Below are 224,767 nucleotides of genomic sequence, written 5' to 3' on the forward strand. Positions count from 1 at the left end.
TTGACCGTTCGCGCGTTAGCACCTTCGAAACCGACCGTCACCGGGCTGGTCCATTTTTCAGTTGCCATCGATGCTCCTCCACGATTGCCGACAGAAACAAAGTCGCAGCGCTTCCGTATTCCTCCATGGAGACGCCGCCATCAAAGGCATTCTAGCGTGATTTTTGCGGTCAACAATGGTGAATCGTTGGTTGCCGATGAGGCGAAATGTCAGCTTGCGCACGCACGCAGGCCAAGAGGAATTTTATCCATCGCAAATAAGTTGTATGGCGCCGGCCCGCCGACGCCGCTACCATGCCGGGAAAGTTGAGGGCTCGACATGGGTTTAGGTCGAAAATTGATCCAGACTGCTTTACTCTGCGGGACGTTGGCAATGCCGCCTCTCGCTCACGGCGCAGGGCTCACAGCGGAAGACGTCTTAGCGCGTATATCCATAGACGCCATCCCAAGACTGCAGCGGGAATATTTGCGGGCGACCCTGAGCCGGTACGGTCAAAGCTCGGTAATCGATCTCGGCGCCTACATCTTGGCGGAGAGGTTTGACCATTGGTATGTCGAAGGCGTGTTCGATGGAACTCCATTAGGACCTCACGCACCGATTCCAGATGAAGAATTGGTGCTAACCGGAGAACTGTTTGAACTCTGGCAGTTTTCCCCGTTCATATCCTATTATCTCGAAGTAACGGAAATTCCCGATTGCGCTAATGGCAGCGTCCTGCTTCCCACTTGTCGCTGAGGCTGGTCGGGCGCAGACGAATGATATCCATTGCCTGGGAAAACTGGTGCTGCCGAGTGGGATTGAACCACCGACCTCACCCTTACCAAGGGTGTGCTCTACCACTGAGCTACGGCAGCAGGACCAGGACCCGTGCGAGCCGGGCGGCTCAATTGCGGGAACGGGGCGGCTATTGCCACAGCTTGACGGCAAGCGCAAGCAGCAAATTCCAACTTCGCGTGGATTGGCATGCAAGGGCCTTTTGGATCGGCGCGAATTCGGCTAATCCTGTGACATGAACGACAAGACCGAAACCGGCCAGCAGAGCCGCAAAGAGGCGATCGAGGCACAGGCGAAGCTGCGCCGCGAGCGTGCCGCCGACAAGCTCAGAGAAAATCTTTCAAGACGCAAACAGCAGGTTCGCGCCCGCCGTTCCGGCCAGGCTGACGAAACAAATGGCCTGCCCGCCGCAAAAATGGACGAATCGTAATGTTCCGTCCCTCGCCAATTGAAGCGTTTTGATAAATCCCCTAAACACCTCACTCCTCTTTCAAGGCAGAACTTTCAGGAAGTAAGCGCACATGGATCGTATCAGAATTGTCGGCGGTAATGAGCTGAATGGCATCATCCCGATTTCCGGCGCCAAGAATGCCGCACTGCCGCTGATGATTGCCTCGCTTCTGACCAGCGATACGCTGACGCTGGAAAACGTGCCGCATCTGGCCGATGTCGAACTGCTGATGCGCATCCTCGGCAATCACGGCGTCGACGTCGCCGTCAACGGCCGCCGTGAGCGCCAGGAAGATTCATACGCCCGCACGATCCATTTCACCTGCCGCACCATTGTCGATACCACCGCTTCCTATGAGCTGGTCTCGAAGATGCGCGCCTCCTTCTGGGTCATCGGCCCGCTCTTGGCGCGCGAAGGCCATTGCCGCGTGTCGCTGCCGGGCGGCTGCGCCATCGGCACGCGTCCCGTCGATCTCTTCATCGAGGGCCTGACGGCGCTCGGCGCCACCATGGAGATTGACGCCGGTTACATCAACGCCAAGGCGCCGGCCGGCGGCCTGATCGGCGCGCGCTACACCTTCCCGAAAGTCTCGGTCGGCGCCACCCATGTGCTGATGATGGCGGCAACGCTTGCCCGCGGCACGACTGTCATCGGCAATGCCGCCCGCGAGCCTGAGGTCGTCGACCTTGCCAACTGCCTGAACGCCATGGGCGCCAAGATCTCCGGCGCCGGCACTGCGACCATCACCATCGAAGGCGTCACCTCGCTCTCCGGCGCCCGCCACCGCGTCCTGCCGGATCGTATCGAGACCGGCACCTATGCCATGGCGGTCGCCATGGCCGGCGGCGACGTCGTGCTCGAAAATACCGATGTGGCGCTGCTCGACACCGCACTGGAAACGCTGCGCCGCGCCGGCGCCGAGATTTCGTCGACCAACAACGGCATGCGCGTCAGGCGCAACGGCGCCGGCATCAAGCCGGTCGATATCGTCACCGATCCCTTCCCGGGCTTCCCCACCGATCTGCAGGCGCAGTTCATGGCGCTGATGACCCGCTCTTCGGGCATCTCGCATGTTACCGAGACCATCTTCGAAAACCGCTTCATGCATGTGCAGGAGCTTGCCCGCCTCGGCGCCAGGATCACGCTCTCCGGCCAGACGGCGAAGATCGAAGGTGTCCAGCGCCTGCGCGGCGCCCCCGTCATGGCGACCGATCTGCGCGCCTCCGTTTCGCTTGTTATCGCCGGCCTTGCCGCCGAGGGCGAAACCACGGTCTCGCGCGTCTATCACCTCGATCGCGGTTTCGAGCGGCTCGAGGAGAAGCTGACCCGCTGCGGCGCCATCGTCGAGCGCATCAGCGAGTAAGCACCGTTCATCGCGGTTGCGTAATTGATCGCAGCATCTTATTTCCCTTGTCTGACGCATCGCCATTCCGGCGGTGGCTGCCGGGGTAAGACTGAATGACCGATCTGAAGCTCGTAGCGCTCGATGACGAGGACCTTGCGGTCATTTCCGCGCATATGCAGGACAGCGTCTTCAAGGTCGGCGATATCGACTGGTCGCCGCGCGACGCGCAGTTCGCCCTTGCCGTCAATCGTTTCGTCTGGGAAGGTGCCGAGCGCAAGCGCAAGGGTTTCGAGCGCCGCCGGGCTGCTCTGGTCTTCAAGCGCGTGCTGGCCGTGCGGTCGCTCGGCATCGATCGTGGCAAACGCGACGAGGTGCTGTCATTGCTGGCGCTGCGTTTCGAGCGGAAAGGCGAGGGGCCGGATGGCACGATCGAGCTGTCTCTGTCCGGCACCGCCTCGATCGCGCTCGATGTCGAATGCATCGAGGTGCAGCTCGCCGATATCGGCGGTGCCTGGGAGGCTTCCTCCAAGCCTCGTCACCTCTAGTGCATGTCGCCCGGAAGTGTGCAGCGGTTCCGGGATAACGACATGCATAAGAGTGCTTAACGCCTGAAGTTTGAATATTGCGGTTTCGAGTTAAGAAGGAATATCGGCCTTGGCAATCTGGCTGGATCAGGCATCGGAAGGTTTCGAGCAGCATTTCGCTGCCTTTCTGACGACGAAGCGCGAAGTTTCCGAGGATGTGAACGCCACCGTTCGCGCCATCATCGATGATGTCAGGGCCCGCGGTGATGTGGCGCTGGCCGAATATTCGCTGAAATTCGACGGCATCGATTTCGCCAAAGTCCCGATGCGCGTCACGCCGGAAGAGATCGACGCGGCGATCGAGGCGGTGCCTGCCGAAGTGCTGGGCGCGCTGAAGCTTGCCGCACTGCGCATCGAATCCCATCATCGCCGGCAGTTGCCGAAGGATGATATTTACGAGGATGATCTCGGCGTCGGTCTCGGTTCGCGCTGGACGGCGATCGAAGCTGTCGGCCTCTATGTGCCGGGCGGCACCGCAAGTTATCCAAGCTCGGTGCTGATGAATGCCGTGCCGGCCAAGGTTGCCGGCGTCGAGCGCATCGTCATTGCGGTCCCCGCCACCGGCGGCGCCGTCAATCCGGCGGTGCTGGCTGCCGCCAAGCTTGTCGGCGTTACTGAGATCTACCGTGTCGGCGGCGCCCAGGCGATCGCCGCTCTTGCCTATGGCACCGAGACGATCGCCCCGGTCGCCAAGATCACCGGCCCCGGCAATGCCTATGTCGCTGCCGCCAAGCGCCACGTCTTCGGCACCGTCGGCATCGATATGATCGCCGGTCCCTCCGAAGTGCTTGTGATCGCCGATAAGGACAACAATCCCGATTGGATCGCCGCCGACCTCCTGGCGCAGGCCGAGCACGATGTCAGCGCCCAGGCGATCCTGATCACCGACGATGCCGAATTCGGCAAGGCGGTGGAACAGGCGGTCGAACGCCAGCTGAAAACGCTCAATCGCGCCGAGACGGCGGCGGCAAGCTGGCGCGATTTCGGCGCAGTCATCCTCGTTGCCGATCTGAAACAGGCCATACCGCTCGCCAACCGCATCGCTGCCGAGCATCTGGAGCTTGCGCTCGCCGATCCGGATCGGCTGCTCGACGGCATCCGCAATGCCGGTGCGATCTTCATCGGCGCTCATACGCCCGAGGTGATCGGCGATTATGTCGGCGGTTCGAACCACGTGCTGCCGACGGCACGGTCGGCGCGCTTCTCATCCGGTCTTTCGGTGCTCGATTTCGTCAAGCGTACCTCGATCCTGCGCCTCGGCCCGCAGCAGCTCCGCACCCTCGGCCCGGCGGCAATTGCCCTTGCCGTCTCCGAAGGCCTCGATGCCCATGCGCGATCGGTCGCGATCCGCCTCAACCTCGAAAGGTGAGGGCATGGCGAAGGGCGATTTCCGGCTCTGCGACGTCGTCCTGGACGATACGATCGGCCGTTCGACGCCCGATGTCGAGCATGAACGCGCCGTCGCCATCTTCGATCTGATCGAGGAGAACAGCTTTGCGCCGCTCGGCCATGCCGGCGGGCCTTACCGGCTGAACATCTCGCTGGTCGATTCGAAGCTGGTCTTTGCCATCACCACCGAAGAGGGCGGCGCGGTCGCCACCCATATCCTGTCGCTCACGCCCTTCCGGCGGATCGTCAAGGATTACTTCATGATCTGCGAGAGCTATTATGAAGCGATCCGTTCGGCCACACCGAGCCGCATCGAGGCGATCGACATGGGCCGTCGCGGCATCCACAATGAAGGTTCGCAGACGCTGAAGGACAGGCTGGCCGGCAAGATAGAGGTCGATTTCGACACCGCCCGGCGGCTGTTCACCCTGGTCTGCGTGCTCTACTGGCGCGGGTGACGGCCATGGATCTCGGCGCCGACATCCACGAGGGAAAGCGGCCGGGCGCCATCCTCTTCATGTGCGGAATGAATGCCATCCGCTCGCCGATGGCCGAAGCGATCGCCCGCAGCATGCTGCCTGCCAATACCTATATCCGTTCGGCCGGCGTTCGCGCCGGCGAGCGCGACCCCTTCGTCGATGTGGTGCTCGATGAGATCGGGCTTTCCCTCGGGCGCCGCCTGCCGCAGACGCTGGAAGAACTCGAGGACGATTATTTCGATCTGATCATCACGCTGTCGCCGCAGGCCCATCATGCCGCCCTCGAGCTGACCCGCTCGAATGCGATCGATGTCGTCTACTGGCCGACGATGGATCCGACGGTCGTCAGCGGCACGCGCGAGCAGATTTTGGAAAGCTACCGCGAGGTCCGCGATCACCTGACCGGCCTCATCGAAAGCCGGCTGCTCAAACGAAATGGCATTGCCGCGCAATCGGCATGAAAACAAATGAAGGAAAGCCCGATCAACAAGGTTCACAAACCTGCGTTGATTGTGTAGTTTCCGCGCAAATTTTAAAGGCGCGCGCTGCGCTGCCTCTTCAACCCACAGGAAGAAAACACCTATATGCCTAAAGAAGAAGTCCTCGAATTCCCGGGTATCGTCACCGAACTTCTGCCGAATGCGACGTTCCGCGTGAAGCTCGAAAACGAACACGAGATCATCGCCCATACCGCCGGCCGCATGCGCAAGAACCGCATCCGCGTTCTCGCCGGCGACAAGGTGCTGGTGGAAATGACGCCCTATGACCTGACCAAGGGCCGCATCACCTACCGTTTCAAGTAAGCTTGCCCGAAGGTCCTGCAAGGGCTTTTGCTCCCGTCTGCCGATGGTCGAGGTTCCATGACGCTGAAATACAAGCTCATTCTGGCCTCGGGCTCGCCCCGTCGCGTCGACCTGCTCAATCAGGCCGGCATCGAGCCGTCGCGGCTGATGCCGATGGATATCGACGAGGCGCCGAAGAAGTCGGAGCATCCGCGTTCGCTCGCCCGCAGGCTTTCGGCTGAGAAGGCCGAAGCTGCCCTTGCGGCCATCAAGGGCGATATCACCTGGAAGGGCAGCTATATCCTGTCTGCCGATACGGTGGTGGCCGTTGGCCGGCGCATTCTCGGCAAGGCCGAGTTCGCCGACGAGGCCTTGAGCTCGCTGCATCTGCTGTCCGGGCGCAACCATATGGTCTACACCGGCGTTTGCCTGGTGACGCCGGATCGCAAGATCCGCCAGAAGATCGTCGAGACCAAGGTCCGCTTCAAGCGGCTGTCCGGCTTCGAGATCGAGAACTACCTGGCCTCGGGCCAGTGGCGCGGCAAAGCAGGCGCTTACGGCATCCAGGGCCTTGCCGGCACCTTCGTGCAGAAGATGGTGGGCTCCTACACCAATGTCGTCGGCCTGCCGCTTTATGAAACCATTCTGCTTCTGACCGGCGAAGGCTTCGATGTGCATAGCCGGTGGCCCGAGGGCTGAGCCCCGAAGGCCAATGCCTGAATGAGGACGGACCGATCATGCCCGAAGACAAGAAAGCCGCTGCCAAGGTCGAGCCGCTGCGCAAGACGCGCCCTTGCCCCGAATGCGGCAAACCCTCGCACCGCGAACATTACCCCTTCTGTTCCAACCGCTGCCGCGAGGTCGACCTCTCCCGCTGGCTGACCGGCGCCTATGCCATTCCGGTGGCCGAGGATGAGACCAAGGCCGATTATCCGGATGAGGAAAACTAGAGCATGTCGCGCAAAAGTGTGCAGCGGTTTTGCGGCAACGACATGCGGAAAACAAAGACCTAAAGCGCGAAGAGCGAATCTGAAAGATCGCGACGCGCTTTAGATATTCCACCGGCGAAGCTCTTATTTTTCCTCATGAATCCGCAAAATCGGCAAGACCGTCAAAAAAGAGTCATTTGACGCTTGCCATGGCCGAACAAGATGCTATAACCCCGCTCGCTTCCGGGGCGAACCAAGGCCCCGCGGTTCTTTTTCCAAAGGGAACCATCGGAAGCAGGTTAGCCCAGGTAGCTCAGTTGGTAGAGCAGCGGATTGAAAATCCGCGTGTCACTGGTTCGATTCCGGTCCTGGGCACCATCGCCATCTGCATAGTATCTGCTGCATTTTTCAAGATCGTGCGCCTTCATCAAATACCCGGGTTTTAAAAGTTTTTCACGCGGGTTTGACAATTTTCGTTTTTCGTTTGTTCAGCTCGGCCTCGAAATCAGCCATCGCGACGGCCGCTTGTTTCGACCTGTCTGCACGCCTCGAATAGTACTTGACGGTCTCGATTCGCGGTTTCTGCCCCAGCCGTCCGCTGGCGGCACCCCTGAAATCAAACGATGGCTCTCAATGCTGCTTTCTGATGGATATCGCCATTGGCAATATTCGTTGCGAAACAAATCGCCAAAGGCTATATTCCATTATGAAAAAGATCGCGTACAGCAAAGCTGCCGTGAAGGCACTCCGCAAAATGCAGCAGAAGCGCGCGGCCGCGATCGTAGCCAAGGTAGAAGCCTTCGCCAATGGCGAGACAGTCGACCTCAAGAAGCTGCAAGGCAGCGAATTTTTTCGCATTCGCGTTGGGCAGGACCGGGTCATCATAGACGACCAGACTATGCAGGTCTTGGTCGTCAAAGCTGGCCCACGTGGCGATGTTTATAACGAATAGGAGACCACCATGGGTGAAATCCAGAAACTAACCATCGACGGCAAGGGATACGTGCTGCTTTCCGAAGATGATTATCAGGACCTTGTCGATATCAGCGACGCGCGCGCAGCAAAGGCGCGCATCGACGATGGCGAAGAAACCTGGCCTCAAGACGTCGTCGAGGCGCTGATCGCCGGTGAAGATCCTGTCCGCGTGTTCCGTAAGCATCGCGGCATCAGCATCAAGGAACTGGCTGAAAAGGCCGGGCTCTCGCAGCCTTATCTTTCCGAAATCGAGACTGGAAAGAAAGAGGGCTCCCTAGATGCTCTAAAGGCGATCGCTCGTACGCTGGAAGTCGACCTTGACGATCTGGCTTGATGTAATATGCGCATCCGCGTCTTGGCGGGGAACTGTTCAGCTCATGGCTCCTCAATAAGATGGCGAGAAGTAGAAGAAACAAAGACCTGATATTTTTGCAGCCATGACGCCGTGCGCGGCTGTTCGGCAGGCGATCGTCTGGAGCTCAACGCTAACGTCATGCAGCAAACCGGGTGGGCTTCGGTTGACGGCTTTCCCTCACAGGCCGCGGAAGCCGTGAAAGCAGGACGCGGCGTTCGGTAAATATCGTTGTCGTAGAAAAGCCCCACTCGAAATTGCATCTGCGCAGGGCGAACGCTTCGCGCGCTACCGAACCTACCTATTTGCTTATAGAGAGTTTTTGATGTCAGTAACTCGCAAGCTCCTATTCGGGCTGACTGCCGCTTTGGTTGTTATGATTGTTGTCGGCGCCGGTTGGCTCTGGCAGGTCGCGGGCGCCTATGGGTTCAACACCGTATTGCGCCGTGGCGGAACCTACTGGATCACCGTGAAGCCTGACGATGAGCGCCTATCGGCCTCCATGCAACTGGCGTTGAAGAGCCCAGTCCCGGCCGTGCAGCCGGGGTCGCTGGTCTGGCAAGAACCTGAGATTGGCTTCGAGGTGGCGGAGCTGCCGGTGCTTGCCGATGGTCGCGAAGTCGACCGGATTTTCCTCAGCAGGATTGATCCCATGCGCTTCCGCTTCGTCGTCCATAACGCGTCACAGGGTGATAAGGGCATTGACGAATGGGAGCATGCCTTGCCCAAGGCCGTGCTGATCGTCAACGGCAGCTACTACGACATGCATGGCCGGCCCGACACGCCCTTTATCAGTGAGGGTGTCGCGATGGGACCCCGGCAGTATGATGCGAAGGCCGGCGCCTTCTTTGCGGATGCTGCCTCTGCCGACATCCGTGACCTGACCCATCAAGATTGGGGAAGTGCCCTTGCCGGGGCGACGAATGCGATGGTTTCCTATCCGCTCCTGATCGGCGACGATGGCCAGACCCATGTGAATGTGAAAAGCCGCTGGCTGGCCAATCGAACCTTTGTCGCCAAGGACGGCTCAGGCCGCATCTTGATCGGCACGACGAAGGAGGCGTTCTTTTCTCTCGATCGGTTGGCGGAATTTCTCAAGGCGTCGCCACTGGATCTCAAAGTAGCGCTTAACCTCGACGGCGGCCCCCTCGCGCACCGCAGCGTCCGGCTGAACGGGTATAGCCAGAAATTTTATGCGCGATGGGAAGCACAGGTCGAGGATGACAATGTCAAACTGCTGCGTTGGCCGGTTCTTCAGGCCAATTGGGCCATGCCGATGGTTCTGACGGTCGAGCGGAGATAGTTTGCGGTCAAAGCCGCAAGCCGGATACTTGTCGTCTTCGCCCGGCCGCTGAGATCTCTATCGGTACGCGTTCCCGGCTTGTCGGGATCCAGCATCCGGGCCAGTTCTGCGATGGTCAGATCGGTCGGTTGCTGCCCCCTCAGTATCTGAAGTCTCGGATTTATAGTTACATTTCTGCGATCTCGACCGACAGGTGCGGGGCGAGCGCCCGCAGGAAACTTTCCGCATCGAAAATCGCAGCCGGTGGCTTTGCGCCAGTATCGCGAATGTCCCCCGCCAGGACGCGCTGGACCGCTTCGCAGATAATCGGCGCCGTGACGGCGTAGATGTCCTGTCCTTGGACGACGATCCGGCGACGCACGTCGCCTTGCGAGACAATCACTTCCACGGCAAAACGCTGCGCCGAGCGCCCGGTTTCGTCGACAGGCTGCGGTGGCGGGGTCGACGGGTCGCGAACATCCCGCAGGGCCGTTGTGCCAAGAAAACTGTGCAATTCCTTTGTCTGGATGCGACGAGCGATCAGCGGTACTTCCGAAAAGGAAAGTTCGACGAATGTTTGCCGGCCGAATGGTTCCGGCAACGTGGATACGCGTTCGGCAGGCGGTTGGCGTACCGGCTCAAGCTGCCCGCCGTTGACGGCCAGGCGCCGCGCTGTGTTTTTCTCTCCGGTCACGCGCGTCCCTTTTGTCGGCAGCCAACTGTCGAGCGCAACGAAGACCTCGATCGCGTCGGCATCATCCCAATCATCCATGGCAACTGCGACCAGCAGGTCGGCCAGTCCGCCGTAAAATCCCATCGCCGGGATGACGGCCACGCCCGCTTTTCCGGCGGCAGCCTCGTGACGCTCCAACGTCGCCTGTACGCTCGGCTGCTCGGCTGTTACGTCGAGATAATGGATGCCCGCCCGCAACGCGGCACGCACCACCGCGTCGGCCGTGTCCATGAACGGCCCAGCGCAGTTTATCACCGCCGCCGCCCCGGCGAGCGCCCTGTCCAGAGCCGCGTCATCCTCCACCGCAGCTTCACGGCATTCGACGCCGTGTTCCGGAAAGCCCGCCTCCGCCAGCCGCTTGGCACTCCGTCCAATCGCGATAGGTTGCAACCCGCGCCGCAAGAGTTCGGCAACGACAAAACGCCCAGTATGGCCATTTGCGCCCAGGACCGCTACGGCCCGAGATGTCGTGGTGTCAGTTGCTTCATCGATGGTCATTGCTCTTCCCTTCGCTACAGACCTGTCTGTAGTCAATAAAACATACAGGTCTGTAGCGTGTCAATCGGCTTTCTGCTATGGTGGCGGAATTCGGAGATATCGACATGCCAAAAAGCACAGCCAACGCCCCTGCCACCGGCGCCAACGAGGTCCGCGACAGGATTCTCGAAACGGCATCGGAGCTCTTTTACCGACGCGGGGTGCGCGCCGTCGGCGTCGATCTTGTGGTGGAAAAGTCAGGCGTCGCCAAAACCAGCCTCTACCGCCATTTCGGCACCAAGGACGACCTGATCGCGGCCTTTCTCAAGCGTGAAGACCTGGATTTCTGGAGCACCTGGGACCGGGTGACGGAGCAGTACCCGGACGATGCCGCGGCCGAACTCGACGCCCATTTCGAATGGATCGGCGAAAGGGTCGGGCGGGAAAATTACCGCGGCTGCCCGCAAATCAATACAGCCGCCGAGTTCCCCGAACCCGATCACCCTGCACGCAAGGTCGCACAGACCCACATGCGTGAGATGAGGCGGCGCCTGAAGACCATAGCCGAGGGACTGGCGGTTGCAGCGCCCGACAGGCTCGCCGGCCAACTGGCGGTGCTGATCAACGGCGCCTTTGTCAGCATGCAGGTCTTTGAACCGGGCGAGGCGACCGGATTGCTCCGCGATGCTGCCCATGCGCTGATCGCCGCCAGCCGCAGTTGATCAGAGTTGCTTGCCTCTCGGCTGTCGCCTGTCGTCAGGCGCCGATCTGCTGTATCTCAGTATCGGCAGAAGGCTCGGCGATGACGGCTTGATTCCGGCCTCGCTGCTTGGCGCGATAAAGCGCGCGATCGGCTTCGAGCAACAGCGCCTCCGGAGAGATATTTTGATCGGGTGTCGCCAGCGCAATGCCGACGCTGATCGTCACGTGCCCGAAAGGCGATCCCTCATGCGTCAGCTTGACGGCCGCCATTGCCGAACAGAGGGCCTGTCCGATGATGGGCGCGTTGCTGGCTGAAGCGACCCGCGCAATGATGGCGAATTCCTCTCCGCCGTAACGGGCAACGAGGTCTTGTTTGCTGCGCGTATTGCGCTCCAGCACCCCGGCGATCTCCTTCAGGCAGGCATCTCCGGCCGGATGGCCGTATCGGTCGTTGTAGCCTTTGAACCAGTCGGCATCCACCATGGCAAGCATCAGCAGCTCCTGACCCTGCCCAAGCCCGGTGAGCTCGCTGGCGAGAACCTCGTCGAAGCGACGCCGGTTGGCCACACCCGTCATTTCGTCCGTCTGGCTGATCGTCAGGAGCCTCTGATTGAGCCGCTCCAGCTCGGACGTCCGATCCCGTATCTTCCCCTCAAGCGCTTCATGGGCCGCGTGAACGCGCGCGGCCATCGACGCAAAATCGCGGGCAAGCTCGCCGATCTCGTCATCGGAATGCGTGGGCAGGGCGTCGTTGGCAACGGTCACGCCGGAACGGCCGACCAGCTGCGTGGCGTGGATCAATCGCACCAGCGGTTCGGCGACCTGCTTTTGCAGGATCGAACGGAGGATGAAAAGTTCGACGAACAGAGTGAGCAGCCCGACCGCGATGACGATCCCGAGATTGGTGAGGATGGCGGATCGCATCAGAGATTTCGGATAGTGGACGGCGAGCATCCAAGGCGTATCCGGGATCCGGCCGACGGCGGTAATTTCGCCGGCGCTGTCGATGAGCGACACCGAACCCGCTTCGATCGACTGGCTTGCCTTCAGCAGAGGCTGGTAGTCGGCGATTTCAAGCGAGGAAATCGAGGCTTCGCCGGCGCTGGCGGTGATCTTGTCGGCATATTTGCCGTCGAAGATCAGTGTGCCCTGAGCATCGGCGGCAAAAATCGTCGCCCGCGCGCCCGGCAGTGTCGGGCTGGCGGTTCGTTTCATCAGATCGTCGAGCAGCACGTCGACACAAGCCATGATGCGATGTTTGCCCGAAGCATCAGGCGCATCGGGCGTCGCAATCGTCGTCATCCACGCATTGTTGGAAGGATCCCAGTAGATGCGGGTGAAGAAAGTATCGTTCTGCGGCCCGCCGAACCCGCGGGAGTAAAATTCGAAGGTCTCGAGTTTCAGCGCATCCGGGCCTTCATATTGGAAAACCTTGGCGATGTCGGCAGCCTGATAGATGGGGAAACCTTTCTCCGGCACCACGCCGTAGAAATTGAAGAGGCGGCCCTTGGCGGCGGAACCGAATTGGTAAGAAAGCAGATAGGACAACGCAAAGCGTGTCTTCACATCCTCATCCGGTGTCACGTCAGGCGCGTAAGTCGCCGACATGCCGGGAAATCTGCGCCCATCCGGCAACGGCGCGCCTTCGAACAATCCCGGGCGCTGGGTGTAGGATCCATCCTCATGGCGATAGAAAATATGGTCGAAATCGAGTGCCAATGATTGCCGGGCTTCCGGGATCGCGTAGATCCGGTCGAACTCGGCCAGGAAATTCTTTTCGAGATCCTTCACCTCACGGAATGGCAGAGACTCGCGCTGCAAGGCCTGTTCGGTCGAAAGCGAGAGCTGCTTGCGCACCGACTGCTCAAGGGCTGCATGATTGATGAAATAGGACACGCCGCCCGCACAGGCGCAGACCAGTGCGATGCGCAGCGCCGCCAGCCGCAATGCCCGCGACGCCAGCGTCTGGCGCGTTTTCCGCTTCACCTTCAGTCTGAAGACGATCTTCAACAACGCGCTCAGACTGCTCGATGTCATGCATTTACCTCAGTCGCTGGAAACAAGCCTGTCCGGCCGCCCTCGAGGGCAGCATCAGGACATCGTGCATGGAGGGGCATCGCGGGAAAGCGCCACAATTCATTCGTGACGTGACGAGTTCAGCGGCAGCGGCGAAACTCATTCAGCGCATCGAGACATTGCGCGATGGGCTGGAGCGATTAAGTCAGTCTACAAGTTAACAAAGAATGCTTTTGCCGAAGCGCTGCCGATATTGCCTGCGCAACTTGGATAGAATGTGAGAAAATCGGATCAAACGATTGCTCCGTCGGCCGTGCGGCCTGGCTGTTCACGTCAGGAACAGGCCGGCGGCGCCGGCAAGGATCGCTATGCCGGTTGTGATGGCCAGCCGAACCGAATAGCCGCGGCTTCCGGCACTGGCTGCAAGACCGGTTTTCGCCAGAAGATTGGCGCAGGCCGCGACCGCTATCGCCTGCGCGGCCGCATCCGCTGGCACGGCCGGCGACGACAGCTTCGTGATCGAGAGAGTTATCGCATCGAGATCACCCAGTCCCGTGATGAAGGCGACCGCGATCAGCGACTGCGTGCCAAAGACGGCCAACGTCGCCCGCGTCACGATGGTCACGGCGGCAAGCAGAAGTGCAAAGCGGAAGACGACCATCACCTCAAGCGGGTTTCGCGGTGCAAAATCGGAACCGCCATCGGAGCGCCGCGCCAATCCGGCAAGGCCGCCGCCCGCCGCAAGGATCGCGGCCGCCGGGCCGAGTGATGCGGCGAGCTCCATCAGCACATCGGGCGCGATGACGCCGCAGATCAAAAGCACGCGGGTGAGCGACACGGCTCCCGCCAGCATCGCTCCGGCCGAAAGCAGCGGTGAGAGGGCGGGCATCTCAACCGACTGGCGGGCAAAGGAAAGCGTCAGGGCGGTTGAGGACACGGTGCCGCCGCAGGCGCCCGTCAGCAATATTCCGGCCCTGGCGTCGCTGAGCCTGATCATCACGTAACCGGCAAACGAGACGGCCGCCACGAGGACGGTCAGCATCCAGAGTTCGAAGGGATTGATCATTTCCCAGGCATCGACCGTCTCATTGGGAAGAATTGGAAGAATGACGACCGTCATCGTCAGCAGGATCAGCGCCGCCCGCAACTCAAGCCAGGTCAGTTTCCGCAGAAAGCCATGCAGCGGTTCCCGCGCCGCCAGAAGCGCCGTCACCGCCACGGCACCCGCCGCCGTCGCCGTCATATCGGCAACCACGGCGCCGAAGCCGAGCGCGAAGACGGTTATCGCAGCAACGGCGCCGGTTGCGCTGTAATCCTCCTCGCGTTCGGCCTGCATCCGGCTGAAGCTGAGGATGGTGATGCAGAAAAACGCAAAGATGGCCGTCGGCAGGATCGATCCCGTGACCGGCTGCAGGAAACCGCAAAAGCCGCCGAGGAAGCTCGACAGGCCATAGGTGCGGATGCCCGCCACTCTCTTGCCCGGCGCTGCCTCGCGGTCCTGCCATCCACGCTCGATGCCGACGAGGATGCCGATCGCGAGCGCGAGGCTGAGGCGTTGGAATGCGTCCGTCATCACCAATGAAGTCATCATCGAATCTTAGCAACACGCAGCGCGAATGCTTGAATCCCCGACCCTCGAACTGCCGGCCATTCGACCGTGCGCGAGGGCAATTTCTGCCGGCCCTATTCGGACGGACGGATCGTCACGGAAACCCTGCCACCGTCTTTCGACGTGCTTTCCATCTGATGCCAGCGATCTGGCTCGCCCATCCTTCTTCCCCCGCCTGACTGCCGTTCAAGTGTCGCCTCGCCATCGAAGGCGGTCAACTCAAACTTTGCCCAATCCGCCCCTTGCCTAACTCATCCCTTGTCCTCCTAAGCAGCAATTTAAAATGCTACAGCGTCCTTGGCGGCTTTCGAAAAGACGCCGCCTGCGGTCTCGGGAAGAACGCGCCATCAGCATCAGGATAGGAGGAGACGTCGATGACGGAATTGAACGGGAAGATCGCGGCGGTCACGGGTGCGGCGTCCGGCATAGGATTGGCCTCGACGGAGGCGATGCTCGCCGCAGGCGCGACGGTCGTGCTGGTGGACCGCGATCAGAAGGCGCTGGAGACGATTTGCGGCCGGCTGGGCGAGCGCGCAATTCCGCTGGTGATCGACCTGCTGGATTCCAATGCCTGTGCGGGACTGCTCGAGGGCGTCCTGTCGAAGACCGGCAGGCTCGACATCCTGCATGCCAATGCGGGCACTTATATCGGCGGCGACCTGATGGAAACCGATCTCGACACCATCGATCGGATGCTCAATCTCAACGTCAATGTCGTCATCAAGAATGTGCGGAGTGTCATTCCTCACATGATCGAACGTGGCACCGGCGACATCGTCGTCACCAGCTCCGTCGCCGGACATTCGGCAATTCCATGGGAGCCGGTCTATTCGCCGTCGAAGTGGGCAATGACGTGTTTCGTCCAGACGATGCGACGCCAGCTTCTGAAAAGCGGCATTCGCGTGGGGTCGGTTTCTCCAGGGCCGGTGATCAGCGCCTTGCTGGCGGATTGGCCGGAGGAAAACCTTCGCAAGGCCAAGGAGGCCGGCGCCTTGATCGAGCCCAAGGAAGTCGCCGACGCGATCATCTTCATGCTCACCCGGCCGCGCAACGTCACCATCCGCGATATCGTGGTGCTTCCAAGCGCCTTCGACATCTGAGCCGGGGATGAGTTCGCCAGACCCGATGTGGAAACGTTACCACATTTTCTTGACTCGCAATCCTGCTGCATTTATTCGAATGTGGAAACGTTGCCATATCTGGGAGGAGCTTGATGAAATCCGCGCGGTTGAACCGTCTTTTCGGCGTGTCTGGAAATTGTTTTGACGTTGCCATCGATCACGGCATGTTCAATGAACGGACCTTTCTCGCCGGCATCGAGAACATGAAGACCGCCATCGAGGTGATCGCGCAAGCCGCTCCCGATGCCATCCAGCTTCCCCCGGGGACCGCACCCATCCTGCAGGCGATCCCCGGCAAACATCGCCCTGCACTGGTGCTGCGCACCGACATCGCCAACATCTACGGCAATCCCCTGCCGTCCCAGCTGTTTTCCGAAATGATCGACAGGGCGGTGGAGCAGGGCGTTGGGCTGGATGCGGCCTGTGTCGTCGTCAATCTTTTGATGCTGCCGGACCAGCCGGAGGTCTACCGCGCCTGCGTGCGCAATGTGAACAGCCTGAAGCGCGAATGCGAGATCTACGGCATGCCGCTGATGGTCGAACCGCTCGTCATGCAGGACAATTCCAGGGGCGCCTACATGGTCGACGGCGCGATCGACAAGATCCTGCCGCTCGTGCGCCAGGCGGCCGAACTCGGCGCCGACATCATCAAGGCCGACCCCTGCGACAATGTCGGGGAATATCATCGCGTGGTCGAGATCGCTCAGGGCCTGCCGGTGCTGGTGCGCGGCGGTGGCCGCGTTTCGGATCAGGAAATCCTGATCCGCACCAAACAGTTGATGGAGCAGGGCGCCCGTGGCATCGTCTATGGCCGCAACGTCATTCAGCACCACAATCCCGGCGGCATGACGCGGGCCTTGATGGCAATCGTCCATGACAAGGCTTCCGTCGAGCAAGCCTCGCTGCATATCGGCTGACGCGCGTCTGGGAGGAGATGTGATGACGAAAATATTCCGCTTCGGCGTCATCGGCTGCGGCCTGATGGGGCGCGAGTTCGCCAGTGCCGCAGCGCGCTGGCTGCATCTGGCCGATGTGAAGGCACGGCCGGAAATCGTCGCCGTCTGCGATACCAACATGGCGCTGCTCGACTGGTTCAGGGATCACGTGCCGACCGTTCGGCAGTTCACCGCCGACTATAAGGAGCTTCTGGCCAATCCCGAGGTGGATGCGGTCTATTGCGCCGTTCCGCACGTGCTGCATCAGCAATTTTACATCGATATCCTCAAGGCCGGAAAACATCTTCTCGGCGAAAAGCCCTTCGGCATGGACGCCGCGCAGAACCGCGAAATCATGGCGGTTCTCGCCGAGCATCCCGAACTCCTGGTTCGCTGCTCGTCGGAAATGCCGTTCTTCCCCGGCGCACAGAAGGTCATCGCGCTCGCAAAAAGCGGGGAGATGGGGGAGATCCTCGAAGTCGAGGCGGGTTTCCTGCACTCGTCGGACATCGACCGGCAAAAGCCGATCAACTGGAAGCGCATGGCCGAGATCAACGGCGACTATGGCTGCATGGGGGATCTCGGCATGCATGTGCTGCATGTGCCCCTGCGTCTCGGCTGGCGCCCGGCCACCCTGCATGCGCAACTGGTCAAGAAAGTCACCGAACGTCCCGACGGCAAGGGCGGCATGCTGCCCTGCACCACCTGGGACAATGCCACGATCAGCAGCCGCGTACGCACCGGCGATCACGATTTCCCGATGGTGCTGAAGACCTGGCGCATCGCGCCCGGCGAATCCAACAGCTGGTACATCCGCGTTCTCGGCATGAAGAAAAGCGCATTCTTCAGCACGAAGTCGCCGCGCCAGTGGCAGTGGATGGATTATAACGGCGGTGCGCAGGCCTGGAGCACCGAGGATCTCGGATACGGCTCTCTGTTTCCAGCCATTACAGGCAAGATCTTCGAATTCGGTTTTGCCGACGCTATACAGCAGATGTGGGCGGCTTTCGTCGACGAGCTTGCCGGCGGCAATGCCAACGGTTTCGGCTGTGCGACGCCGGCCGAGGCACAGGCGCATCATGCGGTGCTGACGGCAGCCCTCAAATCCGGCCGCGAGGACGTCGTGGTCCCGGTCGTCTATGACGGGGCGTCCGCCTGATGCGGCGCTCCGAGATCAACGCCGCCTTGCGGCGGGCAAACGCGACCCTTGAGCGCTGGCATTGGTCCCTGCCGGCATGGGGATATTGGACGGCGGCGGATTTTGCCTCTCATCCCCAGGCGTCGGCCTATTTGCGCGCCCATCAGCTCGGGTGGGATGTCACCGATTTCGGCTCGAACCGGTTTGCCGAATGCGGCCTCGTGCTGTTTTGCCTGCGCAATGGCATCGTCGATATCGGGGATGAACGCACCTATGCCGAAAAGCTGCTCTTTGTCGAAGAAGGGCAGCTCACGCCGACGCACCGGCATGCGGCGAAGATGGAAGACATCATCAACCGCGCCGGCGGCGATCTCGTCATCGAATTTGCCGCAACCGATGCCGACGGCAATCTGCTGAAGGACGACGTGATGGTTCCGGTCGACGGGCTGGCGCACCGGCTCGCCGCATGGGAACCGCTGATCCTCAAGCCCGGCCAGAGCGTGACGATCCGCACCCGACTTTACCACCGCTTCTACGGCCGGAAAGGCGGCGGACCCGTCCTCGTCGGCGAGGTCAGCCAGGTCAACGACGACAACAGCGATAATTTCTTCCTCGAGCCGATCGGCCGCTTTGCCGCAATCGAGGAGGATGAGCCGCCGCTCAGACCCTTGTGGAACGAAGGAGGCCGCTGATGCGAACCGGGGAGGAGGTTGACCATCAGGGCGGTCTGAAGCAGGGCGGTATCGTTTGCGCCGGAAACTTCATCGTCGATCGTGTCCACACCCTGTCCTATTGGCCAGAACAGGGCAATCTCGCCCATATCCTGCACCAGGATCTGGGCGTGGGCGGCGGGGCAGCCAATGTCGTCACCGATCTGGCCTCGCTCGGATTTTGCGGAAAGCTGGCGGCGGCCGGGTGCATCGGCGCCGATCAGGATGGTGAGATCGTCAAGGCCCGCCTTGCGGTCGCCGGCGTCGATGTCGGGGGACTGACGGCGCTCGCCGACCGGGTGACGGCGCACACCCATGTCATGAATGTGCCCGGCCAGAACCGGACCTTCTTCTATCATGGCGGCGCCAACGATGCCGTCACCGACAAGCTTATCGCACCCGCGGCCTTCGCCAAGGCCGGTTATCGGCTGTTCTATCTCGGTTATCTCATGCTGCTGCCGGGTCTCGACCGCATCGGTCCCGACGGCCGTTCGGGAGCGTCGCGCCTGCTCGAAGCCGCGCGCGGCGCCGGGCTGACGACCTGCGTGGATTTCGTCTCGAGTGAAGACCCGGAATTTGCAGCCAAGGTCGGTGTTGCTCTGCCCTTCTGCGATTACCTGATCATCAATGAGATGGAGGCCGGCCGGGCGACCGGCGTTGTCGTGCGCGACGCTAAGGGAGATTTGATCGAAGCGGAGCTTTTGACGGCGGGTGAGCGCCTGCTGGCCGCAGGCGTCGCCAAGGGAGCGATCATCCACGCGCCGGAAATCTGCTTCTGGTTTGCGCCTGGCGCTTTGCCGATCAGGACACGATCGCGATCCGTCGATCCCGATGACATCGTCAGCACGGTCGGCGCGGGAGACGCCTTCTGCGCCGCCGTGCTCTACGGCCTGCACGAGAACTGGCCGGTCGAGCATATCTGCGCCGTCGCCCATGTGGCGGCTGCGCGTTGCCTCAAGGGTGCGACGGCCACCGACGGCATTCCCGATATATCGGTCCTCCTTTGCGAGGCAGAGGAGACGAACGCGCAACCCGCTTAGCCCCGTCAGATCAGGAGAAGGCGACGTCAATCGGGCGTCCAGTCAGAATGGAGGAGCAGAGATGAAGCTATTCGTTATGGCAGCCGTGCGCGGCACCCTTGCCGGTTTAATGGCGACCGGGGAGGCGGGGCGATGACCTATACGGAAACGGCGCGGCTATCCGGCAAGGTGGCACTGGTCACGGGAGGAGCGAGCGGCATCGGCAAGGCGGTATGCGAACGCTTCGCCGCCGAGGGCGCCAGGGTTGTCGTGGCGGATCTCGATGGCGAACGATGCGCCCGGGTGGCGGAAGCGATCGGTCCGCATGTCTGGGGCGTGGCGCTCGATGTGACCAGCCAGGACAGCATCGAAGACGCTGCGCGCTTCACGATATCGACCGCCGGTCAGATCGACATCCTGGTCAACGCTGCCGGCGTTTACGAGGTCGAGTCCATTCTGGAAATATCCCGGGAACGGACCGCTCGGGTCTTTCAGGTCAATATCGAAGGCCTGATCTTCATGACGCAGGCCGTCGTCCGGCACATGGTGGAGAGAGGGGCAGGTGGACGCATCATCAATTTCTCGTCGCAGGCGGGGCGTCGGGGCGAAGGACCTGCCGTGGCTTACTGCGCGTCCAAGGCGGCCGTCATCAGCATCACGCAGAGCTGCGCCCTGGAGCTGATCCGTTACGGGATCAATGTCAACGCCATCGCTCCGGGCGTCGTCGATACGCCGATGTGGGACGTCGTCGATGCAAAACTCGGCAGCCGGGAAGGGTTGAAACCCGGCGACGTCAAGCGCCGCGTGGCCGCCGCCGTTCCCGCCGGACGATTTGGCGCTGCCGAGGAACAGGCCGCCATGGCCGCCTTCCTGGCCGGGCCGGACGCAGCATACATCGTGGCGCAGTGTTACAATGTCGACGGTGGCAATGTCATGAGCTGAGCGCTTCGCTTCATCGGCAGGAATAGGCAATCGAGCTTGAGGTCTGGAGGAGTGGAATGAGAGCTGTACGCTTGGAGTCGATCGGGTCTTTGACCATGCGCAGCGTTGAGAAACCGGTTGCCGGGCGAGGCGAGCTGCTTGTCCGGGTCGCCGCCGCCGGCATCTGCGGTTCCGATCGCCACATGTACAAGGGCGAATATCCGACCGCGATCCCCGTCACGCTGGGCCACGAATTCTGTGGCATCGTCGAAGAGATCGGCGACGGCGTCACCCGCTTTGCCGGCGGCGAGCTGGTGACGGTCGACCCGAATATCGCCTGCGGCACCTGTCCGGCTTGCACCCGGGCGCGGCCGAACCTGTGCGAGAGACTGACCGCCATCGGCGTGACGCGGGATGGCGGCTTTGCCGAATATGTGGCGGTGCCGCATGCGCAGGCCTTCATCCTGCCGGCCGGCCTCGATCCCGTTCACGGCGCCTTCTCCGAACCGCTGGCCTGCTGCATCCACGCCATCGACAAGGCAGGGATCCGTCCGGGCGACAGCGTCGCGATCCTCGGCGGCGGTGTGATCGGCCTGCTGATGGTGCAACTGGCCCGTCTGGCGGGGGCAGGCGAGATCATTTTGATCACGCGGCAGCAATCGAGACGCCAGGCCGCCCTGCGCCTGGGGGCGACGCAGGCCTTCGACCCGAATTCTTCGGACACGGTCGCGTCCGTTGGAGAGGTCACCAAGGGCGGCGCCGATGTGGTCATCGAGTGCGCCGGCGTCAGCGACACGCTGCAAAGCGGTCTGAGGATGGCGCGGCGCGGTGGCACCTTCGTGCTGTTCGGGGTCACGCCTGCGGGTGTCGAGGTGCCGGTTCTGCCCTTCGATCTGCTGATCAACGAAGTCGATATCAGGCCCGCCTACCTCAACCCCTTCACCCATTCGCGCGCTGCGGCAATGGTCGCAAGCGGAGCATTGGAACTGGACGCATTGGTCACCAGAACCATCGGTCTCGACGAGGTCGCCGACGTGGTCGGCAACGCGCCATTGCCGGGCGAGATCAAGGTCATCGTCCGGCCTTGACTTCGGAGATCCATCTGCTCAGTTGCGGACGGGACCGGTGGAGTCGCGCGCGATCAGCGTGACCGGCACTTTGACGATTGCACCCTGCCGGGATTCGTCGCCCGTTTGCTGCGCCTCGATCAGCGCTTCCAGCAACCGCGCTGCCTGCTGCCCGACACCGCGGATCGGCTGTGCGACCGTTGTCAGCCGTGGAAAGACGTAGGCGGCCTCCGGCAGATCGTCGAAGCCGACGACCGAATAGTCGTTCGGAACAGAAGATCTGCGATCCTGGATGGCATGGATGGCGGCAATCGCCGAAATGTCGGTCGTGCCGATGATCGCGGTGACCTCGGCGCGCGACGCCAGCAATTCCCGCGCCAGCCGGTAGGTCTCGGCGAAGCTGTGTTCTTCCGCCATCGCCACCACGGCCGGCGCGATGCCGTCTTTTGCCATTTCTGCCGTGATGCCCTGAAGGCGAAGCTGGATCGGCTGGCTGTGTGCCGGTGCCCCGACGATGGCGATCGCCCGGTGGCCGAGGTCGATCAGATGGCGCGCCATCAGCCGTCCGCCCTCCTCGTGATCGGCCATGACGGCGTCGTCGGCGATGCCGCTCAGCTCGCGGTCGATGGCGATGACCGGGATGCGAGCGTCCCGCAGCACTGCGAAATGCTCGATGCTGCCGAAAGCGCTTGCGACGATGACGCCGTCGACGCGCTGGGCGAGCAGCATGGAGAGATAGCGCACCTCGTGGTCCATATTTTCCGCCGTGCTGCAGATCAGCGTCTGATAGCCGTGCTGGAACAATTCCTGTTCGATCGCATGGGCGAGGATGCCGAAGAAAGGCACATCGATCGACGGCAGCATCAGTCCGATCATCCGGCTTGGCGCACCGCGCAGCATGCGCGCACCCTTGCTGGGCGTATAGTTCAGCGTTCGGATCGCCGCTTCGACGCGGTCCCTGAGTTCAGGCGAGGCATAACCGCTGTTGTTGAGCACGCGCGAGACCGAAGAGACTGACGTTCCCGCAAGTTTGGCGATATGTCTGATGCTGGTCGTCACGTGCTCGCATTTCATTAATCAATCACTGGATCACTAAAGCATGTCGCGCAACACCGTGCAGCGGTTTTGCGGTAACGGTATGCGTAAAAACCGCATCAGGCGAGCGTTGCGCACTATGGCGCCGGCACACCTGATTGAGAAGCCAGATGATTTACAAATATTCAAACATCCGCCACATGCTCTCTGCTTAATTCCCCCCGCCGCACCGGTATCGAAGGAAAATGCAATGACCGCCATCTTGCGAAAGAAAGTTCACGGCGCCTTCACGCGCGGGCAGGTGATCGATGGCGCCGAAGATATCGGCGTCGCCTATCAGGTGTTTTCCGATACGGTGATCGAAGACGTTATCGTCAAGAATTCACCGCGCGGCTTCAAGTTCCACAACGGCAAAAACCTCACGATCCGGCGCTGCGAAACGGAGAACGTCAACGGCGACGGCATCTACCTGACGAAGACGACGGACGTTCTTCTGGAGAACAATCGCATTGGCGCAGCACCCGGTCAGGGGGCGGACTGCTGCCAGTTCGCCTACGAAAACAAGGACGACTATGTCAGTTCCAATGTCGTGATCCGCGGCAACCTCCTGCTTCAGTCGCCGACCAGCACCTCCAACAAGGGCGCGCTGGTCTGCGATAAAACCCGAAATTACCTCGTCGAATACAACTTCATCGGCGGCAAGAATTTCTCCTTTTCGTCGATCGGCGATGGTGCCGTCGTGCGCAGCAACATCATGCGCGACGGCAGGATGAATGATTATTCCTTCGGCTACGGCATCGGCGACAAGGTCGACCATACCGGGCACCACGTCTATGACAACTGGATCGAGAACACCAATCGTGGCGTCAGCCTGAGCGGCTTTTCCGATCAGGAACAGGCATTCCGCAAAGACATCGATATCCACGACAACGTCATCAGCCAATGCGACATCGCATTCTTCGCCAACCGCCCGTGGTCCGGCAGTTTCCGGCGCAACATATTCCTGCGCTGCGAGCAGGATATCGTTCTGAAGGGAAGGGGCAAAGAGACCGCCGGCGATGTCGACGGCAATTATGTCAATGACGGCAGCTTCCTGAACGTCACCCCGCCGCCGCTTGTCTTCAAACCCGACGGAAAAGCCTCCGTTTCATCAGGCCAATGGACATCCGAGCCCGATGAGATCCGCATCCAGTGGCGCGACAAGGGGATCGACATACCAGGCGCCAACCGGCCCTCCATCGCCGTTGCGCCCGGCATGGAATTGTCCTGCGTGCTCTTGGCCCGCAAGGACGAGAACTGGATGCTGGCGATCGCCGAGGCCGCCTATGACGACTTCACCCCGCGCGCATGGCAGGAACACAGGCTGCCTTGGCAGAAGCGCTATCTGTCGATTTGAGCAGCGTCGCGTTGCTCGTGTGCAGTTGAGGCACACGACCCCTATAGGCCCACGCGATGGCCGATGAAGATGACCGCGACGAGAGCGGGGGAATGAGCCGCACAGACGTCGAGCACCCCCTCAAGCCTGGCGTAGATTCCGGTTTGTCCGCAACCTCGGACGCAGTTCCGAGAGCGCGATGACCATATGTGGCCAGAGAATGAAAGGTGCCAGCATCATGCCTGCCTCGGTCATGGCTCCAAGCATGATGAGGATGATGATAACGATCTCCTTTCGCCTGGCGCCGGATTCTGCGGGGTCGGGGTCGACGATCGTCATCTTCCTGAACAGGCGGGTCAGCAAAAATAACGTCCATGCGGTAATGCCTGGAATGCCGATATTCAGCGCCAGTTCGAGATAGGTGTTGTGGGTCGATCGTGCATCGAAGGTGACCTTGACATACTGCTCCATGACCTCGGGCTGGCGGAACATCGCAAAGCCGTAACCTGTCAGAGGCCGGTCCCATATCAGCGGCAACAACTGTTCCCAGATATTGGTGCGGCCTGAGAAGGTAATATCTTTGCCGAATGCTTCTGCAACGGCTGAGGCCACGCCGAGATAAACGAAGCTGGCGCCGAAGCCGACGATCAGGAACAGCAGGAAGACGACGAAGGAACGGAAAAGACGGTTCGGGTAGATGTGAATCACGCGAACGCCATAGAGCATCATGCTGCCGAACATCGTCAAGACGACAGCCGTCGAGGACTTGGTTGCGACGATCAGGACGAGAAGGCAAAGCATTGCAGCCCAGCGTATCAGGGTACTGTAACGAAGCCGGCCGAGTTTCTCCGTCGACAGCAGGCAGACAAAACTCACCGAGCAAAACTGCCCCAATGTGTTCTTATGATAAAAGGCACCCTTGACCATGCCCGCATAGCTGCCGCGCATGATGGCGAATTGCGGGAAAGCTGCTGTGTAGACAACGTTGATAAATGCGGCGGCAATCGCAAAACGCCCGAGTACTTTGAAGGCTTCGACATTGCCGTAGCGCGCGCGGTACAGAAGAGGCGGGACCGCGAGAACGATGACCGCGGCCAATCCCTTCAAGGATGCGCCTCTGTCGATCGAGAAGGCGATCGATGTCAGGCAGGAAATGCCGACAACGACGATAAACGGCGAAATTCGTGAGAAGACCCGCAGGAATTGTCGTTGCTCCAGCAGAAAATATAAGCCCGACAAAGGAATAAGGCCGTAGAGCAGGAGTTTCATTGGCAACGGGTCGACCGCTGCGCCGTCGTCGAAGTTTGCAGGCAGGCCGTACCACATGCCTGTCGCCCGCCAAAGCGACGCGTAAAATGCGATTGTCAGAACCAGCTTTGCCAGCACATCGCGCCTGACGCGCCACCGGGGCGCTGCCCGCCGGTGGTAGCCGGCTGGATAGTGGTTTCTTGCTAACGCTGCATTTTCTATCGTCATCAAAGGCTCTTATAAATCAATCTGCAGAAGCCCGGCGTTCGCCTCGATCAAGGCATGCCGGTATTCGATTGAACTGAGGCGGGAGCTATTTTTGTGCATCCTCGCTTCCTCTCCGGAAGAACGAATTCATTTGGCCGTTCGGCAACTTCCCAGTTTCGCAAACTGCCCATTCCGGTGGGCGATACAGCCAGGTCAAGCTTGTCCAGTGGCTTCAAGCCCATTGAAGCGGCACTCTCACTTCGCCATGCGGCGCGACCTTAAGCGAACTTATTCCGTGAATCCAGCCGATAAAACCATGTCATCATGTCGCGCCGTTTCTCCGTCCGATCGGCAGCCAACAGAAACTGTGGCGCAGCGGGTTTAAGGGCAGCGTTCATCGGCTGCGTTTCGGAACTGTTGGAACGACCCGGGCGGCATTGGCAGAAAACCGCAATTTTCGGAACCAAACACCGCATCCGCCGTTGATTGCAATGCCCAACCGTGTCCGGGAGGCAGGACAGACATGGCACGTCAGACATTCTGGAAAGGCTATCTCAAGCTTTCGCTCGTCACCGCCGCCGTCTCGCTGACGCCGGCGACGACGGAGAGCAACAAGGTGCGGTTCCATGTGCTCAATCGCCAGACGAAGAACCGCGTCGAAAGCCGTTATGTCGACAGCGTCACCCACAAGCCCGTGGCGGACCGGGACCAGGTGAAAGGCTATCCGCGTGGCGAGGACGATTATATCATGCTGGAAGACGAGGAGATCGAGGAAGTCGGGCTCGAAAGCACCCGCACCATCGATATCGACACATTCGTGCCGCGCGGCTCGATCGACTGGATCTGGTACGACAAACCGCATTTTCTGGCCCCCGAGGACAAGGTCGGGGTGGAAGCCTTCTGCGTCATCCGCGAGGCGATGAAGGCGAATGATGTCGTCGGCATCGCCCGCCTCGTGCTCTATCGTCGCGAGCGTGCCGTGCTGCTGGAGCCGCAGGGCAAGGGTATCGTTCTCTGGACCCTGCGTTATGGCGACGAGGTGCGCGAACCGGTGGCCGAACTCGACAGCAAGGCGGCGATCGACAGCAAGCTGCTGGCGCTGATGAAGCAGCTGGTGAAGGAAGAGACGAAAGATTGGAGCCCGGCCATGGTGCAGGATCCGATCCAGAAGCGCCTGAAGTCGATGATCCGCAGCAAGCAGAAGAGCCTGAAGCAGGCCGCGCCTGCGAAAAAACCCGCACCGGTGAAATCGACCGGCAACGTCGTCAATATCATGGATGCGCTGAAAAGGAGCCTGGCCGCGGAGGACGGGAAGCCGTCGCGTTAAATCGCGCCACGCCTGATAGGTTCGAGAGCCGCCTCAGCTTGCCTTCTTCCTGTGGCTGTCGCCGCGCGCCGGCGTCTTCTTCGCCGGTGCCTTCTTTGACGAACCCTTGCTGCTCATTCCGGCGCTTTGGCGCAGTGCTTCCATCAGGTCGACGACCTTGCGTTCCGGCGGCTGTTTCTTCTTCGGCGGTGCCCGGCCCTCGATCTTCGCCTTGACCAGTTCCACGAGGGCAGCCTCGTAGCGATCCACATATTCGCTCGGTTCGAAACTGCCCTGCTTGGTGCCGATGATATGGCCGGCAAGCGCGATCATCTCCTTGTCGAACTTGATGTCGGGAATGTCCTTGAAGACGGTGTCGGCCGAACGCACCTCGTAGTCGAAATTCAGCATTGTGGCGACGATGCAGTCGTCATGCGGGCGGATCAGCAGCGTCCGGTTGCGCCGGAACAGCACGGCTTCGGCAAGGGCTGCGACCTTGCCGTCGCGCATGCCCCTTGCGATCAGCGACAGCGCCTCTTCGTCATGCGCGTCGACGGGGGCGAGGTAGTAGGGACGATCGAAATAAAGCTTGTCGATATCGTCGTAGCCGATGAAGGCCTTGATATTCAGCACCTTGTCGCTTTCCGGCATGAGGGCGGCGATTTCGTCGCCCTCGATGACGATGTAGTCGCCATTCTCCATCTGGTAGCCTTTGACCTGATCGTCCCGCTCGACCGGTTTGCCGGTCTCGCTGTCGATGAATTGCCGTTCCACCCGATGGCCGGTCCTGCGGTTGATGATGTTGAAGGAGACGCGGTCGGAAGAGGAAATGGCGGTGTAAAGCCCGACGGCGCAAGCAAGGTCGCCCACCTTCAGATGACCTTTCCAGCTTGCCCGCGCGGCCATTCCATCCTCCGTTGTCAATCAGAGCCGACCGTTGCTCTTGTCGGTTTCGAGTTCCTGGAATGCCCAGCCGCGTCCATCGGGCGCGGGATAGGCCAGCAGCGCGTCGCCATCGCCGATCTTCTGGCGCGACGCGGCGTCCCTGGCGTGAACGATCGCTTCCTCGGCCGTCGCATAGGTTTCCGACAGCGTGTCGCCGAGCTTGTAGGCCCAGCCATTGTCATGCGGCACGATCTGATAGGTGATATCGGCCATTTCGGATCTCCTCTTCTCAATTGGATAGGGAGCATGGCGGCATCATACTCTAATTTCGATTGGTTTTGCGCCCCTCGTCGAGGGCGATGATTTTCTCCACCGAAGCGATATCCTCGCTGGTGACGACGGGAACCGGATCGGTGGCAATCGCCTCCAGCACCTCCTGCGAGACGGCGCCGTTGCGGATTGCCCATTCCAGCGTCTCGCGTGTTTCCCGCTCGGCCTTGAGCTGGGCATAGAGCGCGACGATCAGCCGATCGCGGGCGTCCATGCGCCCGCCCTGGCGATCCATTCTGCGGACATGCGCCATCGCAATCCACCTTTGTCACTGATTTCGTTCAGGTGTAATCAACTGCTGACGGATGGAAAGGTTCCGAAACCGACAGGCAGCCGTTGCCCGGTGCGGCGCCGGCCTGACATTGTCATCTGCAGAATGTTCACGAGAGGATTTCATCATGGTCGATCTCAAGGCTCGTCCCCGCCCGACCGGCGCCACCGCCGTTCTCGGCCGCACCGGTTTTCCGCATGTCACCTCCGCCACCAGGGGCGAGATCGATATCGTCACGTCGCCGTCGCAGCCGGGCTTCAATCCGCTCGACCTGCTCTATTCCTCGCTGTCTGCCTGCCTCGTGCTCAGCGCCCGCATGGCCGCCAGCCAGATGGGCGTTCTCGACAGGATCAGCGAGATCACCGCCGAGGTCACCGGCGAGAAGGCGACCGAAGGCCTTTCGCGGGTTGCCAGGTTCAACATCGCCTTCTCGATCAAGGGCGATATCGACGAGGAAAGCCGGCGCCAGATCGTCCATGCGGCGGAGGATGAGATCTGCACGGTGAGCAATACGATCCGCGGCAATCCCGATTTTTCGACGACGATATTGGGACAGGCTTAATCTACATAATATTTATAGACAATTACCGGCAGAGGATTGCGCGAGCAATATCCGGCTTCTATGCTCGGGCATCGCAAGCAACATCCCGGCCGCCATGCATTCCAAGTCTCCTCCGACGTCCGAACCGCCCGTCGTCGCCATCATCGGCGGCGGTGTCTCCGGCGTGGGTGTCGCCTATCATCTCGCCCGGGCGAGCCGCGGCGAGCATCCCGTCATCCTGGTCTTCGAGCCGCGCGCCGAGCTCGGCCGCGGTCTTGCCTATGACACCGACGATCCGGCCCACCGCATCAATGTTCCAGCCGCCAAGATGAGCCTGCAGCCGGACGAGCTGGGCGAATTCCAGGCCTGGATCGAAGCCGGTGACGCCGCCGCTGACGATCCCGGGGCAAAGCGGCCCGATGGTTCGCTCTTTCCGCGACGCCGGCTTTTCGGCGATTATGTCGCCTCCCTGCTGAAACCGTTGCTGGAAGACGGCAGCGTCCGTCACTGCCGCGCTGCGGTGACGAGTGTCGAGCGCCATGCCGGCCGCTGGACGATCCGCGACGATAAGGGCGGCGTCACGCAGGCCGATATCGTCGCGATCGCCACCAGCCATCCGCCGCCGGCAGCCCCCGGCCGGCTTGCGAGCCGGCTTGCAGCCCATCCCCGTTTCGTTGCCGATACCACCAGGCCCGGCGCGCTTGCCATGGTCCGCCCGCATGACCGGGTGCTGGTCATCGGCAACGGCCTGACGGCTGCCGATGTCATTGCCTCGCTGGCCGAGCGCGGCCATGACGGTCCGGTAACTGCGATCTCGCGCCGCGGCCTGCGTGCGCGCGGGCATGCGCCGGTGCCGCAGCAGCTCTTCGGCGATTTCATTTCCGATGCGGCCCATTCTGCCGTGTCCCTGCTGACCGCGATCCGCGCCGCCATCGAGGCGGCGAAGGCGCAGGGCATAAGCTGGCACGGCGTGCTCGATCAGGTACGGGCGCAGGGATATGATCTCTGGCAGGCGTTGCCGGTTGCCGAACGCCGCCGCCTCGTCCGCCATCTCAGACCCTATTGGGACGTGCACCGGTTCCGCATCGCGCCGCAGGTCGAGGCCGTGCTCGACACGGCGGTTGCCGCCGGCCGCCTCGAAATCCTTGCCGGCTCTGTCGCCGATGCGCGCATGTCAGGCGAGCTCATTCTGGCCACGCTGCAGCTACGCCATCAGCGCCAATCGTTGCAGCGGAGCTATGACGCCGTCGTCGTCACCACCGGCCCCGCGCATGGCGGCATTCTCGAAACCCAGCCCTGGCTCGCAGCCCTGGCCGCAAGTGGCCACCTATCGCTTGATCCCACAGGCCTCGGCCTTGCCTGCACCGAGCGCTCGGAGGCGATCGGCCCGTCGGGAAAGGCGGATCCTTCGCTGCTGATCTCCGGCCCTTTGGCGCGCGGCACCTTCGGCGAGCTGATGGGGCTGCCGCAGGTGACCGAGCATGCCTTCTTCGTCGCCACCGAGATCGCCAGGAAGCTGCGGGTGAACGACACGCATACCGCCTGAATTTACATCCCTGTGTCGTTCATCGGCTGTCGTTGATGATCGACTTCTGATAGGCAGGCGGCTGCACCTCCCACCGCCTGCTTTGGGCGATCAGAAAATATCGAGATCATGTCACAGGCTGACTCCACCCTTTCCGAAGCCGCGCCTTCCAACCGCCTTCCCCTGGCGGCGCTCATTCTCGGCGGGGCGGCGATCGGCGGCTCGCCGATCTTCGTCCGGCTTTCCGAGGTCGGGCCGATGGCGACGGCCTTCTGGCGCGTGGCGCTGGCGCTGATCCCGATCGTCTTCGTCTCGCTCATGAAGACGGAGAGGGGACGGAAGCCGCAAAGCCTTTCCGACTACGCCCTGCTCATCCTTCCGGGCCTCATGCTGTCGCTCGATCTCGCTGCCTGGCACCTTTCGCTGACCATGACCTCGGTTGCCAACGCGACGCTGCTTGCCAACCTCGCCCCCGTCTTCGTGACGATGATCGCCTTCGTGTTTTTCCGGGCGAGGACGAGCGGCATCTTCCTGCTCGGACTTATCCTGGCGCTGGGGGGCGTCGTCATTCTGAAGGGCGGACCGGCAGCGATCGGCAATGGCGACCTCGGCGGTGACGGTATCGCGATGATCGCCGCCTTCTTCTATGCCTGCTATATCCTGGCGATCGGCAGGCTGCGCAGCCGGTTCGATACGATCCGCATCATGCTGTGGAGCACGGCCTCGGCTGCCGTCTTCATCTTCCCGGTCGCTCTCGTTCATGAGGGCCATATGCTGCCGGCAAGCCTCTATGGCTGGTCGATCCTCTTCGGTCTTGCCTTTATCAGCCATGCCGGCGGGCAGGTGGCGATCACCTATGCGCTGGCCTATCTGCCGCCGGCTTTCTCCTCGCTGACGCTGCTGCTGCAGCCGGTCGTCGCGGCAATCCTTGCCTGGGCGCTGCTGAACGAGGCGATCGGAACCATGCAGGCGTTCGGCGGCGCCGTCGTGCTTGCCGGCATCATGGTCGCCCGCCGAGGCTGATCGTTAAAGCGCGTCGCGTCAAACTTGATTCATGCGACGCGCATTCGCTTTTTGTTTTTACGCATGTCGTTGCCGCAAAACCGCGGCACACCTTTGCGCGACATGCTCACATCTAGCGGTTTTCCTGCAGCAGCCATTTCTGGATGATCGGCACATCGGCATCGCCGAGATCGTGGCCGCCGGGAATGACGTCGGAATCGACCGTGGCGCCCGAACTCTTCAGCCGCTCTTCCAGCTCGCTCGCATATTTGCCGTAGGCATCCGTCTTGCCGCTGATGACGAGCAGGTCGGTGCCTTTGAGATCGGCATGCGGAAAGTCGCTGAGAACAGGCATGGAGCGCAGCAGCACCGCCTTGTGAACCAGGTTCGGGTGCAGATAGAGCAGCGAGTTCAGCAGATTGGCGCCGTTGGAATAACCGACATAAACGACCTTTTGCGGATCGAGACCATAGGATTTGACCGCGCCTTCGATAAAGGCCGCGAAGGCCTCAGCCTCGGTCTTGATGTCGTTCTGGTCGAAGGAGAAGGGGGTGATGCGCTTGTACCAGCGCGGAAACCCTTCCTCCGTCGCCCGGCCGCGCACGCCGAGCAGCGTCGCACGCGGCGCGGCCTTGTTGAGCAGCGGCATCAGCGTCGTCTCGTTGCCGCCGGAGCCGTGCAGCAGCACGAAGACGCTGCCGTCGGGATCCGGCGGCGTATAGAAGCGATGGACGAATGGCAGCTCGCGGTAATTGATGCGCGGCTGGCCGGGCATTGCAAACTGCGGCAGTACGACCTTCAGGTCGTGGAGATTGGTGATCGCTTCGGGTGGCGCGAACAGCTTCGTCCCAAGGGCGGCCTGCTCTTCGTCAACGAGCATGCCCGGCTTGTCGGTGGCCAGCTCGATCAGCGTGCCGCCGGGCTCGCGGGCATAAAGCGAGCGGAAATATTTGCGGTCATGCAGGTTGGTCGGCGATGCGTCGATCGTTTCCAGGGCCTTGCGGACCGAATGCAGCGTCTCCTCGTCGGCGGCGCGGAAGGCAACGTGATCGATCGTGCCGGTGCCGGGCGCCCCGGACCAGAAGCCGCGCGCATCGCGCACGTCGATAATGTCGCCCGATTGCGAAACCAGCCTGTCGATCGTGCCGCGATTGGCCTGGAAGCGGTAACCGAAATGGTTCTCGAGAAAGCCGCGGCTTTCGGCGGGCTTTTCCGTCAGCATGGTCGCGCCGCGCACCCGCTGGACGGCGTGCTCGACCGGGATCGAGGCGCCGTCCCAGGCGGCCGGCGAGGTGACGTGCTTTGCGCCGACGAGCTTGAGGATGATGTTGTCGGGATCCTTCAGCCTGAGCACGGGCTCGCCGAACTCGTCGGCCGGTCCCTCCGAGCGCAGCCCGAAGCTCATGGCGCGCGTCAGCCAGTAGCCGATGCTTGAGGGGTTGATCGACAAAGAGATTTCGCTGATCTGGCCGAAGCCTGCCCGGCCCGGCGCGCCGTCTTCCCAGACCAGGAAGGTGACCAGCGACCCCGGCGTTCCCGCCGCATCGCCATAGAGGAGATGAAGCTGCATCGCATCTTCGTAGCCGGCCGTCTGCTTGACGAGCCGCATGCCGAGAAAGCCTGCGTAAAAGTCCACGTTCGCCTGCACCTTGCGGGTGATGGCCGTCACGTGATGTATGCCTGATACCATCTGGAGCAGTCCTGATTGAAGCGGCGTCGTCAGGAGCGCGAGTATGAAAGTTGCAAAGATCATACCGTTGCCAATGACCACCGCTTAGTTTTGTTCCGCACAAAGCGCAAGCGAATCGCCGCGCTGCAGCAACTCCAGATGATCGACATCTTCGAGGGCCTCCTCCAACTGCTGCAGGGTCGGGGGCTTGACCATATAGGCGCGCGCGCCGAGATTTCTGGCCCGCCGCCTGTCGCTTTCGTCGCTTGACGTGCTGAGAATGCAGACGGGAATTTGGCGAAGGCGGACATCGGCCGAAAGCGCATGCAGCACCTCGAAGCCATCCATGATCGGCATGTTGATGTCGAGCAGCATCAGGTCGATCTGCGGTACGTCGGCGATGCCGGCGCGCTCTTCCAGCAGCCGCATCGCCTCGCGTCCGTTGGTGGCGACATGCAGGTTGAAATTCACCTTGTCCCGCCGCATCAGCTTGATCTTCAGAAGCTGAATGTCGGCCGGGCTGTCCTCGACCAACAGCACTTCGGCGAGCCTGCCGGGCCCTTCGCCCGGCTGCTCCGCCGGTTTGCCGCTATGTGGGATGGCCGGTGCGGCGGGCGGCGCGGGCCTCGCCTCGGCGATTGGTACGTCGACAATGAAGGTGGCGCCCGGCCCGTTTTCCGCCTCGCACCAGATCGCGCCGCCGTGCAGTTGTGCGATGCGGCGGCAGATGGCAAGGCCGAGCCCGGTGCCTTCTATGCCGCGGCCGACGAGACGCTTGAACGGCTGGAAGATCAACTCGCGATGCTGCGGATCGATGCCGGGTCCGTTGTCGCGCACGGTGAGGCGGCACATGTCGCCATGCGCTTCGCCCGAGATCGTCACCTCGGGTATTGTCTGCTCGCAGTAGCGGATGGCATTCGACACCAGGTTCTGCAGGAGCTGGGTCAGCAGCGTCGCATCGCCCATGACCTCCGGCAGTGCGCCGCGGATAACGACGGCGCCGCGGCTTTCGGTCTGCTGGCGCAGATTGTTCTCCACCTGATCGAGCACGTCGGAAAGCGAGACCGGCGTCAGCTCAGGTCCGCCGGAGGCCTCGAGCCTGGTGAAGCCCGAGACCTTGACGATCAGGTCTTCCATATGGTCGGCGGCGCTGAGCACGTATTCCAGCAGTTCCCGGTCGTCGGCCGGCAATGCTTGAGAACCATGCAGGATGCGGCTGAAGGATTTGATCGTCCTCAGCGGCTCCTTCAGATCATGGGCCATGGCGCGGGTGAAGATCTCGAGCGATTGCCGCTTCTGCTCCAGCCTTGCTTCCAGCATGCCGTGCATGATGGCGTTCTGGATGCAGCGATGCAGGGTTTCCGGCGACAGCGAATCCTTCGTCAGATAGTCGCGCGCGCCGCTCTTCATCACCTCGACGGCGACGGTTTCGCTGCCCTGGCCGGTCAGCATGATGACGTTGGCGACGGGATCGTGTTCCAGGATGTCGGCCAGAACGCCGAGCCCGTTGCGTCCCGGCAGCGAATAGTCGAGGAGGATGCAGTTCGGCCGTTTGCGGCTGTTCAGCGCCAGGCCCTCTTCACCCGTCTCCGCCTCCAGGACGGTATAGGCGGTGCTGGAGACGCGGCCCAATATGCGGCGATAGACCTCGCGATCGTCGATATTGTCGTCGATGATGAGAATGCTGCAGTCTTCCGCCAATCTGTCAGTCCTCGAGCGGCAGGATGGCGATTTCGAACCAGTATTCCTTCAGGCGCTGGATCGCGGCGAACAGCCCGTCGAGATCGACCGGCTTTTGCACATAGGTATTGGCGCCGAGCGCATAGCAGCCTTCGATGTCGCGCTCGTCGTCGGAGGTGGTCAGAATCACCACCGGGATCTTGCGCCAGCCGGCGTTCGATTTGATCGCTTCCAGCGTCTTGCGGCCGTCGAGACCCGGCATGTTGAGATCGAGCAGGATCAGCCCCGGCTTCGGCACCATCGCCGCGAGCATGTCGAGCGCTTCCTGCCCCGAGGCCGCCCAGCGAATCGAATTGCGCAGGTTGGTGCGTTTGAAGGCCCGCATCGTTGCTTCGAAATCGTCTTCGCTGTCCTCGACGATCAGGATCGGTTGCGTGTCACGCTGCTGCATTCTGCCCCTCGCGCTTCTTTCCCAGGGTGAAATAGAATGTGGTGCCGGCGCCGACCTCCGATTCCAGCCAGATATCGCCATTGTGCCGCGCGATGATCTTGCGGACGAAGGTCAGGCCTGCACCGGTGCCGTCGTCTGAATCCTGCGACTTTTCCAGCCGTTTGAAAATGCGGAAAATGTCCTCATGGAATTCCTGGGGTATGCCCTTGCCGTTATCCCTGACGAAAAACACGTTGCGGGCGACCGTGCCGTCCTTGCCGACGAACCGATCGAGATAGCCGATCGACACGAGCGGCGCCGGCTTGTCATTGTATTTGATCGCATTGGTGATCAGGTTGCGGAACACTTCGGTCAGCCGCGGCGCGTCACAGACCACATCCGGCAACTGCCCGTCGATGATGACCTTGGCATGACGCTCTTCCAGCAGGAGCTCCATCGTCGCCACGACATCTTTGACGATCAGGCCGATATCGGTGCGTTTGACCGCCAGCTGCTGCCGCCCCAGCCGGGAAAAATAGAGAAGGTCGTTGACGAGTTTCTCCATCCGCTGGCTGAGGCGCACCAGCCGGTTCAGCCGGCGCACGCCGTCGACGTCGAGCTTGTCCTCATAGTCCTCCAGCAGGAAACGGGAATGGTTGTGCAGGCCGCGCAGCGGCTCCTTGAGGTCATGCGAGGCGATATAGGCGAATTCGTCGAGGTCGTGGTTGCTGCGCTCGAGTTCGGCCGTATAGGCCTCGAGCTGGGCCAGCGTCGTTTTCATTCGCTCTTCCTGCCGGGCGCGCTCGCTGATATCGCGCACGATACCGACGAAGATCTTCGAATCGCCGGTGGCGACGGCGCTGATGGAAACGTCGATCGGAAAGACGATGCCGCTCTTGCGCCGTCCGGAAACCATGCGCGTCGTGCCGATGATGCGCTCCTCGCCGGTCTGCCGGTAATGGGCGAGATAGCCGTCGTGCTCGGAATGGTAGGGTTCGGGCATCAGCATCTTGATATTCCGGCCGATCGTCTCCTGCGGGGCGTAACCGAACATGTTTTCGGCCGCCGGGTTGAAGCTCCTGATCGTTCCGCTCTCGTCGATGACGATGACGGCATCGGGCGTGCCGCGCACCAGCGCGCCGAAGCGGACGCGCTCGGTTTCGAGGTTATGATTGTTGCGCATGAAATAGAAGACGAGGATGGCGATCAGCCAGAGCGTCGCCGCCGTAATCGTGCGGTTGGCGATTTCCTGCCAGAATGCCACCTCGTTGTGCCTGACGGCGAAAAAGCCGAGCATCAGGAGCACGGTGCAGACAAAGGCGAAGAAAAGCGGCGCGTTCCTGTTGCCGAACCAGAGCGCCGTCAGGACCAGCGGCACATAGAGAATGCCGTTGGCCACACCGAGCGGCGTGTAGAGATCGACGAGAAGGCCGGTGAAGCAGACCGCAGCCGGGATCCAGAGCGGGATCTGCGCCCGGTTCGCCGGCTGCCTCCACCAGGAGCGGGCGAGAAGCCCCGAGCCGAAGATCACCATGCCGACCGCCGTATGCAGCGCCATCGCCGCATAGGGCCCCCAGCGGTAACCCTGTTCGGCATCGGTGACATAGCTGGCGAGCGCGATCATGCCGAGGGTGATGACGACGTAGCTCGTCAATTCCTGCACCACCTGGCTTTTCCGCTCCGCGTGGAGAGCGAGCAGCAGCGAAAGATTGGCGATCAGGAACACCAGCGCCGTGTTCGGCCCCATGCCGCCGCCGATCTCAGCGATGAATTCCGGTGGAACCAGGAACTGCGTGATCAACACGTCGACATTGTGGAAAGTCCGCCCGATGGTGATGATTTCCAGCAGCCGGGCCGCAGCGAACGCCGCCGCAAGCCCTGTCATGATCGTTGCCGCCAGCCGAAAGCGACGGGCAGCCAGCGTCGAGGCAGCAAGCCCCATGCCGGAAAGCACGAAGCAGAGCGCGGTGTTGAAGGCCATCGACGGGAAGCTGGGGACGAGCGAAATGATCACTTTGATCTGCAGCAGCCAGCCGGCAATCGCGCTCAGCCCGAGAAAGACCATCAGGCAGCCGACCGCAATCGCAAAGCCACGGTAGCGCTGCCGCCGCCGCTGGTCCTGAAGGTCCACGTTGCCCTTATCCTGCACCCGTCGTGTCCTCCTCGCTTCGCGTCGCCATTTTTTCCGAAATCGAGGAATACTCAATAGGCAGTGGAGGGCGGCGCTGTGCTTTTGGCGAAATGATTTTTCGATCGGATGGATCGAATTTTCGTGAAATCGCGGTATCGTGACGTTGAAGGACAGCGAAGTTCATTCGAACAATATCCAAATCACGGTGCTGGATGCCTACCATAATTTACGTCGACGACAGCAGGGATGATCTCTTCTATCTCGACTATATCCGCAGGAAGCAGCAGATAGAGGTCGACCTATTCTGTTTTTCGACCGCCGAGACGGCGCTGGCGGCGCTGGAACAGCGCGCGGCGGAAGGCTGGGCTCTGCCGGAACTGCTGGTCGCCGATCTCTATATGCCGCTCGACAGCGGCATCGGCCTGGTGAGCAGGCTGCGCCTGGACGATCGTTTCAAAGCGATGCGGCTTGCCGTCTGCAGTGGATCGGATGCGGCCGAGGACCGGGCGCGCTCACTTGCCGCCGGCGCCGATACCTATCTGGAAAAGCCGCTTGACCTTGCCAGCATTCTTCTCAATCTTGAGATGTAGGAAGCGGCGCAAGCCCGCCAAGCCGTTCCCTGTCCTTTGTCCCGGCCATATGGCAAGCCGCGATTGACAAGGTCGAGGACGCATCACAAGATGCAACCGAAGCGAAGGGAATGCTTCGCAAAATAAGCGTTGAGAGAGCCGATCAACCCGTGTTCGCCGCCACGAACATCAGCCAACCCCTTAGCTGAATGGGCCGCCGACTCTCTCTCGCGCTTACGTCTGGCACTGCCTTCGCGTATTCATGGATGTTAAATGCGCGAAGAATACGACACCCAGGTAAGAACTACTGCCCTCAGTAAATTAAACCCGTGCATCACCTGTAGTTGAGATAATTGATGATTTCCGCCTTAGATATCGAAAGTCCCCGTTTTCGATCTCCGTCATCAACCGTCTCGCAATTTTTGTAGCTCTTCGCGTTTAAGACGTATATCCCAAGATTTCGGGATTGGAGGCATTGGCGGAGGAGAGGACGAGTGGGAATGAATAATGCCCCGGCAATTCCCTTTCATGCCGGACCGGAGCTCAGCCGGGCGATCAACCGCACCGATTTTTTCCGGCTGCTGAAGTCGGCGGCGCAGCACTACAACTTCGATAATTTCGTGCTGGCCCGCATTTCCGAGGCTTCGGCCCCTTTCGGTGAACGCGATATCGTCATCACCAATGTCGCCGAACGGCGTGTCGGCCTTTTCATTGCGACGTTGAAGGAAACGCTCGGCACTGTCCGGGCAAAATCGGCCCAGTTTCTGGCAACACCGGTTCATGGCAGGGGCGCACGGCCGGAAGATTATCGGTCCGATCTCGTTTTCAACGAGTTCCTGAGCGGCGTCTTTCTGTTCATCCCGTTGTTCACCCCGGAAGGGCGGCGCTATTGCCTGGTGCTCAGCGGCGAGCGTCAGGAGCCGGATCAGGGCGAAATCGCCGACATGCTTCTCGACGCCATGCGCATTTTCGACAAGCTTTACGAGGAAATCCTGACGCCGGAAATGTCCGGACGGCTGACCCAGCGCGAGCAGGAAATCGTCAAATGGACGAGCGAAGGCAAGACGTCGGCTGAGATCGCGATCATTCTCGGCCTTTCCGAGCATACGGTCAATTCGCACATCACCGCGGCGGCGCGCAAACTTGACGCCGTCAACCGCGTTCATATGGTGGCGATCGCCCTGAGAAACGGGTTGGTTACGTGAAGCTGGTTTCGGGATTGGGGAATTAAGCGATGATCACCGAAACGGGCCGAAGGAACGCCGTCAAGGTTCTTTTTGTCGACGACGAATTCATCGAATTCCGTGCGCTCAAGAAGAAGATCGCCGATCTCTCCGAGCCGGCCGTCGAGGTTGAATATTCGCCGTCGATCGGTGACGCGCTGGAAAAGATCCGCCTGGCGCGTTTCGATCTCATCCTGCTCGACAACCGCCTTCTGCCGAACGCCGATTTCCGCGATACGGTGCCGGAATTGCGCGGCATCGGTTACACCGGCCCGATCGGCGTCGTCTCGACCGATATATCGGGCGGCTATTTCCAGGAATTCCCCGATTACGGCGTCGATTTCCGCATCGGCAAGGATGAAATCGATGCCCAGACGCTGCAGCACATCATCCGCGAATATGTGAACTATGACGTCCCGGATTTCTGGAAGGACGATTATAGCATCTAAACCTCCGGCAAAACTGCAGCGGTTTTGCTGGAATTGCCCGTCAGAAAAGGGGAGGGCCTTTCCCGAGGGAAAGGCTTGAGCCTCAGGCAATCGGAAGGCGGATGATGAAGCGGCTGCCGCTTGCATCCGAATCTTCCAGGCCGATATCGCCGCCAAGCGCGGTCAGAAATTCCCGCGCGGTCGTCAATCCGAGGCCGGCGCCCTGGACCGTTCCCGCCTTAGGCAATTTCCAGAACGGCTCGAATATCCGCTCGCGATAGGCGGGATCGATGCCCGTCCCATTGTCGGAAATACGGATGAACCAATCCGTTCCCTTTCGCTCCGCCGCAATCGCCACATGCAGCGGCGATTCGCTGCGAAAGGCGAAGGCGTTGGCCAGCACATGCCTCAGCGCCAGGCCGAGCAGGGCAGGGTCGGTGCGGATGGAGGGCAGGCCCTCGCTTTCAAGCGTCGCATCGCCGATCTCGGTTTCGTCGGTCAGTTCGCCCCAGACATTTTCGGCCAGAGCTTGCAGATCCACCTCTTCGGGCGTCACCTGAGGGGCTCCGCCGGCAAGGCTCATCAATGCCTTGGTGAGGCGTTGCGCGGTCTGCGCTTTCTCCATGATCATCCTGAGGCTCTGAAGCTGCTCGCCGTCCAGCGTTTCCCCGAGGTCGTCGAGCAGCAGTTCGGCATACATGGCGATATGGCGCAGCGGCGATTGCAGGTCGTGCGAGGCGGTCGCGAGAAATCGCTTGATGCGCTCCTCGCTGTCGCCGGCAATATTGGGTTCCGATTGTCTCGTCGGGTCGGATGACATCTTACGGTTTCCGATCTCTGTGGCAGCGCCGCGTTTCTTTTCAGACGCGCAAGGGACGCTGCAATCCTTTGAAAGGCTGCATGATTTTATCCTTGCAGTCACCGACAATAGAAAGAGGGCGCCGGCTCTGCAACCGGCGCCCTCTTCAAGCATGCGTCAACGGCAAATTTTAGCTTGCCGACTTGCGGGAGCGCCCCTGTTCCGGCGGTATGATTTCAACGGCCGTATCGTCTCCCGGTGCCGCCTTGGCGTGGCGGCGGCGCCAGTCGCCGAGGAAGAGCAGGATCGGGGCTGCGATGAAGATCGAGGAGGCGCCGGCGACGAGAATGCCGAAGACCATCGGGATGGCGAAGCTCGAGACGGCGCTGCCGCCCCAGATTGCCATCGGCACCAGGGCGAGGAAGGCCGTCGCATTGGTGTAGAGGCTTCGTGCCAGGGTCTCGTTGATCGACTTGTCGATGATCTCGCGCAGCGGCATCGACTTATAAAGCCGCATGTTTTCGCGCATACGGTCGTAGACCACGACCTTGTCGTTCACCGAGTAGCCGACCAGCGTCAGGACGGCGGCGATGGCGGTCAGGTTGAAATCGAGGCCGGTGATCGCGAAGAAGCCGATTGCCTTGGTGACGTCGAGCACCAGCGTGACGATGGCGCCGACGGCAAACGGCCATTCGAACCGCACCCAGATATAGATCAGCATCGCGAGGCTGGCGATCAGGACCGATTTGATGCCGGCAGAGGCAAGTTCGCCGCTAACCTTCGGACCGATGACGTCGGTGCCTTCGACGGTGGCGTTCGGGTCGATCTTGGCGACTTCGGCCTTCAGCTTGGTCACAGCAGCCGTCTGCGCCTCTTCGCCGCCTTCCTGCCGCTGGGCGCGCACAAGAATGCTGCTGTTGTCGCCGAAGGTCTGCAGCGTGATTTCGCCGAGGCCGAGACTGTCGAGACCCTCGCGGAACTTTGCAAGATCGGCCGCCCCTTGAGTCTTGACCGACATCTGGATGCCGCCGCGGAAGTCGACGCCATAGTTGAGGCCGGGATGGATGAACAGCGCGATGGAGGCGATCGACAGCAGCGCCGAAACGGTGACGCCGAAGAAGCGCGCCTTCATGAACTGGATGTGCTTGTCGTAAGGGCTGAAGGGGATCAACGGCCGGATGTTCAGTACCTTGAACTTGCGGCGGCGGGTGATCTCGATCATCGCGACGCGAACGAAGGCGACCGAGGTGAACATCGAGATGATCAAGCCGAGCGCCATGGTCACGGCGAAGCCGCGAACCGGCCCGGAACCGAAGTAGAACAGGATGGCGGCGGCGATCAGGGCCGTCATGTTGCCGTCGATAATGGTCGAATAGGCACGGTTGAAGCCGGTATCGATGGCGGCGAAGGCACTCTTGCCCTTGCGGGTTTCTTCACGAATACGCTCGTTGATGAGGACGTTGGCATCGACCGCAAGGCCGATGCCGAGAACGACACCGGCAATGCCCGGCAGGGTCAGCGTCGCACCCACCAGCGTCAGCGCCGAGAAGGTCAGGATCGTGTGGATCAGCAGCGCCACATTCGCCAGGATGCCCCAGGTGCCGTAGAGAACGAAGATGAAGAGTGCGACGAGCGCAAAGCCGACGAGGCCGGAATAAATACCCATCTTGATGGCATCGGCGCCGAGGTCGGCGCCGACGGTGCGTTCCTCGATGACCGTCAGCTTGGCGGGCAGGGCGCCGGCGCGCAGCATGGCGGCAAGCGTCGTTGCGCTGTCGGCCGAGAAGTTGCCGGAGATCTGGCCGGAACCGCCGGTGATCGGCTCGCGGATATTGGGTGCGCTCAGCACCTTGTCGTCGAGGACGATGGCGAAGGGATTGCCGACATTCTGGCGGGTGATATCGGCAAAGCGGGTGGCGCCGGCGCTGTCGAAGCGGAAGCTGACGACCGGCTCATGCGTGTTCGGATCGAAGCTGACGCGGGCGTCCGAAAGGCGGTCGCCGGAGATTTCGACGCGGTCGAGAACGGCATAGGACCGGCCTTCTTCGTCCTGCATCATGGTGATACCAGGGCCGGGCTGATTGTTCGGCGCCACCATGTGGAAGGACATCTTCGCCGTGGAGCCCAGAAGCTGGCGCAGGCGCGACGGGTCCTGGGTACCCGGAAGCTGGACGAGCACGCGGTTGGCGCCGATGCGCTGGATGGTCGGTTCGGAGACGCCGACCTGGTCGACGCGCTGGCGAATGACTTCAAGGCTCTGCTGGACGGCGTTGTCGACATTGGCGGAGACGCCGGCCGGCGAGAAGCCGATGGTGATGGTGGCGCCGTTGGCGGTGACAGCCAGATCCGCCTGACCGGCGCTGAGGCCGGTGCTGATCGGATTGGCGAGCGTCTTGAGGTCGATGACGGCGGCATCGCTCTGGGTGGCATCGGCGAGCGTCACGACGATCTGGTTCTGGTTGCGCACAACGGCCTTCGGCTGGATGCCCTTTTCGCGCAGCACGCGGCGTGCGTCCTGCAGCAGCGATTGCAGCCGCTCCTTGGTCAGATCCGCTTCGTCGACTTCCAGAACGAGATGCGAGCCGCCGCGAAGGTCGAGGCCGAGCGACACCTGTTCATGCGGCAGCCATGCCGGGATGCGCTGGAGGGTGGATTGCGGCAGGACGTTCGGCAGGGCGATCAATAGGCCGAGAAAGATGATCACCGTATAGGTGAACACCAGCCATGGTGAGGTACGCATGTTGTATTCCTTAGATAATCGGGGGCCGGCGTTCGGGCGCTGGCGGCATGTCGTCAGATGTCGGAAGCGCGCTCGGCGCAGACGTCAGGCAGCCGGCGGTGCGCGCGGCTGATGGGTCTTGGAGACCGCGGCATGAAGCAGAACTTCGGATGCCGGAAAGGCGGCTGATGTGTTCCAGCCGGCGAAATCGAGAGCCGGGGCGGCCGCAAGGGCGGGCGATCCGCTGTCATGGGCTGCCTGCTTTGGCGCAAGCTTGCGCTCGGTGGCGAGCAACCCGCGCACGGCGTCACGCGCAGTCAGCTGCGGCGGCTGCGGATCCCGGCCGGAAGAGGACAGCGTGTTGATGGCGGCAGTCGGTGAGATGACCAGATTGCCGCCGAAAAGCAGGCCGAGATAGGCAAGGATGGCGACAACAAGCGAAGCGGCGACACGGCTGGTCAGACGGTGCTGCTCCAGCTCCATCTTCTCCGTCCCGGCGATGTCACTCCCGTATCGGCTCAAAAGCGCGCCAATCTCTCATTCTCTTTGCTGCGGAGGGTCATCCGCCGGGATAATTGTATCAGGCCCATGCCCGTCTTCATAGGGCACACTCTCATGATGCACTTGGGCGAGCCGGTCAACCATGCCAAGCGCGATTTCACGCTCGCCCATGATGACGGCGTCGGCGCCATATTGCTTCAGTTCATCGACCTCGGCGTCGGAATGGGCGCGGGCGACAATGAGGATCGACGGATTGACGCTGCGCGCCTGCTCGGCGATGCGGCAGGCCTCGAAGGCGTTCGGAATGGCGATGGCAATGCTGCGGGCGCCGGCAAGATTGGCGAGGTCGAGCGTTTCCCGCATCACCGCATTGCCCATCAGGGTTTCGACGCCCTGCGCCTTCAGCTCACCGATGCGCTTGTCGGAATCCTCGATGACGAGAAAAGGTGTGGCTGACGATTTGAGATTCTGTCCGACGATGCTGCCGACCCGCCCGTAGCCGACGAGAATGGCGTGGCCGCTGAGCGCCGTCGGGTGCACCTCGTCGTCTTCGGGCGGCGTCTCCTCCTGCGCTGCTATCGCGTCTGCGGCGGCAGGGTCCGCCATGACATCTTCACGTTTTGCGCCTTCGAAAAACGGCCGCATGCGGTCGCAGAGGAAGAACAGCAGCGGATTGAGGATGATCGAGATGATGGCGCCGGCAAGGATCAGATCGCGGCCTTCCCCCGGCAGCAGCCCGAGTTCGACGCCGAGGGCGGCGAGGATGAAGGAGAATTCGCCGATCTGGCCGAGGCTGGCCGAAATCGTCAGCGCCGTACCGAGCGGCTTCTTGAAGGCGAGCACGATCAGCAGCGCGGCGACGGACTTGCCGATGACGATGATGAAGATGGTGGCGAGGATCGGCAGCGGCTTGTCGATCAGGATGTTCGGATCGAACAGCATGCCGACCGAGACGAAGAAGAGCACGGCGAAGGCATCGCGCAGCGGCAGGCTTTCCTGGGCGGCGCGATGGCTGAGCTCGCTTTCGGCCAGCACCATGCCGGCAAAGAAGGCGCCGAGCGCCAGCGACACGCCGAAGAGTTTTGCCGCCCCGAAAGCGACGCCGAGCGCGATCGCCAGCACGCCGAGCCGGAACAGTTCGCGCGACCCGGTATGGGCGATGCGGTGCATCGTCCAGGGAATGAGCTTGCGGCCGAAGACCAGCATCAGCGCCACGAACAGCGCCACCTTCACCAGCGTCATGGCGATCATGCCGCCGATGCCGAGATCGAGCCCGAACAGGCGGTTCAGCCCGACCGAAAGCGGCTCGACGGGAGCGTGACCCTCGCCGCCGATGCTGGCCGCGGCCGGGATCAGCACCAGCGCCAGCACCATGGCGAGATCTTCGACGATCAGCCAGCCGACGGCGATCCTGCCGCGCTCCGTCTCGACCAGGCGTCGCTCCTGCAGGGCTTTCAACAGCACGACGGTTGAAGCGACGGAAAGCGCCAGGCCGAAGACCAGGCTGCCGCCGGTCGGCCAGCCCATGAAGGTGCCGAGCCCCCAGCCGAGCAGCGTCGCAAAGGCGATCTGCGCGATCGCACCCGGCACCGCGATGCCGCGCACCGACAGCAGGTCTTTCAGCGAGAAATGCAGCCCGACGCCGAACATCAGCAGGATGACGCCGATTTCGGCAAGCTCCGGCGCCAGGCTCTGATCCGCCACATAACCCGGCGTATGCGGCCCGACCAGCACGCCGGCGATCAGATAGCCCACCAGCGGCGGCATGCGCAGCCGATGGGCAAAGGCGCCGAAGATGAAAGCCAGCACGAGGCCGCCGACGATTGTCGAAATCAAGGGCGTATCGTGTGGCATCGCCGTCTCCCGATCTGGAAATCCCGTTCGTAATGTGACATATATGATCTATATCGACCAATATGGGTAAATTGAAATCATGGGTCAAGGCGCAAGGGAAACAATTCTCACCCCGGCTCTCTGCCGCGCGGCGCGCGGATTGCTCGACTGGACCCAGACCGATCTTGCCGAAAGGGCAGCCGTCTCGCGCAGCACCATCCGCGATTATGAGGGTCGCCACCACGACATCCACCGCGCCACCGAGGCGCAGTTGCGCCTCGCCTTCGAGGAAGGCGGCGTCAAATTCGTGGAGATCGAAGGAGCGGGCACCGGCCTCTGTATGATTCCTTAGATTGGAATCCGCTCAGGGTGCCAGGCAGCCGGCGGAGACCTTGTAGAGGGAGAGCGCCTTGCCCTTGTAATAGCCTTCGGTCGGCTGCCAGTTCTTCAGCACCTCGGGCGTCTCGGTGGCGCAGCTGAAGGACCCGAGCGTCAGGTAAAGCACCTTGCCGGTGACGTCGGCCGGCAGGGCGAATTCCTGCTCGTAATAGCTCTCGGGAAGGCCCGCCGGCGCGCGCGCATAGATCCTGTAGGATGTGCCGCGCAGCGTATAGAAAAGATCGGCGACCATGTCGCGATCATTGGTAACGATGATGTCGGTGCCGGCCTGGCCGGCAACGGCTGCGGCCTGGCGGCTGACCTCGGCGCGGCCGAGATAGCGCTTCATCACCTCGTCCCCGTTCGGCAGAAGCAATTGTTGCGGAAAGATTGTCGCCAGCGGAAACAGCAGGCTGGCGATGCCGTTGATGGCGAGCGACAGCCTGAGTCCTTTCGGCCAGAACCGATGGAGCAGCCAGACGGCAAGGATCGTCCCGGCGACATAGGCGGTCACGGCCCAGTTGGCATAGGCCTTGGCGACCGTTGCCTGCAGGGTGATCAGCAGCACCACCGGCATCGACAGCCAGATCAGCATTTTTTCCCGGTCGTCGCTCCTGCCCTTGATCATGCGATAGACCGCCCAGAGCATCGCGAAGAAGACGATCGGCCCGACGACGCCGAATTGGGCGGAGAAGAATTCAAGCCCGCGACGGAGATTGATGCCGAGTTCGCTCCAATGGGCGATGTCCTGTGTATGGCGCACCGTCGTATTGTCGTGCTGCAGGTTCCACCAGAGATTCGGCAAGGCGACGACCGCGGCGACCGCGACCGCGATGATGAAATCCCGAATGGCAATGCGCGCCGAGGGAATGAGGAGGAGGGCAAGCGCGCCGCCCGGAACGACGAACAGGACGGCATACTTCGTCAGGAAGGCGAGGCCGACGCCAAGGCCCATGACCAGCGCCAGCCCGACCGAGCGCCGCTGCGTCAGGCCGAAATAGGCAAGCAGGGCGACCGCGATGAAGAACAGCAGGATCACGTCGGTCGAGAAGAACACCGAAGACAGCGCGACGCCCGGCAGCGTAATGTAGGTGGCGCCCGTCCAGCCTTCGATCTCCGGCCCGACGAAGCGCTTTGCAACCTTCATCAGCACCAGTGCCGCCGCCATGTGGATCAGCGGTCCGGCGAGCCTGATCCAGTAGATGGCGTCGGAGCCGGAAAGCTCCGTCATCGCCCGGATCACCCAGGCGATCATCGGCGGCTTGGAATAATAGCCGAGATCGAGATTCTGCGACCAGAACCAGTACTGCGCCTCGTCGACGAAAAGGTCGGTCGCATCGAAATGCAGTGTAACGACGCGCCAGAGCGTGAAGCCGAGAACGATGAGGAGACCTGATCTGGGGGACATGAACCGACTGTTCCGCTGACATGAAAGGCGCGAGTGCGATTACACCAAAGGCGCCGGACTGCCAACGGGAAAGCTCTCAAGCCTGTCGCGCCAAACTGTGCCGCGGTTTTGCGGCAACGACATGCGTAAAGATAAGAGCTGAAGCGAAAGGCGAATCTGAAGGATCGCGACGCGCTTTAGAATACCCGAAGCCCGCGAATATCACGGTTTGCTGTGAGAAAATCGAGGCAGGCGACGGCGGCAAGCAGCGTCATTGCAATCAAGCAGGAACCCAATCCGAGAACAATCATTGCTCAGTCCTTGTCGACGTCATGTCTTGGTTATCGACCGGCCTATAACACAGAGCTTGCGTGTGCCTTGTAGCAGCCGTGCAACTCCGCAGCAGTATTTATTGCCAACGGCCTTGAATTGCTTCAAAAGCCGGCATTGCGAAAAGGCTTATTAACCTTCAAGCAAGGAATTAACCATAAACATTGGTTTACACGTCGGAATGGGAAGATGCACTCGTTCCCACCAGGCATGACGCCGTCCCGCCGTACCGGGTTGATCCGGTATCCTTCTCTTCAGACAGCTCCGAGACATAGCTGATCAGGGGGCTCGACCCGCCGGTTGTCACCGGTGGCAAGAACCGTCTTCACGCTTGGCGTTTATCGGATGCTGCGAAAGTTTTTAGCCGGGCATCTGCCTGGAAAGCGGGTTGGGGACAGGTGTTGAGGCAGGACATGCCATCAGATCAGGCTCGTGGAGCGCAGGCAGGCAGCTTGCGCGACCGTCTGCGCTTTGCCGGTCTCGATGCCGAGCAGTGCGAACTGGTGCGCCGCAACCGGCCGGCCCTCGAAGCCCATCTGAAAGCGGGTCTCAGGGATCTCTTCCACAGGTTCCAGTCGTTCCCCGACGCATCGCGTAATTTCGAGAGCGAGCGTCAGGTCGAGCGCCTGCATGATCTGCAATCCTCGCATTGGGACGTGCTGACCGATGCGCGGTTCGACAGCCTCTATGCCGAGCGCGTCAAGGTTCTCTCCGATACCGAAAGCAAGATCGGCCTCGACCCGCGCTGGCACGTGGCCGGCCATGGTGTGATGCTGGAGCATGTCGTTTCCGGTCTCGCCGAGGAAATTGCCGGCCGTCCGCTGCTGCCGTCCGCCAAGCGCCGCGCCCGCGAAATCTCCGATCTGATGACGGCGATCATCCGCATCGTCATGGTCGATGTGGAAATCGCCGTCTCGCTCCGCTTCAACGCGCAGCGCGCCGGAGAGCAGCGTGCGCTCGCCAGTCAGCGCGCCGACAACGAGGCCGAGATCGCCAGGATCTTCGGCGATGTCATCGAAGGCCTGTCCGCCCGCGACCTGACGCGGCGCGCCCCCGTCGAGGGCGACGGCGCCTATGCCGGGATCGCCGCCGCGCTGAACGGCGCGCTGGATGGTCTCCAGGCCGAATTCGCAGCAATTTCAGAGCGCACGCTCAAGGCCGAAGCGGCGACCGGTTCGCTGGCCGGCCTGTCGCGGCAGTTCGCCGGCACGGCGTCCGGCCATGCCGACCGGCTGCAGCTTTCCGCCGCCGCCCTTGCCGGCATCGCCGATAGTGTGCGCGACGGCGCCGCCGAAAGCCGCGCTGCCGAACAGGCGGCCGCCTCGACGCGCGCCGCCGTCGAAGAAAGCGGCGAGGTCGTCGGCCGCGCCATCAGCGCCATGGCCGATATCGAGCAGTCGGCCGAAAAGATCGGCCAGATCATCGGCGCGATCGACGAGATCGCCTTCCAGACCAATCTCCTGGCGCTCAACGCCGGCATCGAGGCCGCCCGCGCCGGTGATTCCGGCCGCGGTTTTGCCGTCGTCGCTCAGGAAGTCCGCGCGCTGGCCCAGCGCTCGGCCGAAGCCGCCCGCGAGATCAAGACGCTGGTGACGGTGACCAAGGCGCAGGTTGATGCCGGCGTGCAGATGGTCGGCCGCACGCAGGATTCGATCGGCAGCATCGTGCGCCAGGTCACCGACATCAACGCTGCCATATCAGGCATCGCCACCCGAACCGGCGAACATGCCGAAAGCCTCGACAGCGTCACATCAGACGTCAAGAGCCTGGGCGGCGAGGTGGCCGGCAGCGCCGGCCTTGCCGAGCGCTCCGCCGAAGGCGCCGATCACCTGCACACCGTCATTGTCGAGCTCGGCCAGACGATTCGCGAATTTCGCATCGCCCGGGAAAATGCCCATGCCGGGCGCCTGGGCCCGGCGCGCGTGACGCCGCGGCGCGCCGTCGAGCCCGCCGCCCGTCCGGCATCGGCCGAGAACGAATATGAAAATGATGATTTTAGCCTTCCGCAGCCCCTCGCAAGCGTCGGAGGTGGGCGGAATGTTTACTAACCTATCGGATGATTACCCCAGCTCGTCTTCTCGAGCCGGGGACAAGGGGACAAGGAAAAGCTGATGGTAGCAAAGAAGAGTGGCAAGACGCTGGATCTGACAGCGGTGCTCGACCTCAACGAGGCTTCCGCCTTGCGCGATAAACTCCTCTCCCTCAGGGGCAGCGGTCTGTCGATCGACGCTTCCGGCGTCGAACGGATCGGTGCTCTTTGTGCCCAGGTTCTGATGTCCGCCGAGAAGACCTGGGAGCAGGACAAGCAGCCATTCACCTTTTCCAAGGTGTCCGACGCATTTCAGAAAACCATGCAGCTGGTGGGCGTCAATATTGATCACCTGCTTGCCAAGGAGATTCGGCAATGAAGAAAAAAGTTCTTACCGTGGATGATTCCCGCACCATCCGAAACATGCTTCTCGTGACGCTGAACAATGCCGGCTTCGAGACGATTCAGGCGGAAGACGGCGTCGAGGGCCTCGAAGTTCTCGAAGAGTCCAATCCCGACGTCATCGTCACCGACATCAACATGCCGCGCCTCGACGGTTTCGGTTTCATCGAAGGTGTCCGCCGCAACGAGAAATATCGGGCGATCCCGATCCTGGTCCTGACCACCGAAAGCGACGCGGAAAAGAAGAACCGCGCCCGCCAGGCTGGCGCCACGGGCTGGATCGTCAAGCCTTTCGACCCGGCCAAGCTGATCGATGCCATTGAGCGTGTAACCGCTTAAACCCAGGATTTTCTCCTATGGATATGAACGAAATCAAAGAGATCTTTTTCCAGGAGTGCGAGGAACAGCTCGCCGAGCTGGAATCCGGTCTTCTGAAAATGAATGATGGCGATCGCGATCCGGAAACCGTCAATGCGGTGTTCCGTGCCGTGCATTCGATCAAGGGTGGCGCCGGCGCCTTCGGCCTTGATGATCTGGTTGCCTTCGCCCATGTTTTCGAGACCACTCTCGATTGCGTTCGATCCAACAAGCTCGAGCCGAACCAGGACGTCCTGAAGGTGATGCTGAAGTCGGCCGACGTGCTCGCCGACCTGACCAATGCTGCGCGCGACGGCGGCAGCGTCGATGAAAGCCGCAGCCGCGGCCTCGTCAAGGAGCTCGAGGCACTGGCCAACGGCGAATTGCCGTCTCCCTCGGCAGTGGCCGACGCACCGGCGCCGAAGGCCGCCGCAAAGCCCGCGGCCAAGGCCGTTGCGGCCGCTCCGGCACCGGCCGTCAAGCCGACCGACGACAGCGGCTTCCAGCCGATCCCCTTTTCCTTCGACGATTTTGGCGGCGAGGGCGATGCGGGCGCTGAAATGCCGGCCTATGAAATCACCTTCAAGCCGCGCTACGAACTTTATTCCAAGGGCAATGACGCCACGCTGCTGCTGCGCGACCTCTCGCGCCTCGGCGAAATGACCATCTATTGCAATACGGATGCTCTGCCCGGTCTCGACGAACTCGATCCGGAAGGTGCCTATTTCTTCTGGAACATCACGCTCAAGACGGACAAGGGCGAGGACGCCATTCGCACCGTCTTCGAATTCGCCGAGTGGGATTGCGAACTGACGGTGAAGCCGGTCGAGGACGCAAGGGGCGGCGACGCGACCAGCAACGAGGAACTGCCGATGGTGCCGGTTCCCTTCGATCTGTCGATCCTGGACGAATCGGGCGCAGCCGAAGAGGTTTCCGGCACTGTCGCCGCCGAGACCGCAGCCGCCGTTGCCGCCGCCGAGACAGCCTCCAACGTCACGCAAATGGCTGCCGCCGCCGCCCGCGTCGAGAAGAAGGAATCGGCCGCCGCCGCAGCGGCTGCTGCAAGCGCCGCCGCCCAGAACAATGCCGCCGGCGCCGGCCAGACGATCCGCGTCGATCTCGACCGTGTCGACCGCCTCATCAACCTCGTCGGCGAACTGGTCATCAACCAGGCGATGCTGTCGCAGAGCGTCATCGAGAACGACACGACCGGCACCTCCTCGATCAACATGGGCCTCGAAGAGCTGCAGCAGCTCACCCGCGAGATCCAGGACTCGGTCATGGCGATCCGCGCCCAGCCGGTGAAGCCGGTCTTCCAGCGCATGTCGCGTATCGTCCGCGAAATCGCCGACATGACCGGCAAATCGATCCGTCTCATCACCGAAGGTGAAAACACCGAAGTCGACAAGACGGTCATCGACAAGCTGGCCGAGCCGCTGACCCACATGATCCGCAACGCCGTCGACCACGGCATCGAAACGCCCGAAAAGCGCGCCGCAGCCGGAAAGAACACCGAAGGCACGGTCCGCCTGACCGCCAAGCACCGTTCGGGACGCATCCTGATCGAGCTTGCCGACGACGGCGCCGGCATCAACCGCGAAAAGGTCCGCCAGAAGGCGATCGACAATGACCTCATCCCGGCCGATTCCAACCTGTCGGACGAGGAAATCGACAACCTGATCTTCCTGCCGGGCTTCTCGACCGCCGACAAGATCTCCGACATTTCAGGCCGCGGCGTCGGCATGGACGTCGTCAAGCGTTCGATCCAGGCGCTCGGCGGCCGCATCAACATCACCTCCAAGCCCGGCCACGGCTCCGTCTTCACCATGAGCCTGCCGCTGACGCTTGCCGTCCTCGACGGCATGGTGGTCACCGTCGCCGGCCAGACGCTGGTCGTGCCGCTGACGGCGATCGTCGAAACCCTGCAGCCGGAGGCGGCCTCGATCCATTCCTTCGGTGCGAACCACCGGCTGATCTCGATCCGCAACTCCTTCTGCCCGTTGGTCGATGTCGGCCGTATCCTGAACTTCCGCGCGACCCAGGCCAACCCGGTCGAAGGCGTGGCGCTCCTGGTGGAATCCGAAGGCGGCGGCCAGCGCGCCCTGATGGTCGATGCCATCCAGGGTCAGCGCCAGGTGGTCATCAAGAGCCTGGAAGCGAACTACACCCATGTGCCGGGTATTGCCGCCGCCACCATTCTCGGTGACGGGCGCGTCGCTCTCATCCTCGATGTCGACGCGGTTGTCGGCGCCTCGCGCGGCCAGTCGCTCAAAGCGGAAATGTCGTTAGCAGCGGTAGGATAAGGGCATGTCGTACGCCGTAAAAAATCTGAACGAGGGGGATCGCGAGCTGATCGCGTTCCGCATCGGGCATCAGGAATTTTGCGTGAACATCATGTCGGTTCGTGAGATCCGGGGCTGGACCCCGGCGACTGCGATGCCGCATTCGCCGGCCTATATGCTCGGTGTCATCAACCTGCGCGGCGCCGTGCTGCCGATCATCGATCTTTCCGCCCGGCTCGGCATGAAGCCGGCCGATCCGACGGCCCGCCATGTGATTATCGTCGCCCAGGTCCGGCGCAAGGTCGTCGGTCTCCTGGTCGATGCCGTATCCGATATCCTGACGGTCACCGACGAGACAATCCAGCCGACGCCCGAAATCTCCTCCGAACTCGAGCGTCAATTTGCCCGCGGCATCCTTGCCATCGACAAACGCATGATCTGCCTGATCGAACTGGAATCCCTCTTTCCCGAGACCGAAAGCGAAGCCGCATGAGTGCAATGGGCGCAAAAGATCAGAGGCAGGGAGCCGACGAGGTCCTGGCGAGCGGAGAATATCCGCTGACGCGCCGCGATCTCACGGAGATCGCCGCGATGATCTATTCGGATGCCGGCATCTTCCTCAACGAGACGAAGGCCTCGCTCGTCTATTCGCGCCTGTCGAAACATATCCGCAATCTCGGCCTCTCCGGCTTCCGCGAATATTGCGACCTCGTCGCTTCGCCGGCCGGTGCTGCGCCGCGCCGCGAAATGCTGTCGCATCTGACGACCAATTTTACCCGCTTTTTCCGCGAGAACCATCATTTCGAGCATCTGCGCGACCAAGTCCTGCCGGAGCTGCTGCAGCGGGCGCGATCGGGCGGCCGGGTGCGCATCTGGTCGGCGGCTTCCTCCGACGGGCAGGAGCCCTATTCGATCGCGCTCACTGTGCTGTCGCTGATGCCGAATGTCGCCGATTACGACTTCAAGATCCTGGCAACCGACATCGACCCGAAGATCCTGGCGATCGCCCGGGCCGGCGCCTATGACGAGAATGCGCTCGAAACCGTTTCGCCGGCCATGCGCAAGCAGTGGTTCAGCGAAGTCGAGGTGCAGGGCCGCAGGAAGTTCCAGGTCGACGACCGCGTCAAGCGGCTGATCACCTACAACGAGCTGAACCTGATGGCGCAATGGCCGTTCAAGGGCAAGTTCGACGTCATCTTCTGCCGCAACGTCGTCATCTATTTCGACGAACCGACGCAGATGAAGATCTGGCAGCGTTTCGCCGGCCTGCTGCCGGAGGGTGGCCATCTCTATATCGGTCACTCCGAGCGCGTGTCGGGCGAGGCGAAACACGTCTTCGACAATATCGGCATTACGACCTATCGCTATACGACCAAAGGTCTCGGGAGGAAGGCATGAGCGCTCCGGCAAGAGTTCTCGTTGTTGACGACTCGCCGACCATGCGGGGGCTGATCACGGCCGTCCTGAGCTCCGACCCGGAGGTCAACGTCATCGGCCAGGCCGGCGACGCGCTGGAAGCGCGCGAGGCGATCAAGCGGCTGAACCCCGACGTCGTGACGCTCGACATCGAGATGCCGAATATGAACGGCCTCGATTTCCTCGAAAAGATCATGACGCTGCGTCCGATGCCGGTCATCATGGTCTCCACCATGACCCATCGCGGCGCCGAGGCGACGCTTGCGGCGCTGGAGATCGGTGCTTTCGACTGCGTCGGGAAGCCAGGCCCAGGCGAACCCAGACCCTTCGGCGACCTCGCCGAGAAGGTCAAGGCGGCCGCGCGCACGCAGTGCCAGTTCTCCCAGCCGGTGACGGCCGCCGTGGCACCGCCGCCCTCCGTCGCCGATTTCCGCGTCGGCCGCAAGATCGTCGCGATCGGCTCGTCGACGGGCGGCGTCGAGGCGCTGATCGCCGTGCTGCAGAAGTTTCCGGCCAATTGCCCGCCGACGGTCATCACCCAGCATATGCCGCCGACCTTCACCAAGAGCTTCGCCGAACGGCTGAACCGGCTCTGTGCGCCGGTGGTGCAGGAAGCGACCGATGGTGCCCGCCTCGAAATCGGCAAGATCTATCTGGCGCCCGGCGGCGAGCGTCATCTCCAGGTCAGCGGCGCCTCGGCGCCCTGCTGCCGTCTCGTCGACCGCGCACCGGTCAACGGCCACCGGCCTTCGGTCGACGTGCTGTTCGATTCGGTGGCGGAGTTGGCGGGCCGTAACGCCGTCGGCGTGATTTTGACCGGAATGGGCCGTGATGGCGCCGCCGGATTGTTGAAAATGCGCCACGCCGGCGCCAGAACACTCGGCCAGAACGAAAAAACCTGTGTCGTTTACGGAATGCCAAGGGTTGCCCACGAACTTGGCGCCGTTGAGCAGCAGTTGCCCCTGTCTGCCATCGGGGAAGAAATATTGAAAATGACAGCCGCCCGAAAGGAAGGGACCGAATAAATGTCGATCGCGGAGAAAATCAAAGTTCTGATCGTCGATGATCAGGTAACGAGCCGGTTGCTGCTCAGCGATGCGCTGACCCAGCTCGGTTTCAAGCAGATCACGTCCGCAGGCGACGGCGAGCAGGGCATGAAGATCATGGCCGAACAGCCGCACCACCTGGTGATCTCGGACTTCAACATGCCGAAGATGGATGGCATCGGTTTCCTTCAGGCCGTGCGCACCAACCCGAACACCAAGAAGGCGGCCTTCATCATCCTGACTGCCCAGGGCGACCGCGCGCTGGTGCAGAAGGCAGCCCAGCTCGGCGCCAACAACGTGCTCGCCAAGCCGTTCACGATCGAAAAGATGAAAGCGGCTATCGAAGCCGTGTTTGGAGCCTTGAAATGATCAATGAGGGGGCAGCCCGCCGCGTGCACATCATTCAGGGCGAGTACAAGGTTCTGAGCGATCCGAATGCGGTCCTCTCGACCATTCTCGGCTCCTGCGTGGCTGCGTGCCTCCGGGACCCCGTCGCTGGCATTGGCGGCATGAACCACTTTCTGCTGCCCGGTTCGGCGACGTCGCCGACCTCTGGCGGCGATGCCACGCGTTACGGCGTGCACCTGATGGAACTGCTGATCAACGGTCTTCTGAAGCAGGGCGCCCGGCGCGACCGGCTGGAGGCAAAGATCTTCGGCGGTGCGAAGACGATCTCGACATTCTCCAATGTCGGTGAGCAGAACGCGGCCTTCGCCATGCAGTTCCTGAGGGATGAAGGCATTCCGGTGGTCGGTTCCTCCACCGGCGGAGAGCATGGACGTAAGCTTGAATATTGGCCGGTCTCCGGTCGTGCCCGGCAATACCCCCTGACCGGTGCCGAAACGCAGAGAACCGTCGCTCTCGAGCAACGCCCCGCCGCTCCGTCGAAGCCCGTCGAAACCAGTATCGAATTCTTTTGATGGTGAGGATTTTTATATGACATTTAACCCGGTGATGGAGCCGCCTGCGCCTGTCGAAGCGCTGAGCGACATCCTGATGCGCATCGTTTCCGAACTTCACGATGTTGCCTACCTCATCGAGCGCATCGAGCCGCAGCTTCTCGACCTCGGCGGTGCCGAAATCCTCAATTCACCTGATGCCATGAAGGTCATGCAGGGCATCGATCTGGCCGTGCAGAAATCCCGTGGCCTTGCCGAGTTCATCGACACCATCACCGGCGAAATCCCGCACGGCTGGGCAGTCGACGTCGCGACCGCCCTCAGCCTCGTCAAGCTGGCGGAGATGCAGAAGGCGTTGGGCGGGGCCACCCGCCACGGCCATTCCCAGCCGCTGAGCAAGGCAGCCGGCGACTTCGATTTCTTCTGATGCATGCCACCGCGACGTGTGCCGCGGTTCCGGGATAACGACTGCATGAGACAGGGAGCCTTTCGCTCCCGCACGCGCTTTACGAAACGCTCGCACAAGTTTCGCCGATTATTCGTCAGATGAGGCAATAAGCCTGCTTTGTCTTTGACGGATCGCGCGAGAACAGAATGAATCTGTTAAATCAATTAGTTCAGATCTTTAAGAACTTCGGTTCCCTTGGCCGAACACGCCTGATGATTCTCGGAGGCGTCGGCGCCGTCTCCATCGCAATCGTCCTTGCGGCCGCCCTTTTCGTCAACAAACCGGCACAGGAAACGCTCTATGTCGGTCTGGACCAGCCGGATCTCAACCAGATCAGCATGGCGCTTGCCGAAGCCAACATCAATTTCCAGGTCGGCACCGACGGCTCCAGCATCAGCGTCCCCGCGGGCATGACGGGCAAGGCCCGCCTGATGCTTGCCGAGCGCGGCCTGCCGAACAGCGCCAATGCCGGTTACGAACTCTTCGACAATGTCGGCTCGCTCGGCCTGACCTCCTTCATGCAGGAGGTGACGCGGGTTCGAGCGCTGGAAGGCGAAATCGCCCGCACCATCCAGTCGATCTCGGGTATAACAGCCGCGCGCGTGCACATCGTCATGCCGGAGGTCGGAAACTTCCGCAAGCAGGAGCAGAAGCCGACCGCCTCCGTCATGATTCGCGCCAGCGCTGTCACCGGACGGAGTGCGGCGACCTCGATCCGCCACCTCGTCGCCTCGGCCGTGCCGGGGCTTGACGTCGATGACGTGACGATCCTCGATTCCGCCGGTCAGTTGCTCGCTTCCGGTGACGACGCGAGCAACAGTTCGCTGAACCGCTCGCTCGGCATCGTCCAGAACGTTCAGCAGGAAGTCGAATCCAACATCGACAAGGCGTTGGCACCCTTCCTCGGCATGGACAACTTCCGCTCCAGCGTCACCGCCGACCTCAATACGGACGCCCAGCAGATCCAGGAAACGACCTACGATCCCGAATCCAAGGTCGAACGTTCGGTCCGTTCGACGAAGGAAGCTCAGCAGTCGCAGCAGAAGCAGTCCGATAGCGCGACGACGGTCGAGCAGAACGTTCCCCAGGCCGCTCCCGAGGCCGGTGGTTCCTCCGGGCCGGCATCGGAAGACAAGTCCGACAAGCGCGAAGAGCAGACCAACTACGAAATCAACAGCAAGACGACGGCGACGACCCGCAACAGCTACAAGGTCGAGAAACTTTCGATCGCCGTGGTGGTCAACAAGGGCCGCATCGCCAAGATGGTCGGCGAGCCTGCCGACCAGGCCAAGATCGACGCCTATGTTGCCGAGATGAAGAACATCGTCGCTTCGGCAGCCGGCATCGACGCCAAGCGGGGCGACGTCGTCACCGTCACAGCCATGGACTTCCTCGAAAACCAGCTGCTTGAAGACGCCACCGGCGGTGTCCGCGTCATGGACATGCTGAGCCGCAACCTTGCCGGCATCATCAACTCGCTGGCCTTCGTCGCGGTTGCCTTCGTGGTGGTCTGGATGGGCCTGCGGCCTCTGGTGCGCAGCGTCAGCGGCAACGGCGCCACCTCGGTTCTCGGCGACGCGACGCCGGAAGCGGCCGGCCTCGAGCTTCCGGACTTCGCGCCGGCGGCCGGCGCCCCCGGAGGCGCGCTCATGGACGGCTTCGGCTCCGACTTCGGCTTCGACAGCACCGAAGATCTGCTCAGCCTCGGCGACGACGACGGCAACTTCAACCGCCGCGTCAAGGAAGGCCCGGAACGCAAGCTCTCCCGCATGGTCGAGATCAACGAGGAGCGCGCCGCGAAAATCCTCCGGAAATGGGCGATCGACGACGCAGCATAAGAAAAGAGGCCGGGCAACCGGCCTTTTTCTATCGGTGCCAAGCTTCATTTTCTGGAATGGGTTGAGCACCCACCATCCGACCGTACTGAGTGCCGCTGCCGGGAACTTGATGGCCGGACTCGCGTAAAAGGCGAATGAAGTTGCGAGACCGCCAGAATCATCTTAGCCTCCCCATATCTTGAGGGGTGGAATTGATCATCGAATCAGTGCATGGGCGGCAGCGGAAGTAAATCCCTAGAAGTCGGAGATGGCGATTTGCATCGGCTGGCTTACCCTTAGGTGATTCGAAATGGGATTCGAGCGGGACTTGAATTGAATCCCTTATACAAAAATTGCTGTTGCACCGACTTTGATCGTTTCTCAGCCGCAGGACATTGCCAATGGATATGGATGTAATTCAGGCGAGCAAAGGCGAGAGGCAAATGTCGAATTTCGCGAGCGCGGTGGTGGCGGATCTGTTGCCGCGCGATGAACTGCTCCAGCGCCTGCACGGTGTCGCCGACACTGGCAGGTTGCAGTCTGGTCTGCGCGCGCTGACGGAGTATGTCGGTGCGTCGCACTACCTTCTGGCGCGCTGCGATCTCCTCCAGGAAAGCGGTCTCGATTTCATCGTTTCGTCCGATTGGCCCTTCGACCTGGTCAGGGATATCGCCAATGATCTGGTGCGCGGCTATGCCCGTTCGACGGAGCTGGAAAAATGCATGCAGGTCTTCCAGCCGAATTTTGCTCTCATGCCTGACAACGCCGACGTGCCGGACGGCGCCAGCCGCCAATATTGTTCTCTCACCTTCAATGTCGGTCGGTCGCGGCTGGCCTTGATGTTCCTGTTCGGCGAGGGCTTCATCCTTTCGCCGGAGCGCCTGCGGGATGTCGGCCTGCTTGCAGGTTATGTCGCGAGTTTCCTTCGCTGCGGTGGTACCAGGGTCGACCGCGATTTCGATTTGACGGATCGCGAGCTGGAATGCCTGTTCTGGATCGCCGAGGGCAAGACCAGCGACGAGATCGCGATGATCCTCGGCATCTCCCGCAATACCATCAACAACTACATCACCAGCGTGATGCGCAAGACGGCGACCAAGACACGGTCCGAGGCCATTGCCTTCGCCGTCCGCAATAATCTCGTATAGGGGGAATCCATGGCGCATCCATCAGCCAGGACGATGAGCAGCGCCGATCAGCTGCGCATGGTGCGTGTGAACAGGATTTCCAGCCGGTCCGATCTGTTCCCGCGGCTGATTGCGATGCAGAAGCTTGCCGATGCGCAGGGGTTCGCGATCTTTCGCGTCAGCGGCTCGGGCATTCCGGCAAAGCAGCGCCTGGTCTGCGAGCTCGAGAACTGGGGTTCTGCCAATGCCGGTTTCGGCAAGGCTTTCACGGATGCCTACGGCGATATTCTTCTCGACCATATCGAAAAATCGTTGTTGCCGCTCTCATGGGCCGGCGGTTACGACCGCGCCGCGCCCGGTCCTGCCGACTTCGCGCCGTTCATGACGCGGCTGCAGGACGGTATCCTGCCTTTTTCCGGCCTTGCCTTTCCGGTGCGGCTCGGCGCCGTCGGCAACGGTTTCATCCTTTTCACCGGCGACGAGATCGACCCCTCGAGCGATACCATCGTCGAGCTGCACGGTCGCTGCTGCCATATCATGATGGATCTGCTCTCGCTCGACGAACGCCGCACGGCTGCCGCCGAGGCGCTCAGCGAACGTGAGATCGCCTGTCTCCAGCTTGCCGGCGACGGCCGCATCAGCGAAGAGATCGCCGACAAGCTCGGCCTCTCGGTGCACACCGTGAACGCCTATCTCGGCTCGGCGACCATCAAGCTCGATTCGGTCAATCGCATCCAGGCGATCGCCAAGGCAATCCGGCTCGGCTATATCAGCTGACCCCGACAGCGCAGGAACCTGGAAACCGGTTGCGATTTCGGGTTCGAAGCAGGCGGCTTCAAACCTGCTTCATGTGATGTGCTTTTGCCTTGAGAGTGTCAGCTGGCCAGCGCCCGTGGCGTCTGGTTGACGTTGTAACGCGATTCCCGAAGGCTTTTTTTCAGGAAGATGGTGTTCTCGTCGGGATCGGCCGAGGGATTCTGAAAAGCGATGTGGTTGATCTCGATGCCGGCATGGTCTTCGGCAAGGGTGAGCTGGGCGTAGACGGTGACCCCGCGCGGCTTGATTTCCAGGTCGAGCACGACTTCGGGCTTGCCGCCCCATTCCAGCGTATAGTTGCCGCCCAGGCCGAAATTCACCGTGCCGGGATGAAAGAAAAGCTCGGCTGCCGAGGCGACGAGATCGGAAAGATTGCCGTAATACTCGAAGCGCAGCAGTGAAATAAGGTCAGAGGCATCCAGAAGGCGCAGTTCGGTGGCGACCGGGCTGATCGCTTCTGCCAGGATTTTCTCACGCTGGGTAGAGTGGGGGCATTTTTTCATTCGGCTTATCTTACCCGTTTGTTCTTGGCGTCTGCGGCGTAGACCCGGTGGATCAGCTCCGCAACGGCCTTATAGAAGACTGACGGGATGACACTATCGACCGAGACTTGCGCAAACATGGAGCGCGCAAGCGGCGGATCTTCGAACACCGGGATACCGTTCTGCTCGGCGATCTCCCTGATCTTGAGCGCGATGAGGTCCTGGCCCTTGGCCAGCACCACCGGCGCATCGTTTTCTTCACGCGCGTAACGCAGCGCCACCGCATAGTGCGTCGGGTTGGCGATGACAAGCGTTGCGCGGTGCACGTCGGCGATCATTCGCCGGCGCGCGCGGTCGCGCATCAGCGAGCGCTGCCGGCCCTTGACGAAGGGGTCGCCCTGCGCCTGCTTGTTTTCTTCCTTGACCTCGTGCCGCGTCATCTTCAGTTCGGTGAACCAGTGATGACGCGTCCAGAAAATATCGGCGATCGCCACGATCGCGGTCGCGATCAGCACGACGATGATGATCTTGCGCATCGCCGCCGTGATCCGCACGAGGATCGTCTGCGGGTCGGAAAACATCGCATCGATCGAGCTGAAATATTCGCTCCGGAGCACGAAAAACAGGATCACCCCGACGACGACGACCTTGAATAGTGACTTTCCGAACTCGATGAGGCCTGGCAGGCTGAACAGCCGTCCCCAGCCTTTGGCGGGAGAGATGCGCGAGGCCTGCGGACGGATGCGTTCGAGCACCGGCGTCGGCAGGTTCTGGAAGACGGAGGAGGCGATGCCGAACACCATGAACATGATGAGAGCCGGCGCCACCAACGCCGCACTTGCCCAGCCGAGCCGGACGAACAGCGAAAGGATGTCCGGCCCCGTCTCGATCTTCCATTGGTCCGGCTGCTCGAAGATGTCGCGCAGCGTTTCCGTCATGCGCCCGACGCCCTCGGGAAGGAAAAACACCAGATAGATGTAGGTGGCAAGGATGGTCGCGAAAATCGACAGCTCGCGTGAAGACGGCAAATTGCCTTTTTCCGCGGCGTCGGATTGCTTTTTCGCGGTCGGGGCTTCTGTTTTGCTATCCTTGTCATCGTCTGCCAAGTCGCAGCCCTCCGTCAATGAAATAGGCCGCAGCATCAAAACAATGAGCTAAAGCGCGTCGCCGGAACCGAGGTTCTTCGCGACGCGCTTTAAAGCGCAGCCAATCACTTGAAGGGTAGTCGCCTGCGACACGGCGATCAACGGCCGCTTTGCCGCACGCCGGATTTGTCAACAGTCTCGGAAGATTAGGCGGCTGCCGAAGCGTCGCCTTCCTTCTCCTTGAGCTCGATCTGACCCGAGTTGGCCAGGCGAATCGCTTCCTGCGCCACGGCGCGCCGCGCAATGGCGATCTCGCGCGGATTGACGCCGCCCATGCCGTTCTGCAGATCCGATTCGATCATGCGGCGCTGGCGCGGGCTGATGGCGGAGAGAACCGATTCGCGGATATCGGCCGGCGAGCCGCGCAGCGCGACGGTGAGCACATCCGTCGAGATGTCGTTGAGCAGCAGCACGCGGCTGCGCTGCGGCATGTACATGAGGTCTTCGAACAGGAAGATCTTCGGGCGGACCTTGTTGACCGATTCGCGGCTGATCGATTCGAGCGAGGTGAGCAGCGTATCGACCTGCGGCTTGTCGAGTTCGTTCATGAGATCGGCGACCTTTGTCGAGCCGGCGGCATTGCGCTCTGCCTCGATCTCGGCAAGCAGCGTCATCACCTGGTTCTCGATGATCTGCGCAGCCTTCGGGCTGACGGTCTTCATGTTGACCGTTCGGTTCATGATGTCGGCGCGGCGATTATCGGGAAGCTGCAGCAGCACCTTGGCGCCGAAGTTGGAAGGCATCATCGAAAGAATATAGGCGACGGTCTGCGGATGTTCGCGCAGCAGGAACTGGGCAACGAATGTCGGCTCCGCCTCGCTGAGGCGATCCCAGATCGAGGTTTCGTAGGCCTGGAATGCCGTGCGGCGGCCGAGCAGGCTGTCGACTTCGTCGGGCGTCAGGCCTTCTTCCAGAATGGCCTCGATCGCCTTGGCGTTGTCCATCAGTCCGGCGCCCTCTGTGAAGAGGTCTTCGAATTCGGAAACGAGCATCAGCAGCTCGTCCGGCGGAATGGCGCGCAGCGACTGAGCGGATGCGATAATGGTCTGCAGTTCGGCCTGGGTGAAATATTTCAACAGCCGGCCGGCGACTCCCTTTCCCATAGCGAGAAGAACAGCCGCCGCCTTTTCAGCCTGGGTCAACGGTTTCCCGGCTAGCGCGCCGCCGAAATCGTCAAAGTCCATCATGGTCTAACCTCTCCGTCCCACACAGGGATCAGGCTTTTTTCGTACTCAAAACTTCTATCAGTTTCACACCGAATCGGGTGTCGTCGTTATCAAGCACCGTAATTTCGCCGCGGGCAATCCTGCGGCCGTTCACCATAATCTCGACCGGTTCGCCGATTTTCTTGTCGAGGGCGATCGTCGCCCCTTCATTGAGGTTCATCAGGCCGGAGACCTGCATGCGGCTGGTGCCGAGCATGATCTGGACGTCGATCGGGATGTCCATGATCAGTTCGAAGTTGGAATTCAGGGCGCTGCCGAGCGGAGCCGGAGAAGCCTCGAAGGAGGAGCTGCTGCCGAAATCCATGCCCGCCGCCGCGCCGGCATTGCCGCCGCCGAAATCGCCACCGAAATCGCCGCCGCCGAACGGCGTTTCCGAAGCCTCGCCGCCGAAAGCCGCCAAGTCAGTCCCGGTTGCGAAGGGGTCGTCCTGCAGGTCGCCGCCAAACTGCGACAGGTCGCCATCGGCATCCTGCTTCAGCACGCCGCGCAGATCGTCGATCGCCTGGTCGAGATCCGCTTCGCTGCCCGGAAGATCCAGGGAGAGGTCGCTGTTCTGCTGTGTTTTCTTCGTTGCCATGAAATCACTATTCCAGTTGAAACTTGCCTCAAACTGCCTTTGCAGCCCAAAAGCCAGAGAACCGATTAATTCATTAAATGACGGATGAGTTCGTCATCCGAGTTCATCGTATCCTTGACGCGGACCATGTAGTTTTCGCCTGAACGCCCGAACTCGCACACATACAATTCCTTGCTGTTGGCACTGACCTCGACGCGCACGTCGCCGCTGTCGTGGAAGGGAATGACGTCGCCGACCATCAGCTTCGATATCGTGCGCAGCGTCAGGTCCTGCAGCCTGATCTTGGCCTCGAGCGTGACATGCGAACGGCGGACCTGGTCGCCGAGTTGTTCGGTCCATTCCGCCGACTGGCCGGTCTGGCGCTTCGGCTTCGGCGGCGTCACCTTGGTCTTGAGCAGCGCCGTCTGCGGAACGATCAGCGAAAATTCCGAAACGATGCCGGCAAGCGTGATCGACATGTTGATGGCGGCGGCGAACTCGTCCGGGCGGTCCTCCGGCGGCCGAGCGCGCATCTCGAGGGCGTGCGGGGCCGAAAGGCTCGGTTCGAAACCGCCGGGCGCGTTGACGGCCGAGCGCAGCACCTTGGCGATCTTGTCGAAAACCATCACCGCCAGATCGGTTTCGATGATCGACAGCAGCCGCTCGGCCGGCTCCTCGATCGTATCGGCGGTGGCGCCGAGCAGGTGCTCCATCAGCGTAATGACAAAGCCGTTGCCGCAGGCAAGCGTGATATTCTGCGACCAGTTGCGCAGCGTCGCATCGACGAGCGTGACGTTCGAGCTCAGGTCGTCGATCAGGTGGTTCTTGTAGCCGATCTCGCAACTGAGATAGTTGACCGTCACCTCGAGGCCGGTCTCGCTCTTGATCACGTCGGGAAAGAATTCGCTGTAGATTTCCCCGAAGGAGCTGCAGATCTTGGCAACCCTGCCCCTGTCGCCAAGCCCGCCTGTAAGCTTGGCGAGAAGGGCGGGATCCATTGCCGGTTTGTCATGCGAAGCATTGCTCATGGTCATTTAAGCCGCCTTGGTTTCGCCGCCTGGGTTCATCATTTCCTGTTCGACCGCATCGATGGACGGACGCTCGTAAGCCGAGATCGTCTTGCGGCCGTATTCGAGAGCGACCTGCGGCACCGAGCCGTTCATGTAGGCAAGCAGCGTCTGCTTGACGATGACGTAGAGGCGGTGCTGCTTGTTGCGGACGACCTTGATCTGGGAGACCAGCGGCGAGCACAGGCAGTAGGACAAGAGAATGCCGAGGAAGGTGCCGACGAGCGCCGAGCCGATCAGGTGCCCGAGCACCTCGGGAGAGTCGTTGATGTGGGCCATTGCCTTGATGACGCCGAGAACGGCCGCGACGATACCGATCGCCGGGAAGGAGTCGCCCATGATCTGGATGGCGTGGTAGGGTTTCATCTTGTCGTGCATGATGGTGTTGAGTTCTTCGTCCATCAGCGCTTCGATCTCGTGGCTGCGGGCGTTGCCGATGATGATCAGGCGCACGTAGTCGCAGATGAAGGCCGTCAGTTCCTTGTTCTTCAGAACGGTCGGAGCCGACTGGAAGATGGTCGATTCTGCCGGATTGTCGATATGGGCTTCGATTTCGTTTCGCGACTTGGTGCGCAGGTCGCGCATCAGCGAATAGAGCACACCGAGCGTATCGAGATAATTGCGTTCCTTGGGAACTGCGTGCTTGAAGGCTTCACCGAGCGCCTTGCCGGAATCCTTCACCACCTTCATCGGGTTTGCCATGATGAAGCTGCCGAGACCGGCACCGCCGATGATGACGAATTCGAAGGGCTGGAACAGGGCGTCGACGTGGCCGCCCATCGCCATGAAGCTGCCGATGACACAGCCGCAAACAACTACAAATCCAATAATAATGTTCATCGTCAGCCCAATCTGAACGTTACTTTTCTTTGAGACGGATAGGGTTTCTGCCTTGCGTGAGGCTGATGAAAGGCCGCCGGCAAGGCATTTTCGCGTGCCAGCTTCGCGCAAGCATCTGCCGTCAGTCTAAAGGAGACGAATGGGTCTCCGCGCCCGTTTCTGAGATGCCGCCTCAGCGAAATCCCGGCCGAACCAGACAGACGACGCCCGGCTTTTCGTTCCGTTCATCGCCAATGCTTGGAGCTTACCGACATGCAATCCGGTCTTTATGTTTCTCTGTCGTCGCAGATGGCGCTTGAAAAGCGCCTGACCACCATCGCAGACAACATGGCGAACGTGAACACGACCGGCTTTCGCGCCACCGAGGTGAAGTTCGACGAGATGGTGGCGGCGACCAAGAACAAGCTGAACACCAAGGTCGCCTTCGTTTCCCAGGGCAATGACTATCTGAACGAAAGCAACGGCGAACTGCAGCATACCGGCAACATGCTCGATTTCGCCATCAAGGGCGATGCCTGGTTTGCGCTCGATACGCCGGCCGGCCGAGTTCTGACGCGGGACGGCCGCTTCACGCTCAAGGATACCGGCGAACTCGTCTCGATCCGGGGATATCCGGTTCTCGACGCCGGCGGCGCGCCGATCCAGCTCGACAGCAAAGGCGGCGAACCGGCTGTCGGCACCGACGGCATCATCTATCAGAACAGCCGCCAGGTCGCCTCGCTCGGCCTGTTCGAGGCCGATATCAGCAAGGGTTACCTGCGCTACGAAAACAGCGGCATCATGACCACCGAACAGCCGCGCGCCGTCGTCGACCGTTTCAATGTCGGCGTCGAGCAGGGTTATCTCGAAAACTCCAATGTCAACGCCATGCGCGAAATCACCCAGCTGATCGAAGTCAACCGCGCCTTCGAAAGCGTCTCGTCGCTGATGCGCGACAGTGAGGATTCGTTCAAGCAAGCCGTCCAGACGCTTGGGGGCAGCCGCTGAGCATGAACACCACGCTCCTGCCCGAGGACGGACTTTCCCCGAAATTGGCGCATCTGGCCGATCTCGTCGACCGATACGTATCGCCGGACTTCGCCGTCGCCCATGGCGGTCGCGTGCACACCATCGCCGCCGGTCACTACACGGTTCGCGGCCTCTCCCGCCATGTGCGCCTCGGTGAATTCGTCGCCCATAAATCGGCGACCGGCATCCATCTCGGCGAGGTCGTTCGCGTCGAGCCGGATCTGATCTATGTCTGCCCGATCGAACCTGGCGAGCCGATCGGCATTCACGATACGGTCATCCGCAAGGGCGCCTTCCGCATCTCGCCGGCAGACAGCTGGTGCGGGCGCACCGTCAACTCGCTCTGCGAGCCGATCGACGAGCTGGGGCCGATCGCCGAGGGTCTCGACCGCCGTTCGATCTCCAATACTGCGCCGCCCTCGATGACCCGCAAGCGTGTCGCGACCGGCTTCAAGACCGGCGTGCGCGCAATCGACATCTTCTCGCCGCTCTGCCTCGGGCAGCGCCTCGGCATCTTCGCCGGCTCCGGCGTCGGCAAGTCGACGCTCTTGTCCATGCTCGCCCGCGCCGATGCCTTCGACAAGGTGGTCATTGCGCTTGTCGGCGAACGCGGCCGCGAGGTGCGCGAATTCATCGAGGATACGCTCGGCAGCAATATGAAGAAGGCGATCGCCGTCGTCGCGACCAGCGACGAGAGCCCGATGCTGCGCAAGATGGCGCCGCTGACGGCGGTCACTATCGCCGAACATTTCCGCGATAAGGGCGAAAACGTCCTCTTCATCGTCGACAGCGTCACGCGTTTCGCCCATGCGATCCGCGAAGTGGCGACCGCTTCCGGCGAGCCGCCGATCGCGCGCGGTTATCCTGCCTCCGTCTTCACCGAGCTGCCGCGCCTGCTGGAGCGCGCCGGTCCCGGCCCCGAGGGCGCCGGTACGATCACGGCGATCATCTCGATCCTCGTCGACGGCGACAACCACAACGACCCGATCGCCGATTCGACGCGCGGCATTCTCGACGGCCATATCGTCCTGCAGCGCAGCCTCGCCGAAGAAGGGCGTTATCCGCCGATCGATCCGCTCGCATCGATCTCGCGTCTTGCCCGCAAGGCCTGGACGCCGGACCAGGAGAAGCTGGTGTCGCGGCTGAAGGTGCTGATCCACCGCTTCGAGGAAACGCGCGACCTGCGGCTGATCGGCGGTTACCGCCAGGGCGCCGATCCCGATCTCGACATGGCGGTCAAGCAGGTGCCCATTATTTACGACGTCCTGAAGCAGTCTCCGGGCGATCGCGACTCGCCCGACGCCTTCGCCGATCTCGCCGGCGCGCTCAAAGCTGCAGCCGGCATGGGCAATCAGGCCGCCGCCATCCAGAGGAGATAGACGTGGCTGAATTTGACGACGAACGCATCGCTTCCCTGAACCAGCACAGGAAGACCGTCATGCTGGATCGGTTTCTGACCTTTACCGGCCTGGCGCTTGCCGGCGCTTCCGCCTTCTTCCCCTGGTACGTGTTCTTCAACGCCGACAAGTTCGGCATGAATGTCGCCGCCAGCAGCAATTCGCGCGAACTGCCGAACTGGCCGGCGCGCAACGTCTTCAGCGTTTCGCCGCTTGCCATGGTCAACAAGAATGAGGCGGACAAGAAGCCGCCGGCGGTCGACCCGCTGACGACGGCGACGGTCTCCGATCTCGGCAAGGAACGCCAGGGCCGCGCCATACTGGAAGATCAGCCTTTCCCCGGCACATCGTCCTTTCGGCTGCTGCACGTCTCCAACGGCCGGGCGCTGATCGAGGATCCCTCCGGCATGTATGTGGTGCGCGTCGGCTCGATCCTGCCCGACCAGAGCCGCCTTGCGACGATCGAACAGCGCCAGGGCAAATGGGTGATCGTCACCTCCAAGGGGGAGACCTACCAGAACAACTGAACCTTACGGCAGAGGCTGAAGGCAAAAGGGCTCCGCCGCAAACCGGCCGGAGCCCGGTTCATTTGTGGCGGAAGCTTTCGCCGAAAAGCGTCTCGAAGCCGGAATTCCCGTAAGTCCCACGCAAGATTACCGCACTAGGTTCGGGGCAGTAAAAACGGAGAGTTCTCATGCAACCGATCCAACTTTTCGACTTGGCTTCGCGACAGGCGGAATGGCTGACGATCCGTCAGCAGGTTGTTGCCGGCAACATCGCGAATGCCAATACCCCGAAATTCCATGCCAAGGACGTCACGCCCTTCGATGCCGTGCTCGATAAGTCCGACATCACCATGGCGCGCACCAATCCGGCCCATCTCAGCGGCAACGATTTCAGCGCCAGCGGCGATATCGACGTCAAGGACGCCGCACTCGATCAGGAAATCGGCGTTCAGGAATCCGGCAACACGGTCGGTTTGGCCGAAGAGCTCTCCAAGTCGGGCGATATCAAGCGCCAGTACGATCTGAACACCTCGCTGGTCAGTTCTTTCAACCGCATGATGTTGATGACCGTCAGGAAGTAAAAGTCATGGATCCGCTTTCAGCCGCAATGAAAATCGCCGGTTCCGGCCTCGAGGCGCAGTCGACCCGCCTGCGCATCGTTTCAGAAAACATTGCCAACGCCCGCTCGACCGGCGACACGCCGGGGGCCGACCCCTATCGCCGCAAGACGATCACCTTCGGCCAGCAGATGGATCGCGTAAGCGGCGTCGAGACGGTCAACGTCAAGAAGGTCGGCGAGGACGAGGGCGATTTCAGCACCGAATTCGATCCCAGCAATCCGGCTGCGGATCAGAAGGGCGTCGTCAAGCTGCCGAACGTCAACATCCTGGTCGAGATGGCCGACATGCGCGAAGCCAACCGTTCCTATGACGCCAATCTGCAGACCATCAAGCAGACCCGCGATCTCATCTCCTCCACGATCGACCTCCTGAAGAGCCAATAATAATGATCAGCAGCGTCCAGAATGTCAGCAACCTTTCGATGACCCGTGCGCTCGGCGCCGTCGACACCGAAAATTCCGCCTCGTCGTCTGCCGCCACCACCATGCCGGGGACCGCGGGTGCAGCCAACGGCATGAGCTTCGCCTCCGTCATGGGCAACATGGCGACAGACGCGGTCACCAGCCTGAAGGGTGCGGAAAGCATGTCCTTCGCCGGGATCAAGGGCACGGCGACGACGCGAGAGGTCGTCGATTCCATGCTCCAGGCCGAGCAGACGCTGCAGACCGCGATCGCCATCCGCGACAAGGTCGTCTCGGCCTTTCTCGAAGTCACCAAGATGCAGATGTAACTGATTTGAGGACGAACACATGAGAGCGCTCGCCATCGCAGCAACGGGCATGGATGCCCAGCAGACCAATCTGGAAGTCATCGCCAACAACATCGCCAACATCAATACGACGGGTTTCAAGCGCGCCCGCGCCGAATTCTCCGATCTTCTCTACCAGACCGAACGGGCCAAGGGTGTCGCCAACCGCGCCAACCAGGCCGTCGTTCCCGAAGGCGCCAATATCGGTCTCGGCGTCCAGACCTCGGCGGTCCGCAACCTGCATCTTCAGGGCGAACTGACCCAGACCGGCAACGACCTCGACGTGGCGCTGATCGGCAAGGGGTTCTTCCAGATCCAGTCGACTGACGGGACGACGCTCTATACCCGCGCTGGCGCCTTCAACAAGAACGACCAGGGCCAGCTCGTCACCGTCGACGGCTACGAGGTCCTTCCCGGCATCACCATTCCGACGGGCTCGACCGAGCTGACGATCAGCCGCTCCGGCGAGGTTTCGGCCAAGCTGCCGGGCGCGACGAGCGCGACCACGCTTGGCCAGTTGACGCTTGCCGACTTCGTCAACGAGGCGGGCCTCCAGCCGATCGGCGACAATCTCTTCCAGGAAACTGCCGCCTCCGGCGATGCCGTTGTCGGCAATCCTGACGAGGAAGGCTTCGCCTATATGAAGCAGGGTTATCTGGAATCGTCGAACGTCGACCCGGTGAAGGAAATCACCGAGCTGATCTCGGCCCAGCGCGCTTACGAAATGAATTCCAAGGTGATCACCACCGCTGACGAAATGGCCTCCATCGTCAGCAAGAACCTGAAGTAAAGGGAAGGGCCGAAACATGATGTTTTGCCGGGCAGGACACATCTCAGGATGGGTGGCGGCAGCCACGATCGCAGTCGCGGGCATTTTCTTGCCCGCGAAGGTGGATGCCGGCATGGGTTATGCCGTCGTCCCGACGACGATCATCTACCCCGGCGACACATTGTCGGCCAGCCAGCTTCAGGAGGTCGAGGTTACCAATCCCAACCTCGCCGGCGATTTTGCCAAATCCATTTCCCAGGTCGAAGGCCTGGTCTCCAAGCGAACGCTGTTGCCGGGCCGAACCATTTCGGTTTCTGGCCTGCGCGAAGCCTATACGGTGACCCGCGGCTCTTCGATCCGCCTGGTCTTTTCGCTCGGCGCGATGACCATCTCGGCTGCCGGCACGCCGCTCGAAGACGGTGCGACCGGGCAGCTCATCCGCGCACGCAATATGGATTCCGGTGTTATCGTCAGCGGCACGGTGCTTGCGGACGGCACGATCCATGTGAGGGCAAAATGAAATTGTTCTTCCGCTTTTTTACCCTTGTCGCGGTTCTCGCCATGAGTTTGGCCGACGTCGCGCCCGCTTGGGCGCTGACATCCCGTATCAAGGACATCGCCTCGCTTCAGGCCGGCCGCGACAACCAGTTGATCGGCTACGGCCTGATCGTCGGCCTGCAGGGAACCGGCGACGGCTTCCGTTCGTCCCCCTTCACCGAGCAATCGATGCGGGCGATGCTGCAGAACCTCGGCATCTCGACACAGGGCAGCCAGTCCAACGCCAAGAACACGGCGGCGGTCATGGTCACCGCCAACCTGCCGCCCTTCGCAAGCCCCGGCAGCCGTATCGACGTCACAGTAAGCTCGCTCGGCGACGCAACGTCGCTGCGCGGCGGCACGCTTGTCATGACCTCGCTTTCCGGCGCCGACGGCCAGATCTATGCCGTCGCGCAAGGGGCCGCCATCGTTACCGGTTTTCAGGCCCAGGGCCAGGCAGCGACCGTGACCGAAGGTGTTACCACCGCCGGCCGGGTTCCGGGCGGCGCCATCATCGAGCGCGAACTGCCGTCCCGCTTCAAGGATTCGGTCAATCTCGTCCTGCAGCTGCGCAACCCCGACTTCTCGACGGCGATCCGTATCGCCGACATCGTCAACGGTTATGCCTCGGCGCGCTTCGGCGGCGCGGTCGCCGAAGCCAAGGATTCGCAGGAAGTGGTGATCCAAAAGCCGCGCACGGCCGATCTCACCCGACTGATGGCCGACATCGAAAATCTCATCGTCGAGACCGATACGCCGGCCAAGGTTGTGATCAACGAGCGCACCGGAACGATCGTCATCGGCTCGGATGTCCGCGTCTCGCCGGTTGCCGTCAGCTACGGTACCCTGACGGTGCAGGTCACCGAGACGCCGCAGATCATCCAGCCCGAACCCTTCTCGCGCGGCGTAACTGCGGTCCAGCCGCAGACCGATATCGCCGCTCAGCAGACCGGCGGGCGCGTCGCCATCATCGACGGTCCCGACCTCAGGACCCTCGTCGCCGGCCTCAACAATATCGGCGTGAAACCGGATGGCATCATCGCCATTCTCCAGGGCATCAAGTCGGCGGGCGCCCTGCAGGCGGAGCTCGTGCTGCAATGAAGACGATCCTCAATCCCGACATGACGGTTGTGCAACTGCTGCGCCGGCTGGCGCTGCCGGCGGCAGGCCTCGTGCTCCTGTCGATCCCGAGCGCCTTCGCGCAGGAGCACGCGCCGGCGGGCGACATCACCTCCCAGGACGAGATCAAACAGTTCTGCACCAATATCGCCGACCCCGCCCGCGATCAGCGTTACCTCCTGCAGAAGCAGGAACTGGAAAAGCTTCGCGCCGACATCGACGCCCGCGTGGCCGAGATGGACAAGCGCAAGGCCGAATATCAGGACTGGCTGAAGCGGCGCGACGATTTCCTGAAGCAGGCCGAAGCCGGCCTCACCGAAATCTACAAGAAGATGAAGCCGGATGCCGCTGCACTCCAGCTGCAGGATATGAATATCGAGGTGGCCTCAGCCGTGATCATGCGGCTCAGCCCGCGCCAGTCGAGCCTCATCCTCAACGAGATGGACGCGAAGAAGGCCGCGGCCATCGCCAGTATCATCGCCAGTGCGTCCGATCCCAATACGTCGAAGGATCCTTCATGAATATGCGTTTCCCGGCCGCGATCGCCGCCCTCGCACTCCTTGCGGGCTGCCAGTCTCCGACGGCGGTCAGCGAGATCGGTCGTGCGCCCGCCATGAGCCCGATCGGCAGCGGCCTTGCCTACGGCCAGACGCCGCAGATGGCGCTTTATCCGAAGCAGCCGCGCGCCGTCGCCCAGGGTTATTCGCTGTGGAGTGATTCGCAGGCCGCCCTCTTCAAGGATGCGCGCGCGCTCAACGTCGGCGACATCCTGACCGTCGACATCCAGATCAACGACAAGGCCTCCTTCGACAACGAGACCAACCGCAGCCGCACGAACTCGAGCGGCATGAACTGGGACGTCAACGCCCAGATCTTCGGCTGGACGCCTCAGTCCAAGACCGACCTGACCTACGGCTCCGACACCAGCACCGACGGCAAGGGCAAGATCGAGCGCACCGACAAGATCACCCTTCTGGTCGCCGCCGTCGTCACCGGCATTCTCGAAAACGGCAACCTCGTCATATCGGGCTCGCAGGAAGTCCGCCTGAACCAGGAACTGCGCATTTTGAATGTCGCCGGTATCGTTCGTCCGCAGGACGTCAATTCCGACAACCAGATTTCCTATGACAAGATCGCCGAAGCCCGCATTTCCTACGGTGGCCGTGGCCGCCTGATGGAAGTGCAGCAGCCTCCGCGCGGCCAGCAGGCCGTCGATCTTTTCTCGCCGCTTTGAGGCTGAACGACGATGGCAGACGAAGACACAAGCGCAGGCCAACCGAAGAAGAAATCCGGCCCGCTGATGACGATCATCGGCATCGCCGTCCTGACGCTCCTCGGCGCCGGCGGCGGCTGGGCGGTCGGCACGATCGTCGCGCCCAACATCAAGGGCGCCAAGGAGGCCGAGCAGGCCAAGGACGCCGAGGCCAAGAAAAAGGCCGAGGAAGGCCTGGCCCGCATCTCGACCGAGGCCAACAACATCGTCCAGCTCGAGCCGATCACCTCGAATCTTGCCTACCCCTCGGAAAACTGGGTGCGACTCGAGGTCGCGCTGCTGTTCAACGGGCCGCCTGACGTGAAGGTTTCCGAGGATATTCATCAGGATATCCTCGCCTATATCAGGACCGTTTCCCTGCAGCAGATCGAGGGGCCGCGGGGCTTTCAATATCTAAAGGATGACATACAGGAACGTGTTGACCTTCGCTCGCAAGGGCGGGTATCGAAGGTCATGTTCAGGACATTTGTCATCGAATGATTCGTCTCATAGTTTTCCTTGCCGCCATGATGGTGGTGCCGGAACTGGCGGTGGCACAGCAGCTGCCGACTGACTTGTTGAACGTGCCGGTCGATGGCTCCGTCGCCGCCTGGATCATCCGCACATTCGGCCTGCTGACCGTTCTTTCGGTCGCGCCCGGTATCCTGATCATGGTGACGAGCTTTCCGCGCTTCATCATCGCCTTCTCGATCCTGCGCTCGGGCATGGGCCTGTCCTCGACGCCCTCCAACATGATCCTGCTGTCGCTGTCGCTGTTCATGACCTTCTACGTCATGTCGCCGACCTTCGATCAAGCCTGGCAGAACGGCGTGCAGCCGCTGCTTGCCAACCAGATCAACGAGACCGAGGCGGTCCAGCGTATCGCCGAACCCTTCCGCACCTTCATGGCGGCCAATACACGCGACAAGGATCTGGCGCTCTTCGTCGATCTGGCGCGCGAACGTGGCCAGAACATCCAGACGACCGATCCGATCGACTACCGGGTGCTGATCCCGGCCTTCATGATTTCCGAGATCCGCCGCGGTTTCGAGATCGGCTTTCTCGTCGTGCTGCCGTTCCTCGTCATCGACCTGATCGTCGCCACCATCACCATGGCGATGGGCATGATGATGCTGCCGCCGACATCGATCTCGTTGCCCTTCAAAATTCTCTTCTTCGTGCTGATCGACGGCTGGAACCTGCTCGTCGGCAGCCTAGTGCGCTCATTCCACTGACCGCTGCGGCCTCTGCTTTGGCCACGAGGAACTTCGGTTCCTCGACAGAGCGGTTTTTGCTATGCGCGGCTGGCGAAATCCATCAGCAATTCCAGACCTTCTGGCCAGTCACCCAGATCGCTTTGGCCATTGATGTGGCCGACCGCGCCGATGACTTTCAACTCGCTGCCCCATTGCTTTGCCCGCGTTTCGGCATAGGGCAGCGAGCCATAGGGGTCATTGGTGCTTGCGACGATCAGCGATCGAAAGCCGAGCTGCGCCTGCGGTACATCCGCAAAGCCTGCAGCGTCCGCAGGAAAGCGCGAAGACAATGGGTCTGGCACGGCGGCGAGGAACGCTCCCCTGATCGGCGAAGAGGCACGCTGGTGCCAATGTGCTACAAGCAGGCAGGCAAGACTGTGCGCGACGAGAACAGGTGGTGTTTTGGCTCCGCGCACCGCTTGGTCCAAGGCGTCGATCCAGTCGGAAAGATCCGGCTGATCCCAGCTCGTCGGCGCAAAACGGCGTATGGCTGGATTTGCATCCTCCCAACGGCTCTGCCAGTGCGTGTGTCCGGAATTGCCGATGCCCGGCAGATGAATGAATTCGGTCATATCTCGCCTCTTCTCGCTTCAGCGGAAGTATGGCGGTTTACACCTGCGAACCAAATTGGCATCTATCGGAAAAGTACGGGGTAATCCGATAGATTGAAGGTTGATGGCAAAGCGCACCGATACCACACCGGATCTCGATCCGACCGACATCGCCATCATCGAAGTCTTGCAGGATGATGGACGCATCAGCGTCTCCGAGCTCGGAAGGAAGGTCGGCCTTTCCCAGCCGGCCACGTCGGAACGTCTCAAACGGCTTGAAGAACGCGGTATCATCAAGGCCTACAGAGCCGTCATCGACCCCGCCGCGGTCGGACTTGGCATGATGGCCGTTATTCGCCTGCGCACCACGCACGAGCATATCAAGACATGCCTGAAGCAGTTTTCCGATATGCCGCAGATTATAGAGGTTCTAAGGCTGACAGGAGAGGATTGCTTTCACCTGAAAGTCATTGTTCCCACGCCGGCCGACCTTGAAAGCATCGTCGATGCCATTGCACGCTACGGCTCGGTCACGACGGCCATCGTTCTGCGCCGAGAGCCGCCTAAACGTATCGGGCGTGAACTGATTGCAAAGAGGTAAATACCCGCTGAGGCGAACAGGATCGCTTCGGCGGGTATTCCGTCTCGGAAAGCCTCACTCGGCCGCGAACGGCGCCGTCCGTGGCGGCAGCGCCGCAATGTCCATATGGTCCGGTGCGAGACCCTGCTTGGCACGCTCGGCCATGATTTCATAGGCCCGCTCCAGATGGTGGCAGAAGCGTTCGGCGTCGAAGAGCGGCGCGATATAGCGCTTCTCCTTGAGGTGTGCCTTGTATTCGGCGATCCGCCCGGGATTCTCGGCCAGCTCGACGGCGAGGTTCTCGTAGGCCTGCAGGTCGTCTGCCACGAGCTCAGGCAGATCGATGGCTCTCAGCAGGCTCTCGCTGACGCGTGAGGCGAAGTTGGTGCCTTTGAGGGTCAGCACCGGCAGGCCGCCCCAAAGCTGCTCCGAGGTGGTCGTATGGCCGTTGACCGGGAACGTATCGATGCCGATATCGGCCGCCTGCTGGCGGTCGATATGGTCTTCATAGTGAGCGCGCGGGCAGAAGATGATCCGCTTCGGCGAAATGCCTGCCGCCTGGAATTGCTTCAAGAGATTTGCCTGGTTGCGCGGTGTGTTCGCCATCAGCCAAAGCACGCTGTTCGACGCGCGCTTGAGAATACGGCACCAGCTATGGACGACCTCAGGCGTAATCTTGCGGTTGCCGTTGAAGGACGCGAAGATGAAGGCGTCTTCCGGCAGACCGAGCTGCTCGCGGGTGACCGGACGTGGCTTCGGACGATGCATCGGATCGTTCGGCTGATAGCTCTCCGGCAGCCGGCAGAATTTTTCGTGGAAGAACGGCTTTGCCACTTCGGGTAAAACGAAATGATCGCCGATGACGTAGTCGAGGTCGATGTTGACCGTGCTGCCGGGAAAGCCGAGCCAGCCGACGTGCACGGGTGCGAGCGGCTGGTTGAAGGCGGCCGCGCGGCTGCCTGAAGTATGGCCCTTCAGGTCGACCATGATGTCGATATTGTGCTCGCGCACGACGGCCAGTACCGCCTGGTCCGAGAAGCCGTGAATGTCGACGATCCTGCCCCAGCGGCTTCGATCGGTGTCATTGTGCTTCAGATATTCCGGGCCGGTATGGCAGAAGAGCGTCACCTCGAACCGGTCCTTGTCGTGCAGTTCGAGAATGCGCTGCAACAGCTTCATCGTCGCGTGGCGATCCCAGAAGTCCGACGACATGTAGCCGATCCGGATCTTGTTCGACCAGATGTGCGGCTGGTTGCGGCGGGACGCGACCCGTTCCTGGTTGAGCGGGGTCGTGCCGATCGTGGCATATCGGTTGAAATTCTCGTTGCCGCACCAGTGCAGATGATAGAAGGGGTTGTCCTTGCGCAGAATATCGAGATCGCCTTTTGCCAGGGTTCCGTCGATCACCGCCTGATGCTTGGCTGCCTCTTCGAAATCATTGAACTCGCGAGCGAAAACAAGGTGGAGAAAGCGGAAGGCGTGATTGCCCGGAAAACGCTTGAAGAGGTTGCGCGCAAGCGTCTGGTTGGTTGCGTCGTTCAGATCGTCGCTCAGAAGCAGGGCGGCCAGGCGCATATGATCGGGATTGGCACTCTGTGACAGCACCGTCTTGAACGGACGAATGATATCGCGCTGCTGACGCTTCAGATAGATCGCCGTGATGATGAAGGCGAGTTCGGCATCCTCCTGCGCTCTGGTTAGGTTGCGCATGGCGATCAGCAGAGCTTCGTCCTCGCTGCCGGTCTCGTAATAGAGCTTGGCAGCCTGCTTCTGATATTCGTAGGCGTTCGGTCCTTCGCAATTCCCGGCCAGGCCATAGGCTTTCGCGGCATCGGCCTTGAAGCCGAGCTGCACGAGGTTTTTGGCCAGCAGCGCATAGGTCTTGGCGTCCTGCTGGATATCCATGAGCTGGTTGAGCGTCGCCAAGGACTGTGTGTAGCGGCCCGCCTGGTAGTCTCTGGATGCCGCAGAGAACGAAACTTTGCTGTTCAAAACCCAACTCCGTAAAGGAAATGTTCTGGCATGGCTGTCGATCGCCGGGCGGGCGCGAGCCGTCCTCCCTGAAAACAGGGGGATCGATCCGATGATGCTCTCCCGGCGGCTGCCACATTCGCATACGAAGCTTGCTTGAAACCGGCGTCGCACGAAGACGCTTCCTTTGCGGACAGGAAACGGTTTCTTTCCCCGTATGTTAGCATGCGAAGGAATAGATTCAGCCGGCATTAACTATGCGATGTAAGGGGCCGGCACGGGCGCTCCATTTTTAAGAAGTTGGCAAGCATTGGCTGCGAGATTGCCCTGGACATGACGGGTTTGGGCCAAACAAAAAAAGGCGCCGAGTAGCATGAAGCTGGTCCGTCATCGCCGGTACTACAGTCCGGTATGTCCTCCTTTTTGTATCTAGTTTCCAGGGGACAGATTTATGACAAGCATTAACACCAACACTTCCGCACAGGCCGCTCTCCAGACGCTGCGCAACGTCAACCAGGGTCTCCAGTCAACCCAGGCTCACGTTTCGTCCGGCTATCGTGTCGGCAAGGCATCTGACAACGCGGCTTATTGGTCGATCGCAACGACCATGCGCTCGGACAACAAGGCACTTTCTGCCGTTTCCGACGCTCTCGGCGTAGGCGCTGCCAAGGTCGACACCGCTTACACCGCCATGGACAGCGCCATCGACGTCGTCGGCGACATCAAGGCCAAGCTGGTTGCCGCCACTGAAAACGGCGTCGACAAGGCCAAGGTCCAGGAAGAAATCGGCCAGCTGCAGCAGCAGCTCCTGAGCGTCGCTCAGTCGGCTTCCTTCAACGGCGAAAACTGGGTCGCCGGCGCCAACGGCACCAAGAGCGTTGTTTCCTCCTTCGTCCGCGACGGCTCCAACGCCGTTTCGGTCACCACGACCGACTACGTTCTCGACAACGGCTCCGCGGGCAACGTCCTGTTCGGCATGAGCGGCGGCTCGGTCGAAACCTCCACGGGCATTCTCGGTACGTCGACTGGCGCGACCGGTTCGATCTACTCGATGGACATCACCAACTTCACCGCCGGCCAGATCCAGACGGCTCTGAGCAACGTCGAATCGGCTCTGAAGTCCATGACCAGCGCCGGTGCTGCTCTCGGCTCGCTCTCCAAGCGTATCGACAACCAGGACAACTTCGTCTCCGCGCTCAGCGCTTCGATCGACTCCGGTGTCGGCCGCCTCGTCGATGCCAACATGGAAGAAGAATCGTCCAAGCTCAGCGCCCTGCAGACCCAGCAGCAGCTGGCGATCCAGTCGCTGTCGATCGCGAACTCCTCTTCGCAGAACATCTTGTCGCTCTTCCGCTAAGAGCGGTCGGCACAAGGTTTCCAAGTTTCGCGGCCGGGTCACTCCCGGCCGCGAAATGTTTTAATATAAGGTTAATGAAAATCCATCTAAGTACCCGATATTTTTACATTATTTTCAATTCCAATTTAGCTTTCCTTAACCATCTTGCTGTTTTCTAGGCCCATCGAAACGGCGAGTTAACCTTAACGAGAATGGTTAACAGGCATGATGCTGATCGCTGTGGGCCGGCCGAAAATCCGGAATGTCCCTTCTTAAAATCTGCCAACAAGGGGCAAACAAGCTATGACGAGCATCAACACCAATAACGCTGCAATGGCAGCCCTCCAGACTCTGCGTGGCGTCAACCAGGGTCTCCAGACGACCCAGGCTCACGTTTCGTCCGGCTATCGCGTCGGCAAGGCTGCCGACAACGCTGCTTACTGGTCGATCGCAACGACCATGCGTTCGGACAACAAGGCACTTTCCGCTGTTTCCGACGCTCTCGGCCTCGGCGCCGCCAAGGTCGACACCGCTTACTCCGCCATGGACAGCGCTATCGATGTCGTCGGCGACATCAAGGCCAAGCTGGTTGCCGCCACTGAAAACGGCGTCGACAAGGCCAAGGTCCAGGAAGAAATCAGCCAGCTGCAGCAGCAGCTCCTGAGCGTCGCTCAGTCGGCATCCTTCTCCGGTGAAAACTGGGTTGCCGGCGCTAACGGCACCAAGAACGTCGTTGCCTCCTTCGTCCGCGACGGCTCCAACGCCGTTTCGGTCGTGATGACCGACTATGTTCTCGACAACAGCTCCGCGGGCAACGTTCTGTTCGGCATGAGCGGCGGCGCGGTCGAAACCTCGACGGGTATCCTCGGTACTTCGAACGGTGCGACCGGTTCTGTCTACGCAATGGACATCACCAACTTCACCCTCGGCCAGATCCAGTCGGCTCTGACCAACGTCGAATCGGCTCTGAAGTCCATGACCAGCGCCGGCGCTGCTCTCGGCTCGGTCTCCAAGCGTATCGAACTGCAGGAAAATTTCGTCTCCGCGCTCAGCGACTCGATCGACTCCGGTGTCGGCCGTCTCGTCGACGCCGACATGGAAGAAGAATCGTCCAAGCTCAGCGCCCTGCAGACCCAGCAGCAGCTGGCCGTCCAGTCGCTGTCGATCGCGAACTCTTCTTCGCAGACCATCCTCTCGCTGTTCCGCGGCTAATAACCCGCAGAAATATCGGCCCGCCGTTCGCCGGCGGGCCTCCAGCAATCAAGCCGCGCTTCGATGGAGCGCGGCTTTTTTAATGTCTGTTAACGATCGATTAACCATAATGCTGTCTTCTGCGTCCAACGAGACGGCGGGTTAACCAAATTTAAGAACCGGTTAACAGGCATGAGGCTGGTCCCCGTTCCCGGTAACTTTCCGGAATGTCCCTTCCTTTCAACTGCCAACAAGGGGCAATCATTTCATGACCAGCATTTTGACGAACGTCGCGGCGATGGCCGCTCTTCAGACTCTCCGCGGAATCAATGACGGCCTCGAGGCGACGCAGAACCGCGTATCGTCGGGTTATCGCGTCGAAAAAGCGTCCGACAACGCCGCCTACTGGTCGATCGCAACGACCATGCGTTCTGATAACAAGGCGCTTTCCGCCGTCTCCGACGCTCTCGGCCTCGGCGCCGCCAAGGTCGACACGGCTTACTCCGCAATGAGCAGCGCCATCGACGTCATCAGCGAAATCAAGGCGAAGATCGTCGCCGCGACCGAAAAGGGCGTCGACAAGACCAAGGTCCAGGAAGAAATCGGTCAGTTGCAGCAGCAGCTGCTCAGCATCGCCCAATCGGCTTCTTTCTCCGGTGAAAACTGGGTTGCCGGCGCTGACGGCACCAAGAGCGTGGTTTCCACCTTCGTGCGCGATGGCAACGGCAATGTGTCAGTCAAGACGACGGACTACATTCTGGACACGAGCTCTTCGGGCAACGTTCTCTTCGGCATGACCTCGACCGGCACGATCGACACGACCTCCGGCATTATCGGCACGTCATACGGCACGATCGGTTCGATCTATTCGATGGACATCAGCACCTTCGGCTCGGTTGAGATCTCCATGGCCCTGACGTCGATCGAGGCCGGCCTGAATGCGATGACCAAGGCTGCATCGCAGCTCGGCTCGATTTCCACCCGCATCGACCTGCAGGAAAACTTCGTGGGAGCGCTGAGCGATTCGATCGACTCGGGTGTCGGCCGCCTCGTCGATGCCAATATGGAAGAGGAATCGAGTAAGCTGACGGCATTGCAGACCCAGCAGCAACTGGCCATCCAGTCGCTGTCGATCGCCAACTCCAGCGCTCAAAACATCCTCACGCTGTTCCGCAGCTAAGTCAGGCGCTGAAGCTGGACCGAATCTTGCGCCATCGCCTGGCAGCAAGCCAAAAACCTCCCGAACCGCGCTCGAAACGGCGCGGTTCTTTCATTTATATCAACGGCTTAACTGGAATTTCGATCCACGCTTGGCGCTCGCCGCTGCGCTCTTGCCGAACAGGTTGATATCGAGTTACCTTTGCATCGAGTTGATTTGCTTTGCGATACGCCGGTGGAAATTTCGCCGGAGGCATGACGCCATTTCGGTCGCCGCCGGCAATCCGGCCTGCCCTTTCATCTTATTCCGAGACCTGTCGATGACCGTTAAGATTACCAGCGCGGCCGCGGTGAATGCGCTTGCGGTGCTGCGCAGCATCAACAAAGAAGCCAGCCAGACCCAGCAACAAGTTTCCTCGGGATATCGTATCGAGACGGCGGCCGACGATGCGTCCTACTGGTCGGTTGCGACCGTTATGCGCTCGGACAGCACCAATCTCGGCACGATCGGGGATGCGCTTGGTCTCGGCGCTGCCAAGGTCGATGCAACCTACACGTCGATGAATTCGGCGATCGATCTCATCGGCCAGATTCGCGCCAAGCTGGTTTCAGCAAGAGAGCCTGGTGCCGACAAGGACAAGATCAACGCTGAGATCAGCGAATACAAGGAACAGCTGCAGACCGTCGTCGAATCGACGTCGTTTGCCGGTGAAAACTGGCTGCTGAACGGCGATTCCGCCGCGCCGCCGACGTGGTCGGTCATCTCGGGCTTCGTGCGCGCGCCAACCGGCGAATATCAGGCCCAGAGCATCGATTTCCCGTCGTCACAGACCATTCTCATCGACAAGAACGATGCAAGCGGCGGTCTGTTCACCAAGGCGGTCGATGCCAACGCGATCAATAACAGCGGTACGACGTCGCGCAATTATTATCTGCTGAACGCCAACTCGACCACGCCGGCGACGGGTACGGAAGTCGCGATAGACAAGAACACGACAGACTCGCAACTCGCCGACATGCTCGATGTGACCGACTCGCTGCTCTCGTCGCTGACGACGACGGCCGCTTCGATCGGCGTGATGAAGACGCGCATCGACGATCAGATAGATTACACCGCCGATCTCTCCGATTCGATCGACAAGAGCGTCGGCGCCCTCGTCGATACCGACATGGACGAGGCTTCGATCCGGCAGAAGGCGATCGAAACCCAGAAGCAGATGGCGGTCGAGGCGATCTCGATCCTCAACACGGCTTCGAGCAAGATTCTGATCCTGCTGGAGTAAAGCTGGGCGCGATCGCGGATGGCGGCGCCATTCATCCTCGCGCAAGTTTGACTTCCTAGTTTCCGGCATGAGGGCATCGTCCGAATCCGTGCCGGCGCAAGGTCAAGCCCTTGTCCGCTTCGAAGGGGACATGCCGGCGCGCAAGGTCATTTTGAGCGGAGCGAGTATGCTGCCGCCTCCCGCATGGGATGGATTTTTATGAGCATTACGCTTTCCCGGTATTTGAAGGATTTCGGTGAACCGGAACCGCCGGCACCGATCATCGACATGGATGATTTCGCCAGCAATGGTTTCGCCGAAATGCCGAGCGAACCGGCGATCGACGTCGAGGCGGAACGCCGCGATGCCTATGCGGAAGGTCATGCCGCAGCGACGGCTGATTTGACCGGGAAATACGAAGGGGAGGCGCGGGCGCTGGCTGAGACCCATGCGCGCCAGCTCGAGGAACTGAAGCTTCGCTACGAAGTCGAGGCAGCGGCGATCATTGCCTCCCGCATTCGCGATATCGCCGAAGAGGTCGCGCAGATGGTCAGTGCCGGCGCCGCCGCGGCCATCGCCCCGGTCATGACCGAAGCGCTCGCCGCCAAGGCTGCCGAAAACCTCGCCGTCCTGTTGCGCGACGCGATCCTTGAGGGTGCGGCCGGACCGATCGTCGTCAAGGGTCCGGCCCGGCTTTTCGAGATATTGCAGGCCGAACTCGGCGAGCATGCCGAGGCGGTTCGCCATTCTGAGACCGACGATATCGATCTCGCCGTCGAAATCGGTGAATCCGTCATCGTCACCCGTATGTCGGCCTGGGCGGCCAGCTTGAAGAAAGTTCTCGAATGAGCGACGGCGAAAACCATCACCACGGCAAGAACGAGATCATCATCGTCAAGAGACATGGCGGTGGCGATCACGATGGCGCCCATGGCGGCGCATGGAAAATCGCCTATGCCGACTTCATGACGGCGATGATGGCGTTCTTCCTGGTCATGTGGCTGGTCAATGCCGCCAACGAGGAGACCAAGGCCTCGGTCGCAACCTATTTCAATCCGATCAAGCTCTCCGACGAAAAGCCGACCGAGAAGGGACTGAAGAAGCCCGTCGACAACGCCGAGGGCGAGGAGAAGCAGGAGAAGTCGAAGCAGAAGGAAGAAAATCCGAACGACGGCAAGGCCTCGGCGGATGGTGACGACCAGACATCGACATCAGGCGACCAAACCAATTATTCCGAAGCCGATTTCTTTGAAAATCCTTATTCGGTTCTGGCCGAGATCGCCCAGGAAGTCGGGCAGCAGGCTAATGTCAGCGCCAAGGGTGATGGCGGTGCGGCCGATTCCGGCCCGGCCACCGGCGCCGATGGCGGCGAGGCCTATCGTGATCCCTTCGATCCGGATTTCTGGACGAAGCAGGTCGAGGTCACGACGGCCGGCAAGTCCGCGCCTCCGGGCAAGAGCGACCAGCAGGCGGCCGAGAGCGGAACAACCGAGATCGCCAAGGTAGAGGATATGAAGCCGATACCGCTGACCACGGATCAGAAGGCCGTCGCCCAGGAGACTACGGAAACCAAGGAAACAACGGAGACCAAGGGCGCGGCCGAGGCCAAGGACGGCAAGGCGCCGGGAGACAAGAAGGCTGACGACAAGAAGGCTGGAGATAAGAAGACCGGCGATAAGAAGGCTGGCGACAAGAACGCCGACGCGCAAAAGGATGCCGATCACCAGAAGGATGCCGACAAGAGCGCAGCCGAGGCCCAAGAGCAGAAGCAAGCAGAGCAGTTGCAGGCCGAGATCGCCCAGCAGATCGGCGGCGTCGCCGGCAAGCTTGCCGAAGGTCTGACCGTGACGGCATCCGAAGGCGGGCTGCTGGTCAGCATCTCCGACCAGACCGACGATTCGATGTTCAATATCGGTTCGGCCGTTCCACGCCAGGAAATGGTGCTCGCCATGCAGAAGATCGGCGCCGTCCTGAAGGAGAGGGGTGGCGCGGTCGCCATCCGCGGCCACACGGACGGGCGCCAGTATAAGGGTGCGCAGAACGAGAACTGGCGGCTTTCGATGGATCGCGCCCAAAGCGCCTACTACATGCTCGTGCGCGGCGGCCTAGACGAGAAGCGCATTTCCCAGGTCTCCGGCTTTGCCGACCGTCGGCTGAAACTGCCGGACGACCCGTTCAACGCGACCAACCGCCGGATCGAGATTCTGGTGCAGGCGGATCGAGGATAACAGGATGGCGCGTCGGCAGCATCGCTATGTCGGATTTGTGGCCCTCGGCCTGGCGATGCTTTCGCCCGCCACAGGCAAGGCGCAGGATCCGGATGATCTTGCGCCGTACAAGATGCTGCGGTCGCTGCAGTTCGTGCAGGATTCCGTCGTCGGTGGCGATCATTCGGCCGGTGAGATGCAGCGCTTCATGCTGGGCACGATCGACCAGCGGCTGCGCACCGTCGAGACTTCGGTTTTCGAGGACGATCGCAATGTCGACGCAGCGCTGATCTACGCGATGAGCGGCGGCAATCCGCAGACGCTCGAATATCTGATCGCCCACGACGTCAACGGCTATTTCGACAACCGTGTCACCGATGTGCTCAGAAAATATCTGAGCGGCAAGGGGCTGCTCGTCGCCAAGACGCTGGAGGAGATGGCCAGGGAATATCGCGACAAGAAGATCGGTCCTTACCTTGCGCTGATCGGCGGCAACGTGCTGATCGCGACGAAACCGACCGACGCGCTGGATCTCTACGACCAGGCGCGGCTTGCGGCACCCGGTACGATCGTCGAGGAAGCGGCGTTGCGCCGCTCCGTCGCCATCTGCGTCGACAAGGGGCTGCTCGACAAGGGAATGGCCTATTCGCAGCGTTATGTCAGGCGCTTTCTGCATTCGCCCTATGCCAGCCAGTTCGCCGATCTTTTCGTCGCACTCGTCGTCGGCCACGATCACGACGTCAAACCGCAGGATGTCGTCGACATCCTCTCTTTCATGGATGCGCCGCGCCAGCGCGAGGTCTATCTGCGTATCGCCCGCGCGGCCGCGATATCAGGCAAGCCGGATCTGGCGCATATGGCGGTCGAGCGTGTGCAGTCGCTCGGCGCCGGCACGGACAATGCGTTCGGTCCGCTGGCGGATTTCTATGGCGGCATGGCCGGCCTTCCCACCGAGGATATCGACCGGGCGGCGAAGAATGTCAGCGGCATCGCCGGCAATGCGCTTTCGCCGCGCGATCAGGCGCTGCAGGCAGCGGCGCAATCGGTTGCCGAGCAGATCCTGCGCGCTCCCGATCCGACAAGCCTGACGCAAGCCTCGAATCCTAACACTGACCATCAAGAAATCACTTCTGAAAAGGCTGCGGCTACAGTTCCGCAACCGGGAGCGCCAGGCGCGCTTCCCGAGCCTGTTCCGGGAGGCGTGGCATCGACTGGCCAGAGCCAGGGTGCCGACCCCTCATTCAACGCATTTGTGACGACCAATCGGTCCAAGCTCGACGAGATCGACGGTCTTCTGGCGCAGGAAGGCAACGAACAATGATGGATATGAGCGTCTCGGGCGGAGCCGGTGCGGAGACGGCTGCGGCTGCGAAATCTGCGCGGCCGGCCGGAAAAGATGATGCCAGCGGCCAAAAGAACGGCTTCTTCGACGCGCTTGCCAAGGCAAGCGGCGGCGCCGTCAATGACGATGCGAACGATGGACAGCCGGGTCAGGGTGTGGTTGCCGATGCCGCTGTCGCCGCCGAGAAAGTCGCGCGGACGATCCGCGGCCGCAACGGCGCAAAGCCGTTGATCGATCTCAGCGACGCCGCGCTGAAGGCACAGGCGCAGGTGCAGCCTGAGAGCGTCCCCGAGATCGTCAATGTCGAAAAGGCCGGGGCAAAGTCCGTAAAGGCCGCGGTCAAAATGCCGGCCGATCTCGCCTTTGGCAAGCTCGACCCCAAAGACCGCTCGGCCGACGAGATCGCCCAGGCTGCCAAAGGCGGCAAGCACATCAAGGCCGACGCGCTGGAAACCGAAACGGACGAGGACAGCGCCGATGATGACGGCGGCATTTCCGACGTCCTCGGGCTGCTGAAGCGGGATTCTGCCGACGGTGCGGTTGCCTTGCCGGCGGCAGGCGCGCATCACGCCTCTGCCGGAGCCGATGAAGTCAAGCCCGCCGGCAAGAAGGTCGACGGTATCGACGCCAAGACAGGCGGTCATGCTTCCGACGCCCTGGCAGCCGTCAGCGGCAACCTCGAAAGCGCTAAGGCGGATGTTCCCGGCGCGGAAAATGCGGAAGCCGCCGATGGCAGGACGTTCAGGATCAGCCGAGCCGACGGCCGCGGCGTGTCGATGGATGTGCACCTCGGCACCGATCAGGCAGAGGCAAAGGACGGCGCGAGGAAGAGCGATGTCGAAAACGTCTCGGTCCTCGAATCGCGCCGCTATATCGGCCTGATGCAGAATTCGAATTCCGCCGCCGTCACCGCCGCTCTTTCGGGCGATTCCGAATGGGCGCGCGCCATGGAGCCGAGCTCGGCGCTCTCCAACGCGGCGGAGTGGACGAGCACCGGCAAGGTGGTCAACACGCTGAAGATCCAGATGAACCCGCTCGATCTCGGCCTGGTGACCGCGACCATGCGCCTGTCCGGTGACGCCTTGAACGTCGATCTCAAGGTCGAAACCGGGGCGGCCTATCGTCAGATCAAGGAAGATCACGGCAAGATTCTCGAAGCTCTGCGCAGCCAGGGTTACGCCGTCGACAACGTCACCATCAGCATGGCGCCGGTCGAGCGCAGCGACGCCGGCAACCGGGCAGGCAGCCAGGGTCAGGCCTCCCAACAGCAGTCGCTCCCCCAGCAGGGGCAGGGCGGCGAGGCGCGTGAGCGCCATAATCAGACGGCACAGCGGACGGGCGGGGGCTTCAATGGTGCAGGCGAGACCGGTATTGACGAGGTTTCTGCTGGCCGCAGCAGCGGCACTGGCGGCGTTTACCTCTGAGGCCAAGGCCTCCACCGGCGCCTGCGAACGCGAAATCCAGTCGGCGGCTGCCAAATACGGCATCCCGGTCGGCATCCTCTATTCGGTCGGTCTGACGGAGACCGGCCGCAAGGGATCGCTCTATCCCTACGCCATGAACGTCGAAGGCAAGGCGATTTTTCCGCCCTCGGAACAGGACGCGATGAGGCAGTTCGACGTTGCCCGCAGCAGCGGCGCCAAGCTCATCGATATCGGCTGCATGCAGATCAACCACTATTATCACGGCGAAAATTTCGCCTCGGCCGAGGATATGTTCGACCCGCATCGCAACGTCGAGTATGCGGCAAAATTCCTCCGCAACCTGCATGACCGTCACGAAACATGGACGATGGCGGTAGCCAGATACCATGCAGGGCCTAACAATGACCCCGCGCAGAAGCAATATGTCTGCCGCGTCATCGCCAATCTGGTCGCCACCGGTTACGGCAAGTGGACTCCCAATGCGAGTAACTTTTGCCAAAATTGATTCAACCGAAGATGGAAGAGGCCTATTGTGACGAAACTGTGTCACAATATGGCAGGAATCCGGCATGAATCGCCTGCGCAAGTCATAATTAAGGGAGTGTTAACTTTTCCACGAATTTTTGGTGTGCATAATCAACTGTACCCACTAGATATAGATCAAATCGCTACCCGGATCTTAATCAATTATTAATTTCTGCCATTAACTTTAACGAGTTGTCGCCGATTCGCACGATTCGTACCCATAGATCATTGAAGTGCCACACTGATTCGGAGGCGGACGAATGATCGTCGTGGTTGATGAGCGTGAGCTCGTGAAAGATGGATATACATCTCTGTTCGGCCGTGAGGGCATTCCCTCCACCGGCTTTGATCCAACCGAATTCGGCGAGTGGGTGCAGACCGCTGCCGATTCCGATATTGCGGCAGTCGAGGCGTTCCTGATCGGTCAGGGCCAGCGCAACTACGAACTGCCCCGGGCGATCCGAGATCGTTCGATGGCGCCGGTGATTGCGGTCAGCGACCAGCATTCGCTCGAAAACACCCTTGCGCTGTTCGATTGCGGCGTCGACGATGTCGTGCGCAAACCGGTGCATCCCCGCGAAATCCTCGCAAGGGCGGCTGCGATCCGCCGCCGGCTGAAGGCGATCGCCAATTACACCGAGATTGGCGGCATCCGCGTCTTCTCGGATGGCCGTGACCCCGAGATCAACGGCGAAGTCTTCGCGCTTCCCCGGCGCGAGCGCCGCATCCTCGAATATTTGATCGCCAATCGCGGTCGCCGGGTCACCAAGACCCAGATCTTCAACGCTATTTACGGCATCTTCGATGAAGAGGTCGAGGAGAACGTCGTCGAAAGCCACATCTCGAAGCTGCGCAAGAAGCTGCGCAAGAAGCTCGGTGTCGATCCGGTCGATTCCAAGCGCTTCCTTGGCTACTGCATCGATTGGGGCTGATTTTTTAGGCCGGGCGGCGGCGCCCGGCTGAACCTCGATATTGGCCTCGCAGCTCGCCATGACAGACAGCTTCACGCAAGGCCCGACAAATACTCTTGAGCTTAACAGGTAAAACGAGGTTTTCAGATGAGCATTTTCGGCAGCATGAAGACGGCGGTATCGGGGATGAACGCGCAGGCGAACCGTCTCAGCACCGTCGGCGACAACATCGCCAACGTTAACACGACCGGTTACAAGGCCGTGTCGACGAGCTTCTCGTCGCTGGTTCTGCCTTCCTCGGGCGGCAACTACAATTCCGGCGGCGTTCAGACCTCCGTCCGCCAGGCCGTCTCCGACCAGGGCGATATTTCCTACACCACGTCCGCGACCGACCTTGCGATCTCCGGCGACGGCTTCTTCATCGTTCAAGGCCCTGACGGCACGCCGGTTCTGACCCGTGCCGGCGACTTTCAGAAGGACGATGAAGGCAATCTCGTCAATGCCGCCGGCTTCGGCCTGATGGGATATTCCTACGACGCCGGCTCTCCGGCCGTCGTGGTCAACGGCTTCGATGGCCTCGTTCCCATCAACGTCAACCAGGAAGGTCTGACCGCCATCGCCTCGACATCCGGGGTCTTCAAGGGCAATCTCGATTCCGGTGCCAATATCGCCCCGGTCGCTCCTGCGACTTTGCCGAGCGCCAACCTTGCCACCACGACAACCGACACCAAGAAGTTCTCGATGGTCGCCTACGACACGCTCGGCAACAAGGTGATGTACGACTTCTACTTCACCAAGACCTCGGTCGCGGCGACGCCGCCGCCAGCGCCGCCTGCCGTTAACAGCAGCTGGCAGGTTGCGATCTTCCGCAACGCCAATGCGGCAACTGGCGGCACGACCTCCTTTCCCTATAGCGCTGGCGGCGCCGTTGGCACGACCACGCTCGATTTCGACGCCAACGGCAAAATAACCAACTCGACGGGTACTGTTAACATCGCCGATACGGTGACCGGTCAGACCATCAAAATGGATCTCTCCGGCTTCACGCAGCTCGGCGCCGCCTTTGCCGGCACCGGTACGCCGAACGGCCAGGCTGCAAGCCCGGTCAAGGACGTCACGATTGATGGCGACGGCATCGTCTACGCCAAGTACGAGGATGGCACCAACAAGCCGCTCTACCGTATCCCGCTTGCTAACGTCGCAAGCCCGGACAAGCTGACGCTGATGAGCGGCAACGTCTACAGCGCCAACGGCCAATCGGGCGTCACCGTCACCGGCTTCCCGCAGACCAACGGTCTCGGCACGATCAAATCGGGCGCTCTCGAAGGTTCGAACGTCGACCTCGCCGGCGAACTGACCGAGATGATCGAGGCGCAGCGCAGCTATACCGCCAATTCCAAGGTGTTCCAGACTGGGTCCGACATCATGGACGTTCTCGTCAACCTCAAGAGATAAGCAGGGTAACGGGTAAGCCATGTCGCTCACGTCAGCACTGAATACCGCGCAGGGAATATTCAACAATACCGGCACGCAGAGCAGTGTCGTATCGAACAATATTTCGAATGCGGGCAACAAGGATTACGTGCGCCGGCAGGCGATGCTCACCACGTCCCTGAACGGCGCGCAGGTCGTCAAGATCGACCGGGCGCAGGAAGATGCTCTCCTGCGCCAGTATCTGAAATCGTCTTCTCAGGACAGCGCCCAGCAGGCGTTGCTGAGTGGTCTCGATGACCTCAAGTCGATCATGGGTGGCAACGACTACGAAACGTCGCCATCCACCTACCTCGGCGTTTTTCAGCAGAAGCTTCAGGCCTTCCGCACGGCGCCGGGCAGCACCGTTGCCGCCCAGGGCGCCATCACCGCCGCCCAGGACGTCGCCAACTCGCTGAACAACGCATCGCAATCCGTTCAGGACGTCCGCGCCGGCGCGGACAAGCAGATCGCCACCGACGTCGATAAGCTGAATACGCTCCTCAGTGACTTCGAGAAGGCCAACAATGCGGTGAAAACCGCGACGGCCTCGGGTGCGGATGCATCCGGCGCCCTCGACGAACGCGAGAAGGCACTCAAGCAGATTTCGCAGATCGTTGGCGTCAACACGACGACGCGCGACAACAACGATATGGTGCTGAGCACCACCGACGGGACGATCCTCTTCGAGACGGTCCCGCGCAAGGTGACGTTCAAATCGCAGGATGTCTATACCGCCACGATACTCGGCAATTCGGTCTATGTGGACGGTGTGGCGCTTCCGCGTGGCAGCGGAGCGACGACGACAGGGCAGGGGAGCCTCCAGTCGCTCCTCCAGGTCCGCGACGAGATCGCCCCGAACTTCCAGAAGCAGCTCGACGAAATCGCCCGCGGCCTGGTCTCGCTTTTCAAGGAGCAGAACACGGCAGCTGGTCCGGCCTATGTACCCGGCCTCTTCACCTGGAGCGGTGGCACGGTCGATACCGGCGCCACCGCGATTGCCGGCATGGCCTCGACCATCACCGTCAGCAGCCGGGTCATCACCTCGCAAGGCGGCGACCCGATGCGCCTGCGCGATGGCGGCGTCAACGCCACTGGCCTCGTCAGTAACCCCACCGGCCTCAGCGGTTATACGACCGACCTCGATCGCCTCTATACGGCGCTGGGCTCCGACATCGATTTCGACCCCGCGGCGGGGCCGGCAGTCGGTTTTGACGCGACGACGGGCATCGATTCCAACGTCAGCATCATGGAATATGCCACGAATTCCCTCGGCTGGCTCGAGCAGTATCGCAGCAACGCCACGACGGCGGCCGAGAACACTTCGGCGGCGCTGTCACGCTCCGACGAAGCCTATTCCAATGAAACTGGCGTCAACCTCGACGAGGAACTGACGCTGCTCCTCGACATCGAGCAGTCCTACAAGGCGGCGACGAAAATCCTGAACGCCGTTGACGAAATGTTGAAGTCATTGCTGGATATTGCGAGTTAAGCCATGAAGAGCTCATTTATTTCAAGTTCGGCCATTCAGAATGCGATGCGCTTGACCATTCGTCAGGGGCAGAACCAGATGACGAAGGCGACGATGGAAGCAACGACGGGAGTCTATGCCGATATCGGAGTCTCGCTCGGCGGCAATGCCGCCCGAAGCGTGGATTTCAGCCGCGAGGTCGACAGGATCGACTCGATCAAAGCAAGCAATTCGCTCGTCACCGCGCGCATGGAATCCTCGCAGCTCGGCCTTTCCAAGATGAAGGACGTCGGTGACGGCCTCGTTTCGAAGCTGACGGCGCTCCAGGGCAGTCACGATCCAGGCAGCATTACCGTCGCCATCCAGTCGGCGACCAGCGCGCTCTCCACCATGATGGACACGGCCAATACCATGGTGAACGGCGAATACCTGTTCTCCGGCATCAACACCGACGTGCAGCCGCTGACCGACAAGACGACGGCGACGAGTGCCGCCATCGTTACGGCGCTGAACAGCTATGCAGCCGGTCTCGCGCCCCCGAAGGCGGTCAGCGCGCTCACAGGCGCCGAGATGGAAACCTTCATCACGGGGACGGTCGAGCCGATGTTCAGCCAGGCAAACTGGACCAACGCGACGACCGGCTGGTCGCAGGCATCAAACCAGAACATGACGAGCCGCATCAGCAATTCGGAAGTGATCGAATCCTCGACCAACGCCAATTCCGAAGGCATGCGCTACATGGCACTCGCCTCGGTGATGACCTCGGCGCTGCTCGGTCAGAACCTCAGCGCCGATGCGATGAGCACGGTGTCCAAGCAAGCGATCACTTACACGACGAAGGCGACCAGCGGCCTCGTGACGCAGGCAAGCCAGCTCGGCCTTTCCCAGGAGCGCGTCAAAAAGTCCAACGACGCTCTCGACGCCCAGTCGAACATTATCAAGAACAAGCTCGTCGATCTCCAGGGCGTCGATCCCTACGAAGCCTCGACCCTCGTCAAGACTTTGGAAACGCAGCTTGAAACGGCTTACACGATCGTCTCGAAGATCCAGCAGTTGAGTCTCGTAAACTACCTTTGATGATCAAAGGCGCGCACAGAAGGATGCATGAATGTATCAGTTCTCATATGCCGAAGTCATGCAGGACTCGGTGGCCGACGCGAAAGAGCGGGAATGGCAGGTCCTTGACCGGTCCATAGACCTGCTGTCGTTGGCGCGCGATAAGGAAAAATACGGCCGCGAAGCCATCGAAGCCCTGTTTTATACGCGCCGGGTATGGATCAGCTTCATCGAGGATCTGAAACATCCCGACAACCAACTGGAGATCGAGCTGAGGGCCAATCTCATCTCGATTGCGATCTGGATATTGAAGGAATGCGACAGGATACGAAAACGTCTGTCTAATAACTACCAGGGCATCATCGACGTTACCACCATCATCAGGGATGGACTTAAATGAAAAGCACACTTCGAATTTCTCTGAAAGCCGGAGAAAGAATCTTCATCAACGGCGCCGTCCTGCGCGTCGACCGCAAGGTCGCGCTGGAATTCCTGAATGATGTGACATTCCTTCTCGAAAACCACGTTCTCCAGCCGGAAGGCGCCACGACGCCGCTGCGCCAGCTCTATTTCATCGCGCAGATGATCCTCATCAATCCCGAGGGCAAGGACCATTCGACGGCGATGTTCCGCAAGTCGATCACCATGCTGCTCGCCTGCTTCAAGAACGAGGAAATCCTCGCCGAACTGAAGCGCATCGATGCACTCGTCTCGACCGGCCGCGCTTTCGACGCGCTGAAGGCGATCCGCGGCCTCTACGCGATCGAAGACAATATCCTCAACAACCACGAAATGCCGCCGACGATGGTCGAGCAGATTCGTAGGGAGATCGCACCATGGCGGTAGACGCAACCTCAGGCGTGGGCAGCTCGACCTCGACGAGCACGTCGAGTTCGGCCAAGAAGGCGACGCTCAACTACGACAATTTCCTTCAGCTGCTCATTGCGCAGATGAAGAACCAGGACCCGACCGATCCGATGAAGGCGAGCGAGCAGGTGGCGCAGCTTGCGACCTTCTCGCAGGTCGAGCAGACGGTCCAGACCAATACCAAGCTGGACACCCTTCTGGCGAGCTCGAGCCTCACCCAGGCCAGTAGCTATGTCGGCAAATACATGGAAAGCGCCGACGGCACCGTCAAAGGCACCATCGAATCTGTCAAGGTTTATTCCGATGGCATCATTGCGACGACCACGGATGGCGGTAATATACTCGTGCAGGCGGGAATCACCGTTGCCGACAAGGCGCCGACCACGACGACCACCAGCGACAGCAGCGATACCTGATACCGCCGCGCCGCCGCGTCGGATGATACCAACCAATAGCGGCCCGGCCATGGCGGGGCCGCCTCAAGGCGATATGAGGTTGCCTTCGGATGAATGAAGCTGATGCATTGGATCTGTTCCAGGCCGCGATCTGGACCGTCCTGATTGCCTCCGGTCCCGCCGTCCTCGCTGCGATGGTGGTGGGTCTCGTCATTGCCTTGATCCAGGCGCTGACCCAGGTGCAGGAAGCGACATTGACCTTCGTGCCGAAGATCGTCGCCGTGCTGGTCGTGGTCGGTGTCACCGCGCCTTTTGTCGGCTCGCAGGTTTCGATTTTTACCAATCTGGTCTTCTCGCGCATTCAGTCGGGTTTCTGAGCCACCTTCGCGCAAGCTTCGCCATTTAATTGTCGGTCCGAATTGGCGGACCTCATGTCCGCTCCTCTCATGAAGAGACGGGACAGTTATGGCGCAACCACCTGCACTACCCCTTCCGAAAGCCGCCCCGAGCCTGCGCGATATCGGTTTTGCCCTCGGCATCATCGGCATCATCTGCATTCTCTTCCTGCCGATTCCGCCGTTCCTGATCGATATGGGGCTGGCCTTCTCGATCGCCTTCTCGGTGCTGATCCTGATGGTCGCGCTATGGATCCAGAAGCCGCTCGATTTCTCGTCTTTTCCGACCATTCTGCTGATCGCGACGATGACCCGGCTGGCGCTGAACATCGCGACGACCCGCGTCATCCTGTCCCACGGCAATGAAGGCCACGATGCGGCGGGCGGCGTCATCGCCGGTTTTGCAAGCCTTGTCATGTCCGGCGACTTCGTCATCGGTCTGATCGTCTTCCTGATCCTCATCACCATCAACTTCATCGTCATCACCAAGGGTGCCACGCGTATCGCCGAAGTTGGGGCGCGTTTCACTCTCGATGCCATCCCCGGCAAGCAGATGTCGATCGATGCCGATCTTTCGGCCGGCATCATCGACGAGAAGGAAGCCCAGCGCCGGCGCAGAGAACTCGAAGAGGAAAGCTCCTTCTTCGGTGCGATGGACGGTGCCTCGAAATTCGTGCGCGGCGATGCCGTCGCCGGCCTCATCATCACCGCCATCAACGTCTTCGGCGGCATCATCATCGGCTATTTCCGCCACGGCATGCCGATCGGCGAAGCGGCCGACGTCTTCGTCAAGCTCTCGGTCGGCGACGGCCTCGTCTCGCAGATGCCGGCCCTCATCGTCTCGCTCGCCGCCGGCCTGCTCGTCTCGCGCGGCGGCACCACCGGCTCCACCGACCAGGCGGTCGTCAATCAGCTGAGCGGCTACCCCCGTGCGCTCTCGGTCTCGGCCGTGCTGATGTTCGTGCTCGCCCTCATGCCGGGCCTGCCGTTTGTCCCCTTTGTGATCCTCGGCAGTCTTCTCGCCTTCGGCGCCTGGTTCATCCCGCGTCAGGTCGAGGCTGAAAACATGCTTCGCCGCGAGCAGGAGGAAAAGAAGGTCGTCCAGAACAAGGAACTGGAAAAGGATTCGGTCAAGTCGGTGCTGCGCACCTCCGAGATCGAACTCGCGCTCGGCAAGATGGTCTCGACGCGTCTGCTCGGCGCCCACCAGGAACTCGCCTTCCGCGTCGGCAAGATGCGCAAGAAGTTTGCCACGCAATACGGCTTCGTCGTGCCCGAGATCAAGGTGACCGACGATATCGCCATCGCCGAGAAGTCCTACCAGATCCGCATCCACGGCACGACGGTCGCCTCCAATCTCTTGCGCGTCGGTGAAGTCCTCGTCGTCACCGGCGCCGGCCGCCGGCCGAGCATTCCGGGCGACGAAATCCGCGAACCGGCTTTCGGCATGCCTGCCGTCTCGATCCTGGAAAACTTCGCCGACGATCTGAAACGCGAGGGCTTCCAGCCGATCGACAACGTCTCCGTCGTGCTGACCCATATGAGCGAGGTCATTCGCAACAACCTGCCGCAGCTTCTGTCCTACAAGGACGTCAAGGTGCTGATCGACCGGCTCGACCCCGAATATAAGAAGCTTGCCGACGAGATCTGCTCGTCGCACATGTCCTATTCGGGCCTGCAGGCGGTGCTCAAGCTGTTGCTGGCCGAACGCGTCTCGATCCGCAACCTGCACCTCATTCTCGAAGCGGTGGCCGAACTCGCCCCGCATGTCAGGAAGACCGAGCAGATCGTCGAGCATGTCCGCATCCGCATGGCCCAGCAGCTTTGCGGCGACCTTGCCGACAACGGCGTGCTGCGTGTGCTCAGGCTCGGCAGCAAATGGGATCTCGCCTTCCACCAGGCGCTGAAGCGCGACCCCAAGGGCGAAGTGATCGAATTCGACATCGATCCGCGCAGCCTCGAGGAGTTCAGCGAACAGGCCACCAAAGTTATCCGTGAGTTCATGGATCGCGGCCTGCCATTCGCCCTTGTCACGTCGCCGGAAACACGCTCCTATGTGCGCATGATCATCGAAAGGCTGTTCGCCACGCTGCCGGTGCTGTCGCATGTCGAACTGGCCAAGGGCATCGAGATAAAGATTTTGGGCTCTATTTCATGATAACAGACCCGCAAGGGACCGTGCTCGCGCTGTTCCTGGTTTTCTGCCGGATCGGTGGCTGTGTGCTGGTTCTTCCGGGTTTTTCCTCGGCGCGCGTGCCCGAACAGCTGCGCGTCTTCATCGCCGGCGCACTCTCGATTGCCGTCATGCCGCTGCTCTGGGACACGGTCTACCCGGCCGTCCACACGGGTTCGCCAACCTATATCGGCCTGATTTTCAGCGAATCGCTGGTCGGCGTGATGTACGGCTTGCTGGCGCGGATCTACACGCTCGGCATGCAGTTCGCCGCGACGATCCTTGCCACGATGGTCGGCTACACCCAGCCGGGTTCGGCCGACATCATCGAAGACACGCCGGAAAGCAGTCTGTCCGGCTTCATCACCTTTGCCGGCATCATGATTCTCTTCATGATGGATTTCCATCACATCGTCTTCCGGGCGCTGATCGATTCCTACACCACCATGCCCTTCGGCGGCCTGATGCAGATGCGCGCGACGCTGATCTCCTTTACCGACACGCTGGAGCAGACCACCTACATCATGCTGCGGCTGGCGAGCCCGTTTCTGATCTACGGGATGATCTTCAACGTCTCGATCGGCTTCATCAACAAGCTGGCACCGCAGATCCCCGTCTACTTCATCTCCACGCCCTATCTGCTGATGGGCGGGCTCTTCCTGATCTACTTCTCGATTGCGGCGATGGTCAGCCAGTTCAGCCAGTCCTTCGGCTCGATCTATATCGGACGTTGAGGCAGATATGGTCGAAAAGAACCGCTCCCAGAAGCTCAAGCGACTGCTCTTGGTGCAGCGGCATCTCGAAAGGATGGCCGAGAACGACCTGGCCGAAACCAGCCGCCAGCGCGTCGAGGTCAATGCGGCGATGGACGACGTCATCCTCGCGCTCGGCTCGATGGATCCGGTCCACCACGCCTTCTCGCAGAATTACGCGGATCGATTCGGCCGGCTCACCATCAAGGACCAGCAACTGACCGGCATGCAGCAGATCCACGAGATGCGGCTGGCGCGCGAGCGCGCCAAGGGCGATCGTTTCGAAGAAAACATGAACGACGCCCTCGAGGCCGAGCGCCGCGAGGCCGATGACAACGCCGTCTACGATGTCATCGATCAGCAATTCGCAACACCAGCCTCCAGCAAGCTTCGAAACCCATAGTCGTTACGATCTTAAATTAGAGGATTGTAACGTGGCTATTTCGCCCCCCAGTGATCTGGTCCTGGACGTTGTCAAAGCCGCCGACCCCATGGAGGTTCAGGCGGCCCAGGAAAAATTGAAGGCAAATCGTGCGGCCTTTGCCGCAACGAGCCTCGCCGAAAACGGCAAGGGCTTCTCCAATACGGTCGATATTCTCGACCATATCGGCCAGAAGAGCGGCGTCAATAACATCCAGAACCGCACCAAGGCCGAGGAAGTGCCGGAAAGCTACCGGAAATTCGAGGCCATGGTTCTGCAGAATTTCGTCAAGTCCATGCTGCCGAGCGAAAGCGAGGACGTCTACGGCAAGGGCGCGACCGGCGATATCTGGAAAGGCATGATGGCCGAACAGCTCGGCAACACCATGGCCAAGGGTGACGGCATCGGCATCGCCAAGCAGATGTACAGCGAGCAGCTGCGCCGGCAGGAAGGCAAGATCGTCAATGCCTCGACCGATGATCGTGACCGCAACACTGCACTCAGCATGATCGACGACTTCCAGCGCAAGACATTTGGCACGCCGACCGCCGACGCCAAGTCGGCAAGCGACGCATAACCGAGGGTACAATGGAAATAGTTTCGAACGAATACAGGATCAAATCCGTTCTCGGACGCCTCGAAATGATCATCGACAATGAGAACACCCGGATCGGCAGCGATCCGCAGTTCGATCTCAAGGTCTCCAATGCGCACAAGAGCCGCTGCCTCTACGAGTTGTCGATGCTTTTCCGCGACACCGATCCGGCCGAGCTTGCCGCCACCCATCTCGATCAGCTGCACGGCCTGAAGAAGAAGCTGGTTCTCAATGCCCGGCGGGTCGAGGCGCATCTCGAAGCGGTTCGCGCTGTCGCCGACCTGCTGAAGAACGCCGTTCAGGACGCCGATGCCGACGGAACCTATTCCCAGGAACAATTCGCCGCGCGTGGTAACTGATGATCAAGCTCGTCCTCACCGGCGTCTGGGTTTGCGCCATCACCTTGGCATCGGTCTATTTCTCAGTGTACCTGGCGACCGCGCCGGCGCCCGCTGCGACGGATTCCAAGCAGAGCGCGCTCGAACTGGTGAAGGGTGAAACGATCACGGTGCCGATCATCGGTGACGGTGCGATCACCGGCTATTTCCTTGGCCGCGTTTCCTTCATGATGAACAAGGAGATGTTGAAGGGTGTGACGCTGCCGTTGGCCGAGATGACGACGGACGAGCTTTTCAGCCTGCTCGTCGGCAACAAGATGGTCGATATCGCCCACATCAAATCCTTCGATCCGAAGGCCTTCCGCGATGAGATCAAGAAGGGCATGAACGAGCGGCTCGGCGGCGAATATGTCGCCGACGTGATGCTGGAGCAGCTCGACTATCTCTCCAAGGAAGATGTCAAGGAAAGCTCCGCCGGGCAGCCGAAGAAGGTGAGCACACCCGTCAAGATCGTCGAGACCGCACCGGCCGGCGATGCGCCGGCACCGGCCGCTCACTAAAGCTCCTTGTTTTTACGCATGTCGTTATCCCGGAACCGCTGACACTTCCGGGCGACATGCGTTAATACCATCCTATCATCGAGAAAAGCGGCGCCGCAGGGCGCCGTTTGTCGTTGGCGCATGTGGTTAACAAACCACTTATGCGCGCATGGAAATCCAAGGAATTTTCCTAAGGGTTGTTTGAAACCGTCCTGTTATATCAGGTGCCACAGCTTGGCATGTGCCGCTTCCGGGTTCGGGGCGACGCCGTCCCGGCGGGACGCGACCGGCCTTTCGAGCGCCGATGCGGGAAGTGTGGGCTTGTTTTCCGGGATGTCGGGCGGATGAAGCATCCTCGGCAGGAGGTTGGAATGAATCTGATTGCAAACTTCGCGGTGCTCGCATCGCGGCGGACGATCTTCGATCTGCCGGTCTGCGACCTTGGCTGGGACGACGCCCTCGTTTTCATCAACGAGCTGGCCTCCATTCCCGTCGGCCAGACCGTGGTTTGCTTCGTCAATGCCCACAACATGCTGACCGCGCTTCGCGATGATGAATATTACCGAATCATGTCGCACAATCTGGTGCTGCCGGATGGCATCGGCCTGAACATTGCGTCGCAGATCGCCCATGGTTCGCCGTTTCCCGCCAATCTGAACGGCACCGATTTCGTGCCGGCCTTCCTCACCTTCATGGAGGCCCCGCGTCGCATCGGCCTCGTCGGCGGCACGCGTTCGGTCGTCGAGACGGCGGCGGAAAATTTCCGCAAGCATACGCCCTGGCATGAATTCGTCGTCGTCTCCGACGGCTATTTCGACAAGGACGATCCCTCTCTCGTCATCGAGGAGCTCGAGCGGCAGAAGGTCGATATCCTGATCGTCGGCATGGGAACGCCGCTACAGGAGAAATGGGTTCACGACCACATCCGCGCCGATCATGCCCGCCTGGTGCTGACCGTCGGCGCGCTTTTCGACTTCGTGTCCGGCGCCGTTCCGCGTGCGCCGAAGACGGTGCGGATGATGCGCATGGAATGGGCCTATCGCCTGATCCAGGAGCCGGCCCGGCTCTGGCGCCGTTACATTATCGGCATCCCGGTCTTTCTCTACCATGTGCTGCGCTATCGCTTCCAACGGCGGGAAAGAATTCTCAGCCATCCGGAAGAACACCAAACCGTCCTGCAGCCGCCGTCGAGCCACAAGAAGGCGAGCTGAAGCGAGCAATTCAGCAAAACTGTGCTGCGGCTTTGCATAAAATTAAGAGATGAGCATTGCCCGATTTCTCAGAAATCAGGCAATGCTCTCATTTCTTGCCGGCCCGGTTAACCATTTCTTTGCCATGAATATTTAGAGTCGTTTAATCATCCGCATCGCGTGCGGATGAGCGAACTCGGCCATCCCCGTGCATGAGATGTGGCGCAAATGTACGATAGCAGAGCCAGAAGCAGCTTTCACGATCGCGCCGCCGCCCGGCCGACGACGCCCGCAATGGCGCGCACCCATGACGATGCCTACGGATTGCCCGGGTCGCACCGGCCTGATATCGCCCCGCCCGAGGCCGAACTGCTGCGCGCCATCGGCCGCGCGCTGGAAGAGCAGCGGGCAAAAGCGGCACTGACGGCGCCACTCGTCGACCGCATCGAAACCATCCTCGGCAATCGCCTGCGGGCTGCCAATGATGTCGGCCATCCGCTTCCTCAGGAGCCGGCGCGCCATGCGGAACTTGCTGCTCCGGCCAGCGAGCCGATGATCCCGCCCGAACCACCGGCGGTGATCCGTGAGGGACCGGCAGCGCCATTGCGGCGCGCCGGCGGCATTGGTCTTGCGATGACGGTCGCCGCTGCGACGATCATCGGCGCGGGCCTGCCGGCGCTGATGCCGGCTTCGCCGGCTCTCTACCGCGCCGAAGCGACGCTCGGCGTGAAGACCGATGCCGCAAGCCGCGCCGCCTTCACCCAGGCTGCGGCGAAAGGATTGCTGTCGGCGCGGGTGGTCGCTTCGACGGTCACCGCTCTGAAACTCGATCGCGATCCCGAATTTGCCGGCCGCAGCGCCGATGCATTTGGCGTTGCGCTCGATCTCCTCTCGGCGACCGGCGCGGCTGCCGATCCGGCCTCGCGCGCCGAGGCGACGTTGAAACATGCGGTCGAGATCCTGCCCGATGCCGCCGCCGGTACGATCCTCGTCAGGGTGACGACAGGCGACAGCGGTAAATCCATGCGCATCGCCGCAAGGCTTGCCGAGGCGGTTTCCGCCGGAGACGGATCCGGCGGAAACACCGAAACCGACGCCACCCTGCGCAAGGCCTATGACGAGGCAAAGGCCGAACTGACAGCCTTCACGGCAAAGAGCGGCGAAGGCAACGTCAAGGTGGCGATCGATCTTCGCCGCCAGATCGACCGGCTCGATGCCGATCTGAAAGAGGCCGACCAGACGATCCTGACCGCCAAGGCGCAGGCCGACCGGCTGAAGGCGGCAAAACTTGCCGAAGTGCTCGCTGGTTCGTTGCCCGCCGATATGCTCTCGCCGGCGCTGCAGGACTGGCGAGACAAATATGCCATCGCCAAGACGGCGCTGGCGCAGCTTTCGGCCGAGCTCGGCCCGCGTCATCCGCGCCTCTTGCAGCAGCAGGCCGAGACCGATGGCCTGAAGGAGAATATGAGCAAGGAGCTTACCCGTCTTGCTCAGGCTGCCAACGCCGCTGCCAAGGCCGCCGTCGATGCGCGTAGGGGCCTGAACGATCGCCGCAACACGTTGATCGCTCAAAGCCGCGATACCGGCGTCGATCTTTCCCGGCTGACCGAACTCAGCGAGAAGGCGGCTGCCGCACGGTCGCGCCTGGACGATGCGGCTTCCGTGTCGGCGGGAACGGCCGCCGACGGCCATATCGCTCTCATCAAGCCGGCGCTGGCAACGGCGGTATCGGCCGCGGATGGCCGGACCGGGCGTTCGCTCGCCGGCGCTGCCGCGGGTTTCATCACAGGTCTTGCTGCGGCTTCGCTACTGCGCCGGCGTAAGCGCACGGTCGCCGAAGAGGAGATGCCTGTGTCGCCATCGCCCTCTTCCATGCGGGCATCTCAACCGGTCCCGCCGCCGGTCGACGAGGTGGAGGTGCTGCGCTCCGAGATCTCCGGCCTGCGCGACCGGCTGCGTGTTCATGCACTCGAAGGGCGGCAGCCGCTGCGCTGAACGAACATTTCCTTGCAAGTTTGATATTGCATTGCGGCTTTCCGACAGGATAGGGCGTTAGCGGGCATTTGACGCTCGTCAACTATCCATAGATTGACATGAAAACAGGGCGGAGAGACGCGTGACGACAGTAATCGACGGCAAGAACGTAGCTGCATCCGTAATTCAGACGGTCAAGAGTGCGACGGCAGCGCTGGAAAAGAGCAGCGGCGTCACCACCGGCCTTGCCGTCATCATCGTCGGCGACGACCCGGCGAGCCACGCCTATGTCGGCTCCAAGGGCCGCATGGCCAAGGAATGCGGCTTCAAGTCCATCCAGCACACGCTGCCGGCCGAAACCAGGCAGGAGGATCTGGCCGCCCTCGTCGCCACCCTCAACGCCGATCCGTCGATCCACGGCATCCTGGTGCAGCTGCCTTTGCCGAAGCCGCTCGACAGCGAGCCGATCATTCAGTCGATCCTTCCGGAAAAGGATGTCGACGGCCTCAGCGTCGTCAATGCCGGCAAGCTCGCCACCGGCGACCTGAAGACCGGGCTGGTCTCCTGCACGCCGGCCGGCGCCATGGTCTTCGTCCGCCGCACCCATGGCGAGGATCTCTCCGGCCTCAACGCCGTCGTCATCGGCCGCTCCAACCTGTTCGGCAAGCCGATGGCGCAATTGCTGCTCAACGCCAATGCGACGGTGACGATCGCTCACTCCAGGACCAAGAACCTCGCCGAGGTCTGCCGCAACGCCGATATTCTGGTCGCCGCGGTCGGTCGGCCGGAAATGGTCAAGGCCGATTGGGTGAAGCCGGGTGCGACGGTCATCGACGTCGGCATCAATCGCGTGGCGGCCCCCGAAAGAGGCGAGGGCAAGACCCGGCTCGTCGGCGACGTCGCCTTCCAGGAGGTTTCCGCGGTCGCCAGCACCATCACACCGGTTCCCGGCGGCGTCGGCCCGATGACCATCGCCATGCTGATGGCCAACACGGTCATTGCCGCCCATCGCACCGCAGGGCAGACCCCGCCGCAGTTTTGATCATATTTGCGGGGCAGGGCCGGTCGAGGCCCTGACGATCAATTCGGTCTTCCAGAGTTCCTGGTCGGGGAAGGGGCCGGCCTGTTTCACTGTGCCGATCAGCCGCTGGGCGATGCGGGCGCCGGCGGCCCTGAGCGAGGAGCGCGTCGTCGTCAGCGGCACGGAGAAGTTTTCCGGCTTCAACAGCGGCAGCACGTCGTCGTGGGCGATCAGCGAAATATCCTCGCCGAGCCGCAATCCCGCCTGGTTGACCGCGCGGATCGCGCCAAGCGCCAGCACCGTGCTGGAGCAGAGGATCGCCGTCGGCCGCTCCGGCAACTGCAGGAAGCGTTCCATCGCCAGCAGCCCCTGTTCGTCGGTCATCAGCGCGTGGCTGACGCAATCCTCCTCGAGCGCGAGCCCGCGCTCGGCAAGGGCCGCGACCACGCCGTTTCTTCTGCGGATGGCGAAATCGAGATGCATCGGTCCGTTCATCAGCGCAAAGCGCGTATGGCCGAGTTGCAGCAGGAGCCGCGTCGCATCGTAGAAGGCGCCTTCATTGTCGATGTCGAGATAGGGATAGTCCGGCTCCGAACCGAAGGAGCGGCCGTGCACGACATAGGGGATGGAGAGCGATTTCAGCATGGGAAGCCGCGGATCGTGGCCGCGCATATAGGCGACGAACAGCGCATCGACATTGCCACTGATCGCAAGGCGCCGGAGTGCTGCCACCTCGTCGTCCGGGTCGGCCGGCATGATGACGAAATGGAAATCGTGGCGCACGGCCTCCTCGCCGAGCCCGGCCAGGAATTCGCCGAAATGCACGTCGGACTGATGGCCGGGCGCCGTCGGCATGACGAGGCCGATCGAGCCCGCCTTGCCGGTCGCCAGCCGCTGCGCCGCCTTGTTCGGCCGGTACCCGGTTTCCTTGACGGCCTGGAGCACGCGCTCCCGGGTCGCCTCGTTGACCTCGGGATAGCCGTTGAGCGCTCGGCTCACCGTCGTTTGCGACAGTCCCAGCAATTCCGATAGCTGCTTGAGATTCACCTGCTATGCTTCCTCCCCGCCCGCTCTTTAGCCATCTTGAAAAGGCTTGTCGCCTCCCCGGGGCATCCAAAGCGCTTTCAATTATGTAGCATTTGGTGCGCTTGACTCAAGAAAAATCGCTCCATATTTCCCGATAGGCGCTGCTGCGCTGCGATATTCCGCCTGTACACAGCCGGTTTTTCGCGAAATGACTTGACTCCATTCCACTGAAAGTGAAATGAGTTGGGTGTCAAAGCGCTTTGAAATTTCTTTTTGAGGGAATTCGGCGTGGTTGGGATTGTGATGGGAGGATGATCACATGAAAAAGTCATTTTTGATGAGCGTTGCCGTGGCGGCGCTTTTTGCCGGTGCTGCGTCCGCGGCCGATCTGAAATTTGCCCCGGGCCAGGATTCCAAGTTCAATTGGAAGAGCTATGACGAATTCAAGGCCGCGCATGCCGATCTGAAGGGTCAGCCGCTGACGATCTTCGGGCCGTGGCGCGGCGAGGACGAGGCGTTCTTCATGAGCGTTCTTGCCTATTTCACCGAAGCCACCGGCATCGAAGCCAAATATTCCTCTTCCGAAAATTACGAACAGCAGATCGTCATCGACACGCAGGCGGGCTCGCCGCCGAACGTCGCCATCCTGCCGCAGCCGGGCCTCCTGGCCGATCTCGCCAGCAAGGGCTTCCTGACGCCGCTCGGCGATGACAACTCCAAGTGGATCAAGGACAATTACGGCGCCGGCGACAGCTGGGTCGGTTACGGCACCTACAAGGGCAAGGACGGCAAGGAAGCCTTCTACGCCTTCCCTTACAAGGCCGACGTGAAGTCGCTGGTCTGGTATGTTCCGGAGAATTTCGAAGAGGCCGGCTACAAGATCCCGACGACCATGGAAGAGCTGCATGCCCTGACCGATCAGATCGTCAAGGACGGCGGCGTTCCCTGGTGCATCGGTCTCGGGTCCGGCGGCGCCACCGGCTGGCCGGCGACCGACTGGGTCGAGGACATCATGCTGCGCACCCAGCCGCCTGAGGCCTATGACAAGTGGACGACCAACGAGCTGAAGTTCACCGATCCGGCCGTCGTTGCCGCGATCGACGAATTCGGCAAGTTCGCCAAGAACGAGAAATATGTCGACGGCGGCGTCGCGGCCGTGGCCTCGACCGATTTCCGCGACAGCCCGAAGGGCCTCTTCGCTGTTCCGCCGAAGTGCTACATGCACCATCAGGCCTCGTTCATTCCGTCCTTCTTCCCGGAGGGCACGAAGCTCGGCCAGGATGCCGACTTCTTCTACATGCCGACCTTTGCGTCGCATCCCGAACTCGGCAAGCCGGTTCTCGGCGCCGGCACCCTCGTCTCGATCGCCAAGGACTCGAAGACCGCCCGTGCCTTCATCGACTTCCTGAAGACCCCGATCGCACATGAGGTCTGGATGGCGCAGTCGAGCTTCCTGACCCCGTATAAGGGCGTCAGCACCGAGGCCTACGCCAATCCGCAGATGAAGAAGGAAGGCGAGATCCTGACCTCGGCCACCACCTTCCGCTTCGACGGTTCCGACCTGATGCCGGGCAAGATCGGCGCCGGCGCCTTCTGGACGGGCATGGTCGATTTCGTCGGTGGCAAGTCCGCGCAGGACGCCGCAGCCGAAATCCAGAGCGCCTGGGACGGCATCAAGTAATCCTCAAAACGGTGCCGCCGGCTTGCCGGCGGCATGGCTTGCATGACTGGCCGGGTTCGCAAGGAGCCCGGCCAACGCAGCATATATTCTGAGCAATCAAAGATTGACGATGACCGGCGCTGACCCGTCAGAATAACAACCGGTCGGAATAAGATCAGGGGAAGCAGGGGAGGGGCGAAATGCTGTTGCAGATTGTGTCCGCTTTGGGCGTCGTGGTCGGGGCCGTTATCGCGTGCTCGGCCTATTTCTTTTTCTCGAACATGATTCTCGATCTCGCTCTGCCGGTGAAGGACGGTGACATCCGTCAGGCCTCGCGCAACCTGAACCGGCGCGCAATGATCCGCCCCTGGCTGTTCCTCGGTCCGGCGCTGTTCCTGTTGATCGTCTACCTTGTCTATCCCGTCGTTGCGACCTTCATCCTGTCCTTCTACGACCGGTCGGGCAACGAGTTCGTCGGCGCGACGAACTACCTGTGGGCCCTGAACGACCGCGAATTCCGCCAGTCGATCTTCAACAACATCCTCTGGCTTGCCGTCGTGCCGGCCGCCTGCACCTTCTTCGGCCTCGTCATCGCGGTGATGACCGATCGCATCTGGTGGGGCAATATCGCCAAGAGCATCGTCTTCATGCCGATGGCGATCTCCTTTGTCGGCGCCTCGGTCATCTGGAAATTCATCTATGAATATCGCGGCGGCAACGACGTCCAGATCGGCCTGCTGAACGCCATCGTCCAGACCTTCGGCGGCACGCCCGAGGTGTGGATTTCCATTCCCTTCTGGAACAACTTCTTCCTGATGATCATCCTGATCTGGATCCAGACGGGTTTTGCCATGGTCATCCTGTCGGCGGCACTTCGCGGCATCCCCGAGGAGACGATCGAGGCCGCCGTCATTGACGGCGCCAATGGCTGGCAGATTTTCTGGCGCATCATGGTGCCGCAGGTCTGGGGCTCCATCGCCGTCGTCTGGACGACGATCACCATCCTCGTCCTCAAGGTCTTCGATATCGTGCTGACCATGACCAACGGCCAGTGGCAGACGATGGTGCTGGCCAATCTGATGTTCGACTGGATGTTCCGCGGCGGCGGCGATTCCGGCCGAAGCGCCGTCATCGCCATCATCATCATGCTCGCCGTCACGCCGATCATGGTGTGGAACGTGCGCCGCGCCAATCGCGAACTGAAGGGGCATTGAGATGACCGCTGCTGGAAGCTACTTCAAGATCGGCCCCGCCCGCCTCTTCGTTCACGCCGCCGTTCTGCTGATCGTCATCGTCTGGCTGATCCCGACGCTCGGCATCTTCGTCAGCGCGCTGCGCGACAAGGACCAGATCGTCGTCTCCGGCTGGTGGACGGCCTTCGTCGGCTCGACGCAGACCGTCGCCGTCCGTCTCGGCACGGCAGACCAGCAGAAGCAGGAAGGGGCTCTCTACGTCATTGCCGGCAACGTGCTGGAAGGCCAGACCGGCCGCTCGGTCAAGGCCTTCGGCAACCGCGTGCAGCAGCCGGCTGCCTTCGAGGCCGGCGAGACCGCCGATCTCGGCGACGGCGAAACCCTGCAGATCAACAGCGACGGCAGCTACCGCTATGTGAAGAATGCCGCCTTTTCGCCCGACGAACGCCCGCGGCGCATCTATGCCTCCGTCTCGGCGCCGCCGGAATTCACCATGCAGAACTATAAGACCGTTCTGACCGGCGAAGGCATCGGCCAGTCCTTCATCAATTCGCTGACGGTAACGATCCCGGCGACGATCATTCCGATCCTGATTGCCGCTTTTGCGGCCTATGCGCTGAGCTGGATGGAATTTCCCGGTCGAGCGCTGTTGATCGCGCTCGTCGTCGGCCTCATCGTCGTGCCGCTGCAGATGTCGCTGATCCCGCTGCTGCGTCTCTATAACGAAATCGGCAACATGCTCGGCCAGCCGTCGAAGACCTATCCCGGCATCTGGCTCGCCCACACCGCCTTCGGCATGCCGCTCGCCATCTATCTCCTGCGGGCCTATATCGCCGGCCTGCCGAAGGAGATCATCGAATCCGCCCGCGTCGACGGCGCCAGCGACTTCGAGATATTCACCCGCATCGTATTGCCTTTGTCCTTCCCGGCACTCGCCTCCTTCGCCATCTTCCAGTTCCTGTGGGTGTGGAACGACCTGCTCGTCGCCATGGTCTTCCTCGGCACCGACAAGGACCACCTCGTTCTCACCGGCAGCCTGAACGCGCTGCTCGGCTCGCGCGGCGGCAACTGGGAGATTTTGACGGCGTCGGCCTTCGTCACCATCATCGTGCCGCTGCTCGTCTTCTTCGGGCTGCAGCGTTATCTGGTGCGCGGCCTGCTGGCGGGTTCGGTCAAGGGAGGCTGACCATTTCCGAACGTGACTTCAGACAGGATATCCCATGAACGTGGCTCCCCAATCGATCTCGATCCCTGACAAGGACTGGTGGCGCGGCGCGGTGATCTACCAGATCTACCCGCGCTCCTACCAGGATTCCAACGGCGACGGCATCGGCGACCTGAAGGGCATCACCGCCCGCTTGCCGCATGTGGCAAGCCTCGGCGTCGATGCAATCTGGATCTCGCCCTTCTTCACCTCGCCGATGCGCGATTTCGGCTACGACGTCTCCGACTACGAGAATGTCGATTCGATCTTCGGCACACTGGTGGATTTCGACACGATGATCGCTGAGGCCCATCGGCTCGGCATCCGGGTGATGATCGATCTGGTCATCTCCCACAGCTCGGATCAGCATCCCTGGTTCGTCCAGAGCCGCTCCAGCAAGACCAACGCCAAGGCCGACTGGTATGTCTGGGCCGACGCCAAGCCGGATGGCACGCCGCCGAACAACTGGCTGTCGATCTTCGGCGGCTCGGCATGGGCGTGGGATCCGACGCGCATGCAATATTACCTGCACAACTTCCTGACCTCGCAGCCGGATATGAACCTGCATAATCCGGAAGTGCAGGATCGCCTGCTCGATGTCGTGCGCTTCTGGCTCAATCGCGGCGTCGACGGCTTCCGCCTCGACACCATCAATTTCTATTTCCACGATCCGCTTCTGCGCGACAATCCGGCGCTCGCCCCCGAACGCCGCAACGCTTCGACGGCGCCGGCGGTCAATCCCTATAATTTTCAGGAGCATATCTACGACAAGAACCGGCCGGAGAATCTTGCCTTCCTCAAGCGCTTCCGCGCCGTTCTCGAGGAATTCCCGGCGATCGCCGCCGTCGGCGAGGTTGGCGACAGCCAGCGAGGCCTCGAAATCGTCGGCGAATATACCTCCGGCAACGACAAGATGCATATGTGTTATGCCTTCGAGTTCCTGGCGCCCGATCCGCTGACGGCCGAGCGCGTGGAAGAGGTGATGCAGGATTTCGAAGCCGCCGCACCCGACGGCTGGGCCTGCTGGGCTTTCTCCAACCACGACGTCGTGCGCCATGTCAGCCGCTGGGGCGGGCTGGTCGCCGATCACGACGCCTTTGCCAAGCTCTATGCCTCGCTGCTGCTGAGCCTGCGCGGCTCCGTCTGCCTCTATCAGGGCGAGGAGCTGGCGCTGACCGAGGCCGATCTCGCCTATCAGGATCTGCAGGATCCCTACGGCATCCAGTTCTGGCCGGAATTCAAGGGCCGTGACGGCTGCCGCACGCCGATGGTCTGGGACAGTCACGTCGCCCAGGGCGGCTTTTCGACAGTCAAGCCCTGGCTGCCGGTGCCGGTCGAGCATATTCTGCGCGCCGTCAACGTCCAGCAGGGCGACGAGACTTCGGTGCTCGAGCACTATCGCCGCTTCATCGCCTTCCGCAAATTGCACCCGGCCTTTGCCAAGGGTGAGATCGAATTCGAGGAGCCGCAGGGCGACGCCCTGGTCTTCACCCGTGAATACGGCAATGAGCAGCTGCTCTGCATCTTCAACATGAGCCCGGCCGAAACAGACGTCATCTTGCCCGCGGGAGAATGGCAGGCGTTGACGGGGCATGGCTTTATCAGCAACAACTATGGCGACAAGATCGATATTCCGGCCTGGGGGGCGTATTTCGCCCGTCTCGCTTAAGGATCAGCAGGGGAGAGAGACATGACTGGACTGACGCTGAAGGATATCCGCAAATCCTACGGGTCCGTGGACGTTCTCCACGGGATCGACCTCGATATCAAGCAGGGCGAATTCATCGTCTTCGTCGGTCCGTCCGGCTGCGGCAAGTCCACGCTTCTGCGCATGATCGCCGGTCTCGAGGCGATCACCGGCGGCGAGATGTATATTGACGGCCATCTCGTCAATGACGTGCCACCCTCCAAGCGCGGCATCGCCATGGTCTTCCAGTCCTATGCGCTCTATCCGCACATGACCGTCTTCGACAACATGGCCTTCGGCATGAAGATCGCAGGCGAAAGCAAGCAGGAGATCGACCGCCGTGTGCGGGCGGCGGCCGAGAGCCTGCAGCTGACCAAATATCTCGATCGCCTGCCGAAAGCGCTTTCGGGCGGCCAGCGCCAGCGCGTGGCGATCGGCCGCGCCATCTGCCGCGATCCGAAGGTCTTCCTGTTCGACGAGCCGCTTTCCAACCTCGACGCCGCGCTGCGCGTCGCCACCCGCATCGAGATCGCCCGCCTGAACGAACAGATGGCCGATACGACGATGATCTACGTGACCCACGACCAGGTCGAGGCGATGACGCTCGCCGACCGCATCGTCGTTCTCTCCGCCGGCAATATCGAGCAGGTTGGTGCGCCGCTGGAACTCTACGAGCGTCCGGCCAACCTCTTCGTCGCCAAATTCATCGGCTCGCCGGCCATGAACATCATCCCGGCGACGGTCGCCGGCACCGGAAGCCAGACGACGGTAACGCTGACCGGCGGCATGTCGGTGACATTGGATGTGGCGACCGACGCGGCCGAGAAGGGCAAGCAGGCGAGCTTCGGCGTCCGCCCCGAGGATCTGAGGATTGCCGACGGCGCCGACTATCTTTTCGAGGGCGAGGTGTCGATCGTCGAAGCGCTCGGTGAAGTGACGCTGCTCTATATCGAGGGCCTGGTCCCGGGCGAGCCGATCGTCGTCAAGCTGCCCGGCATCTACGATGTCCACAAGGGTCAGAGGATGCGCTTTGCCGCCGACCGGCAGAAGCTGCACCTCTTTGACGCGACCGGTCATACCTACCGGAAATGAGGCGGCTATTTTTGGGGTAATAATCCCGAGAATTATACTTGGCGGACCGGATTCTCACTTTCTGTTAAAGATCGGCTGCTACCTTTTCCCAGTCAATTTATGAGGGGGATAAGCAAGTGGCCGCTTCCAATCCGTCACAGCCAAAATCTCATTTCCTGAGCAAGGAAGAATCCTTCATGTATGACCGCGAGCAGCGGTTCAAGATGGAGGACACGATGAACGCCGCGCGCATCGAATATACGGAAAAGGGCGTCATGCACGCGGCTTCGCGCCGCTGCGATATCGTCCGGATCTCGATGAGCAGCGCGACGCTCGCGATCCTCACCCAGTTCAACCTGCCGAAGCAGTTCTATCTGGATATTCCGGATGCCCGCATCACCAAGGTCGGCTGCATACTGATGAAGGTCAACGCCAACAATACGATCGAAGTCCGCTTCCTCCGTCTGCTGACGCAGAAGGAACTGAACAAGATCTTCGTCTACAGCACCCATCCGGCGCATCGCGACTACGTGCTCGATATCCGCGCCTGACGGATAGCACGGGATTGATACAGAAAACCCGCGGGGTGCTTCGCGCGCCTCGCGGGTTTTTGCTTGTCCTGGGCGGCCGTGCTCAGTTGTGGAAGAGCACGCTCGCCCCCTGATCCGAAGCGCCGACGGCGCGGCGGAAGGGTGCGAAGAGCTCGCGGCCCATGCCGAATTCATTGTCGGAGAGATCGACGGTCACCGGCTCGCGCTCGGCCATATCGGCCGCATCGACCAGCAGCTCGAGCGTGCCCTTGATCGCGTCCAGGCGGATGATGTCGCCATCCTTGATGCGGGCGATCGGGCCGCCGTCGACCGCTTCCGGGGTGACGTGGATCGCCGCCGGCACCTTGCCTGAGGCCCCCGACATGCGCCCATCGGTCAGGAGCGCCACGCGGAAACCGCGATCCTGCAGCACGCCGAGCGGCGGCGTCAGCTTGTGCAGCTCCGGCATGCCGTTCGCCTTCGGCCCCTGGAAGCGCACGACGGCGATGAAATCGCGGTTGAGCTTGCCTTCCTTGAAGGCGTCCTGCAGTTCCTGCTGGCTGTGGAAGATGATCGCCGGCGCCTCGATGACGTGGCGCTCCGGCTTGACGGCTGAGATCTTGATGACCGCCTTGCCGAGATTGCCGCGCAGCATCTTCAGCCCGCCATTCGCCTGGAACGGCGTCTCGATGCTGGAGAGCACCTTGGGATCGTGGCTCTTTTCCGGCGACGGCTCGCGCAGCACGGTCCGGTTCTCGCCGAGGCGGGCATCGACCGTATAGGCTTCGAGCCCCTGGCCGAAGACGGTGCGCACGTCGTCATGCACCAGGCCGTGCTTCAACAGTTCCTTGATGAGGAAGCCCATGCCGCCGGCTGCCTGGAAATGGTTCACGTCGGCAAGTCCGTTCGGATAGACGCGGGCCAGCAGCGGCACCACTTCCGAAAGCTCGGCAATGTCCTGCCAGGTGAGCTGGATGCCGGCCGCGCGCGCCATGGCGACGAGGTGCAGCGTGTGATTGGTCGAGCCGCCGGTCGCATGCAGGCCGACGACGCCGTTGACGACCGAGCGCTCGTCGATCATCTCGCCGGCCGGGGTGAATTCATTGCCGAGCGCGGTGATCGCCAGCGCCCGCTTGGCGGCTTCGCGCGTCAGCGCTTCGCGCAGCGGCGTGCCGGGATTGATGAAGGAGGAGCCGGGCATGTGGAAGCCCATGATCTCCATCAGCATCTGGTTGGAGTTGGCGGTGCCGTAGAAGGTGCAGGTGCCGGGACCATGATAGGACTTCGATTCCGCCTCCAGGAGTTCGGCGCGCCCGACCTTGCCCTCGGCGAAGAGCTGGCGCACGCGCGACTTCTCGTCGTTCGGCAGGCCAGTTGTCATCGGCCCGGCCGGAACGAAGATCGACGGCAGATGCCCGAAGGAGAGCGCCGCGATGACGAGGCCCGGCACGATCTTGTCGCAGACGCCGAGGAAGAGGGCGGCATCGAACATGTTGTGCGACAGGCCGACGCCTGCCGACATGGCGATCAGATCGCGCGAGAACAGCGAAAGCTCCATGCCCGGCTGCCCCTGGGTGACGCCGTCGCACATGGCCGGCACGCCGCCGGCGACCTGCGCCACGCCGCCGGCCTGAGCGGCCGCTTCGCGGATAATCGCCGGATAGGTCTCGAACGGCTGGTGGGCCGAGAGCATGTCGTTATAGGCGGTGATGATGCCGAGATTGGGGATGCGGTCACCGGCGAGCGCATCCTTGTCGGCGGGGGAACAGACTGCGAAGCCGTGGGCAAGGTTGGCGCAGCCGAGCACCGAGCGCTGGACACCCTTGGAGGCTGCGGCGCGCAGGCGTTCGAGATAGCGCTCGCGGGTCGGCTTCGAGCGTTCGACAATGCGGTTCGTAATCGCAGCAATGCGTGCGTGAGCGGACATGGAAAATCCCTGCCTTGTTCTGGTTCGTCTCTATGTGTTCGCCGGCTCCGGCGGCCTGTGGGGCCGGTCAGGGAGCCCAGTAGATCTCGACCGGGGAAGTGGCCCGGCGCAGAATGGCGCGGATCGGCATTTCTGCTTCTTCGCCCTTGCCTTCTGCCTTGGCGAGAACGTCTTTTTTACCTTCGCCCTCAATATGGAGAACCAGAAGTGCGGCATCCTGAAGACTGGAGAAGGTGAAGGTCAGGCGCGGCTCGCCGGCCCCTTCCGCTTCCATGGTGATGATGCCGCGCGGCGTCGATGCATCGAGCGCCTTGGCCAGATTGCTGCCGCCGGGAAAGAACGAGGCCGTGTGGCCGTCGCCGCCCATGCCAAGGATGACGACGTCGAAGGGAATGCCGATCTCGGCGCTTTTTTCAGTCGCAAGCCGGGCGGCTTCCTCAACGGAGGCGGCGGGCTGGTAAAGCGGCACGAAACGCGCCGACTTCGCCTTGTTCTGCAAGAGATTGGCATCGACCAGCAGATGGTTCGAGCGCGGATTGTCGGCCGGCACGAAACGCTCGTCGACGAGCGTGATCGTCACCTTGTCCCAGGCGAGGTCGCGTGTCGAAAGCGCCTGGAAGAAGGCCTTCGGCGTCGAGCCGCCGGAAACGGCGATGGACGCCGTTCCGCGGGCTGAGATTGCCGCCCAAAGCCTCTCGGCGACCTTGTCGGCGAGGCTGCCGGCGAGGTCTGCGGCGCTGGCGAAGGAATGCAGGGTCGATGCCATCGATTTCCCCTTAGATATCGTCGTGCCAGGTGCGGCCGTCGCGCTCGATCAGCGCGATGGCCTGGCTCGGGCCCCAGGTGCCGGCCGTATAGCCCTGCACCTGCTGGCCGGTGGTCTCCCAACCCTTGAGGATCGGATCCACCCATTTCCATGCGGCTTCGACTTCGTCGCAGCGCATGAACAAGGTCTGGTTGGAGCGGACCACGTCCATCAGCAGACGCTCGTAAGCGTCGGGATTGCGGACGTTGAAGGCCTGGGCGAAGCTCATGTCGAGCGAGACGTTGCGCAGGCGCATGCCGCCCGGGCCCGGATCCTTGATCATCAGCGACTGCTTGACGCCCTCGTCGGGCTGCAGCCGGATGATTAGCTGGTTGGCAACGATGCGTCCGGCCGCCTGGTCGAAGATCGCATGCGGGATCGGCTTGAAGGTAATGACGATCTCGGACATGCGGCCGGTCAGGCGCTTGCCGGTTCTGATGTAGAAGGGAACGCCCGCCCAGCGCCAGTTGTTGATCTCCGCCTTGATGGCGACGAAGGTCTCGGTGTTCGAGATGCCGCCTTCGAGCTCTTCGAGATAGCCTTTGACCGGGCCGCTGCCCGATGCGCCGGCGCGATACTGGCCGCGTACCGTCGCCTGCTCGACATTGGAGGCATTGAGCGGCTTCAGTGCGCGCAGCACCTTCAGCTTCTCGTCGCGGACGGCTTCCGAATCCATCGACGAGGGCACTTCCATCGCCGTCAGGCAGAGCAGCTGCAGGATGTGGTTCTGCACCATGTCGCGCAATGCGCCTGCTGTATCGTAGTAGCCGGCACGACCTTCCAGGCCGACCGCTTCGGCCACGGTGATCTGCACGTGATCAATGTAGTTGGCGTTCCACAACGGCTCATAGAGCGCGTTGGCAAAGCGCAGCGCCATCAGGTTCTGCACCGTCTCCTTGCCGAGATAGTGGTCGATGCGGAAGATCTGTTCTTCCTTGAAAGCGCGACCGATCGTGTCGTTGAGCTGCAGCGCCGAGGCGAGGTCGCGGCCGATCGGCTTTTCGACGACGATGCGGGTCGACTTGGTGATCAGCTTGTGGTCGTGGATCTTCTGCGAAATATCGCCGAAGATGCCGGGCGCGACGGCGAGGTAGAAGGCGCGCACGCGCTCCTTGCCCTCGTCGAGCAGCTTCTTCAACTGATCCCAGCCGGTATCGGTGCGGGCGTCGACCGAAACGTAGTAGAGGCGGGCGCAGAACTTCTCCACCTCGGCTTCGTCATATTCCCCCTTCTTCAGGTGCTCCTTCAGCGCGTCCTTGGCGAACTTGCGGTATTCCTCATGCGAAAGCGGGCTGCGCGAGGCGCCGATGATGCGGGTCGGTTCGGAGAACTGGCCCTCGATCTGGCGATGATAGAGCGCCGGCAGAAGCTTGCGTTCGGCGAGGTCGCCGCTGCCGCCGAAGACGACGTAATCAAAAGGCTCAACGGGAATGATTTGGCTGCTCATGAGCTTGTCTCTCAATCATGCTGGTTGGCGGCCCTTTTAATCTAATCGATTTAAAAAAGCCAGTGTGCAGTGCAATGAATCTGTCAGGCACCGGTTTTAGAGCGAATTCCGCAAAGAGGAAATCCGCAAACGGACTAAAACTTGTCGCGAAGAGCAAACCACGACAAGGCAAGAAAAAGCAGCGGAGCCCGCATGCGCGCACCGCCGGGAAAGGCCGGAATATCGAGCGATTCGAACAGGTCGAGATCGCGGGATTTTCCCAGCACCGTTTCCGCGTAAAGCTTGCCACAGTAGTTTGACAGCATGACGCCATGGCCGGAATAACCGCCGATGGAGATGACACCGGGCATGACCTCGCGCACGAAAGGCTGGCGTGGCATGGTGATACCGACGCTGCCGCCCCAGGCATGGGTGATCTCGATATCTTTCAGCGCGGGGTAGATCTCGGCGATCTGCCGGCGGATGTGCTGCGAAATGTCCTTCGGATTGTCCGACGTATAGGCCTCGCGTCCGCCAAACAGCAGGCGGCCGTCGCCGAACTTGCGGAAATAGCGCACGACGAAGCGCGAATCGGCGACGGCCTCGCCGCCGGGCAGCACCTGGGGATGGCGGTCGAGCGGGACCGTGGCGCCGATGAAGGAGCGGATCGGCATGACATGGCTTGCCGTCACCGGTTCGAGGCCGTCGATATGGCCGTCGCAGGCGATCAGCGCGCGGCTGGCGGTGATCGTTCCCCTTTCGGTTTCGACCGTCACCTTGCCGCCGTTTTGACGGATCGCTTTCGCCCTGGTCATCTCGAAGATATCGGCGCCGGCATTGGCGGCGACCCGCGCCAGCCCGAGCAGCAGTTTCAGCGGATGGATATGGCCGGTGCCGACATCGCGCACGCCGCAATAAAAGCGCTTCGAACCCAGCCGTTCCTGCGTTTCCGTCTCGTCCATGAAGCTCAAATGCGGATAGCCGTAGCGCTCTGCGGCGATCTCGGCATTTTCCTGATAGTCGCGTCGGTAGCTCGCCTTGTGCGCGACGTTGAGCTGGCCAGGCGCATAATCCATCTCGATCTGGTGCTCGCGGGAAAAATCGATGAGATGGCGCTTGGCCGCCTCGGCAAGATCGAACAGCGCCTTCGAGCGTTCGTAGCCGATCTTCTCCTCGAGTTCTTCCGGCCACCACCGCTGGCCGGTGCCGAGCTGGCCGCCATTGCGCCCGGACGCCCCGTCACCGAAGCGGCAGGCCTCGATCAGCACCACCGAAACGCCCGCCTTGGCCAGATGATAGGCGGCCTGCAGGCCGGTATAGCCGCCGCCGATGATGGCGACGTCTGCTGTTCTCGACCCGTCGAGGGCGGCATAGATCGGCCGCTCCCCCGCTGTTGCCTGATACCAGGATAGGCCCGGCGAGATCGGGCTCTGCCACGTCTCCTGCGATGCCATGGCGCTCCCTCACACGTTGAGCAGAAGGAATTCCCGCTCCCAGGGGCTGATCACCTGCATGAAGGTCTCGAACTCACCGCGCTTGACGCCGGCATAAAGGCCGATGAACTGAGAGCCGAACATTTCCTCGAAGGCCGGCTCGTCCTCGAGCAGCGCCACGGCTTCCAGCAGGCCGCGCGGCAGGTCGATCGAGCCTTCATTGGCCGAATCCTCCGTCGGGGCCGTCGGCTCGATCTGCTTCATGATGCCGAGCAGGCCGGCGGCGAGGGAGGCGGCAAGCGCCAGATACGGATTGGCGTCCGAGCTCGGCAGCCGGTTTTCGACGCGCCGGGCCTGGGGATCGGAAACCGGGACGCGGAAGGCCGTCGTTCGGTTGTCGTAGCCCCAGGCATTGTTGACCGGGCAGGACATGTCGGGCTGCAGGCGCCGGTAGGAATTGACATAGGGCGCCAGCATCGCCATCGCGCTCGGCACGAATTTCTGCATGCCGCCGATGAAATGGAAGAACTCCTTCGAGGCCGATCCGTCGGCATTGGAGAAGACGTTCCTGCCCGTCTCGATATTGACCACCGACTGATGGATATGCATCGCCGAACCCGGCTGGCCCTGCATCGGCTTGGCCATGAAGGTCGCATAGATGTCGTGTTTCAGCGCCGCCTCGCGGATCGTGCGCTTGAACAGGAACACTTGGTCGGCAAGCTCGATCGGATTGCCGTGGCGCAGGTTGATCTCCAGCTGCGCCGGCCCCTCTTCATGGATCAGCGTATCGATCTCGAGGCCCTGCTTCTCCGAGAAATGATAGATGTCGTCGATCAACTCGTCGAACTCGTTGATGCCGGCGATCGAATAGCCCTGGCCGCCGAGGATCGAGCGGCCGGACCGGCCCTTCGGCGGGTGCAGCGGATAGTCGGGATCGTCATTCTTGGCGACCAGATAGAATTCGATCTCCGGCGCCACGATCGGCTTCCAGCCGCGCTCGTGATACAGGCTCAGGATGCGTTTCAGCACGTTGCGCGGCGTATAGGATACTTCGCCACCGTCCGAATCGACGATGTCGCAGATCACCTGCGCCGTCGGGTCGGTCTCCCAGGGCACGACGGAAAGCGTCGAAAGATCGGGCATCAGCTTCAGGTCGCTGTCGCGCGGCTCGTAGCGGAAGCTCTCGGTCTCATCAGGATATTCTCCCGAAATCGTGTGCCGGTAGATGGCCGACGGCAGCGCCAGCGAGGTGTTCGAGGTGAATTTCGAGCTCGGCATCATCTTGCCGCGCGGAACGCCGGCAAGGTCCGGCGTGATGCATTCGATGTCTTCGATGCCCCTGTCCCTCAGCCACCGCGCTGCTTCCTTCCAGTTCGCAACGCCGCGCAGGGATCCGGGGTCCGGGGGTGTCTGCTTCGAGGCGGTTACGTTTCTGGCAGGCTTCAGCGTCGTCTTTTTTGGGGACATGACACACCGGTTTGGTTGATCGTGGCGCCATCATAACCGGACTTTGCCAATTGGCGAGGGGTTGAGATCGTTGACTTTCGCCCTTTGATGGAAAAAGAAGGCGCGACTTCATTGGGGAAACGGGTTTGCAGCGCAAAAGCGACGTCATCGTCATCGGCGCCGGGGCGGCGGGCATGATGGCGGCCATCCGGGCCGGAAAACGCGGCCGCTCGGTTGTGGTCCTCGACCATGCAAGGGCGCCTGGCGAGAAGATCCGCATATCGGGCGGCGGCCGCTGCAATTTCACCAATATCCATGCCGGGCCGAAGAACTTCCTCTCCGCCAATCCGCATTTCTGCAAGTCCGCACTCGCCCGTTTCACGCCCGCCGATTTCATCGCCATGGTCGACCGCCACCGCATCGCCTGGCATGAAAAGACGCTCGGCCAGCTTTTCTGCGACGACAGCGCCAAGGACATCATCCGCATGCTGCTGGAGGAGATGCGCGCAGCCGGCGCAGCGCTGCATCTCGGCACCGAAATATCGGGCGTCGAAAGGGTGGAGACGGGCTTCCGTATCTCCGCAGGTGAGGACGTCTATGAAGCATCGTCGCTGATCATCGCCACCGGCGGCAAGTCGATCCCGAAGATGGGCGCCACCGGCTTTGCCTATCGCCTCGCCGAGCAGTTCGGTCTTCCCGTGCTCGAAACCCGCCCCGGCCTCGTGCCGCTGACGCTCGATCCCGGCCTGCTCGAGGCCGTCGCCCCGCTCGCCGGCATTTCCGCCCCGGCCGAAATCCGCCATGGCAAGACCGCCTTCCGCGAAGCGCTGCTGTTTACCCATCGGGGCTTGAGCGGCCCTGCTATCCTGCAGATCTCCTCTTTCTGGCGCGAAGGCGACGAGATCGTCGTGGTGATCGAACCGGATATCGACATCGCGGCGCATCTGAAGACGGCAAAACAGCGCAATGGCCGGCAGTCGCCGCAGACCGCACTTGGCGACATCCTGCCGAAGCGCCTGGCGCAGTTTCTCGCGGAACGCGAAAAAATCTCCGGCAACATGGCCGATCTGCCTGACAAGGCGTTGCTGCGCCTGGCCGCCAGCGCCCAGAATTTTGCGCTCAAACCATCCGGCTCCGAAGGCTACCGCACCGCCGAGGTGACGCTCGGCGGTATCGATACGGCAGCACTCGATTCCCGCAGCATGGAGGCAAAGGCCGTGCCCGGGCTTTATTTCATCGGCGAATGCGTTGATGTCACCGGCTGGCTCGGCGGCTATAATTTCCAATGGGCCTGGGCCTCCGGTTTTGCCGCCGGCGAATACGCCTGAAGCTCTTTGTTTTTTCCTGTCGCCCGGAATCGCCTCGCGCCGGAAATACAGATTCAAGACTTCTTAATAGAGGTGCGCCATCCTGTCTCAATTGGCGGTTTGCAAGATCGTTCCTAGATAATGCTTTACCGGCAAGCTGTTTTGTTGGATTGTTGTATCAGACAGAAGTGAGGTTTCGAGCATGACCGGAAACACACGACGCGCCCGCGCCATCGCAATCGCCGAGGCAAAGCCGAACGCCCGGATGGTCGCCCTGCGTTATCTGATGCTCGCCGCCGGCGCCACCGCCGCCAGCCTCGCGCTGCTGCTGTCGCACCTCATCTGATCTCGTCTGCCGGCCTTGAAAGAACATTGCGGCATGTCGATTGCCGCGCTGCGGTGTTGCCGCCGGCAATTTGCAACTATTTCACTGCCTTGGCTTAACCTGCCATGACCGCTTATCCGAAAATTAATACCTAATCTGACACAATTCCCCGCGATTATTTGGGCATCTCCAAGTTGTTTGGACATGAACTGGCAATGACTGCCGCCTGGCTTCCGGGTTCCCCAATGTAAATTTAAAAACAGCTCGATGTGTACCCGGCTGGCGCCAGATGGCCGCCGGCGGGAGGAGTGGTGTATGAAAGGCCCGGAACGCCATGTTGATTGACAAGATTCTTTCCCGCTTCAGGATCAAGACGAAAGTTCTGATCTTCGTTCTGCCTTTCGTCGTCACCATTTCGGCGGTGGGCCTGACGGGCCTTTACGCTTCGGGACTTCTGCAGGGCCGCATGGAAATATCCAACAGCGTCCTGCAGTCGCTGAGCGGCTTCAAGGATCTCTACGGTTCGATGGACGATTTCCTGCGCGTCACCAGCCAGCAGGCGCGCGACGAGCTGACTGCGGAGCTGAAGACCCAGCAGGGCGTGCTCGATCAGACGCTGAACCAGGTCGGCGATGAGGCCGCCGGCCGCGACAGCCTTGCCGAGGCGTCGCGCCGCACCAAGGACATATCGGGCGTCGTCGACAAGCTGTGGGCGCTGCATGAGCAGGAGCAGGCCCTGCATGAACAGATCGACGCGGCGCAGAAGAGCCTGATCAGCACCCGCTTCACGGTCTCCTACCAGGCCGAGGAGTTGCAGACCGCGCTGCAGAACGACGAGGGTGCCGCCACCATAACGCTGCGCACAGCCGACCGCCTGCTGAAGGGCGGCGATTTCCTCGGCACGGTCGCCAGCGGCTACAGCAAGCCGCAGACGCCGCAGGACAAGATCGCCTACATCAACGAACAGATGCCGGCGATCATCAAAGCCCAGCGGCAGATCGCCATTTCGGTTCCGACCAATCAGAAGAACGTCATCGACGCGCTGAGCGCAACCATCGACAGCATCAAGGCGATCGCGCAGATGCCCACTCCGAGCGATGAGGACATCGCCGAACTCGGCCGTCTCGTCTCGCGCTTCCGCCAGACCTCGACCTATACGCAGCTGACGGCAACGCAGAAGATGCGCGAGGCGACACAGCGCTTCGCCGAGCTCGAAGGCCGCATCGCCCAGACCAATTCCGTGCTTCAGGATACGCGCCGCCTCGAAAATTCCGTCTATGCGCTGCAGATCGTGCTGTCCGATTTCCTCGCCAACTCCAGCCAGGATAACCTCGTGCGCCTGCAGCAGCAGGCCGGCACGCTCGGCAAGGACATGCAGGTGCTGATCACCAGCGCCAAGGGCATGGGCTTTGCCGAAGGCATCTCCGGCGCGATCCAGCCGGCACTTGACGCCATCTCCGGCGGCGGCTCGAAGATCGTCGATACGATCGGTGAGCGCGTCACGGCCTATGCTGCGGCCCGCCAGGAACTCGACGGCATCTGGAAGAAGCTGACCGACTTCGCCGAGCTGCAGAAGCAGACGGCCGGCACTGAGCGCACCCAGGCAAACAGCATCTCGGTCATGACCACCGGTCTCGGCATCCTCCTGTCGATCCTTGGCGGCATCGCCCTGGTCCTGACGCTGCAGCGCCCGATCAGCCAGATCACCGGCGCCATGCGCCGCATCGCCGAAGGGGCGCTGGATACCAGCATAACAGGCGAGCAGCGCTACGATGAAATCGGCGACATGGCCCGCGCGCTCGGCATCTTCAAGGAAAACGCCATCTCGAAGATCCGCATCGAGGAACAGAGCGACGAGGAACGCGCCGCCGCCGAACACGAGCGCCAGCGCAACGACGCCGAAAAGCTCGAAATGGATCGCCAGATTGAATTCGCGGTCAACGAGCTGGCCGCCGGCCTCGAACGCATGTCGCAGGGCGATATTTCGACGACGATCGAAACGCCCTTCATCGGCCGCCTCGAACAGCTGCGCCAGGATTTCAACGGCTCGATGATGCGTCTGCAGGCGACGATGAGCCAGATCCGCGACAATGTCGAACTGATCCAGGGCAACGGCAATCAGATGGCCCAGTCGGCCGAGGATCTGTCGAAGCGCACCGAACAGCAGGCCGCCTCGCTCGAAGAGACCGCCGCCGCCGTCGACGAGATCACCGTCACGGTCCGCTCGTCGGCCGAACGCGCCAAGGACGCCGACCAGATCGTCCGCCAGGCCAAGCGCAGTGCCGACGACTCCGCCGTCGTCGTCAGCAATGCGATCGACGCGATGGGCCGCATCGAGGATGCGTCGCGCCAGATTGAGCAGATCATCGGCGTCATCGACGAGATCGCCTTCCAGACCAACTTGCTGGCGCTCAATGCCGGCATCGAGGCGGCGCGTGCCGGTGAAGCCGGCAAGGGCTTTGCTGTGGTGGCGATGGAAGTGCGCGAACTGGCCCAGCGTTCCGCAGCCGCGGCACAGGAGATCAAGGGCCTGATCAACAAGTCGACCAACGAGGTCAGCTCCGGCTCGCAATTCGTCCAGGAGACCGGCACGGTGCTCGCCAAGATCAGCGCCCAGATCGTCACGATCAGCCAGCATGTCGAGATGATCGCTCGCGCCAGCCATGACCAGTCCAATGCGCTGCAGAGCGTCAATGCCACCGTCAACCAGATGGACCAGATGACGCAGCAGAACGCCGCCATGGTGGAGGAGACCACCGCCGCCAGCCGCGAACTGGCGGACGAGGCCGACTCTCTGCGCAGGCTCATCCAGCAGTTCAAGATCGACGGCGAGACGGCGGTAGCGCCGGTCTACCGCGCCGCCTGATCGTCGCCCGATCTGTCTTCCTTCGAACGGCCCCGGCTTTTTCCGGGGCCGTTTCTATTTACTGTCGGGGTAGTGGATATTGGCGGCCGAGGAGATCGCCGCTTTGCCCTTTCCGGCTGTGTGAAAGGCCTCTCCCCAACCCCTCCCCACAAGGGTCCCACAAGGGGGAGGGACTAACCCGGAGCGCCTGCCTCGTTCCACTCGAAACGTCGCAGATATGGAAAATGGGTGCGGCAGGTTGAGCCGCTCCCCCTTGTGGGGAGGGGTTTTGTCGACCCTGATTTACGGAAAATTTTCCTTAACGCTTTTCGCTTAATTTAGCCTTGGTTTTCCGCCGGGGGTTTTGATGCTGCGCCTTTTCTCTACGTCGATCGTCCGCCAGATCGTTGCGATCACGCTGTTTCTGCTGGCGATCAGCACGGCCGCCATCGTCGGCGTGACCTATTACAATCTGAGCCGCTATGTCATGGACGGCGCGGTTGCCGACGCCCGGGAAGCCACCCGCGCCATGGCGGTCCTCTATGGCGCGGCCGATGAGGCGGCAAAGATCGAGCTGAAGGACAATCAGATCTCCGCCGTGACCGAAGACGCCGTTCCCACGCTCGCCGATCATTCGCTGGTCGACCGCACGGCGCAGTCGATCGCCGGTGTAGCCACGATCTTTCAGAAGCAGGGCAGCGACTACGTTCGCATCTCCACAAACGTCAAGAAGGAAAACGGCGACCGTGCCGTCGGCACCAAGCTCGTCGCAGAGCACCCCGCCCAGCCGGTTCTCGCCAGGGGCGAAGCCTATTATGGCCCGGCGGATCTCTTCGGCCGCAAATTCATGACCGGCTATTTCCCGATCAAGAATGCGTCGAATGCCAATGTCGGCATTCTCTTCATCGGCATTCCGATGGAGCTCTATTACCAAAGGCTGAATGAGCTGCAGATGCTGGTTCTCGGCGTCGGCCTCATCGTCATGCTCATCGTCGGTGTTCTCGCCTTCTATGCGATCCGCCTGTCGGTGAAGCCTTTGCAGGCGCTGACCGCGAGCGTTCATTCGATTTCCGCCGGCGATCTCGATGGCGCAATCCCCTGCGTCGACAAGAACAACGAGTTCGGCGATATCGGCCGGGCCTTGGCATTGTTCCGCGACAGCGCCCGCGCGCGGCGCGACCTGGAAACGCAGGCGGCCGAACAGCGCGCCTTGAGCGATGCCGAACGCGCCCGGAACGATGCCGACAAGCGCTCGCTCGATAGCCAGATCGACTTTGCCGTCAACCAGCTTGCCGCCGGCCTCGGACGCCTGTCGCAGGGTGATGTCTCGGAAACGATCGGCACGCCCTTCGTCGGCCGGCTGGAGCAGCTGCGCGTCGATTTCAACGCTTCCCTGCTGCGGCTCCAGGATACGCTCTCCGGCATCCGCGACAGCGCCTCGACCATCCAGCGCAACAGCGGCGCCGTGTCGGTTTCAGCAAGTGAGCTTTCCAAGCGCACCGAGGCGCAGGCGGCAAGCCTCGAAGAGACCGCCGCGGCGGTGGAGGAGATCACCGTCACGGTTCGCTCGTCGGCCGAGCGCGCCCGTGAAGCCAACAATGTCGTCGCCGCCACCAAGAAGACTGCCGACAATTCCGGCGCCGTCGTCGGCGATGCCGTCGCCGCCATGGAGCGCATCGAGCAGGCCTCGCAGCAGATCGAGCAGATCATCGAGGTGATCGACGATATCGCCTTCCAGACCAATCTTCTGGCGCTGAACGCCGGCATCGAGGCGGCCCGCGCCGGCGAGGCCGGCAAGGGTTTTGCCGTCGTCGCCCAGGAGGTCCGCGAACTCGCCCAGCGTTCGGCCGATGCGGCGCGTCAGATCAAGTCGCTCATCGAGACCTCCAGCCGGGAAGTGACGGTGGGCTCCGAGCTGGTTCAGAAGACCGGCAGCGTCCTTGCCTCGATCAGCCAGGAGATCATCGCGATCAGCGGTCATGTCGAGACCATCGCCACCGCCAGCCGCGACCAGTCGGCAGCACTGCAGGAGGTCAACGGTTCGGTGAACGCCATGGACCAGATGACCCAGAAGAACGCCTCGATGGTGGCCGAGACGACGCAGGCAAGCCGCCTGCTTGCCGGCGAAGCCGATACGCTGATGGCGCTGATCGAGCGGTTCCGCATCATCGCAGAGCCCGCCACCGCTCACCGCGCCGCAAGGAAGGTCGCCTGAGGCACGCGGCCGCAGCTGCCGCCGGATTGCGCCGCAGCCTTGCGGCGCAGTCTGAGATTGAGATTGAGCGAGGTCAGCCAGGCGGCGAAGCGGATGCTGTTGTCTCCGAACTCGGCATAGAACCGGTCCTCCTCCGCCTTGCCTCCGCCCGGCCTGCGATTGTGCCGAAATCCCTGGATGCCTCCGATGATGATCATGTCGATCATGGCGATGTCCTTTCCTGTAGAAGACACCCCATGATTTAGGCTTCGAATATCTCTTCATAAACAGAGAAAATCCCGTTATGTTTTTCATTGATGAAAAATGCAAATTGGGATTCCTATCAGCTTTTCCTGCAGGTCGCCCGCCTTGGCGGCCTGACGGGCGCAAGCACGGCAAGCGGGCTCAGCCCCGCAACCGTCGGCCGGCGCATGCTCGATCTCGAGCAGGAGATCGGCCGCGCCTTGTTTTCGCGCAGCCAGACCGGCTATCGCCTGACCCGGGATGGCCAGGCGCTGCTCGACCACCTTCAGGAGATGGAGGCCGCCGCCCGTAAAGTCGACGCCTGGCGGCAATCGGGCGAGGGCGGCACGACCGTCCGGATCGCCGCCGGCACCTGGGTTGCCTGGCTGCTGACGGAGAACTTTGCGGCAATCCGCATGCCGGGCGATGCTTTTGCCATTTCGCTGACCATCGGCGAGGCGCGGGCGAGCCTTGCCTATCGCGAAAGCGATATCGGCATTCGCGCCTTTGAGCCGGAGGAGGCCAATCTTGCCGCACGCCGGCTCGGCGAGGTGGCCTATGCCTGTTATATCAGAAGCAACGCCGCCGAGACCGACGAACGCTGGATCGCGGTCGCCGAGGAGGAGGCGATCTCGGCCTATCTGCGTTGGCCGCATGCCCATGCCGCAACGGATATCGTCGCCACCGTCAACCGGCCGCGGTCGCTGCCGGATCTGGTGCGCGCCGGTGCCGGCAAGGCAGTGCTTCCCTGTTTCGTCGGCGATCTCGATCCGCAATTGCAGCGGCTTGGCGGCGAGCTGCCGGAATTGCGCCACGCGCAATGGATCGTCATGAATGCCGAGGACCGCCATCGCCCGGAGATCCGCACGGTCGCCGACCGCATGACCAGGCTGATCAGAAGTTATGCCGATCTCTTCGCCGGAAAACGGCCGAGCCGTGGCTGACGTATAATAAGAAACGCCCGCGCGCCTTTACGGATACGCGGGCGTTTCTCCTCAATGCCGGTTGGTGACGACGACGGGGATCAGCAGGTCGCCCCAGTTGCCGTCGCCGCCGTGATGGCGGGCCGAGCGCACCAGCTCGACCGAGACGCCGGCCTCGACGGCTTTCATGACGGATTGGTTCAGCCGATGCAGGTCGTTGGCGAGCATGCGGATCGTCGTCTGCTGATCCTCGCTCATGCTGGTCGCCTGCTCCTCGGCCCGTTCCCTGACGCGTGAAATGGATGCCATGGTCTTCTCCTCCTCTTCGGGTTATTCCGCAGCCGGTTTGAACTGCGCATGTTCGGTTGAATCGTGCATCGCCGTGGTCGACGAGCGGCCGCCGGTGATGGCGAGCGACACGGCATCGAAATAGCCGGTGCCGACCTCGCGCTGATGTTTGGTGGCGGTGTAGCCGTTGACCTCGGCGTCGAATTCCGCCTGCTGCAGTTCGGAATAGGCCGACATCTGCCGCTGCTTGTAGCCGCGCGCCAGTTCGTACATGCCGTAGTTCAGCTGGTGGAAGCCGGCGAGCGTGATGAACTGGAACTTGTAGCCCATCGCGCCGAGTTCGCGCTGGAACTTTGCGATCGTCGCCTCGTCGAGGTTTTTCCTCCAATTGAAGGACGGCGAGCAATTATAGGCAAGCAGCTTGCCGGGATGGACCTTGTGCACGCCTTCGGCAAAGCGCCGCGCCTGCTCGAGATCTGGCTTCGAGGTCTCACACCAGATGAGGTCGCAATGCGGCGCATAGGCGACCGCCCGGGCGATGCAGGGCTCGATGCCGTTCCTCACCTGGTAGAAGCCTTCGACCGTGCGCCCGGCATCATAATCGACGAAGGGCTGGTCGCGCTCGTCGATATCGGAGGTCAGCAGTTTCGCCGCTTCGGCATCGGTGCGGGCGATGACGAGCGTCGCGACCCCCATGACGTCGGCGGCAAGCCGGGCGGCGTTGAGATTGCGGATATGGGCGGCCGTCGGGATCAGTACCTTGCCGCCGAGATGGCCGCATTTCTTCTCCGAGGCGAGTTGATCCTCGAAATGGACGCCGGCCGCACCCGCCTCGATATAGGCTTTCATGATCTCGAAGGCGTTGAGCGGCCCGCCGAAGCCGGCTTCCGCATCGGCGACGATCGGTGCGAACCAGGTGTCGACCGAAAGGCCCTGGCCCTCCGAGGTCTCGATCTGATCGGCGCGCTGCAGCGTGCGGTTGATCCGCTTGGCAAGCTCCGGCCCGGCATTGGCCGGGTAGAGCGACTGATCGGGATACATGGCCGATGCGGTATTGGCGTCGGCCGCCACCTGCCAGCCGGAGAGATAGATCGCCTTCAGCCCGGCGCGCACCATCTGCATGGCCTGGTTGCCGGAAAGCGCGCCGAGCGCATTGACGAAATCTTCCTGGCGCAGCAGTCGCCACAACCGGTCCGCCCCCATTTCGGCGAGCGTATGGGTGAGCGCCACCGAGCCCCTGAGCCGCTGCACGTCATCGGCCGAATAGGGCCGTTCGATGCCGTCGAAGCGGCCCGCCGGTGCATTTGGAACGAGCTTGTAAAAATCGGTCATGCTGATCTCCTCACGAAAAATCGTTGTCTGGGGCGTTGATGACAAGATTGACAATATTGTGCGCCAAGGCCAGGAAAACCTTTGATTTCCGGGTCGGAAAGAGGTTAAGATGACGAGAATTGACAGAGCGGCTCTGTGAATTTGTAAAGTTTTGTAAATATTGGTGCCGCGTGCTTGTCAAAGGGTGTGACATGGCGGAACGAAAGATATTCGCAGGGCCGAAAGTCAGGCGCATCCGCAATGCGCTGATGCTGACGCAGACCGCCATGGCCGAGGCGCTGGAAATATCGCCGTCCTACCTGAACCTGATCGAGCGCAACCAGCGGCCGCTGACGGTGCAGCTGCTTCTCAAGCTTGCAAGCGTCTATCGGGTCGATCTGGAGGAGTTGCGCGGGCACACCGGCGGCAGTCTCGGCCAGCTCAAGGAAGTCTTTGCCGATCCGCTTCTATCCGGCGAGTTGCCCGGCGACCAGGAACTGGTGGAGGTCGCGGAAGCTGCCCCCAATGCGGCAAGCGGGATGATCAAGCTCTACCGCGCCTATCGCGAGCAGGCGGCAAGGCTGTCCGATCTGACGGCTCTGATGGCGGCCGAGGGCCATGCGCCGCTTGCCGCCGGCCGGTTGCCGCTCGATGAGGTGCGCGAGACGCTGGAGCGCAGGTCTGCCTATTTCGGACGGATCGAGACGGCGGCGGAAGCCTTTGCCGCGACCTTGCCCGGCGGCGTGGATCTTGCGGCCGGCCTGAAGGATTGGCTGCGCGCCGAGCGCGGCATTGCGGTGCGTGTCCTGCCGGTCCACGTCATGCCGGATCTGCGCCGCCGCTTCGACCGGCATTCGATGCGGCTTTTCATCTCGGAGCGCCTGTCGCAGGCCGACCGTGCGCACGAGATGGCGGTCGAGGCCGCGACCCTTGCCTTGGCTCCGGCAATCGATGCCGAGCTCGACGATCTCCAGCTCTCCTCCGCCGAGGCCCGCCGCATCGCCCGCTTCGAGCTTGCCCGCATCGCCGCCCTGGCGCTCGCCATGCCTTATGAAGCCTTTCTGTCGGCGGCCAAGGCAACGCGTTACGATATCGACATCCTGCGGGCGCGCTTCGGCGTCTCCTTCGGCCATGCCGCTGCCCGCCTGACGATGCTGCAGCGCCCCGGCGCGGCCGCCATTCCCTTCTTCCTGATCGAGATCGATGCCGCCGGCCACCGGCTGCGCCGGGCGGGCGCCCAAGGCTTTCCACAGGCGCGGTTCGGCGGCGGCTGTCCGAAGCTTAATCTCCACGCCGCCTTCCTGCAGCCGGGCCAGATTCTGGCCGAGACGGTGGTGATGCCGGATGGTGCCTCCTTCCTGACGGTCGCCCGCACCCTGGAGGGGCCGAGCGTCGAATTCGGCGAAAGGCTGAGGCGCACCGCGATCCTGATCGGCTGCGACGCCGCCCTTGGCGACGGCCTGGTTTACGGCCAGGCGACAGCGCTCGATGCGGTCGAGATCGGCCCGGCCTGTCGCCTGTGCGAGCGGCGCGGCTGCCTTTCCCGCGCCGAGCCGCCGGTGACGCGGCCGCTCGGGCTCGACGAGATGGTGGCGGGGCTCAGCGCCTTCGATTTCCAGTGATTGTGAAATCATTGAAGGCGCAGGATTTTGCGCTTGTGGGCTGTGAAATTCCTTCTTAGTCTGCTGATAAAACCAGAGGGAAAAGACGTCCGGGGGTGCGGGCTCTTTGAACAAACAGGAGAAGTCATGAGGTCAATCATTCCAAGCGTGACGGCCGCCGCCGTTGCCGCACTCCTCGCCGCCGCGCCGGCCTTTGCCCAGGAGCGCGTCGTCAACGTCTACAACTGGTCGGATTATATCGACGACAGCATCCTTGCCGACTTCACCAAGGAAACCGGCATTAAGGTCGTCTACGACACCTTCGATTCCAATGAGACCGTGGAAACCAAGCTGCTCGCCGGCGGCACGGGTTATGACGTCGTCGTTCCCACAGCCGACTTCCTGCAGCGCCAGATCCAGGCGGGCGTCTTTCAGAAGCTCGACAAGTCGAAACTGCCGAACCTTTCCAACATGTGGGATGTGATCCAGCAGCGCACCGCCGAATATGACCCGAACAACGAACACGCGGTCGATTATATGTGGGGTACCGACGGCATCGGCTACAATGTCAAGAAGGTCGCCGAAATCCTCGGTCCCGATGCCAAGCCCGGGCTCGAAGTGATCTTCGATCCGAAGGTCGCCGCAAAGTTCAAGGATTGCGGCATCTACGTCCTCGACACACCGAAGGACGTCATCACCACGGCGTTTCGTTATCTCGGCCTCGACCCGAACTCCACCAAGGCTGAGGATTTCAAGAAGGCTGAAGAGCTGCTGACGGCCGTCCGCCCGAATATCCGCAAGTTCCACTCGTCCGAATATATCAACGCGCTTGCCAATGGCGACATCTGCATCGCCTTCGGTTATTCCGGCGACATGCTGCAGGCGCGTGACCGTGCGGCCGAAGCCAAGAACGGCGTCGAGGTCAATTATTCGGTGCCCCCGCAAGGCGCCCAGATGTGGTTCGACATGATGGCGATCCCGGCCGATGCGCCCCACGTCGCCGAGGCCCACGAATTCCTGAACTACATGATGCGGCCCGAGGTCATCGCCAAGGCGAGCGACCATACCTTCTATGCCAACGGCAACAAGGCTTCACAGCAGTTCGTCAGCAAGGATATTCTGGAAGACCCCGCAGTCTATCCGACCGAAGCGGTGATGAAGAACCTCTTCACGGTCAAGCCGTGGGATCCGAAAACGCAGCGCCTGGGGACGCGTCTCTGGACGAAGATCGTCACCGGCCAGTAATCTAAGCCTTGGGCCCGGACGGAAACGTCCGGGCCTTTCAATTACCGGCCTGGGTGGAGGCCGGGAAAACCTTTATTCGGGGAATAATATGAAGTCTCTCGGCAATATCCGCCGCGCTTTTGCGCCTTGGACCGATCCCTCTGCAAAACCCTTCATTGCTTTCAAGAATGTCACCAAGCGCTTCGGCGATTTTACCGCCGTCGACGATCTGTCGCTGAATATCTATCACCGCGAGTTCTTCGCGCTGCTCGGCGCTTCGGGTTGCGGCAAGTCCACGCTCCTGCGAATGCTTGCCGGCTTCGAGCAGCCGACCTCGGGCGAGATCGTTCTCGACGGCACCGACATGGCCGGCACGCCGCCCTACAAGCGGCCGGTCAATATGATGTTCCAGTCCTATGCGCTTTTCCCGCATATGACGGTGGAAAAGAATATCGCCTTCGGCCTGAAGCAGGACGGCATGGCCAAGGACGAGATGACGGAGCGCGTCGCCCAGATGCTGAAGCTCGTCAAGCTCGAGCAGTTCGCCTCCCGCAAGCCGAACCAGCTCTCCGGCGGCCAGCGCCAGCGCGTGGCGCTGGCCCGCTCGCTCGCCAAGCGCCCGAAGGTGCTGCTGCTCGACGAACCGCTCGGCGCGCTCGACAAGAAGCTGCGCGAGGAAACCCAGTTCGAGCTGATGGATCTGCAGCAGAGCCTCGGCCTCACCTTCGTCGTCGTCACCCATGACCAGGAAGAGGCGATGACCATGGCCGACCGCATTGCCGTCATGAGCCACGGCAAGGTCGTGCAGGTGGCCACACCGGCGGAGATCTACGAGGCGCCGAATTCCCGCTTCGTTGCGGATTTCATCGGCGACGTCAACATCTTCGACGGCAAGGTCGCCTCATCCGTCAACGGCACCGTCGAGATATCGGTCGACAGCGGCTTCAGCGTGCGCGTTGCCTCTTCCGAGGCGCCACCGGCCGGCAGTCCCGTCGGCTTCGCCATCCGGCCGGAAAAGATGCGGGTTACCCGCCAGGCGCCGGCCAACGCCTCGGTCAACGCCGCCAGCGGCGAACTCTGGGACATCGCCTATCTCGGCGACATGACCGTCTTCCATGTGAAATTGCAGAGCGGCAAGATCGTCAAGGCCTCCTCCCTCAATGCGCAGCGCTCCGTAGACGATCCCTTCACCTACGACCAGGACGTCTGGATCTCGTTCGACGAGAATGCCGGCGTTCTCTTGAAGGATTGAGATCATGGGCAAGCTCGGGTCCGGCCTCTACAATCGCCTCGTCATCACCATCCCTTATGCCTGGTTGCTGCTCTTCTTCCTGGCGCCGTTCTTCATCGTCTTCCGCATTTCGCTGTCGACGACGGCGATCGCCATGCCGCCTTACGTGCCGGTCTTCTCGCTTGCCGACGGCTGGGCCGGGCTCTGGAGCAAGATCGGAGAGCTCTCCTTCGACAATTACACCTACCTCACCGAGGACGCGCTCTATTTCAATGCTTATGTCTCGAGCGTGGTGATTGCCGGGATCTCCACCTTCCTCACCCTGCTGATCGCCTATCCGATCGCCTACGGCATGGCACAGGCGCCGCGCACCATTCGCCCGACGCTGGTGATGCTGGTCATCCTGCCGTTCTGGACGAGCTTTCTGATCCGGGTTTATTCCTGGATCGCCATCCTGAAGCCGGAAGGGCTGCTCAATCAGCTTCTCCAGTCGCTGCACATCATCGACAGCCCGCTGATCATCCTCAACACCACGACCGCCGTCTATATCGGCATCGTCTATTCCTACCTGCCCTTCATGGTGCTGCCGCTCTATTCGGCGCTCGAAAAGATGGACGGCACGCTGATCGAGGCGGCCCAGGATCTCGGCTGCACGCCGATCCGGGCCTTCTGGCGCGTCACCTTTCCGTTGTCGATCCCCGGCGTGGTGGCCGGCTGCATGCTGGTCTTCATTCCTGCGGTCGGTGAATTCGTCATTCCCGACCTGCTCGGCGGTTCGCAGACGCTGATGATCGGCAAGACGCTCTGGAACGAGTTCAATGCCAACCGCGACTGGCCGGTTTCCTCGGCGGTCGCAACGATCCTGCTGATGATCCTGGTGATCCCGATCGTCTTCTTCCAGAACGCCCAGGCCAAAGCCGAAGAGCGGGAGAAATAAGCCATGCTGAAATGGACCCGTTTCAACATCGTCTCCGTCACGCTCGGCTTTGCCTTCCTCTATCTGCCGATCGTCCTTCTGGTGATCTTCTCCTTCAACGAATCGAAGCTCGTCACCGTCTGGGGCGGCTTCTCCACCAAGTGGTATGTCTCGTTGCTCTCGAACCAGGGCCTGCTCGACGCCGCCTGGGTGACGATCCGCGTCGGCCTGCTGTCGGCGACGCTCGCCACCATCCTCGGCACGATGGCGGCGCTGACGCTGGTGCGCTACACGCGTTTTCGCGGCCGCATGCTGTTTTCCGGCATGATCTACGCGCCGCTCGTCATGCCTGACGTCATCACCGGCCTGTCGCTGCTGCTGCTCTTCGTCGCGATCGGCTTCGACCGCGGTTTCTGGACGATCACGCTGGCCCATACGACGCTCACCATGTGCTTCGTCGCCGTCGTCGTCCAGTCGCGCCTGCTGAGCTTCGATCGGTCGATCGAGGAAGCGGCCCAGGATCTCGGCGCGCCGCCGGTGCGCACCTTTTTCGAGATCACCCTGCCGATCATCGCGCCTGCCGTGATCTCGGGCTGGATCCTTGCCTTCACCCTGTCGCTCGACGATCTGGTGATCGCGAGTTTCACCTCGGGGCCGGGCGCCACCACGCTGCCGATGCGGATCTACAGCCAGGTCCGCCTCGGCGTGACACCCGAGATCAACGCGGTCTGCACGATCCTGATCGGCATCGTCACGGTCGGCGTCATCTGCGCCTCGATCGTCACCAAGCGCCGGGAAATCCAGCGCGAGCGGGACGAGCGTGCGGCCGCCGCCGTCGCTTAAACCAACTCTATTGCGCGTGGGGCGTATTGCCGAACAGCGGAACCGGCGAGATTACCGGGTTCGGCCATGAGCCGCCGATGAAGAACGGCAGAAGCGGCAGCTCGGCGGCCCTGGCCGGATCGGTTGCCTCGAGCGATCCCGAAAGCGCCAGCCCGTTCGACTGATAGGTGATGACGCCGGAAAGTGTCAGTGTTTCCGAAGGACCGGCGATACGGACATCGTGCATCTCGGCGGAGCCGTTGGCGAAATCGGCCTGGAGGTTGAGCTGGTTGAAAGCGAAGGCGCCGCCGGCTGCCGCGCTCAGCGGAAAGAACGGTTTTCCGGCTGCCTGCGTCCTCAATGCCGCGGTATCGACGCCGGGGATCGTGCCGTCCCTTGTCCAGAAGTGCAGCCGGCCGGTGACGTCGGCAAGGCCGGTCGTCCAGATCGCCTTCGGCGACTGCAGGTCGAGGTCGAGCGATCCGGTCGCCAGCGGCAGCGGTCCCTTCAGCCGCAGGCGCTCGGCAAGGGCTGCGAAATCGGCATCGCGGATCGACAGTTGCAGCTTGCCGCCGCCGTCGAAATCGCGCTGGGTCGCTTCCAGATGCGCGGTCATCTCGCCGCCCTCGAAGCGGCTGTCGCCAATATCGAATTTCGCTTCGCCGCCGGCAACGATCACGCTGGCGCCGACGTCGGAAAGTGCGAAGAGACCCATCTGCGCGCGCCGCGCCGAAAGTCTGACATCGACATCGAGCACCTGCAGCGGCCCGTTGATGCCGGCCGAGATTTCCTCCGCCTCGCCGACGGCCAGCCTGAGCGCGAAGGCGTCGAGGAACGGCTTGAGGTTCATCTCGTCGAAGGCGAGCGTGCCGCCGATCTTCGGTCGTTTGCCGGGCTGGGTGAAAAGGTCCATCACCCCGGTGGCACTCGCCTCGTTCAGCGACAGGCTGAGATTGTTGAAGCGCAGCCCATTGCCCGACGACATGATGTCGGATTCCAGCGAGGCGCTCTTCAGCGTTCCGATGCCGGGGATCGATTTGCCCGACCATTTGAGAAGTGCGGGCATATCGGGAATGCTGGCGCTGATATTGCCGGAAAGGGCCGAAAGGTTGGCAATGCTGGCAATCCCCTGGAAGCGCGCCGTCAGAAGGTTCGATGTCAGCGACGTCCGTGTTTCGGCATTTTTGCCGGCAAAGACGAGCAGCGGCTGGCGCGAGGCGAAATCGACCTTCAGGTCCTCGCCGTTGATGCGGGCGATGATCACAGCCGAGATCGCGCCGGACAGTCGCGGCCAGGCGATATCGGCGGTAACGCTGTCGAAATGATAGGCCTTGGCGGTCTTGACGTCGGTCACCGTGAGCGCGCCGTCTTCGACCGTCACCGCGCCGATCTCGGCATCGAGATCGGGATCGAGCACCTCGGCGCCGTTTTCGGTGCGTACGCCGCTGATCGCGCGCGCGAGCAGGCCGGCATAACTCCAGTCAATCAGCCCCTTCTCGTCGCGCGTCAGGGCCAGATTGGGGCGCACCAGGTGGAATTCGTGGAAGCTGGTGCGGCCTCTCAACGCATCGATGAGGCTGAAATCGGCCGACAGGCTTTCGATGCTGCCGAGCAGCTTGTCGCCGCTTTCGCGCGGCTGGCGGATGGTGACCTGGTTCAGCGTGATGCGCGGCGTCGGCCAGAATTCCAGCACCGGGCTGCCCTTGATCTCGGCATGATAGCCCGTCCATTTCGACAGCGCGTCCTCGATGCCCGAGCGCACGAAACCGGTCGAAATGAGATAGGGCGCAGCGACCCTCAGCGCCACGAAAAGCCCAAGCGCAATCAGCAGAAAGACAGTCGACAGACGGGCGAAGGCCGGAAGCCAGCGCGAAACGGGTCCGATCTTCCTGCGCCACCTGCGATGTCTTGACGTGCTCATGATCTCCGCCGGCAATTCAGCCGGTCATCCCTTTATGCGCTGGTTCGCGGATATAGGAAATATCAGGCATATGCAAATCCCCTGCGAGGCGCCGCGCGTCTTTTCAGATGCGGGTTCCACACTTTATAATGCAATGCAGCATGATATAAGAACGGCATTGGGGAGGAGGATTGAATGCAGGATAACAGACCACTTTGGGTGCCCTCGGAAGATGCGGTTGCGACAAGCCCGATCCATGCCTTCATGGAGCGCTGCAATGCCGACTTCGGGCTGTCTCTTTCGGGCTTTGAGGATCTGCACGCCTGGTCGGTGGCCGAGCGGGAGAATTTCTGGTCGGCCGTCTGGGATTTCTGCGGCGTGAAGGGAGAGCGCGGCACAGAGGTGCTGGTCGACGGCGACCGTATGCTGGAGGCCCGCTTCTTTCCCGATGCGACGCTGAACTTCGCCGAAAACCTGCTGCCCCGCTGCGGCGACGGCGATGCCATCATCTTCCGCGGCGAAGACAAGGCTGAGGACCGCTGGTCGTGGGACCGGCTCCGCGCACTGGTCTCGAAGCTGCAGCAGGCCTTCAAGGCGCTCGGCATCTGCGAAGGCGACCGCATCGCCGCCATGATGCCGAACATGCCGGAGACCGTCGCCGCCATGCTGGCGGCTGCCTCGATCGGCGCCATCTGGTCGTCCTGCTCGCCCGATTTCGGCGAGCAGGGTGTGCTCGACCGCTTCGGCCAGATCGGCCCCAGGCTGTTCATCGCCTGCGATGCCTATTGGTATTCCGGCAAGCTGCAGGATGTCGGCGCCAAGGTCGCGACCGTCGCCAAAAGCCTTGGTGTGCCTGTTGTTGTCGTCCACTACGCCGGCGATGCCGAGGCGGTGGTGGCCAAAACACCGGGTGCTTCGACGCTTGAGGCCTTTATCGCGCCTTATGAGGTGAAGGAGGTCGAATTCACCCGGCTTGGTTTTGCGCACCCGCTCTACATCCTCTTTTCGTCAGGCACGACAGGCGTGCCGAAATGCATCGTCCATTCGGCCGGCGGCACGCTGCTGCAGCACCTCAAGGAGCAGCGGCTGCATTGCGGCCTGCAGGCGGGCGAGAAGCTGTTCTACTTCACCACCTGCGGCTGGATGATGTGGAACTGGCTGGTCAGCGGCCTTGCCAGCGGCGCCACGCTCTGCCTGTTCGACGGCTCTCCGTTTGCGCCCGACGGCAACGTGCTGTTCGATTATGCCGAGGCCGAAAAATTCGCCATCTTAGGCACCTCGGCGAAATACATCGATGCAGTGCGCAAAAGCGGGCTGACGCCGCGCGCAAGCCACGATCTCTCCAGCCTGCGGCTGATGACCTCCACCGGCTCGCCGCTGTCGCCCGAAGGCTTCACCTTCGTCTACGAAGGCATCAAGCAGGATGTGCAGCTCGCCTCGATATCGGGCGGTACCGATATCGTCTCCTGCTTCGTGCTCGGCAATCCGCTGCAGCCGGTCTGGCGCGGCGAGATCCAGGGGCCGGGCCTCGGCCTTGCCGTCGATGTGTGGAACGATGATGGCAAGCCGGTGCGGGGAGAGAAGGGTGAGCTCGTCTGCACCAAGGCCTTCCCCTCGATGCCGGTGATGTTCTGGAACGATCCCGACGGCGCCAAGTATCGCGCCGCCTATTTCGAGCGCTTCGACAATGTCTGGTGCCACGGCGATTTCGCCGAATGGACCGAGCATGGCGGCCTCGTCATCCACGGCCGTTCGGATGCGACGCTCAATCCCGGCGGCGTGCGCATCGGCACGGCCGAGATCTACAATCAGGTGGAGCAGATGGAGGAGGTGGCCGAGGCGCTGTGCATCGGCCAGGAATGGGACGATGATGTGCGCGTCATCCTCTTCGTTCGCCTTGCCCCCGGTGTGACGCTGACCGAGGATCTCGTCAAGGCGATCAAGACGCGGGTGCGCACCGGCGCCTCGCCGCGGCATGTGCCTGCAAAGATCGTCGCGGTCGCCGATATCCCCCGCACCAAATCCGGCAAGATCGTCGAGCTTGCCGTGCGCGAGGTCGTTCACAACAGGCCGGTGAAAAACCAGGAAGCGCTCGCCAATCCCGAGGCGCTGCAGCTGTTTGCCGGGTTGGAGGAGCTCAAGGACTGATCGCCGATCGGACGTTACAAGCTTTTATCACTGATCCATGCACTGTCATGGAAACCTTTCGTTAAGAAAGGTTTGTCAAATCTAAAAGCCAACTTGGGGGCCGTATATGAACGAGGCGGCCTGGAGCCCTACAGCGCCGCGCGTCTTTTCAGACGCGCAATTATGCAGGAGGGCTTTCGATGATGGTGATCGACTGAGCTCTTGTTGAACAGCACCAAATTCAAGGCAGCTTCGGCTGCCTTTTCTTTGTGGCTCAGCCGGCCAGCACCCGCTGTGACGGGAAGGTGATCTCGACGAGCGTGCCCTCGTTCGGCGCCGAATTGATCGAGAAGACCGCCCGGTTGGCATCGACCATCGCCTTGGTCAGCGGCAGGCCGAGCCCGGTGCCGTCGCCGCGATGGCGCGATTGGGTCGAGGAGACCTGCCGGAATGGCTTCATCGCCTGGTCGAGCTCGCTGCGCGTCATGCCGATGCCGGTATCGCGGACCCTCAGCACCACGCTGCCATTCGCCTCATAGGAGGTGGAAACGACGATCTGTCCGCCCGACGGGGTGAAACGGATGGCGTTCGACAGGATGTTGAGGGCGATCTGCTTGATCGAGCGCAGATCCGCCACGACCTCCGGCACCGCCTGCGACAGCGCCGTGCGAATGATGACGCGCTGGCCGTTCGCCTGCGGCTGCACCAGCGCCACGGCCTCGGAGACTGCCTCGTTGAGGCCGACGGCGGCAAAATCGAGATCCATCTCGCCCGCCTCGATCTTCGAAATGTCGAGCAGGTCGTTGACGATGTCGAGGACATGTCGGCCGGAGCGGCCGATATCGTTGGCATATTCGATATAGCGGGGATGACCGATCGGACCGAAGCGTTCGCCGGCCATCATGTCGGAAAAGCCGATGATGGCGTTGAGCGGCGTGCGGATCTCATGGCTGACACGGGCGAGGAAATCGGTCTTGTGGGCGTTGGCGGTTTCGGCCGCACCCTTGGCGTTGCGCAACTCGTCCTCGGTGCGCTTCCATTGGGTGATATCGCGGATGACGGCGCAATAGCCGTTGGAGGAAGTGAGCTGACCCATCGTCATGAACAGCGGCACGAAGCCGCCGGCGGCCTCGCGGCCGATCACTTCGCGCCCGTCGTTCAGCACGCTGGCCACGCCATGGCCGGCAAGGCCATGGAGATAGTCGAGCACGGCCTTCTGGCTCTCATGGGCAAACAGCATGACGAAGGGTTTGCCGCGCGTCTCCTGCTCGTCGTAATTGAAAAGCGCGCTCGCCGACCGGTTCATCGAGCGAATGTCGCCCTCCGTGCCGATGACGACGACGCCGTCGGTCGCCGTTTCCAGGATCGAGCGCAGTTCCTCCACCTCGACCTGCAGCTTGGCGACCTTCTCGACCATCCGCTCCGGACGCGCTTCGGCCCGGCTTTCAGAGCGGCTTGTCTCGCTTCGGCTATCAACCTTGCCTTCCACCGGCATCAGCGCCAGCATCAAGGCGTTGGCGTCTTCCCAGCGCACCGATTGCAGCCGCGCCGTCACCGGCACCAGGCTGTCGTCGGCCTTGACCAGCATCATCGTGCCGGAGCCGGCGGCCTTTTCCTCGAGTTCGCGGCGCTGCAGCAGCGCTTCGATGCCGCCCACCTCACGCAATGCGTCGAGCGAGGTATAGCCGGTCAGCCGCATGAATTCCGGATTGGCATGGAGCAACGCATCGCCGACATGGATCAGCACCGCGACAGGCAATTGGTCGACCGTTCCCACCGAAAGCCCGTCGGTCATCTTGACGCGCGGCGGAATGAAGCTGGTGAGAACGTCGATCTGGCTGACCGTCTCCTCCAGCCCTTCGGTCGCCTCGTCCTCGGTTGCGACATCAGGCTCGCCGTCGCTGACGTCGTCGCGCTGGGCATCCGCCGCATTCTCGAAGATCGCTTCCTGCGGCGCGATCTTTTCGCGCGAAGCCAGATCGGCCTCGTCGGCAATGGGTGTTTCGGCCTCGACTTCTGCGGGGCCGGAAGCCTCTTCGAAGCTGGCGGTTTCCGCGCCGGCAGGTTCCGCCGGCGCCGTGGCGGCGGGTTCTATCGGTGTCGGCGCGGCAGGTTCGTCCTTGCTGGCGCCGAAGGCCTCGAGCCGCCTGGCGATTTCGCGGAAATTGGCCTGCTCGGCGGCCGTCAGTGCGCCGCCGCTGTTGTGCAGCTGAACGATCTTGTCGGAGAAGCGGCGATTGGGCGTTTCCGAAATGCGCAGCGCCGGCGGCTCGTTCGACGGTTCCGCTGCCGGCTCGGCGGCGGAAACATCACGGGCATCGGCACTCTCTTCAGCGTCTTCCAAAGCGCTTTCCCGGAAAGGCGGCTCGCCGGACGCCTGCTCGATGGCCGCCTGCTCGGCGACACTCTCTTCGGTCTCCGTCTGCGGCTCGGTCGCCGCAAGCGTCTCGTCCTCGGTCTCTTGCGTCAGCGCAGATTCGATCGCGGCCTCGTCATGCGTTGCCGGCACTTCGAATACCGTCTCGGCAATGATCTCGGCAGGCGGGCCAAGGCTTTCCGCATCATGGCCGACGCCATCCGGGCCGAATGTCAGGCCGAGCGCCAGCGGATCTTCCTGCGCATCGGAAAGCCGGACGACGCCGAAGCCGCGGAAACCGTCGAAATCGCGATTGCGGGTATAGGTCGGCAGCGCCGCCAGATCGACCGGAACGACGAGGCTGGTGCCTTCGACCGGCCAGAGGATCGTTTTACCCGACCATGTGTCCCGGCGGGCGAGCGCCTCGGCAAGCTTGCCGTCGGGATCGAGGTTGAAGAGGGCGGCAATATCGCCGAAGGCCGAGCCGATAATGTCGGAGGCATGCGGACCGACGGCCTCGGCAAATTCGTGGCTGACCTCGTTGAAGCGGCCCTCGGCATCGATCTTCCAGACGAAGCGCGTGGCGCGGCTGTTCGGCCTGAAGACGAAGCCGGGCTCGGCCGCCAGCTCAGGGGCAGGAGGCACCTCGGGAACATCAGGCGCCGCGGCGGCGCGCTCTTCTGCGATCGCTGCCGGCGTTGCTTCGATGTGGGGTTCGCCGGTTTCGGCAGGCGGTTCCGCCGCCGCCGTTTCCACCGTCTCGGTGACGGAGGTCGGCTCGCCCTCGATGATCGCGGCAGGCGCGTCGGTCTCATCCGCGCCGCTGTCGATCACGCTGTCGTTGTTCTCAGGCTCCGCATGCCCGGCGAGACCGGTCGCGTCCACCGCCTCGTCAGCGGATGCAGCTGGCGTCTCCGCCGGCTGTTCATTTTCGCCTGTGATGTCCTCGAGCGTTTCCTCGACCTCCTCGATCCCCGACACAGCCTCGATGATCTCGGTGAAGCCTGCGGCGGCAGCGGGCTCGGCGCGGAGCTGTTCGGCCGGCGGCACGCTGTCTTCCGGCGCATCGACGAAGTCGAGCGTGGGCGCATCGATCGGGCCGGGCGCGGGCGCATCGATCACGGGCGTATCGGTCGCGTCGAGGTGGCCGATCGCGGTCTCCACTGCAAAGAGCAGATTGAGCGCCGGTTCGTCGCTGAGCTTGCCGACGGCTGCCGGAAGATTGCCTCTGCCGGTGGCCACGGGGCGCTTGACCAGCCGGTCGGGATGGGCGCCGGCAAGATTGATCAAGGTCTTTGCGGTCTGTTCGGAGATCCCGAGCGAGGCAAAGCCCGGCGAGGCGGCGATGACTTCGCCATTGGCGCCGATGACCGCCATATGCGTATCGGGATCATCGAGCCCCTGCAGCATCTGGGCCGCCGAAGCGCCGGCGGCGAGCGGCTTTGCCGAGACCGGCACCGAAAACAGGATGGCCTTTTCGCCCTGGGAGAGACGGATCAGTTCGGCCGCCGCCTGCACCTGCACGCGCTGAAAGCCCTTGGCGACGCGGATCATCAGGCTTCTGTAGTCACCGATATCGCTCAGCTGGCGTGCTGCCGTTTCCAGCTGGCGGAAGGTGATGTCGGTGCGGTCGGCGCCCTGATCGAGCAGGTCATAGACGGCCGAATGGCCGAAAAGCTCGGCGCCCGCGCCGTTCGCCCAGAGCAGGCGGGAAAGGTCGGATGAAAACAGCACCATCGCCTCGCCGCGTGAAAAGCGTTCCCGCACCCGTGCATGCACGGCGATATCGATGAACGGATATTGGACTGCGGGCATGATCGAACCTTGTCGCTGTCGGCCTTCTTAAATTAACGGCTTATTAATAACTGCGGGGCGCATGCGGGTCTAGAAGAGCAGGGTGTTTTCGGCCGGCAAGGTTAACGTATTGTGCGTCGCACAATAATTGTTGCAATGCACAATGAAATGTCCTATATAAGCTGCATCCCAACTATTGCAGGCAGTGACTGCCTCAGCCCAAAGGATGCGACCCATGGCTACCATAAAGACCGATGACGTTTTTTCAATCGCTTCTTTCGACCCGTCCAAGTTCGCGGAATCCTTCCGTGATTTCGCCGAAAAGGGCGCTCAGCAGTCGAAAGACGCTTATGCCAAGCTGAAGACCGCCGGCGAAGAAGCCGGCAAGACCCTCGAAGCCACCGTCCAGACGGCACAGGCCGGCAGCGTCGAGCTCGGCCTGAAGGCAATCGACGTCCTGCGCGTCAATGCCGAAAGCTCGCTCTCGCACCTGGAAGCGCTGCTCGGCGTCAAGTCGCCGGCTGAATTCTTCGAGCTGCAGACCTCTTTCCTGCGCAAGCAGGCCGAACTCGCCGTCGAGCAGGCCAAATCGATCCAGGAAACCACCAAGCAGGTTGCCGAGAAGCTGGCAAAGCCCTCCAAGGACGCCGCCGAAAAGGCCATGGCTTCCTTCAAGAAGGCCTGATCGGTCTTACCCTTCAGTGACAAAAGGCTGGACCTCGCGTCCAGCCTTTTTGTATATTGACGAGGAATGGGGCTTGAATTCATCGCCAAGTCCTCGTATGTGACCCCCGTCGCGCCAAGCGTGACATATGCGGTTGTAGCTCAGTTGGTTAGAGCGCAGGTTTGTGGCACCTGAGGTCGGAGGTTCGAGACCCCCCAACCGTACCATTCTCTCCACACGATCAGAATGAAAACCTGGTTCCTATCGTTTCGATGGAACCCATGCCATCTCGCGCCGTTCTCCAGGTTAACGGGAGAATATGCATGTCGAAAACCCTTCTCTATGGCGCGACCAAAATCGACGAGACCAACAGCGCCTATGCGCCGGTCGAAAGCCTTGCCGCGTTCCAATGGAAGAACCGTGTCTTCGTCCTTTTCGCCGATAGCGACAATGCCCGCGCCGCCCGCCAGGAAAACCAGTTGCTGGCAGACTGGGCCGGGCTCGATGAGCGCGATATGGTGGTGCTGAAGGTGTCGGGCGGCAGCGTGCGGTCGCTTTTCGGTTCGGCTGACGATCTTGACGGCGAAGAGATCCGCCGCAAATTGGAGGCGCCCGAGGCGGGCGAATTCGCAGCCTTCCTTGTCGGCAAGGATGGCACGGTCAAGCTCAAGGTCAGCGAGCCGATCGCCAATGCCGAGCTCTTCGCCATCATCGACAGCATGCCGATGCGCGCTGCCGAAGCGCTGAAGCCGGACAAATAGCCCCGGCCGCACAGCACATTTATCACATCATGAGAAGGGAGACGGTCATGTCCGTGCCCAACGAACCCATTCCCGATCAGCCGCCGATGCCCGCACCCGGCTGGAAGCCGGTGCCGCCGATCAAGGAGCCGGAGCCGGATCGGCTGCCCGACGAGGCGCCGGTTCCGAACCCGGATGAGAACGACGGGCCGGCCAAGCACGTGTCCACCACCTCCTAGAGGAAGATGTGCCGTTCGGCGCTGACCAGTTCCTGCAGGAAATCGGCAACGCTCCTGACGCGCACGAGGTCGCGCGCCGTTTCGTGATAGGTCGTCCAGTAGGCGCGCCGGATCGAAATGTCAGGCAGGATCCGCTGGAGTTCCGGATATTGCCGGGCGATATAATCGTGCAGGATGCCGATGCCGGCGCCTGAGCGGACTGCCTCCGTCTGGCCGATCGACGTCGAAATCTCGAAGCTCGCATCCCAGCTGCGCATCACCTCGCCGGAGAAATTCAGTGAGGCGGTGAAAATCAGATCTTCGACATAGCCGATGCGCGGATGCGCCTTCAACGCGTCGATATCGCCGGGTGTGCCGTGGGAGGCGAGATAGTCGCGCGAGGCATAGAGACCGAGCGTATAATCGGTGAGCTTGGAGGAGACGAGCCGACCCTGTTCGGGCCGCTCCAGCGTTATGGCGATATCGGCCTCGCGCTGCGAAAGCGAGAAGGAGCGCGGCACCGGGACGAGCTGGATCTTCAGCTCGGGATGCCGCTCGATCAGCCTGCCCATGCGCGGCGCCAGAAAGGAAACGCCGAAGCCATCGGGCGCGCCGACGCGCACGGTTCCGGCGATGGCCGTATCGGTATGGCCGAGGCTCGCCTGCACGGCGAGCATTTCCGTTTCCATCCGCTCGGCGGATGCCAGGAACACTTCGCCTTCGGCCGTCAGCTCGCAGCCATTCGTGCGGCGGATGAAAAGCCGCGTCTTCAGCGCCTCTTCCAGTGACGTCAGCCGACGCGAGAGCGTCGCGTGATTGAGCCCAAGCCGCTTCGAGGCGGCGAGAATCTGCCCGGTACGGGCGACGGCAAGGAAAATGCGAACATCGTCCCAGTTCATGGCTTCGCACACATTGCGATCGGATCGACCTCGATCAGCGTCAGCGATGTCACCATGCCCGCCGTCTCGTTCTTGTATTTCAGGAAATGCGGTGCCTGCAGATGGGCCTCATAGGCCTCCTGATCGGCGTAGACCTCGAGAATACGGATGCGGTTTGGCTTGTCCCTGATGGAAACGGCGCTGAGCGAAAGTACGCCGTCCTCCAGCGCAACGGACGCCTCGATTTCTTCGCCGAGCAATGCGCGATAAGCTTCCAGCCTGTCCGGATCGATCTCCAGCTCAGCCATTCTGACGACGGTTTTCCGGTTCATCGGTTTGACCTCTCGTTGGGATTTGACTTGTCCTCGGGCCGTGCCAAATTTGCAGGCAGCAGCGCTCGATACAATGGCAGAGCTATAATATACGCACAACAGTTACTTATTTCAGCGCATTGATTTGTGCAAATTGAAGTGCGATTGTAGGCCATCCCAAAAACAGGAGGAGCATCCCATGCGTGAGATCGGTCATTTCATCGGCGGCAAGCATGTTGCCGGCACCAGCGGCCGCGTGAGCAACGTTTACAATCCGGCAACCGGCGAAGTGCAGGCGACGGTCGCCCTTGCAAGCGTCGAGGAACTGCGCGCCGCAGTCGAAAACGCCAAGGCCGCGCAGCCGAAATGGGCTGCCACCAATCCGCAGCGCCGTGCCCGCGTCTTCTTCAAGTTCGTCGAACTCCTGAACAAGCATATGGATGAGCTTGCCGAACTGATTTCCAAGGAACACGGCAAGACCATCGAAGACGCCAAGGGCGACGTCATCCGCGGCCTCGAAGTCTGCGAATTCGTCTGCGGCATTCCGCATCTCGCCAAGGGTGAATTCACTGAAGGCGCGGGTCCTGCGATCGACATGTATTCGATCCGCCAGCCGGTCGGCATCGGCGCCGGCATCACGCCTTTCAACTTCCCGGGCATGATCCCGATGTGGATGTTTGCGCCGGCGATCGCCTGCGGCAACGCCTTCATCCTGAAGCCCTCCGAGCGCGATCCCTCCCTGCCGATCCGTCTCGGCGAACTGATGATCGAGGCCGGCCTGCCGGCCGGCATCCTCAACGTCGTCAACGGCGACAAGGGTGCCGTCGACGCGATCCTCACCGACCCCGATATCGGCGCAGTTTCCTTCGTCGGCTCGACGCCGATCGCCCGCTACGTCTATGGCACGGCGGCGATGAACGGCAAGCGCGCCCAGTGCTTCGGCGGCGCCAAGAACCATATGATCATCATGCCGGATGCCGATATGGATCAGGCCGTCAACGCGTTGATGGGTGCGGGCTACGGTTCGGCCGGCGAGCGCTGCATGGCGATCTCGGTTGCCGTCCCTGTCGGCGAAGAGACTGCCAACCGCCTCGTCGAGAAGCTGACGCCGAAGATCGAATCGCTGCGCATCGGCCCCTATACCGACGACAAGGCCGACATGGGCCCGCTCGTCACCAAGGATGCCTATAACCGTGTTCGCGGCCTGATCGACCGCGGCATCGAGGAAGGCGCCAAGCTCGTCGTCGACGGCCGCGATTTCAAGCTCCAGGGTTATGAAGACGGTTATTTCGTCGGTGGCTGCCTGTTCGACCACGTGACACCCGAGATGGACATCTACAAGACCGAGATCTTCGGACCTGTCCTCTCCGTCGTTCGCGCCCAGAACTACGAAGAAGCGCTGTCGCTGCCGATGAAGCACGAATATGGTAACGGCGTCGCCATCTACACCCGCGACGGCGATGCCGCCCGCGATTTCGCCTCGCGCATCAATATCGGCATGATCGGCATCAACGTTCCGATCCCGGTTCCGCTCGCCTACCACTCCTTCGGCGGCTGGAAGGCCTCGAGCTTCGGCGACCTCAACCAGCACGGCACGGATTCGATCAAGTTCTGGACGAAGACCAAGACCGTCACCGCCCGCTGGCCCTCCGGCATCAAGAGCGGCGCAGAATTCGTCATGCCGACGATGAAGTGATCTGCACGATCATCGATCTGCAATCTGTCGTTCGGGGGCCTTTTGGCCCCCGAATTCTTTGATTTCAACGTGTTGATTTTTCCCGTATCGATTTCAGATGAGTTGCCGATTGATGTCGCGGCAAATGGCCTCATAAGCTGAATGCGAATTTCATATTTTGGAATTGTTCAAAACTGCCAAACCGCCTATATAGGTCCGAACAGGCACGAGTCAGGAGATCGGCATGCGGTTGACGAAGCAGACCAACTATGCGGTTCGCATGTTGATGTATTGTGCTGCCAATGACGGGCACTTGAGCCGGATTCCGGAAATTGCCAAGGCTTACGGTGTTTCCGAGCTCTTTCTTTTCAAAATCCTCCAGCCGCTCAACAAGGCGGGCTTGGTCGAGACGGTGCGCGGCCGCAATGGCGGCGTGCGCCTGGGCAAGCCGGCAGCCGACATCACGCTCTTCGATGTCGTGCGGGTGACGGAAGACAGTTTCGCCATGGCCGAATGCTTCGAAGATGACGGCATGGTCGAATGCCCGCTCGTCGATAGCTGCGGCCTGAATTCGGCGCTGCGCAAGGCGCTCAACGCCTTCTTCGCCGTGCTGTCGGAATATACTATCGACGACCTTGTCAAGGCGCGTCCGCAGATCAATTTCCTTCTGGGGCTGACCGGCGAGCAGGACTATCGCAAGCCCGCGATCGTGGCCCCGGCCGCCTGAATCCAGAGAGCAGGACAGAGTTGTGAAACCGCGATTGCCCCGGCAATCGCGGTTTTTCTTTTGCCTCGTTGCGCCGGCCGGGCAACCATAAATACCGCAAGCCTGGCGCGCTGAGCGGATCGACAGTCACACGTTTAAGGGGCGCAATTATCCAGAATGCGACGAAATTCCGGTGATTTTTATCCAAAAATGTCCAAATGAGGCTGATTTTTGACTGAAAATTTCTAAAATTGTCCAACTGGAAAAATTTTCTCCGTAGACCGTTGCTTTCAGTAGATAAATGTCGTTCCATCGACCGTCGATCGCGATGCCTACTGCGGTCTCCAAACATCAAAAAAGAACAACCGGGAAACAATATTATGAAAAAGATCTCTGTCATGCTGGCAGCGACGGCTCTGATTTCGGTCATGGCGACGTCGGCCTGGTCCAAGACCCTTGTCTATTGCTCCGAGGGTTCGCCGGAAGGCTTCGACCCGAGCCTCTACACGGCAGGCACGACCTTCGACGCCTCGTCGCGCACGGTCTATAGCCGCCTCGTCGAATTCAAGCATGGCGGCACCGAGATCGAACCGGGTCTGGCCGACAGCTGGAGCGTTTCGGCTGATGGCACCGAATACACCTTCAAGCTTCATCCCGGCGTCAAGTACCAGACCACCGACTTCTTCACGCCGACGCGCGATTTCAACGCCGACGACGTCGTGTTCTCCTTCGAGCGGCAGCTGAAATCCGACAATCCGTGGAACAAGTACGTCGAGGGCGGTTCTTACGAATATGCCGCCGGCATGGGCTTCCCGGAACTGATCAAGTCGGTCGAGAAAGTCGATGACCTCACCGTCAAGTTCACGCTCAACCATCCCGAAGCGCCGTTCCTCGCCGACCTCGCCATGGACTTCGCCTCGATCGTTTCCAAGGAATATGCCGACAAGCTCGCCGCCGACGGCAAGATGGCGCAGTTGAACCAGCAGCCGCTCGGCACCGGCCCCTTCACCTTCGTCGCCTACCAGCCGGATGCCGTCATCCGCTACAAGGCCAACGAAACCTATTTCAAGGGCAAGGAAAAGATCGACGATCTGGTTTTCGCCATCACCTCTGACGCTGCCGTGCGCGCCCAGAAGCTGAAGGCCGGCGAATGCCACCTGATCCCCTATCCGAATGCAGCCGACGTTCCCGAGCTGAAGAAGGATGGAAATCTGACGGTGATGGAACAGGCCGGCCTCAATGTCGGCTTCCTCGCCTACAACACCCAGATGGCTCCGTTCGACAAGCCGGAAGTTCGCCGCGCGCTGAACATGGCGATCAACAAGCAGGCCATCATCGACGCCGTCTTCCAGGGTGCCGCGGCCGTTGCCAAGAACCCGATCCCGCCGACGATGTGGTCCTATAACGACGCCGTTCAGGACGACAAGTACGATCCGGATGCCGCCAAGAAGGCGCTCGCCGATGCCGGCGTCAAGGATCTCAGCATGAAGGTCTGGGCGATGCCGGTGTCGCGTCCCTACATGCTGAATGCGCGCCGCGCCGCCGAACTGATCCAGGCCGACTTCGCCAAGGTCGGCGTCAAGGTCGAGATCGTCACCCATGAATGGGCCGAATATCTGAAGCTCTCCTCCGACGTGAAGCGCGACGGCGCGGTCATCCTCGGCTGGACCGGCGACAACGGTGATCCTGATAACTTCATGGATACGCTGCTCGGCTGCGATGCCGTCGGCGGCAACAACCGCGCCCAGTGGTGCAACAAGGAATATGATGCGCTGATGAGCAAGGCCAAGCAGACGGCCGATGTCGGCGAGCGCACCAAGGCCTATGAACAGGCTCAGTTGCTCTTCAAGAAGGAAGCCCCCTGGGCGACCCTCGACCACTCGCTTGTCTTCGTTCCGATGAGCAAGAAGGTCTCGGGCTTCTTCATGGACCCGCTCGGCATTCACCGTTTCGACGGCGTCGACGTATCCGAATAGCAAGAATAATGTCAGAATACCCGGCAGAGCTGGGCGCAGCCGGCGGTCAGGCACCCCCTGACCGCCGGAAACTATTGGACATCTGCCATGTTGCGTTTTTTCATAAGCCGCCTTGCGGTGCTGATCCCGACATTCCTCGGCGTTTCCCTCATTGCCTTCTCGTTCATCCGCATGCTTCCCGGCGATCCCGTCATGCTTCTGTCGGGTGAACGCGTCATGGCGCCGGAACGGCACGCCCAGATCATGCACGATCTCGGCTTCGACCGGCCCATGTACGTGCAGTATTTCGATTATCTCGGAAAAGTGCTGCATGGCGATCTCGGCACCTCGATCGTCACCAAGCGCCCGGTGCTCGGCGAATTTCTGACGCTGTTTCCGGCAACGCTCGAACTTTCGCTCTGTGCCATCATCCTCGCCGTCTGTCTTGGCGTGCCCGCTGGCGTCTTCGCGGCCGTCAAGCGAGGCACGTGGTTCGACCAGAGCGTGATGGGCGTGGCGCTCATCGGTTATTCCATGCCGATTTTCTGGTGGGGCCTGCTGCTCATCATCTTCTTCTCCGGCTATCTCGGCTGGACCCCGGTTTCCGGCCGCATCTCGCTGATGTATTTCTTCAAGCCGGTCACTGGCTTCATGCTGATCGACAGCCTGCTGTCCGGCCAGAAGGGGGCGTTCTCCTCGGCGGTCAGCTATCTCATCCTGCCGACCATCGTGCTGGCGACCATTCCGCTTGCCGTCATCGCGCGACAGACCCGGTCGGCCATGCTCGAAGTTCTGGGCGAGGATTATGTCCGCACGGCGCGCTCGAAAGGCCTGAAGCCGCTGCGTGTCGTCGGCGTGCATGCGCTGCGCAACGCAATGATCCCGGTCATCACCACGATCGGCCTGCAGATCGGCGTTCTTCTGGCCGGCGCCATCCTCACCGAGACGATCTTTTCCTGGCCGGGCATCGGCAAATGGATGGTCGATTCAGTCTTCAAGCGCGATTATGCCGTGGTCCAGGGCGGTCTTCTCCTGATCGCCGGCGTCATCATGATGGTCAATCTGATTGTTGATGTTCTCTACGGCTTCATCAATCCGCGCATTCGTCATTAGGAGCGGTTCATGAGCACCGTCACCGTCAAGTCAGTCCAGCCATCCGCCGTTGCGGAATTCTGGCATTATTTCTCCCGCAACAAGGGCGCCGTCATCGGCCTCGTAATCTTCGTCGTCATCCTGGTGGTCGCCGTCTTTGCGCCGCTCTTTGCGCCGCATGCGCCGAACGAGCAGAACCGTCAAGTGCTCTTGGCCGTGCCGGCCTGGATGGAGGGCGGCAGCGCTTCCTTCCCGCTCGGAACCGATGCCGTCGGCCGCGATATCCTCTCGCGCCTGATCTATGGCGCGCGGTTTTCGCTCTTCATCGGCGTCGTCGTCGTCACGCTTTCGGTCATATGCGGGGTGCTGATCGGCCTCGTCGCCGGATATTTCCGCGGCAGCGTCGATACCGCGATCATGCGGCTGATGGATATCATCCTGGCCTTCCCGTCACTGCTGCTCGCCCTCGTGCTGGTGGCCGTGCTCGGGCCTGGCCTGACCAATGCGATGATCGCGATTTCGCTGGTCAACCAGCCGCATTTCGTGCGGTTGACGCGCGCCTCGGTCATATCGGAGCGCGAGAAGGAATATGTGATCGCCTCGCGTGTCGCCGGGGCCGGCACGTTCCGCCTGATGTTCAAGACGATCCTGCCGAACTGTCTTGGGCCGCTGATCGTCCAGGCGACGCTCGCCTTCTCGGCGGCGATCCTCGATGCCGCCGCTCTCGGCTTCCTCGGCATGGGCGCCCAGCCGCCGACACCCGAATGGGGCACGATGCTGGCCGAATCCCGCGAGTTCATCTCGCGCGCCTGGTGGGTCGTAACATTCCCGGGTCTTGCCATCCTCATCACCGTTCTCGCCATCAACCTGATGGGTGACGGCCTGCGCGATGCGCTCGACCCCAAGCTGAAGAGGTCGTGATGCCACTTCTCGAAATCGAAAATCTGACCGTCGAGTTCCAGACCTCTTCCGGTCTGTTCCGCGCCGTCGACGGCGTATCGCTTGCCTGCGACAAGGGCGAAATCCTGTCGGTCGTCGGTGAATCCGGCTCGGGCAAATCCGTCGCCATGCTGGCCCTGATGGGGCTTCTGCCCTGGACGGCGAAGATCACCGCCGACCGCCTGCAGTTCGACGGCCAGGATCTGCGCGGCATTTCCGCCCGCCAGCGCCGCCGGATCGTCGGCAAGGACATGGCGATGATCTTCCAGGAGCCGATGTCGAGTCTCAACCCGTGCTTCACGGTCGGCTTCCAGCTCGGCGAGACGCTGCGTGTCCATATGGGCTTGAACCGCAGGGAACGCCGCGAACGTTCCATCGAACTTCTGAACCTCGTCGGCATTCCCGCACCCGAAGACCGCCTGTCGAACTTCCCGCACCAGATGTCCGGCGGCATGAGCCAGCGCGTCATGATCGCCATGGCGCTCGCCTGCAACCCGAAGCTCCTGATCGCCGACGAGCCGACGACCGCGCTCGACGTGACGATCCAGGCGCAGATCCTCGACCTGCTCGTGCGGCTGCAGAAGGAGCAGGGCATGGCGCTGGTGCTGATCACCCATGACATGGGTGTCGTCGCCGAAACCGCCGAACGCGTGCAGGTGCAATATGCCGGCCAGAAGGTCGAGGAGCAGCCGGTGAGAGCGCTGTTCCGAGATCCGCATCACCCCTATACCGCGGCCCTCCTTGCCGCCCTGCCGGAACGCGCTCAGGTGGGCCATCGTCTGCCCTCGATTGCCGGCGTCGTTCCCGGCCAGCACGGGCGCCCGACGGGCTGTCTTTTCGCGCCGCGCTGCGGCTACGCCACGGTCGAATGCGATCGCGGCGTCGTTCGCCAGGGACCGGAGCTCGGGCTGGCATTGTGCAACTATCCTTTGAAGGACGGCAAGCCGCTCGGACATCCCGGCGTGATAGTCAATGAAACTGCAGGAGACCTGGTATGACAGGCGCTGTTCTCGAGGGCAGGGATCTCGCCCGTTTCTACACCGTCAACCGCGGTCTCTTCAAAGCCGATGCCACCGTCAAGGCGCTGAACGGCGTCAGCTTCAGCCTCCATTCCGGCAAGACGCTCGCCGTCGTCGGCGAATCCGGCTGCGGCAAGTCGACGCTCGCCCGTCTGGTGACGATGATCGAGGATCCGACGGCCGGCGAATTGCTGATCGACGGCAAGCCTGCGCGCGTCGGCGACCGCAGCCTGCGCAGCCAGGTGCAGATCGTCTTCCAGAATCCCTACGGCTCGCTCAACCCGCGCCAGAAGGTCGGGGCGATCCTTGACGAGCCGCTGAAGATCAATACCGATCTGGACGCGGGCGCCCGCCGCCGCAAGGTAGAGGAGATGATGGCCCGCGTCGGCCTGCGCCCGGAGCATCATGGCCGTTACCCCCATATGTTCTCCGGCGGCCAGCGCCAGCGCATCGCCATTGCCCGGGCGCTGATGCTGCGGCCGAAGGTGCTGGTGCTCGACGAACCGGTTTCGGCCCTCGATCTCTCGATCCAGGCGCAGGTGTTGAACTTGCTTATGGACCTGCAGAAGGAGATGGGGCTTGCCTATCTGTTCATCTCGCACGGCCTCTCCGTCGTCCATCATATCGCCGACGAGGTGATGGTCATGTATCTCGGCCGTCCGATCGAAACCGGTCCCGCCGCCGAAGTCTTCGCCAGGCCGCGTCACCCCTATACGGCCGCCCTGCTGTCGGCGACGCCGATCGCCGATCCCGAGCGCGAGAAAAACCGCATCCGCCTGCAGGGCGAACTGCCGTCGCCGCTGAAGCCGCCGTCAGGCTGCCACTTCAATCCGCGCTGCTGGAAGGCGCAGGATCATTGCCGTCAGGTTTCTCCCGAATTAAGGGGAGAGGGCGCACAACAATATGCCTGTCACTTCCCGCTCGATTGAGCGGGAAGTGCGGAGACAACAGGTTGGATGCCGGGAGGAAGCATGCCGGACGAGCGGATGAACAGGCCCTATGCGATCATCGTCATGGGGGTCAGCGGCTGCGGCAAGTCCTCGGTCGGCGAAAAGCTTGGCGAAGCCCTGCACCTCCACTTCGTCGAAGGCGATGGGCTTCACCCGGCAGCCAATGTCGAAAAGATGTCGAAGGGCATTGCGCTGACCGATGAGGATCGGATGCCCTGGCTCGACCTTATCGGCGAACGAATGCAGGCCTCGCTGCAGAAGGGCGAGGGCATCGTCGTCTCCTGCTCGGCGCTGAAGCGCATTTATCGCGACAGGCTGCGGGCGGCTGTCGGCGGCAAGCTGTTCTTCGTCTATCTCGAAGGCTCCAAGGCGCTGCTGACGCAGCGCATGGGCGAGCGCAAGGGGCATTTCATGCCGGTCTCGCTGCTCGAAAGCCAGCTTGCGACGCTGGAGGCGCCGACAGGCGAGCCGGGCGTCGTCACCGTCGATATCGACGACACCATCGACGGCATTGCGACAACGGCCCTCAAGGGCCTCGTGACCCTCGGCGTTACGGCTTGAAACGCTGCGGCGAATAGGCCGTTATATCGATCAACGGCGTCTCGCCGGTCATGAGTTCGGCGAGCACGCGGCCGGTCACCGGCCCGAGCGTCAGCCCGTGATGGGCATGGCCGAAGGCAAACCACAGTCCCTGATGGCGCGGCGCCTTGCCGATAACAGGCATCATGTCGGGTGTGCACGGACGCGCGCCCATCCAAGGTTCGGGATCGAGCCTGTCGCCGAGCGGGAAGATCGTGCGGGCCACGGCTTCGGCCCGGTCGAGCTGGACCGGCGTCTTCGGCGCATCGAGCGTTGCGAACTCCGCTCCCGTCGTCAGCCGGATGCCACGGCGCATCGGCGCCAGGAGATAGCCGCGTTCGGCATCGAGCATCCAGTTGTTGAGCACGGCATCACCCTTGGCGGCATAATGCATGTGATAACCGCGCTTGACGCCGAGCGGAAAGGAATAACCGAGCCGGCGCGTTGCGAGCGCCGCCCAGGGGCCGAGCGCGATCACCGCATCGTCGGCTTCGAGCGGGCCTTCCCCAGTCATGATCTTCCAGCCCGAGCCGAACGGGCCGAATGAGGCGGCGTCGCCTGTGACGAAGCGGCCGCCGAGGCTTTCGAAATAGCCGCGATAGGCTGAGGTCAGCGCATGCGGGTCGAGCACCGACCAAGGATCGCGCCAGTGGATGCCGCCGGCAAAATCGCCCGTCATGTCGGGCTCGATGCGGGCGATATCGGCCGACGTCAGGCTGTCATAGTCCACCCCGAATTCATTCTGCCAGAGTGCGGCCTCCGCCAGGGCCTCGTCACGTCTGGCCTGCGTGCGGAAAATCTTCATCCAGCCGTCCCTGCGGATCAGCGCTTGCGCCTCTGACGCCTCGATCAGATCCTTGTGTTCGGCAATCGAATGTTGGATCAGCGGCGCATAGGCCCGGGTGATCACCGCGTGGCGCCGGGCATTGGAATTCCACCAGTAGCGGGCGAGAAAGGCGAGCTGGCTCGGCAGCGTGCTGAGATGGTAATGCGCATCGATGCGGTTATTCAAAGCATAACGCAGCAAGAGGCCGAGCTGCTGCGGAAAGCCGTAGGGCGCGACACCTTCGCGCTGGATCAGCCCGGCATTGCCGAAGGAGGTTTCGCGGCCCGGGTCCTTGCGGTCGATCAGTGTCACCTGCCGGCCGCGCCGCTGAAGATGGATGGCCGCCGACACACCGACGATACCGGCGCCGAGCACGATCGCGTTTTTCGTCATTCCCCTGCATTCCGCTTTGTCGTCGGGGTGAAAATGCTCCCGCCGATACGGCGGCGCAAACGAAAAATCGCATTCATTTCACAATCATGACGCTTTTGAGTGCGGCGTTTTCGGCCTTCATGCGAATAGAGAGGATGCAGGCGTTGAGAAGCGAAAAGCCGATCGCGTAAAGGGGGAGGCCGAAGGCCAGCGGAAGGGCGGCGATCTCGCCGACGACGATCGCGTAGTTCGGGTGCCGGAGGAAGCGATAGGGGCCTGATGTGACGAGCGGTGCGCCGGGCAGGATGATGATGCGTGTCGTCCAGCGGTCTTTCAAGGTCGCCAGCACCCAGAGCCGCAATGCCTGCAGCCCCATGAACACCGCAACCCAGAAGAGATCGACCGGCCTGCCCGGCGCCAGCAGCCAGAGGCCGATGAGCCAGCCGGCATGCAGCGCCACCATGGCAGGATAGTGCTCCGGCGCCACTTCCCTGGCGCCCTTGGCGAGAAGGGCGGCGGTGTTGCGCCGGGCAAGGACGAGTTCGCCAAGCCGCTGCAGCGTCACGAAGGTCAGGAGGGCGATCGACGGCCACATCATGCCACCCTCCGGAGCGTCACACAGCTCGCCGAGAAACCCGGCCCCATGGCAATCATCGCGGCGCGCTCCGGCAACCCGGCGCGGATCGCCCGCTCCAGCACGAACAGAATGGTCGGCGAGGACATATTGCCGTAGTCGGCAAGCACGCCACGCTCGTGATCGAGCGTGCCCGGCGGCAGCGACAGCGCGCTTTCCATCGCAGCCAGCACTTTCGTTCCGCCGGGATGGCAGATGAAGCGGTCGATATCACCGGGCGTCAGCCCGTTCCGCGCCAGAATGGCCGTCACTGCCGGGCCGAGCTCCTTTTCGGCAAAGGGCGGCAGTGATTGTGCCAGCACGATGCCGAAGCCGCCATCATCGATCTTCCAGCCCATGATATCGAGCGTGTCGGGAAAGAGATGCTCGCCGGTCGATTCCACCTCCGCCAGCCCGCCTTGGCCGGATCGCAGCACGCAGGCGGCGGCGCCGTCGCCGAAGAGCGCCGTCGCGATGATGTTCGGCCGGGTCAGTTCGTCCAGCCGGAAGGCCAGTGTGCAGAGCTCGATCGAGACGAAAAGCACGACGGCGCCCGGCCGGCTGCACGCCAGCCGCGAGGCGATCGCAAAACCCGACACGCCGGCCGCACAGCCGAGCCCGAAGACCGGCACGCGCTCGATATCGGCCCTGAAGCCCATCCGCCGGGCCATCTGCGCATCGAGGCTCGGCGTCGTAAATCCGGTCGATGAGACCGTCACGATACAGTCGACATCGCCGGCATCGAGCCCCGCCTGACGAAGCGCCGAGCTGGCGGCCTCGACGAAAAGCGCACCCGCCACCTCCGCATAGGCCTGCATCCGGTCCTGCCAGCCATGCGGCTCGTCGAACCAGGCAAGCGGCCGCGCCGCATGGCGCTTTTCAATGCCGGCGCTGTCGAAGACACGGGCAAGGTGACGGAAATCCTCGAAACGGTCGGCAAACAATCGGGCCGAGGCTTCGACGGCCTCTCTCTGGAAAATGACATGTTCGGGTGCGGCGACGGCGAGGCTGATGAGTTTCACGGTATCGGTCACAAAATTCTCCTTATCGTTCCCGGCGGAACGACGGAAAACACCCGGTTCCTGCAATCTATTCGGCCTCGAGCACTTCACGAAGCAGTGATGGAGAAAATGGGGAGGCTTCCGAATAAAGCGAGGTGCAGCGGTGTTCTCTTCTCGCAACGTCACTTCTAGAGGAAATTCCCATGACGATCATGACAGTCCGCATTGCTTCCATCCTTCTCGGCGGCTGCCTTGCCGCTTCCCTCTTCTCCGGCCCGGTCTTTGCAATCGGCAATGACAACAGCACGATGCCGACCTGCAAGAAGGGCGAGATCTACGACCAGAAGACCAAGAAATGCGTCAAGCAGCAGAGCGCCAACGTCTCCGACGAGAACCGCACCGACTACGCCTATTCGCTGGCCAAGGCCGGCCGCTATGAAGAGGCGCTTGCCATGCTCGACACGGTCAAGGACCAGAACACCGCCGAGGTGCTGAATTATCGCGGTTATGCCACCCGCAAGCTCGGCCGCACCGACGAAGGCATCTCCTATTATCTGCAGTCGGTGAAGATGGATCCGCAATACGCCAAGGTCCGCGAATATCTCGGTGAAGCCTATGTCATCAAGGGCCAGCTCGATCTCGCCAAGGAACAGCTGACGACCATAAAGGCCATCTGCGGCACAGCCTGCGAGGAGTATCAGGATCTGAACGCGGCCATCCTCGATCCGTCTAAGATCTGATTGCCGGCGTGGGCGGGAAGATGGAACCAGAAAGGCATGTGAGAATGTCGGTCGCGCGCACCCTGTTTCCTGCCTATAGTCACGCGAGAGCGGAATCGCCGGTTCGTCGGGCGGTTCCGAAAGATGCAGGATCGTCGGAGGCGGCCATCGCGAGCGCAGCGGATATCAGGAGCGGCCTGACGGAAAATCTGGCCAGGCTCTGGCGGTATGGTCTGGTTCTCTCGCATCAGCGCGATGTCGCCGACGATCTGGTGCAGGCGACCTGCCTGCGCGCGCTGGAGCGCGCCGATCAGTTCATCCCCGGCACCCGGCTCGATCGCTGGCTGTTTTCGATCCTGCATTCGATCTGGCTGAACGAGATCCGCTCGCGCCGCGTGCGCCAGGGCCAGGGTTTCGTCGATGCCGGCGAGGCGCTGACCTTCGATGGCGCCCACGATACCGAAACCCATGTGATGGCCGCTCAGGTGCTGAAACGGGTGAATGCGCTGCCCGAGGCGCAGAGAACGGTGGTTTTCCTCGCCTATGTCGAAGGACTTTCCTATCGCGAGGTTGCGGGCATACTGGATATTCCGATCGGAACCGTGATGAGCCGGCTGGCGGCCGCCCGCGCCAAGCTCTCCGGCGACGAGCGGGAAGGGGGACGGCAATGAACAAGAGAGACATCATTCCCTCCGACGAGGAGCTCACCGCCTTCATCGACGGCGAACTGACGGCCGAGGAGGCCGCGCGCATCGAAGCCATGGTGAACGAAGACCAGGCCGTCGCCGAGCGGCTGGAATTCCTCGCCCGCGCCAACCTGCCTTTCGAGCAGGCCTTCGCCCCGCTTTTATCGCAGGCCCCGCGCGAGAAACTGGAGAGGATGCTTGCGGCCATCCCCGCGCATGAGAGCGCAAAATCCGCTGCTGCGCCGGCATCCGCCGGCCGCCGCCGCTTCCTCGGCGCACTTGCCGCCTCGCTGGTCGCCGGCATCGCGATCGACCGCGCCGTCATCGGCATGGGACCACGCTTTTCGGCAAAGGACGAAAACAGCGAATGGCGCGCCGTGGTCGCCGATTATATCTCGCTCTATACGCCGGAAACGCTGGCCGGCCCTGTGCCCGCCGGAGACGTCCAGGCCGCTCAGCTCGGCGCCTTCGACGAAAAACTCGGCCTGTCGCTTTCTCCTCAAGCCGTCGCGCTTCCGGGCATCGATTTCAAACGCGCCCTGCTCCTGCAATATGACGGCAAGCCGCTCGCCCAGATCGCCTATCTCGACCCGGAAACCGGGCCGATGGCGCTCTGCATCGTCCGCTCCGATGCCGGCCCCAAGGCGCCGGATGTCGAAAGCCGCAAGGGTATGAACGTCGTCTACTGGTCGAACGGCACGCACGCCTTCATGCTGATCGGCCACGCGCCCGCGGATAGGATGACGGCGATTGCGGATGGAGTGCGGGGGAGGATGGCAGCCTAAGTTATGTGCATTCAGGCCGGCGCATCCGCTGTTGCAGGCTTGCTCTCAATGGCCGACATGACCGACGCAATTCCGGGTAATTTTGGCTTGATGGAGATCGGCCGAGACAGGGCGAACGACGATCAATGCTCCGATGATGACGACGCCGACCAGCGCCGGCGACGAGCAGACCGGCGGGTCAATGAAGCTGAGCATGATTTCGGGGTGATACGTTGGGCCGCACATTCAAAAACGCAGGGATGTCGCCTTCGTGCATCGGCCGCGAATAGAAGTATCCCTGGATCAGGAAGCCGCCGAGTTCTCTGAGCACGGTCAGTTCTTCCCGCGTTTCGACGCCCTCGATGACGCAGTCGAGGCCCATGTCGCGGCCGAGCGCCAGCAGCGACTTGACGATCTTGTAGCTGGCCGGTTTCTGGTGCAGATCGGTCACGAAACTGCGGTCGATCTTGATCTTGGTCAACGGCAGTGCGTGAAGCCGCGAAAGGCTCGAATAGCCGATGCCGAAATCGTCAAGCGATATGCCACAGCCGAGTGCCTTCAAGGTGGTGATCGCGCTTTGAATTTGACCGAAATCGGCGGCGAAGGCCGTCTCGGTAATCTCGAGATCGAGACGTTTGGGATCGAAGCGGCTTGCGTGGATAATGCTGATGAGATGCAGCAAACCTTCCGGCGACGTCAGGTCCTGCGCCGACAAATTGAAGGAAAGCCGGATGCCCGCCGGCCAATTGGCCGCGACAGCGAGGGCTTTTTCGAGAAGCGGCCGCGTTATGCGATTGATGAAGCCCGCCCGCTCGGCGACAGGAATGAACTGAACCGGCGAGACATTTCCGAGAACGGGACTCGCCCAGCGCGCCAGCGCCTCAAATCCGATGGTTTCATCCAGTCGGACATCGACGATCGGCTGAAACACGACACTCAACTCTTCCTGCAGATTGGCCATCTGCAAGACTTGTTCGATCCTGGCATCGCGACGGATTTCCGCATCGTGATCCGAGGAAAACAGGACGGCCCTGCCACGTTTGGTCCGCTTGCCGTGATAAAGCGCGTAGTCGGCACGCTCGAAAAGATCTGCCGCGCTCTTGGCCTTTTCCGGGTAGACCGCAAAGCCGATGGAGCAGGAAATCTGCACGGCGGCTTCCGCAAGGACGAAGGGCACGCGCAGCGCGTTGCACAGGCTTTCGCCGAGGGCCAGCAGTTCGGCCTCGTTCGTTGACCCGGGCATGACCAGCGAAAACTCATCACCGCCGAGTCTGGCGAGATGCATATTCGCTGGGCATAGCCCGGCCAGACGCTGCCCGACTTCGTAGAGCAATTTGTCGCCGATGCCGTGACCATAGAGGTCGTTGACGGGCTTGAAGCCATCGAGATCGATGATGCCGACGGCAAGGCTTTGCCCATTGCTCTCGGCCTCGCTGAAGGCTTCCCCGAGATGGGAAAAGAATGCACGGCGATTGGGAAGCTCAGTGAGGCTGTCGAGATTGGCGAGCCGAAAGTTTTCGTTGCTGAGCGCCTCGGTCTCTATCTTCGCCTCGATCAGCCGGGTGAAATCCCGGTATTGAATGAGAAGGATGACCAGCATGGTGCCGGAAACAAGCCCGGTATTGATGGCGATGGCGATGAAGACGGCATTTCCCGACAGCGCGAAAAAGATGAAGAACGCGCCGTTGACGACGGCAGCCACGGTAAAGGCTGCCGGGCGCAGATGCATCAGGCAGAAAATGACGCCGATAACGGTAATCGCCATGTAGAAGGCCACGTGGCTCTTGGCATAGGCATCGCCGTAAGGAAACAACAGAAAAGCCCAGCCGGTGAAGGCGACGGCGATGATGCTGGCGAGGCGATTGGTGCGCGCGAGCGCCCGCGCGGCGACCTCATGGGTCGGCGCGATCCGCAGGGAACGCGACCAGGACAGGATACGAAGGGCGCAAACCAATGTCAGAACGATCGGGATATAGACGGCCAGCCAGGCGGGCGCGACCGACATATGGGTCGCGGCCAGCACCCACGTATTGGTCAGGAGAATGACATACATGAGCGGCAGCTGATAGGAGAAGGCCCTGTACTGCGCCTTGAGCAATTCCGGCTTGTCCAGAGGTATGGACATGAACGCCCGAACCTTCGCGAGCCTGCTCGTCAGCGGGATCGGCTGTCTTGTCATGGATCCGCGCTCTGCCCGACTTTCTTGTAGACCATGGTCACTTGCATAATTCTCATGAAGCTGAACGGAACGGCTTCGGTGAATAAACAAGTCGCAGTGCCGTTTTCCGGCCAGCCACGACGGTTCTATCGGCTTCGGGATCATTGTTTGAAAGATGCAATCGACTCATTCGATCGCATGTGGGCCTGTTGCCGACCGATCGGTTGCGTCCCTGACTTAAATCAAGTCGTGGACAGGCAGCCTGCCGGACGTCTGGCCTTGCGCTGTCGATTTAAGCGCAGAATGCGTTAATGCTTCTGCATCGCGGACCGGATGCGGGCAGGATTATTCGCAAAGTGGATATCAAGTTCGCAAAGCGGCTGCCGGTGCCGCATGAAATCCAACGCGGCAAGTCCGCTGCTAGCGATTTCGTGTCAGGAACTGACCGAGGCGGTTCACAAGCTTCGATGCCCAGAACAGAGGGACCGAGACCTTGAGGCCATGGCCGGCAAGCGCGCGCAGCACTTCCTTGTTCTGACGCGATATGTTTTGGACGTTTTTGTTTGTCGCGCCCCCCAGGCGCATCCTGACCAGCACGCGGGGGATATAAATGGTTTTGATGCGCGCAACTTCCAGAAATCGCATCATCAGCTCGACGTCGGCTGCCAGCCGATAACGCAGATCGAACGTCCCAAACCGGCCATAGATGCGACGCCGAACATAGAATGTCGGATGCGGCGGACACCAGCCGCGCGCAAAGGAACCGGGTTGAAACGCACAGGATTTCCAATAGCGGACTTTGCGATCGGTATGCTGGTTGGAAACATAGATGAGATCGCCATAGCAGCCGTCATAGGTTTCGTCTTCCAGCGCAGCCGCCACGGTTTCGAGGGAGCCGCTGCTCTCGAAAGTGTCATCCGCGTTCAAGAAGCCGACGATGTCGCCGCTCGCAAGGCCAACCCCCTTGTTCATCGCCTCATAGATGCCTCCGTCCCGTCCCGAAAGTACGCGGCGGTTATCCGCCGGCGCCGCAGCGATAATGGCGAGCGTGGAATCGCTTGACCCACCGTCGATAATGATGTGCTCGAAGTCGCGGTAGGTTTGAGCGTCGATGGACCGCAACGTATCGGCAATGGTCTGCTCTGCGTTCCAGCAAACAGTGATGAGGCTTATCCGGGGCGGGCGTGGATCGGCAGTGTTTGCGGCCATTTTGACGGGTGTCTTGCTCACATTCTAAAGGGCGAAATCTAGCCAAACCGTAGCAGACGGAAAGGCGGCGTCGCAATCCAGTACTGCAGATTACCTTAGATCAATACTGGATTGATGCGCGATTGGGCCACTTCGCGTCTCGGTAAGTGCATTGCATGCCGATCAATCTATCTGTAGTGAGCAGTGTCGAACAGTGATCGTCATCACGGCAGGCTCGTGAATGCGGATTTATCAGGTTGCGGGAGGTCTCTTGTCTTCGAAGAAAAAGCTGCGCAAGGGCATCTTGCTCGCCGGTGGCTCGGGCACCCGGCTCCATCCGGCGACCCTCGCCATTTCGAAGCAACTTCTTCCGGTTTTTGACAAGCCGATGATCTACTATCCCCTGTCAACGCTGATGCTGGCAGGTATCCGGGATATCCTGATTATTTCTACGCCGCAGGACACGCCGCGTTTTGAACAGCTGCTGGGTGATGGCGCCCAATGGGGATTGAATCTTCAATATGCCGTGCAGGCCGCGCCGGAAGGAATTCCCCAGGCATTCTCGATCGGCAAAGAATTCATCGGGCGAGAGGCTACTGCCCTCGTGCTGGGAGATAATATCTTTTACGGCAACCTCCTGACTCATGATTTATCCGCGGCATCCGCGAGATCGGACGAAGCGACGATCTTCGCGTATAAAGTCCACGATCCCGAACGGTATGGGGTGGTGGAATTTGACGGTCAGGGCAAAGTCCTTACTTTGGAGGAAAAGCCGTCCAGGCCGCGGTCTTCTTACGCGGTGACTGGTTTATATTTCTACGACAATGACGTGGTTGACATCGCTGCCGGTTTGAAACCATCGCCGCGCGGCGAAACCGAAATAACCGATATCAATCGGCATTATTTATCGGCCGGCAGGCTGAATGTTGCCGTCCTGGGACGGGGGCATGCTTGGCTTGATACGGGCACGCATGACTCGCTCCTTGAAGCCAGCCAGTTCATTGCCACCATCGAGCGGCGCCAGGGGCTGAAGATTGCCTGCCCCGAAGAAATCGCCTTTCATTTGGAATATATAGATGCCGAGCAGTTGCTAAGGTTGGCAGCTCCACTTGAAAAGAGCTCTTACGGTCGATACCTCATCAGCCTCGTGAGGGAGCCAGCTCCGCATTTCCCACCCGGCTGAACCGGCAAAACTGGAAAACCAATCTTGTCTGCTTTTACCCTGCTTACGTTAAAGACGATGTCCGACGGACGAGGCGCGCTGACCGTCATGGATGGCATACTGCCATTTCCAGTCGTCCGGAGCTTCTGGATCTATGGAGCCGACGGATATACACGCGGCGGCCATCGTCATCACCAGACCCGACAGGCGTTGGTGGCGATTTCGGGAAGCGTGATGATTTTGATGGACGATGGAAAAGCGAGGGAAGAGATCACCTTGTCCTCACCGGACCAGTGCCTGCTGGTGGAGCCAAGGGACTGGCACGAAATGACCTTCGGTCCCGGTTCGATCCTGCTCGTTTTTGCCTCTCGCGGATACGATAAGGACGACTACATCGACACTCCCTATGAACGGCTCTGAGATGATTGAGTATGAAAGTCTTGCGCAAGCCAACCGCGCGCTGATGGAAGAGTTGGAAGCAGTTGCTTCGCGCGTCATTCGTTCCGGGTGGTACATACTTGGCAATGAAGTCTCCTCTTTCGAGGCCGAATTCGCCACCTTTGCGGAAAGCAAACATTGCATCAGCGTGGCCAATGGTCTGGATGCGCTGATCCTGTCGATCGAAGCGCTCGACCTGCCGAAAGGCAGCGAGATCATGGTCGCCTCCAATACCTATATAGCCACTATTCTGGCAATTCTTCGCGCCGGCCACACACCCGTTCTGGTGGAGCCCGAACGCGAAACCTTCAATATCGATCCGGAGCGCCTTCCTGCGGCGCTGACACGCGCGACGCAGGCAATCTGTGTGACGCATCTTTTCGGCAAAGCCTGCCGGATGACCGAGATCGCCGCGTTTGCAAGCCAGCACGGTCTCACGGTGATCGAGGATTGTGCGCAGTCTCACGGCGCGCGCTACGACGGCAAGCTGACTGGCACCTTTGGAATTGCCGGCTGCTTCAGCTTCTATCCAACCAAGAATCTTGGAGCTCTCGGAGATGCGGGCGCGATCGTCACGGATGATGACGCATTTGCAGATCGCTTGCGACACATGCGCAACTACGGCTCGAAGAAAAAATATGAGAACGCCTATATAGGTGTAAATTCCAGGCTTGATGAGATGCAGGCGGCATTCCTGCGCGTCAAGCTGCGTCACCTCGATCAGGTGACTGAACATAAGCGGGCACTGGCCGATATCTATTTTGCCAATCTGCCTGAATGGCTTGCGCAGCCGCTTCGTCGACCTGCTGAGTATGATGTGTTCCATATCTTCGGGATACGGCACCCGGCGCGTGACGAATTGCGTCAATGGCTGCTCGATAACGGGGTCAAGACCGAAATACATTATCCGATCGCGCCGCATAGGCAGAAGGCAATGCAAGGCATTCTTTCCGGCGCTTATCCCATTGCCGATGAGCTGCATGCCACCGAGCTGAGCCTGCCCATTTCGGCCGGGCATAGCATCGACGAGATCGAGCGTGTCTGTAGCCTTCTTGCGGCACTCCCGGAAAAGCTGAAGTTGGCGGCATGACAGAGCACTTGAAAGCACCGGCCCCGGCACGTGCGGATGACGATTGGGATATCGTCATCAAGCCCTCCAGGGGCAATACGCCGGATCTCCGCCTTGTCTGGCAATATCGCGATCTCGTCTGGATGTTTTTCAAGCGGGATTTCACGACATTTTACAAACAGACCATTCTCGGGCCGGCCTGGTACATCATTCAACCATCGCTGACGGCGTTGACCTATTATGTCGTGTTCGGAAAAATAGCCAATCTTTCCACGGATGGCCTTCCGCCCTTCCTCTTTTACATGTCGGGCACGATCATCTGGAGCTATTTTTCCGTCTGCCTGGCCAATAACTCCGACGTCTTCTCGAAGAATTCCAATCTGTTTGGAAAGGTTTACTTTCCCAGACTTGTGGTGCCGGTATCCGTTGCAATGAGCGGCCTTGTCGCCTTTGCGATCCAGTTCCTGCTCCTGCTGACGGTTTCCATCGGGTTGAAAATTGCCAATCCCGATCTGGTCCTGAGCTATTGGTTCCTGCTTCTGACGCCATTGGTGCTGCTCTACATCGCAGTGCTGGGCATCGGTGCCGGGCTTGTCGTTTCGGCGCTAACGGTCCGTTTCCGCGATCTCGTCTACGCCGTCGGGTTCATGACGCAACTGTGGATGTATGCTACACCGATCGTGTACCCTTTCAGCCAGATTCCGGAACGGTATCATTGGTTTTACTATATCAATCCAATGACGACCCCGGTTCAAACCTTCCGCTGGGCGCTGTTTGATGCCCCCGGCTTGCCCGTCGGTCTTTGTCTTGTCAACCTTGCGGTGACTGTCGCAATCACCCTATGCGGGCTGGCGCTTTTTTCACGGGCGGAAGCCAACGCGATGGACACCGTCTGATGAACGATATCGTTATTCGAGCGGAGCACGTCAGTAAGCTCTATCGTCTCGGCGTGATCAATCACGGCACCCTTTATCGCGACCTTCAGAGCTGGTGGGCGAAGTGGCGCAATCTTCCGGATCCGAATGTTTCCGTGTCAGATTACGCGTCCGAGCGCCGCAAGGAATCCCGACTCAACGGAGATATCTTCCATGCGTTGGATGATGTCTCCTTCGAAGTCGGGCACGGCGAGATCGTTGGGATTATCGGCAGGAACGGGGCCGGAAAATCTACGCTGCTGAAGGTGATGTCGCGGATCACCATGCCCAATTCGGGTTTCATAGGAATACGAGGCAGAATTGCCAGCCTGCTTGAGGTCGGCACCGGATTTCATCCGGAACTCACCGGCCGGGAGAATGTCTATCTCAACGGCGCCATACTCGGCATGAGCCGTGCCGAGGTCAGATCGAAATTCGACGAAATCGTCGAGTTTGCGGAGATTGGCGAATTCATCGATACGCCAGTGAAGCGGTATTCCTCCGGCATGTATGTGCGTCTGGCCTTCTCCGTCGCGGCGCATCTCGAACCGGAGATCCTCTTGGTTGATGAGGTGCTGGCCGTCGGCGACGTCAACTTCCAAAACAAATGCATGGGGCGAATGCAGGAAGTCACGAAGACTGGCCGAACGATCATTTTCGTCAGCCACAACATGACGGCGATCAGCAGCATCTGCCCGAAGTCGATTTTGATGGCCGACGGCAAGGTCGCGGCAATGGGCGATACCGCAGATGTGATAAAGGCCTATCTCGATCGTCCTGAATTCGGCGGCACCGCAAGTTACTCGGTCAATCCCGAGGACATCGACGGAAAGGCCGTCATATGTCGCGTTGCGGTACTGAACGAGAAGGACGAGATTTCGGAAACGGTGGAACTGTCGAAGGGCTTCTCCGTCGAGGTCGAATACGAGTTGAGGGAACCTCTTTCCGGCCTCTCGGTCGGGATGCAGATCAAGATGGAGGACGGCTACACAACGCTCGTCAGCCTCTCAGATCCCGAGCTCGACGTCAGCCGCCTGGACGCCCGGCCTGCCGGTTATTATCGGGCCCGTGTGAAATTTCCCGGATACCTCCTCAACACCGGCACCTTTTACGTGCGGTTGGGCATATCGAGTCGATTCTCGATATATTCCGTCGCCGAGGGTATCCGGTTCGACGTGGAGGATAATGTCGGAATTATCCAGATGCTCGGCCAACAACGGAAGCCGTCGATTTCGGCGATACAGTTGCCTTGGGAGGTCGAGAAGGTCTTCCAGCGCGATTCTGAAGGTGTTTTGAAATGAAGAAGGCGCTTGTCACCGGAGCAGATGGGTTCATCGGCTCTCATCTTGTCGAGACGCTGGTGAGATCGGGCGTGGAAGTCCGCGCGCTCTGCCAGTACAACTCGTTTTCCAGTTGGGGCTGGCTCGATCAGTCCGAATATCGCGGTAAGTTCGAGGTGATCCTCGGAGACGTCCGCGATCCCTCGCAGATGCGCTCAGTCGCCAAAGGTGTCGACACGATCTTTCACCTTGCCGCTCTGATCGCGATTCCCTATTCCTATCAGGCTCCCTCAAGCTATATCGACACCAATGTGCATGGGACACTGAACGTTCTTCAAGGCGCTCTCGACGCCGGTGTCGGAAGAGTGATCCAGACCTCGACGAGCGAAGTCTACGGCACGGCGCGTTTTGTGCCGATCAGCGAAAGCCATCCGCTACAGGCGCAGTCGCCCTATTCGGCGTCCAAAATCGGCGCCGATGCGATCGCTTACAGCTATCACTCGAGCTTCGATCTGCCGGTGACAATCGCACGGCCTTTCAACACATATGGCCCGAGGCAATCCGCCAGAGCGGTTATTCCGACCGTCATTTCGCAGCTCCTGAGCGGGCGGACGACGCTGAAACTTGGCGCGCTTTCACCCACGCGGGATTTCAATTTCGTGCAGGATACGTGCGACGGCTTTCTGGCGCTCGCAGGCTGTGACGAAGCCGTTGGGCAGACAGTCAATATCGGCTCCGGCAGCGAGATCTCGATCGGCGATACGGTTCGGCTGATCGCCGACATCATCGGCGTCAGCGTCGAGATCGAATGCGACGAACAGCGTTTGCGTCCTGTAAACAGCGAAGTGGAACGTTTGTGCTGCGACAACAGCCTGATCAAGTCTCTAACGGGATTTTCGCCCCGCTATAGCTTGGAAGAAGGTCTGAAGGCGACGGTCGAATGGCTGCGTCAGCCGCAGAATCTGGCGCGGTATAAGGCGGATATCTTCAATGTCTAGACGCGCGGTCATTCTGGCAGGCGGAATGGGAACGCGGTTGCGGCCTTACACCGTCGTGCTTCCAAAGCCGCTGATGCCGATCGGCGATTATCCCATTCTCGAGGTCATCATTCGTCAGCTGATAGCAGGTGGCTTTCAGCACATAACGCTCGCCGTCAACCATCAGGCCGAACTGATCAAGGCGTTTTTCCAGGATGGCGACAAGTGGGGCGTACGCATCGACTATTCGCTCGAGGACGAGCCGCTTGGCACGATGGGGCCGCTGCGGCTGATCAAGGATCTGCCGGACAATTTCCTGGTCATGAACGGCGACATCCTGACGGACCTGAACTATGCCGATTTTCACGATTCCCATGTCCGTGACGGCAATATATTCACGATTTCGTCCAAGACACGCCAGCATCGCATCGATTACGGCGTGCTCGACACCAGCGAGAGCGGGCTGCTGACCGGCTTTCGCGAGAAGCCGACGGCCGAATACAAGGTCAGCATGGGCGTCTATATGGTGTCGTCGGGGGCCGTCGAACACATACCGCAGCGGGGCGCCTACGGCTTTGACCAGTTGATGCTCGATCTTCTGGCGGCAGGAAAACCTGCCACGGTTCGAGATTTTGCGGGCTATTGGCTCGATATCGGAAGGCCTGACGATTATGCCTTGGCGATCGAGCAGTTCGAATCCATGCAGTCCAGGTTCCTGAATGGTTGATGCGATCGTCACCGGAGCTGGCGGTTTTCTCGGGAAGCGTCTGGCCGAAAAGCTTGGGCGGGACGGCTTCGATGTGCTTGCACTTGACCGGACGCATGGCGACATAAGCGAGGAAGGGATGTGGCAGGAGCTCCCTGCGGCGCCTATGCTGTTTCATCTGGCCGGCAGGACGTTCGTTCCCGACAGCTGGACGCAAGGCCCGAGCTTCATGGCCGCCAATGTTGTCGGTACGCAGCATGCTCTGAACTGGTGCAAGCGCCACAAGGCCAAGCTCGTATTCGCAAGCGCCTATGTGTACGGAGTGCCGGAGCGACTGCCGATCCAGGAAAGCGATCCGGTCAGACCGAATAACCCCTACGCGCTTTCCAAGCATCTTGCCGAGCAACTCTGTGAGTTCGCTGCCACACACGAGCAAATACCGGTCGTGGTATTGCGGCTTTTCAATATATATGGGGCTGGGCAGCGCCCGGAGTTCCTGATACCGACGCTTCTGAACCGGATACGGGCAAAGCAGGACATACAGGTCATGGACCTCAGTCCGCGGCGGGACTACGTCTTCGTTGACGATGTTCTGAGCGCCTTCGCCAAGGCCATGGACGTTCCGGAAGGTTACCACTGCATCAATATCGGCTCCGGCAGGTCGTATTCGGTGCAGGAATTAATCGATATCTTGCAAGAAGCCGCCGGCACTGCTCTACCTGTAGTGTCATCTTGCGCCGTTCGGCGGAATGAAATACCTGACGTGCGAGCCGATATTACAAGGGCTCGCGCTGTTCTTGGATGGCGGCCGGAATGGGATCTGCCGGCCGGAATCCGCGAACTGATGAAGGAGTCGTAAATTGAACGAGCGTTACGTTCCGATCAACAAAGGCAACTACTCGATGGACACGGACGAGCGCGAAGCCGCGTTCGACAGATACCGTGGCGAGGGTTGGGAAGCCGAATACGCGGACTACCGTCGCAAGTGGTCGGAATATGCCCTGAACCAGCATGTTTCGGATTATCCGCTGCTGGTCGATCTCGAGCTGGCGTCGATCTGCAATCTGCGTTGCCCGATGTGCTATACGATCAGCGACGAGTTCAAGAAGAGCGTCAACACGACCCGGATGGACTGGGACCTCTATTGCCGCATCATCGATGAGATCGGCGGCAAGGTTCCGGCGATCCGTCTGTCACTGCGCGGCGAGGCGACTTTGCACAAGCGCTTCGCCGACTGTGTGCGCTATGCCAAGGACCATGGGATCAAGGAAGTCTCGACGCTCACGCATGGCTTCAAGCTCAACAGAGACTATTTCGCCCAGCTCGTCGATGCCGGCATCGACTGGATCACCGTTTCGATCGACGGCACCGGCGAGACCTACGAGAAGATACGCAAGCCGATCAAATTTCAGGCACTGCTCGACAAGATCAAAGACATAAAGAAATACAAGGACGAGCGCGGCCTCCACCGTCCTGTCATCAAGGTGCAGGGCATCTGGCCGGCGATCCGGGAAAATCCCGATCTCTATTACGACACCTTCGCGCCTCACGTGGATCTCGTCGCCTTCAATCCGCTGATTGATTACCTCGGCAACGATTCAGACATCGCCTATCTCGACAACTTCACCTGCCCGCAGCAGTACCAGCGTTTGGTCATCGGTGCCGATGGATTGGTCATGAAGTGCTCGAACGACGAAGAAAACCGCGAGGTTATCGGCAACGCGAACACCGAAACCGTGCACCAGATATGGCACGGGGAAAAAATGAACGCCGTCCGTGCTCTGCACAAGGAACCGCAGGGCTTCCTGAAGAGCGAGGTCTGCCGCAGGTGCTACCTGCCGAGAGAGACCAACGACGAAACCGCACAGATTTGCGGCAGACAGGTCATTGTCCGGAATTACGTCGACCGGAACCAGGAAATCGGGCGATAGGCGGCAGATTGGGCCGGGGCACCCACCAGGGCGCCAGGCAATTTTGCCGCTCGTGAATTACAGGGAGTGACGAATGTTCCGCAACTACCGGCCTGATCGCTGCTATATCATAGCCGAGATCGGCGGCAACTTTACGACGTTTGATCAGGCAAAGCGCCTGATCGACGAGGCAAAGGCGTCAGGCGTGGATGCCGTCAAGCTGCAGACCTATCGGGCGGAGACGCTGTCGAGCCGCAATGCCATGTTTGATATGGAAAACACTGGCGTTACCTCGCAATTCGAACTCTTCCGTAAATATGAAATCGGACACGAGCTTCATGAAGCGGTTTTCCGCTATGCCGAGGAGCATGGGCTGGACTGGTTTTCGTCGCCGTCCCATGAAACCGATGTCGATCTGCTCGAGAAGTGTGGGGTCGGCGCCCACAAAGTCGGTTCGGACGATGCGGTCAACATCCCCTTTCTCCGCTATCTGGCAAAAACGGGCAAGCCGATCATTCTGTCGACCGGGATGTCGACGCTCGAAGAAGTTCGGGAATCCGTTGCAGCTATCAAGGAAGCCGGCAACGACAAGCTCATTCTGCTGCATGCCATCACAAGCTATCCGACGCATCCGGAAAATGTGAATCTGGGCGCAATGCAAACGATGATGGAGGCGTTCCCGGAGCTCGACGTTGGCTATTCCGACCACACATTGAACCCTGTCGCGAGCCTATGTGCGGTCGCAATGGGAGCCCGCGTCATCGAGCGGCATTTCACCTACGACAAGGCCGCCGACGGTCCCGATCATATGCTTTCGGCTGATCCAGCCGAGATGAAATGGCTTGTGGACGCAATACGCGCGTTCGAGATCATGAAGGGCAGTGGCCGCAAAGAGCCGGCTGCAAGCGAGGCTACCACCAGGCTGAACAACCGCAAGAGCGTCGTTCTCAATCGACCGCTCAAAGCCGGTGACGTCATCTCCGCCGGCGACATCTCGGTTAAGCGGCCGGGAACGGGGATCGAGCCCAAACATCTCGAAACTCTCGCCGGACGACGAGTGATCAGGAATCTCGACAGCGACGCGGTCCTGCAGTGGAGCGATCTGGCGTGACGCTTGGGATCATCATCCAGGCGCGGATGGGATCGACGCGGCTACCGGGAAAAGTCCTTCGCGACATTGCTGGCAGGCCCCTGCTCGGGCATGTGCTTGGCAGGCTTCAGATGTTGACGCGGCCGGCCAAAATAGTCGTCGCGACATCGACGGCCGGCGAGAACGACATTATCGAAGCTTGGTGCCTCGAGCACGGCGTAAGCTGCTTTCGCGGCGACGAAGCCGATGTTCTCGATCGTTATTTCGAATGTGCAAGGTCGCTTGGGATGTCGGATATCGTGCGATTGACCGCCGATAATCCGTTCACTGATGTCGAGGAGCTGGAGAGGCTGATCGATCTGCACCAGAACCAGGGATTTGACTACACGCACGCGTTCGGCCAATTACCCATCGGCGTCGGCGCCGAGATATTTACCTTCGAAGCCCTGGCGCGCAGTCATCGCGAGGGGAAGCTGCCGCACCATCGCGAACATGTGAACGAATACTTCACCGATCGGCCCGAGCTCTTCAAGATCGGTCAGCTCGATATTCCCTCGGCCAAAGTCTCCCCGAACCTGCGTCTGACGTTGGATACCGAGGAAGACTGGCGACGTGCCTGTGCGCTCGCCGCGCAGGCGGGTGGGACCTGGCTTGGGACAGAGGAAGCGATCAGACTATGTTCGTTTTCTGCATAGAGAGTTCACATGCCCGCGGTATGGGGCATTTGTTCCGGTCGCTAACGCTCGCCACCGAACTGCGTTCGCGCGGTCATTCGGTCCGTTTCCTGGCGAATGACCATCCGAATTCGCTGAGAATCGTTCGGGAGCGCGGCTTTGATGTCGCGCTTTACGATCTCGCCGCCGCCACGGGATGGGAGGAGGCTTTCGTTGACCCCGCCGGTCCGTCACCGATCTGGATCAACGACCGTCTGAACACGCGGCGATCTCATGGCGAAACGATCAAAGGTTTGGGCGCCAAGCTCGTCACCTTTGACGATCGCGGCGATGGCGCGGAACTCGCCGACGTCAACATCTGCGCTCTCCTCTTCGAAAAGACGGAGGATCTGAGGGGCAAGGATGTAAAGCTGGGGGTGGAGTACATGATACTCAATCCTGAAATCGAGAGATATCGCAGAGTCCGACAGGGTCTTGCATCGATCCTCATCACGCTCGGAGGCGCCGATACCTATGGCGTGACGGTCCGCGTCGCCAAATGGCTGAGCAGCAAGCCTTTCCCGGTCACCATCGTCACGGGCCCGAGCTTTCAGCACATGGCCGAGCTTGAAAAGGTCGTCTCGACCGCCCCGCCGGACCGGTTCAAACTGCTGAACCAGGTGCCGTCGCTTGCGGCAGAGATGTATCGGCATGATCTGGCCATTACCGGTGGTGGCGTTACGCCCTTCGAAGCCTGTGCGGCCGGCCTGCCCTGCGTGGTGATCGCCAACGAACCTTTTGAAATCCCTGTGGGCCGGGCTCTTGAACAATTGGGGGCAGCGTTCTTCGCCGGACATCACTCGGAATTCGATCTCGGCATCCTGGAAAAGGCTATTCCCATCAGACGCATGAGCGAGACGGCCATGACCAAGGTCGACCTTGGCGGGGTCGGCCGCGTCGCCGATTTGCTGGAAAGTTTGGCTGCATGACCATGACAGCGGTTATTCATCAGCCGGACTTCGCATCATATCTCGGCTTTTTCCAGCGTTTCCTGAACGCCGACCTCTACATCGTTCTGGATCACGTTCAGTTCGTCCATGGCACGAGCAAAAGCTGGACGCACCGCGATAAGATAAAGACGGCGCAAGGCGACCGCTGGCTCACCGTCGGAATCAGAAAGCCAAGCTTCGGCACACTGATCAATGCGGTGGAGCTGGCACCGGGCACCGGATGGATAGACCAGAACCTTTCGCTGCTTCGTGAAAACTATCGCAAGTCCGCCGGCTGGAGCGAAGTCTTTCCCCGCATCGAAGCCCTCTACGGCAAGCGGTTCGACCTCTTGGCTGATTTCAATATGCATTTCCTGGACGGTATTCTGGATATGCTTGAAATCACCATGCCGACGGTGCGATCAAGCACTCTAAGCCCAGTGGGTCATAGGAATGAGTTGCTTGTCGAACTGCTGCGCAAGGTCGGAGCAACACGTTATCTCTCGGGTCTCGGGGCGCGCGGCTATATGCAGCCGGAACTGTTCGAGGCAGCCGGAATCGAAATCGAATGGCAGCATTTCGTCCATCCGGTTTATCCACAGCCCTTCGGCGATTTCATTCCCTATCTCAGTATTCTCGACACACTGCTGAATTGTGGTATTGCAGGCACGCGTGACCTGCTCTGGAGTTGCAAATGAATATTCTCGCGATCGGTGCCCATTTTGACGACGTTGAGCTCGGCTGCGGTGGCGCCCTGGCGCGCCATACAGCAAACGGCGACACGGTTTACGTCTATGTCGCGACCGTATCCGGCTTTTCCAACCAATATGACCAGTCGGTCCGCAGCAGCCAGGTCGCCAGAGCGGAGGCGGATGCCGCGATGGAAATCCTCGGCGTCCAAAAGATGTTTTGCGGCGAGTTCAAGACGCTCCAGATCGAATTCGTCGATCCTCTGAATATCGAGATTCTCAAGCTGGTGCAGGATCTGAAGATCGATATGGTTTATACCCACTGGGTTGGCGACATCCACCATGACCACCTGGCTCTGTCGCGCGCATCACTGCACAGCTGCCGTCATGTGCCGCGCCTTCTGATGTACCGCAGCAACTGGTATCATTCGACGGTCGATTTCCGGGGAAATTTCTACGTCGACATCACCGCCCATTGGGACCAGAAGGAAAAGGCGATCCTCGCCCATGAATCCGAGATGGAGCGCACCGGCCGCAAATGGGTGAGCTTCTTCCGCAATGAAGCCGAGAACGCCGGCCAGCGGATCGGTGTAAAATACGCCGAAGTCTTCGAGGTGGTGAAGTGGCTGCAGCCTTGAGAAAGATTTTGACCTTTGGCTCCATGCTGCTCCCCTATGGTGTGCATGAGCTGAACCGCAGGCTAAAAAATCGTCACAAGTTATCTGCTGATGTCGCGAGATCGTTGGCGGAAAATAGACAGCTTGCTGGTCTGCACGCGGGGCAGCGCTGTTTTATTTTAGGCAATGGCCCGAGCGTCAAGGGCTTGGATCTGTCGCGACTTCAAGGTCAGACCGTCATAACTGTTTCCAACGGCTATCTGCACTCCGATTTTGACAAGTTCCAGTCGCGTTATCATTGTGTTCCGCAAATTACCTACGGATTGATGACATCGGAGGACGTGGTCCGCTGGTTCGACGAGATGCACTCGCATCTGGGAGGAGCGGAACTGTTCCTCAGTTCCACGGAAGCGGAGCTCGTTCGGAAGCACAATCTGTTTCCAGGGCGACCGGTTCGGTATCTCATGCTGGGCGAAAGCTTCGATGAAAGACCATCAGTGGAAATCGTTGATATCTCTCGACCGGTGCCGCGTGTCGATTCAGTGCCGGTGATGGCCTTGATGATAGCGATGTATCTTGGTTTCAAAGAGATCATCCTGCTTGGCGTCGACCATGATCGTTTCCTGTCAACAACCTACGAATACGCGTTCGAACTCAAGGTGCAGAAGGGAAAAGATATCACCGTAAATGCGGACGGCACTCCGAGAACGACCCGTCACGACGACTTTCAGCAGGCGGCGCGGCTGTGGCGGCAGTATCGAGCCATCGCAAATATTGCGAACGCGAATGGCATCCGCGTCGTCAATTCCACACCCGGCGGAGCACTGGACGAATTTGAGCGACAGCCGTTCGAAGCCTGGTTCGAGAAATGAGGCACATTGGATTTTCGCTCCCGGGTTTTCACTGTTTGCTTGAGGTGACGCGGGATTCGCCGCGGGCTCGTGAACAGGACGTCTGGAGCGAGTTTCGGCGTCACAACATCTTCTTCGACGGCCCCTACAAAGATTGGCATTCGGCCAAGGCTGCTTCGGACGGATATGATGCGCCGGCTATTCTTGCCAAGGTCCTTGACGCGACACGCGCAGTTGTTCAGGGCCGTGCGGCCTACGAGCGAGACACCGTCGTCTTCACGGAAAGAAGCTACTCGCACCCTCTGCTCGCCTGGCTTCTCTATGTCGCGTCCCGATCCGACCTTCGTTTGAGGGTGGTCGATATTGGGGGCGCTTTGGGAAGTTCCTATTTCCAACACCGTTCGGCCCTGACGCATCTTGCGGAACTGAATTGGTGCATTGTCGAGCAGCTTCATTTTGTGAGCGCCGGCCGAGTCGAATTCGAAGATGCGGGATTGAGCTTTTCCGATAACCTGGATGAGGCAATAGATCGCGTGAGGCCCAACGTCGTTCTGCTCTCTGGTGTTCTTCAATATCTTGAATACCCTGATGAATATCTCGAGGATCTTCTGTCGAGAGGCGTCAAGTTCATAATTGTCGACAGGACGGCGGCGCAGTTCGATGTCGCAGCCGCATCCTTTGTGCAGCATGTGCCGGCGTGGATCTATAGTGCGAGCTATCCGATATGGTTCTTGAACGCGCATGAAATGCAGGCCAGCTTTGCCATGCATGATTATGAGGTTGTGGATCGTTTCCAGCCAGCCGGAACATTTGGCTTAGTGACGCCGCCGCCCTTGCAAGAATTGAAGCGGTGGGGCATTGGCGTTACACGAGCGCCTCAGCAGCACGAATGGCCGTATGTTGGCTGGTTTCTCGAGAAGCTGGAAAGCTAGCGAATGCGCGTGAATGTCATTATTCCTGTCTTCAATCGCCTGGAGCACACCCGAAAGGTGTTGGAAGCTCTGAGGAGCCAGACCGTCTTTGATGCGTTGAGGATTGTCGTCGTCAACGATGGTTCGACCGATGGAACCGCAGCATACCTGCAATCGCAGAGTGATGTGATTGAAATCCAGGGCGACGGCAATCTCTGGTGGGGTGGTGCCATCGACGAGGGGCTGAAACACGTCCTTTCCTCCTGCCAGTCGGACGACTATGTGCTGTTCCTCAACAATGATACCTGGTTCGACGACAATTTCGTTGAGACCCTGGTGCAGGTCTCCAAAGAAAACGGCGGAGCCGCGGTCGGAAGCGTCATCCACGAAGAGGGTCGCGATCCACCGCTCGTCAGCATTGGGCCCAAGGTCAACCTCAATAGGCTTGCCATCTGGGATTTACTCTCGGAACTGAGCGAAAAGGAAAAGCGGTCGCCCGCCAGCCAGTATCGTGTGGATGCGTTGAGTGGTCGAGGAACGCTGTATCCGGCACACCTGTTCCGGAAATATGGCAGTATGCGCCCGCGCCTTCTGCCGCACTATATGGCTGATTACGAGGTAGCCATGCGCTTTTCGCGTGCGGGAGTGCCCTTGGTGGTCAGCAGCAAGGCAATTATTTACTCGCCCCCCGTATATGGCAATGACACCTCCAGATTGTCTTGGCGAAAGCGATTGTTCGGCAAGCGTTCGTCTCACAACCTGTTCCAGCGTCTGATTTTTTACTCGCTTACGGGTTCGCCGGTGCAACGCGTGACTGCGCCGATCCGCATGGCGTATTTCATGGGCAGCCGCGGGATTTTGGGGACACTGAATGCAAGACTAAAGAATTTTGCGGTGTCTTTTGTCAAAGCGCGGCAACTGAGCAAAGTGAAGCGTCAGGGCGTGAGCGTCGGTCGCGGCGTTGTTTTCTATGGCACGCCTCTGTTGCAAAGGCACGCGGAGAGCGAGATTCGCTTGGGCGATCGTGTCGTGCTGTGTTCCGATTCGCGTTATACTGCGCTCGCGCTGAACCATCCGGTGAAGCTAGCTACGATTCGCGCGGGATCGAGCATCACTATCGGCGCTGATAGCGGCATTAGTGGTGCAACCATTGTCTCGGCCGTCCAGATTTCGATCGGCTCAGAGGTCCTGATGGGTGCCAACGTTGCGATATTCGACACCGATTTTCATCCGGTACGGCCCGAAGGCCGCCGTCATTCGGACGTAGACGCCGACATAAAGACCGCACCGGTCCATATCGGGGACAATGTTTTCATTGGCACTAACGCCGTGGTCCTGCGTGGCACGGAGATAGGACGTGACAGTGTTGTCGCGGCAGGTTCAATCGTGCGAGGAAAATTTCCTGCGGGCGCCATAATTGCCGGAAATCCGGCGAAAGTCGTTGGTAGCGCCTATGGACAAACCCAGGAACTTCCTGCCCCTCTGACAGACGATAGACATGAAGATAGCGATATTTGATACCTATTACGCGCGTTTCCTAAGTCGGTTTTATGCTGCGCGGCGACGGCTCTCGAAGTCCGGTTCAAGCGAGCAGACAGACGCGCTGTTGGCTGCCGGCTTCGGAACCTCCGATTTCTATTCGCGCCACCTGAAGGAACTGGGGTGCGACGTCATCGATATTATCGGCAATTGTGTTCCACTTCAGTCGGCTTGGGCGCGAGAAAACAACGAACCCTTCAGTCCGTGGGCGATGAAGCTGCCGCATCGGTTTTTTAGGTTGCCTTATATCGGCGCACGTCTAGCCGCGCTGCCGGGTTTGCTTGAGGTCGCGATGGCGCGCGTTAGAGCCTTCAAGCCGGATGTGCTCTATTGTCAGGATCTCAGCTTCTTTCCGCCTCATGCCCTGGCAGAGTTGAAAAAAACTGTGCCATTAATCGTGGGTCAGATCGCTTGTCCGTTGCCCCCGGATGGTTTCTTGCGTCCGTATGATTTGATTTTGACATCCTTTCCCCACTTCGTACCCCGCTTTCACGAGATGGGCATAAAATCCGAATACTTCCGGATCGGCTTCGACACACGGGTTCTCGATATCATTGGCGACGTGCCACGCGATGTGCCGGTGAGTTTCGTTGGCGGCATAAGTCGTCACCATGGCAAGGCGATCCCGTTGCTCGAACATTTGGCCAATACCACCCCGATACAGTTTTTCGGTTATGGTTCCAGGACGCTGCCGCGCTCTTCGCCTATCCGCAAGCGCCACAATGGCGAGGTCTGGGGCTCCGACATGTACCGCGCTCTGGCTCGCAGCCGGATCACCGTCAACCGGCATATCAATGTCGCCGAAAACAATGCCAACAATATGCGACTCTATGAGGCGACCGGCGTCGGATCGCTGCTTATAACCGACAGGAAAGACAACCTCGGGGAGATTTTTGACGTCGGTAAAGAGGTGGTTGCCTATTCCAGTCCCGAGGAAGCGGCAGAACTCGTCCGCTACTATATAGATCATCCCGACGAGGCCGATGCCATTGCAAAGGCCGGTCAGGCAAGGACGCTGAAGGACCACACCTACAAGGCGAGGATGGAAGAACTGATGCCGATCCTCAAGCAATATCTGGAGGCACAGGGCTGATGTCGTTTCTGCGCGCGAGCCTCAATCGCTTTCCAGGAGTGAAAAGCCAGTTGAAGCGGTTGCGGGAGCGGCTGCTGCCGGCGACATCGGTCTCATCACGCTATGTCGAAATAGATGCGGCTCTTCGGGACAGCGAAAGTTCGCGCCTTGCCGCATCCTGGAAAACGAGCGATCTACCTGCACGTCAGAGGGCCCTCGTCGAGCGCCAGCTGAAGGAATACCGCAGCGGCGTCCCGATGGATGTATTCGATGTTTTCACCGCCGCCTTGCGCAGGATAGACAATATGCCGGCGAACGGCTCGCTGCTCGAAATCGGCTGTTCCAGCGGATATTATTCCGAAGTGCTTGATGTGAATAGCTTGCCGCTGCGTTATCGCGGCTGCGATTATTCAGATGCCTTCATTGATATGGCGCGCAGCATCTATCCGGGATTGTCGTTCGACGTGGAGGATGCGACTCGGCTCAGCTATCAGGATGATGCTTTTGATGTCGTGGTCTCGGGATGCTGCCTGCTGCATATTCCCGATTATGAAGCGGCGATCGCCGAGAGCGCCCGTGTCGCCAGGGACCACGTCATTTTTCACCGCACTCCGGTTGTTTATGGCGAGCCGACGAAGTACTTCCGCAAGCAGGCTTACGGCGTCGAGACCATAGAGATCCATTTTTCCGAGCCCCAGCTGTTGGAGACGTTTCGTGTTCACGGCCTGGAGGTCCTCGCGACCTTCACGCTGAGCGAGAACGTGGACCCACACGACAGTCACAAGGGCAATGCAATGCGCACCTATTTGTGCAGGAAACAAACCCAGTCATGACAAATTACTTCTGTACCCTTTTCGACAAAGGCTATCTCATCAAGGGAATGGCCATGATGGAGAGCCTTGTCGAGTGGTGCCCCGACGCGCATGTCTTTGTGCTTTGCATGGACGAAACGACGCAGGAAATATTGACCGCCTCCGGGCGGCCTTACATCACCTGCATCGCGCTTGCCGATCTGGAGACGCCGGAACTTTTGGAAGCGAAGAAATCGCGTGGTGTCGCCGAATATTGCTGGACCCTATCGCCGTGTCTGCCGGCTTTCGTGCTGGAGCATCATCCGGAAGTCGATTTCATCACCTATCTCGATTCCGATCTGCTGTTCTATTCGCCGATCAGCCCCATCTTCGATGAAATTGGCAACAATTCCATCGCCATTATCGAACACCGTTTTGCTCCGCGGCTGCAGAAAAGAGAAGTGAATGGCCGTTTCTGTGTGGAATGGGTGAGTTTTCGACGCGATGAAGAGGGAATGCGCTGCCTTGCGCGCTGGCGCGAGCAGTGCATCGAATGGTGCTACTATCGCCTCGAAGACGGCAAGATGGGCGACCAGAAATATTTGGACGAATGGCCGGATCTCTATCCGAATTGCCACATCATCGAACATCCCGGCGCCGGGGTTGCGCCCTGGAATTACGAGAAGTCACATTTTACGCAGGACGCATCCGACAGGATCGAGGTCGATGGTTCGCCTTTGATCTTTTATCACTTCCACCAGTTCCAACTGCTGGCCAACGGCGTGTTCGATCGGCTGTCGACGTTCTACACCAACGTTCGCGCGGAACCGGACGCTGTCTACGAGGCTTATGAGCGTGCGGTGATGCGGGCCTTGCAGGAGATCAGGATGATCTCCCCTGGCTTTTCCGGCGGTCTTCGCCCGGTAATCCTGGTGCTGGCGCGCAGATGGGTGCAGCGTCATGTACCCTTGCCGGTCAAGCGCTTCCTGCACCATTTCATCAGGTATTGACGTCACGCTCGCGGGAGGAGCCTTGCCTCCCCCAAACTGCTATTGGTACTGGCGGTCGATCCACTGGCGGTAGCTGCCGCTTGTGACGTTTCTTACCCAGGCCTCGTTGGCGAGATACCATTCGACAGTCTTGCGAATGCCTGTATTGAACGTCTCGCCCGGGCGCCAGTTCAGTTCACGCTCGATTTTGGCCGCGTCGATGGCGTAACGGCGATCATGGCCGGGCCGATCGCGCACAAAGGCGATCTGGGACTTGTAGCTTGCCCGGTCGGGCAGCGGCCTCAATTCATCGAGGATCTCACAGAGCGTATTGACGACCGACAGGTTCGTCAGTTCGTTCCTGCCGCCGACATTGTAGGTTTCCCCGACTTGTCCATTCTCCAGAACGCGTCGGATCGCGCTGCAATGATCCTTGACGAACAGCCAGTCACGCACCTGCATTCCATCTCCGTAGATCGGAATCTGTTTGCCCGAGAGGGCATTATGAATGACCAGGGGAATGAGCTTCTCGGGAAAGTGATAGGGGCCGTAGTTGTTCGAACAGTTAGTTGTCAGCACCGGCAGGCCATAGGTGTGGTGATAAGCGCGAACCAGGTGATCGCTGGCCGCCTTGCTGGCGGAATAGGGGCTGTTGGGCTCGTATTTGCGCTCTTCGCTAAAGGCGGCCTCGGTCGGAGCAAGCGAGCCATAGACTTCGTCCGTCGATACATGGAGAAAACGAAAGCTCAACCGGAAAGCTTCATCCTGCGCGGCAAGGAATCCGCGGGTGGCCTCCAGCAGGCGGAATGTGCCGACGATATTCGTCTGAATAAATTCTTCAGGCCCGTGGATCGATCGGTCGACGTGACTCTCGGCGGCGAAGTTCAGGATTGCACGGGGGCGATGGGCGCGGAGCAGTTCCTCGACAAGATCATAGTCCGCAATACTGCCTTTGACGAAGAGATGGCGCGGATGGCTCCAGACGGAGGCGAGATTCTCCAGATTGCCGGCATATGTCAGCACATCTAGGTTGACGACCGGTTCATCCTGAAGCGCAAGCCAATCGAGCACGAAGTTCGCGCCGATGAAACCAGCTCCTCCCGTCACCAGGATCATATTTCCTCCTTGGAGATCAGACAATTTGTGAGGCTCTAGTCTCACTGCGCCGGTCCCGCGTCAACCGCAGAGATACGCAATGCTGATTTCGCTTGAGCGGGCGCGGTTATATGGGGTTGCGCTAATTCGGCCGTTTCCATAAAAACATCCTAGGGATTGCATCGAAAGACGACGTGAAAAATGACAAAAACTGCGCTTATCACCGGGGTGACTGGTCAGGATGGTGCCTATCTGGCCGAATTGCTTCTGAGCAAGGGCTATACGGTGCACGGTATCAAGCGGCGGTCTTCGTCTTTTAATACCGGCCGCATCGAGCATATCTATCAGGATCCGCATGAGGTGCATCCTCGCTTCATTCTCCACTATGGCGATATGATCGACTCGACCAACCTGCTGCGGATCGTGCAGCAGACGCAGCCCGATGAAATCTACAATCTCGCGGCACAAAGCCATGTGGGTGTCAGCTTCGAAACGCCTGAATATACGGCGGATGCCGATGGCGTCGGGACGTTGAGACTGCTCGAAGCGATCCGTATCCTGGGACTCCAGGAAAAAACCCGGTTCTACCAGGCGTCGACCTCGGAACTCTACGGTCTTGTACAGGAAGTGCCGCAGAGCGAAAAAACGCCTTTCTACCCGCGTTCTCCCTATGCCGCCGCCAAGCTCTATGCCTACTGGATTGTCGTGAATTATCGCGAGGCCTATGGCATGCACGCATCCAACGGCATTCTTTTCAATCACGAAAGCCCGCTTCGCGGAGAAACTTTCGTCACGCGCAAGATCACGATGGCGGTGGCTGCCATCCATCTGGGGCGGCAGGATAAGCTCTTCCTCGGCAATCTCGACGCCAAGCGTGACTGGGGCCACGCGCGTGAATATGTCGAGGGCATGTGGCGCATGCTGCAGCAGGACAAGCCGGATGACTATGTCTTGGCGACCGGCGAGACGACGAGTGTCCGCCAGTTTGTCGAGTGGGCTTTTGCCGACGTGGGCATTGCTTTGGAATGGAAAGGCTCCGGCGTCGACGAAAAGGGTTATGACTCCGCGTCCGGTGCCTGCCTTGTGGAAATCGACTCGCGGTATTTCCGCCCGACGGAAGTCGACCTTCTGCTTGGTGATCCGACCAAGGCACGTCAGAAGCTGGGCTGGCAGCACAAGACCCCCGTTCGTCAGCTCGCCGCCGAAATGGTGCGCGAAGATGTCAAGCACTGGAAGGCCCTGAACAGCCGGAAAGAGATTTGAGTGTACGACTTGTCCAACAAGAAGATCTGGGTTGCCGGTCATCGCGGTATGGTCGGCAGTGCTCTTGTGCGCCGGCTTCAATCCGAAGACTGCAACGTCATTACGGCCACGCGCCATGAGGTCGACTTGAAGCGGCAGGACGAGGTCGAGAAATTTGTTGAAGCAAACAGACCCGACGCGATCATTCTCGCTGCTGCCAAGGTTGGCGGTATCCTCGCCAATGACAGCTATCCCGCAGAATTCATCTACGACAATCTGATTATCGAAGCGAATATCTTCGAAGCTGCCCATCGGGGGGGAGTGGACCGGCTGCTGTTCCTGGGGTCGAGCTGCATTTATCCCAAGCTTGCCCCGCAACCGATTCCCGAAGAGGCTCTGTTGACCGGTGAACTCGAGCCGACCAACGAATGGTATGCGGTCGCCAAGATCGCCGGTATCAAACTTGCGGAAGCCTATCGTAAGCAATACGGCCGCGATTATATTTCGGCCATGCCGACCAATCTTTATGGCCCGGGCGATAATTTCGACCTGAATTCCAGCCACGTGCTGCCGGCGCTCATCCGCAAGGCGCACGCTGCGAAACTTCGCAAAGACCCACACATGATGGTCTGGGGCACGGGGACTCCGCGCCGGGAGTTTCTGCACGTCGACGACTGCGCCGACGCTCTGGTGTTTCTTCTCAAGACATATTCGGGCTCGCAGCACGTCAATGTCGGCTCGGGGACAGATCTCGAAATTATCGAATTGACGCGGTTGGTCTGCCGCGTTGTCGGTTACGAGGGGGAGATCATTCACGATCTTTCCAAGCCCGATGGCACGCCGCGCAAGTTGATGAGCAATCAGAAACTGCAGGACATGGGCTGGAAGCCGCGTATCTCGCTCGAGGACGGAATCGCAGCCACTTATGCCTGGTTTCTGGAGTTTGAGAATACGTCCGACCCACCGGTCTGATGTCAGGCCGGCGAACCAGCATTTATTCCTGCGTCGATCTCCGCAACACAGACAGTGTAGCCGGGCCGGCGCGTGGGCATATACGAGTGAGAAGATTGCCGCTATGCCGGGGGGATCCATCAGCCCGTTGCCGGCGGCATGTTTCCTGTCGATTTCCAGAGCCGCTCGAACACGGTAAGCCGCAGAGGAAATCTTCGCCGCCTGGGTTCAATAAATGCTCGATCAATGAAAATATTTGGCTGGGGAACCTGGACTCGAACCAAGATTAACGGAGTCAGAGTCCGTCGTTCTACCATTGAACTATTCCCCAGCAGTTGCGGCCGAAGCATGGCTTGGCTGCTGTGCGGCGCTTATAACCAAAAGCGGGCGGATTGCAAATACCCGTTTTGAAAAAAATCGGTGCTGTGCGGAAGGCGTGAAGCCGGCCGCAAATCCCCCGTCCAAAAAAGAATTTGGCGATTTCGGCGGGCGCTGATATTCTTGCGGCAACGCAAAAATCGAATGAGCGCCTGCTGCATACCTCAGGACTTGCGCGACGCGGTGGAAAAACAACGTGGAAGACCCCGAAGGCGGCGCAAAGCCGCAATTTGACGGGGCGTCGGCGGCAGGGCGCAAGGACGGCAAAAAGTCCAGGCGCCGCAAGGGCAAGCGTGGCGGGCAATCCCGCAACGCGGCTCATCCCGCTTCGCATGAGCCATCCGGCGGTGCCGGACAGCCTGCGCGCCCGATGGAAGATGCGGCCGGCAATCCGGCCCGCAAGCGCAAGCGTCGCCGTCGCGGCGGCCAGGGTGCTGTGCAAGGCGGTTCATCTCATCCCCATGCCATGGAGCAGCCGCAAGCGGCGGGCAATGCCGTGCGCTCCGAAGGCGAGCCGGCGCCGGGCCGGCGCAACCGCCGCAAACATCGCGGCAAGCGCGGTCTGCAGGGCCGGCCGCTGACGGCGGCAAAGCCTTCCCCGCCGCAGCAGGAGAGCCGCGCGGAGGAGACGGCGCGCATTTCAGTTCCGCGCGAAACGCAAAACGGTGCAGCCGCCGGCCGCAAGGGCCGCGGCGATAGCCATCCCGGCTTTCAGGGGGATCGCCAGGCCGGTGACTATACATGGCCGGAAGAACTCTATGCCGCGCTCGACCTCGGCACCAACAATTGCCGTCTGCTCATCGCCCAGCCGACCCGCCCGGGCCAGTTCCGCGTCGTCGATGCCTTTTCCCGTATCGTGCGCCTCGGCGAGGGCCTTGCGGCCAGCGGCCGCCTGTCGGACGAGGCGATGGAGCGGGCGATCGAGGCGCTGAGGATCTGCGCTTCCAAGCTCAGAAACCGCGAGATCCGCCGCATGCGGCTGATCGCCACCGAAGCCTGCCGCCAGGCCGTCAACGGCGAGGAATTCCTCAGCCGGGTCGTTGCCGAAACCGGGCTCGAACTGGAAATCATCGATCGCGAGACCGAGGCGCGGCTTGCCGTTTCCGGCTGCTCCTCGCTGGTCGGGCGCGAGACGCGCTCGGTCGTGCTCTTCGATATCGGCGGCGGTTCGTCGGAAATTGCCGTCATCCGCATCGGCGACAATCGCTTTAGCCGGCTTGCCAATCACATCACCCATTGGACCTCGCTGCCGGTCGGCGTCGTCACCCTGTCGGAGCGCCACGGCGGGCGTGACGTCACGCCGGAGGTCTTCGAGGGCATGGTGCGCGAGGTCGAAGGCATGCTCGTCGGTTTCGACTGCCCGGAGATCGAGATCGCCCAGACCGGCGACTTCCATCTGATCGGCACGTCGGGCACGGTGACGACGCTTGCCGGCGTCCATCTCGACCTGCCGCGTTACGATCGGCGCAGGGTCGACGGCATCTGGCTGTCCGATGACGAGGTTTCCGCCATGCAGGCAAAACTTCTTTCCTGGGATTTCGAAAGCCGCGCCGCCAATCCCTGCATCGGGCCTGACAGGGCCGATCTGGTGCTCGCCGGCTGCGCCATCCTCGAGGCGATCCGTCGCCGCTGGCCGAGCCCGCGCATGCGCGTGGCCGATCGCGGCTTGAGGGAAGGCCTGCTCACCGACATGATGGCCGATGACGGCGTGTGGCGGCGAAACCGCAACCGCCGTGGCCAGAGAGCCAGATAGGGAGAAGGCATGACCAAGGCACCGATCGCGGGAAACCGCACCGGCCGCAAGCTCGGGCAGCGCGTCAAGAACAAGAAGATGAAGGCCTCCTCACGCCAATGGCTGCAGCGCCACATCAACGATCCCTATGTGCAGCGCGCCCAGCTCGAGGGCTATCGCGCTCGCGCCGCCTTCAAGCTGCTGGAGATCGACGAGAAACACCATATCCTGCGCGGCGCCAAGCGCATCATCGATCTGGGAGCAGCACCCGGCAGTTGGTCGCAGATCGCAGCCAAGGTCACCGGCTCGACGGACGAGGACATTCGCGTCGCCGCGATCGATTTCCTCGAAATGGCCCAACTGCCCGGCGTCAAGATCCTGCAGCTCGATTTCCTCGATCCCAGCGCGCCGGAAAAGCTGCTGGAGGCGGTCGGCGGCACGCCCGATCTCGTCATCTCGGACATGGCGGCACCCACCACCGGCCACCACCGCACCGACCATCTGCGCACCATGCATCTCTGCGAAGTCGCGGCCCAATTCGCCGTGGAGGTGCTGGGGGAGGGCGGGCATTTCCTCACCAAGACCTTCCAGGGCGGCACCGAACGTGAACTGCTCGCCATGCTGAAGCAGAATTTCCGCCAGGTCGTCCACGTCAAGCCGAACGCCTCGCGCGCCGAATCGGTCGAGATGTTCCTGCTCGCCAAGGGGTTCAAAGGCCGCAAGGCGGAAGCTGAAGCAGAGCAAGCTTGATCTTGGGCCGCTCCCGGCGGATGATGGGGACCTCATGCTTCTCTACGTCACGCTCGGAACCAACGACCTCGATCGCGCAGGGCATTTTTACGATGCCGTGCTGCCCGTGCTCGGCTATCGCCGGCAGCATTATTCGCAGGAAGAGATCGGCTATTCCACGGACGGCGATACACGCTGCCGCTTCTGGGTGGTGACGCCCTTCAATCGCCGCCGGGCGACATCGGGCAATGGTGCCATGGTCGCCTTCGCGGCCGAAACGCGTGCTGATGTCGATGCCTTCCATGCCGCGGTGATCGCGGCCGGTGGAATGGATGAAGGCGGGCCGGGCCTGCGCTCCTATCACGCCCACTTTTACGCCGCCTATGTCAGAGATCTTGACGGCAACAAGCTCAGCGCCGTCTGCGAGAGTCCGCAATAGGAGCCTATTTAACCGCCTGCTGCTCGGCTTCAACGGTCGAGGTCAGCACCGCCTTCGAACGGTGGCCGGAAACGAGTGCACCGGCATTGCGGTCCATCCGGATGAAGGGAATGGTCGCAATGACGGTCAGTCCGGCGATGACGTAGAAGGCAAGGTGGAAATCGACGATACCAAGCGCTTCGCCCCTGATATAGATCGAGCTTTCCAGGATCGCGGCGGCGAGGGCGACGCCGAGCGCCAGGCTGATCTGCTGCATCACGGAGCTCATCGATGTCGCCTGGCTGGCTTGCGCATCGTCGATATCGGCGAAGGCAAGCGCATTGACGCCGGTGAACATGAAGGAGCGGGAGAAGCCGCCGATGAGCAGCACGCCGATGATGACGAGATGCGGCGTTGCCGGCGTGAACAGGCCGGTGACGATGGTCACCAGCGTCGTCACCATGGCGGCGCCGAGCAGCGTCGTGCGGAAGCCGGCGGCAGCGAAGACGCGCTTTGCCATGAACTTGGTGGTGATCGCCCCGATCGCGCCGGCAAACGTGATGAGGCCGGATTGGAACGGCGTCAGCCCGAAGCCGAGCTGCAGCATCAGCGGCGTCAGGAACGGCATGGCGCCGACGCAGATGCGAAAGAGCGTGCCGCCCAAGGTGGAGGCCCGGAAGGTCGGGTTTCTGAACAGGTTGAGGTTGAGGATCGGCGCCGGGTGGCGCTTGGCATGGCTGATGTAAAGGAAGCCGCAGGCAAGGCCGATCACGGTGGCTGTGACGCCGATGGCAGGCGGCAGGGCCGGCAGGCTGACCACCGACAGGCCGAAGACGACGCCGGCAGCCGAAAGCGAGGTCAGCACGAAACCGGCGACATCAAGCTTCGGCGGCGCTGTCGCCTCCACCTCCGGCAGGAAGATCGTCGCAAGCCAGATGCCGATGATGCCGACCGGCACGTTGATCAGGAAGATCCAGTGCCAGCTGAAATAGGTGGTGATGAAGCCGCCGAGCGGCGGGCCGGTGAGCGGGCCGACCAGCGCCGGGATGGTGAGCAGCGCCATGGCCGAAACCAGATCGCTGCGTTTCGTCGTGCGCACCAGCACCAGGCGGCCGACCGGCGTCATCATCGCGCCGCCCATGCCCTGCAGGAAGCGGGCAAACACGAATTCGACGAGATTGGACGAGACTGCGCAGAAAATCGAGCCGATAACGAAGACGGAGATGGCAAGCCGGAAGATCTTCTTGGCGCCGAATCTATCGGCCATCCAGCCGCTGACCGGGATAAACACCGCAAGCGCCACCATATAGGAGGTCAGCGCCAGCTTCAGCGTGATCGGCCCGACATGCAGATCCGCCGCAATCGCCGGTAGCGCCGTCGAGATCACGGTGGAGTCCATCTGTTCCATGAAAAGAGCGACGGCGAGGATCAGCGGGACGATGCGGTTCATAGGCGGGAGCCTTGATGGGCGCGGATGGAAGCGGGAAGGCCCGTGCTGTTTAGTCCCACTTCAGGGGCCTGCCAATGCTCAAATCCGGTTCGATGCCATGTTTGCTTCACGTCTGCGTGAGACCGCTTGTCCGACAACGTCGCCTGCCAACATTGTCCTATGTCGACGCCGCCAAGACGTCGACGCCGCCAAGACAAAAAATCCGGCGGGAAACGAGATCGGGCGCGCGGTGACACACCACACGGCTTGGGGGAAGGGATATATGGCAATTTCGACGCAACTGAAGCGGCGTACGTTTTTCGCAGCAGGGCTTGGCCTGCTGGCGGCGCCGGCAATTTTGAGAGAGAAGGCCGAAGCGGCCGCGATTGGAGAAAGCAGAAATATGGATGTAACGCCTTTACCCGAAATCAATCAGTTCAAGCTCGGTTCCTATAAATTTACCGCGGTGCGCGACGGCATCAACATCTCCGAAAAACCTTATGAAACCTACGGTACCAATCAGGATCCGGAAACGGTCAAAGCGTTGCTGACGGCAAACTTCCTGCCCGCCGATAAGTTGCTGAACGGCTATACGCCGGCCCTTGTCGATACCGGTTCGGAGGTCATTCTCGTCGATACCGGCTTTGGCGAGAGCGGCCGCGCAAAGGGCAGCGGCAAGCTTGTTCAAGGCCTGAAAGCGGCTGGATATTCGGCCGACGACGTCACGATCGTCGCGTTGACCCATCTGCACGGCGACCATATCGGCGGCCTGATGGAGAATGGCGCGCCTGCTTTCAGGAAGGCCCGCTATGTCATCGGCCAGGCCGAGTATGATTTCTGGTCGAACAAATCGCGCGAAGGCACGCCGGCCGAGGCTAGCCACAAGGCGGTGCTCGCCAATGTGGCGCCGCTTGCCGAAAAGACGAGCTTCATCAAGGATGGCGACAGCTTCGCCCCGGGCGTCACCGCGATGCTGGCGGCCGGCCACTCGCCGGGACATATGGTCTTCCACGTCGAATCCGAGGGCAAACGCCTCGTTCTCACAGGCGATACGGCCAATCATTACATCCTGTCGCTGCTGCGCCCGGATTGGGAGGTCCGTTTCGACATGGATAAGGCGCAGGCAGCCGCCAGCCGCCGCAAGGTTTTCGACATGATCGCGACCGACAAGATCGCCTTCCTCGGCTATCACATGCCGTTCCCGGCGGTCGGTTTCGTCGAGCGGCAGGATGGCGGCTATCGTTTCGTGCCGAAGACCTATCAGTTCGACATCTGAACGAGAAGCGGTTCGGTTTTTCTGGAATTGCTCTGGGTGCATGGCACCCATGACGAGCCCGGTGGAGATGCCGGGCTTTTTGCTATTTCCTTCCTGTCATAGACGTGTTACCAGCCCTCGCCAACTTCCAAGCAACTCATGCACACCGCCGGGGCGGACGATTCGTTTCCCGGCAGGCTCGCATTTTTCTAAAATGAAGGAATTTGGCCATGGCACGCATCATTGAAACGGCAACCGGCGCGGACGCGCTTACTTTCGACGACGTGCTGCTGCAGCCCGGTCATTCCGAGGTCATGCCGGGCCAGACGAACATCGCAACCCGCATCGCCCGCGATTTCGATCTCAACATCCCGATCCTCTCTTCGGCCATGGATACCGTTACCGAAAGCCGCCTGGCGATCGCCATGGCGCAGGCCGGCGGCCTCGGCGTCATCCACCGCAACCTGACGCCGATCGAGCAGGCCGAAGAGGTCCGCCAGGTGAAGAAGTTCGAAAGCGGCATGGTCGTCAATCCGGTCACCATCGGTCCGGAGGCAAAGCTTGCCGAAGCGCTCTCCCTGATGAAGTCGCATGGCATTTCCGGCATTCCCGTCGTCGAGAAGTCCGGCCGCCTCGTCGGCATCCTGACCAACCGCGACGTCCGCTTCGCCTCCGATCCGGAGCAGAAGATCCACGAACTGATGACCAAGGACAATCTGGTCACCGTCAAGGAGAACGTCGATCAGCAGGAGGCCAAGCGCCTCTTGCATTCGCATCGCATCGAAAAGCTGCTGGTTGTCGACACCGAAGGCCGCTGCGTCGGTCTCATCACCGTCAAGGATATCGAGAAATCCCAGCTGAACCCGAACGCTTCCAAGGATGCGCAGGGCAGGCTTCGCGCCGCCGCCGCCATCAGCGTCGGCGATGACGGCTTCGAGCGTGCCGAACGGCTGATCGAGGCCGGCGTCGACCTCTTGGTCGTCGATACCGCCCATGGCCATTCGCAGCGCGTCCTCGATGCCGTCACCCGCGTCAAGAAGCTCTCCAATTCGGTGCGGATCATGGCCGGCAATGTCGCCACCTATGACGGCACCAGGGCGTTGATCGATGCCGGCGCCGATGCCGTCAAGGTCGGTATCGGCCCGGGCTCGATCTGCACGACGCGTATCGTCGCCGGCGTTGGCGTTCCCCAGCTCGCCGCCATCATGTCGGCCGTCCAGGCCGCACAGGATCAGGACGTGCCCGTCATTGCCGATGGCGGCATCAAATTTTCGGGCGATCTGGCCAAGGCGATCGCCGCCGGCGCTTCCGCCGTCATGATCGGCTCGCTGCTGGCCGGCACCGATGAGAGCCCGGGCGAGGTCTATCTCTACCAGGGTCGCTCCTTCAAGGCCTATCGCGGCATGGGCTCCGTCGGCGCCATGGCCCGCGGCTCGGCCGACCGCTATTTCCAGGCGGAAGTGCGCGACACGCTGAAGCTCGTGCCTGAAGGCATCGAGGGCCAGGTGCCGTACAAGGGGCCGGTCTCGGCCGTCGTCCACCAGCTTGCCGGCGGCCTCAAGGCGGCCATGGGTTATGTCGGCGGCAAGGACCTGAAGGATTTCCAGGAGCGCGCCACCTTCGTGCGCATCTCCGGCGCCGGTCTGCGCGAAAGCCACGCCCATGACGTGACGATCACCCGCGAGAGCCCGAACTATCCGGGCGCCGGCCTCTGATCATGAAAGCGGGCAGCGCAATTCCGCTCTGGATCGTCGCGCTGCTCGCAGCCCTTTGCCTCGCCGTGCTCGCCTGGACGACCTTCGGCTTCGTCGTCCCCTTCAAGCACGAGACCGGGCAGGCGGTGCTCGATACTTATTTCGCCGGTTACGACGAGTCGGCCGTCTTCCACATGCAGAAGCTGCTCGATGAGAACGAGACGGCGACCAGGCTGCTGCGCGCCATGTATTTCGGGCCGGAACTGATCTTTCCGGCCTTGCTGACGGCGTTGCTTTTCCTCGCCTTCCTCAGGCTCGGACCCGTCGACGCCTGGTTCGGACGATCGCTGCATCCGCTCGTCGGCAAGGCAATCTATCTGCTGCCGTTCGTCTACGGCGTCGCCGACTATGGCGAGAATATCTCGAGCCTGATCGCCTTCGGCGACGGTTCTTCCGCAGGCCTCGCCGCGCAGCTGCTGCCATGGATGACACGGCTGAAATTTGCGAGCCTCGCCATCTCGTTCATCGTCCTTGTCAGGCTTGCCATCGCCCGCTGGCTGTCGCCGGGCCGAGATTGAAGCAGGTATCAGCTCTTCCTCCGCCAAACCGGATTTGACAGTCTCGCCATCATGAAATCGGAAAGGACCTCGATCTTCGCTGGCCGGCTCCGAGCCGAAGGTGTGACGAAATACAGTGCGCCGGTCGCCAGCGTCCAGTCGGGAAGGATTGGCGTCAGTTGGCCGTCGACGAGATAGTCATGTGCGAGAAACTCGGGCAGTTCGATGATTCCGAGGCCCCGTAGCGCCATTGGCACCAACGCTTGCGAGTTGGTGGCCCGGAGAGAGCCGCTTGGCACGATGACCTCCTCCTTGCCTTCACCGTTGCGCAGGCGCCAGACGTCCTGTCGCGCCCTGTAGGCGTATCCGAGGCAATGGTGAGCCGTTAGCTCGCGGGGATGTTCCGGCACGCCGTGGCGATCGAGGTATGCGGGTGCAGCGAGAATGAAGCGATCCACCGGCGTCAGTCTGCGCGCGACCAATGACGAATCCGGCAGGACCGCGATTCTGAGTGCCGCATCGAAGCCGTCTCCCACGATATCGACGACGGCATCGCTCATGTGCAGGTCGATGGAAATCTCCGGAAAGAGCTCGAAAAAGTCAGGCAGGATCGGGGCCAGCCAGCGTGTCCCGAAGTCCATCGGCGCGGCAAGCCTGATGAGGCCCTTCGGCCGGGTCGCAAGCTCCCGGGCGGCGTCCTCTGCCATCTCTGCCTCAGCATAGATCCGTGCGGCGCTGTCGACCAGTCGCAGGCCGAAATCGGTCAAAGCGAGCTGCCGCGAGGTGCGGTTGAAGAGCCTTGCGCCCAGCCTCTGCTCAAGGCGGGAGACGGCTCGCGAAACGGTCGGCACCGACACGCCGAGCGTCTGTGCCGCCCGCACGAAAGAACGCTCCTCGGCGACCTTTGCGAACATCGCCAGACCCTCGAAATCGGGAAACTTGGTCATTTCATTCCTGAAATAATAGCTTTCAATTCTTTCTATTCCGAAACGATACCCTCGTCCATATCTCAGCTTCAGTCGAACCAAAGGAGACGACAATGACACAACGATTGAATGCGAAGATTGCGGTTATAACAGGTGCAACTTCCGGCATTGGCCTCGCAGCGGCCAAGCGCTTCGTGGCTGAGGGCGCACGGGTTTTTATCACGGGCCGTCGCAAGGATGTTCTCGATGCAGCAATCGCTGAGATCGGCGGCGGAGTTCTGGGAATTCAGGCTGATTCAGCCAATCTCGCCGACCTTGATCGCATCTATGAGAAGGTGAAGGCAGAGGCCGGAAGAATTGACGTGCTCTTCGTCAACGCAGGTGGCGGCTCCATGTTGCCCCTCGGCGAAATCACCGAAGAGCAATATGATGACACGTTCGATCGGAACGTGAAGGGGGTTCTCTTTACGGTGCAGAAGGCCTTGCCACTGCTCTCGCGGGGATCATCGGTCATCTTGACGGGATCGACAGCAGGCTCGACCGGCACACCCGCCTTCAGCGTTTACGCCGCATCGAAAGCCGCCTTGCGCAGCTTTGCGCGCAACTGGATCCTCGACTTGAAGGATCGCGGCATTCGGATCAACACGCTGAGCCCTGGCCCGACGGAAACGACCGGACTGGTCGAATTGGCCGGTAAGGACCCGGCCCAACAGCAGGGTTTGCTCGCTGCCCTGGCGGCCCAGGTGCCAATGGGCAGGGTCGGCCGTGCCGAGGAGGTTGCCGCTGCCGCACTCTTCCTCGCCTCGGATGATTCCAGCTTCGTCACCGGCGCCGAACTCTTCGTCGATGGCGGCAGCGCCCAGGTGTGAAGACAATAGGGTTTGCGGATGTTAGCGGCGAGCCGCTGGCATCTGCTTAACCTTTCCGCTAATGCTGCCCGCGACATGCGAAAGCGGAAAGGAAGCGGCGATTGTGACCGGCTATCAAATCTTCTGGCCACTCCTGGCCCATGCGGCCCTGGTCTATGGTCTTTATGCGCTTCTTGGGATGCGGCGCGCAAAAATGGTCCGCGCTGGCAGCATCGCCAAATCGGATTATCGCGAAAACCGTGACGAGCCGGCCGAAAGCCTCGTCGTCAAGAATTGCCTGGCCAATCAGTTCGAACTGCCGGTGCTCTTCTACGCCTGCTGTATTCTTCTGTATGTCACCGACGCCGATAATATCGTCGCCGTCGGTCTCGCCTGGCTCTTCGTCGCCCTGCGTTACGCCCATGCCGCCGTCCATGTGAACAGCAACGACCTTAGCTACCGCAGCCCGCTCTTCGCCGCCGGCTACCTGGTGTTAGGAGCTATGTGGATCTGGCTCGCCCTATGGATGGCCATGGGATGACACCCCTGGCGGGTTCTACCTGTAATATAGCCAGAGGCAACAGTGCCTGTTTCAGGGTGACAGGCCGGGCAAACTGCTTTTCTCCGTCGGTTGAAGAATAATTTCGGAAACATGGTTACTAATATTTAAACCGATTGGGCTATTTCTACGCGAGCGAATTGTGGCGGGGACGCTTTGCGAGCGAAGATGGGCGAGGAGACAGACGGGGCGGCAATCCATCGGATGGCCATTCTACGGCTTGTGGGATCGGCGAGTAGCGCGGCGCTGGCACTGATGCTGGCAGCAGTGCCGGGATGGGCGCAGGTCATCGACGGCAACGATACCGAGATTGTCGATGGCAACGACCCGAGCGGCACCGGCCCAGGCACACAACCGAGCCCATGGACGATTAATACCGACCTCCTCGTTGGCGACCAGAATGGCGACGATGCAGCCCTGATTATCCGCAACGGCGGCGAGGTCAGCAACGATATCGGCGTGCTCGGTGTTGATCCCGGCGCGGTTGGCACGGTGACGGTCACCGGGGCTGGCTCGACCTGGAGCAATTCCGACGACCTTTATATCGGCCATCAGGGCACCGGCACGCTCACCATCGAAGATGGCGGCGCGGTCGATAATATATTCGGCCGCCTCGGCTATTTCTCCGGTGCCAGCGGCACGGTCACGGTCACCGGCAGCGGCTCGACCTGGACCAATTCGCAGGATCTCTATGTCGGTGACAGCGGTGCCGGCTCGCTGATCATTTCGAATGGTGGGACGGTCACAAGCGCTTCCGGCTATATCAGCAATGATTCCAGCGCCATCGGCGAGGTCACCGTCACCGGCGCAGGCTCGCTCTGGAGCAATTCCGCCGATCTCTCGGTCGGCGAGGCGGGAGCGGGAACGCTGACCATTTCGGATGGCGGCTCGGTCACCTCAAGTGACGGCTATGTCGGCTTCAGTACAGACGGCAGCGGCGTGGTCAGCGTGACCGGGGCGGGGTCGAGCTGGTTCAATTCCGGCGGACTGTACGTGGGCGAATTCGGAACAGGTAGCGTGACTGTCGAGAATGGCGGCCTGGTTTCCGCCTCCGGGGTCGTCATCGCCGACGATTCGGGCGCTGCCGGAACTATAGAACTCGTTGGCAGTGCTGGCAGCGGACGTGGCGTTCTGGAGACTGGTTATATCGACGGAGGCGCGGGCGACGCGAATCTCGTCTTCGACGGCGGCATTCTGCGTGCAACGGGCAACGAGGCGAATTTCCTGGGCGGTTTCAGCGCGGGCGAGGTAATGTTCAATACGGGCGGCGCCTTTATCGATACGAACGGCTTTGCCATCGGCATATCCACGGATCTGCAAGGCGCCGGCGGCTTGACCAAGCAGGGCGCCGGCACACTCAGCCTTTCGGGCGGCAACAGCTATGGCGGGACGACGACGGTCGAGGCCGGCACCTTGCAGTCGGGCAGCGCCGGCGCCTTCGTGCAGAACGGCGCTTATGCGGTGAATGGCGGCATACTCGATCTCGGCGGCTTCGACCTGACCATGGGGCAGCTTTCGGGAAGCGGCGGCGAGATTGCGATCGGCAGCGCCGACTTGACCATCGATCAGGCGAGCAACGGCACCTACGGCGGCATATTCTCCGGCAGTGGCGACCTCACCAAGCTCGGCAGCGGCACCTTGCGCCTGACCGGCAACAGTTCGGGCTTTGCCGGCACGACCACGGTGTCGGACGGACGCCTGATCGTCAACGGCAGCCTTGGCGGCATCCTGATGATGACGGGCGGCACGCTGGCCGGGTCGGGTCATATCGGTGCGGTAACCGCCGGGGCGGGCGCGACCATCGCGCCGGGCAATTCCATCGGAACATTGACCGTCGGCGGCAACCTTACCTTCGATCCCGGTTCCACCTATGAGGTCGAGGTGGATCCCGCCAGCACGGCCAGCGATTTGATCTCGGTCAGCGGGATTGCCTTCCTCAACGGCGCCAGCGTCGCCCATGTCGGGATGAATGGCGCCTACAAGCCTTTCTCCACCTATACGATCCTGACCGCCACCGGCGGGATCAATGGCACGTTCGGGGCCGTCACCTCCAATTACGCCTTCCTTTCGGCGGATCTTTCCTATGATCCGAACAATGTCTATCTGGAGATCGAGCGCAACGACGTCAGTTTCAGCGACTTGGCACGGACGCGCAACCAGACGGCCGTGGCCGACGCTGCAGAGAATCTCGGAACCGGCAACGCTCTCTACGATGCCATCGTCACATTGCCCGACGACGAGTCGCAGATTCAGGCCGGATTCGATGCGCTTTCCGGTGAAATCCATGCCTCGATCAAAACGGCGCTGATCACGCAGAGCCTCTTCATCCGCGAAGCTGCCAATGAACGCCTCCGTTCGGCTTTCGGCAATGCCGACGCGACGGCGATGCCGATACAGGCTTTCTGGCCGGGCGGTCCGGAACTTGCCGCCGCCGATCCTTCGGATGCGCCGGTATTCTGGAGCATGGGGTTTGGCGGCGGGAGCGAGACACGCACCGACGGCAATGCCGCCACCCTCAACCACTACACCGGCGGTTTTCTCGCCGGCGTCGACACCATGGTCGATGACATTAGGTTCGGCGTGATGGCCGGTTACAGCAATTCCGAGTTCGATCCCCGGCACCGAAGCTCATCGGGATCGAGCGACGATTATCACCTCGGTCTTTACGCCGGCACGCAATGGGGCGACCTCGCCTTCCGCTCCGGCCTTGCTCACAGCTGGCACCAGATCGACACCGATCGCAGCGTCGCCATCGGAAGCTTCGAGGACAGGCTGGAAGCGAGCTACGACGCCGGCACGCTGCAGGCCTTTGCCGAGCTTGGCTACCGGTTCGAGACCGCGGCGGCCTCCTTCGAGCCCTTCTTCAATCTCGCCCATGTGGGGGTTCGAACGTCGGGTTTCACCGAAGAGGGCGGGGCGGCCGCGCTGGAGAGCGCCAGCCGCACGACCAGCACCACCATCGCCACGCTTGGCCTGCATACCGAAATGGATATCCGCCTGGGCGAGGCGAACGCCACCCTGCGCGGCATGGCGGGCTGGCGACATGCCGCCGGCGACATCGTTCCCGTCTCGACGCAGGCTTTTGCAGGAGGAGACGCGTTCACCGTCGCCGGTGTGCCGCTGGCAGAGAACGCCTTCATTCTCGATGCCGGCCTTGATTTCGACCTGAACGAAGCCTCCAGCCTCGGCATCGCCTATACAGGCCAGATTGCGGAAAACGCGCAGCAGCACGGGGTCAAGGCGACGCTGCCGGTGAGTTTCTGAAGCCCGTCGCAGTTCTGACGATTGAGAATGCGCAACTCCGCCCGAGCATCATTCTCTAACGACGATCCAACGCCGAATTCCGCAACCATTTCAAGGTCGTCGAATGTAAGTGCAACCAGCGGGCACCTTAAATTCCGGAATCCCATACGCATTTGCCGGTCGTTAAAATGCGAGCCTTTCCGTTTACGGCTGATGAAGACCTGCGATGTCATATCCGCCCGACGCGCCGGTTCGGCATGATGCCTTGCCTCGCGAGCGATAAGAACGGGAACGACATGGGCGGGGAAAGCATGGATCGGATCGGCTTGCGCAGAAAGCCGAAGCAGGAGCGCAGCATCCAGAGGCTGGATCTCATTCTCGCCGCCGCCGCCCGGATCATCGCCGAAAAGGGTGTCAACGCTATGCGGATGACCGAACTTGCCGTCGCCGCCAAGGTGCCGATCGGCTCGGTCTACCAGTATTTTCCCGAGAAGGCGGCGATCGTCAAAGCTCTGTTCGACCAGCACGCCTCGGCGATCCAGGCAAAAACAGTGGCGATGTTCGCCGATGTCGGTTCGCTCGACGAGGCGCTCGACCTCGTCTGCGACATCATCGACTGGTATTACGATTCCTACCACGACGATCCCGTCTATCTCGGCGTCTGGATGGGAACGGAGACCGACCAGGATCTGCTGCAGCTGAATATCGAGCATAGCGGCCGTGTCGCCGGCATCTTCCGTGACGCGGTGCGTCGGCTGGCTCCCGATCTTTGCGACGAGCAGATGCATGCGCGCACTTACATGTTCAGCCACCTGATCGGCGCCGTCATCCGGCTTGCCGCCGTCAGCGACGAGGCGCTCGCGCGGCGCGTGCTCGACGAGTGGAAACGCGTCATCCGCGCCTCCCTTTTCGCCTCTACCGTACCGAATGCTGCCTGACGCATCGTCGCCCGGAAGCGTGCAGCGGTTCCGGGAGAGCGACATGTATGAAAACAAGAACGCGCCGCATGAATCAGATCCGATGCGATACGGTTTGCAACCTTACCAGCTCGGCACCATGTTGGCGGCCTTCAGCCGCGGATAAAGGCGGGCCTGGGCGGATTTGACATCGGCCTCGAGGGTATCGTCGACGACGGCCGGCGTGATGTTGTCGAGGCAGGCGGTGATATGCGCGGTGATCGCGTTCATCAGCGAGAGCGAAACGCCCGGCCGCTTCATGATGCCGATCTGCACCGGCGGCAGCGCCGGAAAGCCGTCGGCCTGGCTCAGCACCTTCATGCCGGTCCGCAGCGCCGATTCCGGCATCACCGAAACCGCCATGCCGGCAAGCACCGCAGCGGCAACGACGGTGCAGGACCAGCTGGTGAACAGGATCTGGTGTTCGCGTCCCACCGCATCGAGCGCCGAGCAGGCGAGCTGCCGCCACTGGCAATCGCGCCGGCCGACGGCCAGCGGCACCGGTGCGTCGTCGCGGATCGGATGGTTGGCCGAACCCACCCAGCAAAGCGGCTCGGTTCTCACCACATCGGACATGCGCTCGCGCGGATTGTGGGTAACGAGCGCGATGTCGAGCTCGCCCTTGTGCATGCGCTCGGCCAGGTCCACCGAAGGCTCGCAGACGATGTAGAGCTCGACGTTCGGATGGGTCTTGGCGAAGCGGCCGATGATTTCGGGCATGTAGCGGTCGGCATAATCGTCCGGCGTGCCGATGCGCAGCGTCCCCTCCAGCCTGTTGTCGTCGAAGGCGGCGATCGCCTCATTGTTGAGGCGGATGATGCGTCGGGCATAGTTGAGCAGTTTTTCGCCCTCGACCGTCAGCCGGTTGCCGCGTCCATCCTTGATGAACAGCTGCTTGCCGATGCGCTCTTCGAGACGGCGCATCTGCATGGAGACGGCCGATTGGGTCTTGTAGACCCTGTCGGCGGCCTTGGTGAAGCTGCCGGAATCGACGATGGCGATGAAAGTCTGCAACTGGTCGAGATCAAGAGGCGCGGACATGGTGTCACCCATAAAGATAGCTGATGATAATCATTAGAAACATTCGTTGGACTGATCAATAGCTCTTTGGCATCTTCGGGATGCAAATCAAAGCAAAGTGAAGGACAGACACCCTGCCTGTCCAAGCGGAATTCAGCTTGCTCCTTCCCGTATGACCTCGCGGGAGGGGTGGGTTGCGTTGCGCGCCGATCTAAAACGTTACAGCGCCCTTCACCCGTCTGAAAAGACGCGCGGCACTGTACAGAAAGGAGAGTTCAATGCGCATGACAGAACAGACACTCGAACTCGACTGCGGCAAGCCGACCCCGACGTTTTCCCAGCGTCTGGCGGCAGGTTTCGCACCGTTGGCCTCTCTCTTTCGGATGTTCCGCAATCGCATGGAGATCAACGCGCTGCACGATCTGAACGACAGTCAGCTGAGGGATATCGGCCTCACCAGGGCCGACCTGACCTCCGCGTTCCTGGCGTCGACCTTCTTCGAGGACCCGTCGGAACATCTGACGCGCTCGGCGCGCAATCGCTGGCGCCTGCAGCTTTTCCGTTCCTCCCCGGAGTAGGAGCGTCGAGTTTCCCCGCAGGGTGATAGCCAATAGCCCTGCCGCTTGACCCGGTGATCGGCTTTTCCCAAAGCCATCTCCGGGTTTTTTTATGCCTTTGTGTCGGGGGAGGGCTTCGGCCGATAGGTCTCGAAGATCGCTTCCAGGTTCCTTTGGTAGGTCTTCTGCACTTCCAGTCCGCTGTCGAACATGGCGTTCAGCATCTCGCCATAGCTGTCGGCAGCCACCTTCGCCTCTTCCTTCGGGGCCTCGGGCGTCTTGCTCGCCGGCTGCTGGCCAAGTCCACCCATCATCTCCTGGAAGGCCTTGGCGAAGGGATTGTCGAGGAAGGGATTCGGCTGAGATGCCGGTTGAGCTTTCGGCAGCGAAAACATCTGCTGCATCGCCTGCGTGAAGGGATTGTCGAAGATGCTGGGCTCCGGGGCCGTCTTCGGCTTCGGTGCGAAGCCCGTGCTCTCAAGCCATTTCTGGATGGTTTCGCCCATCGCCGTGTTGACGAAGGGGTTGACCGGTGCGGCCATCTGGCCGGTCGTCTGCTTGAAGAGCCCGCCCATCAGCGTATCGGCCAGCACCGGCAGCATCCGCTGATAGATATCCTGGCCGATCCCGGTCATCTGTGCCGCCTGGGCGGCGACTGCGCGCGACACTTCCTTCGAGCCGAAAAGCTGGGCAAGGATGTTGTTGCCGTCGGAAATGCCCTCCGGCGTGAAAGCCCGGCTCATATCCTCGAAATAACGCGCGTAATTGCCGGAGGAGACGGCCTGCATCAGGCCGACGAAATCATAAGGGTTGCTGGTGCTGCGTTTCAGGCCGGCGGAAAAAGCCGGCATCAACGCCGCCATCGCCTTGGTCGCCTGTTCCTGCGCCAGATTGAACTGCCGGGCGATCGCTTCCATCGCCGCGCCGTTCTGCGCCTGCATCATCATGTCGAAGAGTGGCAGCATGGAGGTCCCTTTCCCCGAGTCGTGACGCGTGTCACGCCACTATATCCGGAAATGGTAATGTGCAAACGGCTTTTTGCCATAAGAACTTAAAGCAAAGCCAGCGAAAGCGCCGAGCGGTTTTCCGGGCCGGAGACAGCCCGGGCAGGCTCAGTACTGATAGTCCTCGAAGACCGGTTCGACGGAGCCGTTCCAGCGGCCGTGATAGAGCGACAGCAGATCCTCGGCGAGCGTCGCCTTCTTGGCGAGCACCTCGTCGAGCGGCGAAAGGAAGATGCTTTCGTCCTGGCCTTCGCGGTTGAGCTTGCCGCGCGTCTTGAGGCCGGTCCTCGAGATGCCGACCACCTCGCGCGCCACGTCGAGCAGCGCATGTCCGCGAAACTGAGCCTTCAGCCCTTCGGCGGGAACGGCGTCGCGCAGGGCGGCGATCTCGGCAAAGCTCCAATCCCTGGTCAGTTCGTCGGCGGCCTCAAGTGCTGCGTCGTCGTAGAGCAGGCCGACCCAGAAAGCCGGCAACGCACAGATGCGCCGCCACGGGCCGCCGTCGGCGCCGCGCATTTCGAGGAAGCGCTTCAGCCTGACGTCCGGGAAGAGCGTGGAAAGATGGTTCGTCCAGTCCCCCATCGTCGGCGAGGGATCGGCAACCTCGCCCTTCAGCGCGCCGTTCATGAACTGGCGGAAGGTGACATGGGTGCAGTCGTGATAGCGTCCGTCCCGGACGATGAAATACATCGGCACGTCGAGCGCCCATTCGGCATAGTCACGGAAGCCGAAATCGTCGCGGAAGGTGAAATCGAGCAGGCCTGAGCGCCGGTTGTCGACATCGCGCCAGATATCGCCGCGCCAGGAGAGCAGCCCGTTCGGCTTGCCCTCGGTGAAAGGCGAGGATGCAAAGAGCGCGGTCGCCAGCGATTGCAGCTTCATCGAGACGCGCATCTTCTGGCGCATGTCGGCTTCCGAGGAGAAATCGAGATTCACCTGGATCGTGCAGGTGCGGTACATCATGTCGAGACCCTTGGTGCCGACCTTCGGCATATAGCGGGTCATGATCTCGTAGCGAGATTTCGGCATTTGCGGGGTTTCAGCATAGGTCCATTTCGGGCTGCCGCCGATGCCGAGGAAGCGAATGCCCATCGGCTCGGCGATCTCGCGCACCGTCGCCAGGTGCTGGTTCGATTCCCGGCAGGTCTCGTGGAGCGTCTCCAGTGGTGCGCCGGAAAGTTCGAACTGGCCGCCCGGCTCGATCGAGATCGCCCCCATGCCGTTCTGCTCGGCGAGGCCGATGATATTGCCGCCGTCCATGATCGGCTCCCAGCCGCTTTTTTCCTGCAGGCCGGTGAGCAGGGCCGAAATGCTGGCGTCGCCGAAATAGGGAACCGGGCTGTTGTCGGCGCGGAAGAAGGCGAACTTCTCGTGTTCGGTGCCGATCCGGAAACGCTCCCGCGGCTTGTTGCCGGCGGCGATGTAATCGGTCAGATCCTGAACCGAAGAGAGCGGTGTCTGGTCGGTGGTGTCGCGGGCCATGCGGGGTACCTGTATTCGAAAAGGCGCCCAGGGGGCCGGGCAGCTGGAAGGGTGATTAGGACCCAAGCCACGTATGTTGCAAGTGAAATTCTTTCAATGACGCATCAAAAAAATACGAGCAATTTCCATGTCCACCCGTTTTCGCCGTCAGCGCCAGTCTCCGATCGCCGCCTGGACCACGGCGAGTGCCGCAACCGCTGCCGTATCGGCCCTGAGGATGCGCGGTCCGAGCGGAATGGCGGTGACGAAATCGAGGCTTCGAAGCCGCGCGCGTTCTTCCTCGGAAAAGCCGCCTTCCGGCCCGACGAGCAGCGCCAGATGCTTTTCCCGGATCGCCGACAGCACCGGCAGCGGGTTCTGCCCGGCATCACCCTCGTCGCAATAGATGATGCGGCGCTCTTTCGGCCAGCGGTCGAGCAGGTCGAGAAGCTTCACCGGTTCGGCCACCTCGGGAATGCCGAGAACGCCGCATTGCTCGGCAGCTTCGACGACATTGGCGCGCAGCTTGTCGAGATTGGTGATCTTGCCCTGCACGTGCTGGGTCATGACAGGCTGCAGCAGGCCGGCGCCCATTTCCACTGCCTTTTGCACCAGATAATCCAGGCGGCCGACCTTGAGCGGCGCAAACAGGTAATGCAGATCGCAAGGTGTGGGCTGCGGCCGCGTCTCTTCGGTTGCCGTCAGCTGAATGCGTTTGCGCGTGGGGAAGGTGAGGGTTGCCTTCCACTCGCCGTCACGGCCGTTGAAGAGCAGGATCTCTGCGCCGGCCTCCATCCTCAGCACATTGGCGAGATAGTTGAACTGGTCGGCGCTCGCCTCGAGGGCGGCGCCGGCAGAAAGCGGCGCGTCGACGAAAAGCCGTTGCATGCGGAAATTGGCGCGCATTCGAAAAACTCTGGGTTTCAGACGAAGAGCGCGAACATAGCCCAATAAATCCCTGCCGCAAGCGCTGCCGAAACCGGCACCGTGACGATCCAGGCGGCGACGATGGTCATGAAATGCGAGCGGCGCACCAGATAGCGTCGCCGGGTCTCGTGGACGTTCGGCTCCTCCGGCTCGTCGATATCGAAAGTCTCGACCCTGCGCCTGATATAGGCGATGCGACGCTTCGAATGGCGCGTATACCATTCGCGGAAGAAGCCGACGCCGAAGACGGAGCCGACGGCGATATGCGTGGTGCTGACCGGCAGGCCGAGCCAGGAGGCGACGATGACGGTGAAGGCGGTCGACAGCGCGACGCAATAGGCGCGCATCGGATTGAGTTTGGTGATCTCCTCGCCGACGAGACGTATGAGGCGCGGGCCGAACAGCAGCAGACCGACGGAGATGCCGAATGCGCCGATCAGCATCACCCAGAGCGGCGGATGCCCCAGGCCGTCGCCGCCGTCGATGCCGACCGAATGGACGATCGCCGAAAGCGGCCCGACCGCATTCGAAACGTCGTTTGCACCATGCGCGAAGGAAAGCAGCGCCGCAGAGCCGATGAGCGGCAGCCGGAACAGCACCCGCAGCGAACTGTTGCGGTTTTCGAGGTCCTGCGCCTGGGCAAGAACGAGCGGCCGGGCGGCAAGCCAGCTGACCAGCCCGCTGCCGATGCCGATGAGGATGATGGTCAAGGCCGGAAATTTGCCCGTGGGCGACAGCTGCAGCACCATATAGGCCGTGAAGCCGCCGGCCATTACTGCGACCAGCACCGGCACCCAGCGCTCGGCTGCCGCGATCTTGTCGTCGCGGTAAATGATGAGGGTCTTGACGAGATAAAGCAGCCCGGCCGCGATCAGTCCGCCGATCAGCGGCGAGGTCATCCAGCTCGAGGTGATTTCCAGCATCACCTGCCAGTTCACCGGCTCCGGCCCGACGGCTGCGATGCCGGCGCCGATCACCGCCCCGACGATCGCATGGGTGGTGGAAACCGGCGCGTTCATCCAGGTGGCGAGATTGATCCAGAGGGCTGCGGCCATCAGCGCCGCCATCATGATCCAGCCGAGCAATGCCTGCGGCACCCGGACGGTGTCGACGATATTCGAGGAAATCGTCCTGACGACTTCGCCGCCGGCGATGGTGGCGCCGAGAACCTCGAAAATCGCGGCGATAATAAGCGCCTGGCCCATCGTCATGGCGCGGGCGCCGACAGCGGCGCCCACATTGTTGGTCACGTCATTGGCGCCGATATTCATCGCCATATAGCCGGCAAGGGCGGCCGCCGCCACGACGAGCACCGCTCCCGGCTGGTCGAACACATAGACACCGGCAAACAACATGGCCAGACCGACGAAGATCAGGCCGAGGCCAGGCGCCACCAGCCGCCGCAGGACATGCTTTGCCGCGTCCTCGGCATGGGTGATCTTGTCGAGATCCTTGTCGAGCGTGCGTTTCGTGAGGACTGTGGGACGTGGCGGCATTCTTTTTCCGAGATATGAAATCTGCTTCTACGCTGCTTTTCTAGCACAGCAAGATGGCAGGATTCATTTCGTCGAAATCTGTTTGGCCGCCGAAATCTGCTTGGCCTCCGGGACCTGTTTGGCCCGTGGGGACGCAAGTCTTTCCGTCATCACCCGCTTGAAGGCGAGCAGCAGGCCACGAAGCTCCGGCTCGCGCACGCGCCCGGCCGCCTCGTCGAACGAGACCCATTCGATGGTGCGTTCGCCCTTTTCCTTGAAGTTCTTCGCCATGTCGGTGACTTCGAGCGCATAGACCTGCACCTTGCAGACCACCTGCACGCCGTCGCGCAGCACTTTCGAATAGCTGTAAGCGCCGAGCGTCTCCTTCTCGACCGCGCCGCGGACGCCGGCCTCCTCAAGGGCTTCCTGTGCGGCGACCTCATGGGCGCATTTGCCCGTCATCGGCCAGCCCTTGGGAATGACCCAGCGGCCGGTATCGCGGCTCGTCATCAAAAGCACCTCGACGTCACCGCTCTTCTTTTTCAGCCGGTAGCAGATCGCACCATATTGCTGTCGCGGCGGGCGCCGGAACATCAGTTGCACATCGGATGCCAATCGGGCGAGAAGAGTCAATTGTCGGGTCACCTTCCAAGGGGTCGTTAGGAATCACTCATATACGTGTATCACAAAAAGCCTACACAATCCAAAAGAGCGACGGGACGATCCGAACGCGATTCGATTGCCGTACATAGGGGAATCGAGGCCGGACAGGTTCGGAAAATCCGTCATGCCCTGTCTCGAATGCGTCACATTGCACAGGTGTACAATATTGCGCGGACTTGCCTTTCGTTCAATGGCAAGATCAAGTGATCCACTATCATTTGTGCTTGTGGTAATCATGCGTCTTCCACCACTCAACGCCATCCGCGCCTTCGAGGCCGTCTGCCGTCACGGCAGCATCATGAAGGCCGCCGAAGAGCTGAATGTGGTGCGCGGCGCCGTGCGCCAGCAGATCGTTACCCTGGAGAATCATGTCGGCCGCAAGCTCTTCACGCGTGACGGCCGCAGGCTGGTCCCGACCGTGCAGGCGAGCGCCTTTGCCGACGCTGCAGGCACGGCTTTCGATATTCTGCAACGCGCCGCTTTGGAGCTCGCAGGCACCGTGCCGGGCCGCATCCGGCTCGGCGTGCCCTCCGCCTTCGCGGTCTGGTGGTTGATGCCGCGCGTGGCGGACATGCAGGCTAGCCTCGGAAATACAATGGTCGACATCGTGCCGATGAGCGTGGTCGAGCCGCTGCAGACCCACCCGGAATTGGACGCTGTGATCATGGGCGGCGAATATCGGCCGGCCGCAGGGATGACCGCCCTGCGGTTCATGGAAGACGAATTCGGCCCGGTCGTGACAGCGGCGCTTGCCGCGACGCTCTCGGCCGATCCCAAGGCGATGGGCCGGCTGACGATGCTCGTCAGCCGCAGCGCTCCGAAGCTCTGGGACGAATGGTTTGCCGAAAGCGGCACGCCGCCGGTCACCTTTTCCCGCGTCCAAGAATTCGAGGATCTGCTGCTGGCGCTGGGAGCTGCCCGCTCCGGGCTTGGCGTCGCTCTGGCGCCACGCGCCTCGATCGAAGACGATCTTCAGCGCGGGCATCTGCTGGCGCCCTACGGCTTCATTGCCCGGCCGTCGGGCTACCGCCTCTGCTGCCGGACGCCGGATGTCAAGCGGCCGGCCTTTGCGGCGCTGGCCGCTTGGCTGCTTCGTTGCGGCACCGGGACTTGAAAGGGCAGATTTTCTGCCCCTTTGCCAGAATTACTTCCATATTCGTGGGCCCGCTGCTCCGCTAAAAACGGCAAACACGGCAACAGGGAAGAGATGATGGAAAAGACCGCAACTCGCATCGACTGGATCGGCGACAGCTGCCGCTTGCTGAAGGCGACGGCTGCCGAATTCGAGCAGACGCGTCCTTTCGAGGGCCTATCGATCGGCACCGGCATCCATATCGAGCCGAAGACAGCGGCGCTCTTGATGACGCTGCGCGCCGGTGGCGCGCGTCTCGTCTGTACCGGCAATCTCAACAGCACTCAGCCGTCGACGGTCGAGTTCCTTCGGTCTGAGGGCATCACGGTCTTCGCCACGCAGACGACCGATCCCGCCGCCCATCATCAAAGCCTCAAGACCGTCATCGCCGAAAGGCCGGATCTGCTGCTCGACAATGGCGGCGATCTCTTCGCGATCGCGGCGGACAAACCCTATGCTGGTCTGCGCGGCGGCACCGAAGAAACCACCTCGGGCCGCACCCGCCTGTTGCCGCTGCGCGAGCGCCTCAAAATGCCGATCCTCGTCATCAACGACAGCCCGATCAAGCAGTTCGCCGAAAACAGGCATGCTGTCGGCCAGAGCCTGTTCGAAAGCTATCTGCGTTTCACCAACCGCTCGACCAACGGCAAACGCGTAACGGTCTTCGGCTACGGCGCCTGCGGCAAGGGCGCCGCCGCCTGTTTCCGCAATGCCTTTTCGACTGTCAGCGTCGTCGATATCGATCCGGTAACGGCGCTCGAAGCGCATCTCGACGGTTTCGCGACACCACTGCGCGAGGCGGCGGTCCGCTCGGCCGATATTCTCGTCACCGTAACCGGTTTTGCCGATATCGTAACGGCAGCCGACCTGCCGCTTTTGAAGGACGGCGCGATCCTGATGAATGGCGGTCATTTCCCGCATGAAATCGAGGTCGAAGCCTTCCGCCGACATCCCGATATCACCGGCATCGAGCGCTACGAGGCCGATCATATCGAGACCTTCCATCTGAGCGACGGCCGCTCCTTCCATGTGCTCGGCGGCGGCCACATGGCCAATCTCGCCGGCCCGCGGCCGCTCGGCAACAGCGTCGAATCGATGGATCTCGGCTTCAACCTGCAAGCCCGCTGCCTGGAGCGCATCGCCAGGGGCGAGGCCGGTCCCCATTCCTGCATCGTGCCTGTGCCCAGGGATATCGATGCGATGGTGGCGAGCGCCTATCTCGAATTGGCGCGCTGAGCCGCTGGCTGGCGACGTCTCTAAAGCTCCCAATAGGGAACGGGTCCATACAGCTCGGTGAGATAGTCGATGAACAGCCGCACCTTGGCCGGCAGGAACTGCCGGCTGGGGTAGACGGCCGACAGTGCGACATTGTGCGAGCCTTCATAGGCCGGCAGCACCTGCACCAGCCGGCCGGCCTTGAGCTCTTCGCCGATATCCCAGGTGGAGCGCAACGCGATCCCGAGGCCTGATATGACAGCTTCGCGGATCACCTCGCTGGAATTGGTGATCAGCATGCCTTCCGGCCGCAGGCTGAGCGGTCCGTCCGGCCCGTTCAGCCGCCAGGTGTCGTTATTGTGCGCCGGCAGGCAGCGATGATGTTTCAGATCCTCGATATGTCTCGGCTCGCCATGCGCCGCCAGATAATCCGGCGAGGCGCAGAGCAGCCGGCGCACCGGCGCCAGCCGGCGGGCGACGAGGCTCGAATCGGTCAGTTCGGCGATGCGGATCGCCAGATCGAAGCCGCCGCCGACGATGTCGCTGAATTCGTCGGTCAGCACCAGATTGATCGCCAGTTCCGGATGCGCCTCCATGAAATCCTTCAGATGCGGGGCGATATGCATGCGCCCGAAGGAGGTCGGTGCCGAGATCTTCAGCGTGCCGTGCATCTGCGCCGAGCGGCCGGAAATATAGAATTCCGCCTCTTCCAGCCCGGCGAGAATACCGAGTACGCGGTCGTAGAAACCCTGTCCGGCTTCCGTCAGCGAGATCTGCCGCGTCGTGCGCTGCAAAAGCCGGGTGCCGAGCCGGTCCTCCAGCCGTTTGATCCGTTTGGAGACGACGGCAGGGGAGAAGCCGAGCGCGCGCCCGGCGAGCGACATGCTGCCCGTCGAAACGACCTTGGCAAAGATTTCGAGATCACCCAGATTGGTCATGCGGTTTTGTGACTTTTTCCCCTTTTGGCATAAGTGCTTAGCATTTGCGCCGCTTTCGGGAAAGTGCTAAGCCGATTGAGCGGCGGCAGGAGGTTTCCGCCGATTTCCGCTGTCATTTTCCCGTCGTCAGGGCTAGGGAGAGCGCCATGTCCGACGCCATTTCGTTTCTCGCCCCCCGCGCCGACGTCCTGGCGCGTCGAGCCCAGATCGTTGCCGATCTGACCGATCTTCTGCCGCCGGAATGCCTGGTGCATGAGGCGCGCGAACTGGTGCCGTTCGAGACCGACGCCTTCGTGTCCTACCGCCGCCTGCCGCTCGCCGTCGCCCTGCCGCGCACCACCGCCGAGGTTGCGGCCGTCATGCGGTATTGCCACCGCTACGGCATTCCCGTCGTGCCGCGGGGCGCCGGGACATCGCTGTCCGGCGGCGCCATACCGCAGGAAGATGCCGTCGTGCTCGGCCTGTCGAAGATGAACCGCATCCTCGAAATCGATTTGCCGAACCGGGCAGCCGTGGTTCAGGCCGGCGTCACCAATCTCAACATCTCCGAATCCGTCTCCGCGGACGGCTTTTTCTATGCCCCCGATCCGAGTTCGCAGCTTGCCTGCACTATCGGCGGCAATATCGGCATGAATTCCGGCGGCGCCCACTGCCTGAAATATGGCGTCACCACCAACAATCTGCTCGGCGTCCGGATGGTGCTGGTCGACGGCACGGTGATCGAACTCGGCGGCAAGGCGCTGGATGCGGCGGGTTATGACCTGCTCGGCCTCGTCTGCGGCCATGAAGGCCAGCTCGGCATCGTCACCGAGGCGACCGTGCGGCTGATCGCCAAGCCGGAAGGCGCGCGCCCCGTGCTCTTCGGCTTCGAAACTTCGGAGGAGGCCGGCGCCTGCGTTGCCGATGTCATCGCCGCCGGCATCGTCCCGGTTGCGATCGAATTCATGGACAAGCCGGCCATCGAGATCTGCGAGGCCTTCGCCCATGCCGGTTATCCCCTCGATGTCGGCGCGCTGCTGATCGTCGAGGTCGAGGGCTCGGAAGCCGAGATGGACGCCACGCTGAAGGACATCGTCGAGATCGCCCACCGGCACGCCGTCAAGACCGTGCGCGAATGCCAGTCGGCGACCGAGGCAGCCTTGATCTGGAAGGGCCGCAAATCCGCCTTCGGCGCCACCGGCCGCATCGCCGATTATATCTGCATGGACGGCACCGTGCCGCTCAGCCAGCTTTCGCATGTGCTGAAGAAGACCGCCGAGATCATCGATCACTATGGCCTGCGGGTCGCCAACGTCTTCCATGCCGGCGACGGCAACATGCACCCGCTGATCCTGTTCAACGCCAACGATCCGGCGGACGCCGCCCGTGCCGAGGCCGCCGGCAACGATATTCTGAAGCTCTGCGTCGACGCCGGCGGCTGCCTGACCGGCGAACATGGCGTCGGCATCGAGAAGCGCGACCTGATGCGGCATCAATATTCGGAAGTCGATCTCGCCCAGCAGATGGCGGTGCGCGCCGCCTTCGATCCCGGCTGGCTGCTCAACCCTTCAAAGGTCTTTCCGCTGGAAGGACGCCCCGCCGCATGATCGATCTGATGCCGACGAGCGAGGAACAGGCGGCGGCGATCGTCCGCGCACATCAGGAGAGGAACCGGCCACTCGCGATCTGCGGCGGCGATACGCGCTCGGGTTTCGGCAACGCCGTTGCATCAGAAGACCGGCTGCGATCGACCAGGCTTTCCGGCATCGTTGCCTACAATCCCGGCGAAATGGTCATGACAGCCCGTTCGGGTACGCCGCTTGCCGAGGTCGAGGCGGCACTGACCGAAAATGGCCAGATGCTTGCCTTCGAGCCGATGGATCATCGCCCCATTATGGCCAGGTCGGGCGAGCCGACGATTGGCGGCGTCTTTGCCGCCAATGTCTCTGGCCCGCGTCGCATCATTGCGGGCGCTGCCCGCGACAGCCTGCTCGGTGTGCGCTTCGTCAATGGCAAAGGCGAGATCATCAAGGCCGGCGGCCGGGTGATGAAGAATGTCACCGGCCTCGACCTGGTCAAGCTGATCGCCGGCTCGTACGGAACACTCGGATTTCTGACGGAAGTCACCTTCCGCGTGCCGCCCCGTCCGAAAACGGAGCGAACGCTGCTTCTGTCAGGCCTCAACGACGCAGAGGCAGCAAACGCCATGGCGGCGGCGATGGCGCTGCCGGTCGAAGTCTCGGGTGCCGCGCATCTACCGCTGACGGTGACCTGGAAATTCCTTGCCGGCAAGCTGCCGGAAGGCGAGGCGACGGTTCTGCGCATCGAAGGCCTCGCCGGTTCGGTCGATGTGCGCATGGAAAAGCTTGCGGCTGTTATGTCGGCCTTCGCAGCGGTGACACGGCTGGATGAACCGGAAAGCCGCAGGCTCTGGCGGGAAATCCGCGAGGTGCTGCCCTATGCCGACGGCACAGCGAGGCCGGTCTGGCGCGTCTCGGTCGCCCCGGGCACTGGCCATCAGTTGGTCGCAGCGCTGCGTCTGGAAGCCGGCGTCGACGCCTTCTATGATTGGCAGGGCGGTCTCGTCTGGATGCGCATGGAGGCCGGCCCCGAGGGCGAGCTGGTCCGCCGCTACATCAAGGCGCTCGGCGGTGGCCATGCGACGCTGATCCGCGCGTCGGGCGAGGCGAGGGCGGCAACCGCTGCCTTTCATCCGGAGCCCGAGGCGGTGGCGATGCTGTCGCGGCGGGTGAAGGAGAAGTTCGATCCGGCGGGGATCTTCAATCCGGGGAAGATGGGGTGGTGAAGATGCTTGTTGCCGACTGTCCACGCTCGATGGATTGTACGAGGGTGCCTCTTGCTCCCCCTTCGCCCCAGCGGGGAGAAGGTGGCCCGAAGGGTCGGATGAGGGGGCCACACGGCATGCAGTCTGTAGTGTTCTCGCTTCTGTCCCGGGTGCGGCCCCCTCATCCGCCCTTCGGGCACCTTCTCCCCGTTGGGGCGAAGGGGGCGCGGGAGGCCGCGTAAATGCAAACCAACTTCACCCCCGCCCAACTCGCCGACCCGCATGTCGCCGAATCCGAGCAGATTCTGCGCAAGTGCGTCCATTGCGGTTTCTGCACCGCCACCTGTCCCACCTATGTCACCCTCGGCAACGAGCTCGACAGCCCGCGCGGCCGCATCTACCTGATCAAGGACATGCTGGAAAACGGACGGCCGGCCGATGCCGAAGTCGTCACCCATATCGACCGCTGTCTCTCCTGCCTTGCCTGCGTCACCACCTGTCCCTCCGGCGTCGACTATATGCATCTGGTCGATCACGCCCGCGCCCATATCGAAAAGACCTACCGGCGCCCGCTGATGAACCGGCTGACGCGCGCCATTCTTGCTGCGGTGCTGCCCTATCCCGGCCGTTTCCGCCTGGCGCTCAATCTCGCCCGCCTCGGCCGACCCTTTGCCGGCCTGATGCGAGGGAGCGCTCTGAAACCCTTCGCCGCCATGCTGGCGCTTGCGCCGCGCCGCGTGCCCGCAGCTTCGGCCTTCGCAAAACCCGGCAGCTACAAGCCCGAGACGGAACGACGCGGCCGGGTGGCGATCCTTTCCGGCTGCGCTCAGCCGGTGCTCGACCCCGGCATCAACGCGGCGGCGATCCGGCTGCTGACGCGGCTCGGCGTCGAGGTCGTGCTGCCGGAGGGCGAGGTCTGCTGCGGTTCGCTGGTTCATCACATGGGCCGCGCCGAACAGGCGCTCGCCAGCGCGCGGGCCAATGTCGATATCTGGACGCGCGAAATCGACGGGCAGGGGCTCGACGCGATCATCATCACCGCCTCGGGCTGCGGCACCACGATCAAGGATTACGGCCATATGCTGCGCCTCGATCCCGCCTACGCGGCAAAGGCGGCGAGGGTCTCAGCGCTTGCCAGGGACATCACCGAATATCTCGCCACCATCGACCTGCCGGCGCACACGCCGAAGGGCATCACGGTCGCCTATCACTCCGCCTGTTCCATGCAGCACGGCCAGCGCATCACGCTCGCGCCGAAGCAATTGCTGAAAACGGCGGGTTTTACCGTGCGCGATCCCGCCGAAGGCCATCTCTGCTGCGGCTCGGCCGGCACCTACAACATCATGCAGCCGGAGATCTCGGCAGCGCTGAAGGCGCGTAAGGTCGGGAACATCGAGGCTACCAAGGCCGATATCATCGCCACAGGCAATATCGGCTGCATCACCCAGATCGCCACCGGCACCGGCATGCCGATCCTGCATACGGTCGAGCTGCTCGATTGGGCTTACGGCGGCGCTGTGCCGGAAAAATTAACAGGTTTGCCGCTAGGCTGAAGCTTGCGAAGGCCCGTCGGGCCGGTCTCGGGAGTTTTAGACGATGTGGCGGGGAATGATTGTACTTGTGGGGCTGCTCGGTGCGGCGGGCGTTGCCCATGCCGATAGCCGCTATTTCTGTTCCGCCGATGACGCGCAGGCACGCTTCACGCTCGAAAGCGGTTTCGCCAGCGATGCCGGCCACAAGCTCAACCATTTCCGCGGCGCGCTTGTCGTCAAGGATCAGGCGCAAGCAAGCGTGTTCGGAAAGCGCGTGTTCGAATCGCAGCACCTGACCAACCATTGGTCGCGTGACGGCGAGCTGCTGCTGGAGGTCGTCGACGGCGGCGAGGATGACACCGGCGGTGCAACGCTGGATCTGGTGGTGGTTGCCGGCGAACGCGGCAAGCCGGCTGCAAATTTCACCGGCACCTATGCCCTGAAGATCGAAGGCGGGGACAAACCCTATGCCGCCGAGGGTAAGGTCAGCTGCGGCACGAAATAGCGCCGCAGCCGGAATTCTCAATTACCAGTCGCAATTACCAGTGGAATGACACGCCGACATTGACGGCATTGGTGAAGATGTTGGTCTTCAGGTCCACGCCGCTGTCGATCGGAACGTCGACGCGCGAATAGGTGCCCTTGTATTCGACGAAGGTCGACCAGCGATCGGTCACCTTGAAATCGACGCCGGCCTGAGCCTGCAGCGTCACGCCGCCGAATTCATAAGCCCAGGTCTTGCCTTCAGGGCGAATCACTTCGACATGCGGAATGTTCACGCCGATACCGGCACCGAGATAGGGGGTCCAGCGGCGGGCCGGATCCTGGAAGCGGTAGAGCCCGTTCACGGTGAGCAGGTTCAGGCCGTCGGTGAATTCGAAATGCGACCAGCCGGTTTTCGCCAGCGTATCGTCGTCGGCATAAACCTTGTCATGGGTATAATCGAGCGAAATACCCCAGTTCGGCTTGTTGAAGTTTTCGAGCCACCAGGTGACGCGGCCGCCGTAGTAAGGCGGGCTGCCGAAAGACTTGCCTTCCCAGCCGGCGGTGAAATGCGTGCCGTCGGAGAGATCGACGCCGCTGTGCGGCGCCGTCTGATAGCCGCCGTAGATGGAGAATTGCAGGTCTTCCGCCGAAGCGGAGGCTGCCGAACAGATCGTGAAAAACGCGATGCCCGCGAGCAGGGAAGCTGAGGAACGCAGCGCATATGTCATTGAATAGCCCCGATATTGCAAATGAGTCGACCTTGCGGCAGCTGTGCCAGCTTTCTGCCGCAATGTCTAAGAGAAATGAAAGGCGCCACGAAAGGCGCCTTTCATTTTTTTCTAAAGTGTTGCTCAGCCGCCGAAAAGCGTGCGCAGCACGTCGATGCCGCGGTCCTCGAACGCGACCTTGCCCTGCTTGTTGCCGGGGCCGATAACGATCACCTTGGTGCCGACAGGCGCGCGATCGTAAAGATGCGTCACGTCCTCGTTCATCATGCGGATGCAGCCGGAGGACATGTTGAGGCCGATCGTCCAGGGCTGGTTGGTGCCGTGGATGCGGAAGATCGTGTCGCGGCCGCCCTGGTAGAGATACATGGCGCGCGCACCGAGCGGATTATCCTCGCCGCCTTCCTGATAGGCGGGAATGATGTGTCCCTTGGCGGCTTCGCGGCGGCGCATTTCGGCCGGCGGCGTCCATGCCGGCCATTCCGCCTTGCGGCCGATCTTGACGACGCCCGACCAGCCGAAGCCGTCGCGGCCGACACCGATGCCATAGCGGGTGGCGCGGTTGTTGCCCTCGATGAGATAAAGATATTTGTTGTTGGTATCGATAATGACGGTGCCGGCTGCTTCCGTCGTCACCAGCCGCACTTTCTTGCGCTTGAATTCCGGCTTCACATATTTCGGCATTTGCGCCACACGCACGACCTGTGCCGGGCGCTGCGCGTTGTCAGGAGCAGAGCCGGCGGGTGCAGCCAAGGCTGATGTAGACATCAAGGACAGGACAAGTCCGGCCGCAGCCAGACCCGGCATCAATTTGATCATGATTGATTCCCCTCAAGCAAATCTGCCCGAGGCTACATGAACTTCTGCCTGATTCAAGATCGGCGTCGCCGGATAAAGCAGTTTTGGAGAAGGGAGCCACTTGTTCTTGCGGCTTCGTAGAGCATTTCCGTATTGTTCTGAAACACGGAAATGCTCTATCTCTTTGTTTTCACGTAATTCCCGGCAAAGCGCTTCGCGCTTTGCCGGGCAAAACCGCTACACATTTTTGCTGGAATTGCTTTGGCTATCGCGCCACCGTTACATGACGATGACGCGGGTTCCGACGCTGACGCGGTCATAGAGATCGACGACGTCTTCATTGCGCAGGCGGATGCAGCCGGAGGAAACGGCGCTGCCGATCGACCAGGGTGCGTTGGTGCCGTGGATGCGGTAAAGCGTCGAGCCGAGATACATGGCGCGGGCGCCGAGCGGGTTTTCTTCTCCGCCGTCCATCCGCGCCGGCAGGTAATGGCCCTTGGCGGCTTCGCGGCTGATCATCTCTGCAGGCGGCGTCCAGTCCGGCCATTCCGTTTTGCGGGTGATCTTGTGGACGCCTGCCCATTCGAAGCCCGGCTTGCCGACGCCCACGCCGTAGCGCCGCGCCTTGCCGCCTGCCATGACCAGATAGAGGAAACGGTTGTTGGTATCGATGACGATCGTGCCGGGCTTTTCCGTGGTGTCGTAATCGACCATCTGCGGCAGGAACTGCGGCTCGATCGGATGGCGGATCGACGGGATGCCGGGATTGATCGCCGACACGGCCTGCGGTGCCGGCTGCGGCGCTTGACGAATGACGCGGCGCTGGAAAAGCCCGCGCTGCGGCTGGACGACGGGCCGCTGATAGACGACGGGACGAACCGTGCCGCCACCGAGCTGGTTGATCCAGGGCGCGGTCAGATCGGGGCTGAGCACAACAGGCGGACGGGTGGCGTAGCGGTCGTCTGCAAGGGCGGCCGTGGAGAAAATGCCGAAGAGGGCTGCGGCAAGAACAAGCTGTTTCATCATCGGGCGAACTCTCTACAAATGACCGAAAATGCGCTGGCGGGAGATCTCCGCCTGGACGGGGATGTTCCGCTCAGGCGGAGATCTTCCGCCCGGGAAAGACGCTGCCACCCTATCCGCCAGCGAATGGTAAAGATCGTTTCATGAAAAGCCGACCGATCGGATAAACTTTTCGTCAGGGTTACCGTTCGGTTTGGAAAGACGGTTTGCAAATGGTAAAGCCGGAATCAGGACCGGAGAACGAAGCGGGCCCCCGCAGAATGAAGGATCATGAGCGCGACAGGCATCATCATCGGCGAGGATGGCAGGAGCCGCTGCCACTGGCACGCCAATCTGCCCGATTATATGAGATATCATGACGAGGAATGGGGCCGCCCCGTCACCAATGACATCCGCCTCTTCGAGAAGATCTGCCTCGAAGGCTTCCAGTCCGGCCTTTCCTGGCTGACCATTCTGCGCAAGCGCGAGAATTTCCGCGCCGCATTCGCCGGCTTCGATTTCGAAAAGGTCGCCCTTTTCGGCGAAGAGGATGTCGCCCGCTGCCTTGCCGATGCCGGCATCATCCGCCATCGCGGCAAGATCGTCTCCACCATCAACAATGCCAAACGCGCAATTGCGCTGAGAGACGAGTTCGGCTCGCTTGCCCATTATTTCTGGCGCTTCGAACCCGGTCACAACGAGCGGCCCGGAGTGGTCGACCGCGAGCATATCGTCGCCAATCCGACGACGCCGACATCGGTGATCATTTCCAAGGATCTGAAGAAACGCGGCTGGACCTTTGTCGGTCCGACCACAGTTTATGCTTTCATGCAGGCGATGGGTCTCGTCAACGATCATCTGGAGGGCTGTTTCTGCCGGCCGGAAGTCGAGGCGATGCGCGCCGTCCTGGTTCGACCATGAAAGATCTGTCCGTGAGAACATTGATCACTGCCGCTGCCCTGTTTTTCCTGACGGCCTCCGCCATGGCGCAGACGCCACAGCTCGATCCCGGCGAGAAGCTGGAGAAACTGCAATTTCCCGCCGTCACCATGCAGCTCAAGGGCTGGACGAAATTCGGCAACAGCCATGTCTACACGCTGCCGGTGCGCGCCGGCCAGCATGTGAAGATCAGCTTTGCGACGAAGAGCAAATTTGCCTTCCTGGCGATCTTCGATCTGTCCAAACCGGATGACGAGGCCTTCTTCGGCACCGACGAGGACGGCACGAGCTTCGAGACGACGGTCAAGGAAAATACCACCTGGCTGCTGCGTCCCTATTATTCCAAGGTCTCGCCGCGCCGCGGCCTCGGCGCTCCCTTCAGCATCCTGATCGAGCCCCTGGCGGCCGCGCCCCAGCAGCCGCAACCGCCTGCCGAGCCGGAGCGCCCGTCGCTCTTTCCGAAGGCGCCTGCCAAGCAGTAACGGCGCGTGCGGCCGATCTATGCCAACCGGTCGATCAGGTCTCCCAATTCGCCGAGATGGCCGATCTTGCGAAAGCGCGGAGCCTCCGTCGGTTCGTCGACATGTTCCAGCACCCAGGTGAGTTCGTGCGGCACGAAGACGCCGTAGCTGCCGGCGGCGATCGCCGGCACGATGTCCGATTTCAGCGAATTGCCGACCATCATCGCCCGTTCCGGTCCGTCGCCGACCTTGGCGAAGATGCGCCGATAGGTGACGGCCGTCTTGTCGGAGACGATCTCGATCGCATCGAAGAAATCGCCGAGCCCGGATTGGGCAAGCTTTCGCTCCTGGTCGAACAGATCGCCCTTGGTGATCATCACAAGCAGATATTTGCCGGCAAGTGCCTCCAGCGTGTCGCGCACATGCGGCAGGGTCTCGACCGGATGCGAGAGGAGGTCGCGGCCGGTATCGAGGATCTTGGCGATCACGCTCGAGGGCACCTTGCCCTCGGTGATCTCGATCGCCGTTTCGATCATCGACAGCGTGAAGCCCTTGATGCCGAAGCCGTAATGGCGAAGGTTGCGCTTTTCTGCCTCCAGCAGCCGCTCGGAAATCTTCGGTCCTTCGGCAAAATCGGCAAGCAGTCTGGTGAAGTGCGCTTCCGTCAGACGGTAATATTGTTCGTTCTGCCAGAGTGTGTCGTCGGCATCGAAGCCGATCGTGGTCAGTGGTCGCGTCGTCATATGCGTACCTTTGAGCATGATGCCGAAAAGTGCGAGCGGTTTTCTGGCGACATCATGCTCTAACTCTATAATTGAGATATGGCCGGCAATCTATCGCTCGCCTGTGTCGAGACAAGGGCTGTGTCGAGACAAGGGCTGTGTCCAGACAAGGGCGGCGCTCATCTTCGCCGCGGCAAGGTGTGGCGTTGAAAAGCGCTGCCGCCGCACTACATCGATTTTGCCTCACCTTGCAGCCAGCCACGGCTGTGCCTGTCACGCGCAGGCCAATAATCAAAAAATGAAGTTCTTAAGTTCGCAAGCCCCTCTTGCGGCAGACACAAAGGATTTTTTCGACCATGCGTTACAATCAACTCGGAAATACGGGACTTTTCGTCTCGGAAATCTGCCTGGGCACCATGACCTTCGGCGAAGCCAAACAGGGCACCATGTGGGGCGCCATCGCCGATGTCGACCAGAATGCCGCCGACCGGATCGTCGAGCGCTCGCTTGCCTCTGGCGTCAATTTCATCGACACGGCCGATGTCTACTCCGCAGGCGAGTCCGAAAGGCTGCTCGGCCAGGCGCTGAAGAACCTCGACGTGCCCCGTAAGGACGTCGTCATCGCCACCAAGGTCTATGGCGTCATGGGCGACAAGCCGAACGACCGCGGCGCCTCGCGCGGCCACATCATGGATTCGGTCGAGGCGAGCCTCAAGCGCCTGCAGACCGATCATATCGACCTCTATCAGATCCACGCGACCGACACGGTGACGCCGATCGAGGAGACGCTGCGCGCGCTTGACGATCTCGTTTCCCGCGGCCTCGTGCGCTATATCGGCGTCTCCAACTGGCAGGCCTGGCGCATTTCCAAGGCGCTCGGCCTCTCCGAACGCCGTGGTTTCGCCCGCTTCGAGACTGTGCAGGCCTATTATTCCATCGCCGGCCGCGATCTCGAGCGCGACATCGTGCCGATGATGCAGGAGGAAAAGCTCGGCCTGATGGTCTGGTCGCCGCTTGCCGGCGGCCTGCTCTCCGGTAAATACGGTCCGGGCGCCCCCGGAAACGGCGAGGGCCGCCGCGCCAGTTTCGACTTCCCGCCCGTCGACAGGGACCGGGCCTGGGCCTGCGTCGCGGTCATGCGCGAGGTCGCCGAAAAGCACGGCGTCAGCGTCGCCACTGTGGCGCTCGCCTATATCCTCGCCAAGCCTTTCGTCACGACAGTCATCATCGGCGCCAAGCGGGTCGACCAGCTCGACCAGAACCTCGCCGCCGTCAAGCTGAAGCTCGACGAAGACGATTTGAAAAAGCTCGACGAGGTAAGCGCTCTTGCTTCGGAGTATCCTGGCTGGATGCTGTCGCGCCAGGGTGCGGGCCGCCGGCCGGTCGATTTCGAGCCGAAGGACTGAGATCGCCCGAACCACTAGGGAACGCCTCATATCAGGCGTTCCCTAGTTTGTTGACAACCTCTCCTCCGTCATGCTCGGCCTTGTGCCGAGCATCTGAGCACGGCAATTATTTGAGGGGAAAACATCTATTTTCCAATCGCTTAATTCGATCGCAGCAGATCCTCGGCACAAGGCCGAGGATGACGTCGTGGGTGTTGCAGTGGTTGTTAGCAGCCTCTGGGAACGCCTGATATTAGGTGCTCCCCTCCAGCAATGATCGGTTACTTGCCGTGGGCCCTGAGCCAGGCGTTCATCTCGGTGATCTCCGCCTCCTGCGCCTTGATCACCCCTTCGGCGAGTTTGCGGATTTCCGGATCCTTGCCGTATTGGAGCTCGATCTTCGCCATGTCGATCGCGCCCTGATGGTGCGGGATCATGCCGCGGACGAAATCCACATCGGGATTGCCGCTATACTCGATCATCATATCCTTATGCATCTTGGCGTTCGCCTCGCTGAAAGCGTGGCTTGCCGCATCGTGACTGCCCATCGGCTTGCTCATGTCCATCGGCATGTCTTCGGCAAAAGACGGGGCGGCGACGATGGCGAGCATGGCGGTAAGCGTGATGATTTTCAAAGACATGAGAGTTCCTTCCTCTGTCTGACAATAGGTTTTCCAGGCAGCGGTGCCGCCTGAGTGGCATGGATTTATGTCAGGACAGTCGGGGAGGGGGCGCCTGCGGAGCGGGAAGACTGTCATTGAGGGCGCGGGCAAGCGCCGGGGCGGGATAGCCGACAACGGATTTTCCGCCATCCATGACTGTCACCGTCGGCGGCAGCAGCAGGCAGGCTGCGCAAAGTGGCATATGCGCCGCGTTGCCGGTGGCGCAGGGGTCCTTCATGGGATCGGCCTTGCCGCTGGCATCGGACATCGCCATGCCGGCCATTTGATGGTGCATGCCGCCGGCTTCCGCGGCAACAGGCACATTCATCGACGCGCAGGTCGGACAGCCTGCCCAAGCGGACATGGCGCTATAGACTAACCAGCCGAGAACCATCGTGACCAGGGCGAGCGTACGCATGGTTCCTCATATAGGGGAATGCCGGCCGGAAGCCAATCCGACTGACGGTGAACATTCGGTGACGGCATCGTCATGCCTTTCACCAGGCTGCCATGACCTTATGCTCGATCCGGTAATCGCGGCTCTCCTCGCCGAGCGGCGCCACCGGCCATGTCCAGGCCGCCTTTGCCGGCGGCGGCGAAACGCCGTGCAGCAGATCGGCCTCCTCATGCGTGCGGCCGTTGCGGTCGATGACGGCATAAGCGATATCGGTCACCAGGCAATGGCGGCAGGAGAGCCCGGAAAGCCCGGCCAGATGCGCTGCAATCAGCCTTTCCACCGTATCTTCGGGCATGCGGCCGACCTCGGCCTCGCAACGCCGTTTGACGCCGCGGCCGATCTGCGACAGCAGATTGGCCGAAACCACGAAATCGAGATAGGGCACCGAGCGCAGGAAGCCGAGGGGCTCGGGCTCCTTGCCGGCGGCGAGATCATCATAGCCGGAGAGATCGCGCTCGATCAGCCTGACATTGCGATAGCCCTTGGCCCCAAGCCACAGGCGCATCGAGGCGAGATGAACGAGATCGACCAGAACGACGGTGTCGAACGCACGTGCCAGCTCGTCGATCGGCACGTCGCGCAACAGCCCCGAACCGAGCACGACGGCCGTCCGCTTCTGCCTGAGGCCGTCGGTCGCCGCTCGGATCGCATTCCGGCTCATCGTCTCATGTTCGGCCCATTCGCGGGCGCAGCGCCCGGCCCGCGACCAGAGATTGACGGAATAGCGGATGAACTTTCGATGCGGCTTACCGGTAAGCGGCCATGTTGCGGCATAGAGAAGCGCCTCAGTGATCATAAGCATATCCGTATTTCTGATGGAGGCCTCTGCTTCAATCGATTCTGCTTGCGGCATCAAGACCCTTCGCCCTTGCCGCTCCCCGCCCGATCGGTTAGGAAACCGCCACTGTCACAGTCAGCGGAATTCCCGGAAATGAACGACAAACAGAAGAAACCGCAAAAGCTCAAGGCGCGCTTGCCGCGCGGCTTCGTCGACCGGACGGCCGGGGATATCCGCGCCGTCAACGGGATGACGGCAAAGATCCGGGAAGTCTATGAGCATTATGGTTTCGATCCTGTCGAAACGCCGCTGTTCGAATATACCGATGCGCTCGGCAAGTTCCTGCCCGACAGCGACCGGCCGAACGAGGGCGTCTTCTCGCTGCAGGACGACGACGAGCAGTGGATGTCGCTGCGTTACGACCTGACGGCGCCGCTCGCCCGCCACGTCGCCGAGACTTTCAACGAGATCCAGCTTCCTTACCGCACCTATCGCGCCGGTTACGTCTTCCGCAATGAGAAGCCGGGCCCCGGCCGCTTCCGTCAGTTCATGCAGTTCGATGCCGATACCGTCGGTGCGCCGGGTGTTCAGGCCGATGCCGAAATGTGCATGATGATGGCCGATACGCTCGAGGCCCTCGGCATCAAGCGCGGCGACTACGTCATCCGCGTCAACAACCGCAAGGTCCTGGACGGCGTGCTGGAGGCGATCGGACTCGGCGGCGACGACAAGGCGGGTCAGCGGCTCAACGTGCTGCGCGCCATCGACAAGCTCGACAAGTTCGGCCCTGAGGGCGTGGCGCTGCTGCTCGGTCCCGGCCGCAAGGATGAATCGGGCGACTTCACCAAGGGCGCCGGGCTCAACCAGGAACAGATCGACAAGGTGCTGTTCTTCGTCGGTATCAAGGATTATGCCGAAAGCGCCGCACGCCTGGCCGAACTCGTTGCCGGAACCTCGCGAGGTGGCGAAGGCGTCGACGAGCTGAATTTCATCGGTGCGCTGGTTAAGAGCGCCGGCTACCAGTCCGACCGCATCAAGATCGATCCCTCCGTCGTGCGCGGTCTCGAATATTATACCGGCCCGGTCTACGAAGCCGAACTCACCTTCGATGTCACCAACGAGAAGGGCGAAAAGGTCGTCTTCGGCTCGGTCGGCGGCGGCGGCCGTTATGATGGCCTGGTCTCCCGGTTCATGGGCCAGCCGGTTCCGGCGACCGGATTTTCGATCGGCGTCTCCCGCCTGATGACGGCGCTGAAGAACCTCGGCAAGCTCGGCGCCGGCGCGGTCATCGAACCGGTGCTGGTCACCGTCATGGACGGCGATGTCGAGGCGATGGGCCGCTATCAGAAGATGACGCAGCAACTGCGCGCCGCAGGCATCCGTGCCGAGATGTTCCAGGGCAACTGGAAGAAATTCGGCAACCAGCTGAAATATGCCGACCGCCGCGGCTGCCCCGTCGCCATCATCCAGGGCGGCGACGAGCGCGCAACCGGCGTCGTGCAGATCAAGGATCTGATCGAGGGCAAACGGCTCTCCGGCGAGATCGAAGACAATGCCAGCTGGCGCGAGGCCCGCGTGGCGCAGGAAACCGTGCCGGAAGCCGACCTGGTCGGCAAGGTGAGGGAGATCCTTGCGGCGCAGGCGGAGGATCGGAAGAGGGCGGGTGACGGCTTCGAAGTTCCCTATGATCCCACCCAAGCCGGTGACACTGATGACGACGTTTGAGAAGGATATCCCCTTCTCCCCTCGGGGAGAAGGTGGCCCGAAGGGTCGGATGAGGGGGCGACATAGCAGAAGCTGTCCTTCGCTCGCCGCTCAGGACATTCGTCGTTTACACTCCTCATCCCCCTCATCTGCCCTGTCGGGCATCTTCTCCCCGCTGGGGAGAAGAGGGAAGTTCAGCCCATGCCCCTGATCAACCTCCCCGAATTCTCCAATGACCTGCTGGCCGAATTTACCGCCCGCAACGCCGAGCGCATCGATACGCCGGTCATTCAACCGGCCGAGCCGTTCCTCGATATCGCCGGCGAGGACCTTCGCCGTCGCATCTTCATGACCGAGAGCGAAACCGGCGCCAGTCTCTGCCTGCGGCCAGAATTCACCATCCCCGTCTGCCTGCGCCATATCGAAACGGCGACCGGCACGCCAAAGCGTTACGCCTATCTCGGCGAAGTTTTCCGCCAGCGCCGCGACGGTGCCAATGAATTCTACCAGGCCGGCATCGAGGATCTCGGCGATATCAACATACCGAGCGCCGACGCCC

219 protein-coding genes, 4 tRNA genes and 1 pseudogene (2 of these 224 running past the window's edge) are annotated in these 224,767 nt (G+C 61.3%); 160 read left to right on the top strand and 64 right to left on the bottom strand.

Annotation, left to right across the window (positions count from 1 at the left end; genetic code table 11):
- A protein-coding gene (locus RHEC894_RS03050; RefSeq protein ID WP_085736084.1) for a DUF982 domain-containing protein crosses the window boundary here: on the bottom strand, positions 1–68 show its 5' portion. 175 nt of this gene lie to the left of the window's left edge; 68 of the gene's 243 nt are visible here — the first part of the coding sequence; the start codon lies at positions 66–68; its stop codon lies beyond the left edge, outside the window.
- 250 nt (positions 69–318) lie between these two features.
- Here RHEC894_RS03050 and RHEC894_RS03055 point away from each other — a divergent pair, with 250 nt between their 5' ends.
- On the top strand, positions 319–735 hold the full coding sequence (locus RHEC894_RS03055) for a hypothetical protein (RefSeq protein WP_010069184.1): 417 nt from the start codon (positions 319–321) through the stop codon (positions 733–735).
- Positions 736–779: 44 nt separating this feature from the next.
- On the opposite strand, the gene RHEC894_RS03060 is transcribed toward RHEC894_RS03055, so the two are convergent.
- Positions 780–854, bottom strand: a tRNA-Thr gene (locus RHEC894_RS03060).
- A 155-nt stretch (positions 855–1,009) separates the two neighbouring features.
- Between RHEC894_RS03060 and RHEC894_RS03065 the strand changes: the two genes are divergently transcribed.
- From RHEC894_RS03065 to RHEC894_RS03125, 13 genes are all read left to right on the top strand, one after another.
- Positions 1,010–1,204 (top strand): hypothetical protein, encoded by a 195-nt coding sequence (locus RHEC894_RS03065; protein WP_010069185.1) that lies wholly within the window; start codon positions 1,010–1,012, stop codon positions 1,202–1,204.
- A gap of 91 nt (positions 1,205–1,295) precedes the next feature.
- Positions 1,296–2,588, top strand: a complete 1,293-nt coding sequence (gene murA, locus RHEC894_RS03070) for a UDP-N-acetylglucosamine 1-carboxyvinyltransferase (protein ID WP_085736085.1) — start codon at positions 1,296–1,298, stop codon at positions 2,586–2,588.
- A 95-nt stretch (positions 2,589–2,683) separates the two neighbouring features.
- Positions 2,684–3,115: a DUF2948 family protein gene (locus tag RHEC894_RS03075; RefSeq protein WP_085736087.1), complete on the top strand. Its 432-nt coding sequence runs from the start codon at positions 2,684–2,686 to the stop codon at positions 3,113–3,115.
- Between the two features lie 109 nt (positions 3,116–3,224).
- Entirely contained in the window at positions 3,225–4,523 is a 1,299-nt protein-coding gene (gene hisD, locus RHEC894_RS03080; protein ID WP_085736089.1) for a histidinol dehydrogenase, read from the top strand.
- A gap of 4 nt (positions 4,524–4,527) precedes the next feature.
- Positions 4,528–5,001: a UPF0262 family protein gene (locus tag RHEC894_RS03085; RefSeq protein WP_085736091.1), complete on the top strand. Its 474-nt coding sequence runs from the start codon at positions 4,528–4,530 to the stop codon at positions 4,999–5,001.
- Between the two features lie 5 nt (positions 5,002–5,006).
- The gene (locus tag RHEC894_RS03090; RefSeq protein ID WP_085736093.1) at positions 5,007–5,483 is read left to right on the top strand and encodes a low molecular weight phosphatase family protein; all 477 of its coding nucleotides are present in this window, start codon (positions 5,007–5,009) and stop codon (positions 5,481–5,483) included.
- Between the two features lie 123 nt (positions 5,484–5,606).
- Complete coding sequence (gene infA, locus RHEC894_RS03095; RefSeq protein ID WP_003545338.1) at positions 5,607–5,825, top strand: translation initiation factor IF-1; 219 nt, start codon at positions 5,607–5,609, stop codon at positions 5,823–5,825.
- Between the two features lie 57 nt (positions 5,826–5,882).
- The gene (locus RHEC894_RS03100) at positions 5,883–6,503 is read left to right on the top strand and encodes a Maf-like protein (RefSeq protein ID WP_028757471.1); all 621 of its coding nucleotides are present in this window, start codon (positions 5,883–5,885) and stop codon (positions 6,501–6,503) included.
- A gap of 38 nt (positions 6,504–6,541) precedes the next feature.
- The gene (gene yacG, locus RHEC894_RS03105) at positions 6,542–6,754 is read left to right on the top strand and encodes a DNA gyrase inhibitor YacG (RefSeq protein WP_085738838.1); all 213 of its coding nucleotides are present in this window, start codon (positions 6,542–6,544) and stop codon (positions 6,752–6,754) included.
- Between the two features lie 281 nt (positions 6,755–7,035).
- Positions 7,036–7,111: transfer RNA gene (locus RHEC894_RS03110), tRNA-Phe, on the top strand.
- Between the two features lie 328 nt (positions 7,112–7,439).
- Complete coding sequence (locus tag RHEC894_RS33870) at positions 7,440–7,685, top strand: cytotoxic translational repressor of toxin-antitoxin stability system (protein WP_085738839.1); 246 nt, start codon at positions 7,440–7,442, stop codon at positions 7,683–7,685.
- A gap of 9 nt (positions 7,686–7,694) precedes the next feature.
- Positions 7,695–8,042, top strand: coding sequence for a helix-turn-helix transcriptional regulator (locus RHEC894_RS03120; protein ID WP_085736095.1), 348 nt, complete (start codon positions 7,695–7,697; stop codon positions 8,040–8,042).
- A 343-nt stretch (positions 8,043–8,385) separates the two neighbouring features.
- Positions 8,386–9,363, top strand: coding sequence for a phosphodiester glycosidase family protein (locus tag RHEC894_RS03125; protein WP_085736096.1), 978 nt, complete (start codon positions 8,386–8,388; stop codon positions 9,361–9,363).
- Positions 9,364–9,529: 166 nt separating this feature from the next.
- On the opposite strand, the gene RHEC894_RS03130 is transcribed toward RHEC894_RS03125, so the two are convergent.
- The gene (locus RHEC894_RS03130) at positions 9,530–10,573 is read right to left on the bottom strand and encodes a saccharopine dehydrogenase NADP-binding domain-containing protein (RefSeq protein WP_010068938.1); all 1,044 of its coding nucleotides are present in this window, start codon (positions 10,571–10,573) and stop codon (positions 9,530–9,532) included.
- Between the two features lie 104 nt (positions 10,574–10,677).
- Between RHEC894_RS03130 and RHEC894_RS03135 the strand changes: the two genes are divergently transcribed.
- The gene (locus RHEC894_RS03135; RefSeq protein ID WP_085738840.1) at positions 10,678–11,274 is read left to right on the top strand and encodes a TetR/AcrR family transcriptional regulator; all 597 of its coding nucleotides are present in this window, start codon (positions 10,678–10,680) and stop codon (positions 11,272–11,274) included.
- A gap of 34 nt (positions 11,275–11,308) precedes the next feature.
- Here RHEC894_RS03135 and RHEC894_RS03140 read toward each other — a convergent pair whose 3' ends face one another.
- Complete coding sequence (locus tag RHEC894_RS03140; RefSeq protein WP_085736098.1) at positions 11,309–13,291, bottom strand: diguanylate cyclase; 1,983 nt, start codon at positions 13,289–13,291, stop codon at positions 11,309–11,311.
- A gap of 307 nt (positions 13,292–13,598) precedes the next feature.
- Positions 13,599–14,861, bottom strand: a complete 1,263-nt coding sequence (locus RHEC894_RS03145; protein WP_085736100.1) for a DUF4010 domain-containing protein — start codon at positions 14,859–14,861, stop codon at positions 13,599–13,601.
- Positions 14,862–15,253: 392 nt separating this feature from the next.
- On the opposite strand from RHEC894_RS03145, the gene RHEC894_RS03150 reads away from it, so the two are divergent.
- The 7 genes from RHEC894_RS03150 to RHEC894_RS03180 all read left to right on the top strand — a co-directional run bounded on the left by RHEC894_RS03150 (position 15,254) and on the right by RHEC894_RS03180 (position 21,811).
- Complete coding sequence (locus RHEC894_RS03150; RefSeq protein ID WP_085736102.1) at positions 15,254–15,979, top strand: SDR family oxidoreductase; 726 nt, start codon at positions 15,254–15,256, stop codon at positions 15,977–15,979.
- A 113-nt stretch (positions 15,980–16,092) separates the two neighbouring features.
- A complete protein-coding gene (locus RHEC894_RS03155) occupies positions 16,093–16,917 on the top strand; it encodes an aldolase (protein ID WP_085736104.1) in 825 nt (274 codons plus the stop codon).
- 22 nt (positions 16,918–16,939) lie between these two features.
- Positions 16,940–18,094: a Gfo/Idh/MocA family oxidoreductase gene (locus RHEC894_RS03160; protein ID WP_085736106.1), complete on the top strand. Its 1,155-nt coding sequence runs from the start codon at positions 16,940–16,942 to the stop codon at positions 18,092–18,094.
- Positions 18,094–18,765, top strand: coding sequence for a D-lyxose/D-mannose family sugar isomerase (locus RHEC894_RS03165; protein WP_010067701.1), 672 nt, complete (start codon positions 18,094–18,096; stop codon positions 18,763–18,765). The genes RHEC894_RS03160 and RHEC894_RS03165 overlap by 1 nt, the downstream gene beginning before the upstream one ends.
- Positions 18,765–19,823: a carbohydrate kinase family protein gene (locus RHEC894_RS03170; protein WP_085736107.1), complete on the top strand. Its 1,059-nt coding sequence runs from the start codon at positions 18,765–18,767 to the stop codon at positions 19,821–19,823. The genes RHEC894_RS03165 and RHEC894_RS03170 overlap by 1 nt, the downstream gene beginning before the upstream one ends.
- Before the next feature lie 132 nt (positions 19,824–19,955).
- The gene (locus RHEC894_RS03175) at positions 19,956–20,744 is read left to right on the top strand and encodes an L-iditol 2-dehydrogenase (protein WP_085736109.1); all 789 of its coding nucleotides are present in this window, start codon (positions 19,956–19,958) and stop codon (positions 20,742–20,744) included.
- A 56-nt stretch (positions 20,745–20,800) separates the two neighbouring features.
- On the top strand, positions 20,801–21,811 hold the full coding sequence (locus tag RHEC894_RS03180) for a zinc-dependent alcohol dehydrogenase family protein (RefSeq protein ID WP_085736111.1): 1,011 nt from the start codon (positions 20,801–20,803) through the stop codon (positions 21,809–21,811).
- Positions 21,812–21,829: 18 nt separating this feature from the next.
- Here the strand turns inward: RHEC894_RS03180 and RHEC894_RS03185 are convergent, their stop codons facing one another.
- The gene (locus RHEC894_RS03185; protein WP_085738841.1) at positions 21,830–22,849 is read right to left on the bottom strand and encodes a LacI family DNA-binding transcriptional regulator; all 1,020 of its coding nucleotides are present in this window, start codon (positions 22,847–22,849) and stop codon (positions 21,830–21,832) included.
- Positions 22,850–23,075: 226 nt separating this feature from the next.
- On the opposite strand from RHEC894_RS03185, the gene RHEC894_RS03190 reads away from it, so the two are divergent.
- Positions 23,076–24,221, top strand: a complete 1,146-nt coding sequence (locus RHEC894_RS03190) for a right-handed parallel beta-helix repeat-containing protein (RefSeq protein ID WP_085736113.1) — start codon at positions 23,076–23,078, stop codon at positions 24,219–24,221.
- A 120-nt stretch (positions 24,222–24,341) separates the two neighbouring features.
- Here the strand turns inward: RHEC894_RS03190 and RHEC894_RS03195 are convergent, their stop codons facing one another.
- A complete protein-coding gene (locus RHEC894_RS03195; protein WP_085736115.1) occupies positions 24,342–25,676 on the bottom strand; it encodes an O-antigen ligase family protein in 1,335 nt (444 codons plus the stop codon).
- Between the two features lie 502 nt (positions 25,677–26,178).
- Between RHEC894_RS03195 and RHEC894_RS03200 the strand changes: the two genes are divergently transcribed.
- Positions 26,179–26,982 carry a Ku protein gene (locus RHEC894_RS03200; RefSeq protein ID WP_085736117.1) on the top strand — a complete coding sequence of 268 codons (804 nt, stop codon included), beginning with the start codon at positions 26,179–26,181 and terminating at the stop codon, positions 26,980–26,982.
- Between the two features lie 33 nt (positions 26,983–27,015).
- On the opposite strand, the gene RHEC894_RS03205 is transcribed toward RHEC894_RS03200, so the two are convergent.
- The 3 genes from RHEC894_RS03205 to RHEC894_RS03215 are packed head-to-tail and all read right to left on the bottom strand — an operon-like array spanning position 27,016 to position 28,429.
- Complete coding sequence (locus tag RHEC894_RS03205; protein ID WP_085736119.1) at positions 27,016–27,867, bottom strand: Ku protein; 852 nt, start codon at positions 27,865–27,867, stop codon at positions 27,016–27,018.
- An 18-nt stretch (positions 27,868–27,885) separates the two neighbouring features.
- Entirely contained in the window at positions 27,886–28,119 is a 234-nt protein-coding gene (locus RHEC894_RS03210; protein WP_010065974.1) for a DUF2188 domain-containing protein, read from the bottom strand.
- Positions 28,120–28,168: 49 nt separating this feature from the next.
- A complete protein-coding gene (locus RHEC894_RS03215; RefSeq protein WP_049733122.1) occupies positions 28,169–28,429 on the bottom strand; it encodes a hypothetical protein in 261 nt (86 codons plus the stop codon).
- A gap of 145 nt (positions 28,430–28,574) precedes the next feature.
- Here RHEC894_RS03215 and RHEC894_RS03220 point away from each other — a divergent pair, with 145 nt between their 5' ends.
- From RHEC894_RS03220 to RHEC894_RS03230, 3 genes and pseudogenes are all read left to right on the top strand, one after another.
- On the top strand, positions 28,575–29,009 hold the full coding sequence (locus RHEC894_RS03220) for an OsmC family protein (protein ID WP_085736121.1): 435 nt from the start codon (positions 28,575–28,577) through the stop codon (positions 29,007–29,009).
- Positions 29,010–29,056: 47 nt separating this feature from the next.
- A pseudogene (locus RHEC894_RS03225) lies at positions 29,057–30,534 on the top strand (FAD/NAD(P)-binding protein).
- A 108-nt stretch (positions 30,535–30,642) separates the two neighbouring features.
- On the top strand, positions 30,643–31,536 hold the full coding sequence (locus RHEC894_RS03230; protein ID WP_085736125.1) for a DMT family transporter: 894 nt from the start codon (positions 30,643–30,645) through the stop codon (positions 31,534–31,536).
- 112 nt (positions 31,537–31,648) lie between these two features.
- Here RHEC894_RS03230 and RHEC894_RS03235 read toward each other — a convergent pair whose 3' ends face one another.
- Genes RHEC894_RS03235 through RHEC894_RS03250 form a run of 4 tightly spaced genes read right to left on the bottom strand, consistent with a single transcriptional unit; the run spans position 31,649 to position 37,443 of the window.
- On the bottom strand, positions 31,649–33,268 hold the full coding sequence (locus RHEC894_RS03235) for a VOC family protein (protein WP_206427894.1): 1,620 nt from the start codon (positions 33,266–33,268) through the stop codon (positions 31,649–31,651).
- Positions 33,269–33,289: 21 nt separating this feature from the next.
- Positions 33,290–34,885: a response regulator gene (locus RHEC894_RS03240; RefSeq protein WP_085736127.1), complete on the bottom strand. Its 1,596-nt coding sequence runs from the start codon at positions 34,883–34,885 to the stop codon at positions 33,290–33,292.
- Between the two features lie 4 nt (positions 34,886–34,889).
- Positions 34,890–35,315: a response regulator gene (locus tag RHEC894_RS03245; protein WP_085736129.1), complete on the bottom strand. Its 426-nt coding sequence runs from the start codon at positions 35,313–35,315 to the stop codon at positions 34,890–34,892.
- Positions 35,302–37,443: a PAS domain-containing sensor histidine kinase gene (locus RHEC894_RS03250; RefSeq protein ID WP_085736132.1), complete on the bottom strand. Its 2,142-nt coding sequence runs from the start codon at positions 37,441–37,443 to the stop codon at positions 35,302–35,304. Before RHEC894_RS03250 ends, RHEC894_RS03245 begins: the two co-directional genes overlap by 14 nt.
- A gap of 194 nt (positions 37,444–37,637) precedes the next feature.
- Here RHEC894_RS03250 and RHEC894_RS03255 point away from each other — a divergent pair, with 194 nt between their 5' ends.
- The 3 genes from RHEC894_RS03255 (at position 37,638) to RHEC894_RS03265 (ending at position 39,666) form a co-directional block, all read left to right on the top strand.
- The gene (locus tag RHEC894_RS03255) at positions 37,638–38,015 is read left to right on the top strand and encodes a response regulator (RefSeq protein WP_085736134.1); all 378 of its coding nucleotides are present in this window, start codon (positions 37,638–37,640) and stop codon (positions 38,013–38,015) included.
- 479 nt (positions 38,016–38,494) lie between these two features.
- Positions 38,495–39,199: a helix-turn-helix transcriptional regulator gene (locus RHEC894_RS03260; protein WP_085736137.1), complete on the top strand. Its 705-nt coding sequence runs from the start codon at positions 38,495–38,497 to the stop codon at positions 39,197–39,199.
- Between the two features lie 29 nt (positions 39,200–39,228).
- The gene (locus RHEC894_RS03265) at positions 39,229–39,666 is read left to right on the top strand and encodes a response regulator (protein WP_085736139.1); all 438 of its coding nucleotides are present in this window, start codon (positions 39,229–39,231) and stop codon (positions 39,664–39,666) included.
- A gap of 82 nt (positions 39,667–39,748) precedes the next feature.
- Here RHEC894_RS03265 and RHEC894_RS03270 read toward each other — a convergent pair whose 3' ends face one another.
- The 4 genes from RHEC894_RS03270 to ybaL all read right to left on the bottom strand — a co-directional run bounded on the left by RHEC894_RS03270 (position 39,749) and on the right by ybaL (position 45,518).
- Positions 39,749–40,465, bottom strand: coding sequence for an ATP-binding protein (locus tag RHEC894_RS03270; protein ID WP_085736141.1), 717 nt, complete (start codon positions 40,463–40,465; stop codon positions 39,749–39,751).
- A 169-nt stretch (positions 40,466–40,634) separates the two neighbouring features.
- Positions 40,635–43,184 (bottom strand): protein translocase subunit SecD, encoded by a 2,550-nt coding sequence (secD, locus tag RHEC894_RS03275; RefSeq protein WP_085736143.1) that lies wholly within the window; start codon positions 43,182–43,184, stop codon positions 40,635–40,637.
- Positions 43,185–43,268: 84 nt separating this feature from the next.
- Positions 43,269–43,646 carry a hypothetical protein gene (locus RHEC894_RS03280; RefSeq protein ID WP_085736144.1) on the bottom strand — a complete coding sequence of 126 codons (378 nt, stop codon included), beginning with the start codon at positions 43,644–43,646 and terminating at the stop codon, positions 43,269–43,271.
- Positions 43,647–43,700: 54 nt separating this feature from the next.
- Entirely contained in the window at positions 43,701–45,518 is a 1,818-nt protein-coding gene (ybaL, locus tag RHEC894_RS03285) for a YbaL family putative K(+) efflux transporter (protein WP_085736146.1), read from the bottom strand.
- A gap of 79 nt (positions 45,519–45,597) precedes the next feature.
- Between ybaL and RHEC894_RS03290 the strand changes: the two genes are divergently transcribed.
- Entirely contained in the window at positions 45,598–45,849 is a 252-nt protein-coding gene (locus tag RHEC894_RS03290) for a helix-turn-helix domain-containing protein (protein WP_010065914.1), read from the top strand.
- A gap of 12 nt (positions 45,850–45,861) precedes the next feature.
- Here RHEC894_RS03290 and RHEC894_RS03295 read toward each other — a convergent pair whose 3' ends face one another.
- Positions 45,862–47,283, bottom strand: coding sequence for a glycosyltransferase family 39 protein (locus RHEC894_RS03295; RefSeq protein WP_085736148.1), 1,422 nt, complete (start codon positions 47,281–47,283; stop codon positions 45,862–45,864).
- A gap of 722 nt (positions 47,284–48,005) precedes the next feature.
- Here RHEC894_RS03295 and RHEC894_RS03300 point away from each other — a divergent pair.
- The 13 genes from RHEC894_RS03300 (at position 48,006) to RHEC894_RS03360 (ending at position 60,192) form a co-directional block, all read left to right on the top strand.
- A complete protein-coding gene (locus tag RHEC894_RS03300) occupies positions 48,006–49,640 on the top strand; it encodes a globin-coupled sensor protein (RefSeq protein ID WP_085736150.1) in 1,635 nt (544 codons plus the stop codon).
- Between the two features lie 63 nt (positions 49,641–49,703).
- Positions 49,704–50,000 carry an STAS domain-containing protein gene (locus tag RHEC894_RS03305; RefSeq protein ID WP_003588585.1) on the top strand — a complete coding sequence of 99 codons (297 nt, stop codon included), beginning with the start codon at positions 49,704–49,706 and terminating at the stop codon, positions 49,998–50,000.
- Positions 49,997–50,362 (top strand): chemotaxis response regulator CheY1, encoded by a 366-nt coding sequence (cheY1, locus tag RHEC894_RS03310; protein ID WP_003570362.1) that lies wholly within the window; start codon positions 49,997–49,999, stop codon positions 50,360–50,362. The genes RHEC894_RS03305 and cheY1 overlap by 4 nt, the downstream gene beginning before the upstream one ends.
- Before the next feature lie 17 nt (positions 50,363–50,379).
- Positions 50,380–52,683 carry a chemotaxis protein CheA gene (locus RHEC894_RS03315; protein WP_085736151.1) on the top strand — a complete coding sequence of 768 codons (2,304 nt, stop codon included), beginning with the start codon at positions 50,380–50,382 and terminating at the stop codon, positions 52,681–52,683.
- Positions 52,684–52,687: 4 nt separating this feature from the next.
- Positions 52,688–53,155, top strand: a complete 468-nt coding sequence (locus tag RHEC894_RS03320) for a chemotaxis protein CheW (RefSeq protein WP_085736153.1) — start codon at positions 52,688–52,690, stop codon at positions 53,153–53,155.
- On the top strand, positions 53,152–54,060 hold the full coding sequence (gene cheR, locus RHEC894_RS03325; protein ID WP_085736155.1) for a protein-glutamate O-methyltransferase CheR: 909 nt from the start codon (positions 53,152–53,154) through the stop codon (positions 54,058–54,060). The genes RHEC894_RS03320 and cheR overlap by 4 nt, the downstream gene beginning before the upstream one ends.
- Positions 54,057–55,103 carry a protein-glutamate O-methylesterase CheB gene (cheB, locus tag RHEC894_RS03330; RefSeq protein WP_010068597.1) on the top strand — a complete coding sequence of 349 codons (1,047 nt, stop codon included), beginning with the start codon at positions 54,057–54,059 and terminating at the stop codon, positions 55,101–55,103. The genes cheR and cheB overlap by 4 nt, the downstream gene beginning before the upstream one ends.
- Positions 55,104–55,493: a response regulator gene (locus RHEC894_RS03335; RefSeq protein ID WP_003556488.1), complete on the top strand. Its 390-nt coding sequence runs from the start codon at positions 55,104–55,106 to the stop codon at positions 55,491–55,493.
- On the top strand, positions 55,490–56,044 hold the full coding sequence (gene cheD, locus RHEC894_RS03340) for a chemoreceptor glutamine deamidase CheD (RefSeq protein ID WP_085736156.1): 555 nt from the start codon (positions 55,490–55,492) through the stop codon (positions 56,042–56,044). The genes RHEC894_RS03335 and cheD overlap by 4 nt, the downstream gene beginning before the upstream one ends.
- Before the next feature lie 16 nt (positions 56,045–56,060).
- Positions 56,061–56,450 carry a hypothetical protein gene (locus RHEC894_RS03345; RefSeq protein WP_003584234.1) on the top strand — a complete coding sequence of 130 codons (390 nt, stop codon included), beginning with the start codon at positions 56,061–56,063 and terminating at the stop codon, positions 56,448–56,450.
- Positions 56,451–56,617: 167 nt separating this feature from the next.
- The gene (gene fliF / locus RHEC894_RS03350) at positions 56,618–58,309 is read left to right on the top strand and encodes a flagellar basal-body MS-ring/collar protein FliF (protein WP_085736158.1); all 1,692 of its coding nucleotides are present in this window, start codon (positions 56,618–56,620) and stop codon (positions 58,307–58,309) included.
- 380 nt (positions 58,310–58,689) lie between these two features.
- Positions 58,690–59,436 (top strand): LuxR C-terminal-related transcriptional regulator, encoded by a 747-nt coding sequence (locus RHEC894_RS03355; RefSeq protein WP_085736160.1) that lies wholly within the window; start codon positions 58,690–58,692, stop codon positions 59,434–59,436.
- A gap of 9 nt (positions 59,437–59,445) precedes the next feature.
- Positions 59,446–60,192: a helix-turn-helix transcriptional regulator gene (locus RHEC894_RS03360; RefSeq protein WP_085736162.1), complete on the top strand. Its 747-nt coding sequence runs from the start codon at positions 59,446–59,448 to the stop codon at positions 60,190–60,192.
- Between the two features lie 98 nt (positions 60,193–60,290).
- On the opposite strand, the gene RHEC894_RS03365 is transcribed toward RHEC894_RS03360, so the two are convergent.
- The 6 genes from RHEC894_RS03365 to motA form a co-directional block, all read right to left on the bottom strand.
- Positions 60,291–60,734: a hypothetical protein gene (locus RHEC894_RS03365; RefSeq protein WP_085736163.1), complete on the bottom strand. Its 444-nt coding sequence runs from the start codon at positions 60,732–60,734 to the stop codon at positions 60,291–60,293.
- A gap of 5 nt (positions 60,735–60,739) precedes the next feature.
- The gene (gene flhB / locus RHEC894_RS03370) at positions 60,740–61,819 is read right to left on the bottom strand and encodes a flagellar biosynthesis protein FlhB (protein WP_085736165.1); all 1,080 of its coding nucleotides are present in this window, start codon (positions 61,817–61,819) and stop codon (positions 60,740–60,742) included.
- A 185-nt stretch (positions 61,820–62,004) separates the two neighbouring features.
- Complete coding sequence (gene fliG / locus RHEC894_RS03375) at positions 62,005–63,045, bottom strand: flagellar motor switch protein FliG (RefSeq protein WP_085736167.1); 1,041 nt, start codon at positions 63,043–63,045, stop codon at positions 62,005–62,007.
- A gap of 28 nt (positions 63,046–63,073) precedes the next feature.
- The gene (gene fliN / locus RHEC894_RS03380; RefSeq protein ID WP_085736169.1) at positions 63,074–63,661 is read right to left on the bottom strand and encodes a flagellar motor switch protein FliN; all 588 of its coding nucleotides are present in this window, start codon (positions 63,659–63,661) and stop codon (positions 63,074–63,076) included.
- A gap of 65 nt (positions 63,662–63,726) precedes the next feature.
- A complete protein-coding gene (locus tag RHEC894_RS03385) occupies positions 63,727–64,674 on the bottom strand; it encodes a FliM/FliN family flagellar motor switch protein (protein WP_085736171.1) in 948 nt (315 codons plus the stop codon).
- A complete protein-coding gene (gene motA, locus RHEC894_RS03390) occupies positions 64,675–65,547 on the bottom strand; it encodes a flagellar motor stator protein MotA (RefSeq protein ID WP_085736173.1) in 873 nt (290 codons plus the stop codon).
- A 252-nt stretch (positions 65,548–65,799) separates the two neighbouring features.
- Between motA and flgF the strand changes: the two genes are divergently transcribed.
- From flgF to fliP, 13 genes are all read left to right on the top strand, one after another.
- Positions 65,800–66,534 (top strand): flagellar basal-body rod protein FlgF, encoded by a 735-nt coding sequence (flgF, locus tag RHEC894_RS03395; protein ID WP_085736175.1) that lies wholly within the window; start codon positions 65,800–65,802, stop codon positions 66,532–66,534.
- Positions 66,535–66,536: 2 nt separating this feature from the next.
- Positions 66,537–67,934: a flagellar protein export ATPase FliI gene (gene fliI, locus RHEC894_RS03400; protein ID WP_085736177.1), complete on the top strand. Its 1,398-nt coding sequence runs from the start codon at positions 66,537–66,539 to the stop codon at positions 67,932–67,934.
- 2 nt (positions 67,935–67,936) lie between these two features.
- Positions 67,937–68,479: a flagellar protein gene (locus RHEC894_RS03405; protein ID WP_085736179.1), complete on the top strand. Its 543-nt coding sequence runs from the start codon at positions 67,937–67,939 to the stop codon at positions 68,477–68,479.
- 167 nt (positions 68,480–68,646) lie between these two features.
- Positions 68,647–69,039 (top strand): flagellar basal body rod protein FlgB, encoded by a 393-nt coding sequence (flgB, locus tag RHEC894_RS03410; protein ID WP_085736181.1) that lies wholly within the window; start codon positions 68,647–68,649, stop codon positions 69,037–69,039.
- Positions 69,040–69,044: 5 nt separating this feature from the next.
- A complete protein-coding gene (gene flgC, locus RHEC894_RS03415) occupies positions 69,045–69,461 on the top strand; it encodes a flagellar basal body rod protein FlgC (RefSeq protein ID WP_085736183.1) in 417 nt (138 codons plus the stop codon).
- Positions 69,462–69,463: 2 nt separating this feature from the next.
- Complete coding sequence (locus RHEC894_RS03420) at positions 69,464–69,808, top strand: flagellar hook-basal body complex protein FliE (protein ID WP_085736185.1); 345 nt, start codon at positions 69,464–69,466, stop codon at positions 69,806–69,808.
- Between the two features lie 19 nt (positions 69,809–69,827).
- Complete coding sequence (gene flgG / locus RHEC894_RS03425; RefSeq protein ID WP_085736187.1) at positions 69,828–70,616, top strand: flagellar basal-body rod protein FlgG; 789 nt, start codon at positions 69,828–69,830, stop codon at positions 70,614–70,616.
- 16 nt (positions 70,617–70,632) lie between these two features.
- The gene (flgA, locus tag RHEC894_RS03430) at positions 70,633–71,115 is read left to right on the top strand and encodes a flagellar basal body P-ring formation chaperone FlgA (RefSeq protein WP_085736189.1); all 483 of its coding nucleotides are present in this window, start codon (positions 70,633–70,635) and stop codon (positions 71,113–71,115) included.
- A complete protein-coding gene (locus RHEC894_RS03435) occupies positions 71,112–72,233 on the top strand; it encodes a flagellar basal body P-ring protein FlgI (protein WP_085736191.1) in 1,122 nt (373 codons plus the stop codon). The genes flgA and RHEC894_RS03435 overlap by 4 nt, the downstream gene beginning before the upstream one ends.
- On the top strand, positions 72,230–72,772 hold the full coding sequence (locus RHEC894_RS03440) for a MotE family protein (protein ID WP_085736193.1): 543 nt from the start codon (positions 72,230–72,232) through the stop codon (positions 72,770–72,772). Before RHEC894_RS03435 ends, RHEC894_RS03440 begins: the two co-directional genes overlap by 4 nt.
- The gene (gene flgH, locus RHEC894_RS03445; protein ID WP_085736195.1) at positions 72,769–73,485 is read left to right on the top strand and encodes a flagellar basal body L-ring protein FlgH; all 717 of its coding nucleotides are present in this window, start codon (positions 72,769–72,771) and stop codon (positions 73,483–73,485) included. The genes RHEC894_RS03440 and flgH overlap by 4 nt, the downstream gene beginning before the upstream one ends.
- A 12-nt stretch (positions 73,486–73,497) precedes the next feature.
- On the top strand, positions 73,498–74,004 hold the full coding sequence (locus RHEC894_RS03450) for a flagellar basal body-associated FliL family protein (RefSeq protein ID WP_085736197.1): 507 nt from the start codon (positions 73,498–73,500) through the stop codon (positions 74,002–74,004).
- Positions 74,001–74,738 carry a flagellar type III secretion system pore protein FliP gene (gene fliP, locus RHEC894_RS03455; RefSeq protein WP_085736198.1) on the top strand — a complete coding sequence of 246 codons (738 nt, stop codon included), beginning with the start codon at positions 74,001–74,003 and terminating at the stop codon, positions 74,736–74,738. Before RHEC894_RS03450 ends, fliP begins: the two co-directional genes overlap by 4 nt.
- A gap of 59 nt (positions 74,739–74,797) precedes the next feature.
- Here fliP and RHEC894_RS03460 read toward each other — a convergent pair whose 3' ends face one another.
- Positions 74,798–75,331, bottom strand: a complete 534-nt coding sequence (locus RHEC894_RS03460) for an alpha/beta fold hydrolase (protein WP_085736200.1) — start codon at positions 75,329–75,331, stop codon at positions 74,798–74,800.
- 103 nt (positions 75,332–75,434) lie between these two features.
- On the opposite strand from RHEC894_RS03460, the gene RHEC894_RS03465 reads away from it, so the two are divergent.
- Positions 75,435–75,911, top strand: a complete 477-nt coding sequence (locus RHEC894_RS03465) for an Lrp/AsnC family transcriptional regulator (RefSeq protein ID WP_085736202.1) — start codon at positions 75,435–75,437, stop codon at positions 75,909–75,911.
- A gap of 54 nt (positions 75,912–75,965) precedes the next feature.
- On the opposite strand, the gene RHEC894_RS03470 is transcribed toward RHEC894_RS03465, so the two are convergent.
- Positions 75,966–77,882, bottom strand: a complete 1,917-nt coding sequence (locus RHEC894_RS03470; RefSeq protein WP_085736203.1) for a glycosyl transferase — start codon at positions 77,880–77,882, stop codon at positions 75,966–75,968.
- Between the two features lie 430 nt (positions 77,883–78,312).
- Between RHEC894_RS03470 and RHEC894_RS03475 the strand changes: the two genes are divergently transcribed.
- The 26 genes from RHEC894_RS03475 (at position 78,313) to folD (ending at position 103,895) form a co-directional block, all read left to right on the top strand.
- A complete protein-coding gene (locus RHEC894_RS03475) occupies positions 78,313–79,218 on the top strand; it encodes a flagellin (protein WP_085736205.1) in 906 nt (301 codons plus the stop codon).
- A 282-nt stretch (positions 79,219–79,500) separates the two neighbouring features.
- On the top strand, positions 79,501–80,409 hold the full coding sequence (locus RHEC894_RS03480; RefSeq protein WP_010062695.1) for a flagellin: 909 nt from the start codon (positions 79,501–79,503) through the stop codon (positions 80,407–80,409).
- Positions 80,410–80,656: 247 nt separating this feature from the next.
- The gene (locus tag RHEC894_RS03485) at positions 80,657–81,568 is read left to right on the top strand and encodes a flagellin (protein ID WP_085736207.1); all 912 of its coding nucleotides are present in this window, start codon (positions 80,657–80,659) and stop codon (positions 81,566–81,568) included.
- Positions 81,569–81,866: 298 nt separating this feature from the next.
- Positions 81,867–82,829 (top strand): flagellin, encoded by a 963-nt coding sequence (locus RHEC894_RS03490; protein ID WP_085738843.1) that lies wholly within the window; start codon positions 81,867–81,869, stop codon positions 82,827–82,829.
- Positions 82,830–83,027: 198 nt separating this feature from the next.
- A complete protein-coding gene (locus tag RHEC894_RS03495) occupies positions 83,028–83,657 on the top strand; it encodes a hypothetical protein (protein WP_085736208.1) in 630 nt (209 codons plus the stop codon).
- A complete protein-coding gene (locus RHEC894_RS03500; protein ID WP_085736210.1) occupies positions 83,654–85,036 on the top strand; it encodes a MotB family protein in 1,383 nt (460 codons plus the stop codon). The genes RHEC894_RS03495 and RHEC894_RS03500 overlap by 4 nt, the downstream gene beginning before the upstream one ends.
- A gap of 4 nt (positions 85,037–85,040) precedes the next feature.
- Entirely contained in the window at positions 85,041–86,336 is a 1,296-nt protein-coding gene (motC, locus tag RHEC894_RS03505; protein WP_085736212.1) for a chemotaxis protein MotC, read from the top strand.
- On the top strand, positions 86,333–87,781 hold the full coding sequence (locus tag RHEC894_RS03510) for a flagellar hook-length control protein FliK (RefSeq protein WP_085736214.1): 1,449 nt from the start codon (positions 86,333–86,335) through the stop codon (positions 87,779–87,781). The genes motC and RHEC894_RS03510 overlap by 4 nt, the downstream gene beginning before the upstream one ends.
- Entirely contained in the window at positions 87,729–88,286 is a 558-nt protein-coding gene (locus tag RHEC894_RS03515; RefSeq protein WP_010068813.1) for a lytic transglycosylase domain-containing protein, read from the top strand. The genes RHEC894_RS03510 and RHEC894_RS03515 overlap by 53 nt, the downstream gene beginning before the upstream one ends.
- 280 nt (positions 88,287–88,566) lie before the next feature.
- The gene (locus RHEC894_RS03520; protein WP_085736218.1) at positions 88,567–89,238 is read left to right on the top strand and encodes a winged helix-turn-helix domain-containing protein; all 672 of its coding nucleotides are present in this window, start codon (positions 88,567–88,569) and stop codon (positions 89,236–89,238) included.
- A 126-nt stretch (positions 89,239–89,364) separates the two neighbouring features.
- Entirely contained in the window at positions 89,365–90,672 is a 1,308-nt protein-coding gene (locus tag RHEC894_RS03525; protein WP_085736220.1) for a flagellar hook protein FlgE, read from the top strand.
- A 19-nt stretch (positions 90,673–90,691) separates the two neighbouring features.
- Positions 90,692–92,179, top strand: a complete 1,488-nt coding sequence (flgK, locus tag RHEC894_RS03530; protein WP_085736222.1) for a flagellar hook-associated protein FlgK — start codon at positions 90,692–90,694, stop codon at positions 92,177–92,179.
- 3 nt (positions 92,180–92,182) lie between these two features.
- Positions 92,183–93,235, top strand: coding sequence for a flagellar hook-associated family protein (locus tag RHEC894_RS03535; RefSeq protein WP_085736224.1), 1,053 nt, complete (start codon positions 92,183–92,185; stop codon positions 93,233–93,235).
- Between the two features lie 31 nt (positions 93,236–93,266).
- Positions 93,267–93,614 (top strand): flagellar biosynthesis regulator FlaF, encoded by a 348-nt coding sequence (gene flaF, locus RHEC894_RS03540; protein WP_003570294.1) that lies wholly within the window; start codon positions 93,267–93,269, stop codon positions 93,612–93,614.
- Complete coding sequence (gene flbT / locus RHEC894_RS03545) at positions 93,611–94,060, top strand: flagellar biosynthesis repressor FlbT (protein ID WP_085736226.1); 450 nt, start codon at positions 93,611–93,613, stop codon at positions 94,058–94,060. The genes flaF and flbT overlap by 4 nt, the downstream gene beginning before the upstream one ends.
- On the top strand, positions 94,051–94,497 hold the full coding sequence (gene flgD / locus RHEC894_RS03550; protein ID WP_085736227.1) for a flagellar hook assembly protein FlgD: 447 nt from the start codon (positions 94,051–94,053) through the stop codon (positions 94,495–94,497). Before flbT ends, flgD begins: the two co-directional genes overlap by 10 nt.
- Positions 94,498–94,586: 89 nt before the next feature.
- Entirely contained in the window at positions 94,587–94,853 is a 267-nt protein-coding gene (gene fliQ, locus RHEC894_RS03555) for a flagellar biosynthesis protein FliQ (protein WP_010067422.1), read from the top strand.
- 88 nt (positions 94,854–94,941) lie between these two features.
- Positions 94,942–97,029: a flagellar biosynthesis protein FlhA gene (gene flhA, locus RHEC894_RS03560; protein WP_085736228.1), complete on the top strand. Its 2,088-nt coding sequence runs from the start codon at positions 94,942–94,944 to the stop codon at positions 97,027–97,029.
- Positions 97,026–97,778, top strand: a complete 753-nt coding sequence (locus tag RHEC894_RS03565) for a flagellar biosynthetic protein FliR (protein WP_010068564.1) — start codon at positions 97,026–97,028, stop codon at positions 97,776–97,778. Before flhA ends, RHEC894_RS03565 begins: the two co-directional genes overlap by 4 nt.
- A 7-nt stretch (positions 97,779–97,785) precedes the next feature.
- Positions 97,786–98,199 carry a hypothetical protein gene (locus RHEC894_RS03570; RefSeq protein WP_010068565.1) on the top strand — a complete coding sequence of 138 codons (414 nt, stop codon included), beginning with the start codon at positions 97,786–97,788 and terminating at the stop codon, positions 98,197–98,199.
- Between the two features lie 31 nt (positions 98,200–98,230).
- Positions 98,231–98,794, top strand: a complete 564-nt coding sequence (locus RHEC894_RS03575; protein ID WP_085736229.1) for a rod-binding protein — start codon at positions 98,231–98,233, stop codon at positions 98,792–98,794.
- An 11-nt stretch (positions 98,795–98,805) separates the two neighbouring features.
- The gene (locus tag RHEC894_RS03580) at positions 98,806–99,171 is read left to right on the top strand and encodes a hypothetical protein (RefSeq protein ID WP_085736230.1); all 366 of its coding nucleotides are present in this window, start codon (positions 98,806–98,808) and stop codon (positions 99,169–99,171) included.
- The gene (locus tag RHEC894_RS03585; RefSeq protein WP_085736232.1) at positions 99,171–99,710 is read left to right on the top strand and encodes a hypothetical protein; all 540 of its coding nucleotides are present in this window, start codon (positions 99,171–99,173) and stop codon (positions 99,708–99,710) included. The genes RHEC894_RS03580 and RHEC894_RS03585 overlap by 1 nt, the downstream gene beginning before the upstream one ends.
- Positions 99,711–100,060: 350 nt before the next feature.
- Entirely contained in the window at positions 100,061–100,900 is an 840-nt protein-coding gene (locus RHEC894_RS03590) for a WecB/TagA/CpsF family glycosyltransferase (RefSeq protein ID WP_010068667.1), read from the top strand.
- Positions 100,901–101,107: 207 nt separating this feature from the next.
- Positions 101,108–102,874, top strand: a complete 1,767-nt coding sequence (locus RHEC894_RS03595; RefSeq protein WP_085736234.1) for a succinoglycan biosynthesis protein exop — start codon at positions 101,108–101,110, stop codon at positions 102,872–102,874.
- 121 nt (positions 102,875–102,995) lie between these two features.
- The gene (gene folD / locus RHEC894_RS03600; RefSeq protein WP_085736237.1) at positions 102,996–103,895 is read left to right on the top strand and encodes a bifunctional methylenetetrahydrofolate dehydrogenase/methenyltetrahydrofolate cyclohydrolase FolD; all 900 of its coding nucleotides are present in this window, start codon (positions 102,996–102,998) and stop codon (positions 103,893–103,895) included.
- Here the strand turns inward: folD and RHEC894_RS03605 are convergent, their stop codons facing one another.
- Positions 103,896–104,921 carry a substrate-binding domain-containing protein gene (locus RHEC894_RS03605; RefSeq protein WP_085736238.1) on the bottom strand — a complete coding sequence of 342 codons (1,026 nt, stop codon included), beginning with the start codon at positions 104,919–104,921 and terminating at the stop codon, positions 103,896–103,898.
- A 298-nt stretch (positions 104,922–105,219) separates the two neighbouring features.
- On the opposite strand from RHEC894_RS03605, the gene RHEC894_RS03610 reads away from it, so the two are divergent.
- The 6 genes from RHEC894_RS03610 to RHEC894_RS03635 all read left to right on the top strand — a co-directional run bounded on the left by RHEC894_RS03610 (position 105,220) and on the right by RHEC894_RS03635 (position 112,266).
- Positions 105,220–106,581 (top strand): ABC transporter substrate-binding protein, encoded by a 1,362-nt coding sequence (locus tag RHEC894_RS03610; RefSeq protein ID WP_085736241.1) that lies wholly within the window; start codon positions 105,220–105,222, stop codon positions 106,579–106,581.
- Positions 106,582–106,760: 179 nt separating this feature from the next.
- Positions 106,761–107,774 (top strand): sugar ABC transporter permease, encoded by a 1,014-nt coding sequence (locus tag RHEC894_RS03615; RefSeq protein WP_085736243.1) that lies wholly within the window; start codon positions 106,761–106,763, stop codon positions 107,772–107,774.
- Position 107,775: 1 nt separating this feature from the next.
- The gene (locus tag RHEC894_RS03620; RefSeq protein ID WP_085736245.1) at positions 107,776–108,939 is read left to right on the top strand and encodes a carbohydrate ABC transporter permease; all 1,164 of its coding nucleotides are present in this window, start codon (positions 107,776–107,778) and stop codon (positions 108,937–108,939) included.
- Positions 108,940–108,973: 34 nt separating this feature from the next.
- Positions 108,974–110,626, top strand: a complete 1,653-nt coding sequence (locus RHEC894_RS03625) for an alpha-glucosidase (RefSeq protein ID WP_010069347.1) — start codon at positions 108,974–108,976, stop codon at positions 110,624–110,626.
- A 21-nt stretch (positions 110,627–110,647) separates the two neighbouring features.
- The gene (ugpC, locus tag RHEC894_RS03630; RefSeq protein WP_085736247.1) at positions 110,648–111,736 is read left to right on the top strand and encodes a sn-glycerol-3-phosphate ABC transporter ATP-binding protein UgpC; all 1,089 of its coding nucleotides are present in this window, start codon (positions 110,648–110,650) and stop codon (positions 111,734–111,736) included.
- A gap of 176 nt (positions 111,737–111,912) precedes the next feature.
- Positions 111,913–112,266, top strand: a complete 354-nt coding sequence (locus RHEC894_RS03635) for a hypothetical protein (protein ID WP_003588490.1) — start codon at positions 111,913–111,915, stop codon at positions 112,264–112,266.
- A gap of 82 nt (positions 112,267–112,348) precedes the next feature.
- On the opposite strand, the gene edd is transcribed toward RHEC894_RS03635, so the two are convergent.
- The 5 genes from edd to RHEC894_RS03660 all read right to left on the bottom strand — a co-directional run bounded on the left by edd (position 112,349) and on the right by RHEC894_RS03660 (position 119,303).
- Positions 112,349–114,172 (bottom strand): phosphogluconate dehydratase, encoded by a 1,824-nt coding sequence (gene edd, locus RHEC894_RS03640; protein ID WP_085736249.1) that lies wholly within the window; start codon positions 114,170–114,172, stop codon positions 112,349–112,351.
- A gap of 67 nt (positions 114,173–114,239) precedes the next feature.
- The gene (gene pgl, locus RHEC894_RS03645) at positions 114,240–114,938 is read right to left on the bottom strand and encodes a 6-phosphogluconolactonase (protein ID WP_085736252.1); all 699 of its coding nucleotides are present in this window, start codon (positions 114,936–114,938) and stop codon (positions 114,240–114,242) included.
- A gap of 10 nt (positions 114,939–114,948) precedes the next feature.
- Positions 114,949–116,424, bottom strand: a complete 1,476-nt coding sequence (gene zwf, locus RHEC894_RS03650; protein WP_085736254.1) for a glucose-6-phosphate dehydrogenase — start codon at positions 116,422–116,424, stop codon at positions 114,949–114,951.
- A 134-nt stretch (positions 116,425–116,558) separates the two neighbouring features.
- Positions 116,559–117,857 (bottom strand): FAD-binding oxidoreductase, encoded by a 1,299-nt coding sequence (locus RHEC894_RS03655; protein WP_085736255.1) that lies wholly within the window; start codon positions 117,855–117,857, stop codon positions 116,559–116,561.
- 9 nt (positions 117,858–117,866) lie between these two features.
- Entirely contained in the window at positions 117,867–119,303 is a 1,437-nt protein-coding gene (locus RHEC894_RS03660) for a glutamine synthetase family protein (RefSeq protein ID WP_085736257.1), read from the bottom strand.
- 125 nt (positions 119,304–119,428) lie between these two features.
- Here RHEC894_RS03660 and RHEC894_RS03665 point away from each other — a divergent pair, with 125 nt between their 5' ends.
- The 4 genes from RHEC894_RS03665 to RHEC894_RS03675 all read left to right on the top strand — a co-directional run bounded on the left by RHEC894_RS03665 (position 119,429) and on the right by RHEC894_RS03675 (position 125,974).
- A complete protein-coding gene (locus tag RHEC894_RS03665) occupies positions 119,429–120,610 on the top strand; it encodes an NAD(P)/FAD-dependent oxidoreductase (protein ID WP_245339493.1) in 1,182 nt (393 codons plus the stop codon).
- 181 nt (positions 120,611–120,791) lie between these two features.
- The gene (locus RHEC894_RS32840; protein ID WP_010067509.1) at positions 120,792–120,935 is read left to right on the top strand and encodes a hypothetical protein; all 144 of its coding nucleotides are present in this window, start codon (positions 120,792–120,794) and stop codon (positions 120,933–120,935) included.
- Between the two features lie 313 nt (positions 120,936–121,248).
- Positions 121,249–123,780 (top strand): methyl-accepting chemotaxis protein, encoded by a 2,532-nt coding sequence (locus RHEC894_RS03670; RefSeq protein ID WP_085736261.1) that lies wholly within the window; start codon positions 121,249–121,251, stop codon positions 123,778–123,780.
- A 346-nt stretch (positions 123,781–124,126) separates the two neighbouring features.
- Positions 124,127–125,974 carry a methyl-accepting chemotaxis protein gene (locus tag RHEC894_RS03675; RefSeq protein WP_085736262.1) on the top strand — a complete coding sequence of 616 codons (1,848 nt, stop codon included), beginning with the start codon at positions 124,127–124,129 and terminating at the stop codon, positions 125,972–125,974.
- Here the strand turns inward: RHEC894_RS03675 and RHEC894_RS03680 are convergent.
- Positions 125,947–126,180 (bottom strand): hypothetical protein, encoded by a 234-nt coding sequence (locus tag RHEC894_RS03680; protein WP_010066778.1) that lies wholly within the window; start codon positions 126,178–126,180, stop codon positions 125,947–125,949. The genes RHEC894_RS03675 and RHEC894_RS03680 overlap by 28 nt on opposite strands.
- Before the next feature lie 90 nt (positions 126,181–126,270).
- Between RHEC894_RS03680 and RHEC894_RS03685 the strand changes: the two genes are divergently transcribed.
- Complete coding sequence (locus RHEC894_RS03685) at positions 126,271–127,140, top strand: LysR family transcriptional regulator (RefSeq protein WP_085736264.1); 870 nt, start codon at positions 126,271–126,273, stop codon at positions 127,138–127,140.
- Positions 127,141–127,191: 51 nt separating this feature from the next.
- Here the strand turns inward: RHEC894_RS03685 and RHEC894_RS03690 are convergent, their stop codons facing one another.
- Together RHEC894_RS03690 and aceA are read right to left on the bottom strand one after the other, a co-directional pair.
- Positions 127,192–127,428 (bottom strand): hypothetical protein, encoded by a 237-nt coding sequence (locus tag RHEC894_RS03690; RefSeq protein ID WP_003570242.1) that lies wholly within the window; start codon positions 127,426–127,428, stop codon positions 127,192–127,194.
- A gap of 21 nt (positions 127,429–127,449) precedes the next feature.
- Positions 127,450–128,739 (bottom strand): isocitrate lyase, encoded by a 1,290-nt coding sequence (gene aceA / locus RHEC894_RS03695; protein WP_085736266.1) that lies wholly within the window; start codon positions 128,737–128,739, stop codon positions 127,450–127,452.
- A gap of 191 nt (positions 128,740–128,930) precedes the next feature.
- Between aceA and RHEC894_RS03700 the strand changes: the two genes are divergently transcribed.
- From RHEC894_RS03700 to RHEC894_RS03720, 5 genes are all read left to right on the top strand, one after another.
- Positions 128,931–130,340, top strand: a complete 1,410-nt coding sequence (locus RHEC894_RS03700) for a short-chain fatty acyl-CoA regulator family protein (protein WP_085736268.1) — start codon at positions 128,931–128,933, stop codon at positions 130,338–130,340.
- A gap of 126 nt (positions 130,341–130,466) precedes the next feature.
- Positions 130,467–131,564 carry a polyamine ABC transporter substrate-binding protein gene (locus tag RHEC894_RS03705; RefSeq protein ID WP_085736270.1) on the top strand — a complete coding sequence of 366 codons (1,098 nt, stop codon included), beginning with the start codon at positions 130,467–130,469 and terminating at the stop codon, positions 131,562–131,564.
- A gap of 88 nt (positions 131,565–131,652) precedes the next feature.
- Positions 131,653–132,795, top strand: coding sequence for an ABC transporter ATP-binding protein (locus RHEC894_RS03710; protein ID WP_085736272.1), 1,143 nt, complete (start codon positions 131,653–131,655; stop codon positions 132,793–132,795).
- A 4-nt stretch (positions 132,796–132,799) separates the two neighbouring features.
- A complete protein-coding gene (locus RHEC894_RS03715; protein ID WP_085736274.1) occupies positions 132,800–133,711 on the top strand; it encodes an ABC transporter permease subunit in 912 nt (303 codons plus the stop codon).
- A 3-nt stretch (positions 133,712–133,714) separates the two neighbouring features.
- Positions 133,715–134,533 (top strand): ABC transporter permease subunit, encoded by an 819-nt coding sequence (locus RHEC894_RS03720; protein ID WP_085736276.1) that lies wholly within the window; start codon positions 133,715–133,717, stop codon positions 134,531–134,533.
- Between the two features lie 7 nt (positions 134,534–134,540).
- Here RHEC894_RS03720 and RHEC894_RS03725 read toward each other — a convergent pair whose 3' ends face one another.
- Positions 134,541–136,433 (bottom strand): AsmA-like C-terminal region-containing protein, encoded by a 1,893-nt coding sequence (locus RHEC894_RS03725; RefSeq protein ID WP_085736278.1) that lies wholly within the window; start codon positions 136,431–136,433, stop codon positions 134,541–134,543.
- Between the two features lie 174 nt (positions 136,434–136,607).
- On the opposite strand from RHEC894_RS03725, the gene RHEC894_RS03730 reads away from it, so the two are divergent.
- Positions 136,608–138,560, top strand: coding sequence for an acetoacetate--CoA ligase (locus RHEC894_RS03730; protein WP_085736279.1), 1,953 nt, complete (start codon positions 136,608–136,610; stop codon positions 138,558–138,560).
- A 253-nt stretch (positions 138,561–138,813) separates the two neighbouring features.
- On the opposite strand, the gene RHEC894_RS03735 is transcribed toward RHEC894_RS03730, so the two are convergent.
- A complete protein-coding gene (locus RHEC894_RS03735; RefSeq protein WP_085736281.1) occupies positions 138,814–142,710 on the bottom strand; it encodes a PAS domain-containing sensor histidine kinase in 3,897 nt (1,298 codons plus the stop codon).
- A 214-nt stretch (positions 142,711–142,924) separates the two neighbouring features.
- On the opposite strand from RHEC894_RS03735, the gene RHEC894_RS03740 reads away from it, so the two are divergent.
- From RHEC894_RS03740 to RHEC894_RS32845, 4 genes are all read left to right on the top strand, one after another.
- Positions 142,925–143,374, top strand: coding sequence for a phasin (locus RHEC894_RS03740; protein ID WP_085736283.1), 450 nt, complete (start codon positions 142,925–142,927; stop codon positions 143,372–143,374).
- A 129-nt stretch (positions 143,375–143,503) separates the two neighbouring features.
- Positions 143,504–143,580: transfer RNA gene (locus RHEC894_RS03745), tRNA-His, on the top strand.
- A gap of 96 nt (positions 143,581–143,676) precedes the next feature.
- Complete coding sequence (locus RHEC894_RS03750; protein WP_085736285.1) at positions 143,677–144,114, top strand: DUF4174 domain-containing protein; 438 nt, start codon at positions 143,677–143,679, stop codon at positions 144,112–144,114.
- Positions 144,115–144,161: 47 nt separating this feature from the next.
- Positions 144,162–144,332: a hypothetical protein gene (locus RHEC894_RS32845; protein ID WP_010065010.1), complete on the top strand. Its 171-nt coding sequence runs from the start codon at positions 144,162–144,164 to the stop codon at positions 144,330–144,332.
- On the opposite strand, the gene RHEC894_RS03755 is transcribed toward RHEC894_RS32845, so the two are convergent.
- Entirely contained in the window at positions 144,329–145,210 is an 882-nt protein-coding gene (locus RHEC894_RS03755) for a LysR family transcriptional regulator (RefSeq protein WP_085736287.1), read from the bottom strand. The two genes, RHEC894_RS32845 and RHEC894_RS03755, sit on opposite strands and share 4 nt — an antisense overlap.
- Positions 145,207–145,521, bottom strand: a complete 315-nt coding sequence (locus RHEC894_RS03760; RefSeq protein WP_010067173.1) for a putative quinol monooxygenase — start codon at positions 145,519–145,521, stop codon at positions 145,207–145,209. The genes RHEC894_RS03755 and RHEC894_RS03760 overlap by 4 nt, the downstream gene beginning before the upstream one ends.
- 178 nt (positions 145,522–145,699) lie before the next feature.
- Between RHEC894_RS03760 and RHEC894_RS03765 the strand changes: the two genes are divergently transcribed.
- The 8 genes from RHEC894_RS03765 (at position 145,700) to RHEC894_RS03800 (ending at position 154,397) form a co-directional block, all read left to right on the top strand.
- Positions 145,700–147,196 carry a CoA-acylating methylmalonate-semialdehyde dehydrogenase gene (locus RHEC894_RS03765; RefSeq protein WP_085736289.1) on the top strand — a complete coding sequence of 499 codons (1,497 nt, stop codon included), beginning with the start codon at positions 145,700–145,702 and terminating at the stop codon, positions 147,194–147,196.
- Between the two features lie 223 nt (positions 147,197–147,419).
- A complete protein-coding gene (gene rirA, locus RHEC894_RS03770) occupies positions 147,420–147,902 on the top strand; it encodes an iron-responsive transcriptional regulator RirA (RefSeq protein WP_085736290.1) in 483 nt (160 codons plus the stop codon).
- Positions 147,903–148,261: 359 nt separating this feature from the next.
- A complete protein-coding gene (locus RHEC894_RS03775) occupies positions 148,262–149,857 on the top strand; it encodes an ABC transporter substrate-binding protein (RefSeq protein WP_085736292.1) in 1,596 nt (531 codons plus the stop codon).
- 87 nt (positions 149,858–149,944) lie between these two features.
- A complete protein-coding gene (locus RHEC894_RS03780; protein ID WP_085736294.1) occupies positions 149,945–150,949 on the top strand; it encodes an ABC transporter permease subunit in 1,005 nt (334 codons plus the stop codon).
- Between the two features lie 9 nt (positions 150,950–150,958).
- Entirely contained in the window at positions 150,959–151,849 is an 891-nt protein-coding gene (locus tag RHEC894_RS03785) for an ABC transporter permease subunit (RefSeq protein WP_085736296.1), read from the top strand.
- Positions 151,849–152,865 (top strand): ABC transporter ATP-binding protein, encoded by a 1,017-nt coding sequence (locus RHEC894_RS03790; RefSeq protein ID WP_085736298.1) that lies wholly within the window; start codon positions 151,849–151,851, stop codon positions 152,863–152,865. The genes RHEC894_RS03785 and RHEC894_RS03790 overlap by 1 nt, the downstream gene beginning before the upstream one ends.
- Positions 152,862–153,815 (top strand): peptide ABC transporter ATP-binding protein, encoded by a 954-nt coding sequence (locus RHEC894_RS03795; protein ID WP_085736299.1) that lies wholly within the window; start codon positions 152,862–152,864, stop codon positions 153,813–153,815. Before RHEC894_RS03790 ends, RHEC894_RS03795 begins: the two co-directional genes overlap by 4 nt.
- 42 nt (positions 153,816–153,857) lie before the next feature.
- Entirely contained in the window at positions 153,858–154,397 is a 540-nt protein-coding gene (locus RHEC894_RS03800; RefSeq protein WP_085736301.1) for a gluconokinase, read from the top strand.
- Here the strand turns inward: RHEC894_RS03800 and RHEC894_RS03805 are convergent.
- The 3 genes from RHEC894_RS03805 to RHEC894_RS03815 form a co-directional block, all read right to left on the bottom strand.
- On the bottom strand, positions 154,387–155,634 hold the full coding sequence (locus tag RHEC894_RS03805) for an FAD-binding oxidoreductase (RefSeq protein ID WP_085736303.1): 1,248 nt from the start codon (positions 155,632–155,634) through the stop codon (positions 154,387–154,389). The genes RHEC894_RS03800 and RHEC894_RS03805 overlap by 11 nt on opposite strands.
- A 73-nt stretch (positions 155,635–155,707) precedes the next feature.
- Positions 155,708–156,211: an isoprenylcysteine carboxylmethyltransferase family protein gene (locus RHEC894_RS03810; protein ID WP_085736305.1), complete on the bottom strand. Its 504-nt coding sequence runs from the start codon at positions 156,209–156,211 to the stop codon at positions 155,708–155,710.
- Complete coding sequence (locus tag RHEC894_RS03815; RefSeq protein WP_085736307.1) at positions 156,208–157,260, bottom strand: type III polyketide synthase; 1,053 nt, start codon at positions 157,258–157,260, stop codon at positions 156,208–156,210. The genes RHEC894_RS03810 and RHEC894_RS03815 overlap by 4 nt, the downstream gene beginning before the upstream one ends.
- A gap of 170 nt (positions 157,261–157,430) precedes the next feature.
- On the opposite strand from RHEC894_RS03815, the gene RHEC894_RS03820 reads away from it, so the two are divergent.
- The 3 genes from RHEC894_RS03820 to RHEC894_RS03830 are packed head-to-tail and all read left to right on the top strand — an operon-like array spanning position 157,431 to position 159,417.
- Positions 157,431–157,967 (top strand): tetratricopeptide repeat protein, encoded by a 537-nt coding sequence (locus RHEC894_RS03820; RefSeq protein WP_085736308.1) that lies wholly within the window; start codon positions 157,431–157,433, stop codon positions 157,965–157,967.
- 44 nt (positions 157,968–158,011) lie between these two features.
- Positions 158,012–158,617, top strand: a complete 606-nt coding sequence (locus tag RHEC894_RS03825) for an RNA polymerase sigma factor (RefSeq protein ID WP_085736310.1) — start codon at positions 158,012–158,014, stop codon at positions 158,615–158,617.
- Complete coding sequence (locus tag RHEC894_RS03830; protein ID WP_085736311.1) at positions 158,614–159,417, top strand: Fis family transcriptional regulator; 804 nt, start codon at positions 158,614–158,616, stop codon at positions 159,415–159,417. The genes RHEC894_RS03825 and RHEC894_RS03830 overlap by 4 nt, the downstream gene beginning before the upstream one ends.
- A 45-nt stretch (positions 159,418–159,462) precedes the next feature.
- Here RHEC894_RS03830 and RHEC894_RS32850 read toward each other — a convergent pair whose 3' ends face one another.
- From RHEC894_RS32850 to RHEC894_RS03840, 3 genes are all read right to left on the bottom strand, one after another.
- Positions 159,463–159,612, bottom strand: a complete 150-nt coding sequence (locus RHEC894_RS32850; RefSeq protein ID WP_164517662.1) for a hypothetical protein — start codon at positions 159,610–159,612, stop codon at positions 159,463–159,465.
- Positions 159,596–161,521 carry an EAL domain-containing protein gene (locus RHEC894_RS03835; protein ID WP_245339494.1) on the bottom strand — a complete coding sequence of 642 codons (1,926 nt, stop codon included), beginning with the start codon at positions 161,519–161,521 and terminating at the stop codon, positions 159,596–159,598. The genes RHEC894_RS32850 and RHEC894_RS03835 overlap by 17 nt, the downstream gene beginning before the upstream one ends.
- Before the next feature lie 453 nt (positions 161,522–161,974).
- Positions 161,975–162,763 (bottom strand): glycosyltransferase family 2 protein, encoded by a 789-nt coding sequence (locus RHEC894_RS03840; RefSeq protein ID WP_085736315.1) that lies wholly within the window; start codon positions 162,761–162,763, stop codon positions 161,975–161,977.
- Between the two features lie 250 nt (positions 162,764–163,013).
- Between RHEC894_RS03840 and rfbA the strand changes: the two genes are divergently transcribed.
- The 20 genes from rfbA to RHEC894_RS03940 all read left to right on the top strand — a co-directional run bounded on the left by rfbA (position 163,014) and on the right by RHEC894_RS03940 (position 181,410).
- Positions 163,014–163,925 carry a glucose-1-phosphate thymidylyltransferase RfbA gene (gene rfbA / locus RHEC894_RS03845; RefSeq protein WP_085738844.1) on the top strand — a complete coding sequence of 304 codons (912 nt, stop codon included), beginning with the start codon at positions 163,014–163,016 and terminating at the stop codon, positions 163,923–163,925.
- A gap of 24 nt (positions 163,926–163,949) precedes the next feature.
- Complete coding sequence (locus RHEC894_RS03850; RefSeq protein ID WP_010068111.1) at positions 163,950–164,324, top strand: FdtA/QdtA family cupin domain-containing protein; 375 nt, start codon at positions 163,950–163,952, stop codon at positions 164,322–164,324.
- Between the two features lies 1 nt (position 164,325).
- Positions 164,326–165,432 carry a DegT/DnrJ/EryC1/StrS family aminotransferase gene (locus tag RHEC894_RS03855; protein ID WP_085736317.1) on the top strand — a complete coding sequence of 369 codons (1,107 nt, stop codon included), beginning with the start codon at positions 164,326–164,328 and terminating at the stop codon, positions 165,430–165,432.
- On the top strand, positions 165,429–166,307 hold the full coding sequence (locus RHEC894_RS03860) for an ABC transporter permease (RefSeq protein WP_085736318.1): 879 nt from the start codon (positions 165,429–165,431) through the stop codon (positions 166,305–166,307). Before RHEC894_RS03855 ends, RHEC894_RS03860 begins: the two co-directional genes overlap by 4 nt.
- A complete protein-coding gene (locus tag RHEC894_RS03865) occupies positions 166,307–167,626 on the top strand; it encodes an ABC transporter ATP-binding protein (protein ID WP_085736320.1) in 1,320 nt (439 codons plus the stop codon). The genes RHEC894_RS03860 and RHEC894_RS03865 overlap by 1 nt, the downstream gene beginning before the upstream one ends.
- Positions 167,623–168,603: an NAD-dependent 4,6-dehydratase LegB gene (locus tag RHEC894_RS03870; protein ID WP_085736321.1), complete on the top strand. Its 981-nt coding sequence runs from the start codon at positions 167,623–167,625 to the stop codon at positions 168,601–168,603. The genes RHEC894_RS03865 and RHEC894_RS03870 overlap by 4 nt, the downstream gene beginning before the upstream one ends.
- Positions 168,596–169,309: a nucleotidyltransferase family protein gene (locus RHEC894_RS03875; RefSeq protein WP_085736323.1), complete on the top strand. Its 714-nt coding sequence runs from the start codon at positions 168,596–168,598 to the stop codon at positions 169,307–169,309. The genes RHEC894_RS03870 and RHEC894_RS03875 overlap by 8 nt, the downstream gene beginning before the upstream one ends.
- Complete coding sequence (locus RHEC894_RS03880; RefSeq protein ID WP_085736325.1) at positions 169,302–170,147, top strand: NAD(P)-dependent oxidoreductase; 846 nt, start codon at positions 169,302–169,304, stop codon at positions 170,145–170,147. The genes RHEC894_RS03875 and RHEC894_RS03880 overlap by 8 nt, the downstream gene beginning before the upstream one ends.
- Position 170,148: 1 nt before the next feature.
- The gene (locus RHEC894_RS03885; RefSeq protein ID WP_085736327.1) at positions 170,149–171,219 is read left to right on the top strand and encodes a radical SAM protein; all 1,071 of its coding nucleotides are present in this window, start codon (positions 170,149–170,151) and stop codon (positions 171,217–171,219) included.
- Positions 171,220–171,292: 73 nt separating this feature from the next.
- Positions 171,293–172,309, top strand: coding sequence for an N-acetylneuraminate synthase family protein (locus RHEC894_RS03890; RefSeq protein WP_085736328.1), 1,017 nt, complete (start codon positions 171,293–171,295; stop codon positions 172,307–172,309).
- Complete coding sequence (locus RHEC894_RS03895) at positions 172,306–172,983, top strand: glycosyltransferase family protein (RefSeq protein ID WP_085736330.1); 678 nt, start codon at positions 172,306–172,308, stop codon at positions 172,981–172,983. The genes RHEC894_RS03890 and RHEC894_RS03895 overlap by 4 nt, the downstream gene beginning before the upstream one ends.
- Entirely contained in the window at positions 172,965–173,930 is a 966-nt protein-coding gene (locus tag RHEC894_RS03900) for a glycosyl transferase (protein WP_085736332.1), read from the top strand. The genes RHEC894_RS03895 and RHEC894_RS03900 overlap by 19 nt, the downstream gene beginning before the upstream one ends.
- Positions 173,927–174,628, top strand: a complete 702-nt coding sequence (locus RHEC894_RS03905) for a WbqC family protein (RefSeq protein ID WP_085736335.1) — start codon at positions 173,927–173,929, stop codon at positions 174,626–174,628. The genes RHEC894_RS03900 and RHEC894_RS03905 overlap by 4 nt, the downstream gene beginning before the upstream one ends.
- Positions 174,625–175,257 carry a PIG-L deacetylase family protein gene (locus tag RHEC894_RS03910; protein ID WP_004677164.1) on the top strand — a complete coding sequence of 211 codons (633 nt, stop codon included), beginning with the start codon at positions 174,625–174,627 and terminating at the stop codon, positions 175,255–175,257. Before RHEC894_RS03905 ends, RHEC894_RS03910 begins: the two co-directional genes overlap by 4 nt.
- Positions 175,242–176,108, top strand: a complete 867-nt coding sequence (locus tag RHEC894_RS03915) for a hypothetical protein (protein ID WP_164517663.1) — start codon at positions 175,242–175,244, stop codon at positions 176,106–176,108. The genes RHEC894_RS03910 and RHEC894_RS03915 overlap by 16 nt, the downstream gene beginning before the upstream one ends.
- Before the next feature lie 44 nt (positions 176,109–176,152).
- Positions 176,153–177,019, top strand: a complete 867-nt coding sequence (locus RHEC894_RS03920; RefSeq protein ID WP_245339511.1) for a methyltransferase, TIGR04325 family — start codon at positions 176,153–176,155, stop codon at positions 177,017–177,019.
- A 3-nt stretch (positions 177,020–177,022) separates the two neighbouring features.
- Positions 177,023–178,516 carry a glycosyltransferase gene (locus RHEC894_RS03925; protein ID WP_085736339.1) on the top strand — a complete coding sequence of 498 codons (1,494 nt, stop codon included), beginning with the start codon at positions 177,023–177,025 and terminating at the stop codon, positions 178,514–178,516.
- Positions 178,497–179,630, top strand: a complete 1,134-nt coding sequence (locus tag RHEC894_RS03930; protein WP_085736341.1) for a glycosyltransferase — start codon at positions 178,497–178,499, stop codon at positions 179,628–179,630. Before RHEC894_RS03925 ends, RHEC894_RS03930 begins: the two co-directional genes overlap by 20 nt.
- On the top strand, positions 179,630–180,442 hold the full coding sequence (locus tag RHEC894_RS03935) for a class I SAM-dependent methyltransferase (RefSeq protein WP_085736342.1): 813 nt from the start codon (positions 179,630–179,632) through the stop codon (positions 180,440–180,442). The genes RHEC894_RS03930 and RHEC894_RS03935 overlap by 1 nt, the downstream gene beginning before the upstream one ends.
- Positions 180,439–181,410 (top strand): hypothetical protein, encoded by a 972-nt coding sequence (locus RHEC894_RS03940; protein WP_085736344.1) that lies wholly within the window; start codon positions 180,439–180,441, stop codon positions 181,408–181,410. The genes RHEC894_RS03935 and RHEC894_RS03940 overlap by 4 nt, the downstream gene beginning before the upstream one ends.
- A gap of 39 nt (positions 181,411–181,449) precedes the next feature.
- Here the strand turns inward: RHEC894_RS03940 and rfbB are convergent, their stop codons facing one another.
- A complete protein-coding gene (gene rfbB, locus RHEC894_RS03945; protein ID WP_010068505.1) occupies positions 181,450–182,505 on the bottom strand; it encodes a dTDP-glucose 4,6-dehydratase in 1,056 nt (351 codons plus the stop codon).
- A gap of 180 nt (positions 182,506–182,685) precedes the next feature.
- Between rfbB and gmd the strand changes: the two genes are divergently transcribed.
- Together gmd and RHEC894_RS03955 are read left to right on the top strand one after the other, a co-directional pair.
- On the top strand, positions 182,686–183,747 hold the full coding sequence (gene gmd, locus RHEC894_RS03950) for a GDP-mannose 4,6-dehydratase (protein WP_085736346.1): 1,062 nt from the start codon (positions 182,686–182,688) through the stop codon (positions 183,745–183,747).
- A complete protein-coding gene (locus RHEC894_RS03955; RefSeq protein ID WP_085736347.1) occupies positions 183,748–184,698 on the top strand; it encodes a GDP-L-fucose synthase in 951 nt (316 codons plus the stop codon).
- 236 nt (positions 184,699–184,934) lie between these two features.
- Here the strand turns inward: RHEC894_RS03955 and RHEC894_RS03960 are convergent.
- A tRNA-Gln gene (locus RHEC894_RS03960) sits at positions 184,935–185,008 on the bottom strand.
- 243 nt (positions 185,009–185,251) lie between these two features.
- Between RHEC894_RS03960 and RHEC894_RS03965 the strand changes: the two genes are divergently transcribed.
- The 3 genes from RHEC894_RS03965 to RHEC894_RS03975 are packed head-to-tail and all read left to right on the top strand — an operon-like array spanning position 185,252 to position 187,955.
- Positions 185,252–186,808, top strand: a complete 1,557-nt coding sequence (locus RHEC894_RS03965) for a Ppx/GppA phosphatase family protein (RefSeq protein WP_085736349.1) — start codon at positions 185,252–185,254, stop codon at positions 186,806–186,808.
- 9 nt (positions 186,809–186,817) lie between these two features.
- Positions 186,818–187,537 (top strand): RlmE family RNA methyltransferase, encoded by a 720-nt coding sequence (locus RHEC894_RS03970; RefSeq protein WP_085736351.1) that lies wholly within the window; start codon positions 186,818–186,820, stop codon positions 187,535–187,537.
- A 34-nt stretch (positions 187,538–187,571) separates the two neighbouring features.
- Positions 187,572–187,955 carry a VOC family protein gene (locus tag RHEC894_RS03975; RefSeq protein ID WP_010063222.1) on the top strand — a complete coding sequence of 128 codons (384 nt, stop codon included), beginning with the start codon at positions 187,572–187,574 and terminating at the stop codon, positions 187,953–187,955.
- 4 nt (positions 187,956–187,959) lie between these two features.
- Here RHEC894_RS03975 and RHEC894_RS03980 read toward each other — a convergent pair whose 3' ends face one another.
- Positions 187,960–189,384 carry a DHA2 family efflux MFS transporter permease subunit gene (locus RHEC894_RS03980; RefSeq protein WP_085736352.1) on the bottom strand — a complete coding sequence of 475 codons (1,425 nt, stop codon included), beginning with the start codon at positions 189,382–189,384 and terminating at the stop codon, positions 187,960–187,962.
- A gap of 262 nt (positions 189,385–189,646) precedes the next feature.
- Between RHEC894_RS03980 and RHEC894_RS03985 the strand changes: the two genes are divergently transcribed.
- The 3 genes from RHEC894_RS03985 to RHEC894_RS03995 all read left to right on the top strand — a co-directional run bounded on the left by RHEC894_RS03985 (position 189,647) and on the right by RHEC894_RS03995 (position 192,890).
- Positions 189,647–190,639 (top strand): MBL fold metallo-hydrolase, encoded by a 993-nt coding sequence (locus RHEC894_RS03985; protein WP_010069666.1) that lies wholly within the window; start codon positions 189,647–189,649, stop codon positions 190,637–190,639.
- Positions 190,640–190,848: 209 nt separating this feature from the next.
- Positions 190,849–192,333, top strand: coding sequence for an IMP dehydrogenase (gene guaB, locus RHEC894_RS03990; RefSeq protein ID WP_010069667.1), 1,485 nt, complete (start codon positions 190,849–190,851; stop codon positions 192,331–192,333).
- Positions 192,334–192,335: 2 nt separating this feature from the next.
- Complete coding sequence (locus tag RHEC894_RS03995; RefSeq protein WP_085736354.1) at positions 192,336–192,890, top strand: hypothetical protein; 555 nt, start codon at positions 192,336–192,338, stop codon at positions 192,888–192,890.
- 8 nt (positions 192,891–192,898) lie between these two features.
- Here the strand turns inward: RHEC894_RS03995 and RHEC894_RS04000 are convergent, their stop codons facing one another.
- Positions 192,899–193,816, bottom strand: a complete 918-nt coding sequence (locus RHEC894_RS04000; protein WP_010069669.1) for a LysR family transcriptional regulator — start codon at positions 193,814–193,816, stop codon at positions 192,899–192,901.
- 92 nt (positions 193,817–193,908) lie between these two features.
- Between RHEC894_RS04000 and RHEC894_RS04005 the strand changes: the two genes are divergently transcribed.
- The 4 genes from RHEC894_RS04005 (at position 193,909) to RHEC894_RS04020 (ending at position 199,383) form a co-directional block, all read left to right on the top strand.
- Entirely contained in the window at positions 193,909–194,664 is a 756-nt protein-coding gene (locus RHEC894_RS04005; RefSeq protein ID WP_085736355.1) for an SDR family oxidoreductase, read from the top strand.
- Between the two features lie 103 nt (positions 194,665–194,767).
- Complete coding sequence (locus tag RHEC894_RS04010) at positions 194,768–195,184, top strand: MAPEG family protein (RefSeq protein WP_085738846.1); 417 nt, start codon at positions 194,768–194,770, stop codon at positions 195,182–195,184.
- Positions 195,185–195,370: 186 nt separating this feature from the next.
- Positions 195,371–198,466 (top strand): autotransporter domain-containing protein, encoded by a 3,096-nt coding sequence (locus tag RHEC894_RS04015; protein ID WP_085736356.1) that lies wholly within the window; start codon positions 195,371–195,373, stop codon positions 198,464–198,466.
- Positions 198,467–198,741: 275 nt separating this feature from the next.
- Positions 198,742–199,383 (top strand): TetR/AcrR family transcriptional regulator, encoded by a 642-nt coding sequence (locus RHEC894_RS04020; RefSeq protein WP_085736357.1) that lies wholly within the window; start codon positions 198,742–198,744, stop codon positions 199,381–199,383.
- Positions 199,384–199,485: 102 nt separating this feature from the next.
- Here the strand turns inward: RHEC894_RS04020 and RHEC894_RS04025 are convergent, their stop codons facing one another.
- Positions 199,486–200,442: a LysR substrate-binding domain-containing protein gene (locus RHEC894_RS04025; protein ID WP_003588350.1), complete on the bottom strand. Its 957-nt coding sequence runs from the start codon at positions 200,440–200,442 to the stop codon at positions 199,486–199,488.
- A gap of 257 nt (positions 200,443–200,699) precedes the next feature.
- On the opposite strand from RHEC894_RS04025, the gene RHEC894_RS04030 reads away from it, so the two are divergent.
- On the top strand, positions 200,700–200,999 hold the full coding sequence (locus tag RHEC894_RS04030) for a DUF1127 domain-containing protein (protein ID WP_010061488.1): 300 nt from the start codon (positions 200,700–200,702) through the stop codon (positions 200,997–200,999).
- Positions 201,000–201,088: 89 nt separating this feature from the next.
- Here the strand turns inward: RHEC894_RS04030 and RHEC894_RS04035 are convergent, their stop codons facing one another.
- The 5 genes from RHEC894_RS04035 to RHEC894_RS04055 all read right to left on the bottom strand — a co-directional run bounded on the left by RHEC894_RS04035 (position 201,089) and on the right by RHEC894_RS04055 (position 206,478).
- Entirely contained in the window at positions 201,089–201,943 is an 855-nt protein-coding gene (locus RHEC894_RS04035; RefSeq protein ID WP_085736358.1) for a DUF937 domain-containing protein, read from the bottom strand.
- Positions 201,944–202,090: 147 nt separating this feature from the next.
- Positions 202,091–203,464, bottom strand: a complete 1,374-nt coding sequence (locus RHEC894_RS04040; RefSeq protein ID WP_010067815.1) for a glutamate--cysteine ligase — start codon at positions 203,462–203,464, stop codon at positions 202,091–202,093.
- A gap of 147 nt (positions 203,465–203,611) precedes the next feature.
- Complete coding sequence (locus RHEC894_RS04045) at positions 203,612–204,349, bottom strand: 16S rRNA (uracil(1498)-N(3))-methyltransferase (protein ID WP_085736359.1); 738 nt, start codon at positions 204,347–204,349, stop codon at positions 203,612–203,614.
- Between the two features lie 17 nt (positions 204,350–204,366).
- Entirely contained in the window at positions 204,367–205,866 is a 1,500-nt protein-coding gene (locus RHEC894_RS04050; protein ID WP_085736360.1) for an inorganic phosphate transporter, read from the bottom strand.
- 63 nt (positions 205,867–205,929) lie between these two features.
- Entirely contained in the window at positions 205,930–206,478 is a 549-nt protein-coding gene (locus tag RHEC894_RS04055; RefSeq protein ID WP_085736361.1) for an NUDIX hydrolase, read from the bottom strand.
- Between the two features lie 265 nt (positions 206,479–206,743).
- Here RHEC894_RS04055 and RHEC894_RS04060 point away from each other — a divergent pair, with 265 nt between their 5' ends.
- On the top strand, positions 206,744–207,622 hold the full coding sequence (locus RHEC894_RS04060; RefSeq protein ID WP_085738847.1) for a LysR substrate-binding domain-containing protein: 879 nt from the start codon (positions 206,744–206,746) through the stop codon (positions 207,620–207,622).
- Between the two features lie 96 nt (positions 207,623–207,718).
- Complete coding sequence (locus RHEC894_RS04065) at positions 207,719–208,876, top strand: adenosylhomocysteinase (RefSeq protein WP_085736362.1); 1,158 nt, start codon at positions 207,719–207,721, stop codon at positions 208,874–208,876.
- Between the two features lie 20 nt (positions 208,877–208,896).
- Here RHEC894_RS04065 and RHEC894_RS04070 read toward each other — a convergent pair whose 3' ends face one another.
- The gene (locus RHEC894_RS04070; protein ID WP_085736363.1) at positions 208,897–209,793 is read right to left on the bottom strand and encodes a LysR family transcriptional regulator; all 897 of its coding nucleotides are present in this window, start codon (positions 209,791–209,793) and stop codon (positions 208,897–208,899) included.
- A gap of 146 nt (positions 209,794–209,939) precedes the next feature.
- Between RHEC894_RS04070 and RHEC894_RS04075 the strand changes: the two genes are divergently transcribed.
- The 4 genes from RHEC894_RS04075 (at position 209,940) to RHEC894_RS04090 (ending at position 214,594) form a co-directional block, all read left to right on the top strand.
- Positions 209,940–211,379 (top strand): FAD-linked oxidase C-terminal domain-containing protein, encoded by a 1,440-nt coding sequence (locus RHEC894_RS04075; protein WP_085736364.1) that lies wholly within the window; start codon positions 209,940–209,942, stop codon positions 211,377–211,379.
- Positions 211,376–212,578, top strand: a complete 1,203-nt coding sequence (gene glcE / locus RHEC894_RS04080; RefSeq protein ID WP_085736365.1) for a glycolate oxidase subunit GlcE — start codon at positions 211,376–211,378, stop codon at positions 212,576–212,578. The genes RHEC894_RS04075 and glcE overlap by 4 nt, the downstream gene beginning before the upstream one ends.
- Positions 212,579–212,799: 221 nt before the next feature.
- Positions 212,800–214,110, top strand: coding sequence for a glycolate oxidase subunit GlcF (gene glcF / locus RHEC894_RS04085; RefSeq protein ID WP_085736366.1), 1,311 nt, complete (start codon positions 212,800–212,802; stop codon positions 214,108–214,110).
- A gap of 43 nt (positions 214,111–214,153) precedes the next feature.
- Positions 214,154–214,594 (top strand): hypothetical protein, encoded by a 441-nt coding sequence (locus RHEC894_RS04090; protein WP_085736367.1) that lies wholly within the window; start codon positions 214,154–214,156, stop codon positions 214,592–214,594.
- A 34-nt stretch (positions 214,595–214,628) separates the two neighbouring features.
- Here the strand turns inward: RHEC894_RS04090 and RHEC894_RS04095 are convergent, their stop codons facing one another.
- From RHEC894_RS04095 to RHEC894_RS04105, 3 genes are all read right to left on the bottom strand, one after another.
- Positions 214,629–215,303, bottom strand: coding sequence for an outer membrane beta-barrel protein (locus tag RHEC894_RS04095; RefSeq protein WP_085736368.1), 675 nt, complete (start codon positions 215,301–215,303; stop codon positions 214,629–214,631).
- Between the two features lie 123 nt (positions 215,304–215,426).
- The gene (locus RHEC894_RS04100; RefSeq protein WP_085736369.1) at positions 215,427–216,119 is read right to left on the bottom strand and encodes a L,D-transpeptidase; all 693 of its coding nucleotides are present in this window, start codon (positions 216,117–216,119) and stop codon (positions 215,427–215,429) included.
- A gap of 258 nt (positions 216,120–216,377) precedes the next feature.
- Positions 216,378–217,124, bottom strand: coding sequence for a L,D-transpeptidase (locus RHEC894_RS04105; protein ID WP_085736370.1), 747 nt, complete (start codon positions 217,122–217,124; stop codon positions 216,378–216,380).
- 267 nt (positions 217,125–217,391) lie between these two features.
- Between RHEC894_RS04105 and RHEC894_RS04110 the strand changes: the two genes are divergently transcribed.
- Both RHEC894_RS04110 and RHEC894_RS04115 read left to right on the top strand, forming a co-directional pair.
- Positions 217,392–218,021: a DNA-3-methyladenine glycosylase I gene (locus tag RHEC894_RS04110; protein ID WP_085736371.1), complete on the top strand. Its 630-nt coding sequence runs from the start codon at positions 217,392–217,394 to the stop codon at positions 218,019–218,021.
- Positions 218,018–218,521: a hypothetical protein gene (locus tag RHEC894_RS04115; RefSeq protein WP_085736372.1), complete on the top strand. Its 504-nt coding sequence runs from the start codon at positions 218,018–218,020 to the stop codon at positions 218,519–218,521. The genes RHEC894_RS04110 and RHEC894_RS04115 overlap by 4 nt, the downstream gene beginning before the upstream one ends.
- A 17-nt stretch (positions 218,522–218,538) precedes the next feature.
- Here the strand turns inward: RHEC894_RS04115 and RHEC894_RS04120 are convergent, their stop codons facing one another.
- Positions 218,539–219,243 carry an HAD family hydrolase gene (locus RHEC894_RS04120; RefSeq protein WP_085738848.1) on the bottom strand — a complete coding sequence of 235 codons (705 nt, stop codon included), beginning with the start codon at positions 219,241–219,243 and terminating at the stop codon, positions 218,539–218,541.
- 335 nt (positions 219,244–219,578) lie between these two features.
- Between RHEC894_RS04120 and RHEC894_RS04125 the strand changes: the two genes are divergently transcribed.
- Complete coding sequence (locus tag RHEC894_RS04125; protein ID WP_085736373.1) at positions 219,579–220,628, top strand: aldo/keto reductase; 1,050 nt, start codon at positions 219,579–219,581, stop codon at positions 220,626–220,628.
- 260 nt (positions 220,629–220,888) lie between these two features.
- On the opposite strand, the gene RHEC894_RS04130 is transcribed toward RHEC894_RS04125, so the two are convergent.
- The 3 genes from RHEC894_RS04130 to RHEC894_RS04140 all read right to left on the bottom strand — a co-directional run bounded on the left by RHEC894_RS04130 (position 220,889) and on the right by RHEC894_RS04140 (position 222,522).
- A complete protein-coding gene (locus tag RHEC894_RS04130) occupies positions 220,889–221,248 on the bottom strand; it encodes a DUF305 domain-containing protein (RefSeq protein ID WP_010065689.1) in 360 nt (119 codons plus the stop codon).
- A 70-nt stretch (positions 221,249–221,318) separates the two neighbouring features.
- Positions 221,319–221,687, bottom strand: coding sequence for a hypothetical protein (locus tag RHEC894_RS04135; RefSeq protein WP_010065688.1), 369 nt, complete (start codon positions 221,685–221,687; stop codon positions 221,319–221,321).
- A 79-nt stretch (positions 221,688–221,766) separates the two neighbouring features.
- Positions 221,767–222,522, bottom strand: coding sequence for a hypothetical protein (locus tag RHEC894_RS04140; protein WP_085738849.1), 756 nt, complete (start codon positions 222,520–222,522; stop codon positions 221,767–221,769).
- 135 nt (positions 222,523–222,657) lie between these two features.
- Between RHEC894_RS04140 and hisS the strand changes: the two genes are divergently transcribed.
- Together hisS and RHEC894_RS04150 are read left to right on the top strand one after the other, a co-directional pair.
- Positions 222,658–224,229 (top strand): histidine--tRNA ligase, encoded by a 1,572-nt coding sequence (gene hisS, locus RHEC894_RS04145; RefSeq protein WP_085736374.1) that lies wholly within the window; start codon positions 222,658–222,660, stop codon positions 224,227–224,229.
- 126 nt (positions 224,230–224,355) lie between these two features.
- Positions 224,356–224,767, top strand: partial view of an ATP phosphoribosyltransferase regulatory subunit gene (locus RHEC894_RS04150; protein ID WP_348630138.1) — the 5' end (the start) only. The gene runs 764 nt beyond the window's last position; the window shows 412 of its 1,176 coding nt (coding positions 1–412); it begins with the start codon at positions 224,356–224,358; its stop codon lies off the right edge, out of view.

The organism is Rhizobium sp. CIAT894 (assembly GCF_000172795.2).
Lineage (GTDB): Bacteria > Pseudomonadota > Alphaproteobacteria > Rhizobiales > Rhizobiaceae > Rhizobium.

Bases quoted from the DNA above. Each gene is read 5' to 3' on its own strand.
- RHEC894_RS03055 (WP_010069184.1), top strand. From the start codon at position 319: ATGGGTTTAGGTCGAAAATTGATCCAGACTGCTTTACTCTGCGGGACG.
- RHEC894_RS03065 (WP_010069185.1), top strand. From the start codon at position 1,010: ATGAACGACAAGACCGAAACCGGCCAGCAGAGCCGCAAAGAGGCGATC.
- murA (WP_085736085.1), top strand. From the start codon at position 1,296: ATGGATCGTATCAGAATTGTCGGCGGTAATGAGCTGAATGGCATCATC.
- RHEC894_RS03075 (WP_085736087.1), top strand. From the start codon at position 2,684: ATGACCGATCTGAAGCTCGTAGCGCTCGATGACGAGGACCTTGCGGTC.
- RHEC894_RS03085 (WP_085736091.1), top strand. From the start codon at position 4,528: ATGGCGAAGGGCGATTTCCGGCTCTGCGACGTCGTCCTGGACGATACG.
- RHEC894_RS03090 (WP_085736093.1), top strand. From the start codon at position 5,007: ATGGATCTCGGCGCCGACATCCACGAGGGAAAGCGGCCGGGCGCCATC.
- infA (WP_003545338.1), top strand. From the start codon at position 5,607: ATGCCTAAAGAAGAAGTCCTCGAATTCCCGGGTATCGTCACCGAACTT.
- RHEC894_RS03100 (WP_028757471.1), top strand. From the start codon at position 5,883: ATGACGCTGAAATACAAGCTCATTCTGGCCTCGGGCTCGCCCCGTCGC.
- yacG (WP_085738838.1), top strand. From the start codon at position 6,542: ATGCCCGAAGACAAGAAAGCCGCTGCCAAGGTCGAGCCGCTGCGCAAG.
- RHEC894_RS33870 (WP_085738839.1), top strand. From the start codon at position 7,440: ATGAAAAAGATCGCGTACAGCAAAGCTGCCGTGAAGGCACTCCGCAAA.
- RHEC894_RS03120 (WP_085736095.1), top strand. From the start codon at position 7,695: ATGGGTGAAATCCAGAAACTAACCATCGACGGCAAGGGATACGTGCTG.
- RHEC894_RS03125 (WP_085736096.1), top strand. From the start codon at position 8,386: ATGTCAGTAACTCGCAAGCTCCTATTCGGGCTGACTGCCGCTTTGGTT.
- RHEC894_RS03130 (WP_010068938.1), bottom strand. From the start codon at position 10,573: ATGACCATCGATGAAGCAACTGACACCACGACATCTCGGGCCGTAGCG.
- RHEC894_RS03135 (WP_085738840.1), top strand. From the start codon at position 10,678: ATGCCAAAAAGCACAGCCAACGCCCCTGCCACCGGCGCCAACGAGGTC.
- RHEC894_RS03140 (WP_085736098.1), bottom strand. From the start codon at position 13,291: ATGACATCGAGCAGTCTGAGCGCGTTGTTGAAGATCGTCTTCAGACTG.
- RHEC894_RS03145 (WP_085736100.1), bottom strand. From the start codon at position 14,861: ATGATGACTTCATTGGTGATGACGGACGCATTCCAACGCCTCAGCCTC.
- RHEC894_RS03150 (WP_085736102.1), top strand. From the start codon at position 15,254: ATGACGGAATTGAACGGGAAGATCGCGGCGGTCACGGGTGCGGCGTCC.
- RHEC894_RS03155 (WP_085736104.1), top strand. From the start codon at position 16,093: ATGAAATCCGCGCGGTTGAACCGTCTTTTCGGCGTGTCTGGAAATTGT.
- RHEC894_RS03160 (WP_085736106.1), top strand. From the start codon at position 16,940: ATGACGAAAATATTCCGCTTCGGCGTCATCGGCTGCGGCCTGATGGGG.
- RHEC894_RS03165 (WP_010067701.1), top strand. From the start codon at position 18,094: ATGCGGCGCTCCGAGATCAACGCCGCCTTGCGGCGGGCAAACGCGACC.
- RHEC894_RS03170 (WP_085736107.1), top strand. From the start codon at position 18,765: ATGCGAACCGGGGAGGAGGTTGACCATCAGGGCGGTCTGAAGCAGGGC.
- RHEC894_RS03175 (WP_085736109.1), top strand. From the start codon at position 19,956: ATGACCTATACGGAAACGGCGCGGCTATCCGGCAAGGTGGCACTGGTC.
- RHEC894_RS03180 (WP_085736111.1), top strand. From the start codon at position 20,801: ATGAGAGCTGTACGCTTGGAGTCGATCGGGTCTTTGACCATGCGCAGC.
- RHEC894_RS03190 (WP_085736113.1), top strand. From the start codon at position 23,076: ATGACCGCCATCTTGCGAAAGAAAGTTCACGGCGCCTTCACGCGCGGG.
- RHEC894_RS03195 (WP_085736115.1), bottom strand. From the start codon at position 25,676: ATGACGATAGAAAATGCAGCGTTAGCAAGAAACCACTATCCAGCCGGC.
- RHEC894_RS03200 (WP_085736117.1), top strand. From the start codon at position 26,179: ATGGCACGTCAGACATTCTGGAAAGGCTATCTCAAGCTTTCGCTCGTC.
- RHEC894_RS03205 (WP_085736119.1), bottom strand. From the start codon at position 27,867: ATGGCCGCGCGGGCAAGCTGGAAAGGTCATCTGAAGGTGGGCGACCTT.
- RHEC894_RS03210 (WP_010065974.1), bottom strand. From the start codon at position 28,119: ATGGCCGATATCACCTATCAGATCGTGCCGCATGACAATGGCTGGGCC.
- RHEC894_RS03215 (WP_049733122.1), bottom strand. From the start codon at position 28,429: ATGGCGCATGTCCGCAGAATGGATCGCCAGGGCGGGCGCATGGACGCC.
- RHEC894_RS03220 (WP_085736121.1), top strand. From the start codon at position 28,575: ATGGTCGATCTCAAGGCTCGTCCCCGCCCGACCGGCGCCACCGCCGTT.
- RHEC894_RS03230 (WP_085736125.1), top strand. From the start codon at position 30,643: ATGTCACAGGCTGACTCCACCCTTTCCGAAGCCGCGCCTTCCAACCGC.
- RHEC894_RS03235 (WP_206427894.1), bottom strand. From the start codon at position 33,268: ATGATCTTTGCAACTTTCATACTCGCGCTCCTGACGACGCCGCTTCAA.
- RHEC894_RS03245 (WP_085736129.1), bottom strand. From the start codon at position 35,315: ATGCAGCAGCGTGACACGCAACCGATCCTGATCGTCGAGGACAGCGAA.
- RHEC894_RS03255 (WP_085736134.1), top strand. From the start codon at position 37,638: ATGCCTACCATAATTTACGTCGACGACAGCAGGGATGATCTCTTCTAT.
- RHEC894_RS03260 (WP_085736137.1), top strand. From the start codon at position 38,495: ATGAATAATGCCCCGGCAATTCCCTTTCATGCCGGACCGGAGCTCAGC.
- RHEC894_RS03265 (WP_085736139.1), top strand. From the start codon at position 39,229: ATGATCACCGAAACGGGCCGAAGGAACGCCGTCAAGGTTCTTTTTGTC.
- RHEC894_RS03270 (WP_085736141.1), bottom strand. From the start codon at position 40,465: ATGTCATCCGACCCGACGAGACAATCGGAACCCAATATTGCCGGCGAC.
- secD (WP_085736143.1), bottom strand. From the start codon at position 43,184: ATGCGTACCTCACCATGGCTGGTGTTCACCTATACGGTGATCATCTTT.
- RHEC894_RS03280 (WP_085736144.1), bottom strand. From the start codon at position 43,646: ATGGAGCTGGAGCAGCACCGTCTGACCAGCCGTGTCGCCGCTTCGCTT.
- ybaL (WP_085736146.1), bottom strand. From the start codon at position 45,518: ATGCCACACGATACGCCCTTGATTTCGACAATCGTCGGCGGCCTCGTG.
- RHEC894_RS03290 (WP_010065914.1), top strand. From the start codon at position 45,598: ATGGGTCAAGGCGCAAGGGAAACAATTCTCACCCCGGCTCTCTGCCGC.
- RHEC894_RS03295 (WP_085736148.1), bottom strand. From the start codon at position 47,283: ATGTCCCCCAGATCAGGTCTCCTCATCGTTCTCGGCTTCACGCTCTGG.
- RHEC894_RS03300 (WP_085736150.1), top strand. From the start codon at position 48,006: ATGCCATCAGATCAGGCTCGTGGAGCGCAGGCAGGCAGCTTGCGCGAC.
- RHEC894_RS03305 (WP_003588585.1), top strand. From the start codon at position 49,704: ATGGTAGCAAAGAAGAGTGGCAAGACGCTGGATCTGACAGCGGTGCTC.
- cheY1 (WP_003570362.1), top strand. From the start codon at position 49,997: ATGAAGAAAAAAGTTCTTACCGTGGATGATTCCCGCACCATCCGAAAC.
- RHEC894_RS03315 (WP_085736151.1), top strand. From the start codon at position 50,380: ATGGATATGAACGAAATCAAAGAGATCTTTTTCCAGGAGTGCGAGGAA.
- RHEC894_RS03320 (WP_085736153.1), top strand. From the start codon at position 52,688: ATGTCGTACGCCGTAAAAAATCTGAACGAGGGGGATCGCGAGCTGATC.
- cheR (WP_085736155.1), top strand. From the start codon at position 53,152: ATGAGTGCAATGGGCGCAAAAGATCAGAGGCAGGGAGCCGACGAGGTC.
- cheB (WP_010068597.1), top strand. From the start codon at position 54,057: ATGAGCGCTCCGGCAAGAGTTCTCGTTGTTGACGACTCGCCGACCATG.
- RHEC894_RS03335 (WP_003556488.1), top strand. From the start codon at position 55,104: ATGTCGATCGCGGAGAAAATCAAAGTTCTGATCGTCGATGATCAGGTA.
- cheD (WP_085736156.1), top strand. From the start codon at position 55,490: ATGATCAATGAGGGGGCAGCCCGCCGCGTGCACATCATTCAGGGCGAG.
- RHEC894_RS03345 (WP_003584234.1), top strand. From the start codon at position 56,061: ATGACATTTAACCCGGTGATGGAGCCGCCTGCGCCTGTCGAAGCGCTG.
- fliF (WP_085736158.1), top strand. From the start codon at position 56,618: ATGAATCTGTTAAATCAATTAGTTCAGATCTTTAAGAACTTCGGTTCC.
- RHEC894_RS03355 (WP_085736160.1), top strand. From the start codon at position 58,690: ATGGATATGGATGTAATTCAGGCGAGCAAAGGCGAGAGGCAAATGTCG.
- RHEC894_RS03360 (WP_085736162.1), top strand. From the start codon at position 59,446: ATGGCGCATCCATCAGCCAGGACGATGAGCAGCGCCGATCAGCTGCGC.
- RHEC894_RS03365 (WP_085736163.1), bottom strand. From the start codon at position 60,734: ATGAAAAAATGCCCCCACTCTACCCAGCGTGAGAAAATCCTGGCAGAA.
- fliG (WP_085736167.1), bottom strand. From the start codon at position 63,045: ATGATGGACTTTGACGATTTCGGCGGCGCGCTAGCCGGGAAACCGTTG.
- fliN (WP_085736169.1), bottom strand. From the start codon at position 63,661: ATGGCAACGAAGAAAACACAGCAGAACAGCGACCTCTCCCTGGATCTT.
- RHEC894_RS03385 (WP_085736171.1), bottom strand. From the start codon at position 64,674: ATGACCATGAGCAATGCTTCGCATGACAAACCGGCAATGGATCCCGCC.
- motA (WP_085736173.1), bottom strand. From the start codon at position 65,547: ATGAACATTATTATTGGATTTGTAGTTGTTTGCGGCTGTGTCATCGGC.
- flgF (WP_085736175.1), top strand. From the start codon at position 65,800: ATGCAATCCGGTCTTTATGTTTCTCTGTCGTCGCAGATGGCGCTTGAA.
- fliI (WP_085736177.1), top strand. From the start codon at position 66,537: ATGAACACCACGCTCCTGCCCGAGGACGGACTTTCCCCGAAATTGGCG.
- flgB (WP_085736181.1), top strand. From the start codon at position 68,647: ATGCAACCGATCCAACTTTTCGACTTGGCTTCGCGACAGGCGGAATGG.
- flgC (WP_085736183.1), top strand. From the start codon at position 69,045: ATGGATCCGCTTTCAGCCGCAATGAAAATCGCCGGTTCCGGCCTCGAG.
- RHEC894_RS03420 (WP_085736185.1), top strand. From the start codon at position 69,464: ATGATCAGCAGCGTCCAGAATGTCAGCAACCTTTCGATGACCCGTGCG.
- flgG (WP_085736187.1), top strand. From the start codon at position 69,828: ATGAGAGCGCTCGCCATCGCAGCAACGGGCATGGATGCCCAGCAGACC.
- flgA (WP_085736189.1), top strand. From the start codon at position 70,633: ATGATGTTTTGCCGGGCAGGACACATCTCAGGATGGGTGGCGGCAGCC.
- RHEC894_RS03435 (WP_085736191.1), top strand. From the start codon at position 71,112: ATGAAATTGTTCTTCCGCTTTTTTACCCTTGTCGCGGTTCTCGCCATG.
- RHEC894_RS03440 (WP_085736193.1), top strand. From the start codon at position 72,230: ATGAAGACGATCCTCAATCCCGACATGACGGTTGTGCAACTGCTGCGC.
- flgH (WP_085736195.1), top strand. From the start codon at position 72,769: ATGAATATGCGTTTCCCGGCCGCGATCGCCGCCCTCGCACTCCTTGCG.
- RHEC894_RS03450 (WP_085736197.1), top strand. From the start codon at position 73,498: ATGGCAGACGAAGACACAAGCGCAGGCCAACCGAAGAAGAAATCCGGC.
- fliP (WP_085736198.1), top strand. From the start codon at position 74,001: ATGATTCGTCTCATAGTTTTCCTTGCCGCCATGATGGTGGTGCCGGAA.
- RHEC894_RS03460 (WP_085736200.1), bottom strand. From the start codon at position 75,331: ATGACCGAATTCATTCATCTGCCGGGCATCGGCAATTCCGGACACACG.
- RHEC894_RS03465 (WP_085736202.1), top strand. From the start codon at position 75,435: ATGGCAAAGCGCACCGATACCACACCGGATCTCGATCCGACCGACATC.
- RHEC894_RS03475 (WP_085736205.1), top strand. From the start codon at position 78,313: ATGACAAGCATTAACACCAACACTTCCGCACAGGCCGCTCTCCAGACG.
- RHEC894_RS03480 (WP_010062695.1), top strand. From the start codon at position 79,501: ATGACGAGCATCAACACCAATAACGCTGCAATGGCAGCCCTCCAGACT.
- RHEC894_RS03485 (WP_085736207.1), top strand. From the start codon at position 80,657: ATGACCAGCATTTTGACGAACGTCGCGGCGATGGCCGCTCTTCAGACT.
- RHEC894_RS03490 (WP_085738843.1), top strand. From the start codon at position 81,867: ATGACCGTTAAGATTACCAGCGCGGCCGCGGTGAATGCGCTTGCGGTG.
- RHEC894_RS03495 (WP_085736208.1), top strand. From the start codon at position 83,028: ATGAGCATTACGCTTTCCCGGTATTTGAAGGATTTCGGTGAACCGGAA.
- RHEC894_RS03500 (WP_085736210.1), top strand. From the start codon at position 83,654: ATGAGCGACGGCGAAAACCATCACCACGGCAAGAACGAGATCATCATC.
- motC (WP_085736212.1), top strand. From the start codon at position 85,041: ATGGCGCGTCGGCAGCATCGCTATGTCGGATTTGTGGCCCTCGGCCTG.
- RHEC894_RS03510 (WP_085736214.1), top strand. From the start codon at position 86,333: ATGATGGATATGAGCGTCTCGGGCGGAGCCGGTGCGGAGACGGCTGCG.
- RHEC894_RS03520 (WP_085736218.1), top strand. From the start codon at position 88,567: ATGATCGTCGTGGTTGATGAGCGTGAGCTCGTGAAAGATGGATATACA.
- RHEC894_RS03525 (WP_085736220.1), top strand. From the start codon at position 89,365: ATGAGCATTTTCGGCAGCATGAAGACGGCGGTATCGGGGATGAACGCG.
- flgK (WP_085736222.1), top strand. From the start codon at position 90,692: ATGTCGCTCACGTCAGCACTGAATACCGCGCAGGGAATATTCAACAAT.
- RHEC894_RS03535 (WP_085736224.1), top strand. From the start codon at position 92,183: ATGAAGAGCTCATTTATTTCAAGTTCGGCCATTCAGAATGCGATGCGC.
- flaF (WP_003570294.1), top strand. From the start codon at position 93,267: ATGTATCAGTTCTCATATGCCGAAGTCATGCAGGACTCGGTGGCCGAC.
- flbT (WP_085736226.1), top strand. From the start codon at position 93,611: ATGAAAAGCACACTTCGAATTTCTCTGAAAGCCGGAGAAAGAATCTTC.
- flgD (WP_085736227.1), top strand. From the start codon at position 94,051: ATGGCGGTAGACGCAACCTCAGGCGTGGGCAGCTCGACCTCGACGAGC.
- fliQ (WP_010067422.1), top strand. From the start codon at position 94,587: ATGAATGAAGCTGATGCATTGGATCTGTTCCAGGCCGCGATCTGGACC.
- flhA (WP_085736228.1), top strand. From the start codon at position 94,942: ATGGCGCAACCACCTGCACTACCCCTTCCGAAAGCCGCCCCGAGCCTG.
- RHEC894_RS03565 (WP_010068564.1), top strand. From the start codon at position 97,026: ATGATAACAGACCCGCAAGGGACCGTGCTCGCGCTGTTCCTGGTTTTC.
- RHEC894_RS03570 (WP_010068565.1), top strand. From the start codon at position 97,786: ATGGTCGAAAAGAACCGCTCCCAGAAGCTCAAGCGACTGCTCTTGGTG.
- RHEC894_RS03580 (WP_085736230.1), top strand. From the start codon at position 98,806: ATGGAAATAGTTTCGAACGAATACAGGATCAAATCCGTTCTCGGACGC.
- RHEC894_RS03585 (WP_085736232.1), top strand. From the start codon at position 99,171: ATGATCAAGCTCGTCCTCACCGGCGTCTGGGTTTGCGCCATCACCTTG.
- RHEC894_RS03590 (WP_010068667.1), top strand. From the start codon at position 100,061: ATGAATCTGATTGCAAACTTCGCGGTGCTCGCATCGCGGCGGACGATC.
- RHEC894_RS03595 (WP_085736234.1), top strand. From the start codon at position 101,108: ATGTACGATAGCAGAGCCAGAAGCAGCTTTCACGATCGCGCCGCCGCC.
- RHEC894_RS03610 (WP_085736241.1), top strand. From the start codon at position 105,220: ATGAAAAAGTCATTTTTGATGAGCGTTGCCGTGGCGGCGCTTTTTGCC.
- RHEC894_RS03615 (WP_085736243.1), top strand. From the start codon at position 106,761: ATGCTGTTGCAGATTGTGTCCGCTTTGGGCGTCGTGGTCGGGGCCGTT.
- RHEC894_RS03620 (WP_085736245.1), top strand. From the start codon at position 107,776: ATGACCGCTGCTGGAAGCTACTTCAAGATCGGCCCCGCCCGCCTCTTC.
- RHEC894_RS03625 (WP_010069347.1), top strand. From the start codon at position 108,974: ATGAACGTGGCTCCCCAATCGATCTCGATCCCTGACAAGGACTGGTGG.
- ugpC (WP_085736247.1), top strand. From the start codon at position 110,648: ATGACTGGACTGACGCTGAAGGATATCCGCAAATCCTACGGGTCCGTG.
- RHEC894_RS03635 (WP_003588490.1), top strand. From the start codon at position 111,913: ATGTATGACCGCGAGCAGCGGTTCAAGATGGAGGACACGATGAACGCC.
- edd (WP_085736249.1), bottom strand. From the start codon at position 114,172: ATGTCCGCTCACGCACGCATTGCTGCGATTACGAACCGCATTGTCGAA.
- pgl (WP_085736252.1), bottom strand. From the start codon at position 114,938: ATGGCATCGACCCTGCATTCCTTCGCCAGCGCCGCAGACCTCGCCGGC.
- zwf (WP_085736254.1), bottom strand. From the start codon at position 116,424: ATGAGCAGCCAAATCATTCCCGTTGAGCCTTTTGATTACGTCGTCTTC.
- RHEC894_RS03655 (WP_085736255.1), bottom strand. From the start codon at position 117,857: ATGGCATCGCAGGAGACGTGGCAGAGCCCGATCTCGCCGGGCCTATCC.
- RHEC894_RS03660 (WP_085736257.1), bottom strand. From the start codon at position 119,303: ATGTCCCCAAAAAAGACGACGCTGAAGCCTGCCAGAAACGTAACCGCC.
- RHEC894_RS32840 (WP_010067509.1), top strand. From the start codon at position 120,792: ATGACCGGAAACACACGACGCGCCCGCGCCATCGCAATCGCCGAGGCA.
- RHEC894_RS03670 (WP_085736261.1), top strand. From the start codon at position 121,249: ATGTTGATTGACAAGATTCTTTCCCGCTTCAGGATCAAGACGAAAGTT.
- RHEC894_RS03675 (WP_085736262.1), top strand. From the start codon at position 124,127: ATGCTGCGCCTTTTCTCTACGTCGATCGTCCGCCAGATCGTTGCGATC.
- RHEC894_RS03680 (WP_010066778.1), bottom strand. From the start codon at position 126,180: ATGATCGACATGATCATCATCGGAGGCATCCAGGGATTTCGGCACAAT.
- RHEC894_RS03685 (WP_085736264.1), top strand. From the start codon at position 126,271: ATGAAAAATGCAAATTGGGATTCCTATCAGCTTTTCCTGCAGGTCGCC.
- RHEC894_RS03690 (WP_003570242.1), bottom strand. From the start codon at position 127,428: ATGGCATCCATTTCACGCGTCAGGGAACGGGCCGAGGAGCAGGCGACC.
- aceA (WP_085736266.1), bottom strand. From the start codon at position 128,739: ATGACCGATTTTTACAAGCTCGTTCCAAATGCACCGGCGGGCCGCTTC.
- RHEC894_RS03700 (WP_085736268.1), top strand. From the start codon at position 128,931: ATGGCGGAACGAAAGATATTCGCAGGGCCGAAAGTCAGGCGCATCCGC.
- RHEC894_RS03705 (WP_085736270.1), top strand. From the start codon at position 130,467: ATGAGGTCAATCATTCCAAGCGTGACGGCCGCCGCCGTTGCCGCACTC.
- RHEC894_RS03710 (WP_085736272.1), top strand. From the start codon at position 131,653: ATGAAGTCTCTCGGCAATATCCGCCGCGCTTTTGCGCCTTGGACCGAT.
- RHEC894_RS03715 (WP_085736274.1), top strand. From the start codon at position 132,800: ATGGGCAAGCTCGGGTCCGGCCTCTACAATCGCCTCGTCATCACCATC.
- RHEC894_RS03720 (WP_085736276.1), top strand. From the start codon at position 133,715: ATGCTGAAATGGACCCGTTTCAACATCGTCTCCGTCACGCTCGGCTTT.
- RHEC894_RS03725 (WP_085736278.1), bottom strand. From the start codon at position 136,433: ATGAGCACGTCAAGACATCGCAGGTGGCGCAGGAAGATCGGACCCGTT.
- RHEC894_RS03730 (WP_085736279.1), top strand. From the start codon at position 136,608: ATGCAGGATAACAGACCACTTTGGGTGCCCTCGGAAGATGCGGTTGCG.
- RHEC894_RS03735 (WP_085736281.1), bottom strand. From the start codon at position 142,710: ATGCCCGCAGTCCAATATCCGTTCATCGATATCGCCGTGCATGCACGG.
- RHEC894_RS03740 (WP_085736283.1), top strand. From the start codon at position 142,925: ATGGCTACCATAAAGACCGATGACGTTTTTTCAATCGCTTCTTTCGAC.
- RHEC894_RS03750 (WP_085736285.1), top strand. From the start codon at position 143,677: ATGTCGAAAACCCTTCTCTATGGCGCGACCAAAATCGACGAGACCAAC.
- RHEC894_RS32845 (WP_010065010.1), top strand. From the start codon at position 144,162: ATGTCCGTGCCCAACGAACCCATTCCCGATCAGCCGCCGATGCCCGCA.
- RHEC894_RS03755 (WP_085736287.1), bottom strand. From the start codon at position 145,210: ATGAACTGGGACGATGTTCGCATTTTCCTTGCCGTCGCCCGTACCGGG.
- RHEC894_RS03760 (WP_010067173.1), bottom strand. From the start codon at position 145,521: ATGAACCGGAAAACCGTCGTCAGAATGGCTGAGCTGGAGATCGATCCG.
- RHEC894_RS03765 (WP_085736289.1), top strand. From the start codon at position 145,700: ATGCGTGAGATCGGTCATTTCATCGGCGGCAAGCATGTTGCCGGCACC.
- rirA (WP_085736290.1), top strand. From the start codon at position 147,420: ATGCGGTTGACGAAGCAGACCAACTATGCGGTTCGCATGTTGATGTAT.
- RHEC894_RS03775 (WP_085736292.1), top strand. From the start codon at position 148,262: ATGAAAAAGATCTCTGTCATGCTGGCAGCGACGGCTCTGATTTCGGTC.
- RHEC894_RS03780 (WP_085736294.1), top strand. From the start codon at position 149,945: ATGTTGCGTTTTTTCATAAGCCGCCTTGCGGTGCTGATCCCGACATTC.
- RHEC894_RS03785 (WP_085736296.1), top strand. From the start codon at position 150,959: ATGAGCACCGTCACCGTCAAGTCAGTCCAGCCATCCGCCGTTGCGGAA.
- RHEC894_RS03790 (WP_085736298.1), top strand. From the start codon at position 151,849: ATGCCACTTCTCGAAATCGAAAATCTGACCGTCGAGTTCCAGACCTCT.
- RHEC894_RS03795 (WP_085736299.1), top strand. From the start codon at position 152,862: ATGACAGGCGCTGTTCTCGAGGGCAGGGATCTCGCCCGTTTCTACACC.
- RHEC894_RS03800 (WP_085736301.1), top strand. From the start codon at position 153,858: ATGCCGGACGAGCGGATGAACAGGCCCTATGCGATCATCGTCATGGGG.
- RHEC894_RS03805 (WP_085736303.1), bottom strand. From the start codon at position 155,634: ATGACGAAAAACGCGATCGTGCTCGGCGCCGGTATCGTCGGTGTGTCG.
- RHEC894_RS03810 (WP_085736305.1), bottom strand. From the start codon at position 156,211: ATGATGTGGCCGTCGATCGCCCTCCTGACCTTCGTGACGCTGCAGCGG.
- RHEC894_RS03820 (WP_085736308.1), top strand. From the start codon at position 157,431: ATGACGATCATGACAGTCCGCATTGCTTCCATCCTTCTCGGCGGCTGC.
- RHEC894_RS03825 (WP_085736310.1), top strand. From the start codon at position 158,012: ATGTCGGTCGCGCGCACCCTGTTTCCTGCCTATAGTCACGCGAGAGCG.
- RHEC894_RS03830 (WP_085736311.1), top strand. From the start codon at position 158,614: ATGAACAAGAGAGACATCATTCCCTCCGACGAGGAGCTCACCGCCTTC.
- RHEC894_RS32850 (WP_164517662.1), bottom strand. From the start codon at position 159,612: ATGCTCAGCTTCATTGACCCGCCGGTCTGCTCGTCGCCGGCGCTGGTC.
- RHEC894_RS03835 (WP_245339494.1), bottom strand. From the start codon at position 161,521: ATGTCCATACCTCTGGACAAGCCGGAATTGCTCAAGGCGCAGTACAGG.
- RHEC894_RS03840 (WP_085736315.1), bottom strand. From the start codon at position 162,763: ATGGCCGCAAACACTGCCGATCCACGCCCGCCCCGGATAAGCCTCATC.
- RHEC894_RS03855 (WP_085736317.1), top strand. From the start codon at position 164,326: ATGATTGAGTATGAAAGTCTTGCGCAAGCCAACCGCGCGCTGATGGAA.
- RHEC894_RS03860 (WP_085736318.1), top strand. From the start codon at position 165,429: ATGACAGAGCACTTGAAAGCACCGGCCCCGGCACGTGCGGATGACGAT.
- RHEC894_RS03865 (WP_085736320.1), top strand. From the start codon at position 166,307: ATGAACGATATCGTTATTCGAGCGGAGCACGTCAGTAAGCTCTATCGT.
- RHEC894_RS03870 (WP_085736321.1), top strand. From the start codon at position 167,623: ATGAAGAAGGCGCTTGTCACCGGAGCAGATGGGTTCATCGGCTCTCAT.
- RHEC894_RS03875 (WP_085736323.1), top strand. From the start codon at position 168,596: ATGTCTAGACGCGCGGTCATTCTGGCAGGCGGAATGGGAACGCGGTTG.
- RHEC894_RS03880 (WP_085736325.1), top strand. From the start codon at position 169,302: ATGGTTGATGCGATCGTCACCGGAGCTGGCGGTTTTCTCGGGAAGCGT.
- RHEC894_RS03890 (WP_085736328.1), top strand. From the start codon at position 171,293: ATGTTCCGCAACTACCGGCCTGATCGCTGCTATATCATAGCCGAGATC.
- RHEC894_RS03900 (WP_085736332.1), top strand. From the start codon at position 172,965: ATGTTCGTTTTCTGCATAGAGAGTTCACATGCCCGCGGTATGGGGCAT.
- RHEC894_RS03905 (WP_085736335.1), top strand. From the start codon at position 173,927: ATGACCATGACAGCGGTTATTCATCAGCCGGACTTCGCATCATATCTC.
- RHEC894_RS03910 (WP_004677164.1), top strand. From the start codon at position 174,625: ATGAATATTCTCGCGATCGGTGCCCATTTTGACGACGTTGAGCTCGGC.
- RHEC894_RS03925 (WP_085736339.1), top strand. From the start codon at position 177,023: ATGCGCGTGAATGTCATTATTCCTGTCTTCAATCGCCTGGAGCACACC.
- RHEC894_RS03930 (WP_085736341.1), top strand. From the start codon at position 178,497: ATGAAGATAGCGATATTTGATACCTATTACGCGCGTTTCCTAAGTCGG.
- RHEC894_RS03935 (WP_085736342.1), top strand. From the start codon at position 179,630: ATGTCGTTTCTGCGCGCGAGCCTCAATCGCTTTCCAGGAGTGAAAAGC.
- RHEC894_RS03940 (WP_085736344.1), top strand. From the start codon at position 180,439: ATGACAAATTACTTCTGTACCCTTTTCGACAAAGGCTATCTCATCAAG.
- rfbB (WP_010068505.1), bottom strand. From the start codon at position 182,505: ATGATCCTGGTGACGGGAGGAGCTGGTTTCATCGGCGCGAACTTCGTG.
- gmd (WP_085736346.1), top strand. From the start codon at position 182,686: ATGACAAAAACTGCGCTTATCACCGGGGTGACTGGTCAGGATGGTGCC.
- RHEC894_RS03970 (WP_085736351.1), top strand. From the start codon at position 186,818: ATGACCAAGGCACCGATCGCGGGAAACCGCACCGGCCGCAAGCTCGGG.
- RHEC894_RS03975 (WP_010063222.1), top strand. From the start codon at position 187,572: ATGCTTCTCTACGTCACGCTCGGAACCAACGACCTCGATCGCGCAGGG.
- RHEC894_RS03980 (WP_085736352.1), bottom strand. From the start codon at position 189,384: ATGAACCGCATCGTCCCGCTGATCCTCGCCGTCGCTCTTTTCATGGAA.
- RHEC894_RS03985 (WP_010069666.1), top strand. From the start codon at position 189,647: ATGGCAATTTCGACGCAACTGAAGCGGCGTACGTTTTTCGCAGCAGGG.
- guaB (WP_010069667.1), top strand. From the start codon at position 190,849: ATGGCACGCATCATTGAAACGGCAACCGGCGCGGACGCGCTTACTTTC.
- RHEC894_RS03995 (WP_085736354.1), top strand. From the start codon at position 192,336: ATGAAAGCGGGCAGCGCAATTCCGCTCTGGATCGTCGCGCTGCTCGCA.
- RHEC894_RS04000 (WP_010069669.1), bottom strand. From the start codon at position 193,816: ATGACCAAGTTTCCCGATTTCGAGGGTCTGGCGATGTTCGCAAAGGTC.
- RHEC894_RS04005 (WP_085736355.1), top strand. From the start codon at position 193,909: ATGACACAACGATTGAATGCGAAGATTGCGGTTATAACAGGTGCAACT.
- RHEC894_RS04015 (WP_085736356.1), top strand. From the start codon at position 195,371: ATGGGCGAGGAGACAGACGGGGCGGCAATCCATCGGATGGCCATTCTA.
- RHEC894_RS04020 (WP_085736357.1), top strand. From the start codon at position 198,742: ATGGGCGGGGAAAGCATGGATCGGATCGGCTTGCGCAGAAAGCCGAAG.
- RHEC894_RS04025 (WP_003588350.1), bottom strand. From the start codon at position 200,442: ATGTCCGCGCCTCTTGATCTCGACCAGTTGCAGACTTTCATCGCCATC.
- RHEC894_RS04030 (WP_010061488.1), top strand. From the start codon at position 200,700: ATGCGCATGACAGAACAGACACTCGAACTCGACTGCGGCAAGCCGACC.
- RHEC894_RS04035 (WP_085736358.1), bottom strand. From the start codon at position 201,943: ATGCTGCCACTCTTCGACATGATGATGCAGGCGCAGAACGGCGCGGCG.
- RHEC894_RS04040 (WP_010067815.1), bottom strand. From the start codon at position 203,464: ATGGCCCGCGACACCACCGACCAGACACCGCTCTCTTCGGTTCAGGAT.
- RHEC894_RS04045 (WP_085736359.1), bottom strand. From the start codon at position 204,349: ATGCGCGCCAATTTCCGCATGCAACGGCTTTTCGTCGACGCGCCGCTT.
- RHEC894_RS04050 (WP_085736360.1), bottom strand. From the start codon at position 205,866: ATGCCGCCACGTCCCACAGTCCTCACGAAACGCACGCTCGACAAGGAT.
- RHEC894_RS04060 (WP_085738847.1), top strand. From the start codon at position 206,744: ATGCGTCTTCCACCACTCAACGCCATCCGCGCCTTCGAGGCCGTCTGC.
- RHEC894_RS04065 (WP_085736362.1), top strand. From the start codon at position 207,719: ATGGAAAAGACCGCAACTCGCATCGACTGGATCGGCGACAGCTGCCGC.
- RHEC894_RS04070 (WP_085736363.1), bottom strand. From the start codon at position 209,793: ATGACCAATCTGGGTGATCTCGAAATCTTTGCCAAGGTCGTTTCGACG.
- RHEC894_RS04075 (WP_085736364.1), top strand. From the start codon at position 209,940: ATGTCCGACGCCATTTCGTTTCTCGCCCCCCGCGCCGACGTCCTGGCG.
- glcE (WP_085736365.1), top strand. From the start codon at position 211,376: ATGATCGATCTGATGCCGACGAGCGAGGAACAGGCGGCGGCGATCGTC.
- glcF (WP_085736366.1), top strand. From the start codon at position 212,800: ATGCAAACCAACTTCACCCCCGCCCAACTCGCCGACCCGCATGTCGCC.
- RHEC894_RS04090 (WP_085736367.1), top strand. From the start codon at position 214,154: ATGTGGCGGGGAATGATTGTACTTGTGGGGCTGCTCGGTGCGGCGGGC.
- RHEC894_RS04095 (WP_085736368.1), bottom strand. From the start codon at position 215,303: ATGACATATGCGCTGCGTTCCTCAGCTTCCCTGCTCGCGGGCATCGCG.
- RHEC894_RS04100 (WP_085736369.1), bottom strand. From the start codon at position 216,119: ATGATCAAATTGATGCCGGGTCTGGCTGCGGCCGGACTTGTCCTGTCC.
- RHEC894_RS04105 (WP_085736370.1), bottom strand. From the start codon at position 217,124: ATGATGAAACAGCTTGTTCTTGCCGCAGCCCTCTTCGGCATTTTCTCC.
- RHEC894_RS04110 (WP_085736371.1), top strand. From the start codon at position 217,392: ATGAGCGCGACAGGCATCATCATCGGCGAGGATGGCAGGAGCCGCTGC.
- RHEC894_RS04115 (WP_085736372.1), top strand. From the start codon at position 218,018: ATGAAAGATCTGTCCGTGAGAACATTGATCACTGCCGCTGCCCTGTTT.
- RHEC894_RS04120 (WP_085738848.1), bottom strand. From the start codon at position 219,243: ATGACGACGCGACCACTGACCACGATCGGCTTCGATGCCGACGACACA.
- RHEC894_RS04125 (WP_085736373.1), top strand. From the start codon at position 219,579: ATGCGTTACAATCAACTCGGAAATACGGGACTTTTCGTCTCGGAAATC.
- RHEC894_RS04130 (WP_010065689.1), bottom strand. From the start codon at position 221,248: ATGTCTTTGAAAATCATCACGCTTACCGCCATGCTCGCCATCGTCGCC.
- RHEC894_RS04135 (WP_010065688.1), bottom strand. From the start codon at position 221,687: ATGCGTACGCTCGCCCTGGTCACGATGGTTCTCGGCTGGTTAGTCTAT.
- RHEC894_RS04140 (WP_085738849.1), bottom strand. From the start codon at position 222,522: ATGATCACTGAGGCGCTTCTCTATGCCGCAACATGGCCGCTTACCGGT.
- hisS (WP_085736374.1), top strand. From the start codon at position 222,658: ATGAACGACAAACAGAAGAAACCGCAAAAGCTCAAGGCGCGCTTGCCG.